Source organism: Sphingosinicellaceae bacterium, assembly GCA_019285715.1.
Taxonomy (GTDB): domain Bacteria; phylum Pseudomonadota; class Alphaproteobacteria; order Sphingomonadales; family Sphingomonadaceae; genus Glacieibacterium.
Genome location: CP079108.1, coordinates 2,663,650 through 2,894,335 on the forward strand (window position 1 = coordinate 2,663,650; position 230,686 = coordinate 2,894,335).

The window sequence follows — 230,686 nt, forward strand, 5'->3', positions numbered from 1 at the left end:
GTCAGCGAGTTCATGATCTCATGGGTCAGCACCCGGACGAGGTCGGTCTGCGCCGCCAGTTCGGCCGCACCGAGTTCGCTTTGCAGCGGCATCAGCGACACGATGGTGAGGCCGCCGCCAAGCCGCTCAACCCGCGCCATCGCCAGCACGGCGCGCTCAGCGACGCCGTCGATCACGACCCGTGTCAATCGCCGCTCGCCCGGTGGCAGCCCGAGCGCCGCGACGAGTTCGGGACCATAGACTGCGAAATCAGCAAGCCTGACGCCGTCATGGCGATCGAACTGTCGCCGCGCCGCCTTGTTGAGCAACAAGACCACGCCGTCGTCGTCCAGCGTCAGCAGCGGGACCGGCGTGTCGTCGATGATCAGCGACAGGTAGCGTGCCTCCTCGGACACGGCCGCACGCTTGTTGCGCAGGTCGCGCATCGCCTCGTCGAGGGCGGTGCCGAGCGCGTTGAAGCCGGAACCCGATGTCGTGGAGAATGCCTGGCTGAAATCCTCGAACCGGACCGCCTCGATGAACCGCGCAACCTCGAAATTGGTCCGGCGCACGAAGGCCCAGACGTTCGCGAGCGCCGCCAGCGCAATCCCGAAGGCGACTAGTCGCGCAGCAACCAGACCCGGCGTCTGCAGCGCCAGCAGCAGGAGCGCGAAGCTGCCGAGCAGGAGCGCGGCGCGCCATACCAGCCCGAGCTCGAAGCGGCGGTCAAAGGCCATGCTTCTCCATCCGCCGGTACAGCGCCGCGCGGCTTAGCCCGAGTTCGCCGGCGGCCAGCGAGATGTTGAAATGGTGCTTGCGAAGCGCCTGCTCGACGATCTGCCGCTCCTGCCGGTCGAGGTTGAGGTCGCTCGCAGGAACCGCCATCGGAGCGGGTTGGTCACCTCCAGCCGGGCGCGGGAACGGGAAATCGTCGAGCGCCAACGTATTGCCCTCGGCCAGGATCACGGCGCGCTCCGCGGCGTGGCGGAGGGCGCGAACGTTGCCGGGCCAGCCGTAGTCAATCAGCGCTGCAAGCGTCGCGGCATTGGGCAGCCGCTCCGGCTTCCGGTATTTACGAGCATACAGGCGCAGGAAATGGTCGAGGAGCGCCGGGATATCCTCGCGGCGACTGCGCAACGGCGGGATTTCGATCTCGACGGTATTGAGGCGGAACAGCAAATCCTGCCGAAACCGCGCCTCGTCCGCGAGCCGGTCGGCGGACAGGTTGGTGGCGGCGACGACGCGGACGTCAATCGGGACCGCACGGTTGCTGCCGACCGGCGTGACCAGGCGCTGCTCGAGCGCTGTGAGAAGTTTCGGCTGCAGATGAAGCGGCAGGTTGCCGACCTCGTCGAGGAACAACGTGCTGCCGTTCGCGGCCTGAAGGCGGCCGATGCGCTCCTCGCGGGCGTCGGTAAAGGCACCTTTCGCGTGGCCGAACAGCTCGGCGTCGAACAGCGTGTCGGAAATCGCGCCTAGGTCGACCGATACCATTGGTGCCGCGACCCGCCGCGACTGCCGGTGAAGCTCCCGCGCGACCAACTCCTTGCCGGTGCCGTTCTCACCGAGGATGAGCACGTTGGCCTCGGTCGGTGCCGCGCGTGCGATCAGCGACTGGACGCGCCGCATCGCCGCCGACTGACCAAGCAGCGGCGTCTCGGCGGACGGCGAAGTGAGCTCGACGTTACGCCGCCGCTCGGTCTGGGCCTCGCGCCGCGACTGGCGCAACGCGACCGCGGTCCGCACCGTCGACGCCAGCCGCTCGTTCGACCACGGCTTCGAGACGAAGTCGGTGGCGCCGCGCTTGATCGCCTCGACGGCGACGGCAACCCCACCGTGCGCGGTTATGATAACAACCGCGAGATCGGGTTCAGCCGTCATGATTCGCCCGAGCAAGGCCAGCCCACGTGCGCCGTCGGTGGCACCGCGCTCGAAGTTGAGATCGAGCAGCACGACATCGGGCTGGCGGGTAGCGAGCATGGCCGGCAGCGCTTCTGGGTCATCGAGGACGACAATCTCCGCGAACAGGTTGCGCAAGGCCAGGCGCGCGGCGAGCGCGATATCGGGATCGTCGTCGACGATCACTGCCAGTTCGAACCGTGTTTCCGCCATCATCGTCACCCGTAGCCCTGTCCGAGAATGAACAGCAAGTTCCGCGCCAACCCGGTTGGCGACGGTTGGCACGCTTCCTGCACAGGTCCCGGCATGGCCAGGGAGTTCGTCATGCCGCGTTTCATCGTTGCTGCCGTCATCGGGGCGGCCATTCTCGCCGTCGGTAGCAGGGTCGCGTTCAGGCCACTCTTCGCCCTGCCCGACTTTCACCCACACTTGGCGATCTCGGTTTCGCTGACGCTATGATGTCCGGAATCGAACATCACCTGTCCGCCATCGGACACTTCGCTTGAGCGTCGTCCGCCTCGACAAGCCCGAAGTGATGCCGTCACGGCCGGTCGCCGGCGTTGCGATGGACCGCGAAGTGCCGCGGCGGGGGATTGACCGGCGCTGGCTGACCGGCATCATCGGGGGCGCGGCGTTGCTGCTGGCGCTGTTGTTTTGGGCCTATGCGCCACGCGCCGGAACCCAGGCAATCGCTGCCGACCGCGCCACGGTGTCGAAGGTCACCCGTGGCATTTTCGAGGACTTCCTGCCGGTCCGGGCCCGCGCGACGCCGCTGATCACCGTCTACCTCGACGCCGTCGAGGGTGGCCGCGTCGAAAAGATTTTCGTGGAGGACGGCGCGACCGTCGTGAAAGGTCAACTGCTGGCCGAGCTTTCAAACGCCGACCTTCAGCTCTCGACCCTGGCACGGCAGACCGAGGTCGAGCAGCAGCTCAACAACATGCGCAGCCAGGAACTCGCGCTGGCGCAGAGTCATCTCAACAACGAACGCGATATCGTCCAGGCCGACCTCGACGCCGCCAAGGCACAGCGGCTCTACGACACGCAGAGGCCGCTGGCCGACCGCGGCTTCGTCGCGGGCAAGGTGTTCCGGGATACGACCGACGAGCTCACCTACCAGCGCAAGCGCAGCGAGGTGCTGCGCCGGGCCCAGACGACCGAGGAACGGCTGCAGACCAGCCAGCTCGGCCAATTGCGCGCTGCGTCGGCGTCGCTGCGGTCCAGCCTCGGGATCGCCCGGTCGAGCCTCGAGCAACTCAACCTGCGCGCGCCGGTGTCGGGACAGCTGACGGCGTTTTCGATCCAGCTTGGCCAGTCGATGAAGCAGGGCGAGCGGCTCGGCCAGATCGACAGTCCGGGGCGCAACAAGCTCGTCGCCGACGTCGATGAATTCTACCTCGGCCGGGTCGTGCCGGGGCAAACCGCGACCCTCGACCAGGACGGCAAGTCGTACCGGCTCAAGATCTCCAAGATCTATCCGCAAGTCAAAAGCGGCACCTTCATCATCGACCTGGTGTTTAGCGGCACCGAGCCGGCCAACCTCCAGCGCGGGCAGACGCTGCAAGCCCGTCTGACGCTGAGCGATCCGGCCCCGGCGAAGCTGATCCCGAACGGCAGCTTCTACAACGATACTGGCGGCAACTGGGTGTTCGTCGTCGCTCCGGATGGCGGCAGCGCGGTCAAGCGCAATGTCCGTCTCGGGCGTCGCAACGCCGACTTTATCGAAGTCCTCGACGGTCTCGACGCCGACGAGCGCGTGCTGACGTCGCCCTACACTGGGCTCGTCGACAAGGACCGACTGACCCTCGAGAAGCCAGCGAATTAAGGATGCCTGCTATGCTGACGATGACCGGACTGTCCAAATCCTATCGGACCGACACGCTCGAGACGACCGCCCTCGACTCCGTCGATCTCGACATCGCGGACGGCGAGTTCGTGGCGATCATGGGGCCTTCCGGTTGCGGCAAGTCGACCCTGCTCAACATCATGGGCATGCTCGATTCACCGACAAGCGGCTCCTACCGCTTCGGCGACAAGGAGGTCGCGGGCCTGAACGAGGCGGCGCTTGCCGACACTCGCAAGCGCCACCTCGGCTTCATCTTTCAAAGCTTCAACCTGGTCGACGAGTTGTCGGTGCGGGAGAACGTCGAGCTGGCGTTGCTCTATCACGACATCCCCGCGGCGCAGCGACGGGAGCGGGTCGACCGCGTGCTCGACAAGGTCGGCATCGCGCACCGTGCCAGACACCGGCCGGCGCAGCTGTCGGGGGGCCAGCAGCAGCGGGTCGCTGTTGCCCGCGCGCTGGTTGCCGAGCCGAAGCTGATCCTGGCGGACGAGCCGACCGGGAACCTCGACACCGCCCACGGCGAGGAAGTGATGAAGATGCTGCGCCAGCTCAACCAGGAGGGGTCGACCATCGTCATGGTCACCCACTCTGCAGCGCATGCCGATTTTGCCGGGCGCATCGTCAACATGCTCGACGGGCGCATCCTCGTCGAACGCCGTCGCGCTGCCTGAACCGGAGAACGACCATGTGGCGCAATTATCTGACCGTCGGCCTTCGGGCACTGGCGAAGAACCGGACCTATTCGATCATCAACATCGCCGGGCTGTCGATCGGCATGGCGGCGTGCCTGATGATCCTGCTCTTCGTGCGCTACGAGCTGAGCTACGACCAATGGTTGCCGGATGCGGCGAACACCTACCAGGTGCAGAGCTGGTATCATTCCAAGGAGACCGGTGAGCAGATCAACCTGCAGATGACGAGCTATATCGCGGGCGAAAGGCTGACGAAGGATTTTCCGCAGATCCTCAACAAAGTCTACATGACCCAGGCTGGTCCGACGATCATCAAGGATGGCCAACCCACTGTAAGTGAAGACTATTATTACACCGACGGCAACCTTCTCGACGTTTTGCCATTGCCGATGGTGGTGGGCGGTCGCGACGCGCTGAAGGGCATGAATTCGCTGGTGATGAGCCAGTCGGAGGCGCGGCACCAGTTCGGTACCGAGCAGGCCCTCGGCAAGGTCCTGACGGTGATCTCCAAGGGGGTCCGCCGCGACTACCGCGTCACGGGCGTGATGCGTGACCTGCCGAAGAATTCGCACCTCAAGATCGCCGCCATCTTCCACATCGACCTGGCTAGGGTGGTCGAGCCCGGGTTCCTGACCAGCTGGGGGTCGCAGGCCGGCTGGGTCTATGTGCGGCTACAGCCGGGCACCGACCCCGCCACGATCGTCGCGCAACTGCCGGCCTGGAAGAAGCGCAACATCCCCGACGAGATCAGCGACGGCATCAAGTCGAACGACGGCGACGACCAGGACTGGCATCTGGTCCGGGTGGCGGACATCCACGTCGGCGAGGCGCAAAATGCCGCGATGACGCCCGGCAACGACCGCGGTACGATCGCCACCTTCGCCGTCGTCGCGCTGTTGATCCTCGGCATGGCGGTGGTGAACTTCATCAACCTGTCGACCTCGCGGGCCAGCCAGCGGGCGCGTGAGGTTGCGCTGCGCAAGGTACTCGGAGCGCGACGTGGCCAGCTGATCACGCAATTCCTCGGGGAGTCGGTGCTGATCGCGACCCTGGCAATGGTGATCGCGCTGGCGCTGGTCGAGCTGCTGATGCCAACGTTCGCGACCTTCCTCGATGCCGATCTCAAGGTCCGCTATTTCGGGCCCGACGGCATCGCGCTGCCGGTCGTCGTGCTGGTCCTGGTGGTCGGCATCCTCGGCGGGCTGTACCCGGCGTTCTTCCTGTCGCGCTTCCAGCCGGCCGCCGTGCTCAAGGCCAACCGCTCGGCGGCGGAGACCCCCGGCTCGGGGCGGCTGCGCAACGCGCTGGTGGTCGGACAGTTCGCGGTGTCGATCGGGCTGATCATCTGCACCGTCGTGATCTATGCACAGACGGTCTACGCCCGCACCGTCGATCCGGGCTATGCGCGGGGTCACATCCTGCAGGTCGAAAACCTGAACCGCACCCAGCTGGCGGACAAGGGCCAGGTCATCGTCGACGCCATGAAGCGCATCGACGGTGTCGCGGCGGTCGGACGCGGCAGCATCGGCGTCGCCACGTCGAACACCAGCAACACCGGCTACACTGTCCCGGGGAGCACCAGCAATGTCGGCATCGGCGACTACCGCGTCGATGGCGGTTTCTTCGATGCGATGGGGCTGAAGCTGGTCGCCGGGCGCTGGTTCGACGAGGCGCGCGAGGCCGACGATTCGACGCTGCCCTACCCCAGCGATCCGGTCGCCGAGCAGGCGCAGGTCGCGCGCGGCGTCAACGTCGTCATCAACGAGCTGGCGGCGCGCCGCCTCGGCTTTGCCAACCCTGCCGCTATCGTCGGCAAAACCTTCAAGGCGTCGCTGATCCCGAACAGCAATCTGACGGAACCGGTAACGGTGATCGGCGTACTCCACGACGCGCGATTCCGCTCCATCAAGAAGCCGCTCGAGCCGATCGGCTTCCACAAGACGCGCAACAGCCACGACGTGCTGATCATCCGCTACCGGGGTGATCCACGCGTCGTGCGCGCGCAGGTCGAGCAGGTATGGAAGCGGTTGGCACCCGAAGTGCCGTTCGAGGCACAATTCAGCGAGGACCTCGTCGAGAAGCTGTACCGGGCCGAGGATGCGCGCGCCAAGACCTTCGCCGGCTTTGCAGTGCTGTCGGTAATCGTCGGCTGCCTCGGGCTGTTCGGCCTCGCCGCGTTTACCGCCGAGCGCCGCACCAAGGAGATCGGCATCCGCAAGGTGCTGGGGGCGCGGACCCGCGACATCGTCCGGCTGCTCGTCTGGCAGTTCAGCCGCCCCGTGGTGATCGCCAATATCATCGCGTGGCCGGTGGCCTGGTGGCTGATGCGCGACTGGCTGAACGGCTTCGACGATCGCATCACGCTGTCGCCGCTGCCGTTCCTCGCGGCCGGCCTGATGGCGCTGGCGATCGCGGTGATCACGGTCGGTGGCCACGCCATCCGCATCGCCCGCGCCAACCCGATCCATGCGTTGCGCTACGAGTAGCCGGGACCCGCACGAGTATCGAAAGTTGTCCGGCCGAGACCGTGCGGGCAACCTTGCCGGCAGCAAGCCCGGCGCGCCGCGAGACGCTCGCTACATGCCGCGGGTGCGACCGGGCTTGGTGTACGGCACGAAGGGTCCGAGCCCGACGGTGCCACGCTCGAATCGCGACAGCGTGTCGTACAGCCGCACGATATCGATGCTGCACAGTTGCGGCGAGTGCGTGTCGGTGACGAGCGCCAGGTCGCTGTGCAGGAACGACCCACCCGACGCCACGCGGTTGAGATAGATCACGCCGCCGTTCATCTCGTAGAGAATGGCAGTCCCGCCGATGATCTGCGTCGAGCGGATATTGCGCTGGAGGATGCAGTCCGTCGGCTTGCCGGCCACCCGACCGACGAGCGCCTTGGCGATCTGGGCTTCAGGCGACAGCCGGGGCGCCGCGTGACCGGCACCGGCGGCGAGGGTGAATGCTGCGACGGCCAAGGGAAGAAACGGGCGCATCTCGGGGTCCTGACTGTGAACACGCAGAACATCCACCGAACCGGGTTAACCGGGCCTGACAATCCGCCGTGCCGATGCGACCCCGTTCAGGCCCTCACAGCAACTTGTCGAGCGTGATCGGCAGGTCGCGGATGCGCTTGCCGGTGGCGTTGTAGATCGCGTTCGCCACCGCCGCGCCGACCCCCGTGATGCCGATCTCACCGATGCCGTGCGCGCCCATCGGCGAGTGCGGATCGGGGATATCGTTCCAGATCACGTCGATCTCGGGCACGTCCATGTGGACCGGCACGTGGTACTCGGCGAGGCTCGGGTTCATGATGCGGCCGTTGCGCTCGTCGAACTGGGTTTCCTCCATCAGGGCCAGGCCGAGGCCCATGATGATGCCGCCGCGGAACTGGCTGGTCGCGGTCTTGGGGTTGAGGATGCGCCCGCAGTCGAACGAACCGAGAAAGCGGCTGACGCGTGGCTCGCCGGTGACGACGTTGACGCGGACCTCGCAGAACATCGCGGCGAAGGAGTGCATCGACCAGTGCTGCGTCTCCAGCGGCGGCGGTGCCTCGGCCTCGGCGGTGACCTCGTTGCGCTGCGCGCGCGACAGGATCGAGGCATAGGTCTCTCGCTGGTCGGGTGCGTCGAGCTTGAACAGCGCGCCGTCACTGGCCCCGACCTCCTCCGGCTTCAGGCCAGCGAGCGGGGAGTCGTTGCCCGCCAGCTTGAGAAGCTCCTTCACCAGGGCCTCGTTGGCGGCGATGACGGACGCTCCGATCGAGGCAGTCTGCTGCGAGCCACCGGCGAGGACGTTGCCGGGCAGCGTCGAGTCGCCATAGACGAAAGTCACCTGGTCCATCGCCAGGCCGAGGCGGTCGGCAGCGACCTGGGTGCTCGCCGTGGCGGTGCCCATGCCCATCTCGTGCGCCGCGATGAAGACGGTGGCGTGGCTGTCCTTGGTCAGCGTGATCCGCGCGGCTCCGCCGGGCATGCGGTAATAAGGATAGGTGCCCGTCGCGCAGCCCAAACCGACCAGCCATTCGCCTTCGCGCCGGCTGCCGGGGCGCAGGCGGTGGTCCCAGCCGAAGCGCTCTGCACCCGTCCGGTATGCCTCGACGATGTTGCGCGAGGAGAACGGCGTGCCGGTGGTCGGGTCCTTCTCGGGCTCATTGCGGATGCGCAGCTCGATCGGGTCCATGCCGAGCGTCTCGGCGAGCTCGTCGATGGCGCTCTCAAGCGCGAAGGTGCCGACAGCCTCGCCGGGAGCGCGCATGAAGGTGTTCGCCAGCATGTCGAGCGTCGCGTACTCGACGTCGAGCGCGAAGGTCTTGGCCGCATAGCCGCTGCGGGTCGCCACGATGAACGGCTCAGGCAGCGCATTGTGCGCGGTCATCGCGACGGTGCCGGTGTGGATGATCGCATCGAACTTCCCGTCCGCCTGCGCGCCGAGCGCAACGCGCTGCTCGGTGACGGTACGCCCGCCGACGGTGCGGTAGACGCCTTCGCGTGACAGAGCGATGCGCACGGGGCGGCCCGCCAGCTTTGCCGCGGCTGCCCCGAGGGTCTGGTACTGCCACAAGGTCTTGCTGCCGAAGCCTCCACCGACATAGGGCGAGGTGACGCGCACCTGCTTCTCGTCGAGGCCGAAGATCTGCGCCATCGACCACGACACGCCGGCGACACCCTGCGAGCAATCGTGGACGTGCAGCGTGTCGCCGTCCCACGCCAGCGTCGCGGCGTGCGGCTCGATCGCATTGTGGCTGTGGCGCGGCGTCGTGTAGGTCACGTCGATCTTGACCGGTGCGGCCGCGAGCGCCGCCTCGGCGTCGCCGATTTCGATCTTGAGGGGCTCGCCCTGGAAAGTGCCGGGCTCGGTGCCCTTGGCCTTCGCCGCCGCGAACGACGTCGTCGCCGGCTCCGCCTCGTAGGTCGCCGCGATCAGCGACGCGGCGTGGTCGGCCTGCTCCTGGGTCTCCGCCAGCACGACCGCGATGGGCTGGCCGTTCCAGTGGATGCGGTCGTCCTGCATGATCGGCAGGTCGTCGCCGCCCGCCGCTTTCGGCGCGGTCATGAACAGCGGCGACGGCTTGAGCCTCGGCGCATTCTTGTGGGTCATCACCAGCACCACACCCGGTGCTGCCTCCGCCGCGCCGGTGTCGAGCGCCGCGATGCGCCCTTTGGCGATGGTGCTGAAGACGAGCGCGGCATAGGTCAGCCCGTCCATCGGCACCTCGGCCGCGAAGCGCGCTTCGCCCCTGACCTTGAGCGGACCGTCGATCCGCGACACCGGCTGCCCGATATGGCCGCGCTGCTGCCGGATCAGCGGGTCGGGCCGTCCACCCGGGACCCACGTGTCGGGCGCGAGCTCCACGGCTTTCTTGACCACGGCCTGCACGGCACCCTGGGCCGTCTGCTTCGCGTCGCCGAGGATACTCATGCGGCGTTTCCCTTCAGGTCGGACAGGACGGCGATCAGCGCGCGCCTGGCCAGGTCGATCTTGAAGCCGTTGCCGCTCAGCGCGACGGCGGCGGCGAGTTCGGCGTCGGCCGCGGCGCGGAAGTTCGCCTCGGTCGCCGGCTTGCCGCGCAGCGCGGCCTCGGCCTGCCACGCGCGCCACGGCTTGTGCGCGACCCCGCCGAGCGCGATCCGGACGTCGCGCACGCTGTCGCCGTCGAGCTCGAGCGCGGCGGCGACCGAGACCAGGGCGAAGGCATAGCTCGCCCGGTCGCGGACCTTGCGGTAGGTCGAGTGGCCGGCAAAGGCGAGCGCGGGCAGCTCGACCGCGGTGATCAGTTCGCCGGGCTCGATTACCGTCTCGATGTCCGGCCGGCCCTCCGGGAGCCGGTGAAAGTCGACGAGGGGCACCGTCCGCGACCCGCCGTGGCCTTGCAGGTGGACGACCGCGTCGAGTGCGGCGAGCGCGACGCACATGTCCGACGGATGCGTCGCGACGCACGCCGGCGACGCCCCGAGGACTGCGTACCCGCGGTTGAAGCCGTCGATCGCATCGCAGCCCTGCCCCGGCACGCGCTTGTTACACCGCGAACCCTCGTCGTCGTAGAAGTACACGCAGCGGGTGCGCTGGAGCAGGTTGCCGCCGACGGTCGCCATGTTGCGGATCTGTGCCGAGGCACCCGCCAGGGTCGCGCGCGCCAGCACCGGGTAGCGCGTCCGGACCAGCGCGTGCTCGGCGACCGCGGTGTTGCGCGCCGCGGCCCCGATCCACAGGCTGCCGTCGTCGCGCGCCTCGATCGCAGACGACAGGCCGGTGACGTCGACCAACGCGGCGGGACGTTCGATGGTCTCGCGCATCAGGTCGACGAGGTTGGTGCCGCCGCCGAGATACTTGGCCTGTGGCGCGCCGCCGAGGCTGATCGCATGGTCGGCATCGGTCGCGCGGGCGAAGCTGAAGGGCGTCATTCCGCCACCTCGAGGGCCTTGGTGACCGGCGCTGCCGCCGCATCGGGTGCGAAGGTCTCGGTAATCGCGTCGATGATCCCGTTGTGGGCGCCGCAGCGGCACAGGTTACCGCTCATCCGCTCCTGCAGTTCCTCACGGCTGAACGGGATCGGCGCGCTCAGGTCGGCGGTGACATGGCTCGGCAGGCCGCGCTGCAGCTCGGCAGCCATCCCGACGGCCGAGCAGATCTGGCCCGGCGTGCAATAGCCGCACTGGAAGCCGTCATGCTCGATGAAGGCGCGCTGCAGCGGATGCAGGCCGCCGTCACCGCTCAGACCCTCGATCGTCGTCACCGACCGATCCTCGCACTGCACCGCGAGCGTCAGGCACGACAGCACGCGCTCGCCGTCGACGAGCACCGTGCACGCCCCGCACGCACCCTGGTTGCAGCCCTTCTTGGTGCCGGTCAGGTGCAGGCGATCGCGCAGCAGGTCGAGCAGCGACACCCGCATATCGTCGGGCAACGGTACTGCGGACCCGTTGACGGTTATCGGCATAGGGGTTCCTCGTAGGCTGATCGGTCGGCAGACGCCGTTCGATAGTAAAACCCGCCGCACGGTGGAAGTTTCCCGAGCCTCGCCAATCCGGCGCGAAGCAGGCACAGGCTGTGGCGACCGCCCGGTCAACGGAGTTTCCAGACGTGCGAACCAGACTGAGCGTCTGCGCCAAGAAGACGCGGTTCGCCTCCGAGCCCGAGGCGCTGGTCGTCGCCGGCAACGCGGATATCCCGCTCCGGCCCTACCGCTGCGACCGCTGCCGCCAATTCCACCTGACCAGCCGGACCAAGGGCAAGCGGAGGCCTGCGCCGGCTTGTTAACTTGTCTCGTCTACGTCCCTGACATCGGCCGACTTTGCCGGTGGAGTATCGCCGTTGTTCCGCGTGTATTGGTGCCTGAGCCACGAGCATGACCTGAGACTCGTCGCGCTCGCGTTCGTGGTGTGCGGCCTCGCCTCGTTCACCGCGGTCCTCCTGGTCGCGAGGACGATCTCGACCGGAGGGCAGCGCCGCGGCTGGCTGACGCTGGCCGGGGTGGTCACCGGCATCGGCATCTGGAGCACGCATTATACCGCGATGCTGGGCTTCTCGCCGGTCCTGCCGATCCGGTTCGATCCGCGGGCGGCCGCGGTCTCGATATTGGCGACGGTGCTGTTGTCGGTCGCCGGCTGGGTGATCGCCGCAGCGGGCGGGACAGGGCGCGGCTGGCGCGGCAGTGCGGCAGCCGGCGGATTGATCGTCGGCCTCGGCCTCGCCGTCGCGCATTATGTCGACATGGACGGGCTCATCGTGGCCGGGCGCATCGTCTACGACTTCGACCTCGTCGCGGTGTCGATCGTGGCAGGGCTGTTCTTCTGCGGGTTGACGGGGTGGCTGCTGCAGCGGGGCCAGACCGGCCGCTACCGTGTGCTTGCCGGCCTCAGCCTCAGCGCGGGGGTCCTGCTGCTGCATTTCATCGGCATGGCGGCGCTGCGGATCCTGCCCGACCCGACGATCGTCGTCGCCGCTTCCGCGCTCGGGCTCGACCAACTCGGCGGGCTGGTCATTGCAGGCACGGTTGCAGTGCTATGCGTGGCACTCGCGGTCGCGGTCTACGACGACCGCATGATTCGCCAGTCTGCCCGCGCCGCCGAGCGGCTGGCGGCATCGTCCACGGCGCTGCGGCTGAGCGAGGAGCATTATCGTTTTGCCGTCGAGTTCAACCCGCAGATACCCTGGGTCAGCGACGTCTTCGGCATGATCCTGGAGATCGGTCCGCTCGCCGCCGACGTCACCGGCGTACCGATCGATAACCTCCTCGGGCGCGGCTGGATGCGCTATGTCCACCCCGAGGACATCGTGCAGATCGGCTCCGACAGCGTCAATGTGTGGCACCGGCGCGGGTCCTTCGACCACCGCTATCGGGTTCGACAGACCGACGGCAGCTACCGCTGGTCCCGGGCCCGCGGCACCGCCCGGCGCGGCCCCGATCGATCCGTCATGCTGTGGTACGGCAGCCTCGAGGACATCGACGACCAGGTCACCGCCGAAAACGCCCTGCGCCTCAGCGAGGAACGGTACCGCCTCGCGCTCGGCGCGACCAACGAGGCGATCTGGGACTGGCATCACGCGACCGACCGGATCGACTGGGGCGAGGCGGTCGGTTCGCAACTCGGCTATCCCGAGGCACAGGCCGGCACCTCGCAGGGGTGGTGGGTCGACCGCGTCCATCCCGACGACTTCAAGGCGGCACGGCTCAGCCTCGAAAAGGCGCTGGGGGACGGCAGCACCTTGTGGGGAGCCGAATACCGCTTCCGCAAGGGCGACGGCACCTACGCGGACATTTATTCGCGCGGCAAGATCGTCCGCGACGCCAACGGCACGCCGATCCGTACCGTCGGCGCGATGCTCGACATCACCGAGCGCAAGCGCACCGAGGAGAGCCTGCGCTGGCGGGCGATGCACGATCCGCTGACCGACCTGCCCAATCGCACCCTGTTCAACCAGCGCCTGACCGATGCACTGCAGGCCGCGAAGATGAAACGACACGGGGTCGGGCTGATCGTCCTCGACGTCGACGACTTCAAGATGGTCAACGACACCTTTGGCCATCCGACCGGCGATGCCTTGCTGTGCCTGCTGGCGCAGCGGCTGCGGCGGATCGTGCCGGCGGACGCCGTGGTGGCGCGGCTGGGCGGCGACGAGTTCGCGGTGATCCTGCCGAAGCTCGAAACCGGCGAGGCGCTGATCGACGTCATCGGGCGCGCGCTCGCCGGGCTCAACGTGGTGTTCGACCTCGAGGGCCGGGCGATCGAGTGCAATACCAGCGTCGGCGGCGCGATGTGGCCGGGCGACGGGAGCAACGCCGAGGAACTGCTGAAAAGCGCGGACATCGCGCTGAACACCGCCAAGTCCGAGGACCGGGCCTCGATCCGGACGTTCTCAGGCGACATGCGGGTCCTGATCGAGACGCGCGCGACGATGCTGACCGAAGCGCGCGGGGCGCTGAAGGACGACCGCATTGTGCCGTTCTACCAGCCCAAGATCGACCTCGTCACCGGCGAGATCGCGGGCTTCGAGGCGCTGCTGCGCTGGAACCACCACCGCAACGGACTGCAACCGCCGAACGGCATCGCAGCGGCGTTCGAGGACATCGAGCTCTCCGGGCGGCTGACCGACCGGATGATCGACCGCGTCGTGCGCGACATGCAGGACTGGCAGCACGCCGGCGTCGACTTCCGCAAGATCGCGATCAACGGCTCGGCCGCCGATTTCCTGCGCGGAGACTTCAGCGACCGCCTGCTCGGGGCGCTTCACCAGGCCGATATCTCCCCGACCTGCTTCGAGATCGAGGTCACCGAGACTGTCTTCGTCGGCCGGGTCGCGAAAAACGTCGAGCGCACGCTGAACGACTTGAGCGCGGCCGGCGTGACGGTCGCGCTCGACGATTTCGGCACCGGCTATGCGTCGCTCTCGCACCTGCGGCAGTTCCCGGTCGACGTCATCAAGATCGACCAGTCGTTCGTCCACAAGCTCGCCCGCATCGACGACGACGACGTCGCCATCATTCAGGCGGTGATCGCCCTCGCCAAGAGCCTCGATCTCGTGACCGTCGCGGAAGGCGTCGAGACCGACGTGCAGGCGACCCAGTTGCGCGCCGAGGGCTGCGACCTTGCCCAGGGCTATCTGTTCAGCCGCGCGGTCGCCGCATTCCAGGTCGCGAAACTCGTCGCGCGTCGCCCGGCAAGCTTCGCAGTCGCATCGCGACTGGAGCCCGACGCCGAGCCATTCGCAAAGGCCATTTGACCAACGCCCCCGCGCGGGGCCAGACGGGCCGCGATGGCAAGTCTGGAGACGAATATGGGCGACGGGTCGAGCGGACTGGAACTCAGGTCGATCGTGACCGCGGACGGGAAACTCGTCCTGTCGCTGGAGGACGTCACCCTCCCCGACCCCGGCCCCGACGAGATCGTGGTGCGGGTCGAGGGCGCGCCGATCAACCCCTCCGACCTCGGGCTGCTGCTCGGACCTGCCGACCTCGCGACGTTGCGCGCCAGCGGCTCTGCCGAGCGGCCGGTACTGACCTTCGACGTGCCGCCCGCCCGCATGGCTACGGTCGCGGCGCGCGTCGGCGAGTCGATGCCGGTCGGCAACGAGGGCGCCGGGACCGTCGTCCGCGCCGGTGCCGATGTCAGCCACCTCGAGGGCAAGAAGGTCGGCATGATCGGCGGCGGCATGTACACCCAGTTCCGCAAGCTCGCGGCGCGGGACTGCGCGATCATCCCCGACGATGCGAGTGCCGCCGACGGCGCCTCGATGTTCGTCAACCCACTGACCGCGCTCGGTTTCGTCGAGACGATGCGCGCCGAGGGCCACACCGCGATCGTTCACACCGCCGCTGCATCGAACCTCGGCCAGATGCTCCACCGGATCTGCCACGCCGACGGCATTCCGCTGGTCAACGTCGTGCGCGGCGAAGCGTCCGCGGCGCTGCTCCGCAGCCTCGGCGCGGCGTATGTGATCGACAGCAGCCTGCCCGACTTCGAGACAACGCTGACCGATGCGATCGTCGCGACCGGTGCCACCCTCGGCTTCGACGCGATCGGCGGCGGCAAGCTGGCGGGCCAGATCCTCGCCGCGATGGAAACAGCGGCGAACCGCACCCCCGGCACCTACAACCGCTACGGCTCAACGACTTTCAAGCAGCTGTACATTTACGGCGCCCTCGACCTCGGCCCGACGATCCTCAACCGCACCTTCGGCTTTTCGTGGAGCCTCAGCGGCTGGCTGTTGTTCCCATTCCTGCAGAAGGCCGGTGCCGAGGTCGCGGCGCGCCTGCGCCAGCGCGTCGTCGACGAGCTGACGACGACCTTCTCCAGCCACTATACGGCAACCATCGGCCTCGCCGAGGCGCTCAATCCCGAGGTCCTGATGGCGTACCAGCGCAAGGCGACCGGCGAGAAATACCTGATCGATCCGAGCCGCTAGGCCCACCCGGAAAGCCTTGGGATCAGCGTACCTCGTAGCCGTAGCGTTTGATGATCGCGGTCGCTTCCGGGCCGCGCAGGAACTTCAGGAACGCCGCCGCCGCGGGGTTGCCGGCGCCGGTCCGCAGCAGCACCGCCTGCTGCTCGATCGGCTTGTGGTCCTTGGCCGGCACCAGCCAGCGCGAGCCGCCGGGCACGTTGATGACCTGGCTCTGCGCCACGAAGCCGAGCTCGGCCGCATTGGTCGCGACGAACTGGTAGGCCTGGGTTATCGAGCTGCCCTTGACGATCTTCGCGCTGAGCGGGGCGTAGATGCCGAGCTTCTGCATCGTCTGGATGGCAGCCGCTCCGTAGGGCGCAGCGGTTGGGTCGGCGATCGACAGATGCGCGAACTTGCCCGACTTCAGCACCGTGCCGCCGTCGTCGACCAGCCCCGGCACCGTCGAGTAAAGGACCAGGCGGCCGATGGCGTAGGTGAAACGGCTGCGCGGCACGGCGAGGCCGTCCTGCTCGGCCTTCCTGGGCCGGTCGGCGTCGGCGGACAGGAACACCTCGAACGGCGCGCCGTGCGCCATCTGCGTGTAGAACGCGCCCGAGGAGCCGAAGCTGAGCACCGCGGTGTTGCCGGTCGCCCTGGTGAAGGCGGCGGCGATCTCCTTGGCCGGCTCGGTGAAATTGGCGGCAACCGCAACCTGCGTCTCGGCGGCCTGCGCGATGACCGGGGCGACCAGTGCGAACCCGATAAAGCCGAGCACGACCGAACGGCGGATGCGTGTCGTCATCATGAACCCTCTGGAACCCCCGCTGCGAGCGCCGCGGGATCGACGCTGTAATTCTGCTCGATCATCGACTCGAGATATATGATGCTATACATCGCCCTAGTCGCAACGCCAGAGGGTAGCGAGCGCCCTCAGCTTTTGTGGGCCGCCTGTGGCGCGGCGAGCAGATCGGCGAGCAGCGACGTCGCCGGGCCGGTCGCGGCTGCTGCTACCGCCTGCTCCAGCGCCCGGTAGCGCGCCAGCACGTCCGCGCCGAACGGCGTCAGCGACGCGCCGCCGCCGCGGGTGCCGCCGTGCTCCTTGGCGACCAGCGGCTCGCGCCAGCTGCGGTTCATCGTGTCGACCATCAGCCAGGTGCGGCGGTAGCTGTAGCCAAGATGGCGCCCCGCCGCCGAGATCGAACCGGTGTCGCGGATCGCCGCGAGCAGGTCGGCCTTGCCCGGCCCGATCGCGAAGCCATCGCCACAGACGAACTGCACCTTGAGCTTCAGCGGGGACAGGCGCGGTGACATGCCAAGCCTATTAGCCCAGAACGGCCGCGGCGGAACGCCCTGCCCGCCGCGGCGGCGATCCGCCTGCCGGTGCCCGGATCAGAGCACCCGACCGGCCTTGGCGGTGGCGAGCCCGCCGATCAGGGCGACCGCCTGCTTGCCGGCATCGGGTTCGGACAGCGTGCCGTCGGCGATCTCGTCCGCCCAGCCCATCAGTTTCTCGCCGGTGACCGAGCCGGTCGCGGCGACCTCGGTGACGGTCAGCGGCGTGTTGCCCGCGAGACTCGCATCCCAGGCGCGGCGGACGCCCGCCCAGTAGTTCGCGGTCCTGGCCCAATAGGCATCGGCGGCGGCGGTGTCGAAGCTCGCGTCGCGGTCGTAGGTGTTGACGACGGTCTCGTCGACGTAGGTGACGAGCTTGCCATCCTTCAGGCCGAGCTTGTTGTTGTCCTGCTCGTGGACCCAGCGGTCGGGGTCAGGGCGTGGCGGTTGACGCCGTAATAGCGGTCGTAGACCGGGTGGCGGGTCGCGTCCCGGCGGGCCAGCGGCCGCCAGGTCGGGGCGCTCGTCCAGCTCGCGACGCCGCCGAGATAGGTCCAGCGCCCGATGCCGCCGTAGCGCGGTGAATCGTCGGTCTGCCAGACCGTCTGCGACCACGCGCCGGTCGCGTCGGCGGCGGCCACCGGCTCGGCGGCCCAGACCGAGGCGCCGCGATAGGTCAGCACGGTCCTCGGCTGCCAGGTCCAGTCCTGCCGCCAGTGCTTGATGACGACCGGCTTGGCGGCCTTGTCGGCGGAGTCGCCGACGACGAACAGGTGCTGGAGCACGATGTGGTCGCCGGTGTCGACGACGACGCGGACGACCTCGTGGCCGCCCTGGACCTTGCCCGGGATCGGTGTGTAGCCGGGCACGAAGGCGACCTTCTCGCGGAAGTCGAACTTGACCTTGAAGGTCCCGGCCATCGCCAGGATGGCGCGGCGGTCTGCTTCCGGGACGGTCGCCGTGGCCTCGCTGACGGGCGCGGCGAGCAGCGGCGCGCCGACGGTCCCGCCGGTCGCCAAGGCCAGCGCCAACAGTGCCAATTTCCAGTCGTTCATCGTCAATCCCTCGAAGCTTGTCCCGGTCTTTTGCCATGATTGCGATTGACTCGCAATATCTACATGGTGTTATTGCGATCCATTCGCAGGGGGACTTGATGACAACAACGACGATGACGACGACGACGATGAAGCGCTACTTGCTGGCCGGCGCGGGCCTCGGCGCGCTGTTCGGGGCCGGGGCAGGCCATGCGGCGGCGGCAGACGACACGCTCGGCACCATCACGGTCACGGCGACGCGCATCGCGACGCCCGTGATCGAGGCGCCGGCGACGGTCAGCGTCATCACCGCCGCACAGATCGACGACCTGCTGATCGACGACATCAAGGACCTCGTGCGCTTCGAGCCCGGCGTGTCGGTGCGGGCGCAGCCGTCGCGCTTCACCGCGGCGCTCGGCTCGACGGGCCGCGACGGCAACAGCGGCTTCACCATCCGTGGCCTCGAAGGCAACCGCGTGCTGATCCAGACCGACGGCATCCGGCTCCCGGACGCCTTCGCGTTCGGCGCACAGGCCAACGGGCGCGGCGACTACGCCGACCTCGACCTGCTCAAGTCGGTCGAGATCCTGCGCGGCCCGGCGTCGCCGCTGTACGGCAGTGACGGCGTCGCGGGCGCGGTCAGCTTCATCACCAGGGACCCCGAGGACCTGCTCGCGGTCGGTGCCAATGTCGGCGGCCGGCTGCGGCTCGGCTATTCCGACGCCGACGGCAACTGGACCAAGGCGGGTGCCGTCGCGGGGCGAAGCGGCGACCTGCAGGCGATGGTCGCCTACACCCGCCGCGACGGCCACGCCCTCGACGACAAAGGCAAGAACGACAGCGCCAGCGTGCTTCGCACGACGCCCAACCCGACCGACGTCGACAACGACGCCGTGCTCGCCAAGCTGGTCTGGACCCCTGCCCCCGGCCACCGCCTCCGCGCCACCTACGAGCACAACGACCGCACCGTCGACACCGACGTGCTCAGCGCCATCGCGCTCCCGCCGCTGGGCGCGAGCAGCACGCTGAGCCTCCTCGCGCACGACACCAGCCGCCGCGACCGCGCCAGCCTCGACTGGGGCTACAAGGGCGAAGGCATCGTCGAGCAGGCCAGCCTGATCGGCTATTGGCAGGACAGCCGGACCCGCCAGTTCAGCGCCGAGGACCGCAACGTCTCCGCCGACCGGACCCGCATCAACCGCTTCGACGACCGCATCTTCGGCGCGGTCGGCGAGGCGACGCTGAAGTTCGACACCGGGGCGATCGGCCACCGCATCGTCACCGGCTTCGACGTTTCGCAAACCCTGCAGACCGGCCTGCGCGACGGCACCGTGCCGCCGGTCGGCGAGACCTTTCCGACCAAGGCCTTCCCGGACACCCGTTTCACCCTCGCCGGCGTCTTCGCGCAGGACGAGATCGACACCGGCGGCGGCCGCCTGCTGTTCTATCCGGCGGTGCGCCTCGACTATTACAAGCTCAAGCCCCGCGCCGATCCGCAGTTCCTCGGCACGCCCGCCGCCCAGCACGACAGCCGGGTGTCACCCAAGCTTGGCGCGATCGGCTGGCTGAGCGACAGCTTCGGGCTGTACGGTTCGTACGCCGCGGGCTTCAAGGCGCCGACGCCGAGCCAGGTCAACAACGGCTTTGTCAACCTCGTCCAGAACTACAGGTCGCTCGCCAACCCCGACCTCAAGCCGGAGACCAGCGACAGCGTCGAGGGCGGGCTCAGGGTGCGCAAGCTCGCGCTCGGCGGCGTCAAGCTCGATGCCAGCCTCACCGGCTTCTATGGCTGGTTCAAGGACTTCATCGAGCAGGCGCAGCTCGGCGGCAGCTTCACCCCTACCGATCCCGGCATCTTCCAGTACGTCAACGTCGGCCGGGTCCAGGTTCACGGCGTCGAGGCGCGCGTCGAGGCCGACCTCGGTGGCGGTTTCCGCATCGACAGCGCCGCCGCCCTCGCCCGCGGCGAACGCCACGCCGCCGGCATCGCCACGGCGTTGTCCAGCGTCGACCCCTTCAAGATCACCGGCGGGGTCTCGTACCGCGACCCGGAAGGCCGCTTCGGCGGGCAGGCGATCGTCACCCATGTCGCGCGCAAGGCCCAGTCGCGCGTCGCCGAGACCTGCTCGCCGACCTGCTTCACGCCGCCCGGCTTCACCATCCTCGACCTGACCGCCTACGTCCGGCCCGCGCCATGGGCGACCGTCCGCGCCGGCTTGTTCAACGTCTTCGACAAGAAATACGCCTGGTGGTCCGACGTGCGCGGGCTGGCGGCGTCGTCCGCGACGCTCGACGCCTACACCCAGCCGGGCCGCAACCTCAGCGTTTCACTGACCGGGACCTTCTGATGAGCGATGCGCGAGTCTGGATCGAGCGGCTGCAGCGGGCACCGCTGCCGACAGGGGTGCCGCTGCCGCGCTGTCCCGGCCTGACTCCGGACGAGCGCATCGTCGTTGCCGCGATCCGGCAGATGGTCATCGACGGGGTGACGGCGCCGGGCGCGGCCGAGGCGATCGCGCTGAAGCCGGAGAGCGCGGCGGTGTTCGGCGCGCTCGGGGCGTGGCTCGACCTGTTCGCGAGCCGGACGCGGTGGCAGATCGCGGTCGGTGCGCCGGTGCATTGCTGCCCCACCCCCGACGAGCTGGCGATGCTGACGGTCATCGAGGGGGCGCGGCGCGGCGAGTTCGCGCTGGTCCATCGGGTGCTCGGTCACTTCGTCGATGCAGCCGATATCGACGGCCTCGCGCACGCCAGCGAGATGCTCGGCGAACGTCTCGACGCGGCGGGGTTCGCGCTGGTTGCCCGACGGATCGGGCGGCAGGCCTAGCCGTCGCCGAGCAGGCCGTCGGCCTTTTCACGCCGCGCCACCGGCGCCCCGCTGATCGCGAAGCCGACCTGTTCGGCGATGTTGGTGGCCTGGTCGGCGATGCGCTCGAGGTTCTTCGCGATGAACTGGAGGTGGGCAAAGCCGGTCGCCGCGCCGATGTCCGCCGCGGTCAGCGTGACGAGCCGCTCGAAGACCCGGCTGTATTCGCGGTCGATCGCCGCGTCGCCCTGGACCGCATCGTGCGCCATCTCGATATCGCGCTCCAGGTAGGCGGCCAGCGCGATCCGGAGCAGCCGCTTGGCGAGGGCTGCAAGCTCGACCAACTCGCCGGCACCGCTCGACTCAGGCAGCTGGGCGAGGGTCACGGCGCGCTTGGCGATGTTCTTGGCATAGTCGCCGACACGCTCCAGCCAGCCGGCGATCTTGAGCGACGCCATGACCTCGCGGAGGTCGTCGGCAAGTGGCGAGTGGCGCGAGAAGATGCCGGTCGCGGCACGCTCGGCTTCTTCCTGCAGGGTGTCGATGCGGTCGTCGATCGCCGTCACCGCCAGCGCCGCAGCGACGTCGCGGTCGGTCAGCGCGTCGAAGGCGGCGGTGAGCTGGCTCTCGGCGAGCGCACCCATCTGGCCGACGATCGAACGCAGCTCCAGCAGGTCGGAGTCGTAGGACGACACCGTGTGCGGTAGCGGGGCAGTCGAGGTCATTGATCGTCTCCAAGGCTGGCCCGGCCGTGATGCCTCAACCGAAGCGCCCGGTAACATATTCGCGGGTCTGCTTTTCCCGCGGGTTGGTGAAGATCTCGGCCGTCGGCCCAACTTCGATGACCTGGCCGAGGTACATGAACGCGGTCTGGTCCGAGCTGCGCGCCGCCTGCTGCATCGAGTGGGTGACGATGATGATCGTGAAGTCGGCGCGGAGTTCGGCGATCAGTTCCTCGACCTTGGCGGTCGAGATCGGGTCGAGCGCCGAGGTCGGCTCGTCGAACAGCAGCACCTTGGGTTTCACCGCGATGGTCCGCGCAATGCACAGCCGCTGCTGCTGGCCGCCCGACATGCCGAGCGCCGAGCTGTGCAACCGGTCCTTGGCCTCGGTCCACAGCGCCGCCTTCTGCAGGCTCCACTCGACGCGCTCGTCCATCGCCGACTTGCTCAGCCGCTCGTGCAGCCGGACCCCGAAGGCGATGTTGTCGTAGATCGTCATCGGGAACGGCGTCGGCTTCTGGAAGACCATGCCGACGCGGGCGCGCAGGTCGGTCGGGTCGACCTTGGGATCGATCAGGTTGAGGCCGTCCATCAGCACTTCGCCGGTGGCGCGCTGGCCCGGGTACAGGCTGTACATCCGGTTGATGACGCGCAGCAGCGTCGACTTCCCGCAGCCCGACGGCCCGATCAGCGCGGTGACGCGCTTCTCCGGGAACTCGAGGTTGACCGAGGTCAGCGACTTGTGGTCGCCGTAGAAGAAATCGAGGTTGCGGGTGACGATGTACGGCGACGCTCCGGCGAGCGTATCGTGCCGCCCGACGACATCGGCGAGCGAGGACATTTCCGGCGGTTGGGTCATAGCGTTCATCCTTAGCGCCGACGGCCGATGGTGAGCTGCGCCAGGATGTTGATCATCAACACCCCGAGCGTGATCAGCAGCGCCCCGGCCCAGGCCAGCTGCACGAGATCCTCGTACGGGCTGGCGGCAAATTGGTAGATCGCAACGGGCAGGCTCGCCATCGGCTTGGCCAGCGAAACCGACCAGTTGAGGTTACCCAGCGACGTGAACAGCAGCGGCGCGGTTTCGCCCGCGACCCGCGCCAGCGCCAGCAGCAGACCGGTCAGCATGCCCGAGCCGGCGGCGCGCCAGGCGATCAGCGTCGTCACCTTCCACTTCGGCGCACCGAGTGCGGCGGCGGCTTCGCGCAGCGCGATCGGCACCAGCGACAGCATGTCCTCCGTCGTCCGGATGATGATCGGGATGGCGATGACGGCGAGCGCGACCGCTCCGGCGATGCCCGAGTAGGTCTGCGTTGTCGCGACCAGCAAGGTGTAGACGAACAGGCCAATCAGGATCGACGGTGCCGACAACAGGATGTCGCTGACGAAGCGCGTGACGTTGCCGAGCTTCGAACCGCGCGCATATTCGGACAGATAGGTCCCCGCCAGCACGCCGATCGGCGTGGCGATCGCCATGCCGATGCCGACCTGGATGAGACTGCCGATGATCGCGTTGGCGAGGCCGCCGTTCTCGCCGGTCGGGGCCATCGAGGTGGTCAGCGTGCTCCAGCGCAGCGCCGGCAGGCCGCGCGACAGCAGCGTCCACAGGATCGATGCGAGGACCGCCAGCGCGACCACCGCAGCGGTGGACGCGAGCACCGCGACGACGAGGTTGGTTGCCTTGCGGCGGGTGGCATGGGCGCTCATCGGATCAACTCGCGGCGCGGGGGGCGACCAGCAGGCGCGATGCCGACAGGACGATGAAGGAGATGATGAACAGTGTCAGCCCGAGGCCGAGCAGCGCCGCGAGCTTCATCGTGCCGAAGCCGGCCTCGGCGAACTCGTTGGCGATGGTCGAGGCGATCGTCGACCCCTGCGCGAAGATGTTGGGCGACAGGCGGGTCGCGTTGCCGATGATGAACACCACCGCCATCGTCTCGCCGAGCGCGCGGCCGAGGCCGAGCATCACCGCACCGACCATGGCGCGGCGGCCGTAGGGGATCGCGACGTGGCGGATGACCTCGAAACGGGTCGCGCCGAGACCGTAGACCGACTCCTTGAGCACCACCGGCGTGGCCCCCAGGATCTCGACGAACATCGCGGTGATCAGCGGCAGGATCATCACCCCGAGCACGAGGCCCGCGGTGAAGACACTGTTGCCCGAGCCGTAGTCGAGCACCTTGTTGAGGCCGGGGACGCCAGCAGCGGCATCGGCGACGTCGAGGATGAAGTGCTCCGCCAGCCACGGCGCGAGGACGAAGAAGCCCCACATGCCGTAGATGATCGACGGGATCGCCGCGAGCAGCTGGATCGCGACGCCGATCGGGCGGCGGAACGCCGAGGGCAGGATCTCGGTCAGGAAGTAGGCGACCCCGACCGACAGCGGCACCGCGATCAGCAGCGCCAGCACCGAGCTGAGCAAGGTGCCGTAGACCATGATCCCGGCGCCGTAATTGTTGTTCACCGAGTCCCACACCGGGGTCCACAGGAAGCCGATGCCGAACGCCTTGAACGCCGGCCAGGCGCCGTACGCGAGCATCAGTATGATCGCGCCGAGCAGGACCAGGACGATCAGGCCCGCGGTCGTGACGGTGCCCGAGAACAATTTCTCCGCGCCCGCCGAATGGCGCGGAGAATCGTCGGTCGGCATGGGCGTGGTGGCAAGCGGCCCGATCGGCAGCGGCACCGGTGTGGCGATGTCGGTCATCTTACTTGGGCAGCGTGGCGCCCGAGATGGCCTTCCACTCGACCCGGACACGCTGGATCGCTGCCGCCGGCAGCGGCAAATAGCCGAGCTGCTGGGCGAGCTTGCCGCCGTTCTTGAAGCTCCAGTCGAAGAACGCCAGGGCGGCGCTGGTGCCGGCGGCGTTGGTCGGCTTGGCGGGAACCAGGATGTAGGTCGCGCTGACGATCGGCCAGGTGTTGGCACCCGGCAGCGCCAGCATGTTGGCGACCGCGTTGGGGGCCTTGGCCCAGTCGGCCTGCGCCGCGGCAGCGTTGAAGCTGGCCGGGGTCGGGTCGATGAACTTGCCCGCCGCGTTGCTGAGCTTGGTCGTCGTCAGCTTGTTGGCGAAGGCATAGTTGAACTCGACGTAGCCGAGCGCGCCGACGGTGTTCTTGACGTTGCCGGCAACGCCGTCGTTGCCCTTGCCGCCCGAACCGGCGGGCCAGCTGATCGTCTTGCCGGCACCCAGCGTCCAGCCGTTGGCAGCCTTGGTCAGGTAGTTGGTGAAGATCGCGGTCGTGCCCGACGAGTCCGAGCGATAGACCGGCGTGATCGGCATCGGACGCAGCGGCACGCCCTTGTTGAAGGCGACAATGGCGGGATCATTCCACTTGGTGATCTTGCCCTGGTAGATCGCCGCGATGATGTCGGGGGTCAGGCGCAGCTGGTTGGCCGCGACGCCGGGCAGGTTGACGATGATGACTTCCGAACCGATCACGGCGGGGAACTGGACGAGGCCGTTCGAAGAAAGGTCCTCGGCCTTCATCGCGTCGTCGGACGCGCCGAAGTCGACGGTGCGGGCCTTGATCTGGGCCTGGCCGGCACCCGATCCGATCGCCTGGTAATTCAGCTGGTTCTTGGTCGCGGCCTTATAGGCTGAGCCCCACTTGGCGTAGAGCGGCGCGGGGAAAGTGGCGCCGGCGCCGGTGATGTCAGCGGCGACTGCAGGAGCAGCGAGGGCAGTTGCGGCGAGCAGCGCTGCAATCGTGCGCATGCCTCGGGTCATCACGACGGTCATTCCGAATCCTCAGATCAAGACGAACCGGTCGCGGCCCGACAAAAGTGTCGGTGGCAGAGTTTAGTTACAGTTAGGTGACAAAGACCGGCCGGTAACGCGGAAGTTACCGGCCGATCCTTCAGATCGATCGTCTCGCCGGGGCGCGCCCTACTGCGGCGTGGCGCTCGCGGTGGCCGCAGCGGCAGCCGTCTCGAACTCTGCGGCGGTCATGGCGATCATCAGGCCGCCCGCCCCTGCCGAGAACGCGTTCAGCGGTACGGCGACCGGACCCTTGGCGCTCTGGACGACAACATTGTCGGCGGCGATCGACTTGACGGTTCCGACCGGGCTGCCACTCGAGCCCTTCACCGAGGCACCGACGACGAGCGCACTCTTCAACGCCGCGGTCTGCTGCGCGGCCGCCTGGCTGGCGGCGGCGTCGATCTGCGCCTTGGTCACCGACACCATCGGACCCTTGGCCCCGGCGCCGAACGAAGCCTTTGGCATCGAAATCTTGTTGGTCCCTGTCGACACCACGACGAGGTCGCCGTTGATCGAATCGACCGTCCCGGCCTCGGCCCCTGTAGGATCGTAGACAGTCGCCCCGGCCGCGAGCGCAGGTGCCGCCGCGGCGGCGGGTGCAGGAGCCTGCGCGATGGCCGCGGTACCGACCGCAAGCGTTGCACCGGCAAGTAGAATAGTAAGACTATGCATAAAGTTCCTCCTTGTTCGCCGTAACGACACCTGTCCCGCCCGAGAGTTCCCCAACGCCGTAACAATCTGGTCGAAGCGTTCCGCGACAGGGTTGGGTGGAACCTTTCATTAACGATGTGATGCCCACTTGTGTTGCCCGCATACCACACCAATATCGAGCGTCATGAACATCGAAAAATTCTCTGACCGCGCCAAGGGCTTCCTCCAGTCCGCGCAGACCGTGGCACTGCGCCTGGACCACCAGCGCATTACGCCCGCGCACCTGTTGAAGGCGCTGCTGGAGGACGAGCAGGGCATGGCCTCCGGTCTGATCCGCGCCGCCGGGGGCGAGCCCTCGACCGCCGCGCAGGCCGTCGACCTCGCGTTGTCGAAGCAGGCCAAGGTCACCGGCGGCGGCGCCAATAGCCTGTCGTGGGACAACGACACCGCGCGCATCCTCGACCAGGCCGAGCAGATCGCCACCAAGGCCGGCGACAGCTTCGTCACCGTCGAGCGCCTGCTGATGGCGCTGGCGCTGGCGACGACCACCGACGCGGGCAAGGCGCTCGTCGCCTCGGGGATGACCCCACAGGGCCTCAACACCGCCATCGACACGGCGCGCAAGGGGCGGTCGGCGGACACCGCCGGGGCCGAGAACCAGTTCGACGCGCTCAACAAATACGCCCGCGACCTGACGCAGGCGGCGCGCGACGGCAAGCTCGACCCGGTGATCGGCCGCGACGAGGAAATCCGCCGCACCATCCAGGTCCTGGCACGCCGCACGAAGAACAACCCCGTGCTGATCGGCGAGCCCGGCGTCGGCAAGACCGCGATCGTCGAGGGCCTGGCGCTGCGTATCGCCAACGGCGATGTCCCCGACGGCCTCAAGGACCGCCGCCTGATGTCGCTCGATCTGGGCGCGCTGATCGCGGGCGCGAAGTACCGCGGCGAGTTCGAGGAGCGCCTGAAGGGCGTGCTCGACGAGGTCCGCGCCGAGGGCTCCGACGTCGTGCTGTTCATAGACGAGATGCATACGCTCGTCGGTGCCGGCGCGTCCGAAGGCTCGATGGACGCTTCCAACCTGCTCAAGCCGGCGCTGGCGCGCGGCGAACTCCACTGCATCGGCGCGACGACGCTCGCGGAATACCGCAAGTACGTCGAGAAGGACGCCGCGCTCGAACGCCGCTTCCAGCCGGTATTCGTCGGCGAGCCGACCGTGGAGGACACGATCTCGATCCTGCGCGGCCTCAAGGAAAAGTACGAACTCCACCACGGCGTCCGCATCACCGACGGCGCAATCGTCGCCGCCGCGACGCTGTCGAACCGCTACATCACCGACCGCTTCCTGCCCGACAAGGCGATCGACCTGATGGACGAGGCCGCCTCGCGGTTGCGCATGGAGGTCGAGTCGAAGCCCGAGGAGATCGAGAACCTCGACCGCCGCATCATGCAGCTGCGCATCGAGCGCGAGGCCCTGAAGCGCGAGACCGATGCTGCGTCGAAGGACCGGCTCGAGACGCTGGAGGGTGAGCTGGTCAACCTCGAGGAGCAGTCGGGCGCACTGACCGCCAAGTGGACCGCCGAGAAAGACAAGCTGGCGGGCGCGACCGACATCAAGGCGCAACTCGACGCGGCGCGGCTGGAGGTCGAGCAGGCCCAGCGCTCCGGCGACTATGCCAAGGCGGGCGAGCTGACTTACGGCCGAATTCCGGACCTCGAGCGCCAGTTGCACGAGGCCGAGCAGGCCACCGCCTCGGCGATGGTCCGCGAGGAAGTCACCAGCGACGACATCGCGGCGGTCGTCTCGCGCGCCACCGGCATCCCGGTCGACCGGATGCTAGCGGGCGAACGCGAAAAACTGCTCGGCATGGAGACGGCGCTGTCGAAGCAGGTCATTGGGCAGCCCGCCGCCGTGCGCGCCGTGTCGGCTGCCGTGCGCCGGGCTCGCGCCGGGCTGCAGGACCCCAACCGGCCGCTCGGCTCGTTCCTGTTCCTCGGGCCTACGGGCGTCGGCAAGACCGAGCTGACCAAGGCGCTGGCGCGCTTCCTGTTCGACGATGCAGCCGCGATGGTCCGCATCGACATGAGCGAATACATGGAGAAGCATGCCGTCAGCCGCCTGATCGGCGCGCCTCCGGGCTACGTCGGCTACGACGAGGGCGGCGTGCTGACCGAGGCGGTGCGGCGGCGGCCCTACCAAGTCATCCTGTTCGACGAGGTCGAGAAGGCTCATCCGGACGTCTTCAACATCCTGCTCCAGGTCCTCGACGACGGGCGGCTCACCGATGGCCAGGGCCGCACCGTCGACTTCACCAACACGATCATCGTGCTGACGTCGAACCTCGGGTCGCAGTTCATCGCCGCGCTCCGCGACGAACAGCCGGTGACCGACGTCGAGCCCCAGGTCATGGAGATCGTCCGCGGCCACTTCCGCCCGGAGTTCCTCAACCGCCTCGACGAGATCGTGTTGTTCAGCCGGCTGGCGATGGCGGACATGGGCGGCATCGTCGACCTCCAGCTGGAGCGCGTGCAGTCGCTGCTGCGCGACCGCAAGATCGTGCTGGAGACCACCGACGCGGCCCGGCGCTGGCTGGCGCGGGTCGGCTATGACCCGGTCTACGGTGCGCGGCCGCTGAAGCGCGCGGTTCAGAAGTTCGTGCAGGACCCGCTCGCCGACCTGATCCTGGGGGGCGAAGTCCCGGACGGGTCGACGGTCAAGGTCGACGAGGGGGACGGGAAACTGCTGCTGAGCGCCGCGTAAGGGGGACATGACAGGTCGGCATCGGCGCACTAAAACAGCATCGATGCCGACCGTCGCGACCATCCCATGCGCCTGAGCGAGCCACTGCTGCGGCTGCCGATCGCCTTCGATGTCGAGGCAATGGCGGCCGAAGTCCGTGCGCTGCCGGCGGCGGCGTGGGTCCCTCACCCCAGCGCCCTGCCCGGCAACGCCGCCGTGCGCCTCGTCACCACCAATGGCCAGATGAGCGATGCCACCGCGGCCCCGATGGCTCCGACCGCGCACCTGCGCGCCTGCCCCTACATCACCGAGGTGATGGCAGCGATCGGCGCAGTCTGGGGCCGCAGCCGGCTGATGCGCCTCGCGCCGGGAGCGGTGGTACCGCCCCATATCGACACGCACTTCTACTGGCGCACCCACGTCCGCCTCCATGTCCCGATCATCACGACCCCCGACGTGCTGTTCACCTGCGCCGGCGAGACCGTCCACATGGCGGCGGGCGAGTGCTGGGTATTCGACACCTTCTCGAGCCACCGGGTCCGCAACGGTGGCGCCAGCGCGCGCGTCCACCTGGTGCTCGACACCGTCGGCGGTGAGGGCCTGTGGGACCTGATCGAGGCCGCGCGCGCTGCCGCTCCCGGCACCAGTCCCGAGAGGCGGGTGGTCGTCCCCACCGGGTCGAGCTTCGACCGGCTGAGCTTCGAGCGCACCAACACGGCAAGCCTGATGTCGCCCTGGGAACTCCGCTACCACGTCGACTTCCTGATTGCCGAGGCCCTGCCCGGCCAGCCGATCGAGGTCGTCGCCCGCCGGCTCGACCGGCTCGTCGCGGGCTGGGCGGGCGCGTGGGCGCGCTACGGCTCGTCGAACGAGGGTGCGTCGACCTATCGCGAGCTGCTCGTGGTGCTCGAGGCAGACCTGCCTCGCCTCGGTGGCGCGCACCTGCTGCTCCGCAACGGGCTGACCGTCGACCGCCAGATCGCGGAGATCGTCTTCACCCTGAACGCCGCGCTGCCGCCGGTCGTCGGGGTCCGGGCCGCGACGCACTAGATCGTGGAAGACAGCCAGCGACGCGCCACCCACGACGCCGGCATCGACCGCCCGGTTTTCATCCTAAGTTCCCCGCGCTCGGGCTCATCGCTGCTGTTCCAGACGCTGGCCCAGGCCCCGGAAGTCCACACCATCGGCGGCGAAAGCCACGGGCTTATCGAGCAAATCCCCGGCCTGCACCCCCGCGAACGCGGCTGGACCTCGAACCGACTGACCGCCGCCGATGCCACTCCGGCGATCACGCGCGAGATCGCGCAGCGCTTCCGCGCCTCGCTCCGCGACCGCGACGGCAACGCCCCGGTCGGTCGGGTCAGGATGATCGAGAAAACCCCCAAGAACAGCCTGCGCGTGCCGTTCTTGGACACGGTCTTCCCCGACGCACAGTTCGTCTTCCTGTACCGCGATGCCCGCGAAACCATGTCGAGCATGCTGGAGGCCTGGGGCTCCGGCCGGTTCCGGACCTACCCGCTGCTGCCGGGCTGGCGGACGACGCCATGGTCGCTGCTGCTGGTTCCCGGCTGGCGCGAGTTGGGCAGCCTGTCCCTTCCGGAGATCGTCGCGCGGCAATGGGCGAGCACGATGGCCATCCTCCTCGATGATCTCGAGGCGATGGCGACGGGGCGCGTCGTGTCGGTGTCGTACGACGGCCTGCTCGCCGACCCGCAGGCGACGCTGAGTTCGCTCAGTGCTCGCGTCGGCCTCGGCTGGGACCGCATACTGGCGGAATCGCTGCCGCTGTCCCCGACGGTCGTGTCGGCGCCCCGCCCCGACAAGTGGACCCGTCACGAGGCCGCGATCGCCGCAGTCTGGCCAATCGTCGCTACTGTCGACGCGCGCGCCCGCGAGGCACTCGCCCGCTACGCCCGCTAGCCGCGACGCCCGCTAGCCGATCCGGCGCACTTTGGCGGAAGGACTACCGTCGATGCTCACCTTGAAGCTGCCGAACGCGCCGCGCTTGATCGTCGCGGTCGAGCCGGGCTTGGGAGCGCGGCCGAAGATCATCGCGTCGGTCTGCTCCCACCGCGCCCCATCCTCGAGCGTGATCACCAAGGCACCCTCGGCATTGTGGCCGACGGTGCGGATCTTGGCGGTGATTTCCTCGACCTCGTCGGCGCGCGCCGCCTTGCGGATGTCCTTGTCGTCCTTGTCGTCGTGATTGAACAGGCTGATGCTCGGCAGGCTGAAACCGAACAATTTGCGCTTGGCATCCTTGACCTGCTCGCGGTCGACCATGGCGATATCGCCGCGGGTGCGGGCCTCGCTCAACTGGCCAACATTGGCATCGTAGCACGCCAGCCGCGCCGTATTGTCGGTGATCGCCCGGCAGTCGAAGACCTTCTGCAGCGCCGGCGGGCTGTCGGAGGGGCTTCGCGCCTGGCTTGAACCGACACCGGCCACCAGCACTACTGCGGCGATGAGATACGACGGACGGACGGGCATCGGCACCTCGAAGAACAACGGAGCCGTGCCGTACCCCAGCGTCGCGCGGCGCACAACGCGGGCTGTCGCACTGTTGCCAAACGGTAACAACGTGGTCGATTCTCATCGCAACTGCAGCATGTCGATTGCTTGAGGCTTCTTTCGTCCTGTAGCTTGCTCCCATCGAATAACGGCAAAACCGCACAACGCGGTTTGCCGCTCAGAAGGGGTTCAAAGAATGCACTATAGCTTGAAGCGGCGTCTGCTCGCGTCGACGATCGTTGCAGGTACTGCAATGATGTCGGTCCCGACCTTCGCGCAGACCGTCGAAGCGCCGATCGCGCCCGCGCCGACCGAAGCCACCAAGAGCGCCACGTCGGGCCAGGGCTCGTCGGACGAGACCATCGTCGTCACCGGCTCGCGCATCCCGCGTCCGGAGCTCGCTTCCGCCAGCCCCGTTACTGTCGTCGGTGCCGCCCAGATCAAGCAGTTCGGCACCACGCGCGTCGAAGATCTCCTGAACTCGCTGCCGCAGGTCTTTGCCGGCCAGGGTGGTAGCATCTCGAACGGCGCTACCGGCACCGCGACGATCGACCTTCGCGACCTCGGGCCGAGCCGCACCCTGGTGCTGATCAACGGCCGCCGCCTGATCTCGGGCGATCCGCGCACCACCGACCAGGCTGCGGACATCAACCTAATCCCAGCTTCCCTCATCAAGCGGATCGACGTTTCGACCGGCGGCGCTTCGTCGGTGTACGGTGCCGACGCCGTCTCTGGCGTCGTCAACTTCGTCATGGATACCGAGTTCGACGGTTTCAAGCTCGACAGCCAGTACAGCCTGTATAATCACGACAATCGCGCCGGGAGCGACATCACCGATGCTCTGAAGGCACGCGGTTACGGCTACCCGAGCGGCAACGTCACCGACGGTGCTACCTATGATGCCACCGCCGTCTTCGGTGCAGGTTTCGATGACGGCCGTGGCCATGTCACCGCCTATGCTGGCTACCGCAGGATCAACTCGGTCTCCCAGGATCGCCGCGACTATTCGGCCTGCTCGCTGTCCGCCAACTCCACTGCCAGCGTTGCTGCAGGTGGCCGCAAGTACACCTGCGGCGGCTCAGGCACTTCGCCGGCGGGATCGTTCTACCAGGTCGATACCAAGACCTATTACCATGTCGAGGGTAACCAGTTCGCTCCCGGTCGAGTTCTCTACAACTTCGCGCCGACCAACTATTACCAGCGTCCCGACGAGCGCTACACGGCAGGTTTCTTTGCACACTACGACGTGGCCGATGCTTTCAAGCCCTATATGGAATTCATGTTCCAGGATGATCGCACTGTCGCGCAGATCGCGCCGTCGGGCGATTTCTTCAACACCGGGACGATCAATTGCGATAATCCGCTGCTTTCTGCGCAGCAGCAGGGGATCATCTGCACCCCCGGCAATACGACCGTCGATGACCGCGGCGTCACCCGGGCGGCCGTGTATGTCGGTCGCCGGAACGTCGAAGGTGGCGGTCGTCGCGATGACCTGCAGCACACGACGTATCGTGGCGTGATCGGTGCCAAGGGCGAATTCGCCAAGGGCTTCAGCTACGATGCCTATTACCAGTACAGCCGGGTCGACTTCGCGCAGACCTACCGCAACGACTTTTCGATCTCGCGTCTCGGCAAGGCGCTCGACGTCGTCGACGTAGGCGGCGTGCCGACCTGCCGCTCGGTTGTCGACGGCAGCGATCCCGCCTGCGTTCCCTACAACATCTTCACGACGGGTGGCGTCACTTCCGCTGCTCTTAACTACCTGCAGATTCCGTTGTTCTCGCGTGGCCAGACCAGCGAGCAGGTCGCCGATGCCTCGGTCACGTTCCAGGGTGGCGAGTACGGCCTGACGAGCCCGTTGGCCAACGAGGGCTTTGCGATGAACGTCGGTGGCGAATATCGTAAGGAGACGCTGAACTACGAAGTCGACACCAACTTCCTCAGCGGCGACGGTGCAGGCCAGGGTGGCCCGACCACGCCGAACTCGGGCACCTACAACGTCAAGGAAGGCTTCGTCGAAGCGTCCCTGCCGCTGGTCCAGGAAAAGCCATTTTTCTACGACCTTCGCGCGAGCGCCGGTTACCGTTACTCGCACTATGATATTGGCGGGGGCATCAACAAGTACAACACGGATACCTACAAGTTCGAGGGCTCGTGGGCCCCGGTCCGCGACCTGAAGTTCCGTGCCAGCTACAATCGCGCGGTTCGCTCACCGAACCTTTCGGAGCTGTTTGCGGCGCGGAGCATTGGTCTCGACGGTTCAAGCGATCCGTGCGCCGTCCTGCCTGATGAAACGGCCCCTCGCGCAACTGCAGCGCAATGCGCACTCACCGGCGTTTCCGCGGCACAGTACGGCACCTTCGCCGCTAACCCGGCCGGCCAGTACAACGGCCAGGTCGGCGGAAACCCGGACCTGAAACCGGAAATCTCGGACTCCTACACTGGCGGTGTTGTCTTGACTCCGAGTTTCCTGCGGGGCTTCCAGGCTACGGTTGACTACTTCCAGATCCAGGTGAAACAGCAGATCGGCGTCATCGGCGCCGATACGATCATCAACTCGTGCATCAGTGGCAACACTTCGGTGTGCGGCCTGATTGTTCGCGGTGCCTCGGGTCGCCTCGATCGTCCGGACGGTTATGTCATCGATACGAACCTCAACACCGGTAAGGTAAAGACCGCTGGTATCGACGTTACGATGTCGTACAGCCAGCCGATCGGTCGCTTCGGTACGCTCGGCGCCTCGCTCGTCGGCACCTACCTCGACAAGTTCAAGGTGTCGCCGATCGGCTCGGATGCTTACGAGTGCAGCGGTCACTTCGGTGCGCAGTGCGGTACTCCGCTGCCCAAGTGGCGCCACAATGCCCGCTTGACCTGGACGCTGCCCGAAGGTGTGAGCGTCTCGGGTGCATGGCGCTACTTCCGCAAGGTCAGCAATGAAGACGCCGGCACCACTGCAGTCGGCGGTAACCCGGGCAATGATCACATTGCGGCGCAGAGCTACTTCGACCTCTCGCTGACGGTGCCTGTTGCGGACAAGTTCACCTTCCGCATCGGTACGAACAACCTTCTGGATCGTCAGCCTCCGGTCAACGGTCAGGCTTTGCCGGTCACCGAGAACGGCAACACCTTCCCGCAGGTTTACGACGCCCTCGGCCGCTACATCTACGTCGGCGTGACACTCGACCTCTAGTCGCGAAGACGCTGACGAAACCGGGAACGGCGGGCCGCAAGGTCCGCCGTTTCTTTTTGTTTCGCGCTCTGGCAGTTGATCCGCATGGCTTCGACCGACCCTGACATCATCGACCCGGACATCGCGGCGCTGGATGCGGTCGAGGTCCAGGCTGACCGCGCTGCGTCAAGGGGCGACTTTGCTGCAGCGCAGGCGCTGTTAGCGCGCGTCGTCGAAGCTTCGCCGGCCCGCGTCGACACGTGGCTGAAACTCGCCGCGACACGACGCGCCGCCCGCGATCTTCCCGGTGCGCTCGCTGCAGTGGCCGGAGCGTTGAGCGTCGACCCATTGCATTTCATGGCGCTGCTCAGCCGCGCCAACCTGCTCGAAGCAACCGGCGCCGGGGCCGAAGCGGCGCGCACGTATTCACACGCCCTCGCCCAACTCGTCGACGGCGCGCCCGTGCCGGCGCAACTGACGCAGGCCGTCGCGCACGCCAGGACCCGCGTCGAGGCCTACCAACGGGGCGTCGCCGCCGCTTGGGACAGTGCTCTGGCGCAGGACCCGACATTATCGGATCTCGAACGCGCCAACCTCGAGCGCTTCAAGTCGAACGCGCTGCGCCGCACCAGGGTCTTTCACTCCGAACCAACGCATTACCATTTCCCGGGCCTGGTCGAGCGCGAGTTCCATCGCCGCGACGATGTCCCGTGGCTGGGCATGCTGGAGGACGCCACGCCGGCGATCCTGGCCGAGCTGACCGCGCTCCTCGAGCACCAATCGGCGCGGGCCGAGCCCTATATCAGTTATGCGCCGGGCACGCCGGTCCGGCAGTGGTCGGGGCTCAACAATTCGCTCGACTGGACTGCGTTCCACCTGCTCCACGGCGGGCGCGTCGTCGACGAGAACGCCACGCGCTGCCCCGAGACGATGGCGCTGCTGGCGCGGATCGACCAGCCGCGGATCGCCGGCCGCTCGCCGAACGCAATGTTCTCGTTGCTCCGCCCGCACACCCGGATTCCGCCGCACACCGGAATTGCCAACACCCGCCTGGTTTGTCACCTGCCCCTGATCGTGCCCGACGGTTGCTGGTTCCGCGTCGGTGCCGAGCGCCGCGAGTGGCGCGTCGGCGAGGCGTTCGTCTTCGACGACACGATCGAACACGAGGCCGCGAATGACAGCGACGAACCGCGGATCGTGCTCATCCTCGACCTCTGGCACCCCGGGCTGAGCCGCGCCGAATGCGCCGCGGTCGCGCGTGTCATGGAAGCCGACGAGGCCGGTCACGGGGCCGGGCTGTGAGAGCGTCACGATGACCGCGACAGCGGCAACCCCTTCATTCGAGCAACTATTCGAGGCTGTGCGCCGCCCAAGTCCCGACAGATCGGTGGCAGCCAACCTCGGACTGCGTGCCCTCGACGAGCGCCGGGAGGAGGACGTCCTGCCCCTGCTGGCGGTGCTCGCCGCGCAGGTGCCGCTCGATGCCACGCTGCTCCATGTCGTGGGCCTGCTGCACCGCGCCGTCGGTGACCACGTCGCTGCCCTCGAAGCGCTCGACCGCGCCGTCGGACTGACACCGGGCAGTGCGCGCCTGGTCCATGCCCGCGCCCACACCGCCATTGAGGCAGGCGTGGAAAGCCTCGGCTGGTTCGAGCGCGCACGACGACTGGCCCCGAACGACGGCGACATCATCCTCGGGCATGCTGCCGCAATGCTCGCCGCCGGCGATGAGTCGGGTGCCGACGCCTTGCTCGCCGGCATGCTTCGGACGCACCCAGGCTGGCTGGCTGGCCATTCGACGCTGATCCGCCTGCGTTTTGCCGCTGCGGGGGTAGACCGGGCGCTTGACGAACTCGATGCGGCGATTGCCAAGGCACCCCGGGACGCGCGGCTCCACGACCTGAAGATCATGGCGCTGCACCGGTCGGGATTCGGCGAGCTGGCGATGGCGGCGATCGCCGCTGCGAGGCCGGAACTCGGCGACATTCCGATGCTGATTGCGTCGACGGCGATGGTCGCGACCGAGCATGGCCAACTTGCCGCGGCAGACGCCGCCTTCGCCCGGCTCGATCCGCTCGCTGCCCCGTCGCTCGCGTTGCACTGGCTTCGTCACCTGCTGCGGAGGAAGGAGCCGGAGCGGGTTGCGGCCATCGCGGAGGGCCTGCCCAAGGCTTTGGACGAGACCGCGAGACCGTATCTGTCGCTGGCCTGGCGGCTGACCGGGGACACGCGCGCGGCCTGGCTCGACGACGACCGCTTCATCAAGATCATCGACTTCGGGGAGGACTGGCCACTGCTGGCACCGCTCGCCGACGCCCTGCGCCCGCTTCACCTGACCCGGCACCAACCACTGGACCAGTCGGTCCGCGGCGGCACCCAGACCGATGGCCCGCTGTTTTCGCGGATCGATCCGGCCATTCGTGCGGTCCGCAACCGCGTTTTCGCAGAGGTTGCCTCCTATATTGCCGCGCTGCCGCTGCCGGGTACGCCGCATCCGTTTCTGGCGCGCATCCCGCGACGGCCACGCTTTGCGGGCTCGTGGTCGGTCCGGCTCACCGATGGCGGATTTCACGAACCGCACGTCCATACAGAGGGTTGGCTAAGCTCGGCTTTCTACGTTGCGATACCACCGAGCGCGCGCGGCGACGCCGGCTTTCTAACTCTTGGTGAGCCGCCGGCGACCCTTGGGCTCGATTTGCCGCAGCACCGGATAATCGCAGCCCGACCGGGCCGGCTGGTCCTGTTTCCCTCGACGAGCTGGCACGGTACCCGCGCATTCCCGACCGGCGAACGGCTCACGCTCGCCTTTGACATTGCCTGACAGACTTGCAAGATAGCCACTTCGCGACCAGCACTATCGATATTGGCTGGTGGCTGTGTGCCAGACAGGTGGTCCTATGTTCAAGTTCTTGATTGTTACTGCGATAGCCCTTTCTGCCACCGCGCCGGCTCTGGCACGGTCACAGACCGACAGGAAGCCACAGGATCCCAACCGGATTGTTTGCCGCACGAACGAGGTGCTCGGCAGCCGGTTGCAGACCCAGAAAACCTGCATGACGGCTTCGGAGTGGGATCGGCTCGAGCACAGTCAGCGCGAGACCGTCGAGCGGGTTCAGTCGTTGCGGACGACGAACAGTCAGTGATGGCAGGCTACGGCGTCGTTCAGTCGACGTCGTACCCCATCCGCTCTATCCACGGGCGCAGTATCGGCATGACCGGTGCCATGTGCTCGCGGTAGCGTCGCCAGCGGCCCTTGGCCCGGGTGTAGATCGGCTCGGCGACCTGCGCATAGCTCGGCGAACCGATGTACCCCCGGGCCGATGCACTCGATTGGTGGGCGAGCAGCTTGTCGGTCCACTTCAGCCCGGCAAAGCTTGCCAGGCGCCGCAACTCGGTTTCGGGATCGGCGATCAGCGTTTCATAGCGAATGGTATGGACCGCTATCGGCAGGACCGTCGTGCAGCGCTCCCAAAACGCCAGCACGCGGTCGTACAGGCGGGCGGTGCCGGTGAAGCTGAAGAAGCTCGCGACCCGGCTGTCCATTTGTGCGCTGGTGATGAAGCAGCTTAGCACGACATCGCATGGGTGCCGCTCGACGAAGATGAAGCGCGCGTCGGGGAACAGGCGGTGCAGGAGCGGCGCATTGCCCAGCGCAAGCGGGTGCTTGTCGACGATCAGCCGGCTGCCGGCATCGGGGCTCAGTTTGTCGACCTCCTCGAAGTAGCGGGCGCGGAGACGTTCGATGTCAGCGGCCGACAACGAGGCGATGTGCTCGACCGGTCCCGCCAGCGCGGCGACCCTGTCGATTGCCGGCCCCTCCTCGATCACCGCCGCATCCGGGTGGCCGCTGAGCATGGTGTCGATGAGCGTCGTGCCGGAGCGCGGGAAGCCGAAGATGAACAGCGGTGCCGGTCGCCGGGATGCTGGAGCGGGCGGACCCCACGATGCGTACCATGCCGGGGACAGAATCTCGCGAATCCGGCGGAAGGTCTCGAGATAGCCGGAAGCCGCCTGCGCCGATCCGACAGCCGCCTCGGCAAGGCGGTCGTTCGCCTCCGAGAACGCGGCGAATGCAGCGTCGGTGTCGCCGAGCCGGTCCGCAAGGTCGCCGATCAGTTGGGCACGCGCCACCGCGTCGTGATCGGCGGGCGAACGACGCGCGGCGGCGAGGGCCTCGTCGAACTTCCCCTCGTTGCGCAACGCCTGCGCCCGCATCAGCGCAGTCGCTTCGGGGCTGACCCCCAAGGCCTCGGCTTCATCGAGCAGGGCCAGCAACTCGGTCGTCTGGTTCAACCGTTCGAGTACCTTGGCGAGTCCGAGCAGGGCCGGGTGCAGGTCCGGGCGCACGGCAAGCGCGGCGCGGAAGCTGATACCGGCCCGTTCGGGCGCCTTGCAGGTGAATTCAAGGTCGCCGATCTCCGCGAGAATTTCGGCGTTGCCCGGTGCCGCCGCTCGTGCTGTGGCGAGCGCGACCAAGGCTTCGTCGTCGCGGTCGAGGCCGGTCAGCCCGCGACCCAGCTCGAGTTGAGCCGCTGCGTCCTCGGGAACACGCGCAACCGCTTTGCGGGCGGCCTCGACGGCGCTGGCAAAGTCCCGGGCAGCAGCATAAGCGCGCGCCAGGTTGATCCAGTAGGCGCTGGCAGTCGGGCGCAGCGCAGTCGCCCGCTGGAGCGCCGCCGTAGCACCGGCATAATCCCCGGCCGCCAGCCGAGCGACGCCAAGGCCGTCCCAGCTTTCGAAGTCGCCGGCGTCGGCGCGGGTCAGCTGTTCGAACAGCACGCCTGCTTCCTCGGCGCGGGTTTGACGCGACAAGGCGTGCGCGCGGATCCGTTGCATCTCGCGTCCCGCTGGCGTCGCGACCGAGGCAAGCGGCGCCGCGACCTCGTCCGCTTCGACCAGCGCGCCGGACGCGAGCAGCGCCCGCGCCAGCTCGACCTTGGCACCCAGCTCGCGCGGAGCCGCCGCAACGGCACGTCGTAGATGCGGGATGCCGCGCTGGAGGTCGCCCGCCCGGCAGCAGAGCATCCCAACGAACAACGCCAACGGAGCGTCGGGCGAACCACCGGCAAGCACCGCTTCGCCAGCAGCGATCGCTCCACGAATGTCTCCCGCCTTGGCAAGCGCCAGCACAGTTCCAGCCTGGCCCTCGGACCGGGTCACCGGCGGCACCGTCGTTCGAGTTGCGCCAGCCCGACGGCGTTCATCACGACGGCGTGGCACCGATAGCGAAGTGGCGGCTGTAGTGCTGCGCGCGCCCTGAGGAACCTCGGTAGAGTGGCTGGCGGACCTGCCAATTGCTGGCGGTACGGACCACCTGCGGGGTGGCGGGACGGTCGAGCATGCCGGGCTCGGCCTCCAGTCCGCAGAATGCGACCAATGCGTCGACCGTTGCGGCCGGGTCGGCCACCAGCCGGTCGTAATCGAGCTCGAAGATGTCGCCGGGATAGGCGGCGCGCCAATGGTCCATCAATCGCTGGTGCTCGCGGTCGTAGTGGACGATGTCCTCGAGAGCCGTAGCGTAGGCAAGTTCGGGGGCGGCGTGCAGGAAATAGACCGACAGGCAATTGTCGAGCGTCGCGCGCGTCGTGTGCACGATCCGCGCGTCGGGCATCAGCGTCTTGATCAGGCCGATGTGCAGGAAATTGTCGGGGCGCTTGTCGGTCAGGACGGTACCCGCCGGATGGCGACCGCCGACCTTGGCGAGATACTCGTCGCGCAACATGGCCAACTCTTCGCCGGAAACGCTCGCCACCGATTCCGGATAGGGCACGAGATGCTCGAGGACGAGCGTCGGCAATGCCCCGAGCTCGCCGCCGGCAACGACCCTGCTGTGGCGCGCGAGGATCTGCTCGGTCAGCGTCGAGCCGGAGCGGAACATCCCGCAGATGAAGATCGGCGACTGGGCACCGGCCTCACCGACGGGCCGATCGACCTTGGCGGGAAAGACCTCGATCAGCCGGTCGACGAGCCGTGCCTGGGCCTCCCGGTCGTAGCGCAGCCCGGCATTGGCAGCGAATTCGCGACTGGCGCGGTTGGCGACCTGGTAGGCGCCAAACGCCGCGTCGTAGTCGCCGACCCGGTCGAGGGCGGCACCGAGGGCAAAGCCGAGATCGGCGCGGTCGACAAGGTTGGCATCGGGCCGCGAGAGAGCGTCGCGCAGCCGCCCCAGCAAGGCGTCATCGGAGCCTTTGATCGTGGCGAGCCCGGCCAGCCGGGCGAGCGCGAGCGGCAACTCGGGCTCGAGCGCAAGGGCATGCTCGTAGGCCTGGTGTGCCGGCTCCCGCTCGCCGTAATCCTCGTGCAGATTGCCGAGGTTGAGGAGCGCGGGGACATAATCTGGATCGATCGCCAGCGCCGCTTCGAGTTCAGCGCGTGCCGCGTCGCTACGCCCGAGATCATCGGAGAAGATCACGCCGCGCTGGAGATGTACCTCCTCCGGTCCGCTGATGCCGAGGTCGAGCGCGCGCTGATACGACGCCAACGCGGCCTCGGGCTGGCGCGCCCGGCGCTGCGAAATGGCGAGATTGAACCAGCTGTCGGGCAGGTTCGGTTCGCGCGCGAGCAGCTTTTCGTAAGCGGCTATCGTCTCGGCCACGAATCCGGCCCGGAACAGGCCGGAGGCGTTGCCGAGCAACGCCTGGACTTCAGGGGTCATGGTTTAGTGGCCTCTGGCGCGCCCGGCATCGCGCCGACGAGCAATTGGGGGTCGATCTTCACGTCGTGCCAGGTCATGCCCCAATGGAGGTGCGGCCCGGTCGAACGGCCTGTCGTGCCGATCGCGCCGATGGTCTGGCCGCGCTTGACCTGCTCGCCGATGACGACGTCGACCCGCGACAGGTGCAGGAATGCCGAGCCGAGGCCGTGGCCGTGGTCGATCATGACGAGGTTGCCCTCGAGGCTGAACAGCTGCCCGGCCTGGCGCACGATGCCGTCGGCCGGGGCGACGATCGGCGTGCCCGCGGGTGCCGCGATGTCGACGCCGTAATGCGGGCTGCTCGGCACACCGCCGAGGATACGCTGCGAGCCGTAAACGCCGCTGATCCGGCCCTGTGCGGGCCATTCGAAGGCCTGGGTCCAGCCGGTTTCGCTGGTCTCGCCGGTGCGAGCGCCGGTGATCATGGCGAGTTCGGGCGCGCGCATCGCTTCGTATTCGGGGCTGGGGCCGGTGGTGGGGCGGTGCAGGCTCGGGATCGACTCGACCTGGTAGGTGCGTTTCTCGACGTCGACGGTGCGGGTCACGGCGCGACCATCGGCGAGCGTCGCGGTCAGGATTGCCGACGCGGGGGCATCACGCCCGAAGCCGACGACGAAGCGCCCGTCACCCGCGAGGCGGACCGGCACGTCCCCCAGCCTGAGCACGGACGTTCCCGGCGGCGCGATCCCGAACAGCAGGCCGCCCTGCTCCGCATGCCCGGCCAGGCTGATTTCACCAGCCGGCACCGGCTTGGCGCAGCCGACGAGGAGCGCGAGCAGGATGCCCGCGATGGACTGCGTCAAATCCGGCCCTTTGCCCGCATCTCGCCGTAGCGCTTCACCGCGATGTCGGCCGACGCATAGGCCTCCTGCAGCTCCGACGACCAGTAGCGCAGGCTGCCCAAGGGCACCCGCTTGCCACTGACAGCGCAGGTCACGTAGTCGCCGGGCGCGAGCACGTCGAAGGATCCGGACAGATAGCGCAGTCGCGCCGGGCGGCCGCCGTTGAAGTCAAGCATGTGGGAAATCGAGCATCAGAACAACCTACCCTGCCGCGGCAGCGCCGTCGACACCGGCACTTCACCATCGGCGAATCCGAGCGACAGCACGGCCTCCGCGCGCGCCAGAGCGGCTGACGTCACCGGCTTGCCGTCGGCGGTGCGCACGAGGGCGTAACCGCGCTTCATAACCTGCATCGGCCCGAGCGAACCGAGCAGTCGCGACGCCTGCCCAAGCCGTGCGCCGGCACGGTCACGACCGTTGATGAGGACGACCAGTCGCAGCGGCGTCGCGGTGCGGGTCAACTTCTGGCGGTCGTTCGCGATCAGGCCGCGCATCGCCGGCTGCAGGCGACCGCTGATGCCGTCGTAGCGGGCGCGCCACCGGGCGGCTCCGGTGGTCAGCGAGCGGGGCAGGCGTTCGGCGAGCTCGTCGAAGCGCTGCTGGCGGAGGCCGAGCAAGGTCCGCGGGCTCGGCAGGCGGCGACCCAGGCCCTCGGTACGCTCGCGGCGCAGCTCGACACCGCGGCGGACGCAACGGTCCTGCCGAAGCGCCATCGCGCCGAGACTGGCGCGGAGGTCGGCGAGCACCGGCACGGCGCGCTCGGCGGCGGCGGTCGGGGTCGGGGCACGGTGGTCGGAGGCGAAGTCGACCAGCGTGGTATCGGTCTCGTGGCCGACCGCGGTGATGACCGGGATGCCCGACGCGGCGACGGCGCGGACGACGGCCTCCTCGTTGAAGGCGGCGAGATCCTCGATCGAGCCACCGCCGCGCGCCAGGATCAGCAGGTCGGGACGCGGAATCGGGCCGCTGCCGTCGAGGGCATTGAACCCGGCCAGCGCGGCGACGACCTGCCCGACCGCGGTATCGCCCTGCACCGCGACGGGCCAGACGATGACGCGGCGCGGGAAGCGCTCGGCGAGACGGTGCAGGATGTCGCGTATGACCGCCCCGGTCGGCGAGGTGATGACCCCGATGACCTGCGGGATGTCGGGTAGCGGGCGCTTGCGGTCGGCGTCGAACAGGCCCTCCTCGGCCAGCTTGCGCTTGCGCTCCGCCAGCTGGGCAAGCAGCGCGCCGACGCCGGCCGGTTCCATGCGCTCGATGACGATCTGGTATTTCGACCGGCCCGGGTAGGTGGTGAGCTTGCCGGTGACGATGACCTCGAGCCCGTCCTCGGGCCGGAACGGCAGCGCGCCCGCGGTGGCCTTCCACATGACGCCGTCGATGACCGCGCTATCGTCCTTGAGGCACAGGTAGACGTGGCCCGAGGCGGCGCGCTTGAAGCCGCTGATTTCGCCGCGGACCCTGACATAGCCGTACGCTGCCTCGACCGTGCGCTTGAGCGCGCCGGCGAGTTCGGAGACCGAATATTCGGGTGTGTTGATGCTGGGTGCGTTCACCGAAGCTGATTACGTCGTAGGCCGGAAAAAGGGAATGTCCGACATGAGCCCGGGCACGGTTGGACCCCGAACGACCCGGCGTTCGTACTCCTCGGTACAGTCCTCGTCGTTATCGGGTAGCCATGATCCGTCCGTCCACCGCTTGACGACCCTCGACACCGATCGCCAGGCGGAGAAGTTCGAACTCGCAGAACGCATTGCGCGGGATCGCCAGGCGACGCTGATCGTCAACACTAAGTCACGGCGCGGGCGCCGGCTCTATGCGCACGCCTGCAAACTGTTCCGGGAGGCCGGCTTCAGCCTCGACGCGACGCACGCCATACCCGACCCGGAGCAACTCGACACGACCGTGTGCGAGGTCATCGCCGGCGGGGCGACGCTGGTGGCCGTCGGCGGCGGCGACGGCACGTTGAGTTCGGTGTCGCGCCATTTCATCGGCAAGCCCGTGGTTTTCGGCGTGCTGCCGCTCGGCACGGCGAACAGCTTTGCGCGAACACTCGGCATCCCGCAGGACCTCGCGGGCGCGGTCGGCATCCTCGCCACCGGGCGGGTCGCGGACATCGACCTCGGCCGGATCAACGACCATGTCTTCACCAACGCAGCTGCGATCGGCCTGCCGGCGATGATCGGCGAGACCGTCCCGCACGGCCTGAAGGCCGTGCTCGGCCGGATCGGCTATCTCGGCTGGGCAGCGTGGAGCCTTGCCCGATTCAAACCCTTCACCTGCGATCTCATCGAGGACGGCAAGGTCCGCCGCTTCGAGGCGCTCGAGGTGCGGATTGCCAATGGCCAATATCTTGGCGGGCTCGAGGTCGCCGGCGAGGCGAGCGTCGAAAGCCACGACCTGACGATCCAGGTGGTCATCGGGCGATCGGGCTGGACGCTGGCGAAAAGCTGGTTTCGCAGCGCCATCGGGCAACGCGACAAGCGCGAGCTCGTGTCGTTCCGGACCAAGGGGCTGCGGATCGAGACTGTGCCGCCGATGCGCGTCTCGGTCGACGGCGAGGTACTGGCGACGACCCCGATCGAAGTGTCGGTCGCGCGCCAGGCGCTCAAGCTGATGGTGCCGGCGGAGCGGACCGACCTTCGCTGACGATCCACTTGCCGTCGACGCGGTCGTGGACCTCGCGCAGGACGGTCGCGAATTCGCCTTCGGTGCGGGAGCGAACCTCGATCTCGGCATGGTCGGGCGTCGCAAGGATGACGTTATAGCTGTTGGCCTCGCCGCGGACCCGGGTCGAGGTCGTGGTACCCGCCTGCACCACGAGCAGCGATCCATCGGCGTCGTGAAAGGTTGCACCCGAACCGGTGAAGCTGCGGTGGTGATGCCCGGCAAGCAGCAGGGCGACCCCGGCAGCGCGGGCGGCGTTGAGCGCCGTGACCGACCGGCCCGCAGCATCGAGCCTAGCCCCTTCCCGGCCCCACGGCAGGTCGACGAGCGGGTGGTGGGTGACGAGGACGCGCACCGCATCGGCGGAAATGCCGTCGAACGCCGACAGGATGATCGCGGCCTGCTCGAACGAGACCCGGCCATCGGCGATCGTCCACGAGCGGGCGGTGTTGATCCCAACCACCGCAAGCCCCGGCGCCTCGAAGCGGGGCAGCAGGTTGGGGGTGATGTAGCGCCGGTAGCGGCTGAGCGGTCGCAGGAAGCGCCGGACGACATTGTACAGGGGGACGTCGTGGTTCCCGGGAACGGCAAGCCAAGGCAGGCCCAGCGCCTCGATCGCGTGCAGGAAGTCCTGCGCCTGGGCGAATTCGTGCCGCTTCGCGCGCTGGGTAAAGTCCCCGCTGATGACGACGAGCGTCGGTCGCAGGGCGGCGAGATCGGCGAGGATCGCGGTGACCGCAGCAGGGTCATGGCGACCGAAATGGATGTCGGACAGATGAGCGAGTGTCGGCAAGCGTTTACCCCGGATGGCATGGTCATAGCCGTCACGAGACCGAAGGGTTCCGCCGCCGCGCTGGCGCGGCTATGCACCGGGCGATGAACATCCTCGTGATCGGCGGCGGCGGGCGCGAACATGCGCTCTGCTGGAAATTGCGCCAGTCGCCGCAGTGCGGGGCGCTGTACTGCGCGCCGGGTAACCCCGGCATCGCGCGCGAAGCCGAGTGCGTCGGGCTCGACGCGGGAGATCATGCAGCGGTCGTCGCCTTTGCCGCGGAGCACGACATCGGCTTGGTGGTCATCGGTCCCGAGCAGCCGCTGGTCGCCGGCCTTGCGGATACCCTGCGCGCCGCCGGGCGGCGGGTATTCGGGCCGAGCGCGGCAGCGGCGCGGCTCGAGGGGTCGAAGGGCTTTACCAAGGACCTTTGCGCTCAGGCCGGGATTCCGACCGCCGCCTACCGGCGCTTCGAACATGCCGCCGATGCCGTGGATTATGTCGCTGCGCATGCGTTGCCGGTGGTTCTCAAGGCTGACGGGCTCGCTGCGGGGAAAGGCGTGGTGATCGCGGCGACCCACGCCGAGGCGCGGGACGCGCTCGCCGCGATGACCGGGGCAGTGGTGATCGAGGCGTTCCTGAGCGGGCCGGAGGCGAGCCTGTTCGTGCTGTCGGACGGGATCGACGCGCTCTCGCTGGCGAGTGCGCAGGACTACAAGCGCGTCGGCGACGGCGATACCGGGCCAAACACCGGGGGCATGGGGGCCGTGTCACCGGCGCTGCACCTGACGGCCGCACTCGAGGCGCAGGCAATGCGCGAGATCATCGAGCCGACGATCCGCGCGATGGCGGCGGCGGGCACGCCGTTCCAGGGAGTGTTGTATGCGGGGCTGATGCTGACCCCGACGGGCCCGCAGTTGATCGAGTACAACGTCCGTTTCGGCGACCCGGAATGCCAGGTCCTGATGCCGAGGCTGGCGAGCGATCTCGTCGACCTGCTGGTCGCGACCTGCGACGGTACGCTGGCTGCAGCCGATACGGCGTGGCGGGACGAACCCGCCGTTACCGTGGTCATGGCGGCCGAAGGCTATCCAGGGACGCCGCGCAGCGGAACCTCGATCGGGGGCATCGACGCCGCCGAAGCCGCGAAAACGACGGTCTTCCATGCCGGCACCGCGCTGGCCGACGGAAAGCTCGTGGCGGCAGGCGGACGCGTGCTTGCGGTGACCGGCCTCGGGCGCGATGTTGGCGCGGCGCGCGCCCGCGCTTATGCTGGCGTCGACAAGATCGAATGGCCCGGCGGTTTCTGCCGGCGCGATATCGGCAGGGAGGTTTGATGGCGACACGACAGGAGCAGATGTCGGGGGCAGGCGAAGTTCGCCAGGGCCTCGGCTTCGACGAGGCGCGACTGGCAACCTGGATGGCGGCAAATGTCGCCGACTATGCCGGACCGCTGACGGTTCGCCAGTTCAATGGTGGCCAGTCGAACCCGACCTACAAGCTCGAGACGCCGCTCCAGAACTATGTCCTGCGCCGCAAGCCGCCCGGCCTGCTGATCAAGTCGGCCCACGCCGTCGACCGCGAATACAAGGTCATCACCGCGCTCCACGCCGCCGGTTTTCCGGCCCCACGGACCTTTGGGCTGTGCACCGACGACGACGTCATCGGCACCTGGTTTTACGTTATGGACTGCGTCGAGGGCCGGATCATCTGGGACAATACCTTCCCCGATGTCAGCCGCGACGACCGTCCGCGGTATTTCGATGCGATGAACGCCACCATCGCCCAGCTCCACAACCTCGATCCGGTCGCCATCGGCCTCGGTGACTTCGGTAAGCCGGGCAATTATTTCGTCCGCCAGATCGGGCGCTGGTCGAAGCAGTATCTCGAGGATGCAGATGCCGGGCGGGTCGCCTCGATGGACAAGCTTGTCGAGTGGCTGCCCGCGAACATTCCCGACGACGGCGATGAGTCGCGGGTCGTCCACGGCGACTATCGCTGCGATAACATGATCTTCCACCCGACCGAGCCGAAGGTGCTGGCGGTGCTCGACTGGGAATTGTCGACACTCGGCCACCCGCTCGCTGACTTCAGCTATCACCTGATGATGTACCGGATGCCTCCTGCAGCAACTGCCGGGCTCCTCGGCAACGACCTCGTCGCGCTCAACATTCCGAGCGAGGACGAATATGTCGAGGCCTACTGCAAGCGCACCAATCGCCCCGAGGGCATCCCGAACCTCGATTTTTACGTCGCCTACAACATGTTCCGACTGGCTGCGATTCTACACGGCATCCGTGGCCGGGTAATGCGGGGTACGGCGGCGAGCGCTCACGCGCAGAAGAGCGCCGAAGGGGTCGAGTTGCTGGCAGATTTCGCCTGGGCGCAGGCGGAGAACGCGCGGATCTAGTTGCCCGGCGTGGCTTGCAACTGCGCCAGCGTCGCCGCGGCATCGCGTGGCGCGCCGAACCAGCTGCCCTGTCCGAAGGTGCAACCGAGTTCGGAGAGAGTTCTCGCCTGGGCGGCGGTCTCGACCCCGACCGCCACGATGCGGAGGCCAAGGGTTGCGCCGAGCCCGGTGATGATGCGGACGATGGTCCGGTCGCTGCCGGGTTCGGCGACCCCGCGGACGAACTGGCGGTCGATCTTGACCGCCGCCAACGGCAGTTGCGACAGGTGCGACAGCGACGACGAGCCGGTGCCGAACTTGTCGAGTCCGACGAGCATGCCGCCGTCCCGCAGTGCCGCGAGCGTCGCGGCACTGGCGCTTCCGGCGCGGCCACAATGCAGGCCGTTCTCGACAATCTCGATGCGCAGGCTGGCGGGCGGAAAATCATGAGCCGCGAGTTTGGCAAGTAGGCGGTTGGCATAGTCGCCTTGCCGGAGCTCGGCGATCGTCACGTTCACGGCGAGAAATTTCGGCGCGAGTCCGGCGCTGCGCCAGGACCTGAAGTCGGCAAGCGCCCGGTCGAGGATGCAGGCACCGAGCCTGATGCTAAGTTCCGCGTCGCCGAAGCTGGCCTCGAACTCATGGGTGTCGACCGGCGCCTCGTCGCCGCCGGCCACGTGTGCCAGCGCCTCGTAGCCGACGAGGCGACCGTCGCTGAGCCGGACGATCGGTTCGTAAAGCGGCCTCATCGTGTCGGCATCGAGGGCGGCGCGGACGGTCGCCAGTGGAGCGGTCTCGCGGCGCATCCGCGCGCCCAGCGCCGGATCGTAGAGCGCGACGCCGCCAAAAGCGCCGGCCTTGGCGTTGTACATCGCCATGTCGGCGCTGCGCATAAGGGTGGACGGGTCGCCGCCGTGCCCCGGGGCGATGGCGACGCCGATGCTCGACCGGCAGGTGAGCGTCTCGCCCTCGTGGAGGAACGGGCTGGACAAGATGCTTCGGAGTTTCTCGAGGCGCCCGGTGAGCCGCTGCGCGCTACCGCAGTCCGGGATGATCAGCGTGAACTCGTCGCCGCCAAGGCGCGCCACCGTCTCGTCGGGGTAGGCGAAATCGGCAAGCCGCTGTGCCAGCACCTTGAGCAAGGCGTCGCCGGCAGCATGGCCGTGCACGTCATTAACACTCTTGAAGTCGTCGATATCGAGAAGAGCCAGCCCGACCCGCCGGTCGCCGCTGAGTGCCGCTTCAAGGCGCGTGTTGAAAAATGTGCGGCTGGCGAGGCCGGTGAGTGCATCATGGTCGACGGTCCAGCGCAGGCGTTCGGCCGCGCACTTGCTGTCGTCGATGTTGGTCAGCGTGCCGACCATCCGGGTCGCCCGGCCTTGCGCGTCGCGCGCCGTCGCAAGGCCGCGGTCCAGCACCCAGATCCAACCGCCGTTATTGCGTCGAAGCCGGACCTCGACGGCGAAATCCTGGCTGCGGCCTTCGACATACTCGGCCATCGCGGCCAGCAGGTGCTCGCGGTCGTCGGGGTGGATCGCTGCGCGGTAGTCGACCCGGTGATAAGACTCCCGCGCGCTGGCGATGCCCGCGAGGCCGAGCGCACTGCCGCTGACACTGACGCTGTCGGCCGCCGCATCCCATTCCCAGACCCCGACGCCTGTGCCGTCGAGCGCTCGCGACAACCGCAACTGGACGTCGGCGAGTTCGCGCTCCGCCAGCTTGCGGTCGTGGATATCGGTCAGCGACCCGGCGAAACCCACCAGCCGCCCGGCGGTGTCGAATCGCGGCCGCCCCGAACTCATGAACCAGCGGGCGGTGCCGTCGCTAGCCAGCACGCGGAAGTCGAAATCGAAGGGTTTGCCTTTCGCGACGCAGCGCGCCAGCGGCATCATCCGACCGAGGTCCTCGCGGCACACCGCTTTCATCCAGCCGCGGCCGAGCGCGCCGGCCTCGGTCTGGCCGGTGTAATCGTACCAGATTTTAGACAGATAGGTCGCTTGGGAGGCAGGATCGACGCACCAGACGATCACCGGAATGTCGTCCGCGAGTCGCCTGAAGCGCTGCTCGCTTTCGACATCGGCAGCCGAGCGCGCGGCCTCGGCAAGCCGCGACGCGGACAGGTCGACGACGAACAGGATCAGTTGAGCGCTATCTGTCGGGTCGACGCCGCGGCTGACGATGACCGGCCAGCGGCTGCCGTCCTTACGGACGAATTCATGCTCGTCGGCGGGTGCGATATCGTCCGGCGCTCCAGGCAGGAATGTCCAGGGCTCGACTGTCGTCAGCGCCGTCCAGCTCAGGCCGGCGAGATCGGAGCGCCGGTAGCCAGACATTTCGAGGAAGGCGTCGTTTGCCCACCGCGGACCACCGCCCAGGCGGCCCCGCACGACTCCGACGCCACTCGCCGCGACGACGCTCGCCATGCGCTGGAGGAGGAGGTCGGCCACCCCGTTGCCATGAAGTCCAGTGTCCGTGCCGTCACCAAACGGCGGTCGTGACCGGGGGCGCAAGCCTGCATCGGACCGTCGCTTCGTGTTCCCCGCCGCTCGCGTCGCCATCCCACCGCCCTCGCTTGTCGACACGATCGGTGACGGAGGCGGTCTGTGCGCCGTGCGACGTCTGTGCCGCCACCGAGTCAGCTGCAATGGGCGCAAATGTTTAACATTTCTTTGTGAAGACACCGCTGGACGTTGCACTATCGACCACTGCCCCTCGGGCGAGTAGGTACGAATGCTACGTAAACGGGGACACGATCGATGAATCGCCTGCTGATCGCCTTGCTGCTTGCCGGCCCGGCCACTGCCCGGACAATCGAGGTCGCACCCGGACCCGACGCGCAGGAGCGACTCCAGACCGCGCTGATCGATGCCCATCCAGGCGACATGGTAGCGCTCGGGGCCGGGCGATTCGAGCTGACCGAGGGACTGTCGCTTGACGTCGCGGGCGTGATTGTCGCCGGTGCCGGCATGGACAAGACGGTCCTCTCGTTCGACGGCCAGAAGGGTGAGGGCGAGGGGCTACTGGTGACCTCCAAGGACGTCACCGTGCGAGACTTCGCGGTCGAGAACGCCCGCGGCAACGGGATCAAGGCAAAGGCCGCGGACGGCATCAGCTTCGTCCGCCTGCGCGTGGTCTGGACCCACGGCCCCAAGGAAACCAACGGTGCCTACGGCGTCTATCCGGTCAGCTCCGCCAACGTCCTGATCGACGGCGTCACCGTCAGCGGCGCGTCGGATGCGGGGATCTATGTCGGCCAGTCGCGCAACATCGTCGTCAAGAACAGCCGCGCCGAATTCAACGTCGCCGGCATCGAGATCGAGAACAGCTATAACGCCGACGTCTTCGACAACGTCGCGACCAAGAACGCCGGCGGCATCCTGGTTTTCGACCTGCCCGGGCTACCCCAGATGGGCGGCCACAGCGTCCGCCTGTTCCGCAACAAGGTCGTCGACAACGACACGCCGAATTTCGCCGCCAAGGGCAACATCGTCGCCGGGGTGCCGACCGGGACTGGCGTGATGGTCATGGCCAACCGCGACGTCCACGTCTTCGACAACGACATCAGCGGCAACGGCGGCAATGCGGTGATGGTCGTATCGTACCGACAGGCGTTCACCGACAAGAGCTACAACCCCCTGCCCCGCGCCGTCGTCATCGGTGCCAACAAATTCGGCCGCAACGGCTTCGCCCCCGCCTTCGAGGGCGGCAAGGGTCTCGCCGCAGCGGTCGGCGGCACGCTGCCGAACGTGATGTGGGACGGCGTCACCGACTATGTCGTTCCCGGAGGTGCGACCATCAGCGACGCCGACAATCTCAAGATCAACGGTAATGTCCTGAATTTGCAGCTCAAGACGCAAGGAACGCCAGTGGCCAAGGCTCAGCCACGAATCGACACGATGACCTATACCGAGGGCTCGCAACTCGCGGCCATCGTGCTGCCGGCGGCCCAGACGGCGCGCGCCTCGGCACGGTGACGGTGCGGGCGACCTTTGCCGCGCTGCTGTTGGCGCTTGCCGGCGTCGCACCGGCGCCACTCCCGGTCGACCAGGCCGCGCTGCTCGCAGTCGATCCGGCACCGACGCTCGGGGCGTACCATCTGTTCGCCGATGCCGGCGCGCGGACCCCTAACAAGGGACTGATCCCGTATGCGCTCAATACGCCACTGTTCAGCGACTACGCCACCAAGCACCGCTTCGTGTTCCTGCCGGCGGGGCAGAGTGCGCGCTACACCGCGACGGGAGTCGTCGAGTTCCCGGTCGGGACGACGCTGGTCAAGACCTTCGCCTACCCGGCCGCATCGGGTGAACGCTTCATCGAGACCCGGCTACTGATCCGCAAGGCGGACGGCTGGGTGCCCAATACCTATGTCTGGAATGCCGAGCAGACCGAGGCGGTGCTGAAGCGCGCCGGAGCGCGGGTCGCGGTCAGCTTCAAGGGCCGCGCGATCGACTATGCGGTGCCCAACGTCAACCAGTGCAAGCAATGCCACCTGAGTGGCGAGATCGTCACGCCGATCGGCCCGAAAGCACGCAATCTCAATGGCAGCTTCACCTATGCCGGGGGTACCGAGAACCAGCTCGCGCACTGGACCCGGACCGGAATGCTGACCGGGGTGCCGGCGACCGTCGCCGCGACGCCGCGCTGGGACGATCCGCACGTCCCCGTCGCCGACCGCGCGCGCGCCTACCTCGATGCCAATTGCGCCCACTGCCACTCGCGCTCCGGGCTGGCGAGCAACTCTGGATTGTACCTCAACCTCGAGGAGTCGGTGGCGTCGGCGCTGGGTGTGGGCAAGCGTCCAGTCGCTGCCGGCCGCGCTTCGGGAGGGCTGGAGTTCTCGATCGACCCCGGTCACCCGGACCTGTCGATCATCGTCCACCGCATGGACTCGACGGAGCCCGGCGTGATGATGCCGCAGTTCGGCCGTACCGTGACCCACGCCGAGGGTGTCGCCTTGATCCGCGCGTGGATCGCCTCGATGCCGCACGACGGGCCCACCGATATAGCCAGCCTCAATAAGTAAAGCGCACCGAAACCCGAACATCGCGGCCCGGCAGCGGCGCGAAGTCCTTCAGGAACGAGGCGTGGCGGCGCGCGTCGACGTCGAACAGGTTGTTCGCCGAGAGCACGACGCTGACCGCCGGCCTCGCGGTGAACGGCCGGTAGCTGACGCTGGCGTTGACGAGAGTGTAGGCGCCGGTCTGGGTCTCGAAGTCGGAGACGCGGTCTTGCTTCGCCGAATACTCGGCCTCGAGGCGAGCATCGGCGCGGTCGCTGTTGAGGCTGACGCCGCCAAGTACCCGGAACGGCGGAATGCGGGGCACCGGGCCGAGCCCATTAAGCAGTTGCGCATTGACGTAGTCGGCGAGCGCATCGACCCCGAAGGTATAGTCGCCGAAGTGGGCCAGCGTCAGCGACCCCTGTGCTTCGGCGCCGTAATAGCGCGCGTTGCCGGCCCGGTTCTGGAACACCGGCAGGCCGCTTTCCTCATCGACGGCGCCGGTCTGAACCTCGTAGATGTAGTGGCGGAAACGCGTGTAATAGACCGACGCCTCAAAGGTGTAGCCGCTGCCGCGGGCGCGCAGCACCGCCTCCGCGCCGTTGGCTATCTCCTTTTGGAAACTACGGTCACCGACCTCGAAGGCTTGCGTCCCGCCATGTGGGCCATTGGCAAGAAGCTCCTCTGCCGAGGGTGCGCGCTCGGTGTGCGAGACGTCGACGCCGAGCCGGACGTTCTGCGCCAGCGCGACGCTTCCCCCGGTCGAGGCCGAATAAGTGTCGAAGCTGCGATCGAAGGCGTTGGGCTGGCCGCGGAACTCGCTGAGTATGGTGTTGATGCTCTGGTGCTCGTAGCGCGCTGAGGCCTCGGCCTTGATCGCGCCGAAATCGAGCGTTTGGAGGGTGAACACCCCGATCTGGTTGGTGGTGTTCTTCGGCACGAAGGCTTCGTCGCCGATGATGTTGAAGTCTCGGATCAGGAACTGCACGCCGGTCGACCCCGTCCACGGCCCACGCTTGGCCTGGTTGAGCTCGAGCCGGCCCTCCATGCTCTTGTTGAGGAAGGTGGTGTTGACCTGGTTGGTGTCCGACAGCTCCTCGTGCTGGTAGTTGGCGAAGCCGTAGCGCGCACTCAGCTTCTCGAAGAAGCCGTCGCCGAGCTGGAGGCTGGCGCGGGCGTCGACGCGAGTCTGCTTGACCGCAAGGTGGACCTCCTCGCCGAAGCCGGTGGTCAGGTCGTAGCGCGCCGGGACGCCGTAATTGCTGTCGTAGTGGCTGACCGCAAAGCCGAGGTCGCCGTTGTCGTCGATGACGGCTAGCCCGCCGGCAAATTGGTAGGTCCGCGCCGCCGAATTGGGCAGAGTTCCGCGCAGCGCCGCCAGGCTGCGAACGGCTGGGTTGGTGCTGGCCAGTGCTTCGGCGCGGCGTTCCGGGGACAGGACGTAGCCGCCGATGTCGAGGTCGTCAGTCTTTGCGTAGCTGCCGTCGAAGTGGGCGACGATGTTGCTCGCCAGCGGGATATCGACGACGGCTCCGCCCGAGCGCTCGTTGGCGGCGGACGCATAGGTGCCGAGCAGGTCGACGTGGACGGGTTCATCAGGCACGCCGCGCGGGATCCGCTTGTCGATTACGTTGACGACGCCGCCGATCGCCGACGAGCCGTAGAGGAGCGACGTCGGGCCGTGGAAAACCTCGATGCGTTCGGCAAGCTGCTGGTCGATGACGACGGCGTGGTCCACCGAGGTGTTCGAAACGTCGAAGCTGCCGATGCCGTCGGTCAGGACGCGGACGCGCTCGCCCTGAAAGCCGCGCAGCACCGGGCGTGAGGCATTAGGGCCGAACGCCGTCGAGCTGACACCGGCTTGCCGGGACAGGGTTTCGCCGATGGTGCTGCGGATCTGGCGGGTCAGCTCCGTCCCCTGCAGGACGACCGTTCCCGACAACAGGCTGGCGCGGTCGCGGGTCAACGACCCGGTGACAACGATGTCGGGCGAGACCGCCGCGTGAATGTCGGGGGCAGCATCCGCATCGGCGGCCCGAACCGGAGCGGCGAGTGCGGGCACGAGCAGCGAGGCCGTCAGCAGAAAGTTGGTCTTAATCATGCCGGCTCCCTAGAATGTAATAATATATCACGTCAAGCGCTGATCGCCGCTATTTTGCTGCGACGCCGCATCGCCCCGAGATCCACACACAAAGCTTTTTTTCGTTACATGCAATTGCAGATGCTTTAGAGTGTTTCGATGATCGCGGTCGCCCAATCCGATATTGCTAACCCGTCGGCGCCTTCGGACTGCGCCGCGTTCAAGATTCGTCGGCTGGCGCGGCGGGTGACGCGGATCTACGACGAGGCGCTTGGCCCGCACGGCCTGACGATCGGCCAGTTCGGGATCCTCGGCGAATTGCGACGGCGGCGCGGCATTGGTATCGCGACCCTGGCCGAGCGACTTGCAGTCGATGCCTCGACGCTGTCCCGGCTGTTTCGCCCCCTTGCGGCGAGTGGTCTGCTGACGGTTTTACCGGATCCCGACGACCGGCGGGCTAAGCAGTTGTGGCTCACCGACGACGGTGCCGAGCGCGTTCACGCCGCGCTGCCCGGCTGGCGGGAGGCGCAGGCCAGAGTCACCGCGCATCTCGGCGCGGCACGTCTCGCTGCGCTGCGCTTCACTCTCGACGACGCCTACCAGCACCTTATCTGACGAGGACGACGATGCACCAACTTCACACTGTTTTAATTGCAATTGCAGCAACCCTGTCGAGCGGCGCACTTGCTGCAGGCGCGCCGAGTACTGCGACGCTGGCGGCTCCGGCCCTGCAAGCGCAGGTCACCAGCGAGACGGGCGTCTGGCATTGCAAGGACAATACCTGCACCGGCGTTGCCGACACCCACCTTGCTGCTGCCGTTGCGACCTGCACGATGCTGGCGGGCGTCAACGGCCCAGTGGCGAGCTTTACGGCGGGCGGCACCGCCTTTGGCGAAGCCGAGTTGAAGCGCTGCAACCGGCACGTAAAGTGAGCGTGGCCGACGCCTTCGCGCCCGACGTGATGCGGTCGCTGACCGGGCTCGAGATGATGCGGGCGATGTTCGCAGGTGATCACCCGCGGCCGCCCTTCGGAGAGCTGCTCGGCTTCCACGGCGGCGACTTAGGGCCCGGCTGGGTGGTGTTCGAGGGCCGGCCCGGCCCGCAACACTATAATCCGATCGGCACCGTCCACGGCGGCTATGCGGCGACGTTGCTCGACAGCTGCATGGGGTGCGCGGTCCATACCTCGCTCAAGGCCGGCATCGGCTACACGACCATCGACCTCAATATCACCTATCTGCGCGCCATGACCGAGCACACCGGCATGGTTTTTGCCCGCGGCGAGGTCATCACCTCGGGCCGCCGCATCGCCACCGCCAAGGGCACGCTGACCGACGGCTCGGGCAAGCTGATCGCCACCGGCACGACGACATGCCTGGTTTTCCCGCTCGCCGATCCGGCCTAGGCTGGGCCATGGCAAGCCACGGCTCAGCGATCGTCATCGGTGCGGGTGACGCGACCGGCGGGGCGATCGTCGCAGCTTTCGCCGCCACGGGCCTGGTCGCGGTGCCGGTCCGGCGCACCGCCGATGCACTGGCCCCGCTGGTCGAGCGCATCGAGGCTGCGGGCGGCCGCGCCGTCGGCATCGCCTGCGACGCCCGCGACGAGGACCAGATGGTCGCGCTGTTCGACCGGGTCGAGCGCGACATCGGGCCGGTCGAAGTGGCGGTGTTCAACATCGGTGCCAACGTGCCCTGCTCGATCCTCGAGGAAACGGCGCGCAAGTACCGCAAGATCTGGGAGCTGACCGCGCTGGCGGGGTTCCTGACCGGGCGCGAGGCGGCGCGGCGGATGGTGCCGCGCGGCCGGGGCAGCATCATTTTCACCGGTGCGACCGCCTCGATGCGGGGCGGCGCGGGCTTCGCGGCCTTTGCCGGCGGCAAGCACGCGACCCGGGCACTGGCGCAGAGCATGGCCCGCGAGCTCGGGCCGAAGGGGCTGCACGTCGCGCACGTCATCGTCGATGGGGCGATCGATACCGCCTTCATCCGCGACATCTTCCCAGAGCGCTACGCCCTCAAGGCCGACGGCGGTATCCTCGACCCGGAGCACATCGCCGCCAACTACGTCATGCTCCACTCCCAGCCGCGCGACGCCTGGACCCATGAGCTCGACCTCCGCCCATGGAGCGAGAAATGGTGATCCGCCCGGCCCGGCCGACCGAGCGGCTGGTGCTCGAGGAGCTCCAGCGCCGGTCGGCGCTCGAGTACGCCGACACCCGCGAGGCACTGCTCGACGACCCCGACTTGATCGAGCTGCCGGTGGAGTACGTCGCCTTCACATTGGTCGCTGAGGTTCGCGCCCGCGCACTGGGCTTCGCGATCGTGCTGCAGCGCGCCGACGGTGATGCCGAGCTCGATGCGCTGTTCGTCGAGCCGGGCCGGTGGCGCGAGGGCGTCGGGCGCGGACTGGTCGATGCGGCGATCGCGACGGCCATCGGACGCGGTGCGGCGACGCTGCACGTCATTGCCAACCTGCATGCGGTCGCCTTCTACCGGGCCTGCGGCTTCATCGACGGCAAGCCCATCGAGATGCAGCTCAGCGACGCGCTCGAGATGCACCTGCCGCTCGCCACGACGCTGCCAAGGCTGGCGGCGTGACCCGGCTCGAGTTCCTGTTCGACTTCGGGTCGCCGACGACCTACCTCGCGCACAAGCGGCTGCCCGAGCTGGTCGAGCGCACCGGAGCGACGGTCGACTATGTGCCGGTACTGCTCGGTGGGCTGTTCAAGGCAACCGGCAACGCCTCGCCCGCCGCGGTGCCGGCCAAGGGGCGCTACATGAACGTCGACATGGACCGCTTTGCAGCGCGCCACGGCATCGACCTCAAGCCCAACCCGTTCTTCCCGATCAACACCATCACCCTGATGCGGATCGCGGCCGGGCTAAAGGGCGACCGCCGGTTCATGCCGTATGTCGAGGCGGTCTTCGACGCGATGTGGGCGGACGAGCGCAACATGGGGGACCCAGAGATCCTTGCCGCGGTGTTGTCCGCTGCCGGGCTGGATGCGCCCGCCCTGATGGAGATCGCCGCCGACCAGGGTGCGAAGGACCGCCTCAAGGCGGCGACCGAGGCGGCCGTCGCGCGCGGGGTGTTCGGCGCTCCGACCTTCTTCGTCGGAGAGGCAATGTACTTCGGGCAGGACCGGCTCGACTGGGTCGAGGACGCCCTGCTCAACCAATAAAGTCGATACGAAAACGGCCCGGCGGATTGCTCCGCCGGGCCGTTTTCGTTAGCGTCGGTAACCGCTTAGCGGCGATCGCCCATGAAGCGCAGGAGGAACAGGAACAGGTTGATGAAATCGAGGTAGAGGGTCAACGCGCCCATTACCACCGACTTGCCCATGAAGTCCGTGCCTTCGACCTGATAGTACATCTGCTTGATCTTCTGCGTGTCGTAGACGGTCAGCGCCGCGAACAGCAGCACGCCGACGATTGAGATGATCAGCGACATCGTGCTCGACTGCGTGAACATGTTGATCAGCATCGCGACGACGAGCCCGACCAAGCCCATCATCAGGAACTTGCCCATGCCCGACAGGTCGCGCTTCGTGGTGTAGCCGTAGAGGCTGAGCGCACCGAAGCTGGCAGCCGTCGCGAAGAAGGTGTTGGCCACCGACGCGCCGGTATAGACCAGCAGGATCGTCGACAGCGACACGCCCATCAGCCCGGCGTACAGCCAGAAGATGCCCTTGGCGGCCGGCTCCGACAGCTTGTTGATGCCGAAGCTGAGCACCATGACCAGCGCGAACGGCGCCAGCATGACGACCCACTTCAAGATGCCAGGCTGCATGAAGATCTGCGCAGCGATGCTGTCCACCCCGCCGCGCGCGAAGAACAGCGCGACGATGCCGGTCAGCAGCACGCCCGACGCCATGTAGTTGTAAACCGACAGCATGTACGACCGCAGGCCCGCGTCGAAGCTTGCGTCGCCGATAACGGCGCCGCCTGCCCGCGGGAACGCGATGCGAGGATCGATCTGAGGGTTGGCCATCTGGTTAACTCTCTCCGTAACCGGCACGATGCCGGAATAGGTACGATATCGGCGTTCGAAGGCGAAACTTCAAGCGCGGGGCGAAAGGCGTCACCGGGTCGAGAGTTGTCAGAGTTTACACCCTGGCGAGCTTTATGATCCTGCCACCGCAACCTTGGGGCTCGCTGCTCCCATCGTCATCCCGCGCTTGACCCGGGACCCAGCTAACCACGGAGTCTGAGCGCTGGGTTAGCTGGGTCCGGGGTCAAGCCCGGGATGACAACACTATCACCTCGACACCTAAAGCGTCCGCAGCACCGTGTTCGGCCGCGCCGACAGCGCCCGCCAGCTGCCCGCCAGCGCCAACCCGACGGTCAGGACGCCGCCCGCGACCACGGTCGCCGCCGCTGCGCCCCACGCCGGATGCCATTCGAGGTTGAACACCTTGGTGATCACCACCCAGCCGCCGAGACCGCCGAGCAGCAGCGCAACACCCGCGACCAGCACGCTCAGCACCGCGTATTCGGCCAGTGTCGCCGCCGCGACCTGACCACGGGTCGCGCCGAGCACCTTGAGCAGCACCGCGTCGTAGGTCCGCGCCCGGCGGCCAGCGGCGAGCGCCCCGATCAGCACCGCGATCCCCGCCGCCAGCGTCAGCGACCCCGCGACGCGGATCGCGGTGCCAAGCTGGCCGAGCAGGGTCGAGACCTGCGCCAGCACGTCGGCGACACGGACGGTCGAGGCGGTCGGGAAGGTGCGGACCATCGCGGCAGCGAAACCGCGCTCCTGCGCCGGTGCCATGCCGATCGTCGCCATCCAGCTGTGGGGAGCGCCCTCGAGCGTGCCGGGCGCGAACAGGATCGCGAAGTTGAAGCCGAGGCTGCGCCAGTCGATGCGGCGGAAGCTGGCGATGCGCGCCGTCACGTCGACGCCGAGCACCGAGACAGTCAGCGTGTCGCCGATCCTGAGGCCGAGCGCCTTGGCCGCGACCTCGTCGATCGAGATCAGCGGCGGTCCCGCATAATCGGCGGGCCACCATTTGCCCGCGGTCAGGACGTTGTGGTCCGGGAAGGTCGCGGCATAACTGAGCCCACGGTCGCCGCGCAGGATCCAGGCATCGTCGGGGACATTCTTGAGCTTGGCGACGGGCACGCCGTTCACCGCGGTGACCGGTCCCCGGAGCGACGGCACGGTGCGCAACCTTGCGCCCGGCGCGGTCCGGGTGACGAGGGCGTTGAACGGGTCGATTGCCTCGGTCGGCAGGTCGATCACAAAGAAGGTCGGAGCCTCCTTGGGCAGCGACGCGCCGATCTGGTTGTCGAGGCTGGTCTGGATCACCGACAGCGTCGCGAACAGGGTCAGCCCGAGGCCGAGCGCGACGATCAGCTGGCGGGTCAGCGCGCCGGGCCGGTGCAAATTGGCGAGCGCGAGGCGGGGCAGCAGCGCGGCGGGTCGCGGCAGGCGGGCCGCGGTCCACTTCACCCCCGCGGCGAGCAGCGCCAGCAGCACGAGCAAAGCCAGCGCGCCGCCGATGAAGCCGCCCGCGAACAGGATGTCCCCCGACTGCGCCAGCGCGAGGCCGACGATCGCGGCCGCCGCGAGGCCAGCAACAGTCGCCGCGCGCCAGCCGGGCCAGCGGCCGCTCTCGTGGAGGTCGCGGAACAGTCGGGCGGCGGGCATCCGGGCGGCGCGGGCGAGCGGCACGACGGCAAAGGCGAGCGCGATCAGCAGCCCGTAGGCGGCAGCGGCGAGCAGCGGCTGGGCGTAGACTCCAACCGCGGGCGACACCGGCAGCGCATCGCCCGCGACCGCGACGACCGCAAATGGCACGGCTGCTCCGAGCGCCGCGCCGACGACGATGGCCGCCAACGTCACCAGCGCGATCTGGATCAGGTAGCTGAGGAAGATCGTGCGGCCGTCGGCGCCGAGGCTCTTCAACGTCGCGATGGTGCCGGACTTGGCGTCGAGATACGCGCTGACGCCGTTGCCAACGCCGACACCCGCGACGACCAGCGCCGTCAACGACACGAGGGTCAGGAACTGGCCGAGGCGGTCGATAAAGTCGCGGGTGCCGGGCGCGGCGTTGTTGCGGGTGCCGAGTTGCGCGCCGGGAAGCATCTTGTGCAGGGTGGCGACGGCGGCGTCGGGGCTGGCGCCCGGCGGGAGGGCGACGCGGTACTCGGCGCGGAACAGGCTGCCGGGCGCGGTGAGGCCGGTGCGCTCGAGATCGACCAGCCGGATCAGCACACCGGGCCCGAGGCCGAAGCCGTTGGCCGCCGCATCGGGCTCGGTCGCGACGATCCCGGCGACGCGGAACGTCGCGGCCCCGATGACCAGGCTGTCGCCCGCCTTGAGGCCGAGGCGTTCGGCGAGCGCGGTGCCGGGCGCGGCGGTGCCGGGGGCCAGCGCCGCGCCGTTCGACAGGGTCAGCGCGCCGTAGAGCGGGTAGGCCCCATCGACCGCCTTCAATTCCGCAAGCACGCGGTCGTCGGTCCCGGCGCGCCCGGCCATGGCGCGCAGGCTCACGACCTCCGAGACACGACCGGTGCGAGCGAGGACGCCGCGCTCGGCGCCGGTGGCGCGGCGCTGGGTGAGCTTGGCCTCGACGTCGCCGCCCATGATGGTCTGGCCGTTGTCCGCGAGGCCCTGCCGGATCGCGCTGCTCAGGCTGCCGACGCCCGCCAGCGCGAGGGTGCCGAGGACGAGGCAGATCGCGAGCAGGCGCAGGCCCGACAGGCCGCCGCGGAGTTCGCGCAGCGCGAGGCGGAGCGGGATCACGACACTACCCTCCCCCCGCTGGGGGGAGGTACAGGCTGCGTCTTCGCAGCCAGGGAGAGGGGGCGGAAGCCGCTCACTCGGGGTGCCCCCTCCCTGCCCTCTCCCTGGTCGCAAGAGCGACCTGTCCCTCCCCCTCGAGGGGGGAGGGTAGGCGTTCGTCCCGGACAACCCGCCCATCCTTCATCTCGATCACCCGCCCGCAGCGCTTCGCCAGTTCCGCATCATGCGTGATCAGCACCAATGTCGCCCCGGTTTCCGCCGCGCGCCCGAAGATCAGCTCGACGATGCCGCCGCCAGTGGTCGCGTCGAGGTTGCCGGTCGGCTCGTCGGCGAACAGCAGCAGCGGGCGTGGCGCGGTGGCGCGGGCGATGGCGACGCGCTGCTGCTCGCCGCCCGAAAGCTGCGCGGGATAATGGGTCAGGCGGTGGCCGAGGCCGACGGTGGTCAGTTCCGCCCGCGCCGCCTCGACCGCGCCGTCGCGGCCCGCGAGTTCGAGCGGCACCGCGACGTTCTCCAGCGCGGTCATCGTCGGGATCAGGTGGAACGCCTGCAACACGATGCCGATCCGCCCGCGCCGCGCCCGCGCCAGCCCGTCCTCGCCGAGGCCGGAGAAGTCCGCCCCGGCAACGGTGACCCGGCCCGACGTTGCCTGCTCCAGTCCGCTGAGCACCGCCATCAGCGACGACTTGCCGGAGCCGGACGGCCCGAGGATCGCGACGGTCTCCCCGGCAAGGACCTGAAGGTCGATCCCGCGCAGAACGTCGACCGCGGCATCGCCGCGCCCCAGCCGCAGGGTGACATCGGCGCAGTCGATGACGATATGGGGCTGGGCGCTGGCAGCAGCGTTGGTCGTCATGCGGACTTTCGGGAAGGCGGCGGATGAAGGGTCGGATTTACAGATATGGCGGGTTCGCGCTGTTTTGCCATGCGGTCGTTGCCGCACTGGGCCTCGTGACCCTGTCCGCGCCGGCCGCTGCCGCGCCGAAACTGGTGCTGGCGTTCGGCGATTCGCTGACCGCGGGCTACCAGCTCGGGCCGCAGGAGGGCTTCGCGCCGCAGCTCGAGGCGGCGTTGCGCGCTTCCGGACACGCGGTGACGGTCCACAACGCCGGAGTCTCTGGCGATACCACGGCGCAGGGCCGGGCGCGTCTGAACTGGGTGCTGACGGGGCTGAAAGCCAAGCCGGACCTCGCGATCCTCGAGCTCGGTGCCAACGACATGCTGCGCGGCCAGTCGCCGACCACGGCGCGCTCCAACCTCGACGCGATGCTGACCGAGTTCGCCAGGCGCAAGATCCCGGTCGTGCTGGCCGGGATGCTCGCCGCGCCGAACCTCGGGCCGGCGTATGCGCGCCAGTTCAATGCGATCTACCCGGAGCTGGCGAAGGCGCACGGCGCGGCGCTGTACCCGTTCTTCATGAACGGCGTCGTCGGCGGCAAGGGGCTGCAGCTCGGCGACGGGGTGCATCCGACCAAGGCGGGCGTTGCCGTCATCGTGCGGGGCATCCTGCCGGTGGTGAAGCGCGAGCTCGACGGGTTGAAGTGAGAGCTCGGCTGCGCCTCGCACCCACCCCCGGTCCCTCCCTTGAAAGGGAGGGGAGTAGCAAGGGCAAGCGGGTCCCCCTCCCTTTCAAGGGAGGGGTTAGGGGTGGGTACGGGCAAAGCGAGCCTGTCTAGCATGCACCGCCTGTTCGTCGCCCTTGAACCCCCGCCCCCGGTGCGCGACGCATTGCTCGCGGCGATGGGCGGCGTCGCGGGGGCGCGGTGGCAGCGCGACGACCAACTCCACCTGACGCTGCGCTTCATCGGCGAGGTCGACCGTCACGCCGCGCAGGACATCGCCGCGGCGCTCGCGGGCATCGTCTCCGCGCCGTTCGACCTGGCACTCGCGGCCCCCGGCGTCTTCGACAAGCGCGGGCGGGTCGATACCTTGTGGATCGGGGTCAGCCCGCACGACGCGGTCGCGGCTCTCCACCGCAAGGTCGACGCGGCGCTGCTGAGGGTCGGCGTGCCGCCCGATACGCGGAGCTTCCTGCCCCACGTCACCATCGCGCGCTTTGCTCGCAGCGCCGGAGCGCTCGCCGCCGGGTTCGTGCCGCCCCGCCCGCTTGGCGGCGTGCAGTGGCCGGTCGCGGGCTTCGCGCTGTACGAGAGCAGCCTCGGCCATGACGGCGCGGATTACCGCATCGTCGAGCGCTACCGGCTGGCCCCCCGGCAAAGTCCCTGCTAGCCCTACTCAAACGCCCCGATAGAGGGCCGGGTGGGGAGACGATATTTTGCCGACACGCGAGACGCAGCCCGACACGGTGCCGGGCGAGCCACCGGTCGGCGGGCGCTATGCCTGGTACGTGCTGTCCCTGCTGGTGCTGGTCTATGCGGTCAACTTCATCGACCGGCAGATTCTCGCCATCCTCGCCGAGGACATCAAGCGCGACCTCCGTCTTAGCGATTCCCAGCTCGGCTTCCTCTACGGCACGGCGTTCGCGGTATTCTATGCATTGTTCGGCATCCCGCTCGGGCGCCTGGCGGACAACTGGGTGCGGACCCGGCTGCTGAGCATCGGGCTGGCGGTGTGGTCGGTGATGACCATGATCTCCGGCCTGTCCGCAAACTTCATCCAGTTGAGCGCCGCGCGGGTCGGCGTCGGGATCGGCGAGGCGACTGCTTCGCCGTCGGCCTACTCGATGCTGTCGGACTGGTTTCCACGTGAGAAACGAGCAACCGCGCTGGCGATCTATTCGTCCGGCCTCTACCTCGGTGGCGGTGTCTCGCTGCTGATCGGCGCGCTGGTCGTGAAGGCCTGGGATGCGCACTGGCCCGGCGGCGGTCCGTTCGCGCTGGTTGGCTGGCAGGCGGCGTTCCTGGCGGTCGGCATCCCGGGGCTGGTCCTCGCCCTGTGGGTCGGGACATTGCGCGAGCCGATCCGCGGCCGCGCCGACGGGATGCCGCCACCGCCCCCCGTCACCGACGTCGGGCGGCGCTTTTGGAACGACCTGTGCAGCGTGCTGCCACCGCTGACCTTCGTCCACATTGGGCAATTCGGAGCCGCGGCGCTGCTGCGCAACATCGCGATGGCCGCTGCCGCCGCCGGTGTCGCCGCCGCGCTGATCGCGCTGACCGGCGACATCGCGCAGTGGTGCGCGCTCGGCATCGGGGCCTATGCGGTCGCGAGCTGGGCACAATCGCTGAAGCAGCGCGACGCGCCGACCTACGCGCTGATCTGGGGCACGCCGACCTTCCTGCTGGCGCTGGTCGGCTTCGGCAGCATCTCGTTCGTCGGCTATGCGATCGGCTTCTGGACCGCGCCTTATGCGATCCGCACCTTCCACGTCAGCCGCGAACTGGCGGGACTGACGATCGGCGGCGTCGGCGCGGCGGGCGGCTTCCTCGGCGTCGTCATCGGCGGCTGGCTCGGCGACCGCGCCAAGCGCCGCAATCCCGGCGGCCGCATCCTCGTCGCGATCCTGGCGACGGTGCTGCCCGCGCCGTGCATCGTCATGATGTTCCTTGCGACCGATTTCTGGACCTTCTTCCTGTGGTTCCTGATCCCGGCGTCGTGCGGCTCGCTGTACGTCGGCATCGCGGCCGCGACCTCGCAAGACCTCGTGCTGCCGCGCATGCGCGGGGCGGCGACAGCGACTTATTTTATCGGCACGACGATGATCGGCCTCGGGCTCGGGCCGTGGTTCGCGGGCGCGGTATCGAAGGCCACCGGCAGCCTCGCCACGGGCTGCACGGCGTTGCTCGTCGCGGCACCGGTGACACTGGTATGCCTCACTCTGGTCTATCGCGGCCTGCCGAAGGCCGAAGCGACCCGCATCATACGCGCCCGCGCCGCGGGTGAAATTATCGAAGGAACAACATGAAGATCGAACAGCTGTTCAGCGTCGCCGGCAAGGTCGCCATCGTCACCGGCGGCAGCCGCGGCATCGGCGCGATGATCGCCCGCGGCTATGTCGAGAACGGCGCGCGGGTCTACATTACCTCGCGCAACGCCGCGGTCTGCGACTCGCTGGCCGCCGAGCTTTCCAAGATCGGCGAGTGCCACTCGCTGCCCGCCGACCTGTCGAATATGGCGGAAGTCGAGCGCTTCGCCGCCGAGTTCGAGGCGCGCGAGCCAAGACTCGACATCCTCGTCAACAACGCCGGCGCCAGCTGGGGCGCACCCTTCGACGACTTCCCTGAGAGCGGCTGGGACAAGGTCATGGACCTCAACGTCAAGTCGATCTTCTTCCTGACCCAGCGCCTCGTGAAGCGGCTGGAAGCGGCCGGCAGCCCGGGCAACTACGCCCGCGTCATCAACATCGGTTCGATCGACGGCATGCACACGTCCGGGATCGAGACCTACAGCTATGCCGCGTCGAAGGCGGCGGTGCTCCACCTGACCCGCATGATGGCGAAATTCCTCGCGGCGCGGCACATAGCGGTCAACGCCATCGCGCCGGGTTACTTCCCGTCCAAGATGACCGCCGGCATCGCCGAGGCGGACGCGCAGGCGACGCTCGCGGCGACCCCGATGCACAGCCGCGGCACCCCCGAGGACGCCGCCGGAGTCGCGATCTACCTCGCCTCGCGCGCCAGCGGGTTCGTCACCGGCAGCGTCATCGCCGTCGACGGGGGATACGCGACGACGGCGTAAGGCCGCTGGTCACAAGTCTGTCGAAACTGCTCCATTTTTGCGCGTCGCTGCACGAAATTTAGCCAACTTCCCAGTTGGGGGCATCGAACCCGACAAAAAAAAGCCTTCGCACCCTCGAAAAGCCCCTTTCCGCGACTGGCACGGCATGTGCTAGGCTGTTGTTAGTAATCGCTCAGGCGGGGGGCATGTGAAGAAGATCGAAGCCGTCATAAAGCCCTTCAAGCTCGACGAGGTGAAGGAAGCCCTTCACGAGGTCGGCGTCAGCGGCATCACCGTCACCGAGGCCAAGGGCTTCGGCCGCCAGAAGGGCCACACCGAGCTCTATCGCGGCGCCGAATACGTCGTCGATTTCCTCCCCAAGGTGCGCCTCGAGGTCGTCGTCGACGACGACCAGGCCGAGCGCGTCGTCGAGGCGATCGCCAACGCCGCGCGTACCGGTCGCATCGGGGACGGCAAGATTTTTGTCTCGACGATCGAGAGCGCCGTCCGCATCCGCACCGGCGAGCGGGATTCGGACGCGATCTGACGTAGTTTTCGCAGGCGTTCCGGGGAAGGTCTTCGCCGCAACGTCGGCTCAATCATCAATTCGACTTCATCCAGGCGAGGGTTCAACACATGGCCAACACGAGCGCGACCATTCTCGGCATGATCAAGGAGCAGGAGATCGAGTGGGTCGACCTGCGGTTCACCGACCCCAAGGGCAAGTGGCACCACCTGACCATGGTGTCGTCGGTGGTCGACGACGACCAGCTCAGTGATGGCTTCATGTTCGACGGCAGCTCGATCGACGGCTGGAAGGCGATCAACGAGTCCGACATGATCCTCAAGCCCGACCTCGACGCGGTCTACGTCGACCCGTTCTCGGCGACCCCGATGTTGATCCTGATCTGCGACATCGTCGAGCCGTCGACCGGCCAGCTGTACGGCCGCGACCCGCGCTCGACCGCCAAGCGCGGTGAAGCCTATTTGAAGTCGACCGGCATCGGCGACACCATCTACATCGGGCCGGAAGCCGAATTCTTCGTCTTCGATAACGTCCAGTTCGAGCTCGGCTACAACGTCGGCAGCTACCGCCTCGACGACATCGAGTTGCCGACCAACAGCGGCACCGCCTACCCCGAGGGCAACATGGGCCACCGCCCGCGCGTCAAGGGCGGCTACTTCCCCGTCGCCCCGGTCGACAGCGCCGTCGACCTCCGCGCCGAGATGGTCTCGACGATGCTCGAGATGGGGCTCCCGTGCGACAAGCATCACCACGAGGTTGCCGCTGCGCAGCACGAGCTCGGCCTCACCTTCGGCACGATGACGACCACCGCCGACCGCATGCAGGTCTACAAGTACGTCGTCCATCAGGTCGCCCACGCCTACGGCAAGACCGCAACCTTCATGCCCAAGCCAATCAAGGACGATAACGGCAGCGGCATGCACACCCACCTGTCGATCTGGAGCGGCAAGACCCCGCTGTTCGCCGGCGACCAGTATGCCGGCCTGTCGGAAATGGCGCTGTTCTTCATCGGCGGCATCATCAAGCACGCCAAGGCCTGCAACGCCTTCACCAACCCGTCGACGAACAGCTACAAGCGGCTGGTCCCGGGCTTCGAGGCACCGGTCCTGCTGGCCTACTCGGCGCGCAACCGCTCGGCCTCGTGCCGCATCCCGTACGGCACCGGTGCCAAGGCCAAGCGGGTCGAGGTTCGCTTCCCCGACGCGATGGCCAACCCGTACCTGTGCTACACCGCGCTGCTGATGGCTGGCCTCGACGGCATCGAGAACCGCATCCACCCCGGCCCCGCGATGGACAAGAACCTGTACGACCTGCCGCCGCGCGAACTGAAGAAGGTCCCGACCGTCTGCGCCTCGCTGCGTGAAGCGCTGGGCCATCTCGACCGCTCGCGCGCCGTGTTCACCAAGGGCGGCGTCTTTACCGACGACCAGATCGACTCGTACATCGAACTCAAGATGCACGACGTCCAGCGCCTCGAGATGACCCCGGCGCCGGTCGAGTTCGACATGTATTACAGTTACTGAGCGGCCAGCGCCGAGTGGAGGATTGCCCTTCGCAATCGTCCGCTCGGCGCGGACTCGCGCAGTAACCGGCCGGATAGACGGCGGGATTTCCCCGTCGCACTCGTCGACGTCGTCGGCGCTTTGCCGACCGTGGTCCTGCCGGGCGATCACTCCAGCCGTGCATGCGAGCGAGTTGATGCCTAAAGCATCCGCCCATGCGTGATCCCATCCCAGACCCGGCCTCCGGAGACCCCGCGGACCCCGGCACTGCCTCGCGCCGGCGGCGGATCGCCAGACGCTTCTATCTTGCCGCACGACAGCACGGACCGACCGCGCCCGTGTGGCGCACGCGCGCCGCCATTTTGTCGGGTGCGATCGTGCTCGGACTGGTGGCACTGCTGTTCGCCGATGCTGCCGACCGGGCCAATCGCCTTTTCCTCATCCTCTACGGGAAATGGCACTGGGCGCCGTTGATCGTGACACCCGCGGGGTTTGCGCTGCTGGTCTGGCTGACACGTCGCTTCGCGCCCGACGCGCGAGGTTCGGGCATACCGCAGATCATGGCGGCTCGCCACGAGCCCGAAGGCGCGATGCGCTCGCTGACATCGGCAAAGACCGCGATCGTAAAGTTCGGCATGACGCTGTCGGCGCTGCTGCTCGGCGCCTCGGTCGGACGCGAGGGCCCGACCGTGCAGATCTCGGCGACGATCATGGCCTACGCACATCGCCTGTTTCGCGTGCCAATCACGGCGTCGGTAATGGTCGCGGGCGGCGCGGCCGGGGTCGCCGCAGCATTCAACACGCCCCTCGCCGGGGTGACGTTCGCCATCGAGGAACTCGCCTCCTCCTATGAACAAAAGACGACGCTGCTGGTCATGACGGCCGTGCTGATCTCCGGCATGGTCAGTCTCGGACTGGCAGGCGACTATGTGTATTTCGGCGCGATGACCGGCGTCGTCTCGGTCCGCCAGGCGCTCACCGTCGTTCCTGTGGCGGGTGTCCTGGGCGGGCTGAGCGGCGGTGCGTTCTCGAAACTGATGCTGATGTTCGCGACCTCCAAAAGACCTGTGTTGACCGCCATCCGGCGTCGACCCGTCATCCTCGCAACCGTTGCCGGCCTCGTCGTCGCCGTGCTCGGGTGCACGACCGGCATGACGTGGGGAACCAGTTATGATCCCGCTCGCATGATCATCACCGGCGCGAGCTTGCCCTGGTGGTTCGGGCCCGCGAAGTTCGCAGCGACGCTGGCGACCGCGGTTTCCGGCCTCCCAGGGGGAATTTTCGCGCCGTCGCTCGCCGTCGGGGCCGGCCTAGGCGACCTGCTGCGGATGCTGTTCCCCGGCGCGGGGCTCGGCGCGGTCGCGTTGCTGGGCATGACCGGATATTTCACTGGCGTCGTCCGGGCACCGCTGACCGCCGTGGTCATCATCTCGGAAGCGACCGCGAGCCGGGGGTTGCTGCTACCGCTGCTGGCGACCGCTTTGATCGCGGACTGGGTCGCAGGACTGGTATCGCGCGAGCGCCTCTATCACGGGCTTTCCCAGGCATTCTTGCAGCGGGCGGTACCGCCCAAGGTGTAAGGGACGGTGCGCAGTTCCGCCTCCGCGCCGGGCGCGACCCGTCGATCGGCCGTCAGGGGTCCGCACATTCGATAAGCCGGTCAGCATAGCCGCCGCTGGCGTCGGACGGGGTGTACGAACGCACTCTCGCCGGCCGGTCTTCGCCGACTCCGGCGCCAAGTCGAAATTCGCGGAAGTCGCAAATCTCGCCTTAGCGCCGGGCGTCCTGCGACTTAAAACGCCGCCGTCAGGCTGACCACGACACCGTTCTTGGCGTTGTGATAAAGCGTCGTGCCCTTGCCGCCGGTGACGGCACGGTCGAGATCATTGCCGACGTACTGGAGGCCCAGCGTCAGGAATTTATACTTGGTGTCGACGCCGACCATGTAGTCGATCTTGCTGCTGGAGCCGTAGTCGAAGGCACCCTTCTCGCGGCCGACCGAGGCCTTGACGGTGAACGGCGTCTTGGCGATGCCGTAGGTGCCGAGCAGCCAGAGGTAGAGATTGTCGTTGTGGCCGGTATGGCTCTGCGACGGCGCGTAGTTGAGGCCCGCGGTGAGCCCGACCGGGCCGACGACGCCCGCAACTGTAGCGAACGGCTCGATGTAGCTGACGTTACGGCCGCCCGGATAGACGTAGTACAGCGCGCCGATCGTCGGGGTGATTGCGCCGAAGGTCTTCGAGTAGCCGACGGTCAGGTCGATTTCCTGCTCCGAGCCGTTGTGGAAGTTGTCGTTCTTGTCGACGTACGCACCGATCGGCTCGATGGTCGAACCCCAGATGCTCGCGAAAAGCCCGAAGCTGGTTGTCGCGGCGATGCTCGCCTGGCCCGCGATGTCGCGGTCGCTGAGGGACACGCCGCGGAAGCGGTAGTCGGTGACGAAGGCCGCGGTGCCGGTGAAGGTGATCGGCGGCGTTTCGGCGGCAGCTGCCGGCGCTGCGTCCTGTGCCTGGGCGACGGTGCCCGACAGCATCCATGCGAGCGCAGCGATCGCTGCTCCCTTGGTCTTGATGTTCATAGTTCACTCCCTGGTCCGCCCCGACCCGCATTTTAGCGAGAGAGGCCAACGTGCTGTTTCATGCACCCGCTCAGGGCGACCGTGGGTTCACGGCAGACTTCTTGAGCGGATGGTGCCGCGCCTTTGTGCGTCGCACAATAGCAAGCGTACGCGACGCGACGTTCGTGGCGCGATGTTGATTTCGGGCAACAGCGTAAAGAAGCCGTTACCGTCAATCGATTACCGGAAAGCCGGAGGCCCCACGAAAAAGGGGCCGGTGGTTTCCCACCGGCCCCGAAGTCAAATCCTTGGGGAGGATCGCCATATTGGCCTGATTGTTGTGCACTGCAGCAGAGCATATTGCAATGCACAAAATGACAGAACCGCACATTTTTTTGTACGCGGTTCGTACGCGCAGGCTAAGACCATTGCATGAGTGACCTGTTCGCGGCCACCGCCGCACCCTCCGATTACGACGCCAGCCACATCGAGGTGCTCGAGGGGCTCGAGCCCGTGCGTCGCCGTCCTGGCATGTACATCGGCGGAGTCGACGAGCGCGCCCTGCACCATCTCGCTGCCGAAGTCCTCGACAACTCGATGGACGAGGCGGTCGCCGGCCACGCCAGCCGCATCGAGGTCACCCTCAACGGCGACGGTTCGCTCAGTGTCAGCGACAACGGTCGCGGCATCCCGGTCGACGCCCACCCGCGCTTCCCGGACAAGTCGGCGCTCGAGGTCATCATGACCATGCTTCACTCGGGCGGAAAGTTCAGCGGCAAGGCCTATGCGACCAGCGGCGGCCTGCACGGCGTCGGCGTCTCGGTGGTCAACGCCTTGAGTTCGCAGCTCACCGTCGAGGTCGCGCGCAACCGCGAGTTGTACCGCCAGTCGTTCGCGCGGGGCTTTGCGACCACCGGGCTGGAGAAGCTAGGTGCCGTCCCCAACCGGCGCGGCACGACGATCTCGTTCATGCCCGACCCGCAGATCTTCGGCGATGACGCAGCATTCAAGCCGGCGCGGCTGTACAAGCTGGCGCGCTCCAAGGCGTATTTGTTTCGCGGTGTCGAGATCCGCTGGCGCTGCGACCCGGCGCTGATCACCGACACGACGCCCGCCACCGCGACCTTCCAGTTCCCCGGCGGCCTGGCGGACCATCTCCGCGAACAGCTCGGCGACCGCGACCTCGTCACCCCGGCCCTGTTCGAGGGCCGCGTCGACCTGCCCGTTAACGAGGCTGGCCAGTCGGCGGGCGCGGTCGAGTGGGCGGTGGCGTGGCCGCTCTACGGCGAGGGCGCGTCGAGCTATTACTGCAACACGATTCCCACCCCCGACGGCGGCACCCACGAGGCCGGTCTTCGCGCCGCGCTGTCTAAGGGCATAAAGGGGTTCGCCAGCCTCGTCGGCCAGGCCAAGCGCGCCGCCGACATGGCCCCCGAGGACGTCATGACCGGTGCCGAGATCATGCTGTCGCTGTTCATCCGCGAGCCGCAATTTCAAAGCCAGACCAAGGACCGCCTGACCTCCCCAGAAGCCGCCCGCCTCGTCGAGACCGCGCTCCGCGACCGCTTCGACCATTGGCTGGCCGACAGCCAGGACCGCGGCCGCGCCCTGCTCGGCTTCGTGCTCGAGCGCATGGACGACCGGCTGCGGCGCCGCACCGACCTCGCGAACCAGCGCAAGACCGCGGTCAACAAGCGCAACCTCCGCCTGCCCGGCAAGCTGACGGACTGCACGCGCAGTGCCGCCGCCGGCACCGAATTGTTCATCGTCGAGGGCGACTCCGCCGGTGGCTCGGCCAAGCAGGCCCGCGACCGCGCGACCCAGGCCGTGCTGCCGATCCGCGGCAAGATTCTCAACGTCGCCAGCGCCAACGCCGCCAAGATCGGCGCGAACACCGAGATCGCCGACCTCGCCCAGGCGCTCGGCTGCGGCACCCGCGAGCGCTTCGACCCGGCTCACCTGCGCTACGAGCGCGTCGTCATCATGACCGACGCCGACGTCGACGGGGCCCATATCGCGACACTGCTGATGACCTATTTCTTCCAGGAGATGCCCGGCCTCGTCCAGGCCGGACACCTGTTCGTCGCCCAGCCGCCGCTCTACCGCATGGCCCAGGGCGGCACCGTCGCCTACGCCCGCGACGACGCCCACCGCGAGGAACTGCTGAAGACCATTTTCAAGGGCAAGGGCCAGATCGACACCAGCCGCTTCAAGGGCCTCGGCGAAATGGCCCCCCAGCAGCTGCGCGACACGACCATGGACCCCGCCAAGCGGACCCTGCTGAAGGTCGTGCTGCCCACCGACTTCGACGGCAAGGCGGAGGTCAAGGATCTGGTCGAGCGCCTGATGGGCCGGCATCCGGAGCACCGGTTCGCGTTTATCCAGGCGAGCGCGAGCATGGTGGAGGCGGACGCGATCGATGCTTGAAACTGTTAGATGTCATCACTGTTTGGAAGCGCAGCTTCAGTGAGCCCTATGGGCAATAGCGGCTCTTCGACTGTTTGAGCTGGAATTTCTCGTAGCATGTAGCCGATCGAAGATCTGATCGCTGCCATGAGATCGATTGCTTCATCAACAGTTTCTAGTGTTTGCTCAGGGTGCATCAACGGGTTACGATGAAAATCTTTAATGCTTTTTAGATGTTCTCGTACTTCAAGCCTGCCAACATTCAAGTCGTTGAGGACCTTCAAGTAGTCCCCCATACTATTATTATGCGGTCGCAATCGTCCCGATGTTACAACGTCATAATATACGCGCAAGACACCCTCGTTCGCGCGGTGTAAATGAAATCCCGCCGCGGTGGGTAGCTCAAATGCGATACAGCGTGTTGCTTGCCGTAGATCGTTGACGACGCTCGGCACCTTCGTTAGCAATTCGATCGAAAATACAACTTCTCCTGACTCAGTCAGGGCTTGCGTATCAAATCCGCTCTTTTGCGAAACAAAATATGCGGCAGCAGTCTGGAGATCCGCAATGAAGATAGTCTCGAATTTCGGCTGAAGAGAATTTAGCTGAACAATGTCATAAACACTGAGGCTTTTCGTCCATTCATCACTATCTGCCATCTCTTTGATAAATCTATCAAGAAGATCGATTAGATTTTGACCTGCAATAAGCGTTGGAGGCCTGAAGATTGGACTAAAAATACTTTGATAGAGCACTTCGGCCAAGGCATCGCGGGCAATCTTTATTGCAAAATAGTTCTCCGAGTATGTTAAGTCTACCGTGGTCGGAGTAAGGTTCCGCAACGGTCGAATGCGTGTTCCAAGATCGTAGAGAAAGGCAAGATCGAGCCTTCGCATCGTAATTCACCGGGTTAGAGTTCTCGCTCACGTGCCCAAATCGTAACACAGAGCAAAGACACACCAATATCGCGGCAAAGCCGCGCCGTCAGACGGGCGGCGGTGGACCCGCCGCTTCGCCGACTGGGCTTGCGCGAGTCCGCACCTAAGCCAGCAAACGCGAAGGCGCGTTTACTGGCTTAGTCTCGGCCGCTCAGCGCCGGAACAGCGCGTCACCCTGCTCCTGAGCCGAGCCAACTTCCGTCGGCACCGGCCCATGCTCGGCGATATAAGCCGCCTGGACGCGCTCGGCATTGAGCTGGTCGATCATGGCGCTGCGGTCGTCCTCGAGCTTGCCGAGGTCGGGGCTGAGGTCGATGCCGGCCTTCTTGGCGGCGAGCGCGACCAGCGAGTCCATGTCGCGCTGGGTCGTCAGGCCGAGCGTGACGGGGTCCTTCGGCGTGATGTTGGCGATGTTCCAGTGGCTCTTGTCGCGGATTTTCGCGATCGTGTCCTTGGTCGTGCCGATCAGCTTGCTGATCTGGTTGTCGGTGATTTCCGGGTGGTTGCGGACGATCCAGGCGATGCCGTCGGGCTTGTCCTGGCGCTTGCTTACGGGCGTGTAGCGCGGGCCCTTGGTGCGGCGGGTCTGCTCGGGCTGCTTCTCGAGCACCAGTCGGGCGTTGCCGTCCTTGGAGACGCGGTCGATCTCGGCCTGGGTCAGCTCGCCGCTGCTGATCGGGTTGCGGCCGGTCAGCTTGGTCGCCGCGGTGTCGTCGGCGATCGCCTGGACCTCGAGGATGTGCATGCCGCAGAACTCGGCGATCTGCTGGAAAGTCAGCGCGGTGTTGTCGACCAGCCAGGCGGCGGTCGCGTGCGGCATCAAGGGCGTCATCGTTTGCTCTTTCGCAGATATAGGAACAGCCGCCCCTTGCGGGACGGCTGTGTTACAATTTCGATGTAAGCGCGCGTGTGGGTCTAAGCAAGAACATTGCGGGCTTTTCGTACGCAAATCGGCGAATCACGTTATGGAACGCGTCATGTTGACCCGCGAAGACGCCCTTTTGTACGATGCCGACGACGGCCTCGCCTTTGCTCGCGCTCGCTTCTCCTTGCCGCCGGGCGTGATCTACCTCGATGGCAATTCGCTCGGTGCGCTGCCCCGGCGGACGGCAGCGCGGGTGGCCGACACCGTGACCAAGGAGTGGGGCGAGGGGCTGATCCGCAGCTGGAACGATGCTGACTGGATCAACGCTCCGGCCAAGCTTGGCGCGCGGATCGCACGGCTGGTCGGGGCCGAGGCGGAAGAGGTGATCGTCACCGACTCGGTCTCGATCAACGTTTTCAAGCTCGCAGCGGCGGCGCTGGCGTTGCGGCCCGGGCGGCGCGTTATCGTTACCGAGGCGGGCAACTTCCCGACCGACCTGTACATGCTGCAGGGGCTGAGCCGCCTGACCGGAGCGGAACTGCGGGTGGTGCCAACTGCCGGCATCGCGGCCGCGCTCGACGACAGTGTCGCACTGCTGCTCCTGACCCACACACACTACCGGACCGGCGCGGTGCTCGACATGGCGGGCCTGACCGCGGCGGCGCATGCGGCGGGAGCGCTCGCCTGTTGGGACCTCAGCCATTCGGCGGGCGCGCTCGCGCTCGACCTGAACGGCGCGGATGCCGACATGGCGGTCGGGTGCGGCTACAAATACCTGAACGGCGGGCCCGGGGCACCGGCGTTCGCCTCCGTTGCGGCACGCCATCATGCCGAGCTTGAGCAGCCGCTGACCGGGTGGTTCGGCCACGCCGCGCCGTTCGACTTCGTCGACGACTACCGCCCGGGGGCGGGCATGCAGCGCCTGCTCGTGGGTACACCGTCGGTTATCGGAATGGCGGCGCTGGCGAGCGGGCTGGCGACCTTCGACGGGGTAGACATCGTAGCGGCAGCGGCCAAGTCGCGCGCGCTCGGCGACCTGTTCCTCGACCTCGCCGCCGAGAGCTGCCCGCAGCTGACGGTCGCCTGCCCCCGCGACCACCGCGGCGCGCAGGTCAGCCTGTCGCACCCGGACGCCTACCCGATCATGCAGGCGCTGATCGCCCGCGGCGTCATCGGCGACTTCCGCGCGCCGGACGTGCTGCGCTTCGGCTTTCCGGCGCTGTACGTGCGCTTCGTCGATGTCTGGGACGCGGTCGCCATCCTCGCCGACGTGATGGAACACGAGGACTGGCGCGCGCCTGCACATCAACAACGGCGCGCGGTGACGTAAGCTAGCCCGCGGCCAGCAGTATCTTGCCGAAATGGTCGCCCGCCTCCATGCGGCGGTGCGCGTCCGCGGCCTGCGCCAGCGGATACACCCGGTCGGTAACGGCCTTCAATTGGCCGGTCGCGAACAGCGGCCAGACCTCGCGCTCGAGCGCCTCGGCGATCGCCGCCTTGAACGCCACAGGACGGGGGCGGAGCATCGAGCCGCTCAGCGTCAGGCGCTTGCGCATCAGGTCCATGAAGCTGACCTCCGCGACCGGGCCGCGCTGGAAGGCGATCGAGACGTGGCGGCCGTCCTCGGCGAGGCAGGCGAGGTTGCGCGGGATATAGTCGCCGCCGACCATGTCGAGGACGACGTCGACGCCCTTGCCGCCGGTGATCCGCTTGACCTCCGCGACGAAGTCCTGCGCCTTGTAGTCGATGGCGTAGTCGGCGCCGATGCCGAGCGCCGCCGCGCACTTGGAGGCGCTGCCGGCGGTGACGATGACCGTCAGCCCGCGGGCCTTGGCCAGCAGGATCGCGGTGACGCCGATGCCCGAGGTGCCGCCGTGGACGAGCACGGTCTCGCCCGCCTTGGCGGCGCCGCGGTCGAACAGGTTGGACCAGACGGTGAAATAGGTCTCGGGCAGCCCGGCCGCGTCCTCGAGGTCGAGGCCGGCGGGGATCGGCAGACACTGGCCGGCGGGGGCGACGCAGAACTCGGCATAGCCGCCGCCCGCGAGCAGGGCGCAGACCTTGTCGCCCGCGTTCCAGCGCCCGGAGCCGACGAGCACTTCGCCTGCGACCTCCAGCCCCGGGATCGACGGCGCGCCCGGCGGCATCGGGTAGTGGCCCTGGCGCTGGAGCACGTCGGGGCGGTTCACGCCGGCCGCGACGACGCGGATCAGCACCTCGCCGTCGCGCGGCTCGGGGACGGGGCGCGATACCGGCACCAGCACTTCCGGGCCGCCGGGAGTGGCTGGATCGATGGCGGTCATGCTGGCGGTGATGTCTGTCATGGGCGCGATATTGACTTGAGCGCCGCCCGGGTCAACGCTTTGCGGCGATGGACATGGACGACATCCTGCCGCCGCCGAGGAAGGACTCGGTGCTGGCCCAGCTGGTCGCGGAGGACCTCGACCGCCTGTCGGTGAGCGAGCTCGACACCCGTATCGCGACGCTTGAGGCGGAGGCGGCGCGGACCCGGGCGAAGCGCGACGGGGCGACCAAGTTCCGCAGCGCCGCCGACGACCTGTTCAAGCGCTAGGCGTGGCCGGCAGCCAGGATTTCGCTGCAGATCCGCGCAACGAGCGGCTGCTGATCTACCTGAATGGTCGGATTGTTACGCATAGCGAGGCTTTTGTGTCGGTTTTCGACGCGGGTTTCGTGCTCGGGGACGGCATCTGGGAGGGGCTACGGCTGCACCGGGGCCGGCTGCTATTCCTACAGGCGCACCTCGACCGGCTGTTCTGGGGGGCCGGGCAGATCGGCCTCGACATCGGCATGGACCGGCCCGGAGTGACCGCGGCGCTGCAGGCGATCCTCGACGCCAACGCCATGACCGACGGCGCTCACCTGCGCCTGATGATCACCCGCGGCGAGAAAGCCGCGGCGAACCAGGACCCGCGCAATGCGCTCGGGCGGCCGACGGTGGTCATCCTCGCCGAGTACAAGCAGCCCGCGCCCGCGCTCCGGACCCGCGGCCTCAGCCTCCACACCGCCGGCATCCGCTGTACGCCCGCCACGATGTTCGACATGCGGATCAACTCGCACAGCCGCCTGCCGCTGATCCTCGCGTTGAATGAGGCGATCGGGGCGGGAGCGGACGAGGCGTTGATGCTGGATCCGGAGGGCAATATCTCGAGCTGCAACGCGACCAACTTCTTCTGGGTCGTCGGTGGCGAGTTGCGCACGTCGACCGGCACGTGCTGCTTCAACGGCGTGACGCGCGCCAACGTCATCGCGCTGGCAGAGGCCAACGCCCTGCCCTTCCAGCGCGGCGACTTCGCGCCCGACGACCTGCTCGGCGCCGACGAAGCCTTCGTCACCGGAACCTTCGGCGGCATCACCCCGGTCCGCAGCATCGACGGCCGCGCCCTGCCCGCCGCCCTCCCCGGCGCGGTCACGACCCGGATGATCGCGCTTTACGAAGCCCTGAAGGACGCATGACGATCCGGATCGCGATGTGGTCGGGGCCGCGCAACCTGTCGACCGCGCTGATGCGGAGCTTCGGCGCGCGCGCCGATACCGTGGTCAGCGACGAACCCTTCTACGGCGCCTACCTGAAAGCGACCGGCGACGACCAGCCGATGAAGGAGGCGGTTATCGCCGCGATGGACTGCGATTGGCACAATGTCGCCCGCACCCTGTCCGGCGCGGCCCCCGGCCCAGCGCCCAGCGACGCCACGGTCTGGTACCAGAAGCACATGGCGCACCACATGGAAGGACCGATCGGACCCGCCGACCTGACCGGCCAAGTCCATGCTTTCCTGATCCGCGACCCTGCGCGGGTCGTCGCGAGCTATGCCGCCAAGCGCGTCAGCGTGAACGCCGGCCACCTCGGCCTCGCCCGCCAGCGCGCCTATTTCGACCGCGAGGCGGACCGGCTCGGGCACGCGCCGCCGGTGGTCGATGCGGCGGATATCCTCGGCGATCCGGCGGGGGTGCTGGCGAAGCTGTGCGCGGCGCTCGGGATCGGCTGGGACCCGGCAATGCTGGCGTGGGAGCCGGGGCGGCGGGCGACCGACGGGGTCTGGGCGAGCCACTGGTACGGGGCGGTCGAGGCTTCGACGGGGTTCGGGCAACCGGATCGGAGCAAGGTCGTTGTGCCAGCCGAGGCGCTGCCCGTGGTGGCCGAGTGCCTGCCGCATTACGAGTATCTATCGGGGTTTCGGCTGAGCGCCTAACGACGTCCTGCCCTGGCAAATGCACCCGAAGTCATGGCCGAGGAACCGCCGATGCCCGACGAACACGTCATTATACGGACCCGCGACGGCGATTGCCCGACGCACGTCATGACCCCGGCCGGCGACGGGCCGTGGCCGGCCGTGGTATTCTATATGGACGCCGGCGGGGTCCGACCAGGCGTGCTCGACATGGCACAGCGGCTCGCGGACGCCGGTTATGTCGTGCTGCTGCCGGACCTGTTCTACCGTTATGGTCCCTATGGCCCGCTCGTGCCGGCGGAGGTATTCGCCGGCGATGTCCGCGCCATTCTCGGTCCATTGGTAGCGACGACCGGCAACGACAAGGCGGCCGAGGACACCGGGGACCTGCTCGCCTATCTCGACACGCGCGGCGACGTCGCGGGCCGCAAGCTTGGCGCGCTGGGCTTCTGCATGGGCGGCGGAATGGCGCTGGCGGCGGCCGGGACCTACCCCGACCGCTTCGCTGCAGTCGCCAGCTTTCATGGCGGAAATCTCGCGACCGACGCTCCGACCAGCCCGCACCGGCTCGCGCCGAAGCTGGCGGCCGAGGTCTATGTGGGCGTCGCGGAGAACGACGACAGCTACCCGCCCGAGATGGCGAAGCGCCTCGAGGCGGCGCTAGCCAAAGCCGGCGTGCACCATTGCACCGAAACCTACGCCGCCGCGCATGGCTGGATGATGCCGGATTTCCCCGTGTACGACCACGACGCTTCCGAACGCGGCTGGGACCGGATGCTCGCGCTCTTCGACCGGACACTGCACCCCGGCCGGTAACCTTCGAGGCATTGCTCAGCGACGCGTACCAGCGACGCCGAGTTGTCTTCTTGAGTGATCTTCTTCGCAGCAAGATTGTTGGTCACGAAGTAGAACAGTGTCATCCCGGGCTCGACCCGGGACCCAGCTACTCCGAACTGGCGCGTTGGGTTAGCTGGGTCCCGGGTCAAGCCCAGGATGACAATGGGGTTTGCTTCCGCCCGTTAATCGGCCGCTGCGGCGCTAAACGATCGGCGCGTCGCCACTCCCCGCGACCAGCTGCTTCGCAAACCCGTCGCCGCTGCCGAACACGATCCACAGCGGCGTGCCGACCGCGGTCCCGAGCGCGGTCAGCACGGCGAACGTGCCGCCGAACAGCGCGACCATCGCGGTCGCGGCACCGACGCCGGCGCGCTCGGTGGTGCTGCGCTCGTCCCAGGCATTGCGCTTGATGGCGTCACCGATGCGGCGGATCAGGGGCCAGGCGGTGGTGCTGTCGACGGTCGCCATGAAGGCGGCACGCGCCTTGCCGAAGCCGTCGTCGCTGCTATCACGAATGCTCAGCAGCGTGCTCGCCCACTTCGACAGCGCCAGCCGCTCTTCGGGAGTCGCGCCCTCCAGCAGTTCGGTGGCAACCTGGTTCTCGACTCGATCCGTCATGGAAATCTCCTCAGGCCGTTGCTCGTCTAAGATAGGGTGACGCAGGGGCTTGTGCGAGGCTGACGTTAACGTAAAGTGATCGCGTCCTCTGGGGAGAGCACGCTTGAATTTCGATTTTTCCGACGATGCGAAGGCGTTGCGCGAACAGGCGCGGCGCTTCCTCGACGAGCGCGCCGGGTCAAAGGTGGCGCGGGCTCAGATGACGTCGGATGCCCCCTATGACACAATGCTGTGGAACGCGGTGGTCGAGCTCGGCTGGACCGCGGCGCGCGTCCCCGAGGCGCTCGGCGGCATCGGGCTCGGCGGCGACGAGGCGTGCGTACTGGCCGAGGAGATCGGCCGGGCGCTCGCGCCGGTGCCGTTCATGGCGACGCTGCTGGCGACAGAGGCGCTGCTGCTCGCCGGCACCGACGCGCAGAAGGCGAAGTGGCTGACGGGGTTCGCCGCGGGCGCGCTGATCGGCTGCACCGGCTGGGGCGAGGGCACCGCGCTGAGCCCCGCCGCAGCCACGGCAAAGGTCACCGGCGACCGCATTACCGGCGTGAAAACTCCGATCGCCGACCTGAACGGTGCCGACGTCGCGATCATCTCGGCAACCGGTCCCGACGGCGTCCAGCTGTACCTGATCGACCTGACCAGCCCCGGTGTCGTCCGCGAGACCGAGGATACAATCGACCTCGTCCGCCGCCACGGCCGGCTGACCCTGACCAACGCGCCCGCCGAGCCGCTGGGAACACCGCAGGATTATCACGACTGGCTCGACCGGGCGGCGGTACTGACCGCGTTCGAGGCGCTCGGCACGGCAGCGGCGGCGATGGAGATGACCGTCGCCTACGCCAAGGACCGCACCGCGTTCGGCCAGAAGATCGGGCGTTATCAAGGCGTCAAGCACAAGTGTGCGGACATGTACATCAAGGTCGAGCTGGCCCGCGCCCACGCCCTCCACGGCGCCTGGGCGATGCAGGCCAACGACGGCAGCGGCGCCGCGGAGCTGCGGCAGGCGGCGTCGGCAGCCCGGGTCTCGAGCCTCGATGCGCTCAGCTACTGCGCCGAGGAGAACGTCCAGCTGCACGGCGGCATCGGCTTCACCTGGGAGAGCGACTGCCAGTTCTACTACCGCCGCAACCGCGCCATCGTCGCGTCGTTGGGATCGCGGAACTGGTGGGCGGACCGGCTGGTTCGCGCGCTCGAACGGCGCAACGCGGCGGCGGCTTGAGGAGTATCTGAGATGGACTTCAACGACACCCCCGCCGAGGCCGCGTACCGCACCCAGGTCCGCGACTGGCTAGACGCCAACATCGGCGAGTACCGCGACCTCCCCCCGACGCCGTGGGACCGCGACGCCTTCGTCAAGCACTCGCGCGCCTGGCAGAAGACCAAGCACGCCGCCGGCTATACCGGCATCACCTGGCCGAAATCGATGGGCGGACAGGGCCAGGGTCCGATGAACCAGATCGTCTACAACCAGGAGGAGAGCCGCTTCCACGCGCCGACCGGGTTGTTCTCGATCGGGCTCGGCATGTGCATCCCGACGGTCTTCACCCACGGCAGCGCCGATGTCGTCGAGCGCTACGTCGCCAAGGCGCTCGAGGGCGAGGAGGTCTGGTGCCAGCTGTTCTCGGAGCCGGTCGCGGGGTCCGACCTCGCGGGCATCCGCACCAAGGCGGTCAAGGACGGCGACGAGTGGGTGATCGACGGCCAGAAGGTCTGGACCACCAACGCGCATCTGTCGGACTTCGGCATCATCGTCTGCCGTACCGACCCGTCTAAGCCCAAGCACAAAGGCCTGACGATGTTCATCGTCGACATGCACGCGCCCGGCGTCGAGGCGCGGCCACTGAAGCAGATGTCGGGCGGCAGCGATTTCAACGAGGTGTTCTTCACCGGCGTCCGGGTCCCCGACACGCACCGGTTGGGGGCCGAGGGCGACGGCTGGAAGGTCGCGCTGACGACGCTGATGAACGAGCGTCTCGCGGTCGGCGGCAAGCCCCGCCACGCGCCGGGCTACCAGACCCTGCTCGACATGGCCAAGCGCGTCGAGACCGAGGCCGGCACCGCGATCGACGCCTCGGACGTTCGCCAGCGCATCGCGGCGACGTACATTGCCGACGAGGGCATCAAGCTGACCCAGATGCGGGCGCTGTCGGCGCTGTCGAAGGGCGAGACGCCGGGGCCGGAGTCGTCGATCTCCAAGGTCGTCGTCGCCAAGACCATGCAGGAAATGGCGGCCTTCGCGCTCGACCTGCAGGAGAGCGCGGGCTTCATCACCGGCGGCACCGACCCCGAGGTCGAGCGGCTGCAGGGCAGCTACATGTGGTCCGCGGGCCTCCGTATCGCGGGCGGCACCGACGAGATCCTGCGCAACATCATCGCCGAGCGCGTCCTCGGTCTGCCCGGCGACCTCCGCCCCGACAAGGACCTGCCGTTCAACGCCAGCGTTGCCGCCTAGCCGAGGGGCTTTCGGCGGGGGTGCGACCCCGCCGCCGTTGGCATGTGCGGCGACCCCCTTGCAGTTTGCCTGCATCAGGGTGACATTCCCTGAGACAGCCGCACAGAGTCCCGGTGCGGCCCAGGGAGAATTCCATGCCCTCGTTCACGCGTGAACTCGAACATAGCCTGCACAACGCGCTCGCCGAAGCGAGCCGGAGGCATCACGAATACGCCACGCTCGAGCATCTGCTGCTCGCGCTGACCGCCGACGCGCATGCGTCCGCGGTGATGAAGGCGTGCACCGTCGACGTCGACGACCTCGCCGCCAAGGTCACCACCTACCTCGACACCGAACTTGGCGCCCTGAAGGCCGATGCCAGCGTCGAGCCGTCGCCGACCGCCGGTTTCCAGCGCGTCGTCCAGCGCGCCATCCTCCACGTCCAGTCGTCGGGCCGCGAGGAAGTCACCGGCGCCAACGTCCTCGTCGCCTTGTTCTCGGAGCGGGAGAGCCACGCGGTGTTCTTCCTGCAGCAGCAGGACATGACGCGTCTCGATGCGGTCAGCTTCATCAGCCATGGCATCGCCAAGACCGGCCCCGGCGAGACCCGCCAGATCAAGGGTGCGGCGTCGTCGGACAAGGAAGAGCCTGAGGCGAAGGAGCCTGCGGGCAAGTCCGGCGGCAAGGCCGAGAGCGCGCTCAAGCAGTTCACGGTCAACCTCAACGAGAAGGCCAAGAAGGGCAAGGTCGACCCGCTGATCGGCCGCCATGCCGAGGTCGACCGGACCATCCAGATCCTGTGCCGCCGGTCGAAGAACAACCCGCTGTACGTCGGTGACCCCGGCGTCGGGAAAACCGCGATCGCGGAAGGCCTGGCGCGCAAGATCGTCGAGGGCTCGGTCCCCGACGTGCTCAAGCCCGCCGTGATCTACTCGCTCGACATGGGCGCGCTGCTGGCCGGCACGCGGTACCGCGGCGACTTCGAGGAGCGGCTGAAGAACGTCGTCACCGAGCTCGAGAAGCTGCCGCATGCGGTGCTGTTCATCGACGAAATCCACACCGTCATCGGTGCGGGTGCGACGTCGGGCGGCGCGATGGATGCGTCGAACCTGCTCAAGCCGGCGCTGTCGTCGGGCGCGATCCGCTGCATCGGCTCGACGACCTACAAGGAGTTCCGCAACCACTTCGAGAAGGACCGCGCGCTGCTGCGGCGCTTCCAGAAGATCGACGTCAACGAGCCTTCGGTCGAGGATTCGATCAAGATCCTGATGGGCCTGCGGTCGAGCTACGAACTCCACCACCACCTCAAGTACACGCCCGAGGCGATCAAGGCGGCGGTCGAGCTGTCGGCGCGGTACATCAACGACCGCAAGCTGCCGGACAAGGCGATCGACGTGATCGACGAGACCGGTGCGTCGCAGATGCTGCTGCCCGAGAACCGTCGCAAGAAGGTGATCGGCGTCAAGGAAGTCGAGGCGGTGATCGCTACCATGGCGCGCATTCCGCCGAAGTCGGTGTCGACCGACGACACCAAGGCATTGGCAACGCTCGAGAGCGATCTCAAGCGCGTGGTGTTCGGGCAGGACAAGGCCATCGAGCGCGTCGCCTCGGCGATCAAGCTCAGCCGCGCCGGCCTGCGCGAGCCGAACAAGCCGATCGGCAGTTACCTGTTCTCCGGCCCGACCGGCGTCGGCAAGACCGAGGTGGCGCGCCAGCTGGCGTCGATCCTCGGCATCCCGCTGACCCGCTTCGACATGAGCGAGTACATGGAGCGTCACTCGGTCAGCCGGCTGATCGGCGCGCCTCCGGGCTATGTCGGGTTCGACCAGGGCGGCCTGCTGACCGACGCGGTCGACCAGAACCCGCATGGCGTGCTGCTGCTCGACGAGATCGAGAAGGCGCATCCGGACCTGTTCAACATCCTGTTGCAGGTCATGGATAACGGCAAACTGACCGACCACCACGGCAAGACCGTCGATTTCAGGAACTCGATCCTGATCATGACGACCAATGCCGGGGCCGCCGACATGGCCCGCGAGGGTGTCGGCTTCGGCTCGGTCGAGCGCAGCGGCGAGGACGAGGAGGCGATCAAGCGGATGTTCACTCCCGAGTTCCGCAACCGCCTCGATGCGACCATCGCCTTCGATTACCTGCCGCCGGCTGTCGTCTCGCGCGTCATCGACAAGTTCATCCTCCAGCTGGAGCTGCAGCTGCAGGAGCGCGATGTCCACATCGCTGTCGCCGACGATGCGAAGGCGTGGCTGATCGAGCGTGGCTACGACAGGCTTTACGGCGCGCGTCCGCTCGGCCGCCTGATCCAGGAGAAGATCAAGCAGCCGCTGGCCGAAGAACTGCTGTTCGGCAAGCTGGTCCACGGTGGCGAGGTCCGGGTCCATGCCAAGGACGACGGCCTCGGCTTCGAGATCGTGCCGGGTGTCGCCAAGCTGAAGAAGGGCCGCAAGGTCAAGGGTGTCATCCCGGTCGCACCCGCGGCCGACGATGCTTCCCCCGCCAGCGACGAGCCGCTCGTCGAAGTCTGATCGGCTCTACGCTCGCGTCATTCCGGCGGACGCCGGAACCCATCTCCCGAACTCAGGAGATGGGTCCCGGCTTTCGCCGGGATGACGGAGTGGGGGCCGACCCTGCCGAGGCATTACGGTATCGCCCGCCAACCTCGTTTCAAACGGGCTGACCGGGCCGCAAGCCGGTGTTATGATGCGACATTCCGCCACGGAGTCCGTCGCATGAACGCACCCTCGGCTCTCGTTCCCGCTGCCGAGCTCGCACGCCGCAGCCCGGTCCGCTTCCCGAACGAGAGCGCCGAATACCGCTCTGCCCGCACCGCGCTCCTCGCCGAGGAAATCGAGCTCCGCCGCCACCTCGAACGCGTCGCCGCACAGCGTCGCGCCCTGCCGCCGGGCGGCGAGGTCCGCGGCGACTACCGGTTCGAGGGCGAGGACGGACCGACCGACTTCGACGGGCTGTTCGGGGACAAGCAGACGCTCGCCGTCTACAGCTTCATGTTCGGACCGCAGCGCGAGCGGCCCTGTCCGATGTGTACTAATTTGCTCGGCTCGCTCGACGGCACCGCTGGCGATATCGACCAGCGCATCGCCTTCGCGGTCGTCGCGCGCTCGCCGGTCGAGCGCCTCGTCGCCTTCAAGCGCGAGCGCGGCTGGCAAGGGCTGCACCTCTACCGCGACCTCAACGACGCGTATTCGAGGGACTATTTCGGCCTGCTCGACGACGGCTCAGAAGTCCCGGCGCTCAACGTCTTCACCCGCAGCGACGGCGTCATCCGGCACTTCTGGGGCGGCGAGATGACTGGCGACGCGGCCGACCCGGGCCAGGACCCGCGCGGCAGCCCCGACCTGCCGCCGCTGTGGAATATTCTCGACCTGACACCCGAGGGGCGCGGCAAGGACTGGTATCCCAGCCTCGCTTACGGCCACTAAATCCGCCTAGTATCCGGCATGGACATTCCGCCCCGCACCGCCCGCCCCCGCGTCACCCCACTGGAGGTCGAGCAGTGGGAGCCGAAGCTGCGCGAGCAGATGGTCGCCGGCCGCCCGGTCGAGATGGGCGAGAGCGCCGCGCCGGTGTTCAACATCTTCAAGACGCTCGCCAATCACCCGGCGCTGGCGCGGGGCTTCCTGCGCTGGGGCAACCAGGTGCTGTTCCGCTCGACGCTGCCCGCCCGCGAGCGCGAGATCGTCATCCTGCGCGTCGGCTGGCTGTGCCGTGCGACATACGAATGGCATCACCATGTCACTATCGGCCGCGATCACGCCGGGCTCGGCGACGAGGACTTCGCCTGGATCAAGGCCGGCCCCGACGCGCCCGGTCCTGCGGACACCGACCGGGCGCTGCTTCGCGCCGTCGACGAGCTGGTCGGCGATCACTTCATCGGCGACGCCACGTGGGCAGAACTGGTCAAGACCTGGTCGACCGAGCAGGTCATCGATCTTGTCTTCGCGGTCGGCAACTACACCATGGTGAGCATGGCCCTGAACAGCTTTGGCGTCGCGCTCGAGCCCGGCTACGGTGGTCCCGACTGACCGGGGGACCTGCATGCCGACCATCGCCACGAACGGTATCGAGCTGTGCTACGAGGACTTCGGTGACCGGGCGGCGCCGGTCGTGCTGCTGGTCATGGGGCTTGGCGCGCAGCTGATCTTCTGGCCCGAGACGCTGGTCGAGGGGCTGGTGGCGCGCGGCTACCGGGTGATCCGCTACGACAACCGCGACGTCGGCCAGTCGACGCACCTCGGCGATCGCGGCCCACCATCGCGGCTTCAATACGTCGCGGCACTGCTCGGCCTGCCCGCCGGAATGCCCTACTCGCTCCGTGACATGGCGCGCGATGCGGTCGGGTTGCTCGACGCGCTCGGCATTGCAAAAGCGCATGTCGTAGGGGCCTCAATGGGCGGCATAATCGCGCAGATCGTCGCCGCCGAGCACTCCGGACGCGTCCTCAGCCTCGTCTCGGTCATGTCGACGAGCGGGCGGCGCGGCCTGCCCGGCCCATCACCGACGGTGCGCAACATGATGCTGCGGCGCGCGCCCGTCGCCAGCCGCGACGCCGCGGTGGCGGGCGGTACCCGGCTGTATGCCGCGATCGGCGGACCGCTCGACGGACGCGCGCCGGGCCAGCTCGCCGAACTGCTGGGCCGCGCCTACGACCGTGGCTTCGACCCGGCCGGAGCCGCCCGCCAGCTTGGCGCGATCATCGCCGACGGCAGCCGCGTCGCGAGGCTGAGGCGCATCCGCGTGCCGACGCTCGTCATCCACGGCGACAGGGATCCGCTGGTGCCGCTTGCTGGTGGCAGGGACACGGCCCTGAACATCCGCGGAGCGAGGCTCGAGGTGGTCGCAGGAATGGGCCACGACCTGCCGCCCGCGGTCGTCGGCCCGGTGACCGAACTGATCGCGACGCACCTCGACGCGGTGGCGGGGCGCTAGGCCGGGCTTCCCCGCCGCCCGGCAACCGGCCACAGTCGCGCCATGCCCAGCCTCAACCGCATCCTGATCGCCAACCGCGGCGAGATCGCCGTCCGGATCGCGCGAACAGTCGCCGACCTCGGGCTGGAGAGCGTCGCAGTCTATGCCGCCGACGACGCCGACAGCCTGCACGCCCGAAGTGCCGCGACGGCTGTCACCCTGCCCGGCTCGGGGGTCGCGGCCTATCTCGACGGCGCCGCGATCATCGCCGCGGCGCGCGCATTAGGCTGCGATGCGGTCCACCCGGGCTATGGCTTCCTGTCCGAAAGCCCGGCATTCGCGGCCGCGGTCGAAGCGGCCGGGCTAATCTTCATCGGGCCGACGCCGGTGCAGCTCGAACGCCTCGGCGACAAAGTCGCGGCGCGGTCGCTGGCGGTGGAGTGCGGGGTGCCGGTGCCCGATGCGACGGGGCTACTCGCTGGCTCCGCTGCGCTGGTGGCCTTCGTCGCAACGCTCGCCGGCGACGGCGCGATGCTCAAGGCAGTTCACGGCGGCGGCGGGCGCGGGATGCGGATGGCGATGCCGGGCGACGACCTCGGCGCCACGTTCGCAGCCGCCGCATCGGAGGCGGCCGCAGCCTTCGGGCGGCCCGAGCTGTTCGCCGAACGCCTGATCGACCGTGCGCGACACATCGAGGTCCAGCTTGTCGGGGACGGCCGTGGCGCGGTCGTGGCGCTCGGTAATCGCGATTGCTCGCTGCAGTTGCGCCGCCAGAAACTGGTCGAATTCGCGCCTGCGACCGGGCTCGTGGACGGTGTCGCGGACCATCTCGAAGCGGCCGCCATCGCCATCGGCCGCGCGATCGGCCTGCGAGGCGTCGCGACCATCGAGTTCCTGGTGCGGGCCGACGCGTTCTGGTTTCTCGAGGCGAACCCTCGCCTACAGGTCGAGCACACGGTGACCGAAGCGGTGTATGGCCTCGACCTCGTCGCCGCGCAGATCGGCATCGCGGGCGGAGGCTCGCTCGCCGAACTGGGGCTCGACCCGGTCCCGACCCCGCGCGGCGCGGCGGTGCAGCTGCGGATCAACGCCGTCACGGTGACGGCGGACGGGCTGATGTCACCTGCGATCGGCGAGGTCGTGCGGCTCGCTGTCCCGGGCGGGCCGGGTATCCGCTTGGACAGCGGGATCGCGGCGGGCGACCGGGTCGGCGCGGGCTATGATCCGCTCATCGCCAAGCTCATCGTTCACGCCGGAGCGGCGGGAGCGCCGCTGCTCGCGCGCGCCCGCCGGGCGGCTGCCGAGCTGGCCATCGAGGGCCTAGCAACCTCGCTGCCGCTGGTCCGCGCGCTCCTGGCGCGCGACGAGGTCGTTGCCGGCACCGCGACCACCCGCTTCGTCGAAGACCATCTTGGCGAGTTGCTGGACGGCATCGGCACCGGCTCGACCGTGGCCCCCTCCGACGGGGTTATTGTCGCGCCGATCTCCGGGCTGGTCGTCGCGGTCGACGTCGTTGCCGGCGAAGCGGTCGCGCGCGGCCAGGCGCTGGTCACCGTCGAGGCGATGAAGATGCACCACGTCGTCACCGCGCCCTTCGCGGGGACGGTCGCCAGCGTGTCGGCCCGGGTCGGCAGCGGCGTCGAGGCGGGCGCGACGCTTGTCAGGCTCGACCGCGATCTCGGGCGCGATGACGAGGCCGAGATCGCGGTGGCGGTGGACCTCGACCATGTCCGCCCCGACCTTGCCGCGGTCCGCGCCCGCCATGCCTTCGGGTTCGACGCGAACCGCGCCGCCGCTGTGGCGAAGCGCGCCGGCCTCGGCCTGCGAACCGCCCGCGCCAACGTCGAGGACCTGCTCGACCCCGGCAGCTTCGACGAGTACGGCGCGCTCGCGGTGGCAGCGCAGCGCAAGCGGCGGAGCGAGGACGACCTCGTCCGCTCGACACCCGGCGACGGCATGGTCGCCGGTTTCGGCACCGTGGGCGGGGCGCGAACCTGCGTATTGGCCTATGATTACAGCGTACTGGCGGGCACGCAGGGCTATTTCAACCACAAGAAAACCGACCGCGTGCTCGCCGTTGCCAGCGACGCCGGGACGCCGGTGGTGTTCTTCACCGAGGGTGGCGGGGGGCGGCCGGGCGATGTCGATGCCGACCAGATTTCGGTGACCGGGCTCGACGTGACCAGCTTTGCGCACTGGGCGGCGATGAACGGCAAGGCACCGCGGATCGCAGTCAACGCCGGGCGGTGCTTCGCCGGCAATGCGATCATTTTCGGGCTGTCCGACGTGACCATCGCGACGCGCGGCTCCAACATCGGGCTGGGCGGGCCGGCGATGATCGAGGGCGGCGGGCTGGGGCGATTCGCCCCCGAGGCGATCGGGCCGGCAGCGATGCTGGCAGCGAAGGGCGCAGTCGACCTGTTGGTCGATGACGAGGCGGCGGGGGTGGTCGCGGCGCAGCGGGTGCTCGGGTATTTCGGCGGGCCGGCGACCGGTTGGACGGCGTCCGACCAGCGTCGGCTGCGGCACCATATCCCGGAGAACCGGTTGCGACCGCACGACATGCGGGTGCTGGTCGAGCTCGTCGCCGACATCAGCAGCGTGCTCGAGCTACGGCGCGACTACGGCCTCGAGATGATGACCGCTTTCATCCGGATCGAGGGCCAGCCGTTCGGATTGATCGCCAATAATCCGTGGACGCTCGGCGGCGCGATCGGGTCCGAGGGCGCGGAGAAAGCGGCGCGCTTCCTGCAGCTTTGCGACGCCTACGGGCTGCCGATCGTGTCACTGGTCGACACGCCCGGTTTCATGGTCGGGCCTGCCAGCGAGGAGACCGCCGCGGTCCGTCGCGGCGCGCGGCTGGTCGCGGTCGGGGCCAATCTATCGGTGCCGTTGTTCGCGGTGGTGGTGCGCAAGGGCTACGGACTGGGGGCGCAGGCGATGGCCGGTGGCAGCTTCCGCCAGCCGGTGCTGACGATGGCGTGGCCGACCGCCGAGTTCGGGGCGATGGGCATCGAAGGCGCGGTTCGCCTCGGTTTCAGCAAGGAACTGGCTGGAGCCGAGGACCAGAAGGGGCTGGAGGCTAGGCTGATCGCGGCGATGTATGCGCGCGGCGCAGCGGTCTCGGTCGCGGCGCACCTCGAAATCGACGCGGTGATCGACCCGTTCGACACCCGCGCCGTGATCCTGCGAGCGCTGCGCACGGCGGGTCCGCCGCCGTCGCGACGCCGCGGCTTCGTCGACGTCTGGTAGTGGCTAGAGCGCGGCCGCCAGTTCGGCGAGCTTGGCAACCGTGTTCAGGTTACGCGCCGTGCCGGCTCTGGCGTCTTGGATCTTGAGCTTCGAATCCGCCATGCCGTTGCCGTAGTGGACGTAAATCTCGCGCGTGCCGAGCCGGACCTCCTCGACCGTGCCGCCACTGACTTTCGCGAGGGTGTCGCTGGGCGGCGCCACATCGAGGAAGATTGCCACGGTGCGGTTCGGCGCGGCGTCCTTGAACGGGTTCGCCGCGAGCGCGGCCGCCATTTCCGCCGCGGTCCGGACGACGACCCCGACGGGCTTGCCCGCATATGCCGCGAGCCGCGCTTCGAGCGCGGCCTTGACCTTCGCCTCGGTTGCGGCGGCGCGAAAGATGAGGTTCCCGCTGGCGATATAGGTTCGGACGCCGGTGTAGCCGAGCGCCTCGGCCATCGCCTTTAGCTCGGTCATCGGCAGCTTGCCGGTGCCGCCGACGGCGACCGCGCGCAACAACGCGACGAATGCGGTGCCGTCGGACGTGATGGGCGATTTGCCGGGGGACATGCCGAAGGGTAACCGGGACGGGTGCTCCGGGTAAAGCATCGCGGTCGAAAGCAATGTGTGCGTCGCGACCCTCACCCGATTGATCCTGCCAACGTCGTTTCTGCAAAGGCGCGGCCTGCAATTGTCACTTTATTGGGCTGGGGGACCAGGTAGCACGCCAAGGTCGGGTCTGGTCAAGCTCGGCACGCTCACCATCACCAAGCTCGGAGCAAGCCAGGCGGCGCTCGAAAAGGCACTGATGTTCCTGCCGAACAACGTGCCCGCCGGGATCGCGGTCGCCGATCCGATGATCGACGTGCGGTCGGCGGCTTACCCGGTGTCGTTCTCGGAGCGCCAGTAGCCCGATTGCGGCCGGGAACTGCGCTCGCCCGGACGCGACGCTTGCAGATAACGACATCCCCTCGTCATTTGCGCTTGTCCCGACCTTTTGTTAGCGCTAACTTTCTTGGAACGCGCGAGCCAATCGCGGGGCGTCTTGGGAGGTTTTCGATGAAGTTCAGTGGCTGTGTGACGGCATTCGCCTGCGCCGTTTCGGTCGGTGCGGCGACGGCGGCCACTGCGGCCCCGCCTGCGCGCAAGTACCTGTCGCAGCCGCTGGTCAGCTCGATCTACACCGCCGACCCGTCCGCGCACGTCTTCGGCGGCAAGATCTACATCTATCCGAGCCACGACATCGACGGGCCGACGCCTGAGGACGACCTCGGCGGCCATTTCGAGATGCGCGACTATCACGCGCTGCGCATGGACAAGCCCGGCGGCAAGGTCACGATCGGGCCGGTCGCGCTCGACGTGAAGGACGTGCCCTGGGCCGAGAAGCAGATGTGGGCGCCCGACGCGGCCTACAAGAACGGCACCTACTATCTGTATTTCCCCGCCAAGGATCGCGCCGGCGCGTTCCGCATCGGCGTCGCCACCTCGAAGGACCCGATGGGGCCGTTCAAGGCGAGCCCGAAGCCGATCAAGGGCAGCTTCTCGATCGACCCGGCGGTGTTCACCGACACCGACGGCAAGTCCTACATGTATTTCGGCGGCATCTGGGGTGGCCAGCTGCAGCGCAACACCACCGGCAAGTACGATCCCAACGGCTCCAAGACCGACCTGCAGGCGGACACCAAGCCGGCGCTGACCGCCAAGGTCGCCGCGCTGACGCCCGGCATGACCGAGTTCGCCGAGGCCCCGCGCAACGTCGTCATACTCGACAAGGCCGGCAAGCCGCTGCTCGGCGGCGACCACGACCGGCGCTTCTTCGAGGCGTCGTGGATGCACAAGTACAAGGGCAAGTATTACTTCAGCTATTCGACCGGGGACACGCACTTCCTGAACTACGCGATCGGCGACAACCCCTACGGCCCGTTCACCTACCAGGGCCATTTCCTGCTGCCGGTCGAGGGCTGGACCTCGCACCATTCGATCGTCGAGTGGCAGGGGCGGTGGTGGCTGTTCTATGCGGACAGCCAGTTGTCCGGGCAGACGCGGCTGCGCAACGTCAAGATGACCGAGCTGTTCTACAATCCGGACGGCACGATCAAGCTCATCGATCCGTTCCTGAAGTAGGCCGATGTTCCTCGGCATCGATATCGGCACGTCGGGCGTCAAGGCCATCGTCCTCGACAGCCACGGCGCGATCGTCGGCCAGGGCACCGCCGCACTGACCGTGCAGCGGCCGCAGCCGTCGTGGTCGGAGCAGGACCCCGACGACTGGTGGGCGGCGACCAATGCCGCGGTCGGGGCGATCGATCCCGCGATACGCCGCTCGGTGCGCGGCGTCGGGCTGGCGGGACAGATGCACGGCGCGACCCTGCTCGGCGACGACGACCGACCGCTGGCACCGGCGATCCTGTGGAACGACGGTCGATCGGCGGCCGAGTGCGCCGCGCTGGAGGCGGAGGTGCCCGAGCTGCGCGCCATCGCCGGCAACATCGCCATGCCGGGGTTCACCGCACCCAAGTTGCGCTGGGTCCGCGATCACCAGCCGGAGGTGTTCGCGAAGGTTCGCACCGTGCTGCTGCCCAAGGACTATGTCCGGCTGCGGATGACCGGCGAGAAGGCCTCCGACATGTCCGACTCCGCGGGCACCTTGTGGCTCGATGTCGCGCGGCGCGAGTGGAGCGAGGACCTGCTCGCGGCGTGCTCGCTGACCACCGAGCACATGCCGCGCCTTCTCGAAGGCAGCGAAGTGAGTGGCACGCTGACCGCGGACGTCGCCGAACTGTGGGGCATGGGCCGGGTGCCGGTCGCGGCGGGCGGGGGCGACAATGCCGCCGGAGCCGCCGGCGTCGGTGTCGTCAGCGACGGCAAGGCGCTGCTGTCGCTCGGCACGTCGGGCGTGATCTTCGTCGCGAACGACCGCTTCACGCCCAACCCGGCGCGCGCCGTCCATGCCTTCTGCCACTGCCTGCCCGACCTGTGGCACCAGATGTCGGTCCATCTCAGCGCCGCCGCGTGCATCGATTGGGTCGCGCGGCTGACCGGCGCGAGCGGCGCCGCCGAGCTGTTCGCGCGTGCCGAACTGGCGGGACCCGGCAACGGCCCCGAGCTGTTCCTGCCGTACCTGTCGGGCGAGCGCACCCCGCACAACGATGCCGAGGTCCGCGGTGCCTTCCTCCGCCTCGACAACGACACCACGCCGAACGGCCTCGCGCAGGCAGTGCTGGAGGGCGTCGCCTTCGCGCTCGCCGACGGGCTCGACGTGCTGCGCGAGGCTGGCACGGCGGTGTCCGAACTCGCGGTCATCGGCGGCGGCGCACGCTCGCGCTACTGGGGCGAGACGATCGCCGCCGCGATGGGCACGCGGCTGGTCTACCTCCACGGCGGCGAGGCCGGACCGGCGCTCGGCGCGGCACGGCTGGCGCAGCTTGCGGTCGATGGCGGCAGCCCGGCGGACGTCTGCGTCGCGCCGCCGACCGCGCATGTCATCGAGCCCGACTCCGCCCTCGCCGACCGCCTCGCCCCCAAGCGCCAGGCGTTCTGCGAGGCCTATGCGCGGATCACGCCCCGTTTCCAGCCGTTCCCGACCTGACCCCCTGAGCCCGACAAGGACCACCCGATGGCTACCGACTTTTTCGGCGACATTCCCCGCGTCACCTTCCAGGGGCCCGACAGCCACGACGAACTGGCGTACCGCTTCTACGACAAGGACCGCGTCGTGCTCGGCAAGCGCATGGAGGATCACCTCCGCTTCGCCGCGTGCTTCTGGCACACCTTCTGCTGGCCGGGTTCGGACGTGTTCGGCGCGGGCACCTTCAACCGCCCGTGGCATCGCGGTGCCAACGACTCCGCCGCGGCCGCCGAGAAGCGTGCCGTCGCCTTCGATTTCTTCAGCAAGCTCGACATCCCTTATTACTGCTTCCACGACATCGACGTGATGGCCGAGGCGCACAGCGTCGCCGAGCACCGCCGCTTTTTTGCAGAAGCCGTCGACGACCTCGAGCGGCTGCAGGAATCGTCGGGCCGCAAATTGCTGTGGGGCACCGCCAATCTGTTTAGCCACCGTGTTGCCTCACGAGAAGATGTTCCCGAGCGGTGATGCCGTTGCCTCACCAGAGTGTTCCCCTACGCCGATCACCAGGCGAGGTCGATTCCCGGTTGATGGGACGCTGTGGAGCGGAGCCGTAGGCGAAGCGGAGCAGCGTCCCATCAACCTTCGACTAGCACCGACACCGGCATCGCCGTATCCGTAGGAGATTCCGCCGCCAGCCCGGAATGAGTGAACACCAGTGCGTGAGCGTATTCGGACCGCCAGACCTTAAGGCGGCGCTGGACGGTACGGATCAGGCCATCGGGATAGTTGTCGGGCCGCTCGACCTGAAGTTTTTCCAGCAGCTCCCTGCCGGTGCGCCACGGCTCGTCCTCGAACCAGCGCTTCAACTGCTCGCTCACCTCGATCAGCGGATCGGGACGGCGACGACCGCGCTTGATGACCGGTTTATTGGATGCAGTCGGTCGCGCTTCACCGCCCTGCCATATCGTTTGCAAGCTGGAGAGGAACGCGTCCAATGGTGGGGCCGCGGGCTGCTCGCTCACCGGTACTGGGCTGACCATGTCGGCAAGGGCGACCAGCCGCTGTTGGGCCGCCCTGATATCGCGCAGCAAGCGGACGGGATCGAGGTCGGCAAAGATCGCACGCACGCGTGTCCGGGTCTTATCAGATACCCGCGGATCGTCGAGCAACCGCTGATAGGGCGTCGCTGGTGCATGATAGCGCTTGCGAACCCGCGCACCGTCGCGGTGCTTCTCGGCCAGCTTGAACGAGGGCTGGAAGAAGTTCACGAACAGGCGCGACGCCGCGTACAGCTCAGCCAGCGCAACGGTCGCCTCCAGCCCCTCGAAGCGACGATAGCCAGCCAGGCGGCGCACGACTGATCCGTTCTTTTGCTCCACCCATGCCTGGTCGTTCTTGCGATAGGGTCGGCAGCGCGTGAACGCGATGTCGGAGGCAGCGCAGTAATCGCGCACCGTCTCGTTGATGAAGACGCTATCGTTGTCAGTGTCGAACCCCAGCAGCGGGAACGGCATCAGCCTGCGCACCTCGCTAAGCACCGCGACGAGCACCGTCTGCTCGCGAACCAGTAGCGGCGCGCACTCAGTCCAGCCGGTCGCGATGTCAGTCAACGTGAACGTCCACGCAAAGCTTCCCTTCGCGACCGGACCGCTGTGCGATACGAGATCGGCTTCGACATACCCCGGTGCCGGATTGTCCCAGTCGTCAAACGTCCTGATCGGTACGCTTTGCCGGAGCGCCGTTCCCGCGACACCACGTCGCCGCGGTTTGCGATTACCGGCCTTTGCGGCGCGAAGCACGCGATCGATCGTTGCCGCGCTCATCTTCGTCAGCTGCGACCTCACCGCCGGCGCCAAGTCCAGATGGCCATGGCGCTCCATCGCCTCCAGCAGGATCGGAATGAGCGGTCGCAATCGCTTGCCGCACAGCCGATCCGCCGCCTCCCAGAGCACGATAAGCGCGGTCCGGGCCGCCTCGTCGTAGATCCGACGCTCGATGCGGACGTTCGCCGTCGTGACCGCGGGGCCCGCCCGCATCAGCCGCATCGCATGCTTGCGGTGAAATCCCGTCACCGCAACGAACTCGTCCAGCACCCGGCCCTTGCTTGCTCGATCAGCCGATCGGTACCGTTCGCTGATCGCAGCGACCAGCTCCGTACGCGTTGCCATGCTCACCGTCCTCATAGCTCGCTCCCGAACAATCTCGAGAGCATTTTAAATGAGGCAACGACCCCCGCCGCGGGAGCAAATCAGGCGAGGCAATGCGCCACCCGCGCTTTGCCGCCGGTGCCTCGACCAACCCCGACCCCGAGGTGTTCGCATTCAGCGCCATGCAGGTCCGCGACGCACTCGAGGCGACGCACCGGCTCGGCGGCGCGAACTACGTCCTGTGGGGCGGCCGCGAGGGTTACGAGACATTGCTCAACACCGACCTGAAGCGCGAGCTCGACAACTTCGGGCGCTTCCTGACGCTCGTCGTCGAGCACAAGCTCGGCTTCAAGGGCGCGATCCTGATCGAGCCGAAGCCGCACGAGCCGACCAAGCACCAGTATGACTTCGACACCGCAACGGTCTACGGCTTCCTCAAGCGCTACGGCCTCGAGGGCGAAGTGCAGGTCAACATCGAGGCCAACCACGCGACGCTGGCCGGCCACACCTTCGAGCACGAGATCGCCACTGCCGGCGCGCTCGGCATCTTCGGGTCGATCGACGCCAATCGCGGCGACCCGCAGAACGGCTGGGACACCGACCAATTCCCGAACTCGGTGCCAGAGCTGACGCTGGCGATGGTCGAGATCCTGCGCGCAGGCGGGTTCACCACCGGCGGCTTCAACTTCGACGCCAAGGTCCGCCGCCAGTCGATGGCCCCGGCCGACCTGTTCCACGGCCACATCGGCGGCATCGACACGGTCGCGCGCGGGCTGCTCAACGCCGCCGCGCTGATCGAGGACGGCCGTCTCGATGCCGCGAAGACCGAGCGCTATGCCGGCTGGGACGCCGGCTTCGGCAAGCAGGTCGCGGGCCTCGACCTGGCTGGGATCGCCGACCTGGCGGTCGCCGAGGCGATCGATCCGAAGCCGCGCTCGGGGCAGCAGGAGCGGCTGGAGAATTTGATCAACCGCTTCGTCTAAAGACGTTAGAGTCCGCGCAGCCCCACGTTGTCATTCCGGCGAAGGCCGGAACCCAGTTGCCCCCAGCGCTCCAGACTTCGAGCCTGTGACGTAGCTGGGTTCCGGCCTTCGCTGGAATGACAACTCAGGTTTGGACGCTCCTCAACGCCCCGCCTGCGCGAATGGCCCGATCATCGTCCCGACGAAGCCACCGGCGCTAGCCGTGCTGAGGTTGGTCGCGTCGACATCGCGTGCCACCGTGATCCACTCGGGGCCGGTCGCGTAGGCGAAGTCGTAGCGGCCGCCGCGCGCGGTGATGCGCAGCCGCACCGGGCCGGTGGCGGTCAGCGGCAATTCGGCGATGGTCGCTCCCTCATGCGGGTCGCCCTCCCCTGCCCGGCGCGCGACGCGGACCAGCGTGCGACCAGCGCGCCGGGTCAGGGCGATCGTCAGGAAGTACGCGTCGTTCTGAAGTGCGGCGAGTCCAGCGGATTGGCCGTCCTCCGGAGCGAAGCGGACTTCGGTGGTGACCTCGGCATCGGTATGCTGCTGGCGGCGGGCGACAAACGCCGGGCGCGCCAAGTCGCCGATGCCGGCGCCCGGCTCGAGCCGCAACTCGCCGCCGGCCAGCGTGTAGGCGGCAGGACCGCGCATGGACATCCACTCGGGCCCAAGCTTCGTGCCCGCGAACTCGTCGCGCGCCGTGAAGCTGCCCGTGGTCGGGCGGATACCCGGCGTCTGGCGCAGCGGCGGCACCGGCGCTGTACGCGGGATCGCGACGCCCTTCGGCAGGATGATCGGCCACTCGCCCGACCAATCGACGGGCAGCAGGAAGGTCTCGCGGCCGGTGTTGTAGAAGTCGTGGGCATAGGGCCGCGTGCCGAGGAAAACCGACCACCAGCGACCGTCGGGCAGCTCGACGAGGCCTGCATGCCCGGCGGCGCTGACCGGGTCGGCACGGTCGGCTGGCTGGTCGCGCTGGGTCAGCACCGGGTTCACCGTCGCGGGCGCCGGGATGTACGGGCCGGTGACCGTGTCGGCGCGGAGCACGACCTCGCTGTGATTGACGCTGGTGCCGCCCTCCGCCGCGACCAGGTAATAGGCGTCGCCCTTGCGGTAGATGTGCGGCCCCTCGATCCACACCGGCTGGCTCGCGAGGTCGACACCGCCGTCGACGATCATGCGCGCGTCGCCGAGCATCTTGAGCGCGACCGGATCGAAGCGCTCGATCCAGATTGAACGATGCCCGGTGTATTTCGAGCCGCCGGCCGGAGCGCGGTTGTTGACCAGCCACGCGCTGCCGTCGCGGTCGAAGAACAATGCCGGGTCGATACCCTCGACGGTCGGCAACCACACCGGGTCGGACCACGGGCCGGCGGGGTCGCGCGCGGTGACGACGAAGTTGCCGCCGCAGTCGACGCAGGTATTGACGATGAAGAAGCGCCCGTCGTGGTACGAGATGTCGGGCGCGAACACGCCGCGCGACATTTCCAGCTTGCCGAAGTCGAGCTGGCCGGGCCGGTCGATGGCGTTACCGACCTGTTGCCAGTGGACGAGGTCGCGGCTGTGGAAGACCGGGATGCCGGGGAACCACGCGAAGGTCGAGTTGACGAGGTAATAGTCGCGCCCGACGCGGACGATGCTCGGGTCGGGGTAGAAGCCCGCGAGGATAGGGTTGCGGTACGAGCCTGCCGCGACCGGCGGTCCGTCGGTGCCGCGGTATTCGAGCCAGGCGAAGCGTGCCGGGGCGGCGGGAGCGGCGGTGGCTACGAGCAGCGCTCCTGCCAGGGTCGCGAGAAGGCGATGGTTCATTCCGGATGCTCTGCATAGCTGGCGAGGGCCGCGCGGGCACCTTCGGTACCCAGCGTGGCGAGTTTGGCCGCGAGCAATTGCTTCAGCCCCTCGTCCGCAGCCAGCGCGGACGGGAAGATCGCGGGAATCGCGGTCAGGGCTTCGACCATCGCACGCGGATCGTCGCGGACCGCTGCCGCGGTGAGAGCGGCGAGCGGATCGTCGACGGTGAAGCCGCTCCCATCGTCGGCACGGCCGCCCTGCCAGCGCATCCAGGCCGCGACCGCGAGCGCCAGCGTGTCGACCGGGAGACCGCGCGCACGCCGCGCCATGATTGGCACGAACAGCCGCTGCGGGATTTTCTGTGAACCGTCCATGGCGATCTGGCGGGTGCGGTGCTGGAGCGCCGGGTTGGTGAAGCGCGCCATCAACGCCGTGCGGTAGGCGGCGATATCGAGGCCGGGCGGGGGGTCGAGCGTTGGCGCGGACTCGTCCCACAGGGCCTCGACAAAGCGGCGCGCGGCGGAAAGCGCGACGACCTCGTGGACGAACGCGATGCCCGCCAGGCCGCCGAGATAGGCCATGCCCGAGTGCGCGCCGTTGAGCAGGCGAAGCTTCGCGGCCTCCCACGGCGCGACCTCGGCCGTGAGCTGCACGCCGAGCGCGGCGAAGTCGGGGCGCGGCCCGACAAAGCGGTCCTCGATCACCCACTGGATGAAGGGCTCGGTCTTGACCATGGCGCGGTCCTCGACACCGAGCCGGGCAGCGAGCGCGGTGACGTCAGCGTCGGTGGTCGCGGGCACGATGCGGTCGACCATCGTGGCAGGGAACGCGCCCTCGCGCTCGATCCAGGCGGCGAGGTCGGGGTCGTGCGCGCGCGCCATCGCCAGCACCGCGCCGCGCAGGAGGCGGCCGTTGTCGGGGAGGTTGTCGCACGAGATCACGGTGAACGGCGGCAGGCCGGCGCGGCGCCGTGCGGCGAGGCCGGCGACCAGGAAACCCGGCGCGGTCACCGGCGCATCGAGGGAGGCGAGGTCGTGGTCGACGTCGGCATCGCCCGCGACCAGAGTCTCGGTGGCCCGGTCGAGCTTGTACCCCTTCTCGGTGATGGTCAGCGTGACGATGTGGGTGTCGGGCGAGGCGAGCGCGGCAATCACCGCCGCCGGGTCCTCGGGGCCGACGAGGATGTCGAGGACCGAGCCGATGATCCGCGTCGTCTCGTGGTCGCCGTCGCGGACGACCAGCGTGTAGAGGCCGTGTTGCGGCACGAGCTGGTCGCGCACGCCGGCCGAACGCAGCGATACCCCGGTTATGCCCCAGCGCAGGTCGCCCGCCGCCAGCGCATCGTCGAACACCACCGCCTGGTGGGCGCGGTGGAACGCACCGATACCGATGTGGACGACGCCGCGCTTGACCGCGCTGCGGTCGTAGGCCGGTCGCGCCGTCTCGGCCGGCAGCCGGTGGAGCGTGTCCGGGCCGAGCCTCACAATTTGTACGCTTTCTTGGCGAGATCGTAGGCCAGCGCGTGCGCGACCTCGTGGGCTTCGTCGATGCCGATCCGGTGCTCGGCGACCAGTTGCGCGAGGAAGCCGCAGTCCATCCGCCGGGCGACGTCATGCCTTGCCGGGATCGACATGAAGGCGCGGGTGTCGTCGTTAAAGCCGACGGTATTGTAGAAGCCCGCGGTCTCGGTGGTGCGCTCGCGGAAGCGGCGCATGCCCTCGGGGCTGTCGTGAAACCACCAGGGCGGTCCGAGACGCAGCGCCGGATAATGGCCGGCCAGCGGCGCGAGTTCGCGGCTGTAGACGTCCTCGTCGAGGGTGAACAGGATCAGGGTCAACCGCGGATCGTTGCCGAAGCGGTCGAGCAGCGGCTTGAGCGCCCGCACGAACTCCCCCGGCAGCGGGATGTCGCCGCCCTTATCGCGGCCGAAGCGAGCAAGGACGCCGGGGTTGTGGCTGCGGAATACGCCGGGATGGAGCTGCATGACCATGCCGTCCTCGATCGACATCCGTGCCATCTCGGTCAGCATCTGGGCGCGGAACAGCTCGGGGTCGGCGGGCGTCGGGGTGCCGAGCACGCGCAAGTAGAGCGCGGCGGCTTCGTCGGGGCCGAGGTCGGCGGTGGCGGCGGACGGGTGGCCATGGTCGGTCGAAGTTGCTCCGGCCTGACGGAAGCGGGCGCGGTGAAACCGGTGCGCGGCGAGGTAGCCGGCGAAGCTCGATACGTCCTCGCCGGCGGTCTGGCCGAAGCGTGCGACGTTGGCGGCGAAGCCCTGCGCCTCGGGATCGACGACGGGGTCGGGGCGGTAGGCGGTGATCACCCGGCCCTGCCAGCCGCTGGCGCGGATGGCACGGTGGTAGTCGAGCGGGTCGAGCGGGCTCTCGGTGGTGGCGATGACCTCGATGTTGAAGCGCTCGAACAGGGCGCGGGGGCGGAAAGCGTCGGTGGCGAGCGCGGCGTCGATGGTGTCGTAATAATGCGCGGCGGTGGCGGGCTCGAGCTGGACGTCGATCCCGAACGCCTCGGCGAACACCCAGTCGAGCCATAGCCTCGAGGGCGTGCCGCGGAACAGGTGGTAGTTGGCGGCGAACAGCGCCCAGATCGCGCGCGGATCGGCCTCGGTCGGGCTGCCGTCGATGGTCGGGACGCCGAGCGCGTCGAGGGCGATACCCTGGCTCATCAGCATCCGGAAGACATAGTGGTCGGGGACGATCAGCAGGCTCGCGGGATCGGTGAAGGCCGCGTTGCCGGCGAACCACGACGGGTCGGTGTGGCCGTGCGGGCTGATGATCGGCAGCGTCGCGACGCCCTCGTACAACGCACGGGCGACAGCGCGGGTGCCGGGATCGGCGGGGAACAGCCGGTCGGGGTGGAGGACAAGCGGACGGGTCATGTCGGGCTCAGGATGGCGGGAGCGTAGCGCGGGTTCAGGAGGTGCGTGACCAGCAGCGCCAGCAGATAGGCCATCCCGCAGGCGATGAAGAACGGCTCGTAACTGCCGACGCGGTCGAGCAGTGCTCCCAGCGACTTGGACGCGATGAAGCCGCCGGCGGCTCCGGCGAACCCGCCGAGCCCGATCAGCGTGCCTTGCGCGTAACGTGGGAACAGGTCGCCGGGGATCGCGAACAAGTTGGTCGAGAAGCCCTGGTGGGCAGCGCAGGCCAGGCCGATGAAGACGACTGCGATCCAGATGTTGTCGGCCTGGACCGCGAACATGACCGGCAGCGCGAACAGGGCGCAGAAGAACATCGCGCGCTTGCGGGCCCGGCCGGTGTCGACGCCGCGGCCGATCAGGTGCGACGAGTACCAGCCGCCAACAATCGCGCCGACGTCTGCCAGGATGTAGATCGCGACCAGCGGTGGCCCGAAGTTCTTGAGATCGTAGCCGTATTGCTTGTTGAAGAAGTCCGGCAGCCAGAACAGGAAGGTCCACCACACCGGGTCGATCAGGAAGCGCCCGGCCATGTAGGCCCAGGTCTGGCGGTGCCCGAGCACGCGGCGGAAACTGGCGCGACCGACATCGAGCTGGGGCTCCGCCTCGATCCAGGCGCGCTCCTCCGTGGTGACGCGGGGGTGGTCGGCGGGCTTGCGGTAAAGCTTCCACCAGACGACCAGCCAGACGAGGTTGAACGACCCGGTGATGATGAACGCCCAGCGCCAGTCGAGCAGCAAGCCAGCGACGAGAAACGAGATCAGTAGCGGCGTGACGATGGCACCGACGTTGGCGCCGGCGTTGAAGACGCCGATGGCGAGCGCGCGCTCCTGCTTCGGGAACCACTGCGAGACCGCTGCCAGCGCCGACGGGTAGGTGCCCGCCTCGCCCAGCGCCAGCGGGATGCGGGCGATTGCAAAGCCGGTGGTGCTGGTCACGAGCACCTGCGCGAAATGCCCGAGCGTCCAGCTGGCGACCGCGATCATATAACCGAGCCGTGGCCCGATGCGGTCGATCAGCCAGCCGAAGCCAAGGAAACCGAGGCCGTAGCAGACCTGGAAATAGCCGGTGATGTCGCCGTAGCCGCCGTTGGTCCAGCCGTAGAGGCCCGACAACTGCGGCTTGAGCACGCCGAGGACCAGCCGGTCGATGTACGACAGCACGACCGCTGCAAACAGCAGCCCGCAGATCACCCAGCGGATTCGCCCCCGCGGCTTGACCGCCATCGTGGCGGCGGTGGCAGCCGCGTCGGCAGCAGTCGCGGGCGTCGTCACGTTGCTACCAGCTCCACAGGGTACCATCCTCGAGCCGGTTCACGGGCAGGAAGGCGCGGTTGTACGCGTACGTCGCGGCAAGCGCCTCGTCGATGTCGACACCGAGGCCGGGTGCCTCGCCGGGGTGCATCGCCCCATCGGCGAAGCTGTAGGCGTGCGGGAACACCGCGTCGGTCTCGGGGGTATGGCGCATGTATTCCTGGACGCCGAAGTTGGGCACCGACAGGTCGAAGTGCAGCGCCGCCGCCATCGAAACGGGGGACAGGTCGGTGGCCCCGTGGCAGCCGGTGCGGACCTGGTACAGGTCGGCGAGCGCGGCGATGCGGCGGAGGTGCGTCAGGCCTCCGGCATGAACGACGGTGGCGCGGATATAGTCGATCAGCTGGTTTTCGATGAGGTCCTTGCAGTCCCAGATCGAGTTGAAGATTTCGCCCACCGCCAGCGGCGTCGTGGTGTGCTGGCGGATCAGCTTGAACGCCTCCTGGTCCTCGGCGGGCGTCGCGTCCTCCAGCCAGAACGGGCGGTAAGGCTCGAGGTCCTTGCCGAGCCGGCCGGCCTCGATCGGGGTCAGGCGGTGGTGAACGTCGTGCAGCAGGTGGACATCCCAGCCCAGCGCCTCGCGGGCCGCCTTGAACAGCTCCGGCACGACCCGCAGGTACTTGCTGGTCGACCAGACGTTCTCGGTCGGCAGGTCGGCGTCGGCGGGCTCGTAGAAATAGCGGTCCTTCGACACGCCGTAGGTCGAGGCCATGCCGGGCACGCCGCACTGGAGCCGGATCGCCTTGTAGCCCTGGCGCTGGTAGTCGAGCGCGACCGCGACGGTGTCGTCGATCGAGACGCCGTTGGCGTGGCCATAGACCATGACCGACTCCCGCGCCGCGCCGCCAAGCAGCTGGTACACCGGCAGCCCGGCGATCTTGCCCTTGATGTCCCACAGCGCCATGTCGACCGCGGCGATGGCGGTCATCGTCACGGGGCCACGCCGCCAGTAGGCGCCCTTGTACAGATACTGCCAGATGTCCTCGATGCGGTGGGCGTCGCGGCCGATCAGGCAGGGCACGACATGCTCGCCGAGATAGGCCGCGACCGCCAGTTCGCGTCCGTTCAGGGTCGCGTCGCCGACGCCGGTGGTGCCGTCGTCGCATTCGATCTTGAGGGTGACGAAGTTGCGCCCCGGGCTGGTGACAATGACGCGGGCGGAGACGATCTTCGGCATGACGATCCTTCAGGCGATCTCGAGGACGCTGGTCTTGAGGACGGCGGAGCTCGGCCCGGCCATGATATCGAACAGGCCGGGCTCGACCACCTCCTTCATCGCAAGGTTCCACAGCGCGAAGGCATCGGGGCCGAGGGCGAAGCGAACGGTGCGGCGCTCGCCGGGCTTGAGGCCGACGCGTTCGAACCCCCTGAGTTCGAGCACCGGGCGGGTGACCGAGGAAACCTGGTCGCGGATGTAGAGCTGGACAACTTCGTCACCGGCGCGGTCGCCGGTGTTGGCAACGTCGACCTCGACCTGGACGGTGTCTGCGACGCCGATCCGGGGGGCCGACAAGCGCGGCGCTCCGACTTCGAAACGTGTATAGCTGAGGCCGTGGCCGAACGGGAACAACGGCGCGTTGTCGGCGAACAGATAGCCGCGGCGGGCGGACGGCTTGTGGTTGTAGTAGAACGGCACCTGACCGACGTCGTGGACGACGGTGACCGGCAGCTTGCCGCCCGGATTGACGTCGCCGAACAGTACTTCGGCAATCGCGGTGCCGCCCTCCTGACCGACATACCAGCATTCGAGCAGCGCGTTCGCCTGCGCCGCGACCACCGGCCACGACGGCGGGCGGCCGTTGATGGCGACGACGACGATTGGCTTGCCGGTCGCCTTCAGCGCCGCGAACAAGGCGTTCTGCTCGCCGAGCAGGTCGAGGTCGGTGCGGTCACCGAGGTGGGTCTTCGCATAGCCTTCGCGGCTGGTCTGTTCGGTGTCGCCGATCGCCAGCAGGACGATGTCCGAGGTTTGCGCCAGCGCCACCGCCTCGGCGATCAACTGGCGGTTCTTTGCGGGGTCGGCGAGCAGGACCTCGTTCGCCGAGCGGTCCTCGCTGCGGGTGATGAAGACGCCCTGCGCGTGGACGACCTCGGCCCTGCCGGCGAGCCGTGCCTGGATACCCTGGAGCAGTGACACCGTGGTGCGCGGCTCCGATGAATAGCCACCCAGCCGCGCCACCGCGGCGTTCGGCCCGATCACGGCGACGCGGCGGTGCGCGCCCGGCTTGAGCGGCAGGATGCCGTCGTTGGTCAGCAGCACGATCGAGCGGCGCGCGGCGTCGAGCGCCAGCGCGCGCGCCTCTGCGTTGGCGGTCAGCGTCGCCGCGGCCTTCGCATCGACTGTCCCTGCCTCGAACAGCCCGGCGCGGAACTTGAGCGCCAGCATTCGGCGGCAGGCGGCGTCGACCAGCGCCAGCGGCACGGCCCCTACCCTGACAGCGGTAGCTAGCCCGCGATAGGCACGCCCATCGGGCAGGTCGCAATCGACCCCTGCAAGCAGCGCGAGATGCGCGGCGCCGTCGTTGTCGGCAGCGAGATGGTGGAACGAGGCGAGCTCGCCGATTGCTGCATAATCGCTGACGATGGCGCCGTCGAAACCCCACTCGCCGCGAAGAACATCCTTGAGCAACCAGGCGTTGGCGTGGCTCGGGACGCCGTCGATCTCATTGTAGGACGGCATCACCGCGCCGATGCCGGTGCGCGCGACGACGGCACGGAAGGGCGGAAAAAACGCCGAGCGGAGCTCGCGCTCGCCGAGTTCGGCCGGGGCGACGTTGTTGCCCGCCATCGGCTGGCCGTGGCCGGTCATGTGCTTGAGCGTCGCGAAGACCTTGCGCGGGCCGAGCGTCTTGCCGGTGCCCTGCAGCCCGGTGACGGCAGCGACGCCCATCTCGCCGCACAGGTACGGGTCCTCGCCGAAGGTTTCCTCGATCCGGCCCCAGCGCGGGTCGCGGGCAATGTCGACGACCGGGGACAGCGCTAGCACGGTGCCGTGGGCGCGGACTTCGCGGGCGATGACGGCGTTGACGCGGCGGACGAGGTCACGGTCGAAGCTGCTGGCCAGCGCGATCGCCTGCGGGAAACTGGTCGCGTCGGGGGCCATGTAACCGTGCAGCGCCTCCTCGTGGAACAGCACCGGGATGCCGAGCCGGGTGCGCTCGCGGGCCCATTTCTGCACGGCGTTGACGAAGGCGATGGTGTCGGCGGGCTTGCGCCAGCGCCCGGTCACGGCGGTGCCAGTGTTCGTCGCGGTGGCGGCGCCATTGCGGTCGGAGGGCCGCGCGACCTGCCCGATGCCGTCTGGGTAAGACTTACTGGCCCGCGCTGGATCGAAGGCGAGGCCCGCGTCCATGACATCCTGCTTGGTCGTCGACAGCGTGATCAGCTGCGCGACCTTCTCGTCGAGGGTCATGCGGCCGAGCAGGTCATCGACCCGCACCTCGACCGGCGCGCGCGCGTCCTTGTAGGTCGGACTGGCCGCCAGCGCCGCGCTCGGGGTGAGCGCCAGTACAGATACCGAGGCGGTAGCCGCGAGGAAGCCGCGGCGGGTCGTGCTCGGGGGCAAAGGGGTCGGAAATCGTGGATCGTCCGCCGCGGCGTGCGCAGTATCGGCGACCCGGACGAACATAGACCCTCCCCGATAGTCCCGATCGCGGCATTGCTGTCGATACCGTCGTCGTGTTAGCGTTACCATGCGTTACGCGCTCGCGGCTTGTCAATGACCGCTCAATCGGACCGCTGAAAAGGCGGACGCGCCGGGGGATGGCTGTGGCTGGCATGGTTCGATGGTTGGCGGTGGCATTGTTCGCGCTGCTCGGCGTGGCTGGTACCGCCGCCCGAGCCGAGGACGGCTACGACCTCTGGCTCCGCTACCGGCCGCTGCCGGGACCCCATGCGACCGCGATCACCGTCCGGGGCGACTCACCCATGGTAGGCGTCGCCGCCGCCGAGCTCGAGCGCGGCCTGTCGGGGCTGGCGGGAGCGCCGGTTGTCCAGAGCCGAGCCGTCACGACAGGCGGCGTGCTGCTCGCAGACACGCGTGACCCGCACGTCGCCGCGCTGCGGTTGCCGGTGGCAGCCCTCGGCGCCGAGGGCTATCTGGTCCGACCGGCGAACATCGGCGGCAAGCCGGTCATGCTGGTCACCGCGAACAGCGACCGCGGACTGCTGTACGGCAGCTTCGCCCTGCTGCGGTGGGTTCAAATCGGCCACGACCTTGCGAGCGCGAACCTGTCGTCGGCCCCGAAGATCAAGCTGAGGCTGCTCGACCACTGGGACAATCTCGATGGTTCCGTCGAGCGCGGTTACGCCGGGCAGTCGCTGTGGGACTGGTGGCTGCTGCCCGATTTCCGCGAGCCGCGCTATGTCGACTACGCCCGCGCCAACGCCTCGATCGGCATCAACGGCACCGTCCTCAACAACGTCAATGCCAAGGCCGACAGCCTGACCGCGCCGTACATCGCCAAGGCCGCCGCGCTGGCGGACGTGTTCCGCCCCTATGGCATCAAGGTCTACCTGTCGGTGCGCTTCTCCGCCCCGATCGAGATCGGCGGGCTGAAGACTGCCGACCCGCTCGACCCCGCCGTCGCGGCGTGGTGGCGCGCCAAGGCGGACGAGATCTACCGCGCCATTCCCGATTTCGGCGGCCTGCTGGTCAAGGCCAATTCGGAGGGCCAGCCGGGGCCGCAGGACTATCACCGGACCCATGCCGACGGGGCCAACATGCTAGCGGCCGCCCTCGCTCCGCACGGTGGCATCGTGATGTGGCGGGCCTTCGTCTACGCACACGACAACCCCGACGACCGCGCCAAGCAGGCCTACGTCGACTTCAAGCCGCTCGACGGCAAATTCGCCGCCAACGTCATCGTCCAGGTCAAGAACGGCGCGATCGACTTTCAGCCGCGCGAGCCCTTCCATCCGCTGTTCGGCGCGATGCCGCGCACGCCGCTGATGATGGAGTTCCAGGTCACCAAGGAATACCTCGGGCAGGCGACCAGCCTCGCCTACCTGGGGCCGTTGTTCGAGGAGACGTTGCGCAGCGACACGCTGAGCAAGGGGCCGGGTTCGACCGTCGCAAGGGTCATCGACGGCTCGCTCGACGGGCACACGCTGACCGGGATCGCCGGCATCGCCAACATCGGGCGCGACCGCGACTGGGCCGGATCGACCTTCAACCAGGCCAACTGGTACGCCTTCGGGCGGTTCGCGTGGGACCCGGAGGCGTCGTCCGACGCGGTCGCGCGCGAGTGGGCGGCGATGACTTTCGCCCCGAGGGCCGCCGTGGTCGAACCGATCGCCCGGATGATGGCCGGATCGCGCGAGGCGGTCGTCGACTACATGACCCCGCTCGGCCTCGCCCACCAGATGGCAACCGGGCACCACTACGGCCCGGGGCCGTGGATCGCCGACCTCGCCCGCCCGGAGTGGAACCCGGTCTATTACAGCCGCGCCGACAAGGATGGCATCGGCTTCGACCGGACGGCATCCGGGAGCGACGCCGTCGCACAGTACGCGCCCGCCATCGCGCGGCAATTGGCGGACCCCGCGACGACGCCCGAGCGCGAGTTGCTGTGGTTCCACCACCTCCCCTGGAGCTACCGCATGAAGTCGGGCCTGACCTTGTGGGCGGAGATGGTCGGGGACTATGACCGGGGCATCGCCTCCGTCGCGGCGACGCGCCGGACCTGGGCGGCGCTGGAGCCGCTGGTCGATGCCGAGCGCTTCACCAAGACCGCGGTGTTCCTGCAGATCGAGGAGCGCGACGCGCGCTGGTGGCGGGACGCCAGCCTCGCCTACTGGATGTCGGTAAACGGCCTGAAGCTGCCGTCCGGAGCGGCCCCGCCGGCGCACGACCTCGCCTGGTACAAGGCGCAGGATTTCGCCTACGCGCCGGGTCATCCGTGACCGGCAGCGGCGCCACGAGCGATCAGCACTTGCGTCGCCCTCGTGCTGGTGCGTACCCGTCGAACATGGTCGCCGCGAGAGGATTGGCATGAAGCAACCCCGCGGCTCGCGGCGGCAACACAACGTCCCGACGATCAGCGACGTCGCGGCGCGGGCGGGCGTGTCGCCGATGACGGTGTCACGCGTCATCAATGCCAAGAACAGCGTCCGCGTCGAGACCCGCGAGCGCGTCGAGGCGGCAATCGCGGCGCTCAACTTCGCGCCCAACGCCGCCGCCAGGACGCTGGCGGGCGGCGAGGAAATTCGCATCGGGCTGCTCCACTACAACCCCAGCTTCGCCTATCTGAGCGAACTGCTTGTCGGCAGCCTCGACCAGGCCAGCCGCAGCAATGTCCAGCTTATCGTCGAGAAATGCGAGAGCCCAGCCCAGGCGAGCGCAGCCATCGCGCACCTCGTGCTCGGCCGGGTCGACGGGATCGTGCTGCCGCCACCGCTGAGCGATTCACCCGAAGTGCTTGCAGCGGTCGAGCAAGCGGGCGTGCCGGTCGTCGCGGTTGCCACCGGAAGCGCGCCCGACTGGGCGATGTCGGTGAGCATCGACGACCGGCAAGCGGCGTATGAAATGACCCGGCACCTCGGCACGCTCGGCCATGTCCGGATCGGCTTCATCACCGGCAACCCGGACCAGTCGGCGAGCGGCGAGCGGCTTGCGGGCTACCGGGCCGCGCTGGTCGACCTCGGGCTGGGGGAATTGCCCGAATTGATCGCGCCGGGCCTGTTCACCTACCGCTCCGGGATGGACGCGGCGGAAGTGTTGCTCGACCTCGACGCGCCGCCGACGGCGATCTTCGCGGCCAACGACGACATGGCGGCGGCGACCGTCGCCATCGCCCATCGCCGCGGCCTCGACGTGCCCGGGGACCTGACGGTGTGCGGCTTCGACGATACCGCGTTGGCGACGACGATCTGGCCCGAGCTGACGACGATCCGCCAGCCGGTCACCGAGATGTCGCGGATTGCGGTCGAGCTGCTGGTCGAGGCGGTGCGCGCCGCGAAAGCCGGGACGCAGCGCCTGTCCAGCGAGCCGCACGTCGTCGCGGGATACACGCTGATCCGCCGCCAGTCGGACGCGGCCCCGCGCCGCCGACCGGCGGCGGCGCGGTCGCGCTAGCGAAACCGCCGAACGCTAGCTCAGCCTTCCATGTCCTCGAGCTCGCGGCCGCGCGTCTCGTTGATCATCGCCTTGACGAAGAAGAACGAGACGCCTGCCGCGATCGCATAGCCGGTGTAGGTTACCGCCAGCCCTGGCGACACCGCCAGCGACGGGAAGCTGACCGAGATCGCGGCGTTCGCGATCCACTGCGCGAACCCCGCCACTGCCAGACCAGATCCGCGGATCTGGTTGGGGAACATCTCGCCGAGCATGACCCACATGATCGGGCCCCAGCTCAGATTGAAGAAGATCACGTACAAATTGGCCGCGACCAGCGCCATGACGCCGTTGTTGCCCGGCAGCGACACCGCTCCGTCGGCTCCGGTGACGGCGGTCGAGAACGCATAGGCGACGACTGCGAGGGTGACGGTCATCCCCGCCGAGCCGACCAGCAACAGCGGCTTGCGCCCGATCTTGTCGACCAGGGCGATGGTCAGCAGGCAGGCACCGATCGACAGCACGCCAGACAGGATGTTGATCTGCAGGGCATAGTTCTCGGAGAAGCCGACCGCCTCCCACAAGGTCGCGCCGTAGTAGAAGACGACGTTGATGCCGACGAGCTGCTGGAAGACCGCGAGCCCGATGCCGGCCCACAGGATCGGACGGATCTTGCCGGTGGTCTTGTCGATGAGGTCCGACAGCTTGGGCTTGTGGTGGTCCTTGGCGAGGCTGGCGGTGATCTCGTCGACCTTGCGGTCGGCTTCCTCGGCCCCGAACAGCTTGGTCAGCACCGCGCGGGCGCGCTCGTACTGGCCCTTGACGACGAGGTAGCGCGGGCTCTCCGGGATCACCAGCAGCGCCAGGAAATAGATCGCCGCCGGGATCGCCTGCAGCCAGAACATCCAGCGCCACGCCGGATACCCGAGCCAGAACGGCGCGGTCGAGCCGCCGGCGTAGCGCGCGAGGGCGAAATTGGCGACGAAAGCCCCGGTCAGCCCGGAGATGATCATCACCTGCTGGACGCTCGACAGGCGGCCACGGATCGAGGCTGGCGTGACCTCGGAGATGTAGACCGGCGAGATGACGCTGGCCGCACCGACGCCGAAGCCGCCGATGATGCGGGCGATGATGAAAATCACCGAGCTGTCTGCGGCGCCCGCGAGCAGTGCGCTGACCAGGAACAACGCGGCGGCGAGCATCATCACGGTGCGGCGGCCGATCAGGTCGGCCAGCCGCCCGGCGACGAAGGCTCCGATCGACGAGCCGACGAGGATCGCGCCGACGTTGACGCCGATCCCGAGCTTGCCGAGGTTGAACGCCGCCTCGAGGCCCTTCTGGGTGCCGTTGATGACTCCGGAATCATAGCCGAACATGAAGCCGCCGATGGTCGCGACGACGACGATGGACGCGATGAAACCGATGTTCACCCGCGCCATGTCGGTCTGCACTGCTGCCGTCATACTAACTCCCCTCCCTTGGTTTCTTGTCGATGTCGCCGGGTACTCCGGTCTGTCTTAGACTTTCGCCGGTGTTGCCGGCAGGCCGGCGACCCCAGGATCGAATGCGAACAGGTCACCCGCCAGCGGCTGCGCTTTCAGTTCCGCGTCGCTTAGACCCTTGCGCGCCGTGGTTGCATAGGCGGTTCGGAGGTCCGCGCCGCCGAAGGTCATCTTGGTGACGTTGGCGACCGGGAAGCGCACGGCGTGGACCAGCTTGCCCGCCGGATCGTAGCGGCGCACGCCCCAGCCCCCGTAGAGCGCGGTCCACAGATAGCCCTCGGCGTCCATCATCGTCCCGTCGGGGTGACCCGCACCGTCTTCGATGGTTACATGCCGCACCGGCGTGCCGAGCGTCCCGTCGTCGTGGATCGGCACTCGCCATATGATCTTGCCGAGCGTGTCGGTCGCGTACAGCGTCTTCGCGTCGGCGCTCACCGCCGGGCCATTGGTGATCGTCACCGGCGGCATGCCGCTGTCGACGCAATGCCCATCGGCGCAACGGTACAGCCGCCCGGTCTTCAGGACCTCGCCGTTGTCCATGCTGCCGAACCACAGCCGCCCGCGCGTGTCGACGGTGGCATCGTTAAGACGGTTCCCGGGAAGGTTCGGCTCAGGATTGTGCAGCAGCGCGAAGCCCCCGGTCGCAGGGTCGAAACGATGGAGGCCGTTCCGCAGCCCGACGATCATCCCGCCGGTCGCGGCAGGCACGACCCAGCCGACCTGCTCGGGTGCATCCCAGTGCCGGGATTGTCCGCTCGCAGGGTCGAAGCGGTAGATACGCTTGCCCTTGATATCGACGAACCAGACCGCGCCGGCGATCCAGATCGCGCCCTCGCCGAGCAACGCTCCGACGTTCAGTACCGCGTGCACCTTTTCCGCCATCTCAATTCCAGCCTGCATCGACGAAATAGTCGTGGCCGGTGCACATACGCGCATCGTCCGAAGCAAGGAACAGCGCCAGCGCCGCGACGTCGGCCGGCTGGATCCGCCCCTCGAGGCACTGCGCGGCGACGATCTCAGCCTCGCCGTCGGGGGTGTACCAGAGTTCCTGCCGCGGCGTCTGGACGTTGCCGGGGACGATCGTCGTGACGCGGATTCCGTCGCGGCCGAGGTCGCGCGCGAGGCCGCGGGTCATCCCCTCGATCGCCGCCTTGGCGGTCTGGTACAGCACCAGGTCGGGCAGCCCGAGGTGCCAGCTGATCGAGCCGAAGTTGATGATCACGCCGCCGCCCGCCGCCCGCATCGAAGGCACGACTGCCTGCGCGGCGAAGAACAGGTGGCGGAGGTTGGTCGCCATGCGGTCGTCCCAATAAGCGGGCGTGACCTCGTCGTAGCGGTGGCGGTCGTCATTGGCGGCGTTGTTGATCAGGATGTCGATGCCGCCGATCTGCGCCGTGATCGTGGCTATCGTCGCGGCGAGGGCGTCGAGGTCGCGCAGGTCGCCATGATGGAAATTGCCGGGCGAGAAGCGCGCGGCGGTCGCCTCGCCGGCGGCCTGGTCGATGTCGATGAACGCCACGACCGCACCCTGCGCCACGAACGCCTCGACCAGCCCCGCTCCGATACCGGTCGCGCCGCCGGTCACCAGCACGCGCTTGCCGGCAAGGCTCGGATAGACGGCGCTTCCCGCCGCGGTTGCCGTCACTTGGCAGCTCCCAGCAGCCCGCGACCGGCAAGATTGGCCATCAGCGCGCCGATCCCGAAGCGCCACGGATCGGCGTCGCGCGATGTCGTCACCCGGTTGACCAGCCGCCCGAGGCGGTCGCTCGCGATCGTCACGCTATCACCAACCTTGTGGGTAAAGCCGCGGCCGGGCTCGTCGCGGTCCTGGACGGGGGCGAACAGCGTGCCGAGAAACAGGATGAAGCCGTCGGGATATTGGTGCTCGCTCAGCGTTTGCCGGACGAGGTCCAGCGGGTCGCGGCTGATCTCGGACATCGTGCTGACCCCCTCCAGCACATAGCCCTCGACGCCGTCGATGCGCAGCCGCACCTCGGCCTTGCGCACGTCTTCGATGGTAAAGCCGTCGTCGAACAGCCGGACCAGCGGCCCGAACGCACACGAAGCGTTGTTGTCCTTGGCCTTGCCGAGCAGCAGCGCCGAGCGGCCCTCGAAGTCGCGGAGGTTGACGTCGTTGCCGAGCGTCGCGCCGACAGCCTTCCCCGCCGGGTCGACCAGCAGCGCGATCTCGGGCTCCGGGTTGTTCCAGGTCGAATCGGAGCGGATGCCGATGGCTGCGTCGGGACCGACGCTGGCGAGCACCGGAGCCTTGGTGAAGACCTCGGCATCAGGGCCGATCGCGACCTCCAGGTATTGCGACCACAGCCCGTCCTCGATCAGAGCCTGCTTAAGCGCTGCGGCCTCTGGCGACCCGGGCACGACGGCACGGATCGAGCCGCCGACACGGGACTCCAGCCGGCCACGGATGTCCGTCGCCGCCGACCAGTCGCCGCGCGCGCTTTCCTCGATGACGCGCTCGATCGCCGATACCGCGAAAGTCACGCCGCACGCCTTCACGCACTGCAGGTCGACCGGGCTGAGGAGCTTGATGTCGGCAAGGTCGAACGCGCCGAGGCGGTGGCCGCCGTGTCCGGAAAAGTCGCCAGCTTCGATCAACGCCGCGGCAGTCGGGGCGACGCGCGCCATGTCGATAAGCTCGCCACCGATGACGAGGATCGGGCTTGGTCCTGCGTCGGTCAGCATCCGCCCGACGAACGTCCCGCTCGTCCAGTCGGACGGCAACGCCGACACAGTATCGCGGCTCTCGCCCATTATGCCTCCCCTACTCGATTTCTTATTTTGATAGCGCTAACAATACCAGCAGGGTAGCGCTGTCAAGAGCGTCTCGCCAGAAGACGATGACCGTGGGGTGGAGAGCTATCATGCAATTCGGTAAGCCTATGCAGCAGGCCCGTTCGCTGCTTTTCGTTGCCGCAGCTACCCTGCTGCTCGGCGCCTCACCATCCCTACCAACGTCTTGGGTAGGAAGCTGGGCGGCGTCGCAGCAGATACCCGGTGACAAGGACCTGCTCCCCGACCCCGACCTGCAGGACGCGACCCTGCGGCAGGTCGTGCGTATGTCGACCGGCGGCAAGCGCGTCAGAGTGCAGCTCAGCAACGCCTTCGGGACCGAGCCACTTGCCGTCGACGCCGCGCACATCGCGCTGGCACCGGCAGCGAACCGCGCGGGCATCGACGCCGCGACCGACCGCGCGCTGAGCTTCGACGGGGCCGCCGGCGTGCTGATCCCGGCGGGCGCGAATTATTGGTCGGACCCCGTGGCACTCGACGTGCCCGCGCTGGCGACGATCGCGGTGACGCTGCACCTGCCATTCGCGCCGAAGGGCCAGACCAGCCACCCGGGTTCACGGTCGACGAGCTATCTCGTCCACGGCAACCACGTCGGCGACGCCGACCTGCCCGGCGCGAAGACCGTCGAGCATTGGTATCAGCTCGCTGGAATTGCAGTCGCCACCTTGAAGTCCGGGGCCGCTGTCGTCACCTTCGGCGATTCGATCACCGACGGTCACGGCGCGACCACGAACGGCAACGACCGCTGGCCCGACCGGCTCGCCGAACGGCTGCAGAAGGCCGGGGGCTCGCGACCCATCAGCGTGCTCAACCATGGCATCGGCGGCAACCGCCTGCTGCGCGACGGGACCGGCCCGAATGCCCTCGCCCGCTTCGACCGCGACGTGCTCGCCCAGCCCGGGGTACGCTACGTCATCGTCCTCGAGGGCATCAACGACCTCGGCACCCTGACCCGCGACGCCTCGGTTACGCCCCAGGAGCACACCATGCTCGTCGCCCGCATGACCGGCGCGTACCGCCAGATGATCGATCGGGCACACGGCGCGGGCATAAAAGTCTACGGGGCGACGATCCTGCCCGACGGCGGCTCGGGCTATTACCACCCCGATGCGCAGAACGAGGCCGACCGCCTGGCCGTCAACACCTGGATCCGGAAGCCGGGAAACTTCGACGCGGTGATCGACTTCGACGCCGTGACTCGCGACCCCGCCGACCCGCGCCGAATCCGTGCCGCCTACGATTCAGGCGACGGACTGCACCCTTCGCCAGCAGGCTACCGGGCGATGGCCGATGCGATCCCACTGCGCCTGTTCCGATAGCAGGTTCAACTGAACCGCCGGCCCCTGTCGGGACCGGCTGGGAAATACATCTAAGTCGTTGGGATTAATGGTGGACACGGCTGGGATTGAACCAGCGACCCCTGCGATGTCAACACAGTGCTCTACCACTGAGCTACGCGTCCACTGCGGCGCCTCTTAGGCAAATCCGCCGGGCGACGCAACCCGCGCCGTAGCCGGTTGTTCTCTCGGCTTCGACGCCTAAAGTGGAGACGTCGTGCTTCCCCTATCCCCTGCCCCCCTGCCCGGCTTCACCGTCACGGGCGACCGCGACGGGCGCTGGCCGGTGGTGCTGGCGTCGCCGCACTCCGGACGCGACTATCCGGCGGACTTCCTTGCGCGCACTCGCCTGACGCTCGCGCAGCTCCGCCGCGCCGAGGACGCCTATGTCGACGGGCTGCTCGACGGTGCCGCCGCGACCGGGGTGCCTCGGATCATGGCGCGCTATGGGCGCAGCTGGCTCGACCTCAACCGCGCGGCCGCCGAGCTCGACCCCGCGATGTATGTCGAGCCGTTCGACGCCCACGCCGACCAGTCCACCGACCGGGTGCAGGCCGGATTGGGGGTCGTGCCGCGGATCGCCGGGCATGGGCTCGACATCTATCCGACGCGACTGCGGCTGGACGAGGCCCGGGCCCGCATCGAGGCCGTACACCGCCCGTGGCACGCGACACTCGAGGAACTGACCGATAGCGCGCGGGCCCGGCACGGCTTCGCGGTGCTGCTCGATTGCCATTCGATGCCGACGCCTGCGCCAAGTGCCGGCGGCACCGCGCAGATCGTCCTCGGCGACCTGTTCGGGCGGAGCGCCGCAACGCCGCTGGTCGAGGCGATCGCGACCTATTTCGCCGTCGCCGGGCTGCGGGTGGCGCGCAACGCGCCATATGCCGGGGGCTACACCACCGCATGCCACGGCCGCCCGGAGCTTGGGGTGCACACCGTCCAGATCGAGATCGACCGGGCGCTGTACATGGATCCGTCGCGGCTGACGCGCCACATGGGCTTTGCGACGATCGCGGCGTTGCTGACCGGGCTGGTCGCACAGCTCGTCGAGATCACGCCGCGGCTCGGCCTCGCGGCACCCTTCGCTCAGGCTGCCGAATAACCACGAAAAAAAGGCCGCCCCGCGTAATCGCGGAGCGGCCAGGGTTCAGGGAACACCGGGCGAAAGGGGGGGAACGCCCGGCTGAGACTAAGATGGGAAATGCTGCGCCGCGGCGCAAGACCCGTCCGCATGAAACTTCAGTTACCGCAGGGATTTCGTCGGGTACGGCAGGCGTTTCGCCACGACCTTGACCGCCAGCGGCACCGCGAAGGCGACATATTCGGCGGTCGCATCCGAGTCGAGACCGAGCTTCCAGGCGCGGCGGTCGAGCTGGACCTGCCCGGTCATGGTTGCGGTGTCGCCGGCAACGGCGAGCGCGAACGGCAGGGTCAGCGGCACCGCCTTGCCGCGGATGGTCAGCGTGCCGGTCGCGACGTAGTGGCCCGGGCCGGCGGCGGTGACTTTCGTCGAAACAAAGCGCGCGGTCTTGCCCGAAGCGACAGCGAACCAGTCGTTGCCCGGCAGCGAGCCGTCGACGGTCTTGTCCCCGGTCGCGGCTGAGGTCAGGTCGACGATCACCGCGACATTGGTCTTGGCGGGCGCGGCCGGGTCAAAGTCGATGGTCGCGCTCCAGCTCCTGAACACCCCCTCGACCGGCTTGCCAAGCCAGTTCGCGGTGAAGGCAATACGGCTTTGTGCGGGGACCACGGACCACCGCGCCGCCGTCGCCGGAGTGGCTGCGGCAAGTAATATCAGGAGCGCGAAGGCACGCTTCACGCCTTGCCCCGGCTGGGCCACATGCGGGCCAGCAGATTGTCCCGGTCGAAATAATGGTGCTTGAGCGCCGCCGCGACATGGAGGACGATCAGCGCCAGCACGACCCAGCCGAGCAGGCCGTGGACATTCTCGAACGTCTCGTGCTGCGTGTTGCCGATCGGTAACTTCGGGATTTCGAACAGCCCGTACCAGAACATCGGGAAGATCAGCTTGCCAGTCGACACCATCGCCCAGCCCGACAGCGGCAGCGCGAACATCAGCACGTAAAAGCCCCAGTGCGATATCGTCGCGAGGACGCGCTCGGCGCTCGTCATGTGGTCGGGGAGCGGCGGCGGCGGGTTCATCAGACGCCAGATCAGCCGCGCCACCGCCAGCACCAGGATGGTGATCCCGGTCGACTTGTGAAGCTGGATAAGCGTGAAGAACAATTGCTTGTCGGCCGCCTCGATCCGGTCGAACGCAAGGCCCGCGGCGAGGTTGGCGATCAGCAGGACCGCGATCGTCCAGTGAAAGACGATCGCGACCGTCGAATAGCGGCTGTGCGGCATTATTTGGCCAACTTGTATTCGGCTTCGATCAGCAGCTCGACAGTGTCGCCGAGAAACTGACCGCCGTAGGTCATGCCGAAGTCGGAGCGCTTGATGCTGCCGTGCGCCGAGATGCCGAACTTGGCCGCGCCCATCATCGCGTTGGCCTTCATCGTACCATTGAACGTCGCGGCGAGGGTAATCGGCTTGGTAACCCCGCGCAGGGTCAGGTCGCCCGTAACGGTGCCCGACTTCGGGCCGGTTGCGGTGATCTTGGTCGCAACGAACTTGATCTCGGGGAATTTCTCACCATCGAGGAAGCGCGCGTCCCCGCCGACCTCCTTGTCGAAGTTGGTCTTTTCCGGGAACGGGAAGTCGGTGCGTACCGAGTTTGCGTCGATGGTCACCGACAACTTGCTATTGGCCGGTGTCGCGGCGTCGAGATCGACGGTCGAATCGATCTTGGCAAAGCGGGCAGTGTAGTTCGACAGCCCGAGATGCATGATCTTCCACGTCACGCTGGCATGCGCTGGATCGAGCACATAATGCCCGGACGCGGCATCGATCGCGGGCGCGGCCAGCGCCGGCGCTGCAAGCAGCGCAGCGAAGACGGCGACAGGCAGGAAACGGCGCATCGAGGTTCCTTTGACGAGAACTTTCCCGATGTTAGCGTACCGTCTCCGCGCGCGAAAGGCCCGCGCGAACGCTGCGAGCCCGCCTTCGAGGCTAGAAGGACTTCTGCTGCAGCGTGCCACCCTGGCGCTCGAACAGGCCGCCGATCTGCGACAGGCCGAACAGATGCGCATAGACGAGGCCCATCATGCCGTTCTGCACCATCTTGCGAGCCTGGTCGCCGCGGATGTTCTGGAGCTTTTCCTCGGCGACCATGCGGAAACCGCGGTAGACGGCGGGTTCGGCCATGCCCGGCTGCTGGATCGTTACTTCGCCGTCGATCATCAGGTCGAGCTTCGCCAGCTCCTCCATGAAGCCACGGGTGCGGGCGACCGCCTGCTCGAACTGCTCGCAGAATGCGAGGATGTTCTTGGTGGTGTCGGTCGGCTCGGCGCCGTTGAACAGCTTGTCCTCGCCGTCGGGGCTGATCTGGTTGCAGCTGTCGTCGAAGCACAGCGACAGGTCGGTCGCATCCTCGGCGAGCTTGGCGAGCATGAACGGGTAACGGCGGACGAACGCCGGGACATAGGCGCCCGGCTGCCACATGCCGTCGGCATCGACATACAGGTTGGTGCCCTCGGTCAGGCCGACGAGCGCCAGCGGTGCCGGATTGTCGCCAAGGCCGAAGACGATCGGGTAATGGCGCTGCACGACCGCGAACTCGTCGACGGTGACGGGGATGGCGTGGGTGTTCTTGGCAAAGGCGAAGCCCTCGCGCACCTTCAGGCCGTGGTTCGGGTGGAATTGCGACGACAGCGGCACGAGCGAGCCGTAGAACAGCGGCAGCTGCTGGGCGATATCCGTGTTTACGGGCGAACTGGCCATTACTCGAACTTTCGAAATCGTTTGCGGGACTGAACCCCCCGGGGTCCGCGAGGCCGAGCGTCTAGTGGTGCGAGGCTAAAGTAACAAGGCCGGAGAATCCGGTCTAAAGAATCTTGCCTGGGTTCATAATACCCAGCGGATCGAGCGCCGCCTTGACCGCGCGCATCGCCGAAAGCTTGGCGGGGTCGGCAGTCCGAACCAGCATTTCGCGCTTCAGGATGCCGATGCCGTGCTCCGCGGAGATCGATCCGCCGGCCGCGGTGACGAGGTCGTAGACCAATGTCGTCACCGGGCCGCCGTTCGCGGCGAGCCACGCGCGTGGCTCGGCATCGGCGGGTGGCCGCACGTTGAAATGCAGGTTGCCGTCGCCGAGGTGGCCGAACGACAGGATGCGCGCGCCGGGGAATGCCGCCTCGACCTCCGCGCCAGTATCAATGGTGAAGCCCGGCATCGCGGCGACGGCGACCGAGATATCGTGGTGGAGCGACGGCCCGTCGCGGCGCTCGGCTTCGGGCAGTTCCTCGCGGATGCGCCACAGCGCCGCTGCTTGTGCCGTCGAGGCCGCCACCGTCGCGTCCTCGATCTCGCCCGCCATGGCAGCCTCGCCGAGCGCCTCGGTCAGCAGTTCGTCGAGGCTGGCAGGACCGGCGAGCTCGACCAACACATGCCACGCGTGCTCCCGGGCGAGCGGCGAGCGGATGCCCTCGATATGTTGCACGGTTAGCGCGAGGCCGTCGGCGGGGATGAGCTCGAAACTCTCGACCTGCCCGCCCGACGCGCGCCGCAGCCGGGTCAGCAGCTTCAGTGCGGCGTGCGGATCGGCAAGCCCCGCCCAGGCGACGGCGCGGTGAGCGGGTGCCGGGACCAGCCGCAGTGCGACCGCGGTGACGATGCCGAGCGTGCCCTCCCCGCCGATCAGCAGCTGCTTGATGTCGTAGCCGCTGTTGTCCTTGGCGAGCCCGGTCAGCTGATGCAGCACGCGCCCGTCGGGCAGCACCGCCTCGAGCCCCGCGACGAGGGCACGCATCGTGCCGTGGCGCAGCACCTGCACCCCGCCGGCATTGGTCGAGACGAGTCCGCCGATGGTTGCACTCCCCTTGGCTCCAAGCGACAGCGGGAACTCGCAGCCCGCCGCTCGCGCCGCGTCGTGGACGTTGGCGAGCACGGCACCCGCTTCGCAGGTCAGCGTGAGGCCGGCGGCGTCGACGTCGCGAATCCGGTCCATGCGGGCGAGCGACAGCAGCACCGCGCCCCCGCTCATATCGGGGATGCCGCCACCGACGAGCCCGGTATTGCCACCCTGCGGCACCAGCGCGACACGGTGGCGGGCGGCCGCCTCGACGATCCGCACCACGGCTGCGGTCGTGCGCGGCCGCAACAGGAGGCTCGCCCGGCCATGCACCGCGCCCCGCCAATCAACGAGGTGGGGCGCGAGAGCCTCCGGGTCGTCGTACCAGTTGCCCTCCCCGACAGCGGCGGTCAGGTCCACATAAGCGGCGGGATCGAGGGTCGTGGGGGCAATCACCCAGTTGCCGTACCGCGACCGTGGCTTTCGTGCCAGCCTCTGCGGTGATCTCGTCATGAGTATCGCGCGACCGACCCGGTTCATTTTCGGTTCAACAAGCGAACCCCACCGGAACGCCTTGGGCAGGAGCAGCGACACGGCAATGGCATGGCGGCGAGCGATCATTGTGATGACGCTGGTCGGCCTGCTGCCGACACCCGGGGCGGCGCGCTTCCTGTGGTTCGGCAAGAAGAAGGAGGTCGAGCGTGTCCAGATCATCGCGCCGCTGCCACGCCGGGCGACCCTGATCCGCCCCGATCCGCCGCTGTCCGGGCGGACGACCTGCGTCGACGTGCACAAAATCGCAGGCGCGCAACTGTTCGGCGACGCTTCAGTCGAACTGACGCTGCAGGGCGGCGCGCGCTGGCGAATGTATTTCGCGCAAGGCTGCCCGGCGCTCGATTTCTACCGGGGCTTCTATTACCGCCGCGCCGAGCAGGGGCGGCTGTGCGCTGGCCGCGACGCGGTCATCTCGCGGGCCGGCGGCGAGTGCCTGATCGCCAGCATCCTGCAGGTACGGAAGCCGCCGGTACCCAAGCACCGCCGCCGCCGGTGATCGAGCGTTATTGTTGCTGATTTGCCACTGTGATCACGATCACGGTGAATCGCGTACGGTACGCTGGACAAGTTCTCCTAAAGCGGCTTCATTGATTCGGAAGCTTTTGGGCGATTGTGTCCACTGGCTGCATCGACCCGGCGACTACAGTCGGGCGACGCAAGACGTAATAGGGGAGGGACGCCGTCATGCGGCCGATCATCAGCAGCACTATGCGTATTTTGCTTGTTTCGGGGGTCTCGGTGAGCGCGCTTGTCGCCAGCGCCGCCGGTGCCCAGTCGGCTCCCCCGGGTAACACCTCCGGGGCGACGACGGCCCGCCCGAGCGCCGCTGCTGTCGACGACCGGAACACCGGCATCGACGACATTATCGTCACCGCCCAGCGCCAGTCGCAGAGCCTGCAGGACGTCCCGATCGCGATCAGCGCCTTCACCGCCGAAGCGCTCGAGAAGCAGCAGATCAACAACGCTTCGGATCTGCAGCTCAGCCTGCCCAATATTACCTTTACCAAAACGAACTTCACGGGTGCCAGCTTCACGATCCGCGGCATCGGCGACCTTTGCGTTGGCGGCACCTGCGACAGCGCCACCGCGATCCACGTCAACGACCTGCCGTTGTTCGGCACGCGACTGTTCGAGACCGAGTATTTCGACCTCGAGCGGGTCGAAGTTCTGCGCGGGCCCCAGGGCACCCTGTTCGGCCGCAACGCCACCGCCGGCGTCGTCAACTTCATCACCGCCAAGCCGGTAATGAAGGAATTCCATGCTTCGGCCGAGGGCGAGTACGGGAATTACAATACCTATAAGGCGAAGGGCATAATCAACGTGCCGCTGGGCGACACAATCGCGGCACGGCTCGCCGGCTTCTACCTCAAGCGCGATGGCTACACCGAAAACGTCTACAACGGCGACAAGCTCGATGGCCGCAAAGAATATGCGCTCCGCGCCTCGCTGCGCTGGAAGCCCGACTCGAACACCACAGTCGACCTGATGGGCTACTACTTCCACGAGAACGATAACCGCCTGCGCATCCAGAAGCAGCTTTGCCAGCGCGACCCGACCGGTGTCCTCGGCTGTCTTCCCGGCAAGAACGACTTCGGCACCACCAACGCCAATTCGACGTTCGTCGGCACGCTATCATCGCGAGAGTTCCTGACCACGCAGGGTGGCGCCGCGATCGGCGCGCTCGGCCTCGGCAGCCTGTATGGCCCCGACGCCTATCAGGGCAACATCAACCCCGACGATGTGCGCAAGGTCAGCACCGACTATACGCCAAAGTACTTCACCGACGAGATTCAGGCGTCGATCAAGATCGACCACGACTTCGGCGATTTCAGTGTGAAGGTTTCTGGTCTGTACCAGCGCAACAAGGTCGACTCGCAGCAGGATTATAACCTGTCGGTCCAGAACCGGTCGGTTTACGCTCAAGGCCTGAACACATTGGCGGCTTATGCCGGCGGTGCCGGGGGTGCCTATCTCGCGAGCATCTTCGGGCCAGCAGCGAACGTGCTGATCCCGAATGGCCCCAATGGCCAGCTCTGCACCTCGCAGGCTGAGACGACGGGCACCGGGGCTTACGGCGGCCACGCGTTCTGCGCCAATACACCGGAAGATTATGACCGCTCGACAGGTGTCAACCAAGCCTACACCGGCGAGGCGATCCTCTCGAGCCACTTCGACGGCAAGTTCAACTTCCTGATCGGCGGCATCTACAACCGCCTGACGACCAAGAATCTCGATTATTACGTCAACTCGTTCGGTATCGACTATATCGCTGGCGTGCTTGGCGCGGCGACGACGTTGGGTCAACAAGGGGCGGGCAACACGACCTTCCCGGTAGTCTACCTTGGCTCGCCATTCTACCGGAACAACCAGCAGGACTATAGCCTGAACTCTTATGGCATCTTCGCCGAAGGCTATGTCGACATCACCGACCGCCTGAAAGCAACCGTCGGTATCCGCTACAATAACGACCGCAAATCGGTTACGCAGCGTACCGCGCTCGCGGCGTTCGCGGTTCCTTATGGAACTACCGACGCCTTCGACTCGCCGTTCGTCGGCACCTTCGATGCAGATCCGGGTATTGTCGGGAACCAGCTGTTCCAGAAGCGCAAGGTCAAGTTCGGTGAGTTCACCGGCCGTGCCGTTCTTGACTTCAAGATCACCGACGACAACCTGCTCTATGCCTCGTATTCGCGCGGCTACAAGTCGGGGGGTATCAACCCGCCCCTGTCACCGATCTTTGCGGTCAACGAGTCGTTCTCGCCGGAGTTCATCGACGCCTTTGAAGTCGGCTCGAAGAATACTTTCCTCGATGGTACACTTCGGCTTAACCTCACGGGCTTTTACTACAAGTACAAGGGTCTGCAGCTGAGCCGAATCGTTGCCCGGACCTCGGTCAACGACAACGTCAATGCCAACATCTACGGTATCGAAGCCGATGCGATTATCGAGCCGATCCGTGCGCTGCAGATCAACCTAGGCTTCAGTTATCTCCACACCAAGGTCGCCGACGACAAGTTCCTGTCGAATCCGCGCGATCCCTCGGGTGGCCGCAGTGATGCCGTTATCATCAAGGACATCGCCAACGGCTCGAACTGCGCCGTCGTGCCGACCGTCGCCGGCAATGCCGCCGGTTCGAACGCCTTCGTTGGCTTCGTGAACTCCCAGATCAACGCCGGCCTGGTTCCTGGGTTGATGGCAGGCGCTGGCCTCCAAGCGCCGACGGCGTTCCCAACGGGGAGCGGCATCAACGGCGCAACTGGAGCCTTCGGGGTCTGCGCGGCACTCAGCGGCTATGCCGCAGCCGCCGGTGCGGCGTTCGGCGGCATCGCGGTCCTGAACGAAGGCGTCACCGTCAACGTCAAGGGCAACCAGCTGCCCCAGGCTCCGAACTTCAAGGCGTCGGGCGGCATGCAGTACACGTTCGAGTTCGGCAACGGCATGTCGCTCGTCCCCCGCTACGACATCACGATGACGGGCACGAGCTTCGGCAGTATCTTCAACGGTGCCGCGCCGGGCCAGACGCGGGCAATCAACCGGATCCCGAGCTACGTAATCCAGAACGCTCAGATCCAGCTCAACGGCAAGGACGACAAGTGGTTCTTGCGGGGCTATATCCAGAACCTCACCAACAGCAATGCGACGACCGGCCTCTACGTAACCGACCAGTCGTCGGGGCTGTTCACCAACATCTTCACGCTCGAGCCGCGGCGCTACGGCATCGCGGGCGGCGTCCGCTTCTAGGCGTTCGCAGCTCGATCGACCGAGGGCGGGGAGCAATCCCCGCCCTTTGTTCATGGGCCGGGAGCTTTGTTTTTTGCCGTACCGAGCGTACAAGATTGACTTTCACGCCGAAGTTTGAGCAAGCGCAGCACGGCTGTGCGCTTTTCGCTGGCCAGGTCCTAGGATCCGCATGAGTTTCGAAGCCCTCGGCCTGTCGGAGGAATTACTCCGCGCCGTAGAAGACAGCGGCTACACGACCCCGTCGCCGATCCAAGCGCAGGCGATTCCGTCGGTCCTGATGGGCCGCGACATCATCGGCGTGGCGCAAACCGGGACCGGCAAGACCGCGTCGTTCGTGCTGCCGATGATCGACATCCTCGCCGGCAGCCGCAGCCGAGCCCGCATGCCGCGCTCGCTGATCCTCGAACCGACCCGCGAGCTCGCCCAGCAGGTCAGCGAGAATTTCGACAAATACGGCAAATATCACAAGCTGAGCATGGCGCTGCTGATCGGCGGCGTCTCGATGGGCGACCAGCTCGCGGCACTCGAGAAGGGCGTTGACGTCCTGATCGCCACCCCGGGCCGCCTGATGGACCTGTTTGGCCGCGGTAAGATCATGCTCAACCAGTGCGCCTTGCTGGTCATCGACGAAGCCGACCGCATGCTCGACATGGGCTTCATCCCCGACATCGAGGAAATCTGCACCAAGCTGCCCAAGGAGCGGCAGACCCTGCTGTTCTCGGCAACGATGCCGGGGCCGATCAAGAAGCTTGCCGACCGCTTCATGACCGATCCCAAGATGATCGAGGTTGCGCGGCCAGCGCAGTCGAACGTCCTCATCTCTCAGTTCGTCGTCGAGACCACCCCGCGCGGCAAGCGCGAGACGCTGCGCAAGCTGCTTCGTGACCCTGAGGTCAAAAACGCCATCGTCTTCTGCAACCGCAAGCGCGACGTGCGCGAGCTCGCCGACGTGCTCAAGAAGGCTGGCCTCGCCGCCGGCCAGATCCACGGCGACATGGACCAGGGCGACCGCATCCGCGAGCTCGACCGCTTCAAGTCCGGCGAAATCCTGATCCTGGTCGCCTCCGACGTCGCGGCACGCGGCCTCGACGTGCCTGGCGTCAGCCACGTCATCAACTACGACGTCCCCCACCACGCCGAGGATTATGTCCACCGCATCGGCCGCACCGGCCGTGCCGGGCGCACCGGTATCGCCTACACGCTGCTGACCCCCGACGAGGAGGAGAACCTCCGCGAAGTTGAAAAGCTGATCAGCCACAAGGTGCCCCGCCACGGTGCCGTCGCCGCTGCCCCTGCCGAGGTCGAGGCCGCTGCCGAGGTTATTGCGGTGCCGAGCGACGCGGTCGAGGATGCGGACGATTTCGAGGCTGCGCCCGAGCGCGCGGTCGAAGGCGCCGGTTCCGACACCGAGGCACGGCAGCCCGGTGATCCCGAGCGCAAGCGCCGCCGCCGTCGTGGCGGCAAGGGCCGCAAGCCGGCTGGCGAGCGTGCCGATGCCCCCGAGGCCGCTACAGTCGACACCGAGCGCCAGCCCGCCGCGCGCGAAGCCCGTGAGCCACGCGAGGCGCGCGAACCGCGTGAACCGCGTGAACCGCGCGAGCCACGCAACGAACCCCGCGAAGCACGCCCCGAGCCCCGCGAAGCACGTACCGAGTCCCGCGAAGCCCGTGCCCCCGAATCGCGCTCCGATCGCGGCCCGCCGCGTGAGCGTGGCCGGGAACGCGGCCGCGACGTTGGCCGCCGCGAGGCCCGCGAGGATGCCGAGGACCGCAGCATCATCGGTTTCGGCGAGGAGGGCATCCCCGCTTTCCTGATGTCGAAGGCAACGCTCTAACCTTCGCCTGCCTATGCTCTGGCACTAATAACAGGGCGCGCTCGGCAGCGGCCGTGCTAGACAGTTGACGTACACGTCAACCGTTGGGGAAGCCGCGAGCCATGACCTACGAGCACATCCTGTTCGACGAAGCCGAGGGCGTCGCGACGCTCACCATCAACCGCCCGACGATGCTCAACGCGCTCCACGTCGGCGTGATCGGCGAGATGATCGACGCGGTCGACCGGGTTCGTGACGAGGGCACGGCGCGCGCGCTGCTGATGACTGGGGCCGGCCGCGGCTTCTCGAGCGGAGCCGACCTCGCGGGCGGCGGTGCCGGGGGTGGCGGCAGCAAGCGCTCGGGCCCGGTCGATGCGGGCAAGGTGCTCGAGACCCACTTCAACCCGCTACTCGAGCGGCTGTTCGCGCTGCCGGTGCCGTTCATCACCGCAGTCAACGGCCCCGCCGCGGGTGCCGGTTGCTCGTTTGCGCTGTCGGGCGACATCGTCATCGCCGGAAAGTCGGCGTATTTCCTGCAGGCCTTCATCAACATCGGGCTGGTCCCCGACGTCGGCTCGACGTGGCTGCTGCCGCGCCTCGCCGGCAAGGCCCGCGCGCAGGCGATGATGATGCTCGGCGAGAAGATCCCGGCCGCGACCGCGCTCGACTGGGGCATGATCTACCAGGTCGTCGAGGATGCCGAGCTGATCTCGACCGCGACCGCGGTGGCGCAGAAGCTCGCCAAGGGGCCGACGCGATCCTACGCGCTGATCCGCCAGGGCATCCGCGACTGCCTCGACGTGTCGCTGACCGAGGCGCTGATGGTCGAGCGGCGGAACCAGCGAACGGCGGGCCGGTCGCCGGACTTCGCAGAAGGGGTCAGCGCCTTCCTGCAGAAGCGGCCGGCGGTTTTCACGGGGAAGTAACGCACTACCCTCCCCCGGGGGGAAGGGACAGGTTGCGTCTTCGCAACCAGGGAGAGGGGGCGGGGGCCGCTTACTCGGGATTCCCCCTCCCCTCCCTCTCCCTGGCTGCGAGGGCAGCCGGTCCCTCCCCCTCAAGGGGGGAGGGTAGGTAGCGGGCTCGGAATGCGGTTGCGAAGGCGTCGAGGCGCTTGCCCGCGATCGCGTCCCGCAGGTCCTGCATCAGCACCTCGTAAAACCAGATATTATGCTCGGTCATCAGCATGGCCCCGAGGATCTCGTCGCTACGGACCAGGTGGTGCAGGTAGGCGCGGCTGTTCTGCGCGCAGACTGGGCACGGGCAGCCGGGGTCGAGCGGGCGCTTGTCCTCGGCGAAGCCGGCGTTGCGGATCGCGATCGGGCCGTCGCGGGTGAATGCCTGCCCCGTCCTCCCGGAGCGCGTCGGCAGCACGCAGTCGAACATGTCGACACCGCGCTGGACCGCGCCGACAATATCGTCGGGCTTGCCGACCCCCATCAGGTAGCGCGGGCGGTCGACGGGAAGTTGGTCGCAGGCGAAGTCGAGGACACCGAACATCGCCGCCTGGCCCTCCCCGACCGCGAGGCCGCCGATGGCATAGCCGTCGAAGCCGATGTCGCAGAGCGCGCGCGCCGACGTGCCGCGCAGGCCCTCGTCGAGGCCGCCCTGCTGGATGCCGAACAGGGTCGCCGAGGCTGCATGCTCGCCGCCGCCGTCGAAGGCCGCGCGCGACCGTGCCGCCCAGCGCATCGAGCGCGCCATCGCCGCCTCGACCGCCTCGCGTTCGGCGGGCAGCGCGACGAGCTCGTCGAAAGCCATGACAATATCGCTGCCGAGCAGGCGCTGGATTTCAATCGAGCGCTCCGGCGTGATCAGGTGTTTCGACCCGTCGAGGTGCGAGGCGAAGGCGACCCCCTCCTCCGAGCGCTTGGTGCGCGCCGCAAGGCTCATTACCTGGTAGCCGCCGCTGTCGGTCAGGATCGGCCCAGACCAGCCCATGAACTTGTGCAGCCCGCCGAGCCGCGCCACCCGCTCGGCCCCTGGACGGAGCATCAAATGGTAGGTGTTGCCGAGGATGATGTCCGCCCCGGCCGCGCGGACGTCGGCGGGTCGCATCGCCTTGACGGTCGCGGCGGTGCCGACCGGCATGAAGGCGGGCGTGCGGATGTCGCCGCGCCGGATCGCGATGACGCCGGTACGGGCGGCTCCGTCGGTGGCGGAAATGGTGAAATCGAAGCGTGGTCGAGTCATCGCGTCAGGCTTTAGCGAGTGGAAGCACCCACGTCTCGCCGTGGACCGGAACCCCGAATTCGTGGTGGTCCTCGGTCGCTGTCAGGACGAAACCGGCTTTGGCGTAGAGGGCGCGGGCCGTGAGCAGGTTGCTGTGGGTCCCCAGCTTGAGCTTGCGGTAACCCGACGCGCGCGCGAAGTCGACGCAGCGCGCGATCAACTCGCGGCCGACGCCGAGGCCGCGGACCGCGCTGTCAACGTACATCAGGCGGAGCTGGGCGACTCCCTCGCCCGCATCAAAGCAGAAGATGCTGCCGACGGGCTCTCCGCCTCGCTCGGCGATCCAGCAGTTGCTGCGCCCGGCGACGTGGCGGCGCACGAACTCTCCAGTGACCTCGAGCAGCAGCGCCTCCATGCCACCGCTCCAGCCTTCGGCGGCGGCGTAATAGCGCGTCTGGGCGGTGACGATCGCCCCCATGTCGCCGTAGCCGAACTCGCGGATCTCGACGGTCATCAGGCCCCTCCCGGCAGGAGCAGGCTGGTATCACCGTAGCTGTAGAACCGGTAGCCGGTCGCTACCGCGTGGGCGTAGGCGGCGCGCATCGTGTCGAGGCCCATCATCGCGCTGACCAGCATGAACAGGGTCGAGCGCGGCAGGTGGAAGTTGGTCAGCAGGCCGTCAACGGCGCGGAAGCCGTAGCCGGGCGTGATGAAGATACGGGTGTCGCCGGTCCACGCGCCCGGGCCGGCAGCGGCGGCGCTCTCGAGGCACCGCAGCGAGGTGGTGCCGACCGCGATCACCCGGCCGCCTGCCGCACGTGCAGCAGCGAGGCGTGCGGCAGTGGCGGCATCGAGGCTGCCCCATTCGGCATGCATGCGGTGTTCGTCGGTGTCGTCGGCCTTGACCGGCAGGAAGGTGCCGGCGCCGACGTGGAGGGTCACCGTCTCGCGCCCGATGCCCGCGGCGGCGAGCGCCTCGAATAGCGCCGGGGTGAAGTGCAGGCCGGCGGTCGGCGCGGCGACGGCGCCGGGGGCGGCGGCGTAGAGTGTCTGGTAGTCCTCGGCATCGCGTGCATCGACGGCGCGCTTCGAGGCGATATAGGGCGGCAGCGGCATGGTCCCGGCGCGGGCGAGCGCGGCTTCGAAACTGTCCTCAGAAGCGAAGCGCCAGCGGACCGCACCCTCGTCCGACTTCTCGAGCGCGGTGCCCGTCAGCCCGTGGCCGAAGTCGATGACGTCGCCGGAGACTACCCGACGCGCGTTCCGGACAAAACTCCACCATTCGCGCTCGCCGAGGCGCTGGTGGAGGGTGACGCCGATAGTTGCGTCACCGCGCTTGCCGCTGAGCTGGGCGGGGATGACTCGCGTGTCGTTGAAGACCAGCACATCGCCGCGGCGCAGACGCGACGGCAGGTCGGCGATGCCGAGGTCGGTCATGTGTTCGGGGGTGACCTCGAGGAGCCGTGCGGAGTCGCGAGGGGATGCGGGGCGCAGCGCGATCCGGTCGGCGGGCAAGTCGAAGTCGAAGTCGGAGACGCGCATCTGTTTCTCTGCTCCCATCCCGGTACGGGAGGGGTCGGGGGTGGGACCTGGCATAAGCTCGGCAGACGGAGCCTGCGCAAGACCCTTCCCAAACCTTCCCGTTCCGGGAAGGGGGCCGCTCGATGCTCGACGCTAGCTCAGGGCTTCGGCGGGATCGGGGTCGAAGGTGCCGTTTCTGGAACCGGCGCGGTCGGCGGCGTCGGCGCGGCTGGCGCGGCACCCGGAGCCGGCCCGTCGATCAGCGGGTTCGGCGCGCGGGTCGGGATCGGCGTCCCCGGCGCGGGCGGCGGGACGTTGTCGCTGCCGATCGAGGCCTGGATGATCTTCGAGGGATTGGTCGGCGGCTCGCCGCGCTCGATCGAGTCGACATACTCCATTCCCGAGAACACCCGGCCCCACACCGTGTAGCTGTGGTCGAGCTTCAGCACCGGCTGCAGGACAATATAGAACTGGCTGTTGGCGCTGTCGTTCGAGGCGGCGCGGGCCATCGCGACGGCACCGCGGACGTGCGGCAGGTCGTTGAACTCGGCCTTCAGGTCGGGAAGCTTGGAGCCGCCCTGCCCGGTGCCGGTCGGATCGCCCCCCTGCGCCATGAAACCCTCGATGACACGGTGGAAGACAGTGCCGTCGTAGAAATGCTGGCGAACCAGTGTCTTGATGCGCTCGATGTGCGCCGGGGCTATGTCGGGGCGCATCGCGATGCCGACGCGGCCACCGGTCGACAGGTCGAGGTAAAGCGTGTTGTCGGGCGTCAGCGGCGGGGCCGGCTTGACAACGATGGGCGCCATCTTGGGCAGCGCCTTGGGGGTCGTCGCGACCTCCGGAGCCTTGCCCGGGGGCTGCTGCGCCAGCACCGGCGCAGTGGCCATTGCCGCCACCGCGAAGATCAGCATCAGTCTGTTCATCATGCCCCGCATCTGCCGTCCAATCGATGACGTGGCAATGAACATTACTTGGCGGCGGCTGCAGCGTTCGCCGTGACCCGATCGACGATGTCGACCGCGATCCGTGGCGTCACGAATTTGCGGATGTCGCCGCCATAGACCGCGATCTCCTTGACCAGCCTGGAGGCAATCGGCTGGAGCGCGACGTCGGCCATCAGGAAAACCGTCTCGATGCGGCTGTTGAGCTGCTGGTTCATGCCCGCCATCTGATATTCGTACTCGAAGTCGGCGACCGCCCGGAGCCCGCGGATGATCATCGAGGCGCCCTGCGCCTCGGCGAACTTCATCAGCAGCGCGTCAAACTCGACGACCTTGATGCCCGGCATGCCCTCGGTCTCGCGGCGGACATGGTCGACGCGCTCGGCCAGAGTGAACATCGGCGATTTCGACGGGTTGGTCGCGACCCCGATGACGAGCTGGTCGACTAGCTTGGCACCGCGCCGGATGATGTCCATGTGGCCGAGCGTGACGGGGTCGAACGTCCCCGGATAGACGCCGATGCGGTTGGTCATGGTCGGCCCCCAGTCATCTGGCTAGCGGTCGCGCTCGATCGCGAAGACCGCGATGGCGCGGAGCAGGTCGGCCTCCTGGCCGAAATGCTGGAGGTGTTCGATCGCCTGGTCGATCAGCATCTTGGCCTGGGTCCGGGCCCGCTCGACGCCAAGCAGCGAGACGAACGTCGCCTTGCCGCGGCCGGCGTCCTTGTGGACCGCCTTGCCGGTCGATTCGGCATCGCCCTCGACGTCGAGCAGGTCGTCGGCGATCTGAAACGCCAGGCCGAGGTCGCGGGCATAGCCCCTCAACGGTGTCCGCGACGCCTCGGGAATACGCCCCATGATCGCTCCCGCCTCGAGGCAGAAGCCAATCAGCGCCCCGGTCTTGAGCTGCTGCAGCCGGGTCGTCTCGCCGAGGTCGAAGGGCGTATCCTCGGCCGCCAGGTCCATCATCTGGCCGCCAGCCATGCCCGACGGGCCAGACGCGCGGGCGAGTTCGAGCACGAGCTCGGCGCGGGCGAACGGGTCTTCGTGAGTGGCGGGGTCGGCGAGCACCTCGAAGGCGAAGGCGTGGAGCGAATCGCCCGCCAGCACCGCGGTCGCCTCGTCGAAGGCCTTGTGGACGGTCGGCTTGCCGCGGCGCAGGTCGTCGTCGTCCATGCACGGCAGGTCGTCGTGGATCAGGCTGTAGCAGTGCACCGCCTCGATCGCGATGGCGACGCGCAGCGCGCGCTCACGGTCGACGTGGAACAGATCGCACGCGGCGACCACGAGCAGCGGCCGCATGCGCTTGCCGCCGCCGATGACCGCATGACGCATCGCCTCGTAAAGGCGCGCGCGACCATCGTCGGGAACCGGCAGGAGGCGCTCGAAGCGCTGGTCCATGGTGCGCCCGATCGCGTCGAGCGCGGGCTTCAGACTGATCGAGGCCTGAACCAAGTTCGTCGACGCCATCAGGCCGGATCGAGCGGCTTGAGGCCGATCGCGCGGCCGTCGGCGCTCAGCTGGATCGCCTCAATCCGTGCCGTCGCGCCCGCCAGCTTCTTTTCGCAGTGATCTTTCAGCGTCTGCCCCTCGGTATACAGGTCGATCGATGTCTCGAGCGGCGTGTCGCCGGCCTCGAGACTGTGCACGATGGCCTCGAGACGCTTGAGCGCCGCCTCGAAGCTGAGGTTCTCGATCGAATTGGTGTCGTCCATGCGCGCAACTGATGGACGGACGGTCGGCGAGGGTCAAGCGCGACCCCACACGTGCGTCAGGCTGCCAACGCCTTCTGTTCCCGCGCGACCCACCCAGCGAAGCTCGGTCGCGCGATCATTGCCGCCAGATAAGCAGCCAATTTCGGGTGGCGGTCGGCGCAGGGAGCACAGCCGACGTGGCCGATATTGACGAACGGCGAAGTCACCGCGATGTCGGCCAGCGTCAGTCGGTCGCCGACGAGGAAGCCGCTGGCGGGGATAACGCCTTCCAGATAGTCGAGCAGGGGCGGCATCTCGTTGGCTTCGGCCGCATCGGCCATCGCGAGGTCGCCGGGCTTACCGAGGAAGCGCGGGCTGACGATCCGGTTGAAGAACAATTTGCCGCCGCAGGCCGCGACGATGGTGTCGGCGAACTCGTCGAACCAGATCGTCTGGCCGCGCAGCTTCGGGTCGGCAGGGATCAGTTCGGGCGATGGATGCAGCGCCTCGAGGTAGTGGATGATCGCGCTCGAATCGGCGAGGCGGTAGTCCCCATCCTCGAACGCCGGCATCTTGCGGAACGGACTGGCGGCGAGGAAGCCTGGGTCGGTCGACCCTAGACCGGCGTTCTTGACGGTAAGCTGGATGCCCTTCTCTGCGGCGAACGCCAACACCTTGCGGACGAAAGGCGACATCGAATTTCCGTACAGGATCATGGCGTCTCTCCCCCGACTTTGGCGCGCTCTTCGGCGACCAGTTCCTTGCGGCTGAGCTTGCCGATCATCGTCTTAGGCAGGCTGTCGCGGATCTCCAGCGCCGCCGCGCGCTCGTGCTTACCGATATGCGCGTTCAAGGCGGCGAGCAACATTTCGCAGCTCGCCTCCGCCCCCTCGACCAGCGTCACGAAGGCCTTGGGTCGCTCGCCGAGGCGGAGGTCGGGGATGCCGATGACCAGCGCTTCCCGGACGCGCGGGTCGCGGTACAGGATTTCCTCGAGCACCGATGGAAAGACCTTGAAGCCGCCGACGACGATCATGTCCTTGAGGCGATCGACGACGCTGACATAGCCGTCGGCATCGATGGTGCCGACGTCCCCGGTGCGCAGCCAGCGGATGCCGTCGTGCTCGATGAAGACGTTGGCGGTCTCGACGTCGTGGCCGTGATAGCCCTGCATGATCTGCGGGCCGGAGACGGTGATCTCGCCGGGTTCGCCGTCGGGCGCAGGGCGGGTGCAGTCGTCGTTGTCGACGAGGCGGATGTCGGTCTGCGGAAGCGGCTGCCCGATACTGCCGGGCTTGTTGAGGCCCTTGTACGGGTTGGTCGAGACGACGCCCGAGCTTTCGGTCAGGCCGTAACCCTCGACCACCGTTGCGCCGCTACGCTTCTCGAAAGCGGTCTTCAGCTCCAGCGGCATCGGCGCGCCGCCGGAGATGCAGATGCGCAGGCTCGACAGGTCGACTTTCTCCAGCCCGGGCGCGTCGAGCAGCGCGCGGTACATCGTCGGGACGCCGGGGATGGCGGTGATCTTGTGCTTCGGGATCGCCTTGAGCACCGCCTTCAGCTCGAAGCGCGGCAGCATCACGATCTGCCCGCCGCGATGCATCGTGCGGTTGAGGACGCAGGTGTTCGCGAAGACGTGGAAGAACGGCAGCGCCCCGAGGATGCGGTCGGGCGCGTTCGGCTCCGGGTCGACGGCATCGACCTGCATCGCGTTGACGCTGAGATTTGCGTGGGTCAGCACCGCGCCCTTGGGCGTGCCGGTGGTGCCGCCGGTATACTGGAGCAGAGCGACGTCGCCGGGAGCAACCGCGGGTGGGTTGGCGAGCGGCTTGTGGCGGAGCAGGTCGGCGAAGCGCGTCGTCCCGGCGGGCAACGCGGCGCAGTCCCGGCGCTTGAACAGGCGGTACGCGAGCCCGGTCCAGAACGGCAGCACCTCCGGCAGGTCGCCGACGATCAGCCGCAGGCCTTCAACCGGCGCGATGACATCGTAGAGGGCGCACACGTTGAGCGTCACCATCGTGACAGTGCCACTGTCGGCGACCTGGGCGCGGAGTTCGTCGGTGGTGTAGAGCGGCGAGAAGTTGACCACCGTCGCGCCCGCCAGCATCGCGCCGTAGTAGGCGAAGACGTAGTGCGGGCAGTTCGGCAGGAACAACCCGACCTTGTCGCCCGGTCCGATGCCAAGCGCCGTGAACCCGGCGGCGCTGCGGCGGACCTGGTCCCACGCCTGCGCATAGGTCCAGCGGCGGCCGAGGAATTCGAGGCACGGTGCGTGGGGCGTGCGGGCGGCGGAGTGCGCCAGGAGTTCGGGGACCGGGCACGGATCGAAGCTGCGGTCCCAGCGCCCGGGGTGAGCGTAGCGCGTGGACCACCGGCTCATGCCCGCACGAACCGATCGACCGCTCCGTCACGGTCGCGCACCACCTGCCCGCGGTTCTCGAGCCAGTGCAGGTGCGCCAGCGCTTCGCCCGACGCCATCATGACGTCGTCGCCGACCGGGCGGCGGAAGAGGATGGGGAAGGTCTCGAACACCGTGCGCGGCGTGGCGCAGAACGCTTCCAGCTTTTCGAGCTTGTCGAGGTGGTCGTCGCGGAGCTGGTCGAGCCGGGTGTGCAAGCCATCGAAGGGCTCGTTGTGGGCCGGCAGGACGCGCATCCCGGCGTCGAGGTGGCGCAGCATCTCGATGCTGTCGAGCCAGTCCTTGAGCGGGTCGGCGTCGGGCTCGGTCGGGTAGACCGAGACGTTCGAGGTGATGCGCGGCAGCACCTGGTCGCCGGCGAGCATCAGGCCCGCCTCGTCGCACACCAGGCACGAATGCTCAGGCGAATGGCCGCGCCCGGTGACGATGCGCCACGCCCGTCCGCCGATGGTCAGCACATCACCGTCGCGAATACGCTTGAAGCCGGCGGGGAGCGGCGAGACGGCCTTGCTGAAGCCGCCCCAGCTTCGCGCCTTGAGGGCGTCGAGCCGCTCTTCGGGCCACGCGGCGCGAGCGTAGAACGCGACCGCCTCGGGCGGTGGAGCATCCCGGACGTCGAGGGTCAGGGTCCGCGCCAACAGATACTCGGTGCGCGCGATCTCCAGCGGCAGGCCCCAGCGCTCGCACAGCCAGCCCGCCAGGCCGAGATGATCGGGGTGATAGTGGGTGACGATTACGCGCGTGACCGGCTTGCCCGCCAGCGCCCCGGCGAACAGCCCGGCCCAGGTTTTCTTGCCCTGCCCGGTGTTCAGCCCGGTATCGACGATCGCCCAGCCGTTGCCATCATCGAGCACCCACAGGTTGATGTGGTCGAGGCTGAACGGCAGCGGCATCCGCAGCCAGAATACGCCGGGCGCGACCTCGAACAGCGTGTCGGGCTCGGGGGTGAAGCGACCGTGGGGGTAGTGCAGCCCGCGCCGATCCTCGGGGGTATCAGTCGGGGGCGCGTCGGCGAGGCTCGTGTCCTGCATCGCGCGGGGTGTAGGTTGACGTAAGGGGGAAGTCGAGGGCCGGTCGTTCCGGGAACTCTCTCGTCCTTACGATCAACCGGTTATGCCAGCAGGAACTCGACCAGTGCGCGGACCTTCGCCTGCCGCCACTGCGGGGTCGGGGCGAGGAGCCAATAGGCGTCGGTGGTCGCCTCGGGCTCGCCGATCGCCACGACGCGGCCTGCGGCGAGGTCGGCGGCCGCCAGCGTCGCCGGTACCTGTGCGATGCCGAAGCCGAGCGCCGCCGCGTCCAGCGCGAGACCGGCATCGCCGACCGTCAGTCCGCCCGGTCGCACGTCGCCGGGGTGGACGATGCGCAGTGCATCGGCAGGTGTGCCGGGCGCGCCGACCTCGACCAGCGTCTCGACCGCGATAATCCGCCCGTGAACGCCCTCCTCGGTCGGCTCGCCGCCATAGACCACCGCGAGATCGAGGTTGGCCTGGGTGAAGTCGACGCCGCCATCGTGCGCCGCCAGCACGAAGCGCGTGTCGGCGTGGTCCTTGGCGTACGCTGCGAGCCGGGCCGCGAGCCACTTGGCGGTGAAGTCGCGCGGCGCAGCGATGGTCAGGACCTTCGACCCCTGCGCGTCCTGGAGAATGCGGACCGACTCCTCGAACTGCAGGAACCCGGCACGGAGGGCAGGCAGCGCGAGGCTGGCCTCCGGGGTCAGTTCGAGGTTGCGGGTCATGCGCTTGAACAGCACGACGCCGAGCGTGTCCTCCAGCGCGCGGATCTGCTGGCCGACTGCGGCGGGGGTGACGGCGAGCTCGTCGGCGGCCTTGGTGAACGACAGGTGGCGTGCGGCGGCGTCGAAGACGCGGAGTGCGTTGAGCGGGAGATGGGTGCGCTTCACCTAGTTGAGGCTCGTCCGCGCGTGCGGGCTGTCGAGCGAGAACAGCGGGATCGCGACTTCGAACAGCTCGCCCTCGGCGGCCATCGCGTAGCTGCCGTGCATGGTGCCCGACGGCGTCGTCAGCGGGCAGCCTGAGACATAGTCGTAAGCTCCGCCGGGCGCGATCACCGGCTGGTCGCCGACGACGCCCTCGCCCTGGACCTCCTCGGTGCGGCCGCGACCGTCGGTGATGATCCAGTGCCGCGCGATCAGCTGGACGTCGCGCCTGGAGCCATTCTCGATGCGGATATGATAGGCCCAAACGAAGCGCGCCTGTTCCGGGTCCGACTGGTCGGGCAGGTAGCTCGGGTTGACGCGGACGGTGACGCCCTGCGTGGTTTCCGAATACGGGAAGAACGCTTCCATCACAGGCCTGCTGCTTTGAGTGCGCCTGCCAGATCCTCGATGAGATCGTGCGGGTCCTCGAGTCCGATGGAAAGCCGCAGCATGCCCTCGGTGATCCCCATGCTCTCGCGCACCGCGGCCGAGACGCTGGCGTGGGTAGTTGAGGCGGGGTGGGTCATCAACGAGCGAGAATCGCCCAGGTTGTTCGAAATGTCGATGAGCTGGAGTCCGTCGAGCAAAGCGTGCGCCTGCACCCGGTCCTCGACCCAGATCGCGATGATCGAGCCGCCGCCCGACATCTGGCGCATCGCCAGCGCGTGCTGGGGGTGGCTGGCGAGGCCGGGGTAAAGGAGCTTGGGCACGCGGCCCTCGAGGAAGCTCGCGACGGCGTGCGCGTTCTCGACCATGCGGCGGACGCGGAGGTCCAGCGTCTCCAGCGACTTCAGCAGCACCCACGCGTTGAACGCGCTCAGCACCGGGCCGGTGTGGCGGGCGTAGGCAAGGTAGACGTCGTTGATCCAGCGCTCGGAGCCGAGCACAGCGCCCGCCATGACGCGGCCCTGCCCGTCCATGTGTTTGGTCGCCGAGTAGCAAACGACGTCGGCACCTAGCTGCATCGGCAACTGCAGGATCGGCGAGGCGAAGGCGTTGTCGACCATGACCAGCGCGCCCGCGTCGTGGCCGATGTCGGCGATCGCCTGGATGTCGCAGATGTCGAGCGTCGGATTTGCCGGTGTCTCGAGGAAGAACGCCTTGGTGTTGGGCCGGCGCGCCTTGGCCCAGGCATCGTTGTCGCGACCGTCCACGACAGTCGTCTCGATCCCGAACTTGGGCAGGATGGTGTCGACCAGCACCCGGCACGAGCCGAACAGCGCCTGCCCGGCGACGAGGTGATCGCCTGCCGACAAATGGCTCATCAGCGCCGCGGACATTGCGGCCATCCCGGTGCAGGTAGCGCGCCCGGCCTCGGCGCCCTCGAGCAGGCACAGCCGCTCCTCGAGCATCTGGTTGGTCGGGTTCTGCAGCCGCGTGTAGGTCATGCCGACCGCGGTTCCGGCAAAGCGCGCGGCAGCTTCCCCAGCACTGTCGTAGGCATAGCCGGAGGTCAGGAAGATCGCTTCGGAGGTCTCGCCCCATTCGGAGCGTGCGGTGCCGCCACGCACGGCTTGCGTGGCGGGACGCCAGTGGCGGGTGACGCTGCGGTCCTGTCCGGTGGTACGCTTCATGACGCGGCGGTCTACTCGCCGGGCGGCGGTCAACGCAAGGCGACGGTCTTCAGATGCTCCCACGGGCCGCCGAGATAACGCCACACGTCGATGCCGACGATACGGGAGCGCCACGGCTGGAAGCTCGCCGTCAGCAGCGCCAGCGTCGTGCGCGCCACGGCCGGCTCGACCTTGTTCTGGACGGTGACATGGCCGCGCCAGCCCTGCCGGTCCTGCGGGATCAGCAGCGGTGCCCAGGCATCGGCAAGCTCGGCGCGGATGTGGGCGAGATCCGGACTCTGCAGCGCCAGCGCGACGCCGCGACCGAGCGAGCGGTAGCCGGTGACCTCGACCTCCGGAGCCGGATGGTGGCGCGCGGTGAACTTGAGGCGGTCGACGACGGCCTCGAACTCGGCTCCCGGCAGGTGGTGGAACAGCGAGATGTGTGCGGGGACTTGGTTGAGCGCGACAGGGTAATGGGCGCGGCGCAGGGTCTCGAAGCGCGACGCTGTGTCAGGGTCCGGGCGCGCGGTGAGGATAAGGGGGTGCGGGTCGATCACGTGGCCAGTCTATCGCGGATCACACCGACACCGGCCACGCGTCCTTGTCGAACCCTGCCCGCCCCGCAAACTCCTCAGCGCCCACGTTCAGCGACAGCCGGCCGTTCTCGGGATCCACAGTGAAGTCGCACCAGTCGACGGCGTGGAGCGCCTCGCCGATGCCGAGCATGCCCCCGGTCGCGACGACCACGTAGGCGATGCTCCCCTTACCCGCCGCCAGCATGATTTCGGCGATCTTGCCGAGCTTCTCGCCGTCCCGCCCGTGCACCGCTGCCTCGATCAGCGCACCGGCCGCGACCAGGGTAGCCTGGGCCGCACCGGCGACCGTGGCTTCACCGGGGGGCGTCACCGCTGCCGCCGGAAGACGCGGGCCGAGGCCTCGGTGGCAGCACCGGCGCCCTTCTCGTAGCGCGCCCGGATGCCAAGCCAGCGCCAGATGCCGATGACGTTGACCGCGAACAGGAAGACGTTCTGCCACAGCAGGTTCGGCTGGTTGGTAACCGCGCCGACGACGATCCAGCCAACCGACCCGAGCGTGAAGACGACGAACCCCCAGCCGGTAAAGCGGCTGCCAAGGTTGGCGGCGACCATGACCGCAGCGAGCGTCGTGGCAATCGGGGCGATCCAGTTGGCGGCGGTCTCCATGGCGCGGCGGTAACTGCGACGCGACGCGCCGGTTCCTAGTCCAGCGTCGGCAGCGGCGAGAGGTCGCTGTCCCGGCGGCGGATGACGAGGTTGCGGATCTCGGTCATGTCCTCCATCGCGAAGCGCACGCCTTCGCGACCCAGGCCCGAATCCTTGACGCCGCCATAGGGCATGTTGTCGACGCGGTAGCTGGGCACGTCATTGATGACGACGCCGCCGACCTCGAGCTTGTCCCAGGCCTTCATCATGTTGAACAGGTCGCGGGTAAAGACGCCCGCCTGCAGCCCGAACTTGGAATCGTTGACCTCGCCGAGTGCGGCGTCGAAGTCGGTGAAGGTCGAGAAGATCGCCACCGGGCCGAAGGCTTCCTCGCGGTACAGCTTCGTGTCGCGGCCCACGCCCTCCACCAGCGTCGCCTCGAGCATCGCACCGTCGCGCTTGCCGCCGCACAGGATCGTCGCTCCTGCAACGACCGCCTCGTCGATCCAGCCGCCGAGGCGGGCGGCTTCCTTCACGTCGATCATCGGTCCGATGAAGGTCTTCTCGTCGCGCGGGTTGCCGGCGACGAGCTTGCGGGTCAGGTCGACGAGCTTCGCCTTGAACGCCTCGTAGACGCTGGCGTGGACGATGATGCGCTGGACGCCGATGCACGACTGGCCGGACTGGTAGAACGCCCCGAATACGGTGCGCGCCGCGGCATCGTCGAGGTCGGCGTCCTTGTCGATGATCACCGCCGCGTTGCCGCCGAGCTCGAGCACGACCTTCTTCTTGCCGGCGCGGGCCTTGAGGTCCCAGCCGACATCTGGCGAGCCGGTAAACGACAGCAACTTGAGGCGGTCGTCGGTGGTGAACAGGTCGGCGCCGTCGCGGTGTGCGGGCAGGATCGAGAAGGCGCCCAGCGGCAAGTCGGTCTCCGCCAGCACCTCGCCGATGATCAGCGCACCCAGCGGCGTGCGGCTGGCGGGCTTCATCACGAACGGGCAGCCGACCGCGAGCGCCGGGGCGATCTTGTGCGCGGCGAGGTTGAGCGGGAAGTTGAACGGCGAGATGAAGCTGCACGGCCCGATCGGCACGCGCTTCCACATGCCCAGATAGCCCTTCGCCCGCGCACTGATGTCGAGTGGCTGGACCTCGCCGGTCATCCGCACGCTCTCCTCGGCGGCGATGCGGAAGGTGTCGATCAGGCGGCCGACCTCGCCGCGGCTGTCGTTGAGCGGCTTGCCCGCCTCGATGGTCAGCGCCAGCGCGAGCTCATCCTGGCGCTCGGTGAAGCGGGTGACGCAGTGCGCTAGCACCGCTTGCCGCTCGTATGCGGCCATCCGCGCCATCGCTGGGGCGGCACGGACGGCGGCGGCGATGCCGCGGTCGATGGTGGCGGCATCGGCCAGCGCGACGCGGGTCGCGACCTCGCCGGTGAACTTGTCGGTGACCGCGAGATCAGCGTTCGGCTGCTCGGCGCGGTTGGCGACGTAGAGCGGATAGGTCGGTTGTAGTTCAGGCATCGAGGGTCTCCGCTGGCGACGGTCGCGTCTTTAGCGGAGTGCGGACGCCCGCACCGCGAAAAATGGCGGCGGGCATAAAAATGGCGCGGAGACCGAAGCCTCCGCGCCAAAATTCCGCTCGCGTGGTTCAGGCGGTAACGCGCAGCGCGGCCTTGCGGCGGCGACGAGCGCCGACACCGACCATGCCGAAGCCGCCGATCATCAAAGCCCAGGTCGCGGGCTCGGGAACCGTCGACCCGTTGTCGTCGGTGAGGAGCGTACCGTAAACGTTATCGACCTCGAAGGAGATGCCGGTTGCAGTGAAGCGCAGCCCGGTGATCTTCTGGCCGGCTCCGGCCTTGATGAAGATACGCTTGTTGTCGATCGAATTGCTCTGGTCGCCAGTGGCGGGCGACACATCGAGACCGGATATCGTCTTGATCACCGATCCGCCGTCGCCGAGTACCTCGACCTTGTTATAGTCGTCGATCGAACCCCAGTAAAAGCTGATGTTGATCAGATCGAGCGTCGACAACGTTGCGACACCGGTCGGAATCGCCGGCGAGGTATAAAGATAATGCGATGCATCGCCGGCTGGTGCCGCGGCAGCGGCCGTGGTGCCGCTAACGATGTTGAAGTTGCCGCTGAGCGTGTAGCCCGGCTGCGTCGCCGGCGTCTCGAAGTCGGCAATAAGCGTTTGCCCCGCGCTCGGACCCGGATCCGGTGCACCCGGACTCGCCGTCCAAGTAACAGCGCCTGCCGGAACCGCAGCGACGGCGAGCAATGCAGAAATCAGAACCCTGTTAGAAATTCTCATGTCACAGCTCCCTGGACTTGAATGCCCATCGTAATCCACGCAAGGAGCATGCCAATTAATTACAATTAAGATTATCAGTTACTTAGCGGTTCGTTACGCTGTTGCAATGTAAGGTTTACCGACAGTTTACAGAATATCTCGTTCCGTATACGTAACTTCCAATCGTACATTTAAAGATATCGACGTTTGTTCATTCCGTTACTGTAATGCATCTAAATGAATAACTAACTATTTATTCATTTATTGCGCGACTGTCTCGATTCTTGCTTCGATTGAGCACGCTCCTTCAATGATTCTACGGTTGGTATCGTCCGGACGCTGCCCGACGAGGATAGCTGCGTCTCGCCTTGCCAGCATACAGCCGTGCTTTCGGCGATGCTGATAAGCCCGACGCGAACCCCCACGGCCAAGCCGCTTATCGGCCAGTTTGAGGACCGTGCCCCCATCGGGCCAACTCGCGATCTCTCGTGGAGACATCTCGAGCCAGTTCAGCCAGGGTTCACTTGTTACGCACCCGTGCGGGCGTTAGTCGCAAGATGTCGTCGGTTCATCGGTAGGTCATTTGTAGGGTATTTATCGCCAATGCGAATGGCCTAAGAACACTAAATGGTCGTCTCCAGGGGGGAGTTACTGGCAATTCCGCCAGGCGACAGAGCGAGACGGAGTTGTTGGTGCCTGCGAAAACTACAAGCGCGCTCTTGTCGCGCATCGGGAAGCTGTGTGTTTCGGGGATCGTTACTGTTTCGGCGGGAGGTTTTACCAGTATAGCGGCAGCGGCGACGATAAAACAGTCCTGGAACGGCTATCACTGGGCACGGACTGGCCCGCTGGTCGTCGGGCTTGGCGACGATGTCAGCACCGCTTGGGACAGCTACGTCCGGACTGCCGCAACCAAGTGGTCGGCCGCCAAGAATATCGATTTTGCCGTCGTGAAGGGCGCATCGGCCGCATCGACCTGCGCCCCGGTCTATGGCGGCGTCCAGGTCTGCAGTGGCAATTACGGTGCGACCGGCTGGCTCGGCTATGCTTCGGTGTGGACCGGCGGCGGCTTCGTCGTCCAGGCAACGGTCAAGCTGAACGATTATTACTTCTCGCAGGCAACCTACAACACAGCGGCGTGGCGGAACATGGTGGCGTGCCAGGAGATCGGCCACACGCTGGGCCTCGCCCACACCAACGAGGTCAAGACCGACAAGAACACCGGTAGCTGCATGGACTATACCAACGACCCGACCGGCACCCGCGGGACCAACGGCACGCTTGCGAATACTGCGCCGAACAGCGTCGACTTCGCAGCGCTGAACGCGATCTATGCGACGGTCAACACGACCCAGCTGCCCTACACCAAGCCGACCTACTTCGCCGGCCATGGCTACACGATCGACGGCAACGATGCGGACGTCGGCTTCAGCCTGGTGCCCGAGCCGGCGAGCTGGGCCCTGCTGGTCGCCGGCTTCGGCATGGTCGGTGCCAACCTGCGGCGGCGCGAACGGCCCGTCGCCGCCTGACGGCCTGCGACATCGCGCGGGCGACCCGGGCCACTGGTCCGGGTCGTCCGGGCGCTCTATAGCGGCTGCCGGGTCACAAGGCGTTCTCCATGGCAGTCGTGCGCGGCATCTGGTCGGTTATCGTCGGCATCAAGGACCTGATGGTCCTGTTGCTGCTGGTGCTGTTCTTCGTCGGCGTGTGGGCGGTGCTCCATTCGCGGCCGATGGGAGTGCCGACGGGGTCGGCGCTGATCCTCGATCTCGACGGCGCGATCGTCGAGCAGTCATCGATGGGGTCGGCGCTCGACTTGATCCGCGGCAGCCAGCGCTCCAACGAGATCCAGGTCCGCGACGTGCTCGCCGCTCTCAACGCGGCGCGCACCGACAGCCGCATCAAGATGGCGGTGCTCGACCTCGACACTTTCCTCGGCACGGGCGAGGCCAACCTCCAGTCGATTGGCGCGGCGCTGCGGAGCTTCAAGGCGGCGGGCAAGCCGGTCTACGCCTATGCGACCGCCTACACCGACGACAGCTACTACCTTGCCGCACAGTCGACACAGGCCTGGATCAACCCGCTCGGCGGCGTGCTGCTGACCGGCCCGGGCGGCCCCAACCTGTATTTCAAGGCGGCGCTCGACAAGCTCGACGTCGACGTCAACGTCTTCCGCGTCGGCACCTACAAGTCGGCGGTCGAGCCGTTCACGCGCGTCGACAGCTCGCCCGAAGCCAAGGCAGCCGAGCAGGCGCTGGTCGACAGCCTGTGGACGACCTACGCCGCCGATGTCACCGCTGCGCGCCACGGGGCCAACGTCAACGCATTCCTCGCCGACCTGCCCACCAGGGTCCGGGCCAGCGGCGGCGACTTCGCGACCACCGCACTGAAGGCCGGGCTCGTCGACAAGATCGGCAGCCGCGCGGATTTCGGCCGGATGATCGCGGCGCAGGTCGGCGTCGGCAAGGACAAGCGCCCCGGTGCCTTCAACGGCATCAAGCTGGCGGACTATCGCTCGGCCACCAAGACCACCGGCAGCGGCGACGCGGTCGGCATCGTCTACGTCGCGGGCAGCATCGTCGACGGCGAGGCCCCGCGCGGCACGGCCGGCGGCGACACCATCGCCGCCCAGGTCGACAAGGCCATCGCCAATCCCGACATCAAGGCGCTGGTCGTGCGGATCGACTCCGGCGGCGGCTCGGTGCTGGCCTCCGAGCGTATCCGCGAGGCGCTGGCCGAGGCGCGCACCAAGGGCATGCCGATCGTCGCCTCGCTGGGTCCGGTTGCGGCCTCGGGCGGCTATTGGGTCGCCACCGCCGCCGACCAGATCGTCGCCCAGCCCTCGACGATCACCGGCTCGATCGGCGTATTCGCGGTGATCCCGACCTTCAACCGCTCGCTGAAGGCGCTCGGCATCGGCACCGACGGGGTCAAGTCGACGCCCTACTCCGGCGATCCCGACGTGCTGCGTGGCCTGACCCCAGATACGCGGCTGATCCTGCAGGCCTCGGTCGAGGACATCTACCGCCGCTTCACCGGACTGGTCGCCAAGGCGCGCAAGCTGCCGATCGCGCGGGTCGACGAGATCGGCCAGGGCCGGGTCTGGGCCGGCACCACCGCCAAGCAGATCGGTCTGGTCGACACGCTCGGTGGCATCGACGTCGCAATCGCCGCGGCGCGCGAGCGCGCGCACCTGCCCGTCGACACCCGCACCGTCGATGTCGAGCGCAGCCAGCCACTGCTCGGGCAACTGGTCGCGAGCGCGCTCGGTTTCGACAACGGCGACGACAGCAGTAGCGGCAACGACGCTTCTCGCGACCCGTTCGCGCGCGGCGCGCGTCTGTCCCGGCTGCGCCTGCTCGCCGCGATCGGCTCGGCACAATCGATCGCGATGGGCCCGACGATCCAGGCCGCCTGCCTGTCGTGCGCCTCGATCGGGATGCCGCTGGCGAGCGACGTACGTGCCGGCGAAGGCTGGCTGGCACGCGCCGGAGCGCTTCTCGGGAGGTAGCGATGCTGACCCGCCGGGCTGCACTGACGGGGATTGCCGGAACGGCTCTGATCGCGGGCAGTTCGTCGAAGGGCGCCGCGCCCAAAGGCCCGTACGTCTACCCGGCCAGCGCGGCGCTGCGGGCGGAGGATGCGGCGATCCTGATCCGCGCCTACGAGGAGCTCCACCCCGGCCTGACGCGCTATCTGATCCCGGAGGCCCGCGCCGCTGCGGAGGCGAGGCTGCGGAGCGAGGCCGCCGTCGCCGATACGCCGGGTGCGCTGTGGCTGGCCGCGACCCGCTTCACCGCCGCTGTCCGCTGCGGGCACAGCTTCTGCAACCCGTTCAACCAGGGCAAGGCGCTGACTGCCGCGCTGGTCGAGCGGCCCGACCGCTTGCCGTTCCTGTTCCGCTGGATCGACCGGCGGATGATCGTGACGCGCGGCCTTGGCGACGCGACGCTCCGGCCCGGCACCGAAGTACTGGTGATCGACGGCGAGCCTGCACCGGCGCTGCTGGCCCGGCTGATGCGGCTCGCTCGCGCCGACGGCCACAACGACGCCAAGCGCATCGCCGACCTCGAGGTTCGCGGTGCTGGCAAGTACGAGGACTTCGACGTCCTGCGCTCGCTGACCGCACGGCCGGGCGCGACCACCGCTATGCTCGAGGTCCGCGATCCCGACGGCAAGCACCGCCGCATTGAGGTGCCGTTGCTCGGCTTCGACAGCCGGCCCCGTGCCGACAACAAGAGCGACGCACCGCTGTTCACCGCGGCAATGCGCGGCCCGGCGATGGTGCTGACGATGCCGGACTGGGCGACCTACGACAGCAAGTGGGACTGGCGCGGCTTCATCGACAAGACCGTCGACGACGCCATCGCCGCGAACGCCCGCGCCATCGTCGTCGACCTGCGCGGCAACGAGGGCGGCGAGGATTGCGGCGACGTGCTGCTCGGCCGCCTCGTCGACCGCAGGCTCGGACACGCCCCGGCGCTGCGCCGCGTCCGCTACCGTACGACGCCCGCCGACCTCGACCCGCACCTCGATACCTGGGACGACAGCTTCCGGAAACTCGGGGCCGATGCGGTCGACGACAAGCACGACTGCCTGCTCACCCTCCCCCCCGAACCGTCGCTCAGCATCGTGCCGAGGAGCCCGCGCTTCACCGGCAAGCTGGTCGTGCTGGTCGATGCGGAGTGCAGCTCGGCGACCTTCCAGTTCGCCCAGACCGTGCGCAGCGCGGGCCGCGGCACGATCGTCGGTGAGCCGACCGGCGGCAACCGGCGCGGCATCAACGGCGGCGCGTTCTTCTTCCTGCGCCTGCCCAACTCACGGCTCGAGGTCGACCTGCCGCTGATCGGAAGCTTCCCGCTGGTCCCGCAACCCGACGCCGGACTGGTCCCGGACGTGCTCGCCGCGCCGACCCAGGCGAGCCTCGCCGCCGGCACCGACCCCGGCATGGCGGCCGCGCTGCGGCTGGTCTAGTCCCGGTATCCCGGCAACGCGACGTTCCAGCGCAGCGCGATCGCCCGCAGCGCAAACCCTGCCGCCGCACCGACGCCGCCTGCGATCCGGTCATCGACACCGAGCAGGTGAAGCCCGACGTACACGGTCGCCGCCAGCGCCGCCGCCGCGACGTAGATCTCGCGCCGCAGCAGGATCGACGGCTGGCCCGCGAGCACGTCGCGCACGATGCCGCCGAAGCTCGCAGTCAGCACCCCCATCGCGCTCGCCGCGAGCGGGGGGACGCCGTAGCTCAAGGCCTTCGCCGCGCCGATCACCGCGTATGCCGCCAGCCCGACCGCATCGAGCCACAACAGCGCCCGGTCCTGCCAGCGGTCGGCGCGGAGCAGCCAGACCAGCCCCGCCGCCATCATGCACAGCCCGAGATAGTCCGACCGATACACCCAGAACACAGGTGCCCCGATCAACAGGTCGCGCAGCGTGCCGCCGCCGACGCCGGTCACCACGGCGAAGAACGCGAAGGTCACGATCGTGTGCTTGGCCCGCGCCGCCGCCAGCGCGCCGGACGCCGCGAAGACCGCGACGCCGGCATAGTCGAGCGCTCCCAGCAGCGGCCGCGCCGCCTCGATGGTCAGGGTCGGGATCACCACCGTCTGGTAGTACGGCACCCGGCGACGGGCAACGCCGCTACTTCGACCCCGCCAGCAGGCCGCGCCGGAATTCGCCGAGCCGGTCGATCATCCAGCCCGGGTATTCGACCTCCAGCGCGCTCGCCGCTTCAAGCGTCGCGAGATGCTCGGGCGTCAGCGTGACGTCGACCGCCGCGAGGTTGTCCGCCAGTTGCTCGGGCCGCTTGGCCCCGATGATGACGCTGGTGACCTGCGGCTGGGCGAGCAGCCACGCCAGCGCGACCTGTGCGACGGGCACCCCCAGCGACGCCGCGATCGGGCGCATCGCCTCGACCACCGCGAAGCCCTTCTCGCCGCCGGTCGGGGGGAACGAGAAGCCGTTGCGGCGGCCCTCGCCGGCAACCTCGCCGTCGTCGCCGCGCGTGTACTTGCCGCTCAGGAAGCCGCCGGCCAGCGGGCTCCACACCATCAGGCCGACGTTCTCGCTGGCCAGCATCGGCACGATATCGCGCTCGAGGTCGCGGCCGACGACGCTATAATAGGACTGGATCGAAGCGAGGCGCGGCGTCCCCAGCCGCTCCGAAATCCCGAGCGCCTTGGTGACCTGCCACGCTGCCCAGTTCGAGACGCCGACATAGCGGACGTGGCCGTGCTGGACGAGGGTCTCGAGCGCCCGCAGTGTCTCCTCCATCGGGGTAGCAGGGTCGAAACCGTGAATCTGGTACAGGTCGATATGGTCGAGCTGGAGCCGCTTCAGGCTCGCCTTGCACGCGTCGATCAGATGGTAGCGCGACGCCCCGCGGCCGTTCGGCCCGGGGTGCATCTCGCCGTGGGCCTTGGTCGCGACGACGATTTCCTGGCGGTTGATGCCGAGGTTCTTGAGCGCCTGCCCGGTGATCTCCTCCGACCGTCCGCTACCATAGACATCGGCGGTGTCGAGGAAGTTGACCCCGGCATCCAGCGCTGCCTTGACCAGCGTCTCCGACCCCGACTGGTCGAGGTCGCCGATCGTCTTCCACATGCCCGACTCGCCGCCGAAGGTCATGCAGCCGAGGCAGAGTTCCGACACGAACAGGCCGGTCTGGCCGAGGCGATTGTAGCGCATGGGATTTCCTTGGATGGGTGGTCGTCGTCTGGTTAGCGGTAACCGTCGATAGCCATCGCAGGTTTCAAACGTGCCGACGCCTGTCACTTGGGTACGCTGAGCTTCCGGGTCCAGTCCAGCCGCGGTGAACGGAAGGCCGGACCGGCCCGGCTGCAGGCGACCCGGCTGCGCGAGATCGTTGCGGTCACCGTCTTATGCCTATAGGACACCTCCGCATGAACCCGCTCCAGCTCGAAAGTCTCGGCAAGTCCTATGGTCGCAAGACCGTCTTCGCCGACTTCACCCACGGCTTCCCGGTCGGCCTGACGTTGCTGACCGGGCCGAGCGGGGCGGGCAAGTCGACCCTGCTCCGCCTGCTCGCGACCGCCGAGCGCCCCAGCCGCGGGCGCATCCTGTGGGACGGTGTCGCGCTGCCGAAGGGGCGCGGGGCGCTGCGGCAGGCGCTGGGCTACGCCCCGCAGGCGGTCGACCTGCCCGACGACCTGACGGCGCGCGAGTTCGCGCTACACATCGCCTCGCTGAAGGGCCTCGACCACGCCGCAGCCGACCGCCAGTTCGGGCGGATCACCGACGCCATCGGCCTCCACCCCGACATCAACAACCGCATCGCGACCTTCTCCGGCGGCATGCGACGGCGGCTGATCTTCGCGCAGGCGCTGCTCGGCGAGCCCCGCCTGCTGGCGCTCGACGAGCCGACCGCCGAGCTCGACCTCGAAACCGCCCGCAAGCTCGGCGCGCTGATCGTCGAAGCAGCAAAGACCACGACCGTGGTGATGACCACGCACCTCGCCGACGAATTGACCCCGGCTGCAGTCGCGCTTCTGCGCGTCGAGGCCGGGCGTCCGGTCGTCGCAAGCACCCCCGGCGCATGAGCACCGTCGCCGTCGCGCGCTCGTCGCTCGACACCAACCTCCGCCGCTACGGGCGGAGCTGGGGCCTGTGGCTGCTGCTGATCATCGCGGTCGTCGCGGCGCGCTTCATGGTGGCGCGCGACGACGGCTCGGGCATCCAGGTCGCGATCGGCCGCCACCTGCCGGTGATGACCTCGGCGACGCTCGGCGTCTCGCTCGGCATCGTGTTGTCGACGCTGCTGCTGCCGGTCGGCTTCCTGTACCTGCGCTCCAACACGACGCGGCGGCAGGCGTGGCAGGTCGAGGAAGTCACCCCGGGCTCGCGTGTCGCGGTCATGCTCGGGCGCTTCGGAGCCGACGTCGCGGCGCTGTTCGGCATGCTGCTCGCGCTGACCTTCGCCGGCTGGGTGCTCGGCGCAATCATCGTCACCGGGCCGCTGAACATCGGCCAGTTGACGCTGGCGCTGTGGGTGGTCGCGGCACCGGCGCTGATGGGCCTCGCCGCGCTCCGGCTGTTGTTCGACGCGGTGCCGCTGCTGCGGCGCGGCCTCGGCGACCTCGCCTTCTTCATCCTGTGGATCACCGCAATCATCGTGCCCGCGACCGTCGCCAGGCAGCCGGCCGGCTTCGCGGTCGACATGTTCGATTTCATGGGCTTCACGCGGCCGCTCGTCGCCGGATCGCCGCTCGGCACCAACGATTTCTCGATCGGCAACAGCGCGATCCTGCCCGGCCGCGTCCCGCTCGACGTGATGGCGGGCATCGGCTCGGACGGCTATATCGCGTCGCGCCTGGCCTGGGCGCTGGTGGCGGTCGCGGTCGTCGCCTTCGCGGGGCTGGTCTACCGCCCGCACACCGCCCGCCGCCAGTCACGCATCGCAGCGGCGATCGGACGCGCGTTCGCGTCCGGCCCGCCGCCGCGCGTCGTCGCCGACGCCGCCGCCGCCCGCCGGTCGAGCGTGCCGCTCGCCAGCCTCGTCGCCGCCGAGTTCAAGCTGATCGGCAGCGGGCGCCTGTTCCGGCTCCTCGCCCTCGTCGTCGCGGCCTTCGGAGCGACCGGCGACTACCGCCACATGGGCAGCCCGGCGGCATTGCTCCTCCTGATCTTCGGGATGACCGCCCACGCCGGACGCAGCGAAGCGCGCGGTCTGCTGACGCTGAGCCGGGTCGCCCCGATCGACCCCATGCTCCGCCGCGCCGCGTTCATAGTCGCCGGAACCGACTGGGCGCTGCTGCTCGCCGTCCCCGCCGTACTGGTGCACGGACCGTCAGCGCTCCTGCTCGCCACCGAGATGGGCGCTGCCGCCGCCGTGACCGCGATCGTGCTTGCGGCATTTAGCGGCTCGGCCTTCGCGCCACGCCTCGTGCTCATCGTCGCCTGGTATTTCTACCTGTCGACCTGAGCCGCCGCCTCAGATGTGGATCGGCTTGCCCTCGACCGCCATCGCGGCCTCCTTCAGCGCCTCGGTGTGGGTCGGGTGGGCGTGGCAGGTGTTGGCGATGTCCTCTGACGACGCGCCGAACTCCATCGCCAGCGCAGCCTCCGCGATCATGGTGCCGGCGACGGCGCCGATGATGTGGACGCCGAGCACGCGGTCGGTCTTGGCATCGGCGAGCACCTTGACCATGCCGTCCGTGTCGCGATTGGCCTTGGCGCGGCTGTTGGCGCTGAACGGGAACTTCCCGACCTTGTAGGTGACGCCCGCGGCCTTGAGCTCTTCCTCGGTCTTGCCGACGGTGCCGACCTCGGGGTGGGTGTAGACCACCGCCGGGATGACGGCGCGGTTCACGATGCCGGTCTTGCCGGCGATGTTGTCGGCGCAGGCGATGCCCTCGTCCTCGGCCTTGTGGGCGAGCATGGGACCCTCGACGACGTCGCCGATCGCCCAGATGCCTGGGACCGTTGTCGAGAAGTCGTCGTTGATCGGGACGCGACCCTTCTCGAGCTTGAGGCCGGTCGCGTCGATGTTGAGCCCGTCGGTGTTGGGCCGGCGGCCGGTCGAGAGCAACACGATATCGGCTGCGATCTCCTCGCGCGGGCCGCCCGCGGTCGGCTCGACGACGACGACCGCGCCGGCGCCCTCGCGGCGCGCCTCGACCACCTTCATGCCGGTGCGGAGGACGAGGCCCTGCTTGGTCAGGATGCGCGCGAAGGCCTTGCCGATCTCGGCGTCCATCGCCGGGACGACCTGCGACGCATACTCGATGACCGTGACCTTGGAGCCGAGACGCCGCCACACCGAGCCCATCTCCAGCCCGATGTAGCCGCCGCCGATGACGACGAGATGCCCCGGGATCTTGGGCAGCGCCAGCGCCTCGGTCGAGGTGACGATCACCTCGCCGTCGGGCGTCACGCCCGGCAGGCTGGCGACTTCGGAGCCCGTGGCGATGATGAAGTTCTTGGCGGTGATGACGCGCTCGCCGACCTTGATCGACTTCGCATCGACGAACGACGCGAGGCCGTGGATGCCCTCGACCTTGTTCTTGTTGAACAGATATTCGACGCCGCCGGTCAGTTCGGTGACCGCCTTGTCCTTCTCCGCCATCAGCTGGCCGAGGTCGATCGCGACATCGCCGAAGCTGATCCCGAATTTCGCGAGGTGGCCCGACTTGGCCTCCTCGTAATATTCGGTTGCATGCAGCAGCGATTTCGACGGAATGCAGCCGACGTTGAGGCAGGTGCCGCCGTAGCGCGAGTGCTTTTCGACGCAGGCAACCTTCAGGCCGTTCTGCGCGGCGCGGATGGCGGCGACGTAGCCGCCGGGGCCGGAGCCGATCACTACGACGTCGAATTCGAAATCGGGCATCAAGCTTTTCCTACAGGTCGATCAACAGGCGGGCCGGGTCCTCGAGCGCTTCCTTGACCCGGACCAGGAAGGTGACCGCTTCGCGCCCGTCGACCAAACGGTGGTCGTAGCTAAGCGCGAGGTACATCATCGGGCGGATCACGATCGCGCCGTCGCGGACGACGGCGCGCTCCTCGATGCGGTGCATGCCGAGCACGCCCGACTGCGGCGGGTTGAGGATCGGGGTCGACATCAGGCTACCGAAGACGCCGCCGTTGGTAATGGTGAACGTGCCGCCCTTCATGTCCTCGAGGCCGAGCTTGCCGGCCTGGGCGCGCTTGCCGAAATCGCCGATCGCCTTCTCGGTCTCGGCGAAGCTGAGCTTGTCGGCGTTCCGGAGCACCGGCACGACGAGACCGCCCGGCGACGACACCGCGATGCCGAGGTCAGCATAGTCGCGGTAGACGATCTCGTCGCCTTCGATCGCGCCGTTGACCGAGGGCACGTCACGCAACGCCAGCACCACCGCCTTCGCGAAAAACGACATGAAGCCGAGGCGAACGCCGTGCTTCTTCTCGAACAGGTCCTTGTACCGGGTGCGGGCGGCCATCACCGCGCTCATGTCGACGTCGTTGAACGTCGTCAGCATCGCCGCGGTGTTCTGGGCTTCCTTGAGGCGCTTGGCGATGGTCTGGCGCAGGCGGGTCATCCGCACCCGCTCCTCGCGGCGGGCCGGAGCAGCACCGGCGGCAGGCGCGGCGGCGGGGGTTGCAGCGGCGGGCACGCCGAGCTGCTTGGCGGTCCCGGCCTCGATCGCGCCGAGCACGTCACCCTTCGTGAGGCGCCCGTCGAGCCCGGTACCGGTGATCGACTTCGGGTCGAGGTTGTAGTCGCCGATCAGGCGGCGGACGGCGGGAGCCATCGGGTCGGGCTCCGCGGCGGGTGTCGGGGCAGGCTCGGGTTTCGGCGCGGGTGCAGGGGCGGCCTCCGCGGCGGGTGCTGGAGCAGCAGCAGGCGCAGCCGGCGCTGGCGGAGCGGCATCAGCCTTCGCCGCGGGCGCAGCGTCCTGAACCACCGCGGGCGTCGGCGCGGTGGCCTTGCCGTCGTCACCGTCGATACGCGCGATTGCGGCGCCGATGGTGACGGTGTCACCGACCTTGAACAGCTGCTCGCCCATGACACCGGCGACTGGCGACGGCACTTCGACCGCGACCTTGTCGGTCTCGAGGCTGACGATCGGCTCGTCGGCCGCGACCTTGTCGCCGGGGTTTTTCAACCACTGGCCGACCGTGGCCTCGGTGATCGATTCGCCGAGTGCCGGGATGATGACGTCGGTGGCCATAATTTATCCTGCGTTCTGGGTAGATTTGAGGCCACCGCGGATCGCCGCGCTGATTTCGGAGCGAGTTGCGCCGAGCGCTTCTGCGATCAGCTTGGCCTGTTCGGCGTTGTGGCGCTTGAGCAGCCCGGTCGCGGTCGCTGCCGCCGACGCACGGCCGGCGTAGATCGCGCGGCGACCCAGCGTGTCCTCGATCGGGCGTGCGACGAAGTGCCAGGCACCGGCGTTGCGCGGCTCCTCCTGGCACCAGACGACCTCCTCCAGCCCGGTGAAGCGGTCGGCGTATTGCTTGATGACGTCGGCCGGGAACGGATAAAGCTGCTCGACGCGGAGCAGGTAGATGTCGTCGCGAGCGGTCTTTTCCCGGGCTTCCAGCAAGTCGTAATAGACCTTGCCGCTGCACAGCACGAGGCGACGCACGTGCTTGTCGGCGATCGGGTTGAGATCGTCGAGGCAGCGGTGGAAGCTGGTGCCCGCGCCCATGTCGCCGATCGTCGAGACCGCGCGCTTGTGCCGGAGCAGCGACTTCGGCGTCATGATGATCAACGGCTTGCGGAAGTCGCGGAGCATCTGACGGCGCAAGACGTGGAAATAGTTCGCCGGCGTCGTGCAATTGACGACCTGCATGTTGTCCTCGGCGCACAGCTGCAGGAAGCGCTCGAGCCTGGCCGACGAATGCTCCGGCCCCTGTCCCTCGTAGCCGTGCGGCAGCAGCATGACGAGGCCGTTGGCGCGCAGCCATTTCGCCTCGCCGCTGGCGATGAACTGGTCAATCATGACCTGGGCGCCGTTGACGAAGTCGCCGAACTGGCCCTCCCACAGCACCAGGGTCTTGGGGTCTGCGAGGCCGTAGCCGTACTCGAAACCCAGCACGCCGAACTCGCTGAGCGGGCTGTCGAGCACCTCGAAGCCCGGGGCGACCGCCTTCAAGGGCGTGTATTTGCTGCCGTCCTCCTGGCTCACCCAGACCGAGTGGCGCTGGCTGAAGGTGCCGCGGCCTGAATCCTGGCCCGACAAGCGAACGCCGAACTTGTCGGTCAGCAGCGTGCCGAACGCCAGCGCTTCCGCCGTCGCCCAGTCGATGCCTTCCCCGGCGTCGAGCGTCGCTGCCTTGGCGTCGAGGATGCGCGCCAGTGTCTTGTGGACCGCGAAGTCCTTGGGCACCGTGGTCAGAGTCTTGCCGATGGCGCGGAGCTCGCCGGCGGCAACACCGGTGACCGCGGCGCGACGCGCGGTGACTTCCTCCTTGGGCTTGTTGAGGCCGGCCCAGCGGCCCTCGAACCAGTCCGCCTTGTTGGCCTTGTAGCCAGGCGCGGCTTCAAAATCGCCTTCCAGCCGATTGATGAACTGGTCGATGTTGGCCTGATACCAGGCCTCGTCGATGACGCCCTCGCCGCGGAGGCGGGTCGCGTAGATCTCGCTGACCGGCGGGTGCTTGGCGATGCGGGCGTACATCAGCGGCTGGGTGAAGCTCGGCTCGTCGGCTTCGTTGTGGCCGAAGCGGCGGTAGCACCACATGTCGATGACGACGTCGCGCTTGAAGGCCTGGCGGAACTCGGTCGCGACCTTGGTGGCGAAGGTGACGGCCTCCGGGTCGTCGCCGTTGACGTGGAAGATCGGCGCCTGGACGATCTTGGCGACATCGGAAGGGTACGGCGACGAGCGCGCAAACTGCGGGCTGGTGGTGAAGCCGACCTGATTGTTGACGACGAAGTGGATCGTGCCGCCAGTGTTGTAGCCGGTCAGCCCCGAGAAGCCGAAGCACTCGGCGACGATGCCCTGCCCAGCGAACGCCGCGTCACCGTGCATCAGCACCGGCATGACCTGGCTGCGCGCGTGATCGCCGCGGACGGTCTGGATGGCGCGGACCTTGCCCAGCACTACGGGATCGACCGCTTCGAGGTGCGAAGGGTTCGGGGTCAGCGACAGATGGACCGTGTTGCCGTCGAATTCGCGGTCGGTCGACGTCCCGAGGTGGTATTTGACGTCGCCCGAGCCGCCGACGTCGTCGGGGTTGGCCGAGCCGCCCGAGAATTCGTGGAAAATTACCCGGAACGGCTTCTGCATGACGTTGCCGAGCATGTTCAGGCGGCCGCGGTGGGGCATGCCGAAGACGATTTCCTGGATGCCGTTCTGGCCGCCGATCTTGATGATCGACTCCATCGCCGGGATCATCGATTCACCGCCGTCGAGGCCGAAGCGCTTGGTGCCGACGAACTTTCGACCGAGGAACTTCTCGAACTGCTCGGCCTCGATCAGCTTGTTGAGGATCGCCTTCTTGCCAAGCTCCGAGAACTGGATTTCCTTGTCCCGACCCTCGATGCGGTCCTGGATAAAGCGCCGCTCCTCGACGTCGTTGATGTGCATGTATTCGACGCCGACGTTGCCGCAGTAGTTGGCGCGGAGCGTCGTCACCAGCTCGCGGATCGTGCCGGTCTCCATGCCGAGCGCACCGCCCAGAAAGATCGGGCGGTCGAGGTCGGCGTCCTTGAAGCCGTGGTACTCGGGCGTCAGGTCGGCGGGCAGCTGCCGCTCCATCAGGCCGAGCGGGTCGAGGTTGGCCGCCAGGTGCCCACGCACCCGGTAGGTGCGGATCAGCATCATCGCCGCGATCGAATCCTGCGCGGCGCGGCGGATGGCATCGGGGTCGGCGGCAGGCGCGGCACCGGTCTTCGCCTTGTCGGCCTTGGGCGCGAGCAGGATGCCGCTGGCGTCGAGCGCCATGGTCAGGTCGTCGCCACCCGAGAGCGGCCAGTCGGCACGCGCCCACGACGGATGTGCCGCATCGGCGGCAGTCGGCAGCAGCGGTTCGTAGTCCATCGTGCCCGTCCTCGGTCAGCCTGCGCCGGTAGCGATCACACCCGCGCCGCAGGCGATGTAGCGGCGGGGTGCGCCGGTGTCACCCGCTACGGGTGCATGGCGGCCATGTTTATGAGGGCCACCGTACATAACGGCGGCGGACGGCAGATCGTCAGTGCTGGCCGCTGCGGAAATTGAGCTCAAGCAGCACGCCGTTCGGCTCGTGCACGAAGACCTGCTTGAGGTCGACCGACGGCAGTTCGACGCTCCGGTAGGCGATGCCGAGGCTTTCGAGCCGCTCGATCATCGCGCCGTGGCCGCTGCAGTCGAGCGCGACGTGATGGAGAGCGCCGGTGCCGGGGCCTTCGCTCTCGCCGCCGCTCAGCAGCGAACCGGGCGTAGACAAATGGAACAGCGCCCTGCCCGCCCCATCGAACATCCACTGGATCCGCGCCGGATCGAGGCCCGGCGGGGGATTACCCGGTTTCAGATCGAGCACGTCCGCGAAGAAGCGGACGGTGTCGGCCAGCCCCCGGGTCTGGATGTTGATGTGATCGAGGCCGTTCACCGCCATGCTGTCAGCCCTTCAAAAGCTCCGCGAGCGTCGTACCGAGCTGCGACGGCGAGTCCGAGACGCGGATGCCGGCGCGCTTCATCGCCTCGATCTTGTCCTCGGCGCCGCCCTTGCCGCCGGCGACGATGGCGCCCGCGTGGCCCATGCGGCGGCCCGGAGGCGCGGTGCGCCCGGCGATGAAGCCGACCATCGGCTTCTTGACCTTGTTCAGGCGGATGAAGTCGGCGGCCTCCTCCTCGGCCGAGCCGCCGATCTCGCCGATCATGATGATCGACGTGGTCAGCGGGTCGGCAAGGTACAGCTCCAGAATGTCGATGAAGTCGGTGCCGTTGACCGGGTCGCCGCCGATGCCGACCGCCGAGGTCTGGCCGAGACCGACCGCGGTGGTCTGGTGGACCGCCTCGTAGGTCAGCGTGCCCGAGCGCGACACGACGCCGACCGAGCCCTTCATGAAGATGTTGCCCGGCATGATGCCGATCTTGCACTCGCCCGGCGTCATCACGCCCGGGCAGTTCGGCCCGATCAGCCGCGACTTGGACCCTGACAGCGCGCGTTTGACCTTGACCATGTCGAGCACCGGAATGCCCTCCGTGATGCAGACGATCAGCCCGATCTCGGCGTCGATCGCCTCGAGGATCGCGTCGGCGGCGAAGGGCGGCGGCACGTAGACGACCGAGGCATCGGCACCAGTCAGCTCCTTGGCCTCCAGCACGGTGTTGAACACCGGCAGCTCAAGGTGGGTCGAGCCACCCTTACCGGGCGCGACGCCGCCGACCATCTTGGTGCCGTAGGCGATCGCGGCCTCGGAGTGGAACGTGCCCTGCTTGCCGGTGAAACCCTGGCAGATGACCTTGGTGGCGGCGTTTACGAGAATCGACATCAGGCAGCCTTCTTCACTTCGGCGACGATCTTCGCCGCTGCGTCACCGAGATTGTCGCCCGAGATGATGGGCAGGCCCGAGTTCGCCAGGATTTCCTTGCCGAGCTCGACGTTCGTCCCTTCCAGCCGGACGACCAGCGGCACGCTCAGGTTAACTTCCTTCGCGGCGGCGATGATGCCCTCCGCGATGATGTCGCAGCGCATGATGCCGCCGAAGATGTTGACCAGGATACCCTTCACGTTCGGATCGGACAGGATGATCTTGAACGCCGCGGTCACCTTCTCCTTGGTCGCGCCGCCACCGACGTCGAGGAAGTTGGCGGGCTCGGCACCGTTCAGCTTGATGATGTCCATCGTCGCCATCGCGAGGCCGGCACCGTTGACCATGCAGCCGATGGTGCCGTCGAGCTTGATGTAGCTGAGGTCGTACTTCGACGCCTCGACCTCGGCCGGGTCCTCCTCGGTGAGATCCCGAAGGGCAACAAGGTCGGGGTGGCGGTAAAGGGCGTTGGTGTCGAAGCCTACCTTGGCGTCAAGAACCAGCAACTGGCCGTCGGTCGTGGTCGCCAGCGGGTTGATCTCGATCTGCGATGCGTCTGTGGCGACGAACGCGTTGTAGACCTGCTCGACGACCGAGACACACTGCTTGAACAGATCCCCCGACAGGCCCAGCGCGAAGGCGACGCTGCGGCCGTGGTGCGGCTGGATGCCGGCGGCGGGGTCGACCAGGAAGGTGTGGATGCGCTCCGGCGTGTCGTGCGCGACGGTCTCGATGTCCATGCCGCCCTCGGTCGAGGCGACCAGCGCGATCTCGCCCGAAGCGCGGTCGACGAGGAGTGCCAGGTAGAATTCCTTGGCGATGTCGGCGCCGTCGGTGACGTACAGGCGGTTGACCTGCTTGCCGTGCTCACCGGTCTGGATGGTGACCAGCGTGTTGCCGAGCATGTCGGTCGCGGCAGCACGGACCTCGTCCAGCGAGCGCGCCAGGCGGACGCCGCCCTTGGCCTCGGGCGGCAGTTCCTTGAACTTGCCCTTGCCGCGGCCGCCGGCGTGGATCTGCGACTTCACCACGAACAGCGGCCCGGGCAGCTTGCCGGCGGCGGTGACGGCTTCCTCGACGGTCATCGCGGCATAGCCGGTCGGGATCGGCACGCCGAATTTGGCCAGCACTTCCTTGGCCTGGTATTCGTGGATGTTCATGCGAAAGCCTCCATCGGGCTGAGCCCTAATTTCTCGAACAGGCGGGTATCGCGGTCGACCCCGGGGTTGGCAGTCGTCAGCAACCGGTCGCCGACAAAGATCGAGTTGGCACCTGCCAGAAAGCACAGGGCCTGGGTTTCATCGCTCATCGCCTCGCGGCCCGCCGACAGCCGGACCATCGATTCCGGCATGGTGATGCGGGCGACGGCAACGGTGCGCGCGAACTCGATGCCGTCGATTGCGGGAGCCGCACCCGACAGGATCGCGTCGCCGAGCGGCGTTCCCGCGATCGGCACGAGGCCGTTGATCGGCACGCTACCGGGATGCTCGGGCAGGTTGGCCAAGGTCTCGATCAGCCCGACCCGGTCGGCGCGGCTCTCGCCCATCCCGATGATGCCACCGCAGCAGACGCCGATGCCGGCCTCGCGGACATGCGCCACGGTCGTCAACCGGTCGTCGTAGGTCCGCGTCGTCACGACCTCGGGGTAATATTCCGCCGAGGTGTCGATGTTGTGGTTGTAATAGTCGAGGCCAGCCTCGGCCAGCACGGCGGTCTGTGCCTCGCTCAGCATCCCGAGCGTCATGCAAGTCTCGAGCCCGAGCGCGCGCACCACGACGACCATCTCGGCGAGCGCCGGCAAATCGCGGTCCTTGGGGTTCTTCCATGCCGCGCCCATGCAGAAGCGCGTCGCACCGCCGGCCTTGGCACGCGTCGCCTCGGCGATGACGTCGGCGGCGGCCATGAGCTTGTCGGCCTTGACCCCGGTCATGAAGTTCACCGACTGCGCGCAGTAGCCGCAATTCTCGGGGCAGCCGCCGGTCTTGATCGAGAGAAGCTGCGACTTCTGCACCTTGTTCGGGTCGAAGCGCGCCCGGTGCACGGTCTGCGCGCGGAACAGCAGGTCGGCGAACGGCAGGTCGAACAGCGCCGCGATCTCGGCGTGGGACCAGTCGGTACGGGTGGGCGGGCTGAGTTCGGCGACGGCGAGCATCAGGCGGGACGCTCCGTCACTTGGTATCCGGCGGTCATCATCTCGGCGCGAATCCCTGATGCTGCAGTTGCGGGGTTCTATGGATTGGACGTGGGGTGACCGCAAGGCGGCGCCGCTGGATTGAGTGGGAGACGGAGCGTATAGGGCATGGATGAGCGACGCCGATCTGACAGCACCCGCCGGATGGCTCGACAGCCTGACGCGTAGCAAGGCGCAGATCGAGGCTGGTCAAACCGTGCCGCTATTGCCGATCCTCGACAGGCTGCGGGCCTCGGCCGAAGCCCTCGAGACTAGTGATACGGACGACCTGAGACAGACCGCGCGACGTTGATCGCGCTCACGTCGGAAGCCAGCGCGTAGCTTGATGCGCTCGAACGCTTCTACGTCGAGAGAGAACGACCTCAGGCTCTCCGCAACCTCGGCTACGCACTGGCGGAGGCAAGCTTGTTCATCCTCAACGCTCAGGATCGCGGGCTGCCGGCACCGGGTCCATATCCCGAGCTTGCTGCCCTCGGCTTACATTGGCTCAAGCGCGGTCGCTATTGGATCGCGTACTCGCCCGACGAACCGATCATAGCGGGCGTGTTTTTCGAAACTGACGACATCCCTGGCAGGCCGCTTGACCTCGCAAGCGGCCCGGTTCGACGTTTAAGCCAGCGAGCCGTCGATCGCCTTGCACGCCACTAGCAGCTCCTTCACCGCATCCACCGACACCGTGAAGTTCGCCTGCGCCTCGGCGGTCAGCTCGATCTCGACGATCTTCTCGACGCCGCCGGCACCGATGACGCACGGCACGCCGACGTAGAGGTCATGGACGCCGTACTGGCCGGTCAGGTTCACGGCGCAAGGGATGACGCGCTTCTGGTCCTTGAGGAACGCCTCGGCCATCGCGATGCCACTGGTCGCGGGGGCATAATAGGCCGAGCCGGTCTTGAGCAGGGCGACGATCTCGCCGCCACCGGCGCGCGTGCGGGCGACGATGGCGTCGATGCGCTCCTTGGTGCTCCAGCCCATCTTGATCAGGTCGGGGATCGGGATGCCGGCGACGGTCGAATACTCGACCACCGGGACCATCGTGTCGCCGTGGCCGCCGAGCACGAAGGCGGTGACGTCCTGCACGCTGACCTTGAACTCGTCCGCCAGGAAGTGGCGGAAGCGTGAGCTGTCGAGCACGCCGGCCATGCCGACGACCATGTGGTGCGGCAGCTTGGAGAACTCGCGCAGCGCCCAGACCATCGCGTCGAGGGGGTTGGTGATGCAGATCACGAACGCGCCGGGAGCGTTGGCGGCGATACCCTCGCCGACGGCCTTCATGACCTTGAGATTGATGCCGAGCAGGTCGTCGCGGCTCATGCCGGGCTTGCGGGCGATACCGGCGGTGACGATGATGACGTCGGCACCGGCGATGTCGGCGTAGTCGTTGGTGCCCTTCAGGACCGCGTCGAAGCCCTCGACCGGGCCGCACTGCGCGAGGTCGAGCGCCTTGCCCTGCGGCACGCCCTCGACGACGTCGAACAGCACGACGTCGCCCAGTTCCTTGATCGCGGCGAGATGCGCGAGCGTGCCACCGATGTTACCGGCACCGATCAGCGCGATCTTGTTGCGGGCCATATGTCAGTCTCCGGCAAGGGGTGTTCAGGAATGGAGGGGCGGATAGCCCGGTTGTCGGGCATCCGCAACCGTGACAGGACGGGACGAACGAGGAAGGACGAAGGCATGGAGCAGACACGCGCGGCCCGCGGCGCCGTCGTTGCGGGGATCGTGACCGTGGTCATCAGTGGCTGGTTCGCCAGCGTCGCGGCGGCGGCGTGCGACGGTGTCGTCGTCTCGTCGGCAAGCGCACTCGGCGCGTTCCAGATGGCCAAGAGCCAGATGGCGCTCGATGCGGCGATCGGCTGCCCGGCGCGGCTGGATGTGCTGAATTCGATGAACCGAGTCGACCTGATTGCCTTCATCGCGAGCTACGGGCTGTTCCTGGTATTGGCGGCGCTGGCGTTGGCGAGCGGGCGTCTGCGGCGTATCGCGCTGATCTTCATCGGCATCGCGCTGGCGGGCGACGTGCTCGAAACCGCGACGCAATTGTGGATCGGCTCGCGCTGGCCGTTCACGACGACGCCGATGCTGACGCTGCTCGCCGTCGGATCGTCGCTGAAATGGGCGGGCATCGCCTGCGGGCTCGGCGCGACCGGGCTGTCGATGGCGGAGGATCGGCTCGGCGCGACCCGCTGGCTCGGGCTGGCGGTGGCGATCTTCGGGCTGCTCGGGCTGATGGTGTTCGTCAGCCCGACGCCCCCGCCGTTCATCCCGCTGGCGTTCCTGCTGCTGATCGGGGCATGCGCGCTCAGCTGGCGCCGTGGCCCTGCGCAAGATACTCCGCCGACTGCATTTCGTTGAGGCGGGATACGGTCCGCTCGAACTCGAACGACCCGTCGCCCGCCGGATAAAGGTCAGCCGCCGATGCATCGGCGGCGATCAGCAAATTGACGTGGTGCTCGTACAACGAGTCGATCAGCGTCACGAAGCGGTTGGCTTCGTTGCGATACTCCGGGCTGAGCTTCGGCACCCCGACCAGGATCACCGTGTGGTAGCGGCGCGCGATCGCGAGGTAGTCGGCAGCGCCCAGCGGCTGTCGGCACAGGCGGCTGAACGAGAACACCGCGACGCCCTTCAGGGATTTGGGCACGAACAGGCTGCGGCCACCGGGGACCTGGATCGTCTCGCTGGGCACGTGGACGCGGTCCTCGACCGGGAAGTCGGTCATCCGGAAGAAGGCGTCGGACAATGCCGCAGTTGCCACCGGGCCGTTCGGGGTGAAATAGGTCGGGCCGCCCCCCAGCCGCTGCATCCGGTAGTCGACGGGGCCGTTAAGGCCGATGACCTCCAGCCGGCTCTCGAGCAGCGCTATGAAGGGCAGGAACAGCTGGCGGTTGAGGCCGTCCTTGTACAGGTCCGACGGCGGCCGGTTGCTGGTCGCGACGATGGTGGTGCCGGCATCGAGCAGCGCCGTGAACAGGCGCGACAGGATCGCCGCGTCGGCGACGTCACGGACCTGCATCTCGTCAAAGCATAGCAGTTTTGCCGACGCCGCGACCTGAGCGGCGACGCGGGGCAACGGGTCATCGTGCGACGCCTCTCGCGCCGCGTGGATGTCGGCGTGGACCTCTAGCATGAACTCGTGGAAGTGGACCCGGCGCTTCGGCTCGGTCGTCGCGTGCGCGAAGAACAAGTCCATCAGCATCGACTTGCCGCGTCCGACACCGCCCCACAGGTAGATGCCCTTCGGCGGCGGCGGAGGTTGGCCGAACAGGCGCCCGAGCAGGCCGGGCTGGTGCCGCGCCGCCAGCGCCAGCCTGAGCTGGTACAGGCGCTCGGCCGCGGCGGACTGGTCGGGGTCGGGCTTCAGCTCACCGGCATCGACCAGCCGGGCGTAGGCGCTGTCGGTCACGCGGCGGCGTCGGCGATCGGTCGCGGCGTCCGCGGGATCTTGCGCATCGTGCCGGTGAACGAGGCGACGTTGTTGCCGTTCTGGGTGACCAGGCCGCGCACGAACAGCATCTTGCCGGTTTCCTTGAGGATTTCGCCGTGCGCCTCGATCGGCGTGCCGACGATGCCGGCACTCAGGAAATCGGTCGCGCAGCTCAGCGTCACCGCCGCCGAGGTCTCGAGCTGGCGCGCGATGAACGAGAACATCGCCATGTCGACGAACGACATGATAAAGCCGCCGTGGAGGTAGCCAAGGCCGTTGGCGTGGCGCCGGTCGGTCGCCATCCGGCACTCTACGACGCCCGTGTCGGTCGGCCGGAAGTAAAAATCGCCGAGCATCGAGGCAAAGCGCCCGTCCGGGTCGCGGTGCCAACGGTGCCAGCCGGCGTGCTCGCCTTCGGTGATGATGTCTCTGGGCATGCGCGCTCGTAACGGCGAAGCGCGCCGCAGTGCAACCAAAACTAGGTTTCGAAGCTAGACCGCCCGCTCGACCATCATCTTCTTGATCTCCGCGATGGCCTTGGCCGGGTTGAGGCCCTTGGGGCAGACATTGGCGCAGTTCATGATGGTGTGGCAGCGGTACAGGCGGAACGGGTCCTCGAGCGCATCGAGGCGCTCGCCGGTCATCTCGTCGCGGCTGTCCGCCAGCCAGCGGTAGGCCTGCAACAGGATCGCCGGCCCCAGGAACTTGTCGCTGTTCCACCAATAGCTCGGGCACGCCGTCGAGCAGCAGGCGCACAGAATGCACTCGTACAGCCCGTCGATCTTGGAGCGGTCCTCGACCGTCTGGATGCGCTCCTCGCCCGACGGATCGGGGGTAACAGTCTGCAGCCACGGCTTGATCGAGGCGTATTGCGCGTAGAAATTGGTGAAGTCCGGGACCAGGTCCTTGATCACGTCCATGTGCGGCAGCGGCGTGATCCGCACCTCGCCCTTGATGTCGGCGATCGCGGTGGTGCAGGCCAGCCCGTTGGTGCCGTCCATGTTCATCGAGCACGAGCCGCAGATGCCCTCGCGGCACGACCGCCGGAAGGTCAAGGTCGAGTCGACCTCGCCCTTGATCTTGATCAGCGCGTCGAGAACCATCGGGCCGGTGGTATCGAGGTCCAGCTCATAGGTGTCGTAACGCGGGTTCTGCCCGTCGTCGGGGTTCCAGCGGTAGATCTTGAACGCCTTGACGTTTGTCGCCCCCGGCGGCGCGGGGTAGCGCTTGCCGGTCGGCTTGATCTTCGAGTTTGCGGGGAGGGAGAATTCGGCCATCAGTAAACCCGCGCCTTCGGCTTGATATATGCGATCTCGTCGGTCAGCGTGTACGAATGCACCGGTCGCTTGGCCAAGGTCACGCCGCCGTCCCTGAACCAGCCCAGCGAGTGCTGCATCCATTCGGTATCGTCGCGCTTGGGATAGTCCTCGTGCATGTGCGCGCCGCGGCTTTCGTGGCGGCTGGCGGCCATGTGCATGGTCATCACAGCTTGCGGGATCATGTTGTCGAGCTCCAGCGTCTCGATCAGGTCGGTGTTGAACACCAGCGACCGGTCGGCAATGCCGATGTCGGCCATGTTCTGGTAGACCGCATCGATCTTGCGCTCGCCCTCCTCGAGGACCTCCGAGGTGCGGAACACCGCGGCATTCGACTGCATGGTCTTCTGCATCGCGAGGCGGATCGAGGCGGTCGTCGATCCGCCCTTCGAATAGCGGAAGCCGTCGAGGCGGCCGACCGCGAAGTCGGCGTTGTCCTTGGGCAGCGGGGTGTGCGCCGACATCGGCTTGACCGTCGCGCCGATACGGTGCGCGGTGGCGCGGCCGAAGACGACAAGGTCGATCAGGCTGTTCGAGCCGAGGCGGTTGGCCCCATGGACCGAGACGCAGGCCGCTTCACCGACCGCGAACAAGCCGGGCACGACCGAGTCCGGGTCGCCGTCCTTCAGGGTGACGACCTCGCCGTGATAGTTCGTCGGGATGCCGCCCATATTGTAGTGGACGGTCGGCGTGACCGGGATCGGCTCCTTGGTGACGTCGACGCCGGCGAAGATCTTCGCGGTCTCCGAAATGCCGGGCAGACGCTCGTGGAGCACCGCCGGGTCGATGTGGTTGAGGTGCAGGTTGATGTGGTCGCCCTCGGCACCGACGCCACGGCCCTCGCGCATCTCCATAGCCATCGAGCGGCTGACGACGTCGCGTGAGGCGAGGTCCTTGGCGTGCGGGGCGTAGCGCTCCATGAAGCGCTCGCCGCTGGCATTGGTCAGGTAGCCGCCCTCCCCGCGCGCACCCTCGGTGATGAGGACGCCGGCACCGTAGATGCCCGTCGGGTGGAACTGCACGAACTCCATGTCCTGCATCGGCACGCCGGCGCGGATCGCCATGCCGCCGCCGTCGCCCGTGGAAGTGTGGGCGGAGGTCGCGGAGAAATAGCAACGGCCATAGCCACCGGTCGCGAGCACGACGGAGTGCGCGCGGAAGCGGTGGATGGTGCCGTCCTCCATGCACATCGCGATGACACCCTTGCACTCGCCGTTGACCATGATCAGGTCGATGGCAAAATACTCGATGTAAAAGTCGGTGTCGTACTTCAGGCTCTGTTGATACAGCGCGTGGAGCATCGCGTGGCCGGTGCGGTCGGCGGCGGCGCAGGTGCGCTGGGCGGGCGGGCCCTCGCCCATGTCCTGCGTCATGCCACCGAAGGCGCGCTGGTAGATGCGGCCTTCCTCGGTGCGGCTGAACGGCACGCCGAAGTGCTCGAGCTCATAGACTGCGGCGGGCGCCTCGCGGCACAGATATTCGATTGCGTCCTGGTCGCCGAGCCAGTCGGAGCCCTTGACGGTGTCGTACATGTGCCACGTCCAGTGGTCCGGACCCATGTTGCCGAGGCTGGCCGCAATACCGCCCTGCGCTGCAACCGTATGGCTACGCGTCGGGAAGACCTTGGTGATGCACGCGGTCTTGAGGCCGGTCTCGGCGATGCCCATCGCCGCGCGGAGGCCGGAGCCCCCGGCACCGACGACGACGGCGTCGTAGACATGGTCGATGATCTTGTACGCTTCAGCCACTATGCCGCTCCAAGTGCGATCTTGAGGACGCAGAACACCGCGACCGCTGCGCCCGCGAGCGCGTAGAAATTAAGGGCGAGAATGGCGAGCAGCTTGGTCCCTTCCTCGTGCAGGTAGTCTTCGATGAAGACCTGCAGGCCCAGCCGGAAGTGCCAGAAAACGCTGACGATGAGCAGCAGCAGCGGCACCGCAGCGACAGGCTGCCGCAGCCACGCCGTGACCGTGCCGTAGTCGAGCGCCGGGAGCCGCACCAGCGAGGCGATGAACCACAGCATGAGGATCAAATTGCCGGCCGCGGTCACCCGCTGCTGCCACCAGTGGCCGGTGCCCGCCTTGGCCGAGCCGAGGCCGCGAACGCGGCCGATCGGGGTTGCGCGTCCCATCGTCAGAAGCCCTTCATGACGTAGATCGCGGACCAGGTCAGGACCGTCAGCAGCACCGAGCCGACCAATGTCGCGGTGGCGAACGCCCGCGAGGTGTGGACCTCGAGCGCCGCGCCGGTGTCCATGACCAGGTGGCGGATGCCGGACATCATGTGCTGGAACAACACCAAAGTCAGCCCGACGCCGACCAGCATCCCGAACCAGCCGGTCGCGACGGACAGGAACACCGAATACGCCTCGATCCCGGTTGCGGCGGCGACCAGCCACCACAGGAACAGCACGACCGCACCGGTCGCCAACGCGGTGCCGGTGGCGCGGTGCAGGATGCTGACCGTCATGTTGACGCGCCATTTCCAGACCGTCAGGTGCGGCGAAAGCGGTCGGGCTTGGGGGCGCGCGGGCGCGGCCATAGTTGCTCCTCGAGGATATTCTGCCCGCTTTTAGGCAAACCCCGCGCCGTGGCAACCGCTGTTCACGCCGGGGCCATGTCTCCGACAGGCGCGCGGGCGCTGCGGTCGACCATCAACTCGTACCAGTTGCACAGGTCTGGAGCATCGGCGCGGGCCAGTTCGCGGTGGAGCCGGGCGGCCAGCGCGCGGTAGGCAGGCAACTTCTCGCGCACGAATCCGGGCCATGCGTCAGCGAGCCGCGCGCGCCCGATGTCGCAGACCGCGAAGCGCCGGTCGAAGCCGTAGGCCAGCGGGACGACAACTCCGTCCGCCTCCATCACCAGGATACCGAGCGCCGCCGCGAGGCCGTCTTCGTCGGACGGCGGGCGGAGCTGGGTACGGTGGAGCAGGTCGACCTGCACCGCCATCGTGCCAGCGTAGCGCGCCTTCAGGATCGCCGCGAGGACATAGACCTTGGCGGCGGTGTCCGCGTCGAGCACCAGCGGCCCGGCGTCGGTCGTCGCCCGGCCCGCCATCTCGAGCGGATGGAGCTGGAACAGCTTCGCCCCGGCGCTCGCGGCAAAGGCGGCGGTGGCGAACAACTGGTCCCAGTTCTCGGCAGTGACGGTGTGGACGAAGCCGAAGTCGACCCCGAGCGCGCGAATCTTCGCCAGGCCAGCGACCAGCCGCTCGAAGGCGCGGGGCGACCCGCGCATCCGGTCGTGCACCGCCGCCGGCCCGTCGAGGCTGATCGCCACCAGGTGGAGCCAAGGCGCCGCCGCGGCCAGCGCTGGACTGCCGAGAAACCAGCCGTTGGTGACGATCTGGGTCCGCATATTGTGCGCCCGCGCAGTCTCCAGCAGCCGCGGCAGCCCCGCGTACATCAGCGGCTCACCGCCCGAGACCGACAGCACGTTGCACCCCAGTCCCGCCGCATCGTCGATCGCGGTGACGATGGCCTCGACCGGCAGCGCGTCACGAGCCGCGGGTGACGACGACGAATAACAATGCGCGCAGGCAAGATTGCAACGCAGCGATGGATGGACGTGGAAGATCGCCAGCGGCCCCTGTTCGTGCCCTGCGCCGGTTGCCTCATCCATCACCGCGCCGCGTCCTCAGCCGTGCTGTGCACCGGGCCCGATATCGATCTCGACCCGATAGATATCCGGGAAGGGAATGCCGTACGGGAAGATCTGGATATTGCCGATCTGCTGCTGCTTGCCGAGCACGTCGCTGACCAGCTTGCTGATCGCGGCCTTGTCGGCGATGCCCGACATCCGGATCCAGTCGGGCACTGGCGTGCCCTTGGTCAGGATACGCATGCCCTTGATGCCGGACGCATTGATCTGCGCTGCCGCGGCGGTGAGCCCGCTGAGGTGATCCTTGGCGAGACCACCTGCCTTGAGGTGGCTCATGATTGAATCTTCGAATCCGGCCATGACGGCCTCCTGTGCTCGCGAGCAGGGTACGGCCGGATCGCTCGAGCGAGTTGGCCTCGCCTCGGCAGCCGGAGCACTCCACCCAGGGATGTGCGAACCGAATTCGTTGCAACGCCGATAGCATGCGTCGCCGAGTCGCAGAAAACGCTTTTGGCTCCCCAAATACCCCCCTCGCTTCGGCCCGATTTTGAGCGCATCCTGCGACGCAACGACGATGCCGGCCTGGGGAGGCGCACATGGCGACGCAGTTGAAGACGCAGGACGACCTGGCGACATTCGATGTCAGCCTCGCTGAAATCTTCCGCACCGATGGCTGGCGAGAACCGATGTCCCGCCTGCTCCATGAGGCTCCGGTCCACTTCTGCCCCGACAGCCTGTTCGGGCCCTATTGGTCGGTCAGCCGCCACGCCGACATCATGGCGGTCGAGGCCCACCCCGAGATCTTCTCGTCGAGCTATGAATACGGCGGCATCACCATCGCCAGCCTGTTCGGCGACATGAGCCTGCCGCAGTTCATCGCGATGGACCGACCGAAGCACACCGGGCAGCGGCGCGTGGTGGCCCCCGCCTTCGGCCCGGCCGAGATGACCCGCATGGCGGCGTCGATCCGCCAGCGCACGACCGAGCTGCTCGACACGCTACCTGTGGGCGAAGAGTTCGACTGGGTCGACCAGGTGTCGATCGAGCTGACCACCCAGATGCTCGCGATCCTGTTCGACTTCCCGTGGGAGGACCGGCGCCTCCTGACGCTCTGGTCCGACTGGGGCGGCGATATCGAGGCCGCGGTCGATCCGGAGCGGACACACATCCGCCACCAGCATCTGCTCGACATGACCGCCTACTTCGACCGGCTGTTCGCCGAGCGGAAGGCCGCGCCACCGACCGGCGACCTGATCTCGATGATGGTCCATTCGGAGGCAATGGGCGACATGGAGTTCAACGAGCGCGCCGGCAACCTCGTGCTGCTGATCGTCGGCGGTAACGACACCACCCGCAACTCGATGTCCGGCGCGGTCCACGCCTTCGACCAGTATCCGGGCGAGTGGTCCAAGCTGCTCGCCGAACCGGCGCTGATCCCCGGCGCGGTGCCCGAGATCATCCGCTGGCAGACCCCGCTGTCGCACATGCGGCGCACCGCGCTCGCCGATACCGAGATTGCCGGGCACAGGATCGCCAAGGGCGACAAGGTCGTGATGTGGTATCTCGCCGCCAACCGCGACGAGAGCATCTTCCCGGACGGCGAACGCCTCGACGTCACCCGCGCCAACGCCCGCCGTCACCTCGCGTTCGGCTTCGGCATTCACCGCTGCGTCGGTGCCCGGCTCGCCGAACTCCAGCTGCAGATATTGTTCGAGGAGATGGTGGCGCGCCGCTGGCGGGTCCGCGTCACCGGCACGCCCGAGTATGTCGCGCAGTGCTTCGTGCACGGCTACACGAAGCTGCCGGTGACGATCGAGCGGGTCTAGGGAAAGGCCGGTCCCTGGCCCACCGGGGCCAGGGACCGCCGCGTTCAGGCCGCCAGCGGCAGCCGGTTCCGCTGTCGGCGCACGACGGTGCCGACCCCGCCAAAGCCGAGCAGCATCAGCGCCCAGGTCGCCGGTTCGGGGACGGTCGCTCCCGGACCGACATTCTCGAGCACGACGTTGTCGAACGCGAACTGCGCTTCGTTGCTCAAGCGGGTGCAGCTGCCGACATCGTCGCAGCGATAAGCCACGGCCAGGAAACCGATCGCCTCGCCCGCCCCCTCGACCTGATACGTCTGGAAGGCCGTCGTGCCGTGGCTCCCGATGGCGCCCAAGTCGTAAAAGTTTTCCCAGACGCTGCCGTCTGCGTGGAACGCCAAAATCAGCAACAGGGCGGGCACGGTCATTGCCGGCGCGCCGTCCGCCGTCACGAAGGCCGCGTCAAAGCTCGAGAGTGTGGATTTGCCACCGTCCAATCGAGCGAAAGCGAAATAGCCGGCGTTGAGCCCTACCAGATAGTTCGTCAGGTTGCCCACCGGGCACACGCCCATCAGGCAGGCGTCGGGGTCCGATCCATTGGATATCGTACCATCGAGATAGCCCCCGAGCCCATCAGCGTTGATGGTCTCGAAGTAATAGCCATCCTGTGTCACGACGTCGCCGTGCGACAGAAACGGCAAGCCCGGAGCACCTGTCGTATCGACGTTCTCGAAATCGATCGTGACAGCCTGCGCGGTGCCCGCCGTGACGGCACAAATACCCATGGCAACCGCAATGGCAAGAAAGCGCTTCAATGTAATTCCCCCGATTGGATGCGACCTACTAAGCAACACGCCGTCGTTTCAGCCCCGACCCGACACTTGCCTTTAAAGAAACGTTAAGTCCATGCCGCGGCGACCGGTTTCCGGCGGCACGACAGGGCTTGCCGCCCACCCCCGCGGGGTGGATGCTGGCATAATGGCGGTGTTCAAGACCCCGGGCGTGTTCGTCGAGGAAATCCCCTTGCGCGTGCGTGCCATCGTCGGCGTGCCGACCGCCGTCGCGGGCTTCGTCGGGACGGTCGGCGAGGGCGCTTCGCCGGCACCGGCATCGGTCACCGCGACGGCCGAGTTCACCCGCCTCTATGCGGGAGCCGCCCCAGCGCTTGCCGATGCGGTCGCCGCATTCTTCGGCAACGGCGGCGCGCGGGTCCATATCTCGGGGGCCGCGACACCCGACGCCACCGGGGTCGCCGCCGCGCTGGCCGCACTCCCCGAGGTCGATGTCGTCGCCGCCCCGGGGATGACCGACACGGGCATCGCCGCCGCACTGATCGCGCATGTCGAGGAGCCGGGGTGCTATCGGTTTGCGCTGGTCGATCCGCCGCCGGGCCTCGATGTCGCGGGCGTTACCGCCTTCCGCACCGGCCTCGAGTGCGCCCGCGCCGCGCTCTACTGGCCGTGGGTCGTGACCCCCGCCGGACCGGTCGCACCGTCCGGGTTCATCGCTGGGATCTACGCCCGCACTGACATCGAGCGCGGCGTCTGGAAGGCCCCGGCGAACGAGATTGTCCGCGGCGCCACCGGCTTCGAGCACGCGGTCGACACAGCGGGGCAGGACCTGCTTGGCCCGCTCGGGATCAACTGCCTGCGCGCCTTCCCGGACCGGGGCTTGCGCGTCTGGGGTGCACGCACCCTGTCGAGCGATCCCGACTGGAAATACATCAACGTCCGTCGCCAGCTCGACTGGCTCCAGCACTCGCTCGACGCCGGGCTGCAATGGGCGGTGTTCGAGCCGAATGGCGAGCGGCTGTGGGAGGACGTGCGGGACGCGATCCGGAAATTCCTCATGCAGCATTGGCACGACGGCGCGCTGCTCGGGAACAAGCCCGAGCGGGCGTTCTTCGTCCTCTGCGACCGCACGACGATGACGCAGGACGACATCGACAACGGACGATTGATCGTCGAGATCGGCGTCGCACCGCTGCGACCGGCGGAGTTCGTGGTGTTCCGCATCGGGTTGTGGACGGCCGACCGCAAGAGTTGACCCGGGCCGCGCAACTTGCGGCGGCCCCTCCCCCCTGCGATGACCCGCCGCGATGACGGCCCCCACCTCCTTCGACGCGATTATCCTCGGTGCCGGGGGCGCGGGCCTGATGTGCGCGGCGACCGCGAGCCAGCGCGGCAAGCGCGTCCTCGTCGTCGACCACGCCGACGAGCCGGGCAAGAAGATCCTGATCTCGGGCGGCGGGCGCTGCAACTTCACCAACACCGGCACCGCGCCCGACCGCTATTTGTCCGCCAACCCGCACTTCGCCAAGTCGGCACTCGCGGGCTACACCGCGGCGGACTTCGTCGAGCTGGTCGACCGCCACGGCATCGCCTGGCACGAGAAGACGCTCGGCCAATTGTTCTGCGACGGGTCCGCCCGCCAGATCGTCCGCATGCTGCTCGACGAGTGCGACGGCGTCGAGGTCGCGCTGGGGCATGGCATCGGCGACGTAAGCCATGCCGACGGGCAGTTTCACGTAAGCTACGGCGACCGCGGGGCGACTGCCCCGGCGCTGGTCGTCGCCACCGGCGGGCCGTCGATCCCCAAGCTCGGCGCGACGGGGTTCGCCTATGACCTGGCGCGCAAGTTCGGCCTCAAGATCGTCGAGCCGCGCCCGGCGCTGGTCCCGCTGACATTGGGTCAGGACGAGACTCTGTTCCGCTCGCTGTCGGGCGTCGCGACGCCGGTGATCGCCCGCGCCGGCAAGGCCTCGTTCCGCGAGGCGGCGCTGTTCACCCACCGCGGCCTGTCCGGCCCGGCGATCCTGCAGGTGTCGAGCTACTGGCGCCACGGCGAGCCCGTCGGCATCGACTTCCTGCCCGACGCCGCCGCAGGCTGGGCGCTGGCCGCCAAGCGCGACCGGCCGCGCTCGGCGCTGCGCGCGGTGCTCGGCGCGCACCTCCCCGACCGCCTCGCCGAGACACTCGCTGCCCGCCTCGACCTGCCCGGCGATGTCGGCAACCTCGCCGACCGCCGCCTCGCCGAGGCCGAGCGCGCGCTGTCCGACTGGCGCTTCACCCCCAACGGCAGCGAAGGCTTCGCCAAGGCCGAAGTCACCGCCGGCGGCATCGCCACCACCGGGCTGAGCTCCCGGACCATGGAAGCGCGCCAGGTCGCCGGCCTGTACGCGATCGGCGAAGCGGTCGACGTGACGGGCTGGCTGGGGGGCTATAACTTCCAGTGGGCGTGGGCGAGCGGGGTCGCGGCGGGGAACGCGGTCTGAGGGGTGTCCAAAAGGCGTCGCGACGACAAAAGTGTCGGCCAGCTTTACAATCGGTAAATCGGACCTGCCGGCGATCTTGGACAAGCCATTGAAACAGCTATCTGTAACGATCCCGTAATGTTTGGCACGAGGCTTGCATATTGTCTTCCGAGATCGAGATGCATCGATCGGGGGAGAGAATTTCGTGAAGATTTCGTACACAGCCATGGCTGTTGCCGCCGCTCTGCTTGCCGGTACCGCAGCACAGTCGACCACGCTAACGTTCGACGGCCTGAACACAGTTTATGGCGACACCTATCCCCTCGGCGCGAACATGACGGGTAACAGTCAGTTCCTCGCATACACCGAAGCGGGCTACGTGTTGACGGTCCAGACCACGAACGATCCGAACGCGGAACTCGGTGCTCATATCGGTGATGGCGGTGGTTCTGACAACTTCAGCTGGCACGACGACGGCGACAATCTGCCGGGTGCCTATATCACCCTGACCAAGGTCGGCGGCGGCGCTTTCAGCCTGATCTCCTTCGACTTCGGAAGCCAATACGGCCTGACCCTGAATTCGACGTACCTCGGCACCGGTTCCAGCTACCTTGCCAACTTGACCAACGTGACCTCGGTCAGCTTCTTCAGCAGCGGCTATTCCAACAATCAGCTCGACAATATCGTGCTGGCGGGCGGCGTTCCCGAGCCCGAGACCTGGGCGATGATGCTCGTCGGCTTCGGCATGGCCGGCGTCGCCGTCCGTCGCCGCCAGAAGGTCGCCGTCAGCTTCGGCTGATCGCCTTCGCAGCGTCGCAAGAACACGCCGCCGGTCGCAAGATCGGCGGCGTTTTCGTGTCTACAGACACAGGATCGCGAATCCTCTCCTGACCATTCCGATACTTGACGCACCCCCTCCCCCCACGTCATCCGTTCCCGCGAACGGAGCGTGTAGCATGTCGATCCCATCCCTCGCCGACTGGCAGGCCCTCGCCGAGCGCGAAGCCAAGGGCCCACTGACCGAGTGGACGACGCCCGAGGGCATCGCGGTCAAGCCGCTGTATACCGCTGAAGACACCGCCGAGCTCGACCCCGGCCTGCCCGGCATCGCGCCGTTCACCCGCGGCGTCCGCGCCACGATGTACACCGGCAAGCCGTGGACGATCCGGCAGTATGCGGGCTTCTCGACCGCGCAGGCGTCGAACGCCTTCTACCGCCGCAACCTCGCCGCCGGGCAAAAGGGCCTGTCGGTGGCCTTCGACCTCGCCACCCACCGCGGCTACGACTCAGACCACCCGCGCGTCACCGGTGACGTCGGCAAGGCGGGCGTCGCGATCGACTCGGTCGAGGACATGAAGATCCTGTTCGACGGCATCCCGCTCGACAAGATGAGCGTGTCGATGACGATGAACGGCGCGGTGATCCCGATCCTGGCGTTCTTCATCGTTGCCGGCGAGGAGCAGGGCGTCGAGCGCAAGCTGCTCGATGGCACCATCCAGAACGACGTGCTCAAGGAGTTCATGGTCCGGAACACGTACGTCTATCCGCCCGCCCCGAGCATGCGGATCGTCGCCGACATCATCGGCTACACGATGCGCGAGATGCCGAAGTTCAACTCGATCTCGATCAGTGGCTACCACATGCAGGAAGCCGGCGCGACGCAGGTCCAGGAGCTCGCGTTCACCATCGCCGACGGCATGGACTATGTCCGCGTCGCGCAGGCACAGGGCCTCGACATCGACGCGTTCGCAGGGCGCCTGTCGTTCTTCTTCGCGATTGGCATGAACTTCTTCATGGAGGTGGCGAAGCTCCGTGCCGCCCGCCTGTTGTGGCACCGCGCGATGACGCAGCTCGGCGCAAAGTCGGAGCGCTCCAAGATGCTGCGCACCCACTGCCAGACCTCGGGCGTGTCGCTGACCGAGCAGGACCCGTATAACAACGTCGTCCGCACCACCGTCGAGGCGCTGGCCGCGGTCCTCGGCGGCACCCAGTCGCTGCACACCAACGCTCTCGACGAGGCGATTGCGCTGCCGTCCGAGTTCTCGGCACGCATCGCCCGCAACACGCAGCTGATCATCGCCGAGGAAACCGGCGTCACCAACGTCGTGGATCCCCTAGGCGGCAGCTATTACATCGAGAGCCTGACCAGCGAGCTCGCCGAGACCGCCTGGGCGCTGATTCAGCGCTGCGAGGCCGAGGGCGGCATGACCCGCGCCATCGCCAGCGGCTGGCCCAAGCAGATGATCGAGGAGGCCGCCGCCGCCAGCCAGTCGCGCGTCGACCGCGCCGAGACGGTCATCGTTGGCGTCAACAAGTACCGCCTCGCCGAGGAAGCGATCATCGAGACACTGATGGTCGACAACGTCCAGGTCCGCGAAGACCAGGTTGCGCGGCTCGAGGATTTGCGCGCCACCCGCGACACCGCAGCTTGCACCGCCGCGCTCGACGCCCTGCGCGAGGGCGCGCGCGGCAACGCCAACCTGCTCGAACTGGCGGTCGTCGCCGCCCGCGCGCGCGCCACGCTCGGCGAGATCAGCCTCGCGATGGAGGACGTGTTCGGCCGCTACGGCACCACGCCGATCCCGGTGAAGGGCATCTACGGCGAGGCCTACAAGGGCGATCCGCGCTGGGAGCAGGTCCAGGGCGGCATCATGGCAGTCGAGCAGCGGCTCGGCCACAAGCCCAAGATACTGATCGCCAAGATGGGCCAGGATGGCCACGATCGCGGTGCCAACGTCGTCGCCTCGGGGTTCGCCGACCTCGGTTTCGACGTCGTCTCCGGCCCGCTGTTCCAGACCCCCGACGAGACGCTGGCGATGGCCCTCAAGGCCAGCGTCGACGCGATCGGCTGCTCGTCGCTGGCGGCGGGCCACCGCACCCTGATCCCCGAGCTGATCAAGCGCCTCCGCGCCGCCGGTCGCAGCGACATCAAGGTGTTCGCGGGCGGCGTCATCCCCGCGGGCGACTACGAGTTCCTGCGCGAGGCCGGCGTCTCGGGGATCTATGGGCCGGGGTCGAACATCGTCGAGTGCGCGGCGGACGTGCTCAGAATGCTGGGGCACAACATGCCGCCCGAGGGTCTGGCGGAAGCGGCGGAGTGATCTCTCACGTCGTCATCCCGGCGAACGCCGGGACCCATCTCCCGAACTCAGGTAATGGGTCCCGGCGTTCGCCGGGATGACGGGCGGGAAATGACGAGATGAACGACGGCGGCCATGTCTACATCCTGGCGAACCGCAAGCAGGGTGCGCTCTACACCGGCGTAACCTCCGACCTGGCTCTCCGGATCGGCCAACACCGCAGCGACCACTTCAAGGGCTTCACGTCCGAGTACAACATCAAGCGGCTCATGTGGTCCCAACATTTCGAGACGATCGAGCCTGCGATCCGTCGTGAGAAGCAGATCAAGGAATGGCGGCGGGCGTGGAAAATCGAACTCATCGAGGCGGACAATCCCGACTGGGATGACCTCGCGGTCAAGTTGTTCAACTTTCCGCCGCTTTGAACCGCCATCTCTCTACGCGCGCGTCATCCCGGCGCACGCCGGGACCCATCTCCCACATTCACGAGACGGGTCCCGGCGTGCGCCGGGATGACGGCAAGGGAGAGCGATCAACCCAGTTTCCATCCCGCCGAACCCTGTATTAGGATCACCCGATGTTCCTCAACTTCCTCGACGAGCTCCGCGCCGCCAAGATCCCGGCGTCGACCAAGGAGCACCTGACCCTGCTCGCGGCGCTGCAGGCCGACGTCATCGAGCACAACATCACCGAATTTTACTATCTCGCGCGTGCCACCTACGTGAAGGACGAGGGCCTTCTCGACCGCTTCGACCAGGTTTTTGCCAAGGTCTTCAAGGGGCTGGAGCCGACGATCGAGACCGGCACCGCCGAGATCCCCGAGGAATGGCTGCGCAAGATCGCCGAGCTGAACCTCAGCCCTGAGGAGATGGCCGAGCTGCAGAAGCTCGGCTGGGACAAGCTGATGGAGACGCTCGCCCAGCGCCTCGCCGAGCAGAAGGAGCGCCACCAAGGCGGCAACAAGTGGATCGGCACCGGCGGCAAATCACCCTTCGGCGCTTACGGCTCCAACCCCGAGGGCATCCGCATCGGGCAGGCCGAGGGCCGCAAGGGCTCGGCGGTCAAGGTCTGGGACAAGCGCGAGTTCAAGAACCTCGACAGTTCGGTCGAACTCGGCACCCGCAACATCAAGGTCGCGCTGCGCCGCCTGCGCAAGTTCGCCCGCGACGGCGCGGCGGACGAGCTCGACCTCGACTCCACCGTCAACGGCACCGCCAAGAAGGGCTATCTCGACATCGTGATGCGTCCCGAGCGGCACAACGCGGTCAAATTGCTGCTGATGCTCGATGTCGGTGGCTCGATGGACCCCCATGTAAAGGTCTGCGAGGAACTGTTCTCCGCCGCCCGGACCGAATTCAAGCACCTCGAATTCTTCTACTTCCACAACTGCCCGTACGAGGCATTGTGGCAGGACAACAAGCGCCGCTGGTCGGAGCGCACTCCGGTCATGGACCTGCTCCACAAGTTTCCGCACGACTATAAACTGGTCTTCGTCGGCGACGCCTCGATGAGCCCGTACGAGATCAATTACCCCGGCGGCTCGGTCGAGCACTGGAACGAGGAGGCCGGCGACGTCTGGATGCGCCGCATGCTCGACGTCTATCACGCCGCCGCCTGGCTCAACCCCATCCCCGAGAAAAGCTGGGCGCACAGCCAGTCGATCCAGATGATGAAGACCGTCATGGAGGACCGCATGTACCCGCTGTCGCTCGAGGGACTGGACCGGGCGATGAAGGGGCTGACCAGGGCGCATTGATGGCCCGGCGGACACCGGTCTGGTTGCCGCGACAAACGATTGACGCTCCCCTTGCCTAAATTATGCTACACCCAACAAAATTGGGGAGTACGCGCATGACGACCTATGACCTCGTGATCCGTGGCGGCGATATCCATGACGGGCTCGGCGGCCCGGGGGTTGTCGGCGACCTCGCCATCGACGGTGGGAGGATCGTCGCGGTCGGCGCGGTCGACGGGTCCGGGCGCGAGGAGATCGACGCGACCGGCAAGCTCGTCACCCCGGGTTTCGTCGATATCCACACGCACTACGACGGACAGGCGACGTGGGAGCACCGGATGATGCCGTCGTCGGGACACGGCGTGACCTCCGTCGTCATGGGCAATTGCGGAGTCGGGTTCGCGCCATGCCGGCCGCACCAGCACGACCTGCTCGTCGAGTTGATGGAGGGCGTCGAGGACATTCCCGAGGTGGTGATGACCGAGGGCCTGCCGTGGAACTGGGAAACCTTCCCGCAGTATCTCGACGCGCTCGACCAGCGCCGCCTCGACATCGACATCGCGGCGCAGCTGCCGCACTCGGCGCTCAGGGTCTATGTCATGGGTGAGCGCGGGGCGCGGCGCGAGGCACCCACCGACGCCGACCTCAAGCAGATGCGCGACCTGACCGCGGAGGCGATTCGCGCCGGGGCGTTCGGGGTGACGACCTCGCGCAACCTGCTCCACCGCACCAAGGCCGGCGCGCTGGCACCGAGCCTCCATTCGGAGGAGGACGAGCTGCTGGCGCTGGCGGGCGGGCTCAAGGATGCGGGCGCGGGCGTCTACCAGCTGATCGCCAACCTCGACGGCGACGCGGTCGACGAGTTCGGGCTGATGCGCCGGATCGCCGAGGCGGCCGAGCGCCCGCTGTCGTTCTCGCTGCTGCAGACGCCGCAGGGCGATCCCGACAACTGGCGCAATTACCTGAAGCACCTCGACACCGCGAACGCCGAGGGCGTGACCATCAAGGGTCAGGTCTACCCGCGCCCGGTCGGGCTGCTGTACGGCCTCGACCTGTCGTTCCACCCCTTCGCGCTGCACCCGAGCTTCCGCCCGCTGACCAACCTGCCGCTAGCGGAAAAACTCGAGCGACTGCGCGATCCGGAGCTGCGCGCACAGCTGTTGTCGGAGGCGGCCGAGGACACCAACCCGTTCTCGATGGCGATCGTCAACTCGTTCCGCGCCGCCTACGTCATGGGCGATCCGCCGCAGTACGAGCCCGACGGCGCGCACCGTATCTGGAAACTGGCGGAGGCCAGGGGCCAGACCGTCGAGGAGTTCGCCTACGACGCGATGCTCGACAACGGCGGTCGCACGATTTTCTTCCTGCCGGGCGCCAACTACCGCGACGGCAACCTCGATGCGGCGCGCGAGATGTGCGCGCACCCGCACACCGTGCTCGGTCTCGGCGACGGCGGCGCGCACTACGGCATGATCTGCGACGCGAGCTTCCCGACCTTCTACCTGCAGAACTTCGTCCGCGACGCGGCAGCGGGCCGGGCGCTCGACCTTGGCGGGGCGATCCAGGCGTTGACCGACATGCCGTCGCGCGCCGTCGGCATGAACGACCGCGGCCGGCTCAGCGTCGGCTACAAGGCCGACGTCAACGTCATCGACCTCGCGGCGCTGACCCTGCACGCGCCGATCGTCGTCCGCGATCTTCCTGCGGGCGGCAAGCGGCTGCACCAGGAGGCGGACGGCTACGCGGTAACGATCAAGAGCGGCGAGGTCACCTATCGCGCCGGGGTCCACACCGGGGCACTGCCCGGGCGGCTGGTGCGGGGTGCGCAGCTCGCGCCGGCGTAGGGGAATTCACTGCGCAGCGTCGCGGGGATGACGAAAAGCGCGCCAGGCGGCCGATTTCAAGCAGGCACGGCTGCCCCTGTCCCTCCCCCCCTTGAGGGGGAGGGACAGGCTGCGTCTTCGCGGCCAGGGAGCGGGTGCGGGAGCCGCGTCCTTCGGAGCATCCCCTCCCCGCCCTCTCCCTGGTCGCCAAGTGGCGACCGGTCCCTCCCCCTCAAGGGGGGAGGGTAGAGCAGCCGCGCGAAACTCCGTTTCCGTCCGGGGCCTCCGTGCCCTATTGCCGACCGACGGGGAATTGCGGGGGCGCATGGCAAGTATCCTGAACGAGGCGGCGACACCGCGCAGCGACCAGCGGCTGCGGCCGCTGTTCATCGCGACGATCCTGGCCGGCAGCTTCCTGCTGTTCCTGATCCAGCCGTTGTTCGCGCGGATGATCCTGCCGCTGCTCGGCGGCTCGCCGTCGGTGTGGAACGTCGCGATGGTGTTCTACCAGACGGTGCTGCTGCTCGGGTACCTGTACGCGCACGCGCTGCAGCGGTTCGCGCTACGGACGCAGTTGATCGTCCACCTCGTCGTGCTCGGCCTCGCCTCGCTGACGCTGCCGGTCACCATCGCGCGGTGGTTTCCCGCCGAGGGCACGACCCCGCCGACGCTGTGGCTGCTCGGATTGCTCGCGGCGTCGATCGGACCGGTGTTCTTCGTGGTGTCCGCGCAGGCCCCGCTTATGCAGGCGTGGTTCGCCCGCTCGCGCGATACCGCCGCCGCGAGCCCGTTTTTCCTGTACGCCGCATCGAACGCCGGCAGCCTCGCGGCGCTGCTCGCCTACCCGCTGATCCTCGAGCCGACGACGCGCCTTGCCAGCCAGTCGGTGCTGTGGACCGCGGGATTCGGCGTGCTGGCGCTGCTCGTCGCGATCTCCGGCTTCGGAGTGCTGCGATCGGGTGAAGTCGCGGTCGTCGCGGCGGCCGACGACAGTGCCGTGACGTGGCGGCAGCGCCTACGCTGGACCCTGCTCGCGCTGGTCCCGTCGGGCCTGCTGTTGTCGACGACCTCCCACCTGACCACCGACGTGATGGCGATGCCACTGCTGTGGGTGATCCCGCTGGCGCTGTACCTGCTGACCTTCATCGTCGCGTTCTCCGGCGTCGGCCCGGGGGTGACGCGGATCGCCTGCGTCGTAGCGCCGATGCTGCTGGTCGTCATCGGCGGAGCGGCGACCTTCCCCGCCGGCTATGTGTCGATCCCGCTCAGCACGCTCGCCAGCCTGATCCTGCTGTTCGCCGTAGCGCTCGCACTGCACGGCACGCTGGCGGAGACTCGTCCGGTCGCGGGCCGCCTGACCGAATTCTACCTGTTCATGTCGCTCGGCGGCGTGCTCGGCGGGGTGTGCTGCGCGCTGGTCGCGCCGGTGGTGTTCGACTGGGTCTACGAGCAGCCGCTGCTGCTGATCGCCGCCGCGCTGCTGATCCCGGCGACGGCACCGGGTCCGCGTCTGGAGCGCCTGTGGGCGGACGCCGACCTCGGCCGGGTGCTGCGCCTGCTGCTGCCGCTGGTCAGCCTCGTCGTGCTGGTCGCCGTCGCCGTCGTCCCGCACGTCACGCTCGCCACGATGGTCCCGATCATGGGGGCGATGATCGTGTTCGCGCTGCTGTCGATCGGGCACCGGTGGCAGTTCGCATGGCATGTCGCAGTGCTGCTGCTGGTTTCGGGCGGCATCCTCGAGCTTCGGGTTTCGGCGACGCCCGACCAGCGCGTCCGCACCTTCTTCGGGATCTACAAGGTCGAGGAGCAGCCGCACGCCCGCACCCTCGCGCACGGCACGACGCTGCACGGCTACCAGTCGAAGATCCCCGCCGACCGCCTGCGCCCGACCAGTTACTATGCGCCCGGCAGCGGGGCTGGCCTCGTCCTGCGCGCTGTGCCGGTGCTGTTCGGCCCCGCCGCGCGGATCGGCGTCGTCGGCCTCGGCACCGGTACGCTCGCCTGCTACGCGCAGCCGGGACAGGCGTGGACGATCTTCGAGATCGACCCCGCGATCGTCCGCATCGCGCGCGATACCGGCCAGTTCACCTACCTGCGCGGCTGCAAGCCCGATGCCAGGATCGTGCTCGGCGACGCGCGGCTTTCGCTGGCGCTGACCTTGCCCGGCAGCCTCGACGTCCTCGCCGTCGATGCGTTCTCGTCGGACGCCATCCCGCTCCACCTCATGACCCGCGAGGCGTTCGCGGTGTACGGGCGCGTCCTCGCCCCGAACGGCGTGCTGCTGGTGCATGTCTCCAACCGCTATCTGCAGCTCGAGCCGGTGGTCGCCGCGATCGCACGTGCCGAGGGCTGGTCGGCAGCGCTCCACCACCTGTTCCCGACCGCCGCCGACACCGCGCGCGGCGACACCAAGTCGACCTGGATCGCGCTGACCCGGAGTCCCGCGCGCATGGCCGAGGTTCAGGCCGCGACTGACACCGCGAACTGGCGGCCACTGCTGCCCGAAGCCGGGGTGCCGGCGTGGAGCGACGATTTTGCCTCGATCCTGCCGGTGATCAAGGCGTTCCGACCGGCAGAGGTGCAGCCGAAGCCGAACTGAAGGCAAGCGAGCCCTTACTTTCTCCGTCATCCCCGCGAAGGCGGGGACCCATCACCACTGAATGCTGGGCTGATGGGTCCCCGCCTACGCGGGGATGACGCCGTCGCGTGGAGCGTGACCCGCTCTACATCGGCACCGTATTCACCCAGACGTTGAAGATCGTCACCACACCCGCGGCGATCATCAGCCCTGCCTTGACCCGGGTGCCGACGCCCTTCGCGAGCATCCACAGCCCGGTGCCGATCAGCGCGAAGGCCGCGAACATCGCGACGGCGACGAGGATATCGGTCATGGCGCGAGCACCTGTCTGATGGCATGGGCCCAGCGCTCGCGGCGGGCGGCGCGGCGGGGTTCGTCGGTGTCGGGCTCGAAGATGCGGTCGCGCCGGGCCATCGCCGCCGCCCCCCCCAGCGAGGCGAACAGCCCCGCACCGACCCCCGCCAGCATCGCGCAGCCCAGCGCCGTGGTCTCGATCACCTCGGGCCGCTCGACCGCCAGCCCGATGCTGTCCGCGAGGTCCTGGCACAACCAATCGTTCGCCACCATGCCGCCATCGACGCGCAGCCGGGTCGGCGCGACCCCGTCGGCCGCCAGCGCGAACAGCAGGTCGGCGGTCTGCTGGCCCATCGCTTCCAGCGTCGCGCGGACGATGTGAGCGCGCGTCGTCCCCGCGGTCAGGCCGGTGACCAGCCCGCGCGCGTCGGCGCGCCAGTGCGGTGCTCCCATGCCCGCCAGCGCCGGCACGACGACGACCCCGCCGCTGTCCGGGACCGAGCGCGCCAAAGCCTCGGACTCAGCACTGCTGTCGATCAATCCGATGCCGTCGCGGAGCCACTGGACCGCCGCCCCGGCCGTGAAGATGCTGCCCTCCAGCGCATAAGCCGCGACTCCGTCCAGCCGCCACGCGACCGTCGACAGCAACCGGTGCGTCGATACGGGCGGCACCAACCCGGCGTGGGCGAGGACGAACGCCCCGGTGCCGTAGGTCGCCTTGACCATCCCGGGGTCGTGGCACGCCTGCCCGATCGCGGCGGCCTGCTGGTCACCGACGCTGCTCGTGATCGCGATGTCCGGCCCGAGCAGCGACGTCGTGCCGAGCGTGCCTGCGCAATCGGTGATCGCCGGCAGCGCCGCCTTCGGCACCACGAGCAGGTCGATCATGCCGTCGTCCCACGCGCAGGTCGCAAGGTCCATCAGCAGCATCCGCGACGCGTTGGTCGCGTCGGTCGCGTGCACCGCGCCGCCGGTCAGCCGGAACAACAGGTACGAATCCACTGTCCCAAGCGCGAGCGTACCCGCGTCGGCGGCCGCCTTGACCTCCGGCCAGTTCGCCAGCGCCCAGGCGATCTTGGTCCCCGAGAAATACGGGTCGAGGACAAGGCCAGTAGTGGCCTGCACCCGGTCTTCGTGCCCGGCCTCGCGAAGCTGCGCACACAGGTCCGCGCTGCGCCGGTCCTGCCAGACGATCGCGGGGGCCAGCGGCTCACCGGTCGCGCGGTCCCAGAACACGATGGTCTCGCGCTGGTTGGTCAGGCCGATGCAGGCGATCCGCTCAACGCCAACCTGTGCGGCGACGTCCCGCAGCACCTCGAGGCTCAGCGTCCAGATTTGCGCCGCGTCATGCTCGACCCACCCGGGCTGCGGATAGCTCTGCGTCAGCGGCCGGGCCGCCTGCGCGACGATGCTGCCCGCCGTGTCGAAGGCGATGGCGCGGGTGGAGGTCGTGCCCTCGTCGAGGACGAGGATCAGTTCTGGGGTCATGGTGCGACCCTGTAGCGTGTTCGCTCTCCCCCCGTCATCCCCGCGAAGGCGGGGACCCATCACCCCTGAATGCTGGGCTGATGGGTCCCCGCCTTCGCGGGGATGACGAAGACGGGCGCGGCAATCACGGGCACCTTCTCGGGGATGACGCGGCGCACAAATTCCGCCAATAGACCTCGGTGATCCACGACCTCCTCGTCATCGGCGGCGGCATCAACGGCGCGGGCATTGCACGCGACGCTGCCGGGCGCGGGCTCACCGTCGCGCTGGTCGAGGCCGGCGACCTCGGCGGCGCGACTTCGAGCGCCTCGACCAAGCTGATCCACGGCGGCCTGCGCTACCTCGAATTCTACGCCTTCGGGCTGGTCCGGAAAGCTCTGGCCGAGCGCGAGGTGCTGCTCGACATCGCGCCGCACATCACCTGGCCCCAGAGCTTCGTGCTGCCCGTCACCGGCCAGCGCCCCGAGTGGATGCTGCGCGCCGGGCTGTACCTGTACGACCACCTCGCCAAGCGCGACGTCGTCCCCGGCTCGGCGAAGATCGACCTGCGGCAGGACCGCGCGGGGCGCGCGCTCGACGCCAAGTATCGCGCCGCCTTCCGCTACTGGGACGGCTGGGTCGACGACGCCCGGCTGGTCCTCGCCAACGCCCAGGACGCCGCGCAAAAGGGCGCGCTGATCGCGCCGCGGACCCGCGTGACCAGCGCCCGCCACGACGGCGAACTGTGGCAGGTAGCGCTCGACGACGGCCGGGAATTGCAGGCGAAATACCTCGTCAACGCCGCCGGGCCGTGGGCCGGCAGCGTCGCGGCGCAGGTCATGGGCCGCAACGACGCGCCCGCGCTGCGGCTGGTGCAGGGCTCGCACCTTGTCACCCGCCGGGTCCACCTCGGCCGCGACGCCTTCATGCTCCAGCAGGACGATGGCCGCATCGTCTTCGTCATCCCCTACGAGCGCGATTTCTCGCTGATCGGCACCACCGAGCGCGACATCGACGCCCCCGAGGCCGCCCAGATCACCGAGGCCGAGACCGAATATCTGCTCGGCGCGGTCAACAAGTACCTGTCGCGACCCCTCACGCACGACGACATCATCCACCGCTTCTCGGGCGTGCGCCCGCTGATCCTCGAAGCCGGCAAGGGTGACCGCGAAACCAGCCGCGACTACCGCCTGCTCGAACACGCCGGGGTGCCCGCGCTGACCGTCGTCGGCGGCAAGATCACCACCTACCGCAAGCTCGCCGAGGCGGTCATGAAGATCGTCCTGCCCAAGTCGAAGTCATGGACCGCGACTGCGCCGCTGCCCGGTGGCGACATGCCCCGCCTAAAGGGCGAGACCGGCCAGGCAGCCTTCGCGCGCTGGCTGGAAAACCTGCTCGTCGCCCACGCCGACTACGACCCCGCGATCATCAAGCGCCTCGCCCGCACGCTGGGAACAGCGGCGGAACCGCTGCTGCAGGCCGGGCTCGGCGCGAACCTCGGCGGGGTATTCGAGGCGGAACTGGCGCACTTCGCGGCGAACGAGTGGGCGACGACGTCGGACGATGTCTTGTGGCGGCGGACCAAGCTCGGGCTGCACCTCGCGCCCGAAGCGAAGGCCCGCGTCGCGGCGTGGTTCGGCGAAGCCGAGGCCCCGGTCGACGACGTCCCCGCGCCGGGGCACCGCTTCGCGACGGCGACGACGCTGCCGATTTGACTGCCTTGCTACCCTCCCCCCTTGAGGGGGAGGGACAGGCCGCCCTTGCAGCCAGGGAGAGGGGTCGGGAGGGGGAATCCCGAATGAGCGGCTCCCTCCCCTCTCCCTGGTCGCCCAAGCGGGCAACCGGTCCCTCCCCCTCAGGGGGGGAGGGTAACCCAGCGCCGCAGCGCCACCACCGCCCAGATTCCCTCGACCACCCCGAACGGCCACGCCCCCTGCAGGAACCCGTACACCGACCCCAGCGCGCAGAACCCCGCGAACCCCAGCCCCCACCAGTGCGAGCGCGCATCGAGGGCGTAGCAGACCAGCATTCCCGACACCGCGAACAGGCCGAAGGCGGTCAGCGCGTCCATCGAGCAGGCTTCCTTTGATCGTACCGGCACGGGCTCAGTACCGGTCAAACGACCACGCGCGCCGATGCGCTGCCGCCGGCCTACTCGATCGTCACGCCTACGATACGCCAGTTGCCGCCTGCACGATCGAGGGAGACCGTCTCCAGCGCATCGGCTTTGTTGGCGAAGCTGGTCCGGAACTTGACCACTTCATAACCAGCCGGCGGAGCGGGGAGGTTCTCCTGACTTACGAAAGTGCGCAAGATCACGGCACCCAGGGGCACCCGCACCTGCTCGGACGTCGTCGCCCAGACCTTGAGCGTGTTCAGCTTGCGAAACGCCGGCGAGGTGCCCCGATAACTCGCGTCCCAAAGACCTTGGTCGACAAGCACCAGCCATTTGCGCGCCGCGTCCACCACCTCAGGATTGACCGTCGCGCTGGCGGCGGTTTGCACCGACGGCGGGCTTGTCGTCGCGACTTCGGGCAACGCGACGAGCGCGAACAAGCCGAGGGCAAGCATCATGAGACAGGCTCCTGCAATGATCCGGCGGTCGACCCGCCCCACGCCCTTGATTGGCGCGCCTTCCCGATCCACCGCAGGACGCGGTGCGTCTGCCCCGATTTCTGTGTCTCCAGACAAATCGGGGTCTGACGAGCCCGCGCCGGTCTCGGCCGCCAGCAACAGGCGCGCCGCCTCGCGGCTGCTCGATACCGCCATCTTGCGCCGTGCATCACGAAGCCGTTCGTTGATCGTGTGCACAGACAGGTTGAGGCTGCGCGCGACCGATTTTGCGTCGTGGCCACGCACGATCAAGCGCAGGGTCTGCTTTTCCTTTTCGGTAAGCGCCCAGCCTTCTTCCTGCACCGTACTCATAGCCTACGCGCCTAGGTCAGGCGCATCGTCGGGACTACCCCGAAAAATTCGTCTCTCCGGATTGTCACGCAGTCAGGCACCGCGCGAACATCTCCGCCCCGACATTGCCGCCTGACAGCAGCACCACCGCGCTCCGCCCCCTCAGGTCGACGATCCCCTCCAGCGCCGCCGCCAGCGCCACCGCGCCGCCCGGCTCCAGCACCAGCTTGAGCTCCCGGAACGCGAATCCCACCGCGCGCAGCGCCGCCGCGTCGCTGACCGCGACCCCGGTGACGCCCGCGCCGCTCAGGATGTCGAAGGTCAGCGGACACGTCACCAGCGTCTGCAGCGCGTCGCAGACCGTCGGGCCGGGGTTGACGACGGGGAGTATGCGACCCTCGACCAGCGAGCGCGCGACGTCATCATAGCCCTCGGGCTCGACGGTCACGACCGGCAGCCCGGAGCCGAGCACGATTCCGCTCGACAGCCCCCCGCCGCCACAGCACACCAATGCCACGTCCGCGGTCTCGCCCAGCGCGGCGAGGTCCTCGGCGATCTCCAGCCCGACGGTGCCCTGTCCCGCGACGATGTACGGGTCGTCATAGCTCGGGACCAGCACCGCCCCGCGCTGTGCCGCCAGCGCGCCCGCGATCACCGCGCGGTCCTCGGTGAAGCGGTCGTAGAACACTACCTCCGCCCCGTAGCCCCGTGTCGCGTCGACCTTAACCGCAGGGGCCTCGCTCGGCATGACGATCGTCGCGGGCATCCCGAGCAGCCGCGCAGCCAGCGCGACGCCCTGCGCGTGATTGCCGCTCGAGAACGCCACGACGCCGGCCCGGCGCTGTTCGGGGGTCATCGCCGCGAGCCGGTTGTAGGCGCCGCGAAACTTGAACGATCCGGTGCGCTGGAGGCATTCGGGCTTCAGCCAGATTCGGCCACCGGAAGCGGAATCGAGAACATCCGACCTGAGCAGCGGCGTCCGCACCGCGTGGCCGCGGATGCGCGCCGCCGCCGCCGCCACCTCGCGCCCGGAAACCGTTGCAAAAAGGGCATTTTCATCCACAGGCTAACTCGCTGATCGGCCACGTCAAAACCACGAAAAAAGTTCCACGAATAAATCGCTTTACAGGGGGGGGTCGCGACCCTAGATACGCCCTCCGCTGCCCCATGGGACTTCCAACCGCAAGGCAGTTTGTTGCAGCAAGTTCGCTGCGAATCACGCCCCGGAGGTCCCTTGAATTGCACGAGCCTTATAACGCGCTGGGGGTAGCCCGCGACACACGTCCGTCGCAACCCGTTACCCTCGTTCGCCCCCACGCCGCCACGCGCGCCGCCCGTTACTTCGTCGAGAAGTTTCCGGGAACGTCGATGTATGCGGTCAAGGCAAACCCGTCGCCCGACCTGCTGCGCATCCTGTGGGATGGCGGTATTCGGACCTTCGACGTTGCCTCGATCGTCGAGGTGCGCCTGGTCCGCGAGACTTTGCCCGAGGCGACCCTGTGCTTCATGCACCCGGTCAAGCCGGCCGAAGCCGTTGCCGAGGCGTACCACGTCCACGGCGTGCGCGTGTTCAGCCTGGATTCGGTCGATGAGGTCGAGAAGATCGTCGCCGCGACCAGCACCAATGGTGTTGCCGCGACCGATCTGACGCTCTGCGTCCGGCTGCGCGTCTCGTCCGCTTATGCCAAGCTCAGCCTCGCTGCCAAGTTCGGCGTCGGCGTCGACGAGGCCGCGCCGGTCCTGCACGCCGCTCGCCAGGCTGCGGACGCGCTCGGCATCTGCTTCCACGTCGGCAGCCAGACGATGAGCCCTGCTGCCTACAGCGACGCGATGGCCCTCGTCCGTGCCGCGATCGTCGAGGCCGGCGTCACCGTCGACGTCATCGATGTCGGTGGCGGCTTCCCGTCGATCTACCCGGGCATGGAGCCGGGTGCCCTCGACCGTTATTTCGAGGTCATCGGTCGCGCCTTCGAGGACCTGCCGGTCAGCTATTCGGCCGAACTCTGGTGCGAGCCGGGTCGGGCGCTGTCGGCGGAGTACGCCAGCATCCTCGTGCGCGTGGAAAAGCGCCGCGGCGAGACGCTGTTCATCAACGACGGTGCCTACGGCGCGCTGTTCGACGCCGCGCACATCGACTGGCGCTTCCCGACCGAACTGGTCCGCAGCGAGAGCAGCCACGCCAAGGAGATGGGCTTCAGCTTCTACGGCCCGACGTGTGACGACATGGACTTCATGCGCGGTCCGTTCATGCTGCCCGCGGACGTCGAGGCTGGCGACTACATCGAGATCGGCATGCTCGGGGCCTACGGCTGCGCGATGCGGACGGCGTTCAACGGCTTCGGCAACGGCGAGACCCGCATTGCCACGGACGAGCCGATGGCCAGCGCCTACGTTGTCACCGAGCCGTCACGCGAGGTCGTTACCCCGATCCGGCGGGCAAAGAGCTAGGCCTTCCACCCTCCCCCCTCGGGGGGAGGGACAGGTAGCGTCTGCGCTACCAGGGAGAGGGAAGTGAGCCGCTCATTTGGCACGTTTCCACCCTGCCCTCACCCTGGTCGCCAAGCGGCGACCGGTCCCTCCCCCTCAAGGGGGGAGGGTAAGAGTTTCCCCGTTCGGCGCTGGATGATCCAGCCGCGGGCGGCACCTGAGGTGCCGAGCCAGTCAGACACTGGAGCACGACCATGACCACCAACGCCATCAACGACACCCGCAAGGCCGAACTGCTCAGCACCACCGTGAAACACATCGACATCCGGTCCTTCGACGCCCGCCCGATCATCGACGGCATGGCCGGCATGAGCTTCACGTCGCGCGACCTCGCCCGCGCGACGGGGATCTACAACGACATGCTGAAGGACCCCGACTGCACGATCTTCCTGGTCATCGCCGGGTCGACGAGCGCCGGCGGCTGCATGGACCTGTATGCCGAGCTGCTGCGCAACAACATGATCGACGGCATCGTCGCCACCGGCGCGACCATCGTCGACATGGATTTCTTCGAGGGCCTGGGCCACAAGCATTATCAGGCGCTCGAGGTGCCCGACGACGACACGCTGCGCTCGCTGCTGATCGACCGGATCTACGACACGTATATCGACGAGGAGCAGCTCCAGCACGTCGACCACACGATCTACGAGATCGCCGAGACGCTGGAGCCGCGCGCCTATTCGAGCCGCGAGTTCATCCGCGAGATGGGCAAGTATCTGGTCGAGCACGGCAAGAAGGAGAACAGCCTGGTCAAGCTCGCGTACGAGCATGACGTGCCGATCTTCTGCCCGGCGTTCGTCGACTCGTCGGCCGGTTTTGGCCTGGTCAAGCACCAGGTCGAGGCCATGAAGGCGGGCAAGCCGTACATGGTCCTCGACGCCATCGCCGACTTCCGCGAGCTGACGCAGATCAAGATCGAAGCCGGCACCACCGGCCTGCTCATGATCGGCGGCGGCGTCCCCAAGAACTTTATCCAGGATACCGTCGTCTGCGCCGAAATCCTCGGCCACGATGACGTCCAGGTCCACAAGTACGCGGTCCAGATCACTGTTGCCGACGTCCGTGACGGTGCCTGCTCGTCTTCGACGCTGCAGGAGGCCGCGAGCTGGGGCAAGGTCAACACTGGCATCGAGCAGATGGTCTTCGCCGAGGCCGGCTCGGTGATGCCGCTGCTGGCGTCGGATGCGTATCACCGCGGCTACTGGAAGGACCGCGCGGTCCGCGGCTGGGCGAAGCTGTTCGAGGCGTAGCCCGAAACACGCGTGTCACCCCGGGCGTTACCCGAGACCCAGCTTACCACCGAGTCCGAGCGCTGGATCGGCTGGGTCCCGGGTCGAGTCCGGGATGACAAGGAACTCGAGTGATACGCCTCACCGATGCTCTTGAGCCAACGGCAAACCGCGAAAAGCCCGCCGAGTTTTCAACAGGCTTCGTGCTTCCAGTGCCGCCGCTTGCCCTCGGCGCACCATTCAACCGCCTGCGCAATCCGGCGCGCGCGGGTCGCCGCCTGCTTCGCCTCGATCACCCAGTCGGTGTAATCTCGCCGGGCGCCCGGCGGGAACGCGGCGAAGGCGGTCGCGGCGGCGGGCACCGCGTCGAGCGCCGCCTGCAGGTCATCCGGTACGTCGGGCGCCGGCTTCGGGCTGCTGACCCGGCGCGTGCTGGTGCCGCCGGCATCGACGGCGGCCATCGCGCACCGTACGGCGGCGACGATTTCGTCGTCGGGCGGGAGGTCCGCAAGCCTCGTCAGCCTGCCGAGCCGGCCCATTGTGGCCTCTGGCCGGTCGATGCTGTCCCCCACTTCGCGCTTCCAGGTGCCGAACGCGGCGTGGGCCTTGAACGCGGCGATGTTGACGATGATCTTGCCGCGATACAGGAACATCGGCATCGACCACTTGATCGCCTCCTCGGTGTCCGGGCAGGCGCGGTGGATCAGGCTGCGGAGATGCTCGAGGATCGGCTGCGCGAATGGCGCGGCCTTGGCGATATAAGCGTCGACGCGCGGATCCTGCGGCATGACGGTCTCCCCACGCTGAATTAACCATATCCGGCGGGGCCGTGGCAACCTGCCGCAGCCCGCCGGGAACACTGAACCGCGCCGGGCATTGCATCTGTCGGCCGGATATTTCGCAGGACCGTCGTATGGCTCTACCACCGCGTTCCTCGCTCATCGGCACCCTGTTTCCACGCCGTCTCGGCCACTGGATCGGGCCGTTGCTGGCGGCCGGAGTGATGGCGGGAATGGTCGCGCTCCTCGTCATCACCAGCGGTATCGCCAACTTAGGTGCTTCGACCCCGCATCCGCAGGGCTGGGCGGCGCTTCTTCACTATGTCTTCAAGCGCTCGGTCTCGCATCACGCCGACGGCATCGTCGTGCCCGCCGACCTCGACACAGTGCCACGGGTCCAAAAGGGCGCGGTTTATTTCAGCCGGGTGTGCAGCAGCTGCCACGGGGGCCCGGGCCTTGGCCAGAACCCGATCGCGCTGTCGATGCGGCCGCGGCCCCAATATCTTCAGCTCGTCGTCCGCCAATACACGGCGCCGGAGCTGTTCTACATCCTCCAGCACGGCGTGAAGTACAGCGCCATGCCGTCTTGGCCGGCGGTCAATCGCGACGACGAAATATGGTCGATCGTCGCCTTTCTACGGCGGCTGCCAACGTTGGGTCGAGTCGAGTACGACGCGCTGGCGCAGGGTCCTGCCGGGCAGGCGGCGGGCGTCGTCGGCTTTGCCCCGGCGTTCGATCCGTTCAAGGCGACGCCCTATAAAATGCCCAACATGAATGAGTATCCGCAGGAGTCGCAGTATAGCCGGCCCGCCAGCGCTTTCGGGCGCGGCATTGTCGGCCCTGACCTCGCGGCGTCCTGCGTCCAGTGCCACGGCACCGACGGCGCGGGCCGTCCGGACGGGGCCTTCCCGAACCTTACCGTGCTCAACGCGACGACGGTCAAGGAGGCGCTGGTCGCCTACGCCAACGGCACCCGCCAGAGCGCCTACATGCAGCCCGTTGCGGTCCAGCTGACCGACAGCCAGATCGACTCGCTGTCAGCGCGTTTCCACAGCCTGCCGCGGACTCGCTCGCCCCAGTTTGCGGTGTCCCCGGCGGTACTTGCGACGGGGCGCCAGGTCGCGGAGGCCGGCATCCCGGCGCGCAAAGTCGGGGCGTGCCAGGAATGCCACGATATCAACAAGGCCAATGCGCGCCTGTACCCGGCGATTGCCGGGCAGAATTACCTGTACCTGCGCGACCAGTTGCGGCTGTACCGCGCGGGCTTCCGCAACGCGGGTATCAAGTCGAACCCGATGCTCGCTGCGGCGAAGCAGATGACCGATGCCGAGATCGACGGCGCGGCGGCGTATTATGCGGCGATGGCTCCGCAGGCCGTGGAGGCGGTCGCCGAGGGTCCGGTCAAGCGTTGACCGGACTCGAGCGTTGACAGACCCTCAGTCGATCCGCTGCGAGCCCTCGGGCAACAGCATGAACATGAAGCCCTGCGCGCGGTGCTCGTCGCCCGCCGGGCAGCGGCCCGGCCCTCGCTCGAACAGGACGTGGCACTTGTCGCAGTAGCGGAACTGCCCCCCGCCGCCGGGGATGTCGTGCATCAGGGTGAACAGGAAGCCCTGCGCGTGGTGGCCGCCGCCCGCCGGGCAGACGCCCTTGTTCGGGTAGCCGTCGAAGAACAGCCCGTGGCACTTGTCGCAGAATCTCCACCCGCCCTGGACGCGGGGGCCGAGGGCCTTGTCGTAGGGCAGCTGGACGCGAGTTGGGCCGGCGACATGGCCACCCCCAGCGGCGCAGACCGCCTTGTTCCGGTAGCCGTCGAAGAACACCGTCCGGCACTTGGCGCACGAGGCCCACTGCTTCTGGATCTGCTCGGCCCAGGCGGCGACGGGCAGCAGGCCGGTGGCAATGGCGAGGATTGCCGGGGTTGCGGCGAGGAGTTCGCGACGCGTGATCGAACTGGGGGCCACCCTATAGACTCCTGCCGCTGACAGTCCGCGAAAATTGCCATCGTTCGGTCAGCTAGGCAACCACCGTCACCCCGCTAGCGCCTCCTCCGGAATCGCGAACAGCGTCGCTGCCCCCCGAGTCACCGGCCCGAGCAGCGCCGTCGCCGAGGGCAGGATCTGCTCGGCGAAGAAGCGCGCGGTGGCGATCTTGGCGTTGAGGAATGCCGGGTCGCCGTCGCCGTTCGCGAGCCGGCGCTGCGCGACCACCGCCTGCTGCGCCAGCAGCCAACCACCGAGCGTCACCCCGAACATACGCAGGTACGGCGTCGCTCCCGCAGCGTTGTCGTCCGCCTGCGTTCCCGAGTTGCCGGTCATCCACACCGTCGCGTTCTCCAGTGCGCCCAGCGCATCGTCGAGATACGGCCCCATGACCGCCAGGTCACCCGCCTTGGGCAGAGTTCGGACGAAGTCGCGCATGTCGGCGAACAGCGGCCTCCACGCGCCGCTAGCCAGCTTGCGGCCGACGAGGTCGAGCGCCTGGATGCCGTTGGTGCCCTCGTAGATCGGCGCGATGCGGGCGTCGCGCAGGTGCTGCGCCGCCCCGGTTTCCTCGACATAGCCCATACCGCCGAACACCTGCACCGCGAGGCTCGACAGCTCGACGCCGAGGTCGGTGGCCCAGGCCTTGGTGATCGGGGTCAGCAGGTCGGCGAGGCCGCGGGCTTCGGCGTCACCCGCGTGGGCGCGGTCGACGGCGGCGGCGTTCAGGTAGGTCAGCGCCCGCGCCGCCTCGGTCGAGGCCCTCAACGTCATCAGCATCCGGCGGACGTCCGGGTATTCGATGATGCGCTTGCTGCCGCCCTGCACGCGCTCCTTCGCGAAGGTCAGCGCGCCTTGGTAGGCACGCTCGGCGATGGCGACGCCCTGCAGGCCGACGTTGATGCGGGCGTGGTTCATCATCGTGAACATCGCTTTCATGCCCGCACCCTCGGCGCCGACGAGGTAGCCGACGCAGCTGTCGTGCTCGCCGAATGCCATCGTGCAGGTCGGCGAGGCGTGGATGCCGAGCTTGTGCTCTAGGCCGACCACTCGCAGGTCGTTACGCGAGCCGGCGGGTAGGACCTTCGGGCACAGGAACAGCGAGATGCCCTTCGTCCCCGGCGGAGCGTCGGGCAGCCGTGCCAGAACGAGATGGACGATGTTCGGGGCGACGTCGTGCTCGCCCCAGGTGATGTAGATCTTCTGGCCCTTGACCCGGTAAGTGCCGTCGGCGTGCGGCTCGGCGCGGGTGCGGAGCGCGCCGACGTCGCTGCCCGCCTGCGGCTCGGTCAGGTTCATCGTGCCGGTCCACTCGCCGCTGACCAGCTTGGTCAGGTAGGTCGCCTGCAGCTCCGGCGAGGCGTGCACCTGCAGCGCCTCGATCGCGCCCTGCGACAGCATCATGCACAGGCTGAACGCCATGTTGGCGGACGTCAGCTGCTCCTGCACCGCGCACGCCAGCACGAACGGCAGACCCTGCCCGCCGTGGTCCGGATGCGCGCCGAGCGAGGCCCAGCCGCCCTCGACATACTGGCGGTAGGCGTCGCCGAACCCGGCTGGCAAATGGACCTCGTCGCCGTCCTTGACCGCGCCTTGCGTGTCGCCGATCCGGTTGAGGGGCGCGAAGACGTTGCCTGCGAGCTTGCCCGCCTCCTCGAGGATCGCGTCGACCATGTCGGGGGTCGCTGCCTCGAAGCCCGGCAGCGCGCTCAATCCAGCGATATCGGCGACGGTGTCGAGGACGAAGCGCTGCTCGGCGAGGGGGGCGGTGTAGGTCATGGGCGGCCTTTGGCGGGAGGGTCCGGGTCGGCTATAGCCGCGCACGATGGACCGACCAACCGGCGACATGACGACGCGAGTGCTGCCCGCCGACGCGCGCGGTATCGACGCGGCGATCGCGCTCCTGGCCGCCGGGCAGCTCGTCGCCGCGCCGACCGAGACGGTGTACGGCCTCGCCGCGCGCGCCGACGATGCTGGCGCGGTGGCGCGCATCTACGCCGCGAAGGGACGCCCCGACTTCAACCCGCTGATCGTCCACGTCGGCGATGCGTCGGAGGCCGCGACGCTGGTCGAGATCGGCACCGTCGCGGCGCGGCTGATGCAGCGGTTTTGGCCGGGGGCGCTGACGCTCGTGCTGCCGGCGAAGCGCGGGGCCCGCGTCGCGGCCGCCGTGCGCGCCGGGCTGCCGACGCTCGCCGTGCGCTGCCCGTCCCACCCAATCATGCAGGCGCTGATCGCCGGTACCGGACCGCTGGCGGCCCCGTCCGCGAACCGCAGCGGCAGCCTCAGCCCGACCCGCGCCGAGCACGTGCTGGAGTCATTGGGCGGGCGCATCCCGCTGATCCTCGACGCCGGGCCATGCGCCGCCGGGGTCGAGAGCACCATCGTCGCGGTAGACGGTGAGGTCGTCACCCTACTCCGCCCCGGCGCGCTGACTGCCGAGCGTCTTGGCGTCGTGCTCGCGGCGGCCGGCTCCGAAATCACTGCGCCCGGCCAGATGGCGAGCCATTATGCGCCGCGCCAGCCGCTCCGCATGGACGCGCGGACCGCGTCACTCGACGAATGGCACATCGGCTTCGGCGGGGTCCGCGGCGACCGCACGCTGTCGGCCTCGGGCAATCTCGACGAGGCCGCGGCTGCGCTGTTCGAGGCACTCCACGAGGCGCAGGCGAGCGGGCGGACCAGCATCGCGGTGGCACCGATCCCCGATCGCGGGGTCGGGGTGGCGATCAACGACCGGCTCAGGCGGGCGGCCGTGCGCTGAGCGCAGACGCGCAAAGGCACCCGCCGGTGTTCCAACACCGTGGGGGCGCGTATCTCGCACCGTCCATCCTGGGCGTTCTCCCCTCCCGGCGCAAACTGGGCGGGGGCCTCAAAACAGATACGGCAGCAGCGCGGACGATGCAGGGGCTGGGTTCGCCATCGGCGGGTCGTGAAGCGGGTCGAGTTGCGGTCCAGCCATCGGATGCGCGTCCGGTGGCTGTCTCGCGGGGTCCCGGTGGCGGCGACTAAGCCGTTCGAAGCCCCTGCATCGTTCGCGCCGGGCAGCGGGTAGCGCGCCCTCGTCCCGGCATCGAATGGCGCAGGACCATCCGACATCACCTCACTATCCGATATGGTTCGTTTTGTCAAGCAACGCGTGCCAGGATCAGGTCTTCGACCGCGTCTCCGTCCCGACGAAGCTGACCTTTGCGCCCGCCTTGACCGCCTTCGCGAGCTCCTGCGCGTCCCAGTTGGTCAGGCGCACGCAACCATGGCTGGCGCGCTTGCCGACGAGGCGCGGGTCGGGGCTGCCGTGGATGCCGTAGGTATCCTTGGTCAGGTCGATCCACGTCGTTCCGACCGGGTTGTTCGGCCCAGCCTTGATGGTCAGCTTGCCGACCGGCTTGTCGTCCGGACCCGCCTTGGCCTTGAAGGTCAGGCGCGACGGGTCGAAGGTGTAGGTCGCCGCGGTCGCGACCGTCCGCACCTGCCAGTCGCCCGACGGTGCCGGCCGCTCGGTGCTGCCGACCGTCGCCGGGTATGCCGCGACGAGCGTGTCGTCGGCGTAGGCGCGGAGTTCCTGCTTGGTCTTGTCGACCTCGATGCGGGTCACCGGCGGCAGCTTGCTGTGCCCAACTGCGACGACCAGCAGAGTCGTGCCAAGCTTGCCGAAGTCCTTGCCCGGGTTGAGCTGCTGGACCAGCGCCTCGTCCATGTGGGCGCGCTCCGCCAGCGCTTCCAGCGGCGAGGTCCAGGTCATGTTCGGGCGCGCCGCCATGGTGACGTAGTCGCCGGGCTCGACGGGGTCGGCGAACGGCCCGGCGACGTCGGCCTCGACCTCGGTGTAATCGCGGATCGCGGGGGCGGCATCGCCGGCGACGAGCTTGTCCCACGTCGTCTGGTCGAGCTTGCCGGTCTCGGTCAGGCCGTTCGCCGCCTGGTAGCCCGACACCGCGACCGCGAAGTTTGCGCCCAGCTTGCCGTCGATGACGCCGGGCGAGAAGTGCGCGCGGTCGAGCAGCACCTGCGCCCGGATCAGCATCCGGCGGGTCGCGGCCGCATCCTTGCCGGTGACGAAACCCTGCGCGTTGATCGCCTTCGCCGCGGGCGCGTCGGAACTAGGCGGCGTCGCGACTGTCGGAGCGGCTGGCGTTGCCGGGGGAGCGGGCTTTGCGGGAGCGGCCGGCTTGGCTGCCTTTGCCGGGACCGCTGCCGAGACCGGCGCGGTCAGCGCCAGCCCGACGCCGACGACCGAGACGAGTGCGACGACGATTGACTTCATCGGGTTGACCTTCAGGTGTGAGTGCCGGTCTAAGCCTCGCCGCGAACGATTGTTCCGGGAGCCGTACAACGATGATGCTGGCGTTAGGTCTAGCTTTACTAACCGCCACCAATGCGCCCGCCGCGTGCAATTTCGGACCGGGTCAGGCCGCGGTTGCCAACACCGCTTCGCTGCGGACGTTGGTGTGGTCGCCCTACGGGCGCGTCGAGACCGGGTGGGAGGTCTATTCGCCGCTGATCGCGCACGAGGTGGCGACGACGTGCGGCCCCGCCACCGCGGGCTTTGCCGCCGCCCTTGGTCGTTGGCAGTCGGCGCACAAGCTCGTCCCGACCGGCACTGTCGACGCACAGACCTTCGAGGCGCTGAGCCGGGTCTGGCAGGGGCGGCGGCCGTACGTCGTGCTCCGCGCGAAGGGCACCTGCCCGGAGCCGCCCGCGACCGTCGTCGCCGCGCGTTCGGCTGAGAGCTACCTCGGCAAGACGATCCGGCTGCGGCAAGGCACGCTGACCGCCTACCGCAAGCTGGTTGCTGCGGCGAAGCACGACGTCCCCGCGCTCGCCAGGGACCCGCGCTGGCTGACGATCTTCTCAGGCTTCCGCGATCCCGCCAGCGACGCGACACGCTGCGCCCGCGAGCAGAACTGCAATGGCATCGTCCGCGCGAAATGCTCGGCCCACCGCAGCGGTCTCGCGCTCGACCTCTACGTGGGGCAGGCGGTGGGCTTCGGCCCCGACAGCTCCGCCGACGCCAATCGGCGGGCGATGGTCAAGACCGCAGCGTACGGCTGGCTGCTGGCGAACGCTGGGCGGTACGGGTTCGTCAATTACCCGTTCGAGCCGTGGCATTGGGAGTGGACGGGGGAGGTGCCGTGAGGGGAGCGCCGAGCAAGGAGCGCGAGCGCTCTACCGTCATCCCCGCGCAGGCGGGGACCCATCACCCCGAAATGTTGTGGTGATGGGTCCCCGCCGACGCGGGGATGACGCACGTTTGGGCTAAACCGCCTCCAGCGCCTGCTCGAAGTCCGCAATCAGGTCGTCGGGATGCTCGACCCCGATGGACACCCGCACGAGGTTGTCCGTGATCCCCAGCTCCGCCTTCCGCGCCGGCGCGACCGACAGATGCGTCATCGCCGCCGGATGCGAGGCGAGGCTCTCGGTGCCGCCCAGGCTGACCGCGAGCTTGACCAGCTTGAGATTGTCGAGGAGCCGGAACGCCTCCGGCTCGCCGCCCTTGACGATCAGTGAGAAGGTCGACCCCGCACCCGAGCAATGCCGGCTGTAGATGTCATGCTGGCGGGTGCCGGGCTCGAGGAAACCGAGGTACCCGACGCGCTCGACCTTGGGGTGATCCCTCAGGAAAGCGCAGACCGTGGCGGCGTTCTGCCCAGCGCGGTCCATCCGGAGTTCAAGCGTTTCCAGCGATCTGAGCAGCATCCACGCGGTGTGCGGGTCGGTGATCGTGCCGATGGTGTTGCGCATCATGCGGACCGGCAGCAGCGCCTTCTTGGTGCCGACGCAGCCGCCCGCGACGAGGTCGGAGTGGCCGCCGACGTACTTGGTCAGGCTGTAGATGACGATGTCGGCGCCCTGCTTGCCCGGCTGCGCCCACAAGGGCCCGAGGAAGGTGTTGTCGATCAGGATCGGCGGCAATTCGTCTCCGTCACAGATCGCGGCGCGGGCATCGCGGACCGCCTCGACGTCGACCAGCGCGTTGGTCGGGTTGGCCGGACTCTCGAGGTAGATCGCCGCGATCCGCCCCTTGGCCTTGGCGGCGGACAGCACCGCCTCGATCTCGTCGCGGGTCGCGCCCGCCGGGAAGTCGAGCCAGGTCACCCCGAGCTTCCCCAGGATGCGCGCGATCAGCGTCTCGGTCGCGGCATACAGCGGCGCCGAGTGGACGATGACGTCACCCGGCTTGACGAGCGCTAGGAAGGTCGTGGCGATCGCCGACATGCCGCTGGAGAAGGCCAACGCCTCCTCGGCGTCCTCCCACAGGGCGAGGCGCTGCTCGAGGATTTCCTGGTCGGGGCCATTGAAGCGCCCGTAGACGAGGCCCTCGGCACCGCCGGGACGGACACCGGTAACGCCCTCGAAGAAGCGCTTGCCCTCGGCCGCGCTCTCGAAGACGAAGGTCGAGGTCAGAAAGATCGGCGGCTTGAGCGAACCTTCGCTGAGCGTCGGGTCGAAACCGTAGCCCATCATCAAGGTCGACGGGTGGAGCTTGCGGTTGCCGATGCTGCGGACCTGGTGCGCGACCTTGCGCGAACGCTGGGGGACGGCGCCCATGTCGGACTCGTCGGGGGTGTTGGTCATGGTGGTGGCTTTCGGAAGCTGGATGTCATCGTTCTAGGCCTGCACCGGGGCCGCGCCAATCCTCCCCGGCTCCGGGGGGCGTCATGCTGGCGAACGCCAGCACCCATGGCGGTGCGAGACGCGTCAGCCGGAGCGTGCACGACGGTAAGTGCGGCGTGCGCCAGCATGACGAGCGAAACGCGGATCGGCGTCCCCCGCGTCCAACCGCCCCAACCCCACGCTCAAAGACTCTTTCACCGCGAGTCCGCTCGTGGTATCACTCCGTTCTGCGGGAGCGGGGAGTTTCCGGTGCTGAGTCATAGGGTTGTTCGAGGATTTTACGGCGCAGCCTTGACTGCGCTGGTCATGGCGGGCGCTGCCGATGCGCGCAGCCTTTACGACGTCCCGAAATACGCGGCCTTCCTGGTCAACGCCGACAGCGGCGAGATTCTGTACGCGCGCCAGGCCGACGCGCCACGCTATCCGGCCTCGATCACCAAGGTGATGACGCTGTACCTCGCCTTCGACGCGATCTCGAAGGGGCGCCTGTCCGAGACCGACATGATCACAGTTTCGGCCCATGCCGCGAGCCAGGCACCGTCGAAGCTGGGCTTGCGGGTCGGCGGCCAGATCAGCGTCCGCGACGCGATCGGCGTGATCGCGACCAAGTCGGCGAACGACATCGCGGTCGCGCTTGCGGAGCGCATCGGCGGCAGCGAGGACGCGTATTGTGCAATGATGACCGCAAAGGCGCGCACGCTCGGCATGAACAACACGATGTTCGTCAACGCCACCGGCCTGCCCAACAAGCGGCAACTGACGACGGCACGTGACATCGCAACGCTGAGCCGCGCCGTGATCCGCGACTTCCCGCAATTCTATTCGGTCTTCAGCCGCGTCGCCTACGACTACGAGGGCGCAGCGATTGGTAACCACAACCACCTGCTGACCACTCTGCCCGGCGTCGACGGCATCAAGACCGGCTACACCAACGACGCCGGCTTCACCCTCGCGGCCAGTGCTGCCCATGACGGGGTACGGCTGATCGCGGTGGTGCTCGGCGGGCCGAACCGGCTGGCGCGCGACGGCAACGTCACCGACCTGCTCGACACCGGCTTCAACGTGCTGACCAAGCGCTCGCGCGGCGAGGTGACGACGGTCGCGGCCAACCTGTCGGAGATCGACGACCTGTCCGACGGCGTTCTCGAGCACCTCGCCGAACAGGGTTCGGGCGACGACGCCGAGCTGGCGATGGCAAAGACGCCGCGCTGAGTTCACGTCGTGAGATAGCACGTCGTCGCGAGATAGACTGGGGCTCCAGCTTCGAGCGCGACATCGGCTATGTCCGGGCGCTGGTCTCGGGCGAATGGATCTTCGTCTCGGGGTGCACGGGCGGCGACCCCGAAACCGGCGTCCTCCCCGACGACGTCAGCCGCCAGTGCGCCAACACCCTCGCCAAGATCGGGCGTGCGCTGGCCGAGGCCGGCGGCTCGTTCGCCGACGTGGTACGGGTCCACTACATCCTGCGCGACGCCGCCGACTTCGAGCCGTGCTGGCCGCAGCTGCGAGCCGCGTTTGCCGCAGGCCGCCCGGCCGCGACGATGATCGTCGCGGGGCTCATCGACCCGGCGATGCGGATCGAGATCGAGGTCACCGCGCACCGTCCGGGCTGAACGCGACCCCGCAGCCCGCTCATGCCACAAGCGGATCGGGCGCACGACTTGGGGCCAGGGCCTCGCCGCCCCGGCCCCATCGTGCGCTTCCAGTCGACCCGAGACCTGGAAGCCGACGCAGGTGAAACAGCAGCCGCTGCCTCACCGCCCTGACCGCCGCCCGGTACGCTGGCGGCCGCCTGGACACCGACAACGAACGTGACCTGACCTGCCAAGAGTCCCTTGCGCCACCGGTCATGCCCGCCCCGAAACGCAACTCTGGGGCAGCGCCGCCACGGCCCTCGTCCTGCAGTACTGGCTGGGTGCGCAGCATCCGCGAAGGGTCGAGGTCGAGGCTTTGATCCGGCGTCTGCAGGCTGTTGGTTTTGGTCGCGTCCGGCGTCGTTTGCGCCCGGAGCTAAGCGCGGTTGACCGCACCGGTGCCGGCAAGCCGGGTCCGGAAATGGTCAGGCGTCACTCGCCTCCGATGTTACCGGCCGACCCGGCGATGGCGACGCCACCGTCGGACGATCCGGCACCCGGCGCCACCGTCAGGTGTCGCCCGAGCTCCGCAATTTGCGTCGCGTCGGCCCGCGGGCCTCGCTGACGCTCGCTGTCACGCTGCCCGAGGCATCAGCTGCCGACGGATGCTCGATTGTCAAGATGTCACCCGACTTGGGAGAGCAGATCCGGTCATTGGCGGCCATACCCATTGACGACCGCGTTATTGCCGACATTCAAAAAGCGAGATGGGGCAGGAAGCACACCCGTTCCCGCCACGCCGACCATAAAGGCCGCGTGTGGCGACGTATGCAGCAGCAACTCTACCAGATCACTCGTCGGCAATCCTGCTCGACGCTCAATTTGGTTCGGAAGCGAAACAATATCATGGTAATATAACGACACGATAGCCCCCTATCTGCTCGGTTTAGACCGCTACGCCCGCTCCTGTTGTAGACCTTCAATGCCTACAAAAAGCGATGCTATAGTTATTCGCAGCTCTATGTCCATATACCATTGGCTATTCGTCGCTGTAGGAATTATTTCGAAATTATTGATAAAGTTGCTGTGGATACTATCGTTGGATAAGGTTTCTATGCTATGTTTTCAGCGTGTTACGGGTAATTTCGTCATCGATACGAAGCAGTATTCTCGCCCCGCGACTCCAGGCTCGATTGTTCCAGACAGAAACGAAAATAAATCTGTACGGTTCCGAACAGATGGCAATTTGGCCTGTGTTTCGTCCTCCCCCCCTCGCAGTCGGACGCGCGGGTGCCTAAATTGAGTGCGTGATCGAGTCGCCATGCACCAAGGTCTGCGAGATCGTCGCCGGGAGCGGCCAGGGCGCTGATGCGGTCGACCTGTGCCGCGGCTGCGGTCGCACGCTCGACGAGATCGGGCGCTGGTCGACGACCACCGAAGCCGACCGCGCCCGCATCGTCGCGGCGCTGCCCGATCGTCTTATCCGGAGCCAAGCCGCATGATCCTCAGCGTCCTCGATCAGACCCCGATCCCCGAAGGCACCAGCGGCGGCACCGCGCTCGCCAACACGCTCGACCTCGCCCGCCACGCCGAGGCGCTCGGCTATCACCGCTACTGGGTTGCCGAGCACCACGGCTCGCCGGCGCTGGCCGGTGCCTCGCCAGAGGTCCTGCTCGCCGCGATCGGTGCGGCGACCCGCACCATCCGCATCGGCTCGGGCGGCGTGATGCTGCCGCATTACTCGCCGCTCAAGGTCGCCGAGAGCTTCAGCCTGCTGAGCGGCCTGTATCCGGGCCGCGTCGACCTCGGTCTCGGCCGTGCGCCGGGCAGCGACGGGCGCACCGCGTTCGCCCTGCAGCGCGACCGCCGCCAGCAGTCGCAGAACGACTTCCCCAACCAGCTGGCCGAACTGATGGGCTATCTCGACGACAGCCTGCCCGCCGACCACCCGTTCGCAGGCCTCGCGAAGACCCTGCCGGGCCGTCCCGAGCTGCCCGAATTGTGGCTGCTCGGCTCGTCCCCGGACAGCGCCGCGTGGGCGGCCGAACTCGGCCTGCCCTACTGTGTCGCGGACTTCATCAACAGCCGCGGTGCCCCACTCGCGAGCCAGTACCGGCACGCCTTCGAGCCCTCCGCGCGGCTGGCCAAGCCGTACACGATGACCGCACTGTGGACCGTCGCCGCCGACAGCGATGCCGAGGCCGAGCGGCTGGCGTCGAGCGCGCGGATGATGATGGCGCACCTGCTGACGGGCCGCTCGATCCCGGTGCCGACGCCCGAGAAGGCGCTGGCCTGGCTTGCCGAGCACCCCGAGGTCGCGAGCAGCGGTGCTGGCCGCCGGGTCATCGCGGGGACCCCCGGCAAGGTCCGTGCCGGCATCGAGGCCGCAGCAGCCGAGTACGGGGCCGACGAGGTCATGCTGGTCAACATCCTGCACGACCACGCGGCACGGAAACGCAGCTACACGCTTGTCGCCGAGGCTTTTGCAACCGAGGTTCGGGACGCCGCTTGAGCGCGGTTGCCTTCGCCGGCATTACCAAGCGCTACGGCACACTGGCGGCACTCGACGGTGTCACGCTGGAGATCGCCGCGGGCAGCTTCGTCGCGCTGGTCGGTGTGTCGGGGTCGGGCAAGACGACGCTGCTCAAGACCATCAACCGGCTGATCGTGCCAGACAGCGGTACGGTGACCGTCGACGGCGTCGATGTCGCGGGTAGCGACCCGGTCGAGCTGCGCCGCGGCATCGGCTACGCCTTCCAGGGCATCGGTCTGTTCCCGCACCTCGACGTCGCGACCAACATCGCCACCGTGCCCCGCCTGCTCGGCTGGGACGCGCCGCGCATAGCCGCCCGGGTGTCGGAACTGCTGGCTCTGGTCGACCTGCCGCAAGAGGTCGCGACCCGACTTCCCGCCGCACTGTCGGGCGGACAGCGCCAGCGGGTCGGCGTCGCCCGCGCGCTCGCTGCCGGGCCGAAGCTGATGCTGCTCGACGAGCCGTTCGGAGCGCTCGACCCGCTGACGCGCGACGGGCTGGCGACCCGCTACCGCGAGCTCCACGACCGGCTCGGCCTGACCAGCGTCATCGTCACCCACGACATGCAGGAGGCGCTGCTGCTCGCCGAACGCGTCGTAGTGCTGCGCGCCGGCCGGGTCGTGGCGGACGCGACGCCGGCGGAGTTGATGGCGGGGAATGCGGACCCGGAGGTCGCCGCGATGATCGCGGTGCCGCAGCGTCAGGCAGAACGGCTGGCGGCGCTGTGAACGCCGCCCTCGCTCTCCTGCCCGGTCGCCTCGCCGCGCACGTCGGCCTCAGCGCCGCGGCGCTCGGTCTCGCGTTGCTGATCTCCCTCCCCCTCGTCGCGCTGATGCTGGCCCGGGCGCGCAGCCGGGGCCCGGTGCTCGGCGCCGCATCGTTGATCCAGACGATCCCGGCGCTGGCATTGCTGGCCCTGTTTTACCCGCTGCTGCTGGCGCTCCGTGCCGCGAGCGGGCTCGACGTGCCGGTGCTCGGCTTCCTTCCGGCGCTGCTGGCGCTGACGTTGTATGCGCTGCTGCCGATCCTGCGCGGTGCCGTCACCGGGCTGACCGGGGTCGATGCGGACGCCGTCGAGGCGGCGGAGGCGCTGGGCATGACCCGGCTGCAGCGCCTCACCCGGGTCGAGCTGCCCCTCGCCGCGCCGGTGATCATGGCCGGCGTCCGCACCGCGGCGGTGTGGACGATCGGCGCGGCGACGCTGGCAACCCCCGTCGGCGCGACCAGCCTCGGCGACTTCATCTTTTCCGGGCTGCAGACCGAGGACTGGGTCGCGGTCGCGGTTGGCTGCGTCGCGGCTGCGGGGCTGGCGCTGGCTGTCGACGGGCTGCTGGCGCTGATCGAGGGCGGGCTGGCGCGGCTGTCGCGTGGGCGCATCCTGGCGGGCGTCGCGGGGCTGGTGGTGATCGGCGCGTTGGCGATGTGGGGCGGGCGCGGCGCGGGCGGAGCCGAGCGGGCGTTCGTGGTCGGGGCCAAGAATTTCTCCGAGCAGTTCATCCTCGGCGAGTTGATCGCGACCCGGCTGCGCGCCACCGGTCGCCCGGTCGAGCTGCGCAGCGGCCTTGGCTCGGCGGTGGCGTTCCGGGCACTGCACGCCGGCGATATCGACGTCTACGTGGACTACGCGGGGACGCTGGCAACGACCGTGCTCAAGCGCGACGACCACCCGAGCCTGCCCGCGCTGACCGCCGATCTCGAGCGCCGGACCAAGGTCGGCGTCGTCGGCCCGCTCGGGTTCGAGAACGCCTACGTGCTGGCGATGCGCGGCGACGAGGCGCGGCGGCTCGGGGTCAAGTCGATCGCCGACCTTGCCAGGGTCGCCGGGCGGCTGACGCTGGGGGCGGACCTCGAATTCCAGACCCGGCCCGAATGGCGCGCCATCGTCGCCGCCTACGGCCTGCGCTTCGGCCATGCCAAGAGCTACGAGCCGACCTTCATGTACCGCGCCTTGGGGAGCGGCGCTGCGGACGTGATCTCGGCCTTCTCCAGCGACGGGCGCATCGCGGCGCAGGGGCTGGTGGTGCTGAGCGATCCCAAGCACGCGATCCCCGCCTATGATGCGCTCCTGCTGGTGTCGCCGCAGCGGCGGGAGGACACGGCGTTCGTCGCGGCGCTCAAGCCGCTGGTCAGGAGCATCAGCGTGGAACGGATGCGCGCCGCGAACCTGATGGTCGACCGAGATACGGACAAGCGCTCGGCGGCCGAAGCCGCGGCGTGGCTGGGGAAGCCCTAGCCCTTCCGCAGGATCATCGACTGGCTCCCCAGCGCCATCAGCGTGCCGTCGTCCGCGAACAGCCGCATCGAGCCGTGCACGAAGCCCGCGTGGACCGCCTCGATGTGCGTGTCGAGGAGTACCCACTCGGTCGGCACGATGCGTGCGAACCGGATGGTGTTGTCGAGGCTGCTGCCGCCGGCGATGCTGCCGATGGCGTTGCCGACACCCGACGGCAGGAAGTCGGCGAGGACCGCCAGCGTCACCCGGTCGATGACCACGCCGCGGTCGCGCGGGCGTGCCCACAACAGGGTGCGGCCATCGGGGCTGACGCCGCCGACCGTGCGCTCGCTGCCGTAGCGGCCCGAGGCGGTGCGGAGCTCGAGGTGCGCGTGGATATCGTCGTCGGCGCGGGCCCAGTTGTAGGGCATCGGCGGGCAGTCGAGCGGCGGCGGCGCGGCGGGGGCCCGCGGCCACTGCATCGAGACGTCGCCGGGCCGCGCCCCGAGCGCGGCGTTAACCGTCAGGATCTCGGTTTCGCCGACATGGCCGGTGCAGCGCGCCTGCGCACTATGGTGGCCCATTACCGGCACGACGACGTCGAGGTCGAGCCGCATCGACGGGCGGGCGTAGGACAGGTACTGCGCCGCCGCCCACACCGCCGGGCGACCGGTCGCGGCCTCCAGCGCGGCGACGCTGACCGCCAGCCCGGCGCCGCCGAACAGGAACTGGCTGCCCGGCGCGCCGACGCACACCGCCGAGGTCACCGGCAGCGCGAACCGGTGCGGGTCAGCGGTCGTCTCGAGTTGGATCAGGCTCATGCTTTCCCCGCGATGAAGGCACGCACGTTGTCCAGCAGCTCGTCCGAGGCGTAGCGCGCGATCGGCGCGGGCGCGGCGCTGCCGGTGGCGAGCAGCCGGTCGATCGCCGCACCGAGCTCGGCATCGCTGTCGACGTGGTGGAGGCCGGGCCGGTCGCCGACGTTGCGCACCGTTGCGAGCTGGTGGTCGGTGTTGTGCTCGCCGAGCGACTGCAGGCGGGGCAGCATCAGCAGCGGCTTGCCGGCCTCGATCGCGGTGATGATAGACCCCATGCCGGCGTGGGCGATGAACAGCTCCGCGCCGGCGACGATGCGGCCGTACTCGTCGGGCGGCATCAGGCGGACGAAGCGCGCGTGAACGGGCTCGAACTTGCCGCGCCCGATCTGCGCCAGCACCGGCGTCTCGGGGTGCGCCCCGGCCCACGCATCGACGGCGCGGACAAGCCGGTCGAACGGCAGCATCGAGCCGACCGAGACAAAGATCACAAGACGCTGCCCCAGCACGGCAGGTCGGCGGTGGCGAGGTCTGGCCATTGGGTCACGGTGCGGTGCGCCAGCTTCGACGCGACCCAACCCGACGAGCTCAGCTTCTCGCTGTTGGCGACACTGTCGATCCACAGGGTGCGCGCGCCGATCAGACGCCCGAAGACGATTGCGACCAGCGGCGGCAGCGCGCCGGTCGTGACGATCACGTCGGGCCGGACCCGGGCGATGATCCGCGCGACGTCGATGCTGCTGCCGAAGGCGCGCCACCAGTCCTTGCGGCTGGCGTCACGGAAGCTGTGGAAGTCCGCACCGGGAACCTGCGACGCCGACGCCGCGTGGACGCTGGCGAAGCTGACGTCGCTGCCCTCGAAGGCGGGTATCAGCCGCAGCAACTGGATCCAATGGCCGCCACCACTCGCAATCGCCAGTATCCGTGTCCGCCGCCCAACCACGCTTACTCCTGCAACCATCGGGGCGCATCAATCGGCGGCAGCCCTCGAAGTCAAGCGGCGGCGTGGTCGTGCGCCGCCAGCCAGGGACGCAGGAGGCGGAGATATCCGGCAGGATTGTCACCCAATGCCATGTGGGCGGCAGCCGGAACCACCGCGAATGATGCGCCGGCTTCATGGGCGAAACCTTGCACCGTCGCCGGCCGCGCCTCGTCGTACTCGCCGGCGAGGAACAGCGTCCGCGCGCCGTCGAGCTGCTTCAGCAACGGCCGCCCGTCGTAATCCTTCAGGGTTCCGGTCGCGGTGAACTCGGCACGGCCCCACATCGCGTTGTAGATGTCCGCGCTGAACGCGCGCGGCAGGCCCGCGCGGTAGGCGGTGACCGCGGCGCCCGGCTCGGTCAGATTGACGTGGCGGCGGTAGAACGCGTCGGTCGCGGCGGTGCAGGCCTCAGGCGCGGCGGCGCCGGGCGTGTCGCAGTCGTCGAGCAGCTTGCGCGTCGCGGGTGGCATGCCGTCCTTCAGGATGCGCGCATCGCGGAGCCAGACCTCAGTCGAGACCAGGGGCGACTGCAGGACCGCGCTCGCTAGCGCCGGTGGGCGCTGTGCGGCATATTCGAGCGCCACCGTGCCGCCCCAGCTCGCGCCGAGGATGTGCCAGCGCGGGACGTCGAGCGCGACGCGGATCGCTTCCAGTTCGGCAACGAAACGGGGGACATTCCAGTTCGCCACGATGCCCGGATGGTCGGAGCGCCCGCTGTCGAGCTGGTCGTAGAGGATCACCGCACGCTCGCCGGCCATCGCGGTGGCATTGAGGAAGTACCAGTGGCTGCTGCCCGGCCCGCCGTGGAGGAACACGATCGGCGGCCTTGGCCCGCGGAGGTCGCCGTCGACCCGGACATAGGCGCGGCCACCCGGGACCGGGATCATCGCCTCGCGATCGGGCTTGAAGCGTACGCCGGGCAGGACGACGCCGGTCGGCGGCTCCATCGTGGCGGCTGCACGCGTGGCGGCCATCGCGATGCCGGCCCCCAACAGCGTCCGGCGGGTCAGTGGCATCAACCCGGCATGCCCGGGAACGCCTGCAGGCCGGGCGGGAGCATCGCCCACTCGGGGCGGCCTTCCGTGAAGATCGCGATCTCGGGCACGAACTCGCTCGGGTCGTCGAGGCTACCCGCGTAGATGGTGTGGCTGGCGTCCTTGCCGACGATACCCCCGAACACCAGGCTGCCGCAGGTCGGGCACGAGTTGCGTACCGCCGGGCCGCCGCTCCGCCCGAGCGACCCGAACTGCAACGTCGAACCGGTGAAGGTCACCGCGCTTGCGGAAAATCCCATGAAACCGATAAAACCCGAGCCCGACGCCTTGCGGCAGTCGGCGCAATAGCAATAACCGGTGTAGATCGGCTCGCCCCGCGCCTCGTAGCGCAGGGCCCCGCACAGGCAGCCGCCGGTGCGGATTTTCGCTGCGCTGCTGCCGTCGGCCTCGCTCATGTACGGAACGATATGGCCGGCCCGGGCAGCGCGCAAGCCGCGCGGTGCACCATGCGGGATTGTTCCGGCGGTGTCTTGCGTGTGTCATCGGCTCCGCGCATCATGGCCTCTGATGCTTTCCCTCCGCCTCCGCGCTACCCTCACTGCAACCCTGCTCGGCGTCGGCGCACTCGTCGCCGGCCGGGCGATGAGCGGACCCCAAGCTGCGGTCGAGCTGTTCTCGCCCACCGGGTCGGTCGAGCGCCCCGAGCAGGTCAAGCTGCGCTTCACGACACCGATGGTGGCGTTCGGCGATCCCCGCCTGCCCGCTCCGGTCAGCGGCGCTTGCGCGGCCGGCGCGACCGGCCGCTGGGTCGACGCGCGGACCTATGCGATCGACTTCCCGAAGCCGCTGGCGGGTGGCCGGCGCTGCGTCTTCAATCTCAACGCGGGCCTGAAGGACGCGAGCGGCGCGACCGTCGCTGGCCCCAGGACGTTCGCCTTCGACACCGGTGGCCCCAACCTCCGCGCCGCGATTCCCGAGGAGGACAGCGGCACCATCGAGGAAGACGCGGCCTTTCTGCTTGCGCTTAACGCCCGGCCCACGGCCGCCAGCATCGCCGCCCACGCCTCGTGCCGGATCGAGGGCATCGGCGAGGTCGTGCCGCTCGACATCCTGCCCGACGCCGACCGCGACCGCATCATGGCGGGTACCAAGCGCGATTATTCGATGCAGAACTTCCTCGGCAAGGCAGGCCTTCGCGCCGCCGAATACGAGGGCGAGGACATCGGGCCGCCGTCCGCCGTGATCGCGGTCAAGTGCCGCCGTACCCTGCCCGCCGGTGGCCGCATGTCGATCATCTGGGGGGCCGGTATTGCCAGCGCGGACGGCCTCGTCACCGCCGCCGGGACCCGCAAGGACTACCGCGTCCGCCCGGCGTTCGCCGCACGCTTCGAATGCTCGCGGAGCACCGCCGCTGCGTCGTGCTCGCCGCTGGAGGCGATGCGTGTCTCGTTCACCGGCAAGGTCCCCGCCGCGACCGCCGCCGCGATCCGCCTCGTCGGACCGAAGGGCTCGGTCGCGCCGACAGCCTTCGCCGCGCGTACCCAGACCGTCGACACCGTCGAGTGGAAAGGCCCCTTCGACGAGCGCGCCAACTACCGCGTCGAGCTGCCCGCCAACCTGGCCGACGACGCCGGGCGCACCCTGACCAACGGCGCGCGCTTCCCGCTCGACACCCGCACCGGCGACCTGCCGCCGCTGGTCAAGTTCGCCGGCTCGTTCGGCATCGTCGAGGCGGCAGAGGGCGGCGTCTTGCCGGTTACGCTGCGTGCCGTCGAGGCCAATGTCGCCGGTCTGCAGGTCGGCCCCGTGAAGGGTCGAGACCTGTCCGTCGAGGGCGATGCCCGGGTGGCGGAGTGGCTGCGCACGCTCGACAAGGCAGAGGAAAGCACCAGCTACGAGGAGCCGATCGCCGGGTCGAAGCAGACCACGACGATCAACACGACGCGCTCGACCCCGCTGATCAAGGCCGGTGCGCCCGCCACCGCGCTGACCATCGCCAAGCCGAACGGGGCGCGCGCCTTCGAGGTCGTCGGCATCCCGCTCCGCACCAACGGCTTCCACGTCGTCGAGCTCGCCTCGCCGATCCTCGGCCGCGCCCTGCTGTCCAAGGGCGGCACGCGCTACGTCGCCAGCGCCGCGCTGGTCACCGACATGGCGGTGCATTTCCAGTGGGGCCGGGGCCGCAGCCTGGTCTGGGTCACCCGCCTCGCCGATGCATCGGTCGTCGCCGGCGCGAAGATCGCCATCCTCGACAGTTGCACCGGCGACGTGTTCTGGAGCGGCGTCACCGACACCTCGGGCCGCGCCCTGGTCCCCGACAGGCTCCCCGACCCATCGAGCTATGGCGGCTGCCGCAACTACGACTCGAGCCACCCGCTGATGGTCAGCGCACGCACCGCGAACGACTACAGCTTCACCCTGACGAGCTGGAACAGCGGCATCCAGCCCGGCGATTTCCAGATGCCGACCGGCTACGGCGGCACGCAGTCGGTGTGGCACTCGGTGTTCGACCGGACCTTGCTCCGCGCCGGCGAGACCGTCCACATCAAGCACTTCATCCGCGCCACCGACGACCGCGGGCTCAGCCTGCCGACCAACCTGCCCAAAAAGCCCAGCCTGGTCATTCGCCACACCGGCTCCGACCAGCAATGGGAAATCCCGCTGGCGCTCGGCGCGGACGGCATCGGGGTCAGCGAGTGGGCGATCCCGAAGGCGGCGGCGCTCGGCGACTACGAGGTGTCGATCGGCGAGATCGGCCAGACCGGCGCCCGCCACGTCTCGGGCAGCTTCAAGGTCGACGAGTTCCGCCTGCCGACGATCCGCGCCTCGGTGCGCGGCCCCGGCACGCACCAGATCGCGCCCGCGTCGGTACCGCTCGACCTGTCGCTGACCTACCTGTCCGGCGGCGCGGTCAATCGCGCTCCGGTCAAGCTCCGCACCCAGGTCGAGCCGCGCGAAATCAGCGCCGCCGACTATCCGAACTTCAGCTTCGGCGGCGAGACCCTGGTCGCGGGCATCGTCCCCCTCGACGGTGGCGAGGAAGCGCCCTCTGCCGCTCCGCTCCGCGCCTCGGTCCAGCCGGTGACGCTGGCCGCGAACGGCGGCGCGCGGGTGACAATCGACAAGTTGCCACCCGTGACAGTGCCGTCGCGCCTGGTTGCCGAGATGGACTATGACGACGCCAACGGCGAGGTCGCGACCACCGCCGCCAAGATCGACCTCGACCCGTCAGGGCTGCACGTCGGCATCGCCGGCGACGGCTGGCTGGCCAAGGCCGACGACCTGCGGCTCAAGATGGTCGTGCTCGACCTCGACGACAAACCGGTGCGCGGCGCCAAGGTCTCGGTCGCGCTGTTCAGCCGCGAAACCTACTCTTACCGCAAGCGGCTGATCGGCGGCTTCTACAGCTACGACAACAGCCGCGAGACCAAGGAACTCGGCAAGACCTGCAGCGGCACGTCGGATGACAAGGGCCTCGTCACCTGCGCCATCGACGTCGGCGTGTCGGGCGAGGTCATCGCCCAGGCCACCGTCCGCGACAATGCCGGACGCCTGTCGCAGGCGACCAAGTCGGTCTGGCTCGCGGGCGACGACGACTGGTACTTCGGCGGCGACAACGGAGACCGCATGGACGTCGTCGCAGAGGCTCCCGAATACCCCGCCGGAGGCGTCGCGCGCCTGCAGGTCCGGATGCCGTTCCGCACCGCGACCGCGCTGGTCAGCGTGCTCCGCGACGGCGTCGTCGACAGCTTCGTCACCCAGCTCAGCGGCAAGGACCCGGTCGTCGAAGTCCAGCTCAAGCGCGGCTATGCGCCCAACGTCTACGTCTCGGTGCTGGCGGTGCGCGGGCGCGTGGCGGGCTGGCGGCTGTGGCTCGCCGACCTCGCACGGCGCTGGAACCTGCCGTGGATTTCGCGCGACGCCGCCTCGCCGACCGCGCTGATCGACCTCGCCAAGCCGAGCTACCGCCTCGGCATGACCAAGATCCGCGTCGGCTGGGGCGATCATCGCCTCGGGGTCAAGGTCGCCACCGATGCGCCGACCTACGGCGTCCGCAAGATCGCGCAGGCGGCGGTCACAGTGACGCCGCCCAAGGGTCGCGCGCTCCCCGCTGGCTCCGAGATCGCCTTTGCCGCGGTCGACGAGGCGTTGCTCCAGCTTTCCGACAACCCGAGCTGGGACGTGCTCACCGCGATGATGGGCGAGCGCCCGGTGTGGGTGCAGACCTCGACCGCACAGGGGCAGGTCGTCGGCAAGCGCCACTACGGTCTCAAGGCGGTCGCGGCGGGTGGCGACGGCGGTGCGTCCGCGGGCGGCCTGACCCGCAAGGACTTTCAGCCGCTGCTGCTGTGGCAGGCGCGCGTCCCCCTCGACGGGCAGGGCCGCGCCCGCATCGCGGTGCCGCTGAACGACGCGCTGTCGGGCTTTCGCCTCGTCGCGGTGGCGAGCGGCGGCAGCGACCTGTTCGGGATGGGTGCGACCACCATCCGCACCACCCAGCCGCTCCAGATCCTGCCGGGTATCCCGCCGCTGGTCCGCGAGGGCGACCGCTACGTCGCCACCGTGCTGGCGCGAAATGCGACGAGCAAGCCGATGCGCGTCGTGCTGACCGGTCACGCCGGCGCGACGACCCTACCGACCAAGACCGTCGACATCGCCGCCAACGACGCGGTCACCGTCGGCTGGGGCATCCTCGCCCCCGCCAATCCGGGCGAGATCGTGTGGGCGATCAGCGGCAACGCCGGCACCGCCACCGACGCCGTGCAGGTCCCGCAGACCGTAGCACCCGCCGTGCCCGTTGCGGTCTGGCAGTCGACCCTCGTCCAGCTCAGCCCGCAGATCCAATTCCCGGTCGCGCTGCCGGTCGGCGGCATTCCGGGCCGCGGCGGCCTCGACGTGGCGCTCGCCCGCACGCTCGGCGGCTCGCTGCCCGGGGTCCGCGCTTACATGGCGCAGTACCGCTACGACTGCATCGAGCAGCAGCTCAGCCGCGCCGTCGCGCTCGGCGACCGCGCGATGTGGGACCGGTCGGCGGCACTGCTCCCCGCCTATCTCGACGGCGACGGGCTGGTGCGCTTCTTCCCCGCCGACTGGATCGCCGGCGACGATAGCCTGACCGCCTATGTCCTGCGCCTGTCTGCGGAAGCCGGCTGGCCGCTCCCCGACGACCCGCGCGCCAAGATGATCGCCGGCCTGCAAAGCTTCATCGCCAGCAAGACGACCCGCAGCCACGCCAACGTGCTGGTCCTCGACAAGGCGAGCGGCGACATCGGCCTCGCGGGCTTCGGCGGCGACCTTGCCACCCGCCGCCTCGGCGCGGTCGCGGCGCTCACATCGGTCAAGTCGGCGACCCCGGCGATGGTCGAGCCGATCGCGCTGACCCCCGATGCGTGGCCGACCAGCGGCGTCGTCGACTGGGCCTATATCCTGCAGACCTTGCCCGGCATCCCCGACGCGCAGGTCAAGCTGACATCGGCCTCGAACGTGCTGCGCGCCCGCCTCGACCTGCAGGGTACGCGGCTGACCATCGCCCGCAGCGACGACCCATGGCAGCTCCTCGCTTCGCCGGACAGCACCGCCGCGCGCCTGCTCGCGACGGTCTCGGCCCTGCCCGACTGGCGCGCCGACGCGGGCGGGCTGGCACGCGGCCTGATGCTCAAGCAGCAGCGCGGCCACTGGGACACCACGGTCGCCAACGCGGTCGGCACGCTGGCGATGCGCAAGTTCTCGAGCATCTTCGAGAGTGAGCCCGTCACCGGCACCACGCAGGTCACCGTCGGCCCCGAGGCAAAATCGTTCGCCTGGAGCGGCAACCCCGACCCCGCGACACTGGCGTGGCCGACCACCAAGACCCAGCTGACCCTGACCCATTCGGGCACCGGGGCGCCGTGGGCGACCGTCACTTCGCGCGCCGCCGTGCCGCTGACCGCGCCCTTCGCCAGCGGCTTCGCGGTCAGCCGGCAGGTGTTCATCGTCAGCCGCTCGGTCGCGGGCCGCTGGAGCCGCGGCGACGTCATGCGGGTCCGGATCACCGTCACGCCGCGCGCACCGATCGAGTGGGTGGTTATCGACGACCCCGTGCCCGCCGGCGCGACGGTCCTCGGCGGCTCGCTCGGCGGGCGTTCCGAAATGCTTGCGGGCGCGGACACCAGCGGCCTGCAGCCGACCTTCGTCGAGCGCCGCAGCGACGCCGTCCACGCCCACTACGAGTCGATGCCGAAGGGGACGATCACCTACGAATACACGCTTCGCCTCAACAGCGAGGGTGTGTTCCGGATGCCGCCGACGCGGGTCGAGGCGCTGTACTCGCCTGAGATGATGGCGATGGTCCCGAACCATGTGGTCGAGGTGGCGGCGGCGAAGTGAGGCGCTGGCACTGGCGGGCGGCCCTAGCCGGGCTGGCGCTGGCCCTTGTTGTGGCAACATGGCCGCCCGCCATGCCGAGTTACGCCGCCACCCGCGCCGCGTGGAACAGCAGCGAGGCGCGTCTCCTCGCCCGCGACGGGCAGGTCCTCGACATCGTCCGCGCCGACCCGAAGGTCCGCCGCCTCGACTGGGTGCCGCTGCCCCGTATCGCCGCACCCCTCGTCGCCATTGCCGTCGCCTCCGAGGACAAGCGCTTCCGCGAACACGGCGGTATCGACTGGCGCGGCGTCGGCGGAGCGCTCCGCGACCGCATCGCGGGCCGCCCGACGCGGGGTGCGAGCACGATCACCATGCAACTCGCCGGACTGCTGTCCAAAGACCTCGGGACTAGCGGAAATCGGACATGGCGGCAGAAGCTGCGGCAAACCCGAGCCGCCGGGGCGATCGAGGCCAGCTGGACCAAAGACCAGATCCTCGAGGCGTGGTTCAACCTGCTGCCCTTCCGCGGCGACCTGATCGGCGTCGATGCGGCGGCGCGGAGCCTGGCCGGGGTGCCGCCCGCCGCCCTCAACGTCGCGCAGTCGCGCGTGCTCGCGGCGCTGATCCCGGCGCCCTCCGCGTCGCCGCGCCGGGTCGCCGAGCGCGCCTGCCGCGGCGCGCCGGACCTCTGCCCCGCGCTGACGACCGCTGCCGAGACGATGCTCGGGCCCCGCTCGGCGCTCCCCGACCCCGGCCTTGCGCCTCAGCTTGCGGCCAAGTTGCTCGGCCCCGACGTGCGGAGCGTCCGCACGACCATCGACGCCGGCTTGCAGCGCGTCGTCGCCGACATCCTCGGCCGGCGTCTTGCAGCGCTGTCGGCGCGCAACGTCCGCGACGGCGCGGCGATCGTCGTCGACAACGCGAGCGGCGACATCCTCGCCTATGTCGCGAGCGGCGGCGCGGCCTCGACCAGCGGGGCGGTCGACGGCGCGAGCGCACCGCGGCAGGCCGGGTCGACCCTCAAGCCGTTCCTCTACGGCCTCGCCATCGAGCGCAAACTGCTGACCGCCGCGAGCGTCCTCGACGATGCCCCTGTCGACCTAGACACCGCCAACGGCCTGTACATCCCGCAAAATTACGACCGCAGCTTCCGCGGCCCGGTCAGCGCGCGCTCGGCGCTCGGCAACAGCCTTAACGTCCCCGCGGTTCGGACGCTGCTCCTGGTCGGGGTCGACGCGTTCCGCGACCGGCTGTTCGACTCCGGTTACCGCGGCATCTCCAAGGACGGCGATTACTACGGGTTCAGCCTCGCGCTTGGGTCGGCGGAGGTCACGCTCGTCGAGCAGGCATCCGCCTACCGCAGCCTGGCGCGCGGCGGCCGCTGGTCGCCGCTACGGCTGGAGATGGGCACGCCGCTTGCCGACCGACAGGTACTGGGCGCCCCGGCGGCGGGCATCGTCGCGGACATGATCGGCGACAACGCGGCACGCACCTCGACCTTCGGCTCCGACAACGCGCTGGCGCTGCCATTCTGGGCGGCGGTCAAGACCGGCACCTCCAAGGCGCTGCGCGACAACTGGTGCATCGGCTTCACCGACCGCTTCACGGTGGCGGTGTGGGTCGGTAATTTCGAGGGCGACGCGATGGGCGCGGGCGTCTCGGGGACCGATGGCGGTGCCCCGGCATGGCGCGAGATCATGCTGTACCTCCACCGCGACGCGCCCGGCCACCAGCCGCCGCACCCAGGCCTCGTCGCGTCACGCGTCGTCTTCAGCCCCGCAATCGAGCCGCCGCGCACCGAGCTGTTCCTGCCGGGCACCGCGCTGTCACTGGTCCGCGTCGCGCCCCCGGAGGCCGAGCGCCCGCGCCTGCTCAGCCCGACCAACGGCACGGTGATCGCACTCGACCCCGATATTCCGGCGGCGCGGCAGCGGGTCGGGGTTCGGGTTGCCGGGGGTGTGCCGGGGCTGAAGCTCAATGTCGACGGGCGCTCGTTGCCGCTGAGCGGGGCGCTGTGGCCGCCGTTGCCGGGGGCGCATTATTTCACGCTGCGAGGGGCGGACGGGCGAGTGCTCGACCGGGCGCTGGTGACGGTGCGGTGACACTTCCCTCTCCCGCTTGCGGGAGAGGGAAGAGCACTACGCCCCCAGCATCAGCTTCGCCGTCGCCTTCGCGCTCCCGACCACCCCCGGAATTCCCGCCCCCGGGTGCGTCCCCGCCCCGACGAAATACAGGTTCGACAGCACATCGTCGCGGTTGTGCGTGCGGAAATAGGCCGACTGCCACAGCACCGGCTCGAGGCTGAACGCCGACCCGAGGTGCGCATTCAGCTCGGTCGAGAAATCCTTCGGCGTGAAGGTCCGCATCGTCACCAGGTCCTCCTTCAGGCCCGGCAGGATGCGGCGCTCCAGCGCCTCGAGGATGACGTTCGCGTACTTCGGCGCCTCCGCGTCCCAGTCGATGTCGAGCTTGCCGCGATGCGGGACCGGCGACAGCACGTAGAAGGCGCTGCAACCCGGCGGGGCCATCGCCGGGTCGGTCGCGGTCGGGTGGTGCAGATAGAGCGAGAAGTCCTCGGCGAGCTCGCCGCCGCCGTAGATGTCGGCCAGCAGTTCCTTGTAGCGGTGCCCGAACAGGATCGAGTGGTGGCGCACGTCGGGATGCTGCCGCTTGAGGCCGAAGTACGTCACGAACAGCGACGGCGAAAAGCTGCGGCGCTTCATCGACCTGGCCATCGCCTTCCCACGCGGATGCTCGCTGAGCAGCCCCTCGTACGTGTGGACGACGTCGGCGTTCGAGGCGACGGTGTCGAAGCTGCCGCTCCAGCCGTCTTTCGTCCGCACGCCGGTGACGCGCGCCCCGTCGGCGGTGATCTGCTCGACGCCGTCGCCGATGCGGACGGTGCCGCCGAGGTCCTCGAACAATTTGACCATGCCCTTGATCAGCGCGTTGGTGCCGCCGCGTGGGAACCACACGCCCCACTTCTTCTCGAGCGCGTGGATCAGCGCGTAGATACTGCTGGTCTTGAACGGATTGCCGCCGACGAGCAGCGAGTGGAAGCTGAACGCCTGCCGCAGCTGCTCGTCCTTGATGTAGCTCGCGACGATCGAATAGACGGAGCGGAAAGCCTGGTATTTCATCAGGCTGGGGGCGGCCTTGAGCATCGACTTGAAGTCGAGGAACGCCTCATGGCCGAGCTTTTCATAACCCTCGTGGAACACCCCCTCGCTGTATTCGAGGAACTTCTTGTAGCCCTCGACGTCGCGCGGTGACTTGGCGGCGATCTGGGCGAACAACGCCTTGTCATCGTTGGAATAGTCGAAGACCGTGCCGTCCTCCCACAGCAGCCGGTAGAACGGCGTCACCGGCATCAGCTCGACATAGTCCGACAGCTTGCGGCCCGACAGTTCCCACAGTTCCTCGAGGCACGAAGGGTCGGTGATCACGGTCGGCCCGGCATCAAAGACGAAACCCTGGTCTTCGAAGACGTAGGCACGACCGCCGGGCTTGTCGCGGCTCTCGATCAGCGTCGTCTGAACGCCGGCCGACTGCAGCCGGATGGCGAGCGCGAGGCCGCCGAACCCGGCACCGATGACGCACGCGGTGCGAAGCGCCGGATGGGCCGCGACCGGCTTCGCCTGCACGGCGGTAGGCTTTGCCTGGACAGCGGGGGTGAGGACAGTGCTCATTTCACGAACTCGTACTTGAGGAGGGCGCGGACGGCGCGGGGGATCGGGATCGGCGGCTTGCCGGTGAGGATGCGCATGCGGTCGTAGAAGGTCGACTCGCTGGCATAGAACCGCCCGATCAGCCGGGCATCGAGGCGGTAGAAGCGCTCCAGGATCTGCCGGCGCTCATGCGGATACGCAGCGAGAAAAAGCATCTTGTTGAGCAATCGGAACAGGCTGCGGCCGTTCCATGCCTCGATCGCGGCAGTACGGAGCGCCTTGTCGAGCGCCGCCGGCGAAAGGTCGGGCAGACCCGCAACCAGGTCGGCGGTGCGGACCGCGTCGGGGAAACTATAGCCGGTCGCCGGGTTGAAGCGCGCCGCGCGCAGTCCGACCTTGCCGACGCCCGCCTCGCCCTCCGCCCACAGCGCCGCGACGTCGCCGCCGAGCGCGATCGGGAGGATGCCGGTCTCCTCGCGGATAACGCGGACGATCTCCCAGCCCTGCGCCTTCGCGTAGTCGGCGAGGTGCTGGCGCAGGCGTTCGGGTGCAAGATCGTCGCCGTCGCTGAAATACGTGTCCTCGATCAGCACGTGGCGCGGCCCGAACGGCAGCGTGTACACGAAGCGGTAGCCATCAGACTGCGGCACCGTCGCATCCATGATGATCGGCCCCTCGAGGCCATGATCGGCGGCGAGCTCGACCTCGATCCCCAGGAACTTCTGCCACCGCAGGTCGAGCGCCTTGGTCGGCCCCTGCCCGCGCCCGTCGATCACGGCGCTCGCGGTCAGCACGCGTTGGTCGGCGAGCGTGACCGACGTCGGGTCGAGCGCCACGATCGGCACCCCGGTCAGGATGCAGTCCGCCGGCAGCGCAGCGCGCACCGCTGCGTCGAGTAGCGCCGACGTCGCGCTGACATAGCCCATGTCGATGATCCGCGAGTGGCGCGGGAAGCGCACCGAATAACGGTCCCAGCGGTGCGCAATCAGCGGCGCGGTCCATGCCGCCTGTTCGGGCGTCAGGTCGCGCGCGAACGACGACCAGGTGTGGTTGCCGCCGACCGATGGCCCGGCCTCGACGACAGCGACGCGCAACTCTGGCCGCAGCGCCGCAAGCCGCAGCGCGATCAGCCCGTTGTGCAGCCCCCCGCCGGCCAGGATCAGGTCGTAGTCCATCCGCGCGGAGGGTTAGCCGATGAACGGCCGCAGCGCATCCCCCGCGCGCCCGTCACGGTGCCGCAGCGGCGCCGTTCCTGCTGACAGTTTTCGCAGTTGTGCGGCGCGCTGGCGGTTCTTCATAGTAGCGATCGGGTCGCTCGACCGGCCCTGGGTAGGTCGCGGCATGAGCCGGATAGCCAAGATACCCGTGGAGCAATGGGACCCGCGGTTGCGGACGATAACGGCCGCCGACACCGGCACACCGCTCGAGCAGGGCCTGATGAGGATGTTCGCCAATACGCCCGAGATCGCCATCGGCCTGACCCAGTTCGGGGCGGCGCTGCGCACCAACCGCGCGCTGTCCGACCGGCTGTGCGAACTGGTGCGACTGCGCATCGCGTTTCACAACCAGTGCCGCAGTTGCATGGCCATCCGGTACCAGTCCGCGGTCGCCGACGGCGTCGACGAGGGCCTGGTCTGCTCGCTCGAGCGCCCGAGCGAAGCGCCGGACCTGACCGCGGCGGAGAAAGCGGCGCTCGACTACGCCGACCGCTTCGCCAACAATCACCTGTCGATCGACGACGCGACCTACGATGGCCTGCGCGCCCATTTCACCGAGGCGGAGATCGTCGAGCTCGGCATCTGGACTGCGTTCTGCGTCGGCTTCGGACGGCTCGGCGCGACCTGGGACATGGTCGAGGAACTGCCGGAGAACTTTCGCGACAAGACCCGCACCCTGACGCCGTGGGGCGAGACGGTGCTGGAGGTGCGCGGCTGACGCTGTCGAAGGTGCGACGCCCGCACAGGTGACGGCCCCCGCCGCCGGGACTAGAAGCGACGGGCAATGCTCATGCCCTTCCTCCTCGGCACGCTGGCGATGACCGCGATCGTCGTGGTGCGCTACCTCGGCGTGTCGGGCGGTTTCGCGTGGTGGACCGCCCGCCGCGGCATCGTCGCGGGCCCCCTGAATGCAGAACGCCGCACCCGCCAAATCCGCAGCGAGATCGGCTGGTCGCTGCTCTCGGCGGCGATCTACGGCGTGCCCGCCGGCCTTGTCGCGGTGGCGTGGCAACAGCTTGGCTGGACCCGCATCTACGACGCGCCGCTGGCATACGGCTGGGCGTGGCTGCCCGGCAGCGTGCTCGCCTACCTGATCGTCCACGACACCTGGTTCTACTGGAGCCACCGCCTGATGCACCGGCCGTGGTGGTTCAAGCGGGTCCACGCCGTCCATCATGCCAGCCGTCCGCCGACCGCCTGGGCCGCGATGGCCTTCCATCCGTGGGAGGCGTTGTCGGGCGCGTGGCTGTTCCCGGCGCTGGTGTTCCTCGTGCCGATCCACTGGGCGGCGCTGCTGGTGGTGCTGCTCGTCGCGACATTCTTCGGCGTTACCAACCATATGGGGTGGGAGATCTTCCCGCGCTCGCTGGTCGAGGGCCGCTTCGGGCGTGGCATGATTACCGCATCGCACCATGAACTTCATCATCGTCACTATCTCGGCAACTACGGACTGTATTTCCGTGTATGGGACGTTATGTGCGGTACCGACCGCGGGGTGGCGGAGCGAAATGATGCTGGATTTGGCGACAGCGGCCGGGGGGCCGCTTCTTTCGAAAACGCTGGCCGGGGGGCCGCGACGATACTTGAAGCTGGCGGCAGCAGTGCTGCCGCTCGTCCTGCTCGGCACCGCGCCCGCGCCTGACACCGTCCAGCTCGAGATTTCGCTCTCGGGCCTGCGGTCCGCGCACGGCGATATCCGCCTCTGCGTCTGGCACGGTCCCGCCAAGTTCCCCAATGACACCTGTGCCGGCCAGCAGATCGTCGTCCCCGCCGCGACCCCGGTCGTACTCGTCGCCGTGCCGCTCGCCCCCGGCGATTATGCGGTGTCGCTGCTCCACGACGAGAACGGCAACGGCAAGCTCGACAAGAACTTCCTCGGCATCCCCAAGGAGGGCGTCGGCTTCTCCCAGAACCCGAAGATCTCGTTCGGCCCGCCGACATACGCCGCCAGCAAGTTCGACATGGTCGGCCCGCAGACCGAAGCGATCCGGATGAAGTATTTCCTGTAGACTTCACGAGCCTTCCCGCCCACAACCACAACTTCCCCGGGGGGCCGCACGTGCGGCTGAGAGGCGACATTCCGGTCGCGACCCGTCGAACCTGATCCGGCTCACACCGGCGTAGGGAGGGAGCGGCCAAGGTCCACTCGACCGCCCGCAAACTCCATGCACCGGATGGCCGCTGTGGAGTGACGCGCATGGCCGACATCGCCTCGAAGATCGAAATCCCCGTCACCACGGGCTCCTTGCCCGGCAGCCGCAAGGTCTACGTGCCCAGCGAGCGCTTCGCCGACGTCCACGTCGCGATGCGCGAGGTCGCGCTCGACCCGTCCGCGAACGAGCCGCCGGTCCGCATCTACGACCCGAGCGGCCCCTACACCGACCCCGACGCGGTCATCGACATCAGCGCCGGCCTGCCCCCGCTGCGCCGCGCCTGGACGATGCGCCGCGGCGATGTCGAAGCCTACCCCGGCCGCGACGTCCGCCCCGAGGACAACGGCATGACCGGCCGCCAGCAGCCCGAGGTCGCCGGCTTCCCCAACGTCAACCTGATGCCGCTGCGGGCCAAGCCCGGCATGAACGTCACCCAGATGCACTACGCCCGCCGCGGCATCGTCACGCCCGAGATGGAGTATGTCGCGGTCCGCGAGAACCTCGGGCGCGCCGCAATCGCCGGCCTCGTCCGCGACGGCGAGGACTTCGGCGCGTCGATCCCCGACCATGTCACCGGCGAGTTCGTCCGCGACGAGATCGCCCGCGGCCGCGCCATCATCCCGTCGAACATCAACCACCCCGAGTGCGAGCCGATGGCGATCGGGCGCAACTTCCTGGTCAAGATTAACGCCAACATCGGCAACTCCGCCGTCGCCAGCTCGGTCGCGGAGGAGGTCGACAAGATGGTCTGGTCGACCCGCTGGGGCGCCGACACCGTCATGGACCTGTCGACGGGCCGCAACATCCACAACACCCGCGAGTGGATCGTCCGCAACTCGCCCGTCCCCATCGGCACCGTGCCGATCTACCAGGCGCTGGAGAAGGTCGGCGGAATCGCCGAGGATTTGAGCTGGGAGATCTACCGCGACACGCTGATCGAGCAGGCCGAGCAGGGCGTCGACTATTTCACCATCCACGCCGGCGTCCGCCTCGCCTACATCCACCTGACCGCCAAGCGCGTCACCGGCATCGTCAGCCGCGGCGGCTCGATCCACGCCAAATGGTGCCTCGCGCACCACAAGGAGAACTTCACCTACACGCACTTCGCCGAAATCTGCGAGATCATGCAGGCCTATGACATCAGCTTCAGCCTCGGCGACGGCCTGCGCCCCGGCTCCATCGCCGACGCCAACGACGCCGCGCAGTTCGCCGAGCTCGACACGCTGGGAGAACTCACCAAGATCGCCTGGGAGCGCGACGTCCAGGTCATGATCGAGGGCCCTGGCCACGTCCCGATGCACAAGATCAAGGTCAACATGGAGAAGCAGCTCGCGGTCTGCGGCGAGGCGCCGTTCTACACACTCGGGCCACTCACCACCGACATCGCCCCCGGCTACGACCACATCACCAGCGGCATCGGCGCCGCGATGATCGGCTGGTTCGGCTGCGCGATGCTCTGCTACGTCACCCCCAAGGAGCACCTCGGCCTGCCCGACCGCGACGACGTCAAGGTCGGCGTCATCACCTACAAGCTGGCGGCCCACGCCGCCGACCTGGCCAAGGGCCACCCGACCGCCCAGTGGCGCGACGACGCCGTGTCCCGCGCCCGCTTCGACTTCCGCTGGCGCGACCAGTTCAACCTGTCCCTCGACCCCGAAACAGCCCTCAAGTACCACGACGAGACCCTGCCGGCCGAAGGTGCCAAGACCGCCCACTTCTGCTCGATGTGCGGCCCGAAGTTCTGCTCGATGAAGATCACGCAGGAAGTGCGCGAGTATGCGGCGAAGCAGAACGCCGAGGGCATGCTCGAGGCCGAGCGCGGGATGGCGGAGATGAGCGAGAAGTTCCGGGAGACTGGGGGGGAGATTTACGTGGGGGTGCAGCGATGACCAGCAATCTCGAGCGATTTATAAAAGATTTAGACTCGTTATCTTTTCAGGGTGAGCAGCTGGCGTTTGCAATGAGCCTTGAAGTACAGGGCGATCATATGCGTCAACAAATAAGGAAGCAGCTTAAAGAAAAAGCTGATAGCTTTATCAAAGGGCTACCAAAATTCGACGCTAGTTATCAACATTGGTATTCTGAATCGCTTGCCGTTATTCGGCAACTATTACCGGACCGCTTGGAAGACTTTAAAAGGCTTTATGAGAAACCTAAGGCTAAGCGCGAGTTATCAGTAGATACTTATGTGATTCAGGACTATCTACAGGGGCTAACAGCGAGCCGTAGCGGCCAAAAGATCGTTGGCCCGAATACAGCAATCGCTCTTTTTGATCAGCAAGTAGCGATCCTTAAGTCTGCTCAAAAGAGATTTGAGAGTTCCCTCTTTGATATTAGATCTCTTGTTCAAGCCGATCTTCTAGACAGCGAGATCTCAATTGCACGGGAGCTGCTTAAGAATAAGTTCACTCGTGCAGCTGGTGCTATCGCAGGAGTTATTTTGGAGAAGCATTTATTAGAGATTTCTGATAACCATAAGATTGTAATCAAGAAGAACGCTGGCATTGCCTTATTGAACCAGGGTCTCAAGGATGCGAACGTTATTGATATTCCGCAATGGCGAAAAATTCAGCATCTAACGGATATTCGTAATCTCTGCGATCATGCCCGTACGGCAGATCCAACTGTCGAGCAGGTGGCGGACCTGATTGACGGTGTAGATCAAGTAATTAAGACATTGTTCTAAGTCACTCTAGTGGAGACGTAGGACGCTTTTACACTTGAGTGCTTCACAGAGCCAGTATCCGACGAATTTTCTTTAGGTTGGCATTATCTTCCGCAAAGCTGATGGCGCGCACACTCAAGCCGCCGCCAACGCCCGCGCCGCGATCTCCGGCTCCGCATCGATGACCTTCAGATACGCCCGCACCGCCGGGGGCGGCATGTGGCGGCCGATCTCGTACTGGCGGATGTTGGCGACGGGGATGCCGTAGCGTTCGCCGAACGCCTCCTGGCTGAGGCCCAGCCGGTTGCGCAGGCGGCGAATGCGGCGGCCCATCAGGCCGCGCTCGACGCCCGCGACGCTGACGTCACGGTCCTCCGCATCATTCGGATCAGCGGGGATCGCGATCGTAGTTTCTTTGCTCACCGGCGTTACTCCTCCTGACCGAGATCATCCTAACCGTGTTGCCGCGCCAGACGTGGACGGCTGTGTAGAGTTTGCCGTCGACCAGCCCGACCGCCTTGAAACGCTCTTCCTCGTCGCCGATGCGGATCGTTGGCAGGATGTCGACGGCCTCGTCGTCGAACACCCGACGCCCGAACGCGAGCGCGACGCCGTGCTTGAAGCGATTGACTTCGTCCTTGTCGGCATCGAATTCGACCTGCATCCAATACTGTGTGTATCACTCATGCGCCCGGTGATACAAGTTGTATCACTTGCCCCCCTCTCCCCCCGCCTTACGTTCCACCTCCGATGCAAGCCTTCGCCGCCCTCCTCGACGCGCTCCTCTACACGCGGTCGCGCAATGCCAAGCTGCGGCTGATCGGGGATTATCTGACGCACACGCCCGACCCTGACCGGGGCTGGGCGCTGGCGGCGTTGACCGGGGGGCTGAGCCTCAAGGCGGTGCAGCCGAAGCTGATCCGGACGCTGATGGAGGACCGGGTCGACCCTGTCCTGTTCGCGATGAGCTATGACTATGTCGGCGACCTGGCGGAGACGGTGGCGCTGTTGTGGCCCGACCCACCGGTGGCGGAGACGCGGCCGTCGCCGTCGCTGAACGAGGTCGTCGAGCGGCTGCACGGCCTGGCGCGGCTCGATGCGCCGCGGGTGATGACCGAGCTGATGGACCGGCTCGACGCGCCCGGGCGCTATGCGTTGCTCAAGCTCGCGACCGGCGCGCTGCGCATCGGCATCTCGGCGCGGCTGGCGAAGACCGCGTTCGCGCAAGGCTTCGGGGTCGAGGTCGATGCGGTGGAGGAGGTCTGGCACGGCCTGCGGGCGCCCTACCCCGAGCTGTTCGCCTGGGTTGCCGGCGGCGAGCAGCCGACCGCGGGGACGACGCCGGTGTTCCGCCCGTTCATGCTGGCGCACCCGCTGGAGGACCTGAAGCTCGACCTCGCGGACTATGCGGCGGAGTGGAAGTGGGACGGCATCCGGGTCCAGCTGGTCAACGTCGCCGGGCAGACGCGACTGTTCAGCCGGGCGGGGGACGACATCACCGGCAGCTTCCCCGACGTCGCGGCGGCGTACGACACGCCCGCGGTGCTCGACGGCGAGCTGCTGGTCCGCGGCGATTTCCAGGGCGGGGCGCTCGACGACGGCGGCGGCGCGGCGAGCTTCAACGCGCTGCAACAGCGGCTCGGGCGGAAGTCGGTGACCGCCAAGGCGATGGCCGAGTTCCCGGCGTTCGTGCGGCTGTACGACATCCTGTACGACGGCGACGAGGACTTGCGCGCGCTGCCGTGGACAGCGCGACGCGCGCGGCTGGAGGCGCTGATGCCGCGCCTCGATGCGACGCGCTTCGACCTGTCGGCGGTGATCGAGGCCGCGGACTTCGAGGCGCTGGAGGACATCCGCCTCGGCACCCGCGACGCGGCGATCGAGGGCCTGATGCTGAAGCGCCGCGACAGCCCCTACGTACCGGGGCGCAAAACCGGGCTGTGGTACAAGTGGAAGCGCGACCCGCTCGTCGCCGACTGCGTGATGATGTACGCCCAGCGCGGCCACGGCAAACGGTCGAGCTTCTACAGCGACTACACGTTCGGCTGCTGGACCCCCGAGGGCGAGTTGTTGCCGGTCGGCAAGGCGTACAGCGGCTTCACGGATCAAGAGTTGGTGATGCTCGATAAGTTTGTACGTAATAATACAATTGCGCGCTTCGGCCCGGTGCGAGAAGTCGCCAAGTCTTTGGTGCTCGAGGTGGCCTTCGACTCGCTGCACCGCTCGACCCGTCACAAATCGGGAGTAGCGATGCGTTTTCCGCGAGTTGCGCGCATCCGGACCGATAAGCCGGCGGCCGAGGCCGATACGATCGAAGGACTGTCGCGGCTGATAACGTGATTGTTTCGCCTGCTTCGACAATTGCGCTTGCTATCGGCCCGGGGTGCGCTCTTGGTGGGCTGGAGTTGCTTTAAGTTAAACTGCCGGGGGGCACGAATGTCGAGTGACTGGACGCCGATCCTCGTTCGAAAACGCGTGGTCCGATCTCCGGTCGACCGCGACCTTCCCGATTCCGAACTGCTCGACTTCGCTCTCGAATTCGCGGGACCGGCACCGGCCCCGCCCACCGCGTCACGACTCCTCGCCGAGTTCGGCGACGTCGAGGGCGTCCTGACCAGCGAGCCCGAGGTACTGAGCCAACGCGGTGGCCTGGCACCCCGCGCCGTCGCGATCCTCAAGCTGCTCAACGCCTTCCGTCACGACGGCCGCCGCCCGCTGCTGCACTAAAGCAGTTCGGGCAGGCCGAGTTCGTCGAGTAACGCTGCACGGGCAGCGCGCGCCTGCTGCCATAGCCCTGGGTTGCCGAGATCGACGGGCGCGATGCTTTCGGGCCAGTGTGCCGCGACGACGCGCTCGAGCCGGTCGAGCTTGGCCGCGTCGACCAGGAAGCGCGGATCAACGGTCGCGGGATCGGCGACGACGCGCAGCCTGAGGCACGCCGGGCCGCCGCCGTTGCGCATCGATTCACGGACCTCGACATAGTGCACCGCGCGGATCGGGCCATTGCCCGCGAGCAGCGTGTCCAGCCAGGCGGCGACGTGGCGGTTGTCGCGCGCCTCACCGGGCAGGATCAGCGCCATGCCCCCGCCGGGGACGGTGACCAGCTGCGAATTGAACAGGTAGGAGCCGATGGCATCGCTCAGGCTGACGGCGCTGGCGGGCACCTCGATGACGACGACCTCCGGCAGCAGCCGCGCGAGATCGGCGTACAGGCGCTGCGGGTCGGCGAAGGCCTGCTCGTGCGCGAACAGCAATGTCTCGTTGGCGACCGCGACGACGTCGTTGTGGAAGGCTCCGGCGGCAATGGCCTCGGGGGACTGCTGGACGAACAATGTGCGCGCCGGGTCGAGGCCGGACAGGCGCGCGACGGCTTCGGAGGCGCGGCGGCTCTGGCGCGCGGGGAAGCGGCCGCCCTCCTCGCCGTAGACGAAGACCTCGATTCCCGGCGCGTCGTGGCGGGCGCACAGC

The 230,686-nt window shown here is 68.0% G+C and carries 201 protein-coding genes, 1 tRNA gene, 2 pseudogenes and 1 riboswitch (2 of these 205 running past the window's edge); of the genes and pseudogenes, 97 read left to right on the forward strand and 107 right to left on the reverse strand.

Annotated elements, in window-relative coordinates:
- Both KX816_12400 and KX816_12405 read right to left on the reverse strand, forming a co-directional pair.
- A protein-coding gene (locus tag KX816_12400) for a sensor histidine kinase (GenBank protein QXQ05083.1) crosses the window boundary here: on the reverse strand, positions 1-716 show its 5' portion. 613 nt of this gene lie to the left of the window's left edge; only the first 716 of its 1,329 coding nucleotides appear in the window; the start codon lies at positions 714-716; its stop codon lies beyond the left edge, outside the window.
- Entirely contained in the window at positions 706-2,094 is a 1,389-nt protein-coding gene (locus tag KX816_12405) for a sigma-54 dependent transcriptional regulator (GenBank protein QXQ05084.1), read from the reverse strand. Before KX816_12405 ends, KX816_12400 begins: the two co-directional genes overlap by 11 nt.
- Before the next feature lie 24 nt (positions 2,095-2,118).
- Between KX816_12405 and KX816_12410 the strand changes: the two genes are divergently transcribed.
- The 4 genes from KX816_12410 to KX816_12425 all read left to right on the forward strand — a co-directional run bounded on the left by KX816_12410 (position 2,119) and on the right by KX816_12425 (position 6,902).
- Positions 2,119-2,337 carry a hypothetical protein gene (locus KX816_12410; GenBank protein ID QXQ05085.1) on the forward strand — a complete coding sequence of 73 codons (219 nt, stop codon included), beginning with the start codon at positions 2,119-2,121 and terminating at the stop codon, positions 2,335-2,337.
- Between the two features lie 106 nt (positions 2,338-2,443).
- On the forward strand, positions 2,444-3,703 hold the full coding sequence (locus tag KX816_12415) for an efflux RND transporter periplasmic adaptor subunit (GenBank protein ID QXQ08543.1): 1,260 nt from the start codon (positions 2,444-2,446) through the stop codon (positions 3,701-3,703).
- An 11-nt stretch (positions 3,704-3,714) separates the two neighbouring features.
- The gene (locus tag KX816_12420; protein ID QXQ05086.1) at positions 3,715-4,395 is read left to right on the forward strand and encodes an ABC transporter ATP-binding protein; all 681 of its coding nucleotides are present in this window, start codon (positions 3,715-3,717) and stop codon (positions 4,393-4,395) included.
- A gap of 14 nt (positions 4,396-4,409) precedes the next feature.
- Positions 4,410-6,902 (forward strand): ABC transporter permease, encoded by a 2,493-nt coding sequence (locus KX816_12425; GenBank protein ID QXQ05087.1) that lies wholly within the window; start codon positions 4,410-4,412, stop codon positions 6,900-6,902.
- A gap of 90 nt (positions 6,903-6,992) precedes the next feature.
- Here KX816_12425 and KX816_12430 read toward each other — a convergent pair whose 3' ends face one another.
- The 4 genes from KX816_12430 to KX816_12445 all read right to left on the reverse strand — a co-directional run bounded on the left by KX816_12430 (position 6,993) and on the right by KX816_12445 (position 11,347).
- Positions 6,993-7,403 (reverse strand): hypothetical protein, encoded by a 411-nt coding sequence (locus tag KX816_12430; GenBank protein ID QXQ05088.1) that lies wholly within the window; start codon positions 7,401-7,403, stop codon positions 6,993-6,995.
- A gap of 94 nt (positions 7,404-7,497) precedes the next feature.
- Positions 7,498-9,828: a xanthine dehydrogenase family protein molybdopterin-binding subunit gene (locus tag KX816_12435; GenBank protein QXQ05089.1), complete on the reverse strand. Its 2,331-nt coding sequence runs from the start codon at positions 9,826-9,828 to the stop codon at positions 7,498-7,500.
- A complete protein-coding gene (locus KX816_12440) occupies positions 9,825-10,811 on the reverse strand; it encodes a xanthine dehydrogenase family protein subunit M (GenBank protein ID QXQ05090.1) in 987 nt (328 codons plus the stop codon). Before KX816_12440 ends, KX816_12435 begins: the two co-directional genes overlap by 4 nt.
- Complete coding sequence (locus tag KX816_12445; GenBank protein QXQ05091.1) at positions 10,808-11,347, reverse strand: 2Fe-2S iron-sulfur cluster binding domain-containing protein; 540 nt, start codon at positions 11,345-11,347, stop codon at positions 10,808-10,810. Before KX816_12445 ends, KX816_12440 begins: the two co-directional genes overlap by 4 nt.
- A 143-nt stretch (positions 11,348-11,490) precedes the next feature.
- Here KX816_12445 and KX816_12450 point away from each other — a divergent pair, with 143 nt between their 5' ends.
- From KX816_12450 to KX816_12460, 3 genes are read left to right on the forward strand one after another with little or no spacing between them, the layout of a single operon-like run.
- Positions 11,491-11,667 carry a hypothetical protein gene (locus KX816_12450; GenBank protein ID QXQ05092.1) on the forward strand — a complete coding sequence of 59 codons (177 nt, stop codon included), beginning with the start codon at positions 11,491-11,493 and terminating at the stop codon, positions 11,665-11,667.
- A gap of 54 nt (positions 11,668-11,721) precedes the next feature.
- Entirely contained in the window at positions 11,722-14,631 is a 2,910-nt protein-coding gene (locus KX816_12455) for an EAL domain-containing protein (protein ID QXQ05093.1), read from the forward strand.
- A gap of 54 nt (positions 14,632-14,685) precedes the next feature.
- Positions 14,686-15,813, forward strand: coding sequence for a zinc-binding dehydrogenase (locus tag KX816_12460; protein QXQ05094.1), 1,128 nt, complete (start codon positions 14,686-14,688; stop codon positions 15,811-15,813).
- A 22-nt stretch (positions 15,814-15,835) separates the two neighbouring features.
- Here the strand turns inward: KX816_12460 and modA are convergent, their stop codons facing one another.
- From modA to KX816_12475, 3 genes are all read right to left on the reverse strand, one after another.
- Positions 15,836-16,594 carry a molybdate ABC transporter substrate-binding protein gene (gene modA / locus KX816_12465; protein ID QXQ08544.1) on the reverse strand — a complete coding sequence of 253 codons (759 nt, stop codon included), beginning with the start codon at positions 16,592-16,594 and terminating at the stop codon, positions 15,836-15,838.
- 128 nt (positions 16,595-16,722) lie between these two features.
- Positions 16,723-17,103, reverse strand: coding sequence for a LysR family transcriptional regulator (locus KX816_12470; GenBank protein ID QXQ05095.1), 381 nt, complete (start codon positions 17,101-17,103; stop codon positions 16,723-16,725).
- Between the two features lie 407 nt (positions 17,104-17,510).
- On the reverse strand, positions 17,511-18,179 hold the full coding sequence (locus KX816_12475) for a hypothetical protein (protein ID QXQ05096.1): 669 nt from the start codon (positions 18,177-18,179) through the stop codon (positions 17,511-17,513).
- Positions 18,180-18,277: 98 nt separating this feature from the next.
- On the opposite strand from KX816_12475, the gene KX816_12480 reads away from it, so the two are divergent.
- Both KX816_12480 and KX816_12485 read left to right on the forward strand, forming a co-directional pair.
- Complete coding sequence (locus KX816_12480) at positions 18,278-20,506, forward strand: TonB-dependent hemoglobin/transferrin/lactoferrin family receptor (protein QXQ05097.1); 2,229 nt, start codon at positions 18,278-18,280, stop codon at positions 20,504-20,506.
- Complete coding sequence (locus KX816_12485; GenBank protein ID QXQ05098.1) at positions 20,506-20,985, forward strand: hypothetical protein; 480 nt, start codon at positions 20,506-20,508, stop codon at positions 20,983-20,985. Before KX816_12480 ends, KX816_12485 begins: the two co-directional genes overlap by 1 nt.
- On the opposite strand, the gene phoU is transcribed toward KX816_12485, so the two are convergent.
- The 6 genes from phoU to KX816_12515 form a co-directional block, all read right to left on the reverse strand.
- Positions 20,982-21,689, reverse strand: a complete 708-nt coding sequence (gene phoU, locus KX816_12490; protein ID QXQ05099.1) for a phosphate signaling complex protein PhoU — start codon at positions 21,687-21,689, stop codon at positions 20,982-20,984. The genes KX816_12485 and phoU overlap by 4 nt on opposite strands.
- A 34-nt stretch (positions 21,690-21,723) precedes the next feature.
- Positions 21,724-22,545 carry a phosphate ABC transporter ATP-binding protein PstB gene (gene pstB, locus KX816_12495; protein QXQ05100.1) on the reverse strand — a complete coding sequence of 274 codons (822 nt, stop codon included), beginning with the start codon at positions 22,543-22,545 and terminating at the stop codon, positions 21,724-21,726.
- Positions 22,546-22,556: 11 nt separating this feature from the next.
- Complete coding sequence (pstA, locus tag KX816_12500; protein ID QXQ05101.1) at positions 22,557-23,393, reverse strand: phosphate ABC transporter permease PstA; 837 nt, start codon at positions 23,391-23,393, stop codon at positions 22,557-22,559.
- A gap of 4 nt (positions 23,394-23,397) precedes the next feature.
- A complete protein-coding gene (gene pstC / locus KX816_12505; protein QXQ08545.1) occupies positions 23,398-24,336 on the reverse strand; it encodes a phosphate ABC transporter permease subunit PstC in 939 nt (312 codons plus the stop codon).
- 58 nt (positions 24,337-24,394) lie between these two features.
- A complete protein-coding gene (gene pstS, locus KX816_12510; GenBank protein QXQ08546.1) occupies positions 24,395-25,417 on the reverse strand; it encodes a phosphate ABC transporter substrate-binding protein PstS in 1,023 nt (340 codons plus the stop codon).
- A 159-nt stretch (positions 25,418-25,576) separates the two neighbouring features.
- The gene (locus KX816_12515) at positions 25,577-26,122 is read right to left on the reverse strand and encodes a hypothetical protein (protein QXQ05102.1); all 546 of its coding nucleotides are present in this window, start codon (positions 26,120-26,122) and stop codon (positions 25,577-25,579) included.
- Positions 26,123-26,285: 163 nt separating this feature from the next.
- On the opposite strand from KX816_12515, the gene clpB reads away from it, so the two are divergent.
- The 3 genes from clpB to KX816_12530 all read left to right on the forward strand — a co-directional run bounded on the left by clpB (position 26,286) and on the right by KX816_12530 (position 30,761).
- On the forward strand, positions 26,286-28,862 hold the full coding sequence (gene clpB, locus KX816_12520) for an ATP-dependent chaperone ClpB (protein ID QXQ05103.1): 2,577 nt from the start codon (positions 26,286-26,288) through the stop codon (positions 28,860-28,862).
- Positions 28,863-28,928: 66 nt separating this feature from the next.
- Complete coding sequence (locus tag KX816_12525) at positions 28,929-29,891, forward strand: aspartyl/asparaginyl beta-hydroxylase domain-containing protein (protein QXQ05104.1); 963 nt, start codon at positions 28,929-28,931, stop codon at positions 29,889-29,891.
- 3 nt (positions 29,892-29,894) lie between these two features.
- Complete coding sequence (locus tag KX816_12530; GenBank protein ID QXQ05105.1) at positions 29,895-30,761, forward strand: sulfotransferase; 867 nt, start codon at positions 29,895-29,897, stop codon at positions 30,759-30,761.
- A gap of 12 nt (positions 30,762-30,773) precedes the next feature.
- Here the strand turns inward: KX816_12530 and KX816_12535 are convergent, their stop codons facing one another.
- Positions 30,774-31,385, reverse strand: a complete 612-nt coding sequence (locus KX816_12535; protein ID QXQ05106.1) for a hypothetical protein — start codon at positions 31,383-31,385, stop codon at positions 30,774-30,776.
- A gap of 163 nt (positions 31,386-31,548) precedes the next feature.
- On the opposite strand from KX816_12535, the gene KX816_12540 reads away from it, so the two are divergent.
- The 4 genes from KX816_12540 (at position 31,549) to KX816_12555 (ending at position 37,664) form a co-directional block, all read left to right on the forward strand.
- Entirely contained in the window at positions 31,549-34,542 is a 2,994-nt protein-coding gene (locus tag KX816_12540; protein ID QXQ05107.1) for a TonB-dependent receptor, read from the forward strand.
- Positions 34,543-34,626: 84 nt separating this feature from the next.
- Positions 34,627-35,823, forward strand: coding sequence for an aspartyl/asparaginyl beta-hydroxylase domain-containing protein (locus KX816_12545; GenBank protein ID QXQ05108.1), 1,197 nt, complete (start codon positions 34,627-34,629; stop codon positions 35,821-35,823).
- An 85-nt stretch (positions 35,824-35,908) separates the two neighbouring features.
- Positions 35,909-37,342 carry a hypothetical protein gene (locus tag KX816_12550; GenBank protein ID QXQ05109.1) on the forward strand — a complete coding sequence of 478 codons (1,434 nt, stop codon included), beginning with the start codon at positions 35,909-35,911 and terminating at the stop codon, positions 37,340-37,342.
- Between the two features lie 76 nt (positions 37,343-37,418).
- Entirely contained in the window at positions 37,419-37,664 is a 246-nt protein-coding gene (locus tag KX816_12555; protein QXQ05110.1) for a hypothetical protein, read from the forward strand.
- A 19-nt stretch (positions 37,665-37,683) separates the two neighbouring features.
- Here the strand turns inward: KX816_12555 and KX816_12560 are convergent, their stop codons facing one another.
- Genes KX816_12560 through xseA form a run of 5 tightly spaced genes read right to left on the reverse strand, consistent with a single transcriptional unit; the run spans position 37,684 to position 43,616 of the window.
- The gene (locus KX816_12560) at positions 37,684-39,681 is read right to left on the reverse strand and encodes a sulfotransferase (GenBank protein ID QXQ05111.1); all 1,998 of its coding nucleotides are present in this window, start codon (positions 39,679-39,681) and stop codon (positions 37,684-37,686) included.
- 43 nt (positions 39,682-39,724) lie between these two features.
- Positions 39,725-41,176 (reverse strand): sulfotransferase, encoded by a 1,452-nt coding sequence (locus tag KX816_12565; GenBank protein QXQ05112.1) that lies wholly within the window; start codon positions 41,174-41,176, stop codon positions 39,725-39,727.
- The gene (locus tag KX816_12570) at positions 41,173-42,018 is read right to left on the reverse strand and encodes a M23 family metallopeptidase (protein QXQ05113.1); all 846 of its coding nucleotides are present in this window, start codon (positions 42,016-42,018) and stop codon (positions 41,173-41,175) included. The genes KX816_12565 and KX816_12570 overlap by 4 nt, the downstream gene beginning before the upstream one ends.
- Positions 42,015-42,233, reverse strand: a complete 219-nt coding sequence (locus tag KX816_12575; protein QXQ05114.1) for a DUF2093 domain-containing protein — start codon at positions 42,231-42,233, stop codon at positions 42,015-42,017. The genes KX816_12570 and KX816_12575 overlap by 4 nt, the downstream gene beginning before the upstream one ends.
- A 15-nt stretch (positions 42,234-42,248) precedes the next feature.
- The gene (xseA, locus tag KX816_12580; protein ID QXQ05115.1) at positions 42,249-43,616 is read right to left on the reverse strand and encodes an exodeoxyribonuclease VII large subunit; all 1,368 of its coding nucleotides are present in this window, start codon (positions 43,614-43,616) and stop codon (positions 42,249-42,251) included.
- Positions 43,617-43,659: 43 nt separating this feature from the next.
- Between xseA and KX816_12585 the strand changes: the two genes are divergently transcribed.
- Entirely contained in the window at positions 43,660-44,709 is a 1,050-nt protein-coding gene (locus KX816_12585; GenBank protein ID QXQ08547.1) for a YegS/Rv2252/BmrU family lipid kinase, read from the forward strand.
- Here KX816_12585 and KX816_12590 read toward each other — a convergent pair.
- Positions 44,669-45,520: a metallophosphoesterase gene (locus tag KX816_12590; GenBank protein QXQ05116.1), complete on the reverse strand. Its 852-nt coding sequence runs from the start codon at positions 45,518-45,520 to the stop codon at positions 44,669-44,671. The genes KX816_12585 and KX816_12590 overlap by 41 nt on opposite strands.
- An 83-nt stretch (positions 45,521-45,603) precedes the next feature.
- Here KX816_12590 and purD point away from each other — a divergent pair, with 83 nt between their 5' ends.
- On the forward strand, positions 45,604-46,836 hold the full coding sequence (purD, locus tag KX816_12595; protein ID QXQ05117.1) for a phosphoribosylamine--glycine ligase: 1,233 nt from the start codon (positions 45,604-45,606) through the stop codon (positions 46,834-46,836).
- Positions 46,836-47,909, forward strand: a complete 1,074-nt coding sequence (locus tag KX816_12600; protein QXQ05118.1) for a phosphotransferase — start codon at positions 46,836-46,838, stop codon at positions 47,907-47,909. Before purD ends, KX816_12600 begins: the two co-directional genes overlap by 1 nt.
- Here the strand turns inward: KX816_12600 and KX816_12605 are convergent.
- Entirely contained in the window at positions 47,906-50,335 is a 2,430-nt protein-coding gene (locus KX816_12605) for an EAL domain-containing protein (GenBank protein QXQ05119.1), read from the reverse strand. The two genes, KX816_12600 and KX816_12605, sit on opposite strands and share 4 nt — an antisense overlap.
- Positions 50,336-50,644: 309 nt before the next feature.
- Here KX816_12605 and KX816_12610 point away from each other — a divergent pair, with 309 nt between their 5' ends.
- Positions 50,645-51,862, forward strand: a complete 1,218-nt coding sequence (locus KX816_12610; GenBank protein ID QXQ05120.1) for a right-handed parallel beta-helix repeat-containing protein — start codon at positions 50,645-50,647, stop codon at positions 51,860-51,862.
- A gap of 2 nt (positions 51,863-51,864) precedes the next feature.
- Complete coding sequence (locus KX816_12615) at positions 51,865-52,911, forward strand: hypothetical protein (protein QXQ05121.1); 1,047 nt, start codon at positions 51,865-51,867, stop codon at positions 52,909-52,911.
- Here the strand turns inward: KX816_12615 and KX816_12620 are convergent.
- Complete coding sequence (locus tag KX816_12620) at positions 52,901-54,988, reverse strand: TonB-dependent receptor (GenBank protein QXQ05122.1); 2,088 nt, start codon at positions 54,986-54,988, stop codon at positions 52,901-52,903. The two genes, KX816_12615 and KX816_12620, sit on opposite strands and share 11 nt — an antisense overlap.
- Positions 54,989-55,126: 138 nt before the next feature.
- Here KX816_12620 and KX816_12625 point away from each other — a divergent pair, with 138 nt between their 5' ends.
- The 6 genes from KX816_12625 to KX816_12650 are packed head-to-tail and all read left to right on the forward strand — an operon-like array spanning position 55,127 to position 58,151.
- Positions 55,127-55,582, forward strand: a complete 456-nt coding sequence (locus tag KX816_12625; protein ID QXQ05123.1) for a MarR family winged helix-turn-helix transcriptional regulator — start codon at positions 55,127-55,129, stop codon at positions 55,580-55,582.
- Positions 55,583-55,593: 11 nt separating this feature from the next.
- Entirely contained in the window at positions 55,594-55,899 is a 306-nt protein-coding gene (locus KX816_12630) for a hypothetical protein (protein ID QXQ05124.1), read from the forward strand.
- A 2-nt stretch (positions 55,900-55,901) separates the two neighbouring features.
- A complete protein-coding gene (locus KX816_12635) occupies positions 55,902-56,372 on the forward strand; it encodes a PaaI family thioesterase (protein QXQ05125.1) in 471 nt (156 codons plus the stop codon).
- Positions 56,373-56,380: 8 nt separating this feature from the next.
- On the forward strand, positions 56,381-57,109 hold the full coding sequence (locus KX816_12640; protein QXQ05126.1) for an SDR family NAD(P)-dependent oxidoreductase: 729 nt from the start codon (positions 56,381-56,383) through the stop codon (positions 57,107-57,109).
- A complete protein-coding gene (locus tag KX816_12645; GenBank protein ID QXQ05127.1) occupies positions 57,103-57,567 on the forward strand; it encodes a GNAT family N-acetyltransferase in 465 nt (154 codons plus the stop codon). The genes KX816_12640 and KX816_12645 overlap by 7 nt, the downstream gene beginning before the upstream one ends.
- Complete coding sequence (locus KX816_12650; protein ID QXQ05128.1) at positions 57,564-58,151, forward strand: 2-hydroxychromene-2-carboxylate isomerase; 588 nt, start codon at positions 57,564-57,566, stop codon at positions 58,149-58,151. The genes KX816_12645 and KX816_12650 overlap by 4 nt, the downstream gene beginning before the upstream one ends.
- Positions 58,152-58,216: 65 nt before the next feature.
- Here the strand turns inward: KX816_12650 and KX816_12655 are convergent, their stop codons facing one another.
- The 3 genes from KX816_12655 to KX816_12665 form a co-directional block, all read right to left on the reverse strand.
- On the reverse strand, positions 58,217-58,960 hold the full coding sequence (locus tag KX816_12655; GenBank protein ID QXQ05129.1) for a Bax inhibitor-1/YccA family protein: 744 nt from the start codon (positions 58,958-58,960) through the stop codon (positions 58,217-58,219).
- Between the two features lie 279 nt (positions 58,961-59,239).
- Positions 59,240-61,894: an FtsX-like permease family protein gene (locus KX816_12660; GenBank protein QXQ05130.1), complete on the reverse strand. Its 2,655-nt coding sequence runs from the start codon at positions 61,892-61,894 to the stop codon at positions 59,240-59,242.
- Positions 61,791-62,573 carry an ABC transporter ATP-binding protein gene (locus KX816_12665; protein ID QXQ05131.1) on the reverse strand — a complete coding sequence of 261 codons (783 nt, stop codon included), beginning with the start codon at positions 62,571-62,573 and terminating at the stop codon, positions 61,791-61,793. The genes KX816_12660 and KX816_12665 overlap by 104 nt, the downstream gene beginning before the upstream one ends.
- A 23-nt stretch (positions 62,574-62,596) precedes the next feature.
- Between KX816_12665 and KX816_12670 the strand changes: the two genes are divergently transcribed.
- The 7 genes from KX816_12670 (at position 62,597) to KX816_12700 (ending at position 69,942) form a co-directional block, all read left to right on the forward strand.
- Entirely contained in the window at positions 62,597-63,262 is a 666-nt protein-coding gene (locus KX816_12670) for an arylesterase (protein QXQ05132.1), read from the forward strand.
- A gap of 132 nt (positions 63,263-63,394) precedes the next feature.
- Entirely contained in the window at positions 63,395-63,946 is a 552-nt protein-coding gene (gene thpR, locus KX816_12675) for an RNA 2',3'-cyclic phosphodiesterase (GenBank protein QXQ05133.1), read from the forward strand.
- Positions 63,947-64,022: 76 nt separating this feature from the next.
- Entirely contained in the window at positions 64,023-65,582 is a 1,560-nt protein-coding gene (locus KX816_12680; protein QXQ08548.1) for an MFS transporter, read from the forward strand.
- A gap of 2 nt (positions 65,583-65,584) precedes the next feature.
- Complete coding sequence (locus KX816_12685) at positions 65,585-66,355, forward strand: SDR family oxidoreductase (GenBank protein QXQ08549.1); 771 nt, start codon at positions 65,585-65,587, stop codon at positions 66,353-66,355.
- Positions 66,356-66,542: 187 nt separating this feature from the next.
- Positions 66,543-66,881 (forward strand): P-II family nitrogen regulator, encoded by a 339-nt coding sequence (locus KX816_12690; protein ID QXQ05134.1) that lies wholly within the window; start codon positions 66,543-66,545, stop codon positions 66,879-66,881.
- 89 nt (positions 66,882-66,970) lie between these two features.
- A complete protein-coding gene (gene glnA, locus KX816_12695) occupies positions 66,971-68,383 on the forward strand; it encodes a type I glutamate--ammonia ligase (protein QXQ05135.1) in 1,413 nt (470 codons plus the stop codon).
- A 194-nt stretch (positions 68,384-68,577) separates the two neighbouring features.
- On the forward strand, positions 68,578-69,942 hold the full coding sequence (locus KX816_12700; GenBank protein ID QXQ05136.1) for a chloride channel protein: 1,365 nt from the start codon (positions 68,578-68,580) through the stop codon (positions 69,940-69,942).
- Positions 69,943-70,154: 212 nt separating this feature from the next.
- Here the strand turns inward: KX816_12700 and KX816_12705 are convergent, their stop codons facing one another.
- Positions 70,155-70,940, reverse strand: a complete 786-nt coding sequence (locus KX816_12705; protein ID QXQ05137.1) for a TorF family putative porin — start codon at positions 70,938-70,940, stop codon at positions 70,155-70,157.
- A gap of 411 nt (positions 70,941-71,351) precedes the next feature.
- Here KX816_12705 and parE point away from each other — a divergent pair, with 411 nt between their 5' ends.
- A complete protein-coding gene (parE, locus tag KX816_12710; GenBank protein QXQ05138.1) occupies positions 71,352-73,346 on the forward strand; it encodes a DNA topoisomerase IV subunit B in 1,995 nt (664 codons plus the stop codon).
- A 5-nt stretch (positions 73,347-73,351) separates the two neighbouring features.
- On the opposite strand, the gene KX816_12715 is transcribed toward parE, so the two are convergent.
- Together KX816_12715 and KX816_12720 are read right to left on the reverse strand one after the other, a co-directional pair.
- Entirely contained in the window at positions 73,352-74,221 is an 870-nt protein-coding gene (locus KX816_12715) for a hypothetical protein (GenBank protein ID QXQ05139.1), read from the reverse strand.
- A gap of 193 nt (positions 74,222-74,414) precedes the next feature.
- Positions 74,415-75,083: a DUF1013 domain-containing protein gene (locus KX816_12720; GenBank protein ID QXQ08550.1), complete on the reverse strand. Its 669-nt coding sequence runs from the start codon at positions 75,081-75,083 to the stop codon at positions 74,415-74,417.
- A 157-nt stretch (positions 75,084-75,240) separates the two neighbouring features.
- Here KX816_12720 and kynU point away from each other — a divergent pair, with 157 nt between their 5' ends.
- Complete coding sequence (gene kynU / locus KX816_12725) at positions 75,241-76,458, forward strand: kynureninase (GenBank protein QXQ05140.1); 1,218 nt, start codon at positions 75,241-75,243, stop codon at positions 76,456-76,458.
- Between the two features lies 1 nt (position 76,459).
- On the opposite strand, the gene KX816_12730 is transcribed toward kynU, so the two are convergent.
- A complete protein-coding gene (locus KX816_12730; GenBank protein QXQ05141.1) occupies positions 76,460-77,452 on the reverse strand; it encodes an NAD(P)H-quinone oxidoreductase in 993 nt (330 codons plus the stop codon).
- A gap of 47 nt (positions 77,453-77,499) precedes the next feature.
- Here KX816_12730 and KX816_12735 point away from each other — a divergent pair, with 47 nt between their 5' ends.
- Genes KX816_12735 through KX816_12750 form a run of 4 tightly spaced genes read left to right on the forward strand, consistent with a single transcriptional unit; the run spans position 77,500 to position 80,134 of the window.
- A complete protein-coding gene (locus tag KX816_12735; GenBank protein ID QXQ05142.1) occupies positions 77,500-77,700 on the forward strand; it encodes a DUF1192 domain-containing protein in 201 nt (66 codons plus the stop codon).
- Between the two features lie 2 nt (positions 77,701-77,702).
- Positions 77,703-78,602 (forward strand): aminotransferase class IV, encoded by a 900-nt coding sequence (locus KX816_12740; GenBank protein QXQ05143.1) that lies wholly within the window; start codon positions 77,703-77,705, stop codon positions 78,600-78,602.
- Positions 78,599-79,339: a sulfotransferase gene (locus KX816_12745; protein QXQ05144.1), complete on the forward strand. Its 741-nt coding sequence runs from the start codon at positions 78,599-78,601 to the stop codon at positions 79,337-79,339. The genes KX816_12740 and KX816_12745 overlap by 4 nt, the downstream gene beginning before the upstream one ends.
- 51 nt (positions 79,340-79,390) lie before the next feature.
- Positions 79,391-80,134 carry a dienelactone hydrolase family protein gene (locus tag KX816_12750; GenBank protein QXQ05145.1) on the forward strand — a complete coding sequence of 248 codons (744 nt, stop codon included), beginning with the start codon at positions 79,391-79,393 and terminating at the stop codon, positions 80,132-80,134.
- A gap of 222 nt (positions 80,135-80,356) precedes the next feature.
- Here the strand turns inward: KX816_12750 and KX816_12755 are convergent, their stop codons facing one another.
- Positions 80,357-80,773 (reverse strand): hypothetical protein, encoded by a 417-nt coding sequence (locus tag KX816_12755; GenBank protein ID QXQ05146.1) that lies wholly within the window; start codon positions 80,771-80,773, stop codon positions 80,357-80,359.
- 103 nt (positions 80,774-80,876) lie between these two features.
- Here KX816_12755 and KX816_12760 point away from each other — a divergent pair, with 103 nt between their 5' ends.
- The 7 genes from KX816_12760 to KX816_12790 all read left to right on the forward strand — a co-directional run bounded on the left by KX816_12760 (position 80,877) and on the right by KX816_12790 (position 91,394).
- Positions 80,877-81,989, forward strand: a complete 1,113-nt coding sequence (locus tag KX816_12760) for an acyl-CoA/acyl-ACP dehydrogenase (protein ID QXQ05147.1) — start codon at positions 80,877-80,879, stop codon at positions 81,987-81,989.
- 12 nt (positions 81,990-82,001) lie between these two features.
- Positions 82,002-83,222 (forward strand): acyl-CoA dehydrogenase family protein, encoded by a 1,221-nt coding sequence (locus tag KX816_12765; GenBank protein QXQ05148.1) that lies wholly within the window; start codon positions 82,002-82,004, stop codon positions 83,220-83,222.
- 134 nt (positions 83,223-83,356) lie between these two features.
- Complete coding sequence (clpA, locus tag KX816_12770; protein QXQ05149.1) at positions 83,357-85,741, forward strand: ATP-dependent Clp protease ATP-binding subunit ClpA; 2,385 nt, start codon at positions 83,357-83,359, stop codon at positions 85,739-85,741.
- A 204-nt stretch (positions 85,742-85,945) separates the two neighbouring features.
- The gene (locus KX816_12775; GenBank protein ID QXQ05150.1) at positions 85,946-86,656 is read left to right on the forward strand and encodes a DUF899 family protein; all 711 of its coding nucleotides are present in this window, start codon (positions 85,946-85,948) and stop codon (positions 86,654-86,656) included.
- Positions 86,657-86,674: 18 nt separating this feature from the next.
- Complete coding sequence (locus KX816_12780; protein QXQ05151.1) at positions 86,675-87,259, forward strand: carboxymuconolactone decarboxylase family protein; 585 nt, start codon at positions 86,675-86,677, stop codon at positions 87,257-87,259.
- 13 nt (positions 87,260-87,272) lie between these two features.
- Entirely contained in the window at positions 87,273-88,163 is an 891-nt protein-coding gene (locus tag KX816_12785) for an alpha/beta fold hydrolase (protein QXQ05152.1), read from the forward strand.
- A 42-nt stretch (positions 88,164-88,205) separates the two neighbouring features.
- A complete protein-coding gene (locus KX816_12790) occupies positions 88,206-91,394 on the forward strand; it encodes a hypothetical protein (protein ID QXQ05153.1) in 3,189 nt (1,062 codons plus the stop codon).
- Positions 91,395-91,397: 3 nt separating this feature from the next.
- Here KX816_12790 and KX816_12795 read toward each other — a convergent pair whose 3' ends face one another.
- Positions 91,398-92,018, reverse strand: a complete 621-nt coding sequence (locus KX816_12795; GenBank protein ID QXQ05154.1) for a DUF1697 domain-containing protein — start codon at positions 92,016-92,018, stop codon at positions 91,398-91,400.
- Positions 92,019-92,022: 4 nt separating this feature from the next.
- Here KX816_12795 and KX816_12800 point away from each other — a divergent pair, with 4 nt between their 5' ends.
- The 4 genes and pseudogenes from KX816_12800 (at position 92,023) to KX816_12815 (ending at position 95,433) form a co-directional block, all read left to right on the forward strand.
- Complete coding sequence (locus tag KX816_12800; GenBank protein QXQ05155.1) at positions 92,023-92,283, forward strand: hypothetical protein; 261 nt, start codon at positions 92,023-92,025, stop codon at positions 92,281-92,283.
- Between the two features lie 149 nt (positions 92,284-92,432).
- Positions 92,433-93,497 carry a glycoside hydrolase family 43 protein gene (locus tag KX816_12805; GenBank protein ID QXQ05156.1) on the forward strand — a complete coding sequence of 355 codons (1,065 nt, stop codon included), beginning with the start codon at positions 92,433-92,435 and terminating at the stop codon, positions 93,495-93,497.
- Positions 93,498-93,501: 4 nt separating this feature from the next.
- On the forward strand, positions 93,502-94,962 hold the full coding sequence (gene xylB, locus KX816_12810; protein ID QXQ05157.1) for a xylulokinase: 1,461 nt from the start codon (positions 93,502-93,504) through the stop codon (positions 94,960-94,962).
- A gap of 27 nt (positions 94,963-94,989) precedes the next feature.
- A pseudogene (locus KX816_12815) lies at positions 94,990-95,433 on the forward strand (xylose isomerase).
- Between the two features lie 146 nt (positions 95,434-95,579).
- On the opposite strand, the gene KX816_12820 reads toward KX816_12815, so the two are convergent.
- Positions 95,580-97,127, reverse strand: coding sequence for a DDE-type integrase/transposase/recombinase (locus tag KX816_12820; GenBank protein QXQ05158.1), 1,548 nt, complete (start codon positions 97,125-97,127; stop codon positions 95,580-95,582).
- A gap of 83 nt (positions 97,128-97,210) precedes the next feature.
- On the opposite strand from KX816_12820, the pseudogene KX816_12825 reads away from it, so the two are divergent.
- A pseudogene (locus tag KX816_12825) lies at positions 97,211-98,074 on the forward strand (xylose isomerase).
- A 141-nt stretch (positions 98,075-98,215) separates the two neighbouring features.
- Here KX816_12825 and KX816_12830 read toward each other — a convergent pair.
- Genes KX816_12830 through KX816_12855 form a run of 6 tightly spaced genes read right to left on the reverse strand, consistent with a single transcriptional unit; the run spans position 98,216 to position 107,720 of the window.
- Positions 98,216-99,865, reverse strand: a complete 1,650-nt coding sequence (locus KX816_12830) for a glycoside hydrolase family 43 protein (GenBank protein QXQ05159.1) — start codon at positions 99,863-99,865, stop codon at positions 98,216-98,218.
- Positions 99,862-101,334 (reverse strand): mannitol dehydrogenase family protein, encoded by a 1,473-nt coding sequence (locus tag KX816_12835; protein QXQ08551.1) that lies wholly within the window; start codon positions 101,332-101,334, stop codon positions 99,862-99,864. The genes KX816_12830 and KX816_12835 overlap by 4 nt, the downstream gene beginning before the upstream one ends.
- Positions 101,328-102,740 carry a glucuronate isomerase gene (gene uxaC, locus KX816_12840; GenBank protein ID QXQ05160.1) on the reverse strand — a complete coding sequence of 471 codons (1,413 nt, stop codon included), beginning with the start codon at positions 102,738-102,740 and terminating at the stop codon, positions 101,328-101,330. Before uxaC ends, KX816_12835 begins: the two co-directional genes overlap by 7 nt.
- Positions 102,737-104,005, reverse strand: coding sequence for an MFS transporter (locus KX816_12845; protein ID QXQ08552.1), 1,269 nt, complete (start codon positions 104,003-104,005; stop codon positions 102,737-102,739). Before KX816_12845 ends, uxaC begins: the two co-directional genes overlap by 4 nt.
- Before the next feature lie 52 nt (positions 104,006-104,057).
- Complete coding sequence (locus tag KX816_12850; GenBank protein ID QXQ05161.1) at positions 104,058-105,269, reverse strand: D-galactonate dehydratase family protein; 1,212 nt, start codon at positions 105,267-105,269, stop codon at positions 104,058-104,060.
- 9 nt (positions 105,270-105,278) lie between these two features.
- The gene (locus KX816_12855) at positions 105,279-107,720 is read right to left on the reverse strand and encodes a glycoside hydrolase family 3 C-terminal domain-containing protein (GenBank protein ID QXQ05162.1); all 2,442 of its coding nucleotides are present in this window, start codon (positions 107,718-107,720) and stop codon (positions 105,279-105,281) included.
- Positions 107,721-107,869: 149 nt separating this feature from the next.
- Here KX816_12855 and KX816_12860 point away from each other — a divergent pair, with 149 nt between their 5' ends.
- Positions 107,870-109,996: an alpha-glucuronidase gene (locus tag KX816_12860; protein QXQ05163.1), complete on the forward strand. Its 2,127-nt coding sequence runs from the start codon at positions 107,870-107,872 to the stop codon at positions 109,994-109,996.
- Between the two features lie 88 nt (positions 109,997-110,084).
- Entirely contained in the window at positions 110,085-111,167 is a 1,083-nt protein-coding gene (locus KX816_12865) for a LacI family DNA-binding transcriptional regulator (protein ID QXQ05164.1), read from the forward strand.
- A 20-nt stretch (positions 111,168-111,187) separates the two neighbouring features.
- On the opposite strand, the gene KX816_12870 is transcribed toward KX816_12865, so the two are convergent.
- Genes KX816_12870 through KX816_12885 form a run of 4 tightly spaced genes read right to left on the reverse strand, consistent with a single transcriptional unit; the run spans position 111,188 to position 115,420 of the window.
- Positions 111,188-112,609 (reverse strand): sugar porter family MFS transporter, encoded by a 1,422-nt coding sequence (locus KX816_12870; GenBank protein ID QXQ05165.1) that lies wholly within the window; start codon positions 112,607-112,609, stop codon positions 111,188-111,190.
- A 54-nt stretch (positions 112,610-112,663) separates the two neighbouring features.
- Positions 112,664-113,530 (reverse strand): SMP-30/gluconolactonase/LRE family protein, encoded by an 867-nt coding sequence (locus KX816_12875; GenBank protein ID QXQ08553.1) that lies wholly within the window; start codon positions 113,528-113,530, stop codon positions 112,664-112,666.
- Between the two features lies 1 nt (position 113,531).
- The gene (locus KX816_12880) at positions 113,532-114,293 is read right to left on the reverse strand and encodes an SDR family oxidoreductase (protein ID QXQ05166.1); all 762 of its coding nucleotides are present in this window, start codon (positions 114,291-114,293) and stop codon (positions 113,532-113,534) included.
- Positions 114,290-115,420 carry a fumarylacetoacetate hydrolase family protein gene (locus KX816_12885; GenBank protein QXQ05167.1) on the reverse strand — a complete coding sequence of 377 codons (1,131 nt, stop codon included), beginning with the start codon at positions 115,418-115,420 and terminating at the stop codon, positions 114,290-114,292. The genes KX816_12880 and KX816_12885 overlap by 4 nt, the downstream gene beginning before the upstream one ends.
- 128 nt (positions 115,421-115,548) lie before the next feature.
- Here KX816_12885 and KX816_12890 point away from each other — a divergent pair, with 128 nt between their 5' ends.
- Positions 115,549-116,778, forward strand: a complete 1,230-nt coding sequence (locus KX816_12890; GenBank protein ID QXQ08554.1) for an SGNH/GDSL hydrolase family protein — start codon at positions 115,549-115,551, stop codon at positions 116,776-116,778.
- Between the two features lie 68 nt (positions 116,779-116,846).
- Here KX816_12890 and KX816_12895 read toward each other — a convergent pair.
- Positions 116,847-116,921, reverse strand: a tRNA-Val gene (locus KX816_12895).
- Positions 116,922-117,013: 92 nt separating this feature from the next.
- Here KX816_12895 and KX816_12900 point away from each other — a divergent pair.
- Positions 117,014-117,901, forward strand: a complete 888-nt coding sequence (locus tag KX816_12900; protein QXQ05168.1) for an N-formylglutamate amidohydrolase — start codon at positions 117,014-117,016, stop codon at positions 117,899-117,901.
- Positions 117,902-118,042: 141 nt separating this feature from the next.
- Here the strand turns inward: KX816_12900 and KX816_12905 are convergent, their stop codons facing one another.
- The 5 genes from KX816_12905 to KX816_12925 all read right to left on the reverse strand — a co-directional run bounded on the left by KX816_12905 (position 118,043) and on the right by KX816_12925 (position 122,224).
- Positions 118,043-118,618 (reverse strand): YceI family protein, encoded by a 576-nt coding sequence (locus KX816_12905; GenBank protein ID QXQ05169.1) that lies wholly within the window; start codon positions 118,616-118,618, stop codon positions 118,043-118,045.
- The gene (locus KX816_12910; protein QXQ05170.1) at positions 118,615-119,166 is read right to left on the reverse strand and encodes a cytochrome b; all 552 of its coding nucleotides are present in this window, start codon (positions 119,164-119,166) and stop codon (positions 118,615-118,617) included. The genes KX816_12905 and KX816_12910 overlap by 4 nt, the downstream gene beginning before the upstream one ends.
- On the reverse strand, positions 119,166-119,780 hold the full coding sequence (locus tag KX816_12915) for a YceI family protein (GenBank protein ID QXQ05171.1): 615 nt from the start codon (positions 119,778-119,780) through the stop codon (positions 119,166-119,168). The genes KX816_12910 and KX816_12915 overlap by 1 nt, the downstream gene beginning before the upstream one ends.
- 91 nt (positions 119,781-119,871) lie before the next feature.
- Positions 119,872-120,642 carry a SapC family protein gene (locus KX816_12920; protein QXQ05172.1) on the reverse strand — a complete coding sequence of 257 codons (771 nt, stop codon included), beginning with the start codon at positions 120,640-120,642 and terminating at the stop codon, positions 119,872-119,874.
- A 103-nt stretch (positions 120,643-120,745) separates the two neighbouring features.
- The gene (locus tag KX816_12925) at positions 120,746-122,224 is read right to left on the reverse strand and encodes an FAD-binding oxidoreductase (GenBank protein ID QXQ05173.1); all 1,479 of its coding nucleotides are present in this window, start codon (positions 122,222-122,224) and stop codon (positions 120,746-120,748) included.
- A gap of 112 nt (positions 122,225-122,336) precedes the next feature.
- Here KX816_12925 and KX816_12930 point away from each other — a divergent pair, with 112 nt between their 5' ends.
- The 4 genes from KX816_12930 to KX816_12945 all read left to right on the forward strand — a co-directional run bounded on the left by KX816_12930 (position 122,337) and on the right by KX816_12945 (position 128,746).
- A complete protein-coding gene (locus KX816_12930; GenBank protein ID QXQ05174.1) occupies positions 122,337-122,762 on the forward strand; it encodes a hypothetical protein in 426 nt (141 codons plus the stop codon).
- Between the two features lie 212 nt (positions 122,763-122,974).
- Complete coding sequence (locus tag KX816_12935; GenBank protein QXQ05175.1) at positions 122,975-126,007, forward strand: TonB-dependent receptor; 3,033 nt, start codon at positions 122,975-122,977, stop codon at positions 126,005-126,007.
- Between the two features lie 169 nt (positions 126,008-126,176).
- A complete protein-coding gene (locus KX816_12940; GenBank protein ID QXQ05176.1) occupies positions 126,177-127,841 on the forward strand; it encodes a DEAD/DEAH box helicase in 1,665 nt (554 codons plus the stop codon).
- A gap of 101 nt (positions 127,842-127,942) precedes the next feature.
- Positions 127,943-128,746 carry an enoyl-CoA hydratase/isomerase family protein gene (locus KX816_12945; GenBank protein ID QXQ05177.1) on the forward strand — a complete coding sequence of 268 codons (804 nt, stop codon included), beginning with the start codon at positions 127,943-127,945 and terminating at the stop codon, positions 128,744-128,746.
- Between the two features lie 70 nt (positions 128,747-128,816).
- Here the strand turns inward: KX816_12945 and tgt are convergent, their stop codons facing one another.
- The 18 genes from tgt to KX816_13035 all read right to left on the reverse strand — a co-directional run bounded on the left by tgt (position 128,817) and on the right by KX816_13035 (position 143,564).
- Complete coding sequence (gene tgt, locus KX816_12950) at positions 128,817-130,013, reverse strand: tRNA guanosine(34) transglycosylase Tgt (protein ID QXQ05178.1); 1,197 nt, start codon at positions 130,011-130,013, stop codon at positions 128,817-128,819.
- 4 nt (positions 130,014-130,017) lie between these two features.
- Positions 130,018-130,506 (reverse strand): GNAT family N-acetyltransferase, encoded by a 489-nt coding sequence (locus tag KX816_12955; GenBank protein QXQ05179.1) that lies wholly within the window; start codon positions 130,504-130,506, stop codon positions 130,018-130,020.
- Positions 130,506-131,534, reverse strand: a complete 1,029-nt coding sequence (queA, locus tag KX816_12960; GenBank protein QXQ05180.1) for a tRNA preQ1(34) S-adenosylmethionine ribosyltransferase-isomerase QueA — start codon at positions 131,532-131,534, stop codon at positions 130,506-130,508. The genes KX816_12955 and queA overlap by 1 nt, the downstream gene beginning before the upstream one ends.
- A gap of 137 nt (positions 131,535-131,671) precedes the next feature.
- The gene (locus KX816_12965; GenBank protein QXQ05181.1) at positions 131,672-132,442 is read right to left on the reverse strand and encodes a peptidylprolyl isomerase; all 771 of its coding nucleotides are present in this window, start codon (positions 132,440-132,442) and stop codon (positions 131,672-131,674) included.
- Positions 132,443-132,483: 41 nt separating this feature from the next.
- Entirely contained in the window at positions 132,484-132,990 is a 507-nt protein-coding gene (gene coaD / locus KX816_12970; protein QXQ05182.1) for a pantetheine-phosphate adenylyltransferase, read from the reverse strand.
- Between the two features lie 21 nt (positions 132,991-133,011).
- Positions 133,012-133,926 (reverse strand): polyprenyl synthetase family protein, encoded by a 915-nt coding sequence (locus KX816_12975; protein ID QXQ05183.1) that lies wholly within the window; start codon positions 133,924-133,926, stop codon positions 133,012-133,014.
- Complete coding sequence (locus KX816_12980; GenBank protein ID QXQ05184.1) at positions 133,926-134,171, reverse strand: exodeoxyribonuclease VII small subunit; 246 nt, start codon at positions 134,169-134,171, stop codon at positions 133,926-133,928. The genes KX816_12975 and KX816_12980 overlap by 1 nt, the downstream gene beginning before the upstream one ends.
- Positions 134,172-134,227: 56 nt before the next feature.
- Positions 134,228-134,866 carry a glutathione S-transferase family protein gene (locus KX816_12985; GenBank protein ID QXQ05185.1) on the reverse strand — a complete coding sequence of 213 codons (639 nt, stop codon included), beginning with the start codon at positions 134,864-134,866 and terminating at the stop codon, positions 134,228-134,230.
- Positions 134,863-136,530 (reverse strand): AMP-binding protein, encoded by a 1,668-nt coding sequence (locus tag KX816_12990; protein QXQ05186.1) that lies wholly within the window; start codon positions 136,528-136,530, stop codon positions 134,863-134,865. The genes KX816_12985 and KX816_12990 overlap by 4 nt, the downstream gene beginning before the upstream one ends.
- Positions 136,527-137,600 (reverse strand): MBL fold metallo-hydrolase, encoded by a 1,074-nt coding sequence (locus KX816_12995; protein ID QXQ05187.1) that lies wholly within the window; start codon positions 137,598-137,600, stop codon positions 136,527-136,529. The genes KX816_12990 and KX816_12995 overlap by 4 nt, the downstream gene beginning before the upstream one ends.
- A gap of 80 nt (positions 137,601-137,680) precedes the next feature.
- The gene (locus KX816_13000; protein QXQ05188.1) at positions 137,681-138,472 is read right to left on the reverse strand and encodes a LysR family transcriptional regulator; all 792 of its coding nucleotides are present in this window, start codon (positions 138,470-138,472) and stop codon (positions 137,681-137,683) included.
- Positions 138,473-138,877, reverse strand: coding sequence for a Co2+/Mg2+ efflux protein ApaG (apaG, locus tag KX816_13005; protein QXQ05189.1), 405 nt, complete (start codon positions 138,875-138,877; stop codon positions 138,473-138,475).
- Positions 138,877-140,082: an O-succinylhomoserine sulfhydrylase gene (gene metZ / locus KX816_13010; GenBank protein QXQ05190.1), complete on the reverse strand. Its 1,206-nt coding sequence runs from the start codon at positions 140,080-140,082 to the stop codon at positions 138,877-138,879. The genes apaG and metZ overlap by 1 nt, the downstream gene beginning before the upstream one ends.
- A gap of 29 nt (positions 140,083-140,111) precedes the next feature.
- Positions 140,112-140,621 (reverse strand): 2'-5' RNA ligase family protein, encoded by a 510-nt coding sequence (locus tag KX816_13015; protein QXQ05191.1) that lies wholly within the window; start codon positions 140,619-140,621, stop codon positions 140,112-140,114.
- Positions 140,622-140,640: 19 nt separating this feature from the next.
- Positions 140,641-140,970: a PRC-barrel domain-containing protein gene (locus tag KX816_13020; protein QXQ05192.1), complete on the reverse strand. Its 330-nt coding sequence runs from the start codon at positions 140,968-140,970 to the stop codon at positions 140,641-140,643.
- Positions 140,967-141,266: a hypothetical protein gene (locus tag KX816_13025; GenBank protein QXQ05193.1), complete on the reverse strand. Its 300-nt coding sequence runs from the start codon at positions 141,264-141,266 to the stop codon at positions 140,967-140,969. The genes KX816_13020 and KX816_13025 overlap by 4 nt, the downstream gene beginning before the upstream one ends.
- Before the next feature lie 35 nt (positions 141,267-141,301).
- Positions 141,302-142,768: an aldehyde dehydrogenase family protein gene (locus KX816_13030; protein QXQ05194.1), complete on the reverse strand. Its 1,467-nt coding sequence runs from the start codon at positions 142,766-142,768 to the stop codon at positions 141,302-141,304.
- Between the two features lie 127 nt (positions 142,769-142,895).
- The gene (locus tag KX816_13035; protein QXQ05195.1) at positions 142,896-143,564 is read right to left on the reverse strand and encodes a PEPxxWA-CTERM sorting domain-containing protein; all 669 of its coding nucleotides are present in this window, start codon (positions 143,562-143,564) and stop codon (positions 142,896-142,898) included.
- 1,127 nt (positions 143,565-144,691) lie between these two features.
- Here KX816_13035 and KX816_13040 point away from each other — a divergent pair.
- The 3 genes from KX816_13040 to KX816_13050 all read left to right on the forward strand — a co-directional run bounded on the left by KX816_13040 (position 144,692) and on the right by KX816_13050 (position 148,517).
- Positions 144,692-145,072 carry a PEPxxWA-CTERM sorting domain-containing protein gene (locus KX816_13040; protein ID QXQ08555.1) on the forward strand — a complete coding sequence of 127 codons (381 nt, stop codon included), beginning with the start codon at positions 144,692-144,694 and terminating at the stop codon, positions 145,070-145,072.
- An 89-nt stretch (positions 145,073-145,161) separates the two neighbouring features.
- Positions 145,162-147,054: a signal peptide peptidase SppA gene (gene sppA / locus KX816_13045; protein ID QXQ05196.1), complete on the forward strand. Its 1,893-nt coding sequence runs from the start codon at positions 145,162-145,164 to the stop codon at positions 147,052-147,054.
- A gap of 2 nt (positions 147,055-147,056) precedes the next feature.
- A complete protein-coding gene (locus tag KX816_13050) occupies positions 147,057-148,517 on the forward strand; it encodes a S41 family peptidase (GenBank protein QXQ05197.1) in 1,461 nt (486 codons plus the stop codon).
- Here KX816_13050 and KX816_13055 read toward each other — a convergent pair.
- Positions 148,514-149,140, reverse strand: coding sequence for a trimeric intracellular cation channel family protein (locus KX816_13055; protein ID QXQ08556.1), 627 nt, complete (start codon positions 149,138-149,140; stop codon positions 148,514-148,516). The two genes, KX816_13050 and KX816_13055, sit on opposite strands and share 4 nt — an antisense overlap.
- Before the next feature lie 43 nt (positions 149,141-149,183).
- Positions 149,184-150,230 carry an aldo/keto reductase gene (locus KX816_13060; protein ID QXQ05198.1) on the reverse strand — a complete coding sequence of 349 codons (1,047 nt, stop codon included), beginning with the start codon at positions 150,228-150,230 and terminating at the stop codon, positions 149,184-149,186.
- 215 nt (positions 150,231-150,445) lie between these two features.
- Between KX816_13060 and KX816_13065 the strand changes: the two genes are divergently transcribed.
- Entirely contained in the window at positions 150,446-151,102 is a 657-nt protein-coding gene (locus KX816_13065) for an ATP-binding cassette domain-containing protein (protein QXQ05199.1), read from the forward strand.
- Positions 151,099-152,484: a hypothetical protein gene (locus KX816_13070; protein QXQ05200.1), complete on the forward strand. Its 1,386-nt coding sequence runs from the start codon at positions 151,099-151,101 to the stop codon at positions 152,482-152,484. The genes KX816_13065 and KX816_13070 overlap by 4 nt, the downstream gene beginning before the upstream one ends.
- 9 nt (positions 152,485-152,493) lie before the next feature.
- Here the strand turns inward: KX816_13070 and lpdA are convergent, their stop codons facing one another.
- The 7 genes from lpdA to bioB form a co-directional block, all read right to left on the reverse strand.
- Positions 152,494-153,888 (reverse strand): dihydrolipoyl dehydrogenase, encoded by a 1,395-nt coding sequence (gene lpdA / locus KX816_13075; GenBank protein QXQ05201.1) that lies wholly within the window; start codon positions 153,886-153,888, stop codon positions 152,494-152,496.
- 10 nt (positions 153,889-153,898) lie between these two features.
- Positions 153,899-155,209 carry a 2-oxoglutarate dehydrogenase complex dihydrolipoyllysine-residue succinyltransferase gene (gene odhB / locus KX816_13080; GenBank protein QXQ05202.1) on the reverse strand — a complete coding sequence of 437 codons (1,311 nt, stop codon included), beginning with the start codon at positions 155,207-155,209 and terminating at the stop codon, positions 153,899-153,901.
- A 3-nt stretch (positions 155,210-155,212) separates the two neighbouring features.
- Positions 155,213-158,026, reverse strand: coding sequence for a 2-oxoglutarate dehydrogenase E1 component (locus KX816_13085; protein QXQ05203.1), 2,814 nt, complete (start codon positions 158,024-158,026; stop codon positions 155,213-155,215).
- A gap of 151 nt (positions 158,027-158,177) precedes the next feature.
- Positions 158,178-158,579, reverse strand: coding sequence for a VOC family protein (locus tag KX816_13090; protein QXQ05204.1), 402 nt, complete (start codon positions 158,577-158,579; stop codon positions 158,178-158,180).
- Between the two features lie 4 nt (positions 158,580-158,583).
- Positions 158,584-159,459 carry a succinate--CoA ligase subunit alpha gene (sucD, locus tag KX816_13095; GenBank protein ID QXQ05205.1) on the reverse strand — a complete coding sequence of 292 codons (876 nt, stop codon included), beginning with the start codon at positions 159,457-159,459 and terminating at the stop codon, positions 158,584-158,586.
- On the reverse strand, positions 159,459-160,658 hold the full coding sequence (sucC, locus tag KX816_13100; protein QXQ05206.1) for an ADP-forming succinate--CoA ligase subunit beta: 1,200 nt from the start codon (positions 160,656-160,658) through the stop codon (positions 159,459-159,461). The genes sucD and sucC overlap by 1 nt, the downstream gene beginning before the upstream one ends.
- The gene (gene bioB, locus KX816_13105) at positions 160,655-161,650 is read right to left on the reverse strand and encodes a biotin synthase BioB (GenBank protein QXQ05207.1); all 996 of its coding nucleotides are present in this window, start codon (positions 161,648-161,650) and stop codon (positions 160,655-160,657) included. Before bioB ends, sucC begins: the two co-directional genes overlap by 4 nt.
- Positions 161,651-161,801: 151 nt before the next feature.
- On the opposite strand from bioB, the gene KX816_13110 reads away from it, so the two are divergent.
- Positions 161,802-161,981 (forward strand): hypothetical protein, encoded by a 180-nt coding sequence (locus KX816_13110; GenBank protein ID QXQ05208.1) that lies wholly within the window; start codon positions 161,802-161,804, stop codon positions 161,979-161,981.
- 317 nt (positions 161,982-162,298) lie between these two features.
- Here the strand turns inward: KX816_13110 and mdh are convergent, their stop codons facing one another.
- Positions 162,299-163,261, reverse strand: coding sequence for a malate dehydrogenase (mdh, locus tag KX816_13115; protein QXQ05209.1), 963 nt, complete (start codon positions 163,259-163,261; stop codon positions 162,299-162,301).
- A 105-nt stretch (positions 163,262-163,366) separates the two neighbouring features.
- Here mdh and KX816_13120 point away from each other — a divergent pair, with 105 nt between their 5' ends.
- Positions 163,367-164,044, forward strand: coding sequence for a hypothetical protein (locus tag KX816_13120; protein QXQ05210.1), 678 nt, complete (start codon positions 163,367-163,369; stop codon positions 164,042-164,044).
- Here the strand turns inward: KX816_13120 and KX816_13125 are convergent.
- The 8 genes from KX816_13125 to KX816_13160 all read right to left on the reverse strand — a co-directional run bounded on the left by KX816_13125 (position 163,992) and on the right by KX816_13160 (position 170,391).
- Complete coding sequence (locus KX816_13125; GenBank protein QXQ05211.1) at positions 163,992-165,095, reverse strand: AFG1 family ATPase; 1,104 nt, start codon at positions 165,093-165,095, stop codon at positions 163,992-163,994. The genes KX816_13120 and KX816_13125 overlap by 53 nt on opposite strands.
- Positions 165,092-165,553, reverse strand: a complete 462-nt coding sequence (locus tag KX816_13130) for a PaaI family thioesterase (protein ID QXQ05212.1) — start codon at positions 165,551-165,553, stop codon at positions 165,092-165,094. The genes KX816_13125 and KX816_13130 overlap by 4 nt, the downstream gene beginning before the upstream one ends.
- 54 nt (positions 165,554-165,607) lie before the next feature.
- Positions 165,608-166,393 (reverse strand): succinate dehydrogenase iron-sulfur subunit, encoded by a 786-nt coding sequence (locus KX816_13135; GenBank protein ID QXQ05213.1) that lies wholly within the window; start codon positions 166,391-166,393, stop codon positions 165,608-165,610.
- A complete protein-coding gene (gene sdhA / locus KX816_13140; protein ID QXQ05214.1) occupies positions 166,393-168,180 on the reverse strand; it encodes a succinate dehydrogenase flavoprotein subunit in 1,788 nt (595 codons plus the stop codon). The genes KX816_13135 and sdhA overlap by 1 nt, the downstream gene beginning before the upstream one ends.
- The gene (gene sdhD, locus KX816_13145) at positions 168,180-168,563 is read right to left on the reverse strand and encodes a succinate dehydrogenase, hydrophobic membrane anchor protein (GenBank protein ID QXQ05215.1); all 384 of its coding nucleotides are present in this window, start codon (positions 168,561-168,563) and stop codon (positions 168,180-168,182) included. Before sdhD ends, sdhA begins: the two co-directional genes overlap by 1 nt.
- Before the next feature lie 2 nt (positions 168,564-168,565).
- On the reverse strand, positions 168,566-168,973 hold the full coding sequence (gene sdhC, locus KX816_13150; GenBank protein QXQ05216.1) for a succinate dehydrogenase, cytochrome b556 subunit: 408 nt from the start codon (positions 168,971-168,973) through the stop codon (positions 168,566-168,568).
- Positions 168,974-169,035: 62 nt separating this feature from the next.
- Positions 169,036-170,052 (reverse strand): radical SAM protein, encoded by a 1,017-nt coding sequence (locus KX816_13155; protein QXQ05217.1) that lies wholly within the window; start codon positions 170,050-170,052, stop codon positions 169,036-169,038.
- Between the two features lie 15 nt (positions 170,053-170,067).
- Positions 170,068-170,391: a hypothetical protein gene (locus KX816_13160; protein ID QXQ05218.1), complete on the reverse strand. Its 324-nt coding sequence runs from the start codon at positions 170,389-170,391 to the stop codon at positions 170,068-170,070.
- A gap of 236 nt (positions 170,392-170,627) precedes the next feature.
- Between KX816_13160 and KX816_13165 the strand changes: the two genes are divergently transcribed.
- Positions 170,628-171,857: a cytochrome P450 gene (locus tag KX816_13165; protein ID QXQ05219.1), complete on the forward strand. Its 1,230-nt coding sequence runs from the start codon at positions 170,628-170,630 to the stop codon at positions 171,855-171,857.
- A 44-nt stretch (positions 171,858-171,901) separates the two neighbouring features.
- Here KX816_13165 and KX816_13170 read toward each other — a convergent pair whose 3' ends face one another.
- Entirely contained in the window at positions 171,902-172,618 is a 717-nt protein-coding gene (locus KX816_13170; GenBank protein ID QXQ08557.1) for an NF038120 family PEP-CTERM protein, read from the reverse strand.
- Positions 172,619-172,796: 178 nt separating this feature from the next.
- Here KX816_13170 and KX816_13175 point away from each other — a divergent pair, with 178 nt between their 5' ends.
- From KX816_13175 to KX816_13210, 8 genes are all read left to right on the forward strand, one after another.
- A complete protein-coding gene (locus KX816_13175) occupies positions 172,797-173,879 on the forward strand; it encodes a phage tail sheath subtilisin-like domain-containing protein (protein QXQ05220.1) in 1,083 nt (360 codons plus the stop codon).
- Positions 173,880-173,931: 52 nt separating this feature from the next.
- Complete coding sequence (locus KX816_13180) at positions 173,932-175,107, forward strand: NAD(P)/FAD-dependent oxidoreductase (GenBank protein ID QXQ05221.1); 1,176 nt, start codon at positions 173,932-173,934, stop codon at positions 175,105-175,107.
- Positions 175,108-175,420: 313 nt separating this feature from the next.
- Entirely contained in the window at positions 175,421-175,885 is a 465-nt protein-coding gene (locus KX816_13185) for a PEPxxWA-CTERM sorting domain-containing protein (protein QXQ08558.1), read from the forward strand.
- Positions 175,886-176,042: 157 nt separating this feature from the next.
- Positions 176,043-178,187 (forward strand): methylmalonyl-CoA mutase, encoded by a 2,145-nt coding sequence (gene scpA / locus KX816_13190; protein ID QXQ05222.1) that lies wholly within the window; start codon positions 176,043-176,045, stop codon positions 178,185-178,187.
- A gap of 98 nt (positions 178,188-178,285) precedes the next feature.
- On the forward strand, positions 178,286-178,591 hold the full coding sequence (locus KX816_13195) for a GIY-YIG nuclease family protein (GenBank protein QXQ05223.1): 306 nt from the start codon (positions 178,286-178,288) through the stop codon (positions 178,589-178,591).
- Between the two features lie 152 nt (positions 178,592-178,743).
- Positions 178,744-179,922 carry a VWA domain-containing protein gene (locus tag KX816_13200; protein ID QXQ05224.1) on the forward strand — a complete coding sequence of 393 codons (1,179 nt, stop codon included), beginning with the start codon at positions 178,744-178,746 and terminating at the stop codon, positions 179,920-179,922.
- A gap of 95 nt (positions 179,923-180,017) precedes the next feature.
- Positions 180,018-181,745 (forward strand): amidohydrolase family protein, encoded by a 1,728-nt coding sequence (locus KX816_13205; GenBank protein QXQ05225.1) that lies wholly within the window; start codon positions 180,018-180,020, stop codon positions 181,743-181,745.
- A gap of 304 nt (positions 181,746-182,049) precedes the next feature.
- The gene (locus KX816_13210) at positions 182,050-184,323 is read left to right on the forward strand and encodes a fused MFS/spermidine synthase (GenBank protein QXQ05226.1); all 2,274 of its coding nucleotides are present in this window, start codon (positions 182,050-182,052) and stop codon (positions 184,321-184,323) included.
- 124 nt (positions 184,324-184,447) lie between these two features.
- Here the strand turns inward: KX816_13210 and KX816_13215 are convergent, their stop codons facing one another.
- A complete protein-coding gene (locus tag KX816_13215; GenBank protein ID QXQ05227.1) occupies positions 184,448-184,615 on the reverse strand; it encodes a hypothetical protein in 168 nt (55 codons plus the stop codon).
- Complete coding sequence (glpK, locus tag KX816_13220) at positions 184,612-186,084, reverse strand: glycerol kinase GlpK (protein QXQ05228.1); 1,473 nt, start codon at positions 186,082-186,084, stop codon at positions 184,612-184,614. The genes KX816_13215 and glpK overlap by 4 nt, the downstream gene beginning before the upstream one ends.
- A 179-nt stretch (positions 186,085-186,263) precedes the next feature.
- On the opposite strand from glpK, the gene glpD reads away from it, so the two are divergent.
- Complete coding sequence (gene glpD, locus KX816_13225; GenBank protein QXQ05229.1) at positions 186,264-187,778, forward strand: glycerol-3-phosphate dehydrogenase; 1,515 nt, start codon at positions 186,264-186,266, stop codon at positions 187,776-187,778.
- Positions 187,779-187,918: 140 nt separating this feature from the next.
- Here glpD and KX816_13230 read toward each other — a convergent pair whose 3' ends face one another.
- The 3 genes from KX816_13230 to KX816_13240 form a co-directional block, all read right to left on the reverse strand.
- Entirely contained in the window at positions 187,919-188,134 is a 216-nt protein-coding gene (locus KX816_13230; protein QXQ08559.1) for a hypothetical protein, read from the reverse strand.
- Positions 188,135-188,214: 80 nt separating this feature from the next.
- On the reverse strand, positions 188,215-188,988 hold the full coding sequence (locus tag KX816_13235; GenBank protein ID QXQ05230.1) for a DUF4019 domain-containing protein: 774 nt from the start codon (positions 188,986-188,988) through the stop codon (positions 188,215-188,217).
- 64 nt (positions 188,989-189,052) lie between these two features.
- Entirely contained in the window at positions 189,053-190,030 is a 978-nt protein-coding gene (locus tag KX816_13240) for a threonine/serine dehydratase (GenBank protein QXQ05231.1), read from the reverse strand.
- Between the two features lie 176 nt (positions 190,031-190,206).
- Here KX816_13240 and KX816_13245 point away from each other — a divergent pair, with 176 nt between their 5' ends.
- Both KX816_13245 and KX816_13250 read left to right on the forward strand, forming a co-directional pair.
- A complete protein-coding gene (locus tag KX816_13245; protein QXQ05232.1) occupies positions 190,207-191,415 on the forward strand; it encodes a type III PLP-dependent enzyme in 1,209 nt (402 codons plus the stop codon).
- A 233-nt stretch (positions 191,416-191,648) separates the two neighbouring features.
- Positions 191,649-192,704 (forward strand): deoxyhypusine synthase, encoded by a 1,056-nt coding sequence (locus KX816_13250; GenBank protein QXQ05233.1) that lies wholly within the window; start codon positions 191,649-191,651, stop codon positions 192,702-192,704.
- A 170-nt stretch (positions 192,705-192,874) separates the two neighbouring features.
- On the opposite strand, the gene KX816_13255 is transcribed toward KX816_13250, so the two are convergent.
- Complete coding sequence (locus KX816_13255) at positions 192,875-193,471, reverse strand: YdeI/OmpD-associated family protein (protein ID QXQ05234.1); 597 nt, start codon at positions 193,469-193,471, stop codon at positions 192,875-192,877.
- Between the two features lie 125 nt (positions 193,472-193,596).
- On the opposite strand from KX816_13255, the gene KX816_13260 reads away from it, so the two are divergent.
- On the forward strand, positions 193,597-194,874 hold the full coding sequence (locus tag KX816_13260) for a c-type cytochrome (protein ID QXQ05235.1): 1,278 nt from the start codon (positions 193,597-193,599) through the stop codon (positions 194,872-194,874).
- A 24-nt stretch (positions 194,875-194,898) separates the two neighbouring features.
- On the opposite strand, the gene KX816_13265 is transcribed toward KX816_13260, so the two are convergent.
- Together KX816_13265 and KX816_13270 are read right to left on the reverse strand one after the other, a co-directional pair.
- Positions 194,899-195,426, reverse strand: a complete 528-nt coding sequence (locus tag KX816_13265; GenBank protein ID QXQ05236.1) for a hypothetical protein — start codon at positions 195,424-195,426, stop codon at positions 194,899-194,901.
- A 66-nt stretch (positions 195,427-195,492) separates the two neighbouring features.
- Positions 195,493-197,223: an acyl-CoA dehydrogenase gene (locus KX816_13270; protein ID QXQ05237.1), complete on the reverse strand. Its 1,731-nt coding sequence runs from the start codon at positions 197,221-197,223 to the stop codon at positions 195,493-195,495.
- A gap of 67 nt (positions 197,224-197,290) precedes the next feature.
- Here KX816_13270 and KX816_13275 point away from each other — a divergent pair, with 67 nt between their 5' ends.
- On the forward strand, positions 197,291-198,208 hold the full coding sequence (locus KX816_13275; protein ID QXQ08560.1) for a threonylcarbamoyl-AMP synthase: 918 nt from the start codon (positions 197,291-197,293) through the stop codon (positions 198,206-198,208).
- A gap of 384 nt (positions 198,209-198,592) precedes the next feature.
- Here the strand turns inward: KX816_13275 and KX816_13280 are convergent, their stop codons facing one another.
- A complete protein-coding gene (locus KX816_13280) occupies positions 198,593-199,465 on the reverse strand; it encodes a L,D-transpeptidase (protein QXQ08561.1) in 873 nt (290 codons plus the stop codon).
- A gap of 314 nt (positions 199,466-199,779) precedes the next feature.
- Between KX816_13280 and KX816_13285 the strand changes: the two genes are divergently transcribed.
- Positions 199,780-200,580, forward strand: a complete 801-nt coding sequence (locus tag KX816_13285) for a D-alanyl-D-alanine carboxypeptidase family protein (protein ID QXQ05238.1) — start codon at positions 199,780-199,782, stop codon at positions 200,578-200,580.
- A 120-nt stretch (positions 200,581-200,700) separates the two neighbouring features.
- Here KX816_13285 and KX816_13290 read toward each other — a convergent pair whose 3' ends face one another.
- Entirely contained in the window at positions 200,701-201,993 is a 1,293-nt protein-coding gene (locus KX816_13290; protein ID QXQ08562.1) for a cystathionine gamma-synthase family protein, read from the reverse strand.
- Between the two features lie 357 nt (positions 201,994-202,350).
- Here KX816_13290 and KX816_13295 point away from each other — a divergent pair, with 357 nt between their 5' ends.
- The 6 genes from KX816_13295 (at position 202,351) to KX816_13320 (ending at position 208,399) form a co-directional block, all read left to right on the forward strand.
- Entirely contained in the window at positions 202,351-203,271 is a 921-nt protein-coding gene (locus tag KX816_13295; protein QXQ05239.1) for a D-alanyl-D-alanine carboxypeptidase, read from the forward strand.
- 14 nt (positions 203,272-203,285) lie between these two features.
- A complete protein-coding gene (locus KX816_13300; protein ID QXQ08563.1) occupies positions 203,286-203,672 on the forward strand; it encodes a RidA family protein in 387 nt (128 codons plus the stop codon).
- A 1,268-nt stretch (positions 203,673-204,940) separates the two neighbouring features.
- The gene (locus tag KX816_13305; GenBank protein QXQ05240.1) at positions 204,941-205,135 is read left to right on the forward strand and encodes a DUF1289 domain-containing protein; all 195 of its coding nucleotides are present in this window, start codon (positions 204,941-204,943) and stop codon (positions 205,133-205,135) included.
- A complete protein-coding gene (locus tag KX816_13310) occupies positions 205,132-206,145 on the forward strand; it encodes an LLM class flavin-dependent oxidoreductase (protein ID QXQ05241.1) in 1,014 nt (337 codons plus the stop codon). Before KX816_13305 ends, KX816_13310 begins: the two co-directional genes overlap by 4 nt.
- A complete protein-coding gene (locus KX816_13315; GenBank protein ID QXQ05242.1) occupies positions 206,142-206,894 on the forward strand; it encodes an ABC transporter ATP-binding protein in 753 nt (250 codons plus the stop codon). Before KX816_13310 ends, KX816_13315 begins: the two co-directional genes overlap by 4 nt.
- Positions 206,891-208,399 (forward strand): ABC transporter permease subunit, encoded by a 1,509-nt coding sequence (locus KX816_13320; protein ID QXQ05243.1) that lies wholly within the window; start codon positions 206,891-206,893, stop codon positions 208,397-208,399. Before KX816_13315 ends, KX816_13320 begins: the two co-directional genes overlap by 4 nt.
- Here the strand turns inward: KX816_13320 and KX816_13325 are convergent.
- The 5 genes from KX816_13325 to KX816_13345 form a co-directional block, all read right to left on the reverse strand.
- Positions 208,396-209,145: a thioesterase family protein gene (locus tag KX816_13325; protein ID QXQ08564.1), complete on the reverse strand. Its 750-nt coding sequence runs from the start codon at positions 209,143-209,145 to the stop codon at positions 208,396-208,398. The genes KX816_13320 and KX816_13325 overlap by 4 nt on opposite strands.
- A 50-nt stretch (positions 209,146-209,195) precedes the next feature.
- Positions 209,196-209,684, reverse strand: coding sequence for a glucuronosyltransferase (locus tag KX816_13330; GenBank protein QXQ05244.1), 489 nt, complete (start codon positions 209,682-209,684; stop codon positions 209,196-209,198).
- Positions 209,681-210,136, reverse strand: a complete 456-nt coding sequence (locus tag KX816_13335; protein ID QXQ05245.1) for a UDP-N-acetylglucosamine--LPS N-acetylglucosamine transferase — start codon at positions 210,134-210,136, stop codon at positions 209,681-209,683. The genes KX816_13330 and KX816_13335 overlap by 4 nt, the downstream gene beginning before the upstream one ends.
- Before the next feature lie 50 nt (positions 210,137-210,186).
- Positions 210,187-211,098, reverse strand: a complete 912-nt coding sequence (locus tag KX816_13340; protein ID QXQ08565.1) for a proline iminopeptidase-family hydrolase — start codon at positions 211,096-211,098, stop codon at positions 210,187-210,189.
- A gap of 92 nt (positions 211,099-211,190) precedes the next feature.
- Entirely contained in the window at positions 211,191-211,625 is a 435-nt protein-coding gene (locus KX816_13345) for a GFA family protein (GenBank protein QXQ05246.1), read from the reverse strand.
- 112 nt (positions 211,626-211,737) lie between these two features.
- On the opposite strand from KX816_13345, the gene KX816_13350 reads away from it, so the two are divergent.
- The gene (locus KX816_13350) at positions 211,738-217,536 is read left to right on the forward strand and encodes an alpha-2-macroglobulin (protein QXQ05247.1); all 5,799 of its coding nucleotides are present in this window, start codon (positions 211,738-211,740) and stop codon (positions 217,534-217,536) included.
- A gap of 71 nt (positions 217,537-217,607) precedes the next feature.
- Positions 217,608-219,617 (forward strand): transglycosylase domain-containing protein, encoded by a 2,010-nt coding sequence (locus KX816_13355; GenBank protein ID QXQ05248.1) that lies wholly within the window; start codon positions 217,608-217,610, stop codon positions 219,615-219,617.
- Positions 219,618-219,653: 36 nt separating this feature from the next.
- On the opposite strand, the gene KX816_13360 is transcribed toward KX816_13355, so the two are convergent.
- A complete protein-coding gene (locus tag KX816_13360; GenBank protein QXQ05249.1) occupies positions 219,654-221,204 on the reverse strand; it encodes a phytoene desaturase in 1,551 nt (516 codons plus the stop codon).
- The gene (crtY, locus tag KX816_13365; GenBank protein ID QXQ05250.1) at positions 221,201-222,358 is read right to left on the reverse strand and encodes a lycopene beta-cyclase CrtY; all 1,158 of its coding nucleotides are present in this window, start codon (positions 222,356-222,358) and stop codon (positions 221,201-221,203) included. The genes KX816_13360 and crtY overlap by 4 nt, the downstream gene beginning before the upstream one ends.
- Before the next feature lie 166 nt (positions 222,359-222,524).
- Between crtY and KX816_13370 the strand changes: the two genes are divergently transcribed.
- The 5 genes from KX816_13370 to KX816_13390 all read left to right on the forward strand — a co-directional run bounded on the left by KX816_13370 (position 222,525) and on the right by KX816_13390 (position 227,239).
- A complete protein-coding gene (locus tag KX816_13370; protein QXQ05251.1) occupies positions 222,525-223,118 on the forward strand; it encodes a carboxymuconolactone decarboxylase family protein in 594 nt (197 codons plus the stop codon).
- 66 nt (positions 223,119-223,184) lie between these two features.
- Positions 223,185-224,042: a sterol desaturase family protein gene (locus KX816_13375; protein ID QXQ05252.1), complete on the forward strand. Its 858-nt coding sequence runs from the start codon at positions 223,185-223,187 to the stop codon at positions 224,040-224,042.
- Entirely contained in the window at positions 224,017-224,409 is a 393-nt protein-coding gene (locus KX816_13380; protein ID QXQ08566.1) for a DUF2141 domain-containing protein, read from the forward strand. Before KX816_13375 ends, KX816_13380 begins: the two co-directional genes overlap by 26 nt.
- A gap of 27 nt (positions 224,410-224,436) precedes the next feature.
- Positions 224,437-224,544: riboswitch (TPP riboswitch) on the forward strand.
- A 53-nt stretch (positions 224,545-224,597) separates the two neighbouring features.
- Positions 224,598-226,442 (forward strand): phosphomethylpyrimidine synthase ThiC, encoded by a 1,845-nt coding sequence (gene thiC / locus KX816_13385; GenBank protein QXQ05253.1) that lies wholly within the window; start codon positions 224,598-224,600, stop codon positions 226,440-226,442.
- Positions 226,439-227,239 (forward strand): hypothetical protein, encoded by an 801-nt coding sequence (locus tag KX816_13390; protein QXQ05254.1) that lies wholly within the window; start codon positions 226,439-226,441, stop codon positions 227,237-227,239. Before thiC ends, KX816_13390 begins: the two co-directional genes overlap by 4 nt.
- Positions 227,240-227,353: 114 nt before the next feature.
- Here KX816_13390 and KX816_13395 read toward each other — a convergent pair whose 3' ends face one another.
- Positions 227,354-227,641 carry a helix-turn-helix domain-containing protein gene (locus KX816_13395; protein ID QXQ05255.1) on the reverse strand — a complete coding sequence of 96 codons (288 nt, stop codon included), beginning with the start codon at positions 227,639-227,641 and terminating at the stop codon, positions 227,354-227,356.
- The gene (locus tag KX816_13400; protein QXQ05256.1) at positions 227,607-227,882 is read right to left on the reverse strand and encodes a BrnT family toxin; all 276 of its coding nucleotides are present in this window, start codon (positions 227,880-227,882) and stop codon (positions 227,607-227,609) included. Before KX816_13400 ends, KX816_13395 begins: the two co-directional genes overlap by 35 nt.
- 86 nt (positions 227,883-227,968) lie before the next feature.
- Between KX816_13400 and KX816_13405 the strand changes: the two genes are divergently transcribed.
- Positions 227,969-229,558, forward strand: a complete 1,590-nt coding sequence (locus KX816_13405) for a cisplatin damage response ATP-dependent DNA ligase (protein QXQ05257.1) — start codon at positions 227,969-227,971, stop codon at positions 229,556-229,558.
- A 135-nt stretch (positions 229,559-229,693) separates the two neighbouring features.
- Positions 229,694-229,945 (forward strand): hypothetical protein, encoded by a 252-nt coding sequence (locus KX816_13410; protein ID QXQ05258.1) that lies wholly within the window; start codon positions 229,694-229,696, stop codon positions 229,943-229,945.
- Here the strand turns inward: KX816_13410 and KX816_13415 are convergent.
- Positions 229,942-230,686, reverse strand: partial view of an N-succinylarginine dihydrolase gene (locus KX816_13415; protein ID QXQ05259.1) — the 3' portion only. The gene runs 530 nt beyond the window's last position; the window shows 745 of its 1,275 coding nt (coding positions 531-1,275); its start codon lies beyond the right edge, outside the window — the gene reads right to left on this strand; its stop codon occupies positions 229,942-229,944. The two genes, KX816_13410 and KX816_13415, sit on opposite strands and share 4 nt — an antisense overlap.

Coding starts and splice junctions, on each gene's coding strand:
- KX816_12720 (QXQ08550.1), bottom strand. CDS start 75,083: ATGCCGCACGCGACCGCCGCCTGGCTGGTCGACAACACCGCGCTGACT.
- KX816_12785 (QXQ05152.1), top strand. CDS start 87,273: ATGCCGACCATCGCCACGAACGGTATCGAGCTGTGCTACGAGGACTTC.
- KX816_13210 (QXQ05226.1), top strand. CDS start 182,050: ATGGCAAGTATCCTGAACGAGGCGGCGACACCGCGCAGCGACCAGCGG.
- KX816_12405 (QXQ05084.1), bottom strand. CDS start 2,094: ATGATGGCGGAAACACGGTTCGAACTGGCAGTGATCGTCGACGACGAT.
- KX816_13375 (QXQ05252.1), top strand. CDS start 223,185: ATGCTCATGCCCTTCCTCCTCGGCACGCTGGCGATGACCGCGATCGTC.
- KX816_12775 (QXQ05150.1), top strand. CDS start 85,946: ATGAACGCACCCTCGGCTCTCGTTCCCGCTGCCGAGCTCGCACGCCGC.
- clpB (QXQ05103.1), top strand. CDS start 26,286: ATGAACATCGAAAAATTCTCTGACCGCGCCAAGGGCTTCCTCCAGTCC.
- KX816_12855 (QXQ05162.1), bottom strand. CDS start 107,720: ATGTTCGTCCGGGTCGCCGATACTGCGCACGCCGCGGCGGACGATCCA.
- KX816_13215 (QXQ05227.1), bottom strand. CDS start 184,615: ATGACCGATATCCTCGTCGCCGTCGCGATGTTCGCGGCCTTCGCGCTG.
- sppA (QXQ05196.1), top strand. CDS start 145,162: ATGGCAGTCGTGCGCGGCATCTGGTCGGTTATCGTCGGCATCAAGGAC.
- KX816_13400 (QXQ05256.1), bottom strand. CDS start 227,882: ATGCAGGTCGAATTCGATGCCGACAAGGACGAAGTCAATCGCTTCAAG.
- KX816_13130 (QXQ05212.1), bottom strand. CDS start 165,553: ATGCCCAGAGACATCATCACCGAAGGCGAGCACGCCGGCTGGCACCGT.
- KX816_12940 (QXQ05176.1), top strand. CDS start 126,177: ATGAGTTTCGAAGCCCTCGGCCTGTCGGAGGAATTACTCCGCGCCGTA.
- KX816_13260 (QXQ05235.1), top strand. CDS start 193,597: ATGGCTCTACCACCGCGTTCCTCGCTCATCGGCACCCTGTTTCCACGC.
- KX816_12805 (QXQ05156.1), top strand. CDS start 92,433: ATGAAGTTCAGTGGCTGTGTGACGGCATTCGCCTGCGCCGTTTCGGTC.
- KX816_12715 (QXQ05139.1), bottom strand. CDS start 74,221: ATGCGAAGGCTCGATCTTGCCTTTCTCTACGATCTTGGAACACGCATT.
- KX816_12850 (QXQ05161.1), bottom strand. CDS start 105,269: ATGCCGAAGATCGTCTCCGCCCGCGTCATTGTCACCAGCCCGGGGCGC.
- KX816_12965 (QXQ05181.1), bottom strand. CDS start 132,442: ATGATGAACAGACTGATGCTGATCTTCGCGGTGGCGGCAATGGCCACT.
- sucD (QXQ05205.1), bottom strand. CDS start 159,459: ATGTCGATTCTCGTAAACGCCGCCACCAAGGTCATCTGCCAGGGTTTC.
- KX816_13230 (QXQ08559.1), bottom strand. CDS start 188,134: ATGGACGCGCTGACCGCCTTCGGCCTGTTCGCGGTGTCGGGAATGCTG.
- pstS (QXQ08546.1), bottom strand. CDS start 25,417: ATGACCCGAGGCATGCGCACGATTGCAGCGCTGCTCGCCGCAACTGCC.
- KX816_13180 (QXQ05221.1), top strand. CDS start 173,932: ATGACGGCCCCCACCTCCTTCGACGCGATTATCCTCGGTGCCGGGGGC.
- glpK (QXQ05228.1), bottom strand. CDS start 186,084: ATGACCCCAGAACTGATCCTCGTCCTCGACGAGGGCACGACCTCCACC.
- KX816_12630 (QXQ05124.1), top strand. CDS start 55,594: ATGCACCAACTTCACACTGTTTTAATTGCAATTGCAGCAACCCTGTCG.
- pstA (QXQ05101.1), bottom strand. CDS start 23,393: ATGAGCGCCCATGCCACCCGCCGCAAGGCAACCAACCTCGTCGTCGCG.
- KX816_12945 (QXQ05177.1), top strand. CDS start 127,943: ATGACCTACGAGCACATCCTGTTCGACGAAGCCGAGGGCGTCGCGACG.
- KX816_12920 (QXQ05172.1), bottom strand. CDS start 120,642: ATGGCCAGTTCGCCCGTAAACACGGATATCGCCCAGCAGCTGCCGCTG.
- KX816_12460 (QXQ05094.1), top strand. CDS start 14,686: ATGGGCGACGGGTCGAGCGGACTGGAACTCAGGTCGATCGTGACCGCG.
- phoU (QXQ05099.1), bottom strand. CDS start 21,689: ATGACCTCGACTGCCCCGCTACCGCACACGGTGTCGTCCTACGACTCC.
- KX816_12415 (QXQ08543.1), top strand. CDS start 2,444: ATGGACCGCGAAGTGCCGCGGCGGGGGATTGACCGGCGCTGGCTGACC.
- KX816_12475 (QXQ05096.1), bottom strand. CDS start 18,179: ATGAACGACTGGAAATTGGCACTGTTGGCGCTGGCCTTGGCGACCGGC.
- KX816_12435 (QXQ05089.1), bottom strand. CDS start 9,828: ATGAGTATCCTCGGCGACGCGAAGCAGACGGCCCAGGGTGCCGTGCAG.
- clpA (QXQ05149.1), top strand. CDS start 83,357: ATGCCCTCGTTCACGCGTGAACTCGAACATAGCCTGCACAACGCGCTC.
- crtY (QXQ05250.1), bottom strand. CDS start 222,358: ATGGACTACGACCTGATCCTGGCCGGCGGGGGGCTGCACAACGGGCTG.
- KX816_13165 (QXQ05219.1), top strand. CDS start 170,628: ATGGCGACGCAGTTGAAGACGCAGGACGACCTGGCGACATTCGATGTC.
- KX816_12745 (QXQ05144.1), top strand. CDS start 78,599: ATGACGATCCGGATCGCGATGTGGTCGGGGCCGCGCAACCTGTCGACC.
- KX816_13060 (QXQ05198.1), bottom strand. CDS start 150,230: ATGCGCTACAATCGCCTCGGCCAGACCGGCCTGTTCGTGTCGGAACTC.
- parE (QXQ05138.1), top strand. CDS start 71,352: ATGAGTGACCTGTTCGCGGCCACCGCCGCACCCTCCGATTACGACGCC.
- KX816_12870 (QXQ05165.1), bottom strand. CDS start 112,609: ATGACGGCAGCAGTGCAGACCGACATGGCGCGGGTGAACATCGGTTTC.
- KX816_13345 (QXQ05246.1), bottom strand. CDS start 211,625: ATGAGCGAGGCCGACGGCAGCAGCGCAGCGAAAATCCGCACCGGCGGC.
- KX816_12990 (QXQ05186.1), bottom strand. CDS start 136,530: ATGAGCCGGTGGTCCACGCGCTACGCTCACCCCGGGCGCTGGGACCGC.
- KX816_12930 (QXQ05174.1), top strand. CDS start 122,337: ATGACGCTGGTCGGCCTGCTGCCGACACCCGGGGCGGCGCGCTTCCTG.
- KX816_13065 (QXQ05199.1), top strand. CDS start 150,446: ATGAACCCGCTCCAGCTCGAAAGTCTCGGCAAGTCCTATGGTCGCAAG.
- KX816_12830 (QXQ05159.1), bottom strand. CDS start 99,865: ATGAACCATCGCCTTCTCGCGACCCTGGCAGGAGCGCTGCTCGTAGCC.
- KX816_12470 (QXQ05095.1), bottom strand. CDS start 17,103: ATGTCACCGCGCCTGTCCCCGCTGAAGCTCAAGGTGCAGTTCGTCTGT.
- KX816_13155 (QXQ05217.1), bottom strand. CDS start 170,052: ATGGATGAGGCAACCGGCGCAGGGCACGAACAGGGGCCGCTGGCGATC.
- KX816_13200 (QXQ05224.1), top strand. CDS start 178,744: ATGTTCCTCAACTTCCTCGACGAGCTCCGCGCCGCCAAGATCCCGGCG.
- tgt (QXQ05178.1), bottom strand. CDS start 130,013: ATGACTCGACCACGCTTCGATTTCACCATTTCCGCCACCGACGGAGCC.
- KX816_13025 (QXQ05193.1), bottom strand. CDS start 141,266: ATGGAGACCGCCGCCAACTGGATCGCCCCGATTGCCACGACGCTCGCT.
- KX816_12665 (QXQ05131.1), bottom strand. CDS start 62,573: ATGACGACCAACGCTGCTGCCAGCGCCCAGCCCCATATCGTCATCGAC.
- KX816_13270 (QXQ05237.1), bottom strand. CDS start 197,223: ATGACCTACACCGCCCCCCTCGCCGAGCAGCGCTTCGTCCTCGACACC.
- KX816_13405 (QXQ05257.1), top strand. CDS start 227,969: ATGCAAGCCTTCGCCGCCCTCCTCGACGCGCTCCTCTACACGCGGTCG.
- KX816_12420 (QXQ05086.1), top strand. CDS start 3,715: ATGCTGACGATGACCGGACTGTCCAAATCCTATCGGACCGACACGCTC.
- KX816_12845 (QXQ08552.1), bottom strand. CDS start 104,005: ATGGCGGTCAAGCCGCGGGGGCGAATCCGCTGGGTGATCTGCGGGCTG.
- KX816_12980 (QXQ05184.1), bottom strand. CDS start 134,171: ATGGACGACACCAATTCGATCGAGAACCTCAGCTTCGAGGCGGCGCTC.
- thiC (QXQ05253.1), top strand. CDS start 224,598: ATGGCCGACATCGCCTCGAAGATCGAAATCCCCGTCACCACGGGCTCC.
- KX816_12735 (QXQ05142.1), top strand. CDS start 77,500: ATGGACATGGACGACATCCTGCCGCCGCCGAGGAAGGACTCGGTGCTG.
- KX816_12540 (QXQ05107.1), top strand. CDS start 31,549: ATGCACTATAGCTTGAAGCGGCGTCTGCTCGCGTCGACGATCGTTGCA.
- scpA (QXQ05222.1), top strand. CDS start 176,043: ATGTCGATCCCATCCCTCGCCGACTGGCAGGCCCTCGCCGAGCGCGAA.
- KX816_12820 (QXQ05158.1), bottom strand. CDS start 97,127: ATGAGGACGGTGAGCATGGCAACGCGTACGGAGCTGGTCGCTGCGATC.
- odhB (QXQ05202.1), bottom strand. CDS start 155,209: ATGGCCACCGACGTCATCATCCCGGCACTCGGCGAATCGATCACCGAG.
- KX816_13070 (QXQ05200.1), top strand. CDS start 151,099: ATGAGCACCGTCGCCGTCGCGCGCTCGTCGCTCGACACCAACCTCCGC.
- modA (QXQ08544.1), bottom strand. CDS start 16,594: ATGACGACACGCATCCGCCGTTCGGTCGTGCTCGGCTTTATCGGGTTC.
- KX816_13170 (QXQ08557.1), bottom strand. CDS start 172,618: ATGGGTATTTGTGCCGTCACGGCGGGCACCGCGCAGGCTGTCACGATC.
- KX816_13355 (QXQ05248.1), top strand. CDS start 217,608: ATGCCGAGTTACGCCGCCACCCGCGCCGCGTGGAACAGCAGCGAGGCG.
- KX816_13040 (QXQ08555.1), top strand. CDS start 144,692: ATGGTGGCGTGCCAGGAGATCGGCCACACGCTGGGCCTCGCCCACACC.
- KX816_12555 (QXQ05110.1), top strand. CDS start 37,419: ATGTTCAAGTTCTTGATTGTTACTGCGATAGCCCTTTCTGCCACCGCG.
- KX816_12485 (QXQ05098.1), top strand. CDS start 20,506: ATGAGCGATGCGCGAGTCTGGATCGAGCGGCTGCAGCGGGCACCGCTG.
- KX816_12545 (QXQ05108.1), top strand. CDS start 34,627: ATGGCTTCGACCGACCCTGACATCATCGACCCGGACATCGCGGCGCTG.
- kynU (QXQ05140.1), top strand. CDS start 75,241: ATGTTGACCCGCGAAGACGCCCTTTTGTACGATGCCGACGACGGCCTC.
- KX816_12670 (QXQ05132.1), top strand. CDS start 62,597: ATGAAGGGTCGGATTTACAGATATGGCGGGTTCGCGCTGTTTTGCCAT.
- uxaC (QXQ05160.1), bottom strand. CDS start 102,740: ATGACCCGTCCGCTTGTCCTCCACCCCGACCGGCTGTTCCCCGCCGAT.
- KX816_12865 (QXQ05164.1), top strand. CDS start 110,085: ATGAAGCAACCCCGCGGCTCGCGGCGGCAACACAACGTCCCGACGATC.
- coaD (QXQ05182.1), bottom strand. CDS start 132,990: ATGACCAACCGCATCGGCGTCTATCCGGGGACGTTCGACCCCGTCACG.
- KX816_13110 (QXQ05208.1), top strand. CDS start 161,802: ATGAGCGACGCCGATCTGACAGCACCCGCCGGATGGCTCGACAGCCTG.
- KX816_12430 (QXQ05088.1), bottom strand. CDS start 7,403: ATGCGCCCGTTTCTTCCCTTGGCCGTCGCAGCATTCACCCTCGCCGCC.
- lpdA (QXQ05201.1), bottom strand. CDS start 153,888: ATGCCCGATTTCGAATTCGACGTCGTAGTGATCGGCTCCGGCCCCGGC.
- KX816_12765 (QXQ05148.1), top strand. CDS start 82,002: ATGGACTTCAACGACACCCCCGCCGAGGCCGCGTACCGCACCCAGGTC.
- KX816_12705 (QXQ05137.1), bottom strand. CDS start 70,940: ATGAACATCAAGACCAAGGGAGCAGCGATCGCTGCGCTCGCATGGATG.
- metZ (QXQ05190.1), bottom strand. CDS start 140,082: ATGAAGCGTACCACCGGACAGGACCGCAGCGTCACCCGCCACTGGCGT.
- KX816_13160 (QXQ05218.1), bottom strand. CDS start 170,391: ATGGCCGGATTCGAAGATTCAATCATGAGCCACCTCAAGGCAGGTGGT.
- KX816_12410 (QXQ05085.1), top strand. CDS start 2,119: ATGAACAGCAAGTTCCGCGCCAACCCGGTTGGCGACGGTTGGCACGCT.
- KX816_12985 (QXQ05185.1), bottom strand. CDS start 134,866: ATGATCCTGTACGGAAATTCGATGTCGCCTTTCGTCCGCAAGGTGTTG.
- pstC (QXQ08545.1), bottom strand. CDS start 24,336: ATGCCGACCGACGATTCTCCGCGCCATTCGGCGGGCGCGGAGAAATTG.
- KX816_13030 (QXQ05194.1), bottom strand. CDS start 142,768: ATGCCTGAACTACAACCGACCTATCCGCTCTACGTCGCCAACCGCGCC.
- KX816_13250 (QXQ05233.1), top strand. CDS start 191,649: ATGACCACCAACGCCATCAACGACACCCGCAAGGCCGAACTGCTCAGC.
- KX816_12575 (QXQ05114.1), bottom strand. CDS start 42,233: ATGCTTGACTTCAACGGCGGCCGCCCGGCGCGACTGCGCTATCTGTCC.
- KX816_12565 (QXQ05112.1), bottom strand. CDS start 41,176: ATGACCCCTGAAGTCCAGGCGTTGCTCGGCAACGCCTCCGGCCTGTTC.
- KX816_13290 (QXQ08562.1), bottom strand. CDS start 201,993: ATGGGCGCCGTCCCCCAGCGTTCGCGCAAGGTCGCGCACCAGGTCCGC.
- KX816_13285 (QXQ05238.1), top strand. CDS start 199,780: ATGATGCTGGCGTTAGGTCTAGCTTTACTAACCGCCACCAATGCGCCC.
- KX816_13090 (QXQ05204.1), bottom strand. CDS start 158,579: ATGGCGGTGAACGGCCTCGATCACATCAACATCCAGACCCGGGGGCTG.
- KX816_12750 (QXQ05145.1), top strand. CDS start 79,391: ATGCCCGACGAACACGTCATTATACGGACCCGCGACGGCGATTGCCCG.
- KX816_12995 (QXQ05187.1), bottom strand. CDS start 137,600: ATGCAGGACACGAGCCTCGCCGACGCGCCCCCGACTGATACCCCCGAG.
- KX816_12755 (QXQ05146.1), bottom strand. CDS start 80,773: ATGACGGATCGAGTCGAGAACCAGGTTGCCACCGAACTGCTGGAGGGC.
- KX816_13360 (QXQ05249.1), bottom strand. CDS start 221,204: ATGAGCACTGTCCTCACCCCCGCTGTCCAGGCAAAGCCTACCGCCGTG.
- purD (QXQ05117.1), top strand. CDS start 45,604: ATGAACATCCTCGTGATCGGCGGCGGCGGGCGCGAACATGCGCTCTGC.
- KX816_12655 (QXQ05129.1), bottom strand. CDS start 58,960: ATGGCCAACCCTCAGATCGATCCTCGCATCGCGTTCCCGCGGGCAGGC.
- KX816_12610 (QXQ05120.1), top strand. CDS start 50,645: ATGAATCGCCTGCTGATCGCCTTGCTGCTTGCCGGCCCGGCCACTGCC.
- KX816_12700 (QXQ05136.1), top strand. CDS start 68,578: ATGCGTGATCCCATCCCAGACCCGGCCTCCGGAGACCCCGCGGACCCC.
- apaG (QXQ05189.1), bottom strand. CDS start 138,877: ATGGAAGCGTTCTTCCCGTATTCGGAAACCACGCAGGGCGTCACCGTC.
- KX816_12955 (QXQ05179.1), bottom strand. CDS start 130,506: ATGACCGTCGAGATCCGCGAGTTCGGCTACGGCGACATGGGGGCGATC.
- KX816_12620 (QXQ05122.1), bottom strand. CDS start 54,988: ATGATTAAGACCAACTTTCTGCTGACGGCCTCGCTGCTCGTGCCCGCA.
- KX816_13350 (QXQ05247.1), top strand. CDS start 211,738: ATGCTTTCCCTCCGCCTCCGCGCTACCCTCACTGCAACCCTGCTCGGC.
- KX816_12425 (QXQ05087.1), top strand. CDS start 4,410: ATGTGGCGCAATTATCTGACCGTCGGCCTTCGGGCACTGGCGAAGAAC.
- KX816_13050 (QXQ05197.1), top strand. CDS start 147,057: ATGCTGACCCGCCGGGCTGCACTGACGGGGATTGCCGGAACGGCTCTG.
- sdhC (QXQ05216.1), bottom strand. CDS start 168,973: ATGGCCGCGCCCGCGCGCCCCCAAGCCCGACCGCTTTCGCCGCACCTG.
- KX816_13275 (QXQ08560.1), top strand. CDS start 197,291: ATGACGACGCGAGTGCTGCCCGCCGACGCGCGCGGTATCGACGCGGCG.
- KX816_12660 (QXQ05130.1), bottom strand. CDS start 61,894: ATGGGCGGGTTGTCCGGGACGAACGCCTACCCTCCCCCCTCGAGGGGG.
- KX816_13120 (QXQ05210.1), top strand. CDS start 163,367: ATGGAGCAGACACGCGCGGCCCGCGGCGCCGTCGTTGCGGGGATCGTG.
- glnA (QXQ05135.1), top strand. CDS start 66,971: ATGGCCAACACGAGCGCGACCATTCTCGGCATGATCAAGGAGCAGGAG.
- sucC (QXQ05206.1), bottom strand. CDS start 160,658: ATGAACATCCACGAATACCAGGCCAAGGAAGTGCTGGCCAAATTCGGC.
- KX816_12515 (QXQ05102.1), bottom strand. CDS start 26,122: ATGCATAGTCTTACTATTCTACTTGCCGGTGCAACGCTTGCGGTCGGT.
- KX816_12480 (QXQ05097.1), top strand. CDS start 18,278: ATGACAACAACGACGATGACGACGACGACGATGAAGCGCTACTTGCTG.
- KX816_12780 (QXQ05151.1), top strand. CDS start 86,675: ATGGACATTCCGCCCCGCACCGCCCGCCCCCGCGTCACCCCACTGGAG.
- KX816_13370 (QXQ05251.1), top strand. CDS start 222,525: ATGAGCCGGATAGCCAAGATACCCGTGGAGCAATGGGACCCGCGGTTG.
- xylB (QXQ05157.1), top strand. CDS start 93,502: ATGTTCCTCGGCATCGATATCGGCACGTCGGGCGTCAAGGCCATCGTC.
- KX816_13085 (QXQ05203.1), bottom strand. CDS start 158,026: ATGGACTACGAACCGCTGCTGCCGACTGCCGCCGATGCGGCACATCCG.
- pstB (QXQ05100.1), bottom strand. CDS start 22,545: ATGACCCAACCGCCGGAAATGTCCTCGCTCGCCGATGTCGTCGGGCGG.
- KX816_12640 (QXQ05126.1), top strand. CDS start 56,381: ATGGCAAGCCACGGCTCAGCGATCGTCATCGGTGCGGGTGACGCGACC.
- KX816_13390 (QXQ05254.1), top strand. CDS start 226,439: ATGACCAGCAATCTCGAGCGATTTATAAAAGATTTAGACTCGTTATCT.
- KX816_12915 (QXQ05171.1), bottom strand. CDS start 119,780: ATGCGCCGTTTCCTGCCTGTCGCCGTCTTCGCTGCGCTGCTTGCAGCG.
- KX816_12445 (QXQ05091.1), bottom strand. CDS start 11,347: ATGCCGATAACCGTCAACGGGTCCGCAGTACCGTTGCCCGACGATATG.
- KX816_12790 (QXQ05153.1), top strand. CDS start 88,206: ATGCCCAGCCTCAACCGCATCCTGATCGCCAACCGCGGCGAGATCGCC.
- KX816_12600 (QXQ05118.1), top strand. CDS start 46,836: ATGGCGACACGACAGGAGCAGATGTCGGGGGCAGGCGAAGTTCGCCAG.
- KX816_12860 (QXQ05163.1), top strand. CDS start 107,870: ATGGTTCGATGGTTGGCGGTGGCATTGTTCGCGCTGCTCGGCGTGGCT.
- mdh (QXQ05209.1), bottom strand. CDS start 163,261: ATGGCCCGCAACAAGATCGCGCTGATCGGTGCCGGTAACATCGGTGGC.
- sdhD (QXQ05215.1), bottom strand. CDS start 168,563: ATGGGACGCGCAACCCCGATCGGCCGCGTTCGCGGCCTCGGCTCGGCC.
- KX816_12645 (QXQ05127.1), top strand. CDS start 57,103: ATGGTGATCCGCCCGGCCCGGCCGACCGAGCGGCTGGTGCTCGAGGAG.
- KX816_12440 (QXQ05090.1), bottom strand. CDS start 10,811: ATGACGCCCTTCAGCTTCGCCCGCGCGACCGATGCCGACCATGCGATC.
- KX816_12910 (QXQ05170.1), bottom strand. CDS start 119,166: ATGCCGCACAGCCGCTATTCGACGGTCGCGATCGTCTTTCACTGGACG.
- KX816_12875 (QXQ08553.1), bottom strand. CDS start 113,530: ATGGCGGAAAAGGTGCACGCGGTACTGAACGTCGGAGCGTTGCTCGGC.
- KX816_13195 (QXQ05223.1), top strand. CDS start 178,286: ATGAACGACGGCGGCCATGTCTACATCCTGGCGAACCGCAAGCAGGGT.
- KX816_13205 (QXQ05225.1), top strand. CDS start 180,018: ATGACGACCTATGACCTCGTGATCCGTGGCGGCGATATCCATGACGGG.
- queA (QXQ05180.1), bottom strand. CDS start 131,534: ATGCGCGTCTCCGACTTCGACTTCGACTTGCCCGCCGACCGGATCGCG.
- KX816_12890 (QXQ08554.1), top strand. CDS start 115,549: ATGCAGCAGGCCCGTTCGCTGCTTTTCGTTGCCGCAGCTACCCTGCTG.
- bioB (QXQ05207.1), bottom strand. CDS start 161,650: ATGCTCGCCGTCGCCGAACTCAGCCCGCCCACCCGTACCGACTGGTCC.
- KX816_13310 (QXQ05241.1), top strand. CDS start 205,132: ATGATCCTCAGCGTCCTCGATCAGACCCCGATCCCCGAAGGCACCAGC.
- KX816_12925 (QXQ05173.1), bottom strand. CDS start 122,224: ATGACGAGATCACCGCAGAGGCTGGCACGAAAGCCACGGTCGCGGTAC.
- KX816_12730 (QXQ05141.1), bottom strand. CDS start 77,452: ATGACAGACATCACCGCCAGCATGACCGCCATCGATCCAGCCACTCCC.
- KX816_12885 (QXQ05167.1), bottom strand. CDS start 115,420: ATGGGCGAGAGCCGCGATACTGTGTCGGCGTTGCCGTCCGACTGGACG.
- KX816_13235 (QXQ05230.1), bottom strand. CDS start 188,988: ATGAGTACGGTGCAGGAAGAAGGCTGGGCGCTTACCGAAAAGGAAAAG.
- thpR (QXQ05133.1), top strand. CDS start 63,395: ATGCACCGCCTGTTCGTCGCCCTTGAACCCCCGCCCCCGGTGCGCGAC.
- KX816_12625 (QXQ05123.1), top strand. CDS start 55,127: ATGATCGCGGTCGCCCAATCCGATATTGCTAACCCGTCGGCGCCTTCG.
- KX816_13035 (QXQ05195.1), bottom strand. CDS start 143,564: ATGAGAATTTCTAACAGGGTTCTGATTTCTGCATTGCTCGCCGTCGCT.
- KX816_12975 (QXQ05183.1), bottom strand. CDS start 133,926: ATGGCGTCGACGAACTTGGTTCAGGCCTCGATCAGTCTGAAGCCCGCG.
- KX816_12935 (QXQ05175.1), top strand. CDS start 122,975: ATGCGTATTTTGCTTGTTTCGGGGGTCTCGGTGAGCGCGCTTGTCGCC.
- KX816_12585 (QXQ08547.1), top strand. CDS start 43,660: ATGAGCCCGGGCACGGTTGGACCCCGAACGACCCGGCGTTCGTACTCC.
- KX816_13135 (QXQ05213.1), bottom strand. CDS start 166,393: ATGGCCGAATTCTCCCTCCCCGCAAACTCGAAGATCAAGCCGACCGGC.
- KX816_13255 (QXQ05234.1), bottom strand. CDS start 193,471: ATGCCGCAGGATCCGCGCGTCGACGCTTATATCGCCAAGGCCGCGCCA.
- KX816_12525 (QXQ05104.1), top strand. CDS start 28,929: ATGCGCCTGAGCGAGCCACTGCTGCGGCTGCCGATCGCCTTCGATGTC.
- KX816_13185 (QXQ08558.1), top strand. CDS start 175,421: ATGACGGGTAACAGTCAGTTCCTCGCATACACCGAAGCGGGCTACGTG.